This is a genomic window from Nocardia acididurans (assembly GCF_016741815.1).
Lineage (GTDB): Bacteria > Actinomycetota > Actinomycetes > Mycobacteriales > Mycobacteriaceae > Nocardia > Nocardia acididurans.
This window is the reverse complement of the sequence record NZ_JAERRJ010000008.1, coordinates 168565-392814: the sequence shown is the minus strand read 5'-3', so window position 1 is coordinate 392814 and position 224250 is coordinate 168565. Positions and strand designations below refer to the sequence as shown.

General features: G+C 68.4%; 221 protein-coding genes, 3 pseudogenes and 1 riboswitch (2 of these 225 cut by a window edge). Of the genes and pseudogenes, 109 read left to right on the top strand and 115 right to left on the bottom strand.

Annotated elements, in window-relative coordinates; all coding sequences use genetic code 11:
• From JK358_RS22805 to JK358_RS22795, 3 genes are all read right to left on the bottom strand, one after another.
• On the bottom strand, positions 1–738 hold the 5' portion of the coding sequence (locus JK358_RS22805; protein ID WP_232851686.1) for an ABC transporter ATP-binding protein. 18 nt of this gene lie to the left of the window's left edge; the window shows 738 of its 756 coding nt (coding positions 1–738); it begins with the start codon at positions 736–738; its stop codon lies beyond the left edge, outside the window.
• A 10-nt stretch (positions 739–748) separates the two neighbouring features.
• A complete protein-coding gene (locus JK358_RS22800; protein ID WP_201950019.1) occupies positions 749–1231 on the bottom strand; it encodes an MTB12 C-terminal domain-containing protein in 483 nt (160 codons plus the stop codon).
• 82 nt (positions 1232–1313) lie between these two features.
• Positions 1314–2663, bottom strand: a complete 1350-nt coding sequence (locus JK358_RS22795; protein WP_201950015.1) for a flavin monoamine oxidase family protein — start codon at positions 2661–2663, stop codon at positions 1314–1316.
• Positions 2664–2724: 61 nt separating this feature from the next.
• On the opposite strand from JK358_RS22795, the gene JK358_RS22790 reads away from it, so the two are divergent.
• Positions 2725–3324 (top strand): TetR/AcrR family transcriptional regulator, encoded by a 600-nt coding sequence (locus JK358_RS22790; protein WP_201950013.1) that lies wholly within the window; start codon positions 2725–2727, stop codon positions 3322–3324.
• A gap of 112 nt (positions 3325–3436) precedes the next feature.
• On the top strand, positions 3437–6967 hold the full coding sequence (locus tag JK358_RS22785) for a non-ribosomal peptide synthetase (protein WP_201950278.1): 3531 nt from the start codon (positions 3437–3439) through the stop codon (positions 6965–6967).
• 90 nt (positions 6968–7057) lie between these two features.
• Here the strand turns inward: JK358_RS22785 and JK358_RS22780 are convergent, their stop codons facing one another.
• On the bottom strand, positions 7058–7525 hold the full coding sequence (locus tag JK358_RS22780) for an MTB12 C-terminal domain-containing protein (RefSeq protein ID WP_201950011.1): 468 nt from the start codon (positions 7523–7525) through the stop codon (positions 7058–7060).
• A 293-nt stretch (positions 7526–7818) separates the two neighbouring features.
• Here JK358_RS22780 and JK358_RS22775 point away from each other — a divergent pair, with 293 nt between their 5' ends.
• Positions 7819–12402: a non-ribosomal peptide synthetase gene (locus JK358_RS22775; RefSeq protein WP_201950275.1), complete on the top strand. Its 4584-nt coding sequence runs from the start codon at positions 7819–7821 to the stop codon at positions 12400–12402.
• Positions 12403–12443: 41 nt separating this feature from the next.
• Positions 12444–17507: a non-ribosomal peptide synthetase gene (locus JK358_RS22770; RefSeq protein WP_201950010.1), complete on the top strand. Its 5064-nt coding sequence runs from the start codon at positions 12444–12446 to the stop codon at positions 17505–17507.
• Between the two features lie 69 nt (positions 17508–17576).
• Here the strand turns inward: JK358_RS22770 and JK358_RS22765 are convergent, their stop codons facing one another.
• Genes JK358_RS22765 through JK358_RS22755 form a run of 3 tightly spaced genes read right to left on the bottom strand, consistent with a single transcriptional unit; the run spans position 17577 to position 20708 of the window.
• Positions 17577–18281 (bottom strand): GNAT family N-acetyltransferase, encoded by a 705-nt coding sequence (locus JK358_RS22765; RefSeq protein ID WP_201950006.1) that lies wholly within the window; start codon positions 18279–18281, stop codon positions 17577–17579.
• Positions 18282–18337: 56 nt separating this feature from the next.
• Entirely contained in the window at positions 18338–19711 is a 1374-nt protein-coding gene (locus JK358_RS22760; protein ID WP_201950004.1) for a SagB family peptide dehydrogenase, read from the bottom strand.
• Positions 19712–19727: 16 nt separating this feature from the next.
• On the bottom strand, positions 19728–20708 hold the full coding sequence (locus JK358_RS22755) for an ABC transporter substrate-binding protein (RefSeq protein ID WP_201949999.1): 981 nt from the start codon (positions 20706–20708) through the stop codon (positions 19728–19730).
• 225 nt (positions 20709–20933) lie between these two features.
• Between JK358_RS22755 and JK358_RS22750 the strand changes: the two genes are divergently transcribed.
• From JK358_RS22750 to nbtC, 3 genes are read left to right on the top strand one after another with little or no spacing between them, the layout of a single operon-like run.
• The gene (locus tag JK358_RS22750; protein ID WP_201949996.1) at positions 20934–21692 is read left to right on the top strand and encodes a thioesterase II family protein; all 759 of its coding nucleotides are present in this window, start codon (positions 20934–20936) and stop codon (positions 21690–21692) included.
• A complete protein-coding gene (locus JK358_RS22745) occupies positions 21689–22993 on the top strand; it encodes a beta-ketoacyl [acyl carrier protein] synthase domain-containing protein (RefSeq protein WP_201949993.1) in 1305 nt (434 codons plus the stop codon). Before JK358_RS22750 ends, JK358_RS22745 begins: the two co-directional genes overlap by 4 nt.
• Positions 22986–26048, top strand: a complete 3063-nt coding sequence (gene nbtC, locus JK358_RS22740) for a nocobactin polyketide synthase NbtC (protein WP_201949992.1) — start codon at positions 22986–22988, stop codon at positions 26046–26048. Before JK358_RS22745 ends, nbtC begins: the two co-directional genes overlap by 8 nt.
• A gap of 75 nt (positions 26049–26123) precedes the next feature.
• Here the strand turns inward: nbtC and JK358_RS22735 are convergent, their stop codons facing one another.
• Positions 26124–27047, bottom strand: a complete 924-nt coding sequence (locus tag JK358_RS22735) for a magnesium and cobalt transport protein CorA (protein WP_201949986.1) — start codon at positions 27045–27047, stop codon at positions 26124–26126.
• 95 nt (positions 27048–27142) lie between these two features.
• A complete protein-coding gene (locus JK358_RS22730; RefSeq protein WP_201949983.1) occupies positions 27143–27406 on the bottom strand; it encodes a putative antibiotic biosynthesis monooxygenase in 264 nt (87 codons plus the stop codon).
• A gap of 178 nt (positions 27407–27584) precedes the next feature.
• Between JK358_RS22730 and JK358_RS22725 the strand changes: the two genes are divergently transcribed.
• Complete coding sequence (locus tag JK358_RS22725; protein WP_201949981.1) at positions 27585–28499, top strand: phosphotransferase family protein; 915 nt, start codon at positions 27585–27587, stop codon at positions 28497–28499.
• 197 nt (positions 28500–28696) lie between these two features.
• Positions 28697–28954, top strand: a complete 258-nt coding sequence (locus tag JK358_RS22720) for a hypothetical protein (protein ID WP_201949979.1) — start codon at positions 28697–28699, stop codon at positions 28952–28954.
• A 21-nt stretch (positions 28955–28975) separates the two neighbouring features.
• Here JK358_RS22720 and JK358_RS22715 read toward each other — a convergent pair whose 3' ends face one another.
• Positions 28976–29323, bottom strand: coding sequence for a hypothetical protein (locus tag JK358_RS22715; RefSeq protein ID WP_201949977.1), 348 nt, complete (start codon positions 29321–29323; stop codon positions 28976–28978).
• 3 nt (positions 29324–29326) lie between these two features.
• Positions 29327–29983 carry a hypothetical protein gene (locus JK358_RS22710; protein ID WP_201949969.1) on the bottom strand — a complete coding sequence of 219 codons (657 nt, stop codon included), beginning with the start codon at positions 29981–29983 and terminating at the stop codon, positions 29327–29329.
• Between the two features lie 70 nt (positions 29984–30053).
• On the opposite strand from JK358_RS22710, the gene JK358_RS22705 reads away from it, so the two are divergent.
• Together JK358_RS22705 and JK358_RS22700 are read left to right on the top strand one after the other, a co-directional pair.
• The gene (locus JK358_RS22705; protein ID WP_201949968.1) at positions 30054–31031 is read left to right on the top strand and encodes an NAD-dependent epimerase/dehydratase family protein; all 978 of its coding nucleotides are present in this window, start codon (positions 30054–30056) and stop codon (positions 31029–31031) included.
• A 130-nt stretch (positions 31032–31161) separates the two neighbouring features.
• Positions 31162–31632, top strand: a complete 471-nt coding sequence (locus JK358_RS22700) for an RDD family protein (protein WP_201949966.1) — start codon at positions 31162–31164, stop codon at positions 31630–31632.
• A 6-nt stretch (positions 31633–31638) separates the two neighbouring features.
• Here JK358_RS22700 and JK358_RS22695 read toward each other — a convergent pair whose 3' ends face one another.
• Positions 31639–32643: an AlbA family DNA-binding domain-containing protein gene (locus JK358_RS22695; RefSeq protein WP_201949964.1), complete on the bottom strand. Its 1005-nt coding sequence runs from the start codon at positions 32641–32643 to the stop codon at positions 31639–31641.
• Positions 32644–32769: 126 nt separating this feature from the next.
• Between JK358_RS22695 and JK358_RS22690 the strand changes: the two genes are divergently transcribed.
• Both JK358_RS22690 and JK358_RS22685 read left to right on the top strand, forming a co-directional pair.
• Entirely contained in the window at positions 32770–33099 is a 330-nt protein-coding gene (locus tag JK358_RS22690) for a plasmid stabilization protein (RefSeq protein ID WP_201949961.1), read from the top strand.
• Between the two features lie 94 nt (positions 33100–33193).
• Positions 33194–33829: a Clp protease N-terminal domain-containing protein gene (locus JK358_RS22685; protein ID WP_201949953.1), complete on the top strand. Its 636-nt coding sequence runs from the start codon at positions 33194–33196 to the stop codon at positions 33827–33829.
• Positions 33830–33851: 22 nt separating this feature from the next.
• Here JK358_RS22685 and JK358_RS22680 read toward each other — a convergent pair whose 3' ends face one another.
• The gene (locus tag JK358_RS22680) at positions 33852–34517 is read right to left on the bottom strand and encodes an FMN reductase (protein ID WP_201949952.1); all 666 of its coding nucleotides are present in this window, start codon (positions 34515–34517) and stop codon (positions 33852–33854) included.
• A 5-nt stretch (positions 34518–34522) separates the two neighbouring features.
• Positions 34523–35659, bottom strand: coding sequence for an LLM class flavin-dependent oxidoreductase (locus JK358_RS22675; protein ID WP_201949951.1), 1137 nt, complete (start codon positions 35657–35659; stop codon positions 34523–34525).
• Between the two features lie 167 nt (positions 35660–35826).
• On the opposite strand from JK358_RS22675, the gene JK358_RS22670 reads away from it, so the two are divergent.
• The 7 genes from JK358_RS22670 (at position 35827) to JK358_RS40095 (ending at position 42271) form a co-directional block, all read left to right on the top strand.
• Positions 35827–37029 carry an AAA family ATPase gene (locus JK358_RS22670; protein WP_372440698.1) on the top strand — a complete coding sequence of 401 codons (1203 nt, stop codon included), beginning with the start codon at positions 35827–35829 and terminating at the stop codon, positions 37027–37029.
• A gap of 26 nt (positions 37030–37055) precedes the next feature.
• Positions 37056–38030 carry a DUF58 domain-containing protein gene (locus JK358_RS22665; protein WP_201949949.1) on the top strand — a complete coding sequence of 325 codons (975 nt, stop codon included), beginning with the start codon at positions 37056–37058 and terminating at the stop codon, positions 38028–38030.
• Complete coding sequence (locus tag JK358_RS22660) at positions 38027–39052, top strand: VWA domain-containing protein (protein ID WP_307817678.1); 1026 nt, start codon at positions 38027–38029, stop codon at positions 39050–39052. The genes JK358_RS22665 and JK358_RS22660 overlap by 4 nt, the downstream gene beginning before the upstream one ends.
• Positions 39053–39201: 149 nt before the next feature.
• Positions 39202–39918 carry a 3-oxoacyl-ACP reductase FabG1 gene (gene fabG1 / locus JK358_RS22655; protein ID WP_201949947.1) on the top strand — a complete coding sequence of 239 codons (717 nt, stop codon included), beginning with the start codon at positions 39202–39204 and terminating at the stop codon, positions 39916–39918.
• A 58-nt stretch (positions 39919–39976) separates the two neighbouring features.
• On the top strand, positions 39977–40813 hold the full coding sequence (gene inhA / locus JK358_RS22650; protein WP_201949945.1) for an NADH-dependent enoyl-ACP reductase InhA: 837 nt from the start codon (positions 39977–39979) through the stop codon (positions 40811–40813).
• A 30-nt stretch (positions 40814–40843) separates the two neighbouring features.
• Positions 40844–41911 (top strand): ferrochelatase, encoded by a 1068-nt coding sequence (locus tag JK358_RS22645; protein WP_201949943.1) that lies wholly within the window; start codon positions 40844–40846, stop codon positions 41909–41911.
• A gap of 237 nt (positions 41912–42148) precedes the next feature.
• Entirely contained in the window at positions 42149–42271 is a 123-nt protein-coding gene (locus JK358_RS40095) for a hypothetical protein (RefSeq protein ID WP_269811871.1), read from the top strand.
• A 15-nt stretch (positions 42272–42286) separates the two neighbouring features.
• Here the strand turns inward: JK358_RS40095 and JK358_RS22640 are convergent, their stop codons facing one another.
• Both JK358_RS22640 and JK358_RS22635 read right to left on the bottom strand, forming a co-directional pair.
• Positions 42287–42979 (bottom strand): hypothetical protein, encoded by a 693-nt coding sequence (locus JK358_RS22640; RefSeq protein WP_201949941.1) that lies wholly within the window; start codon positions 42977–42979, stop codon positions 42287–42289.
• Between the two features lie 66 nt (positions 42980–43045).
• Complete coding sequence (locus JK358_RS22635; protein ID WP_201949938.1) at positions 43046–43903, bottom strand: class I SAM-dependent methyltransferase; 858 nt, start codon at positions 43901–43903, stop codon at positions 43046–43048.
• An 88-nt stretch (positions 43904–43991) separates the two neighbouring features.
• Here JK358_RS22635 and JK358_RS22630 point away from each other — a divergent pair, with 88 nt between their 5' ends.
• The 3 genes from JK358_RS22630 (at position 43992) to rox (ending at position 46950) form a co-directional block, all read left to right on the top strand.
• Positions 43992–44570: a TetR/AcrR family transcriptional regulator gene (locus tag JK358_RS22630; protein ID WP_201949935.1), complete on the top strand. Its 579-nt coding sequence runs from the start codon at positions 43992–43994 to the stop codon at positions 44568–44570.
• 69 nt (positions 44571–44639) lie between these two features.
• Complete coding sequence (locus JK358_RS22625; protein WP_201949928.1) at positions 44640–45368, top strand: TVP38/TMEM64 family protein; 729 nt, start codon at positions 44640–44642, stop codon at positions 45366–45368.
• 157 nt (positions 45369–45525) lie between these two features.
• Entirely contained in the window at positions 45526–46950 is a 1425-nt protein-coding gene (gene rox, locus JK358_RS22620; RefSeq protein WP_201950266.1) for a rifampin monooxygenase, read from the top strand.
• Between the two features lie 92 nt (positions 46951–47042).
• Here rox and JK358_RS22615 read toward each other — a convergent pair whose 3' ends face one another.
• Positions 47043–48185: an acyl-CoA dehydrogenase family protein gene (locus JK358_RS22615; protein ID WP_201949925.1), complete on the bottom strand. Its 1143-nt coding sequence runs from the start codon at positions 48183–48185 to the stop codon at positions 47043–47045.
• A gap of 74 nt (positions 48186–48259) precedes the next feature.
• On the opposite strand from JK358_RS22615, the gene JK358_RS22610 reads away from it, so the two are divergent.
• The 4 genes from JK358_RS22610 (at position 48260) to JK358_RS22595 (ending at position 51825) form a co-directional block, all read left to right on the top strand.
• A complete protein-coding gene (locus JK358_RS22610; protein ID WP_201949920.1) occupies positions 48260–48868 on the top strand; it encodes a TetR/AcrR family transcriptional regulator in 609 nt (202 codons plus the stop codon).
• 107 nt (positions 48869–48975) lie between these two features.
• Positions 48976–50454, top strand: coding sequence for an FAD-binding oxidoreductase (locus JK358_RS22605; RefSeq protein WP_201949918.1), 1479 nt, complete (start codon positions 48976–48978; stop codon positions 50452–50454).
• A gap of 40 nt (positions 50455–50494) precedes the next feature.
• Positions 50495–50989, top strand: coding sequence for a pyridoxamine 5'-phosphate oxidase family protein (locus JK358_RS22600; RefSeq protein WP_201949917.1), 495 nt, complete (start codon positions 50495–50497; stop codon positions 50987–50989).
• A gap of 125 nt (positions 50990–51114) precedes the next feature.
• Positions 51115–51825, top strand: coding sequence for a helix-turn-helix domain-containing protein (locus tag JK358_RS22595; RefSeq protein WP_201949916.1), 711 nt, complete (start codon positions 51115–51117; stop codon positions 51823–51825).
• Between the two features lies 1 nt (position 51826).
• Here the strand turns inward: JK358_RS22595 and JK358_RS22590 are convergent, their stop codons facing one another.
• The 5 genes from JK358_RS22590 to JK358_RS22570 form a co-directional block, all read right to left on the bottom strand.
• On the bottom strand, positions 51827–52219 hold the full coding sequence (locus tag JK358_RS22590) for a VOC family protein (RefSeq protein ID WP_201949915.1): 393 nt from the start codon (positions 52217–52219) through the stop codon (positions 51827–51829).
• 65 nt (positions 52220–52284) lie between these two features.
• Positions 52285–53280 carry an alpha/beta hydrolase family protein gene (locus tag JK358_RS22585; RefSeq protein WP_372440703.1) on the bottom strand — a complete coding sequence of 332 codons (996 nt, stop codon included), beginning with the start codon at positions 53278–53280 and terminating at the stop codon, positions 52285–52287.
• 126 nt (positions 53281–53406) lie between these two features.
• On the bottom strand, positions 53407–54018 hold the full coding sequence (locus JK358_RS22580; protein WP_201949912.1) for a TetR/AcrR family transcriptional regulator: 612 nt from the start codon (positions 54016–54018) through the stop codon (positions 53407–53409).
• Positions 54019–54224: 206 nt separating this feature from the next.
• Positions 54225–55034, bottom strand: a complete 810-nt coding sequence (locus JK358_RS22575) for an Rv1486c family protein (RefSeq protein ID WP_201949910.1) — start codon at positions 55032–55034, stop codon at positions 54225–54227.
• Between the two features lie 22 nt (positions 55035–55056).
• A complete protein-coding gene (locus JK358_RS22570; protein WP_201950264.1) occupies positions 55057–55869 on the bottom strand; it encodes a DUF3097 domain-containing protein in 813 nt (270 codons plus the stop codon).
• A gap of 164 nt (positions 55870–56033) precedes the next feature.
• On the opposite strand from JK358_RS22570, the gene JK358_RS22565 reads away from it, so the two are divergent.
• Together JK358_RS22565 and JK358_RS22560 are read left to right on the top strand one after the other, a co-directional pair.
• The gene (locus JK358_RS22565) at positions 56034–56465 is read left to right on the top strand and encodes an NfeD family protein (protein WP_201949908.1); all 432 of its coding nucleotides are present in this window, start codon (positions 56034–56036) and stop codon (positions 56463–56465) included.
• Positions 56465–57658 carry an SPFH domain-containing protein gene (locus tag JK358_RS22560; protein ID WP_201949906.1) on the top strand — a complete coding sequence of 398 codons (1194 nt, stop codon included), beginning with the start codon at positions 56465–56467 and terminating at the stop codon, positions 57656–57658. Before JK358_RS22565 ends, JK358_RS22560 begins: the two co-directional genes overlap by 1 nt.
• A gap of 6 nt (positions 57659–57664) precedes the next feature.
• Here the strand turns inward: JK358_RS22560 and JK358_RS22555 are convergent, their stop codons facing one another.
• The 5 genes from JK358_RS22555 to JK358_RS22535 all read right to left on the bottom strand — a co-directional run bounded on the left by JK358_RS22555 (position 57665) and on the right by JK358_RS22535 (position 62802).
• A complete protein-coding gene (locus JK358_RS22555) occupies positions 57665–59011 on the bottom strand; it encodes an LLM class flavin-dependent oxidoreductase (protein WP_201949903.1) in 1347 nt (448 codons plus the stop codon).
• A 16-nt stretch (positions 59012–59027) separates the two neighbouring features.
• Complete coding sequence (locus JK358_RS22550) at positions 59028–59918, bottom strand: ABC transporter permease (RefSeq protein ID WP_201949902.1); 891 nt, start codon at positions 59916–59918, stop codon at positions 59028–59030.
• Positions 59911–60741 carry an ABC transporter ATP-binding protein gene (locus tag JK358_RS22545; protein ID WP_201949900.1) on the bottom strand — a complete coding sequence of 277 codons (831 nt, stop codon included), beginning with the start codon at positions 60739–60741 and terminating at the stop codon, positions 59911–59913. The genes JK358_RS22550 and JK358_RS22545 overlap by 8 nt, the downstream gene beginning before the upstream one ends.
• On the bottom strand, positions 60738–61817 hold the full coding sequence (locus tag JK358_RS22540; RefSeq protein ID WP_201949898.1) for an ABC transporter substrate-binding protein: 1080 nt from the start codon (positions 61815–61817) through the stop codon (positions 60738–60740). The genes JK358_RS22545 and JK358_RS22540 overlap by 4 nt, the downstream gene beginning before the upstream one ends.
• Before the next feature lie 211 nt (positions 61818–62028).
• Entirely contained in the window at positions 62029–62802 is a 774-nt protein-coding gene (locus tag JK358_RS22535) for an IclR family transcriptional regulator (protein ID WP_201949896.1), read from the bottom strand.
• 492 nt (positions 62803–63294) lie between these two features.
• Here JK358_RS22535 and JK358_RS22530 point away from each other — a divergent pair, with 492 nt between their 5' ends.
• The gene (locus JK358_RS22530) at positions 63295–63627 is read left to right on the top strand and encodes a transglycosylase family protein (protein WP_201949895.1); all 333 of its coding nucleotides are present in this window, start codon (positions 63295–63297) and stop codon (positions 63625–63627) included.
• Between the two features lie 147 nt (positions 63628–63774).
• Complete coding sequence (locus JK358_RS22525) at positions 63775–64737, top strand: pyridoxamine 5'-phosphate oxidase family protein (RefSeq protein ID WP_201949894.1); 963 nt, start codon at positions 63775–63777, stop codon at positions 64735–64737.
• Here the strand turns inward: JK358_RS22525 and JK358_RS22520 are convergent.
• From JK358_RS22520 to JK358_RS22505, 4 genes are all read right to left on the bottom strand, one after another.
• Positions 64725–65516 (bottom strand): ABC transporter ATP-binding protein, encoded by a 792-nt coding sequence (locus JK358_RS22520; RefSeq protein WP_201949893.1) that lies wholly within the window; start codon positions 65514–65516, stop codon positions 64725–64727. The two genes, JK358_RS22525 and JK358_RS22520, sit on opposite strands and share 13 nt — an antisense overlap.
• On the bottom strand, positions 65513–66571 hold the full coding sequence (locus JK358_RS22515; RefSeq protein WP_307817677.1) for a taurine ABC transporter substrate-binding protein: 1059 nt from the start codon (positions 66569–66571) through the stop codon (positions 65513–65515). The genes JK358_RS22520 and JK358_RS22515 overlap by 4 nt, the downstream gene beginning before the upstream one ends.
• On the bottom strand, positions 66568–67482 hold the full coding sequence (locus tag JK358_RS22510; RefSeq protein WP_372440697.1) for an ABC transporter permease: 915 nt from the start codon (positions 67480–67482) through the stop codon (positions 66568–66570). The genes JK358_RS22515 and JK358_RS22510 overlap by 4 nt, the downstream gene beginning before the upstream one ends.
• 103 nt (positions 67483–67585) lie before the next feature.
• Positions 67586–68287 (bottom strand): TVP38/TMEM64 family protein, encoded by a 702-nt coding sequence (locus tag JK358_RS22505; RefSeq protein WP_307817676.1) that lies wholly within the window; start codon positions 68285–68287, stop codon positions 67586–67588.
• 254 nt (positions 68288–68541) lie between these two features.
• Between JK358_RS22505 and JK358_RS22500 the strand changes: the two genes are divergently transcribed.
• The 3 genes from JK358_RS22500 (at position 68542) to meaB (ending at position 73953) form a co-directional block, all read left to right on the top strand.
• The gene (locus tag JK358_RS22500) at positions 68542–70407 is read left to right on the top strand and encodes a methylmalonyl-CoA mutase family protein (protein ID WP_201949890.1); all 1866 of its coding nucleotides are present in this window, start codon (positions 68542–68544) and stop codon (positions 70405–70407) included.
• Between the two features lie 70 nt (positions 70408–70477).
• Positions 70478–72730 carry a methylmalonyl-CoA mutase gene (gene scpA, locus JK358_RS22495; protein WP_201949887.1) on the top strand — a complete coding sequence of 751 codons (2253 nt, stop codon included), beginning with the start codon at positions 70478–70480 and terminating at the stop codon, positions 72728–72730.
• Positions 72731–72927: 197 nt separating this feature from the next.
• The gene (meaB, locus tag JK358_RS22490) at positions 72928–73953 is read left to right on the top strand and encodes a methylmalonyl Co-A mutase-associated GTPase MeaB (protein ID WP_201950258.1); all 1026 of its coding nucleotides are present in this window, start codon (positions 72928–72930) and stop codon (positions 73951–73953) included.
• Here meaB and JK358_RS22485 read toward each other — a convergent pair.
• Positions 73950–75116, bottom strand: a complete 1167-nt coding sequence (locus tag JK358_RS22485; protein WP_201949884.1) for a hypothetical protein — start codon at positions 75114–75116, stop codon at positions 73950–73952. The genes meaB and JK358_RS22485 overlap by 4 nt on opposite strands.
• A gap of 21 nt (positions 75117–75137) precedes the next feature.
• Positions 75138–75584: an SRPBCC family protein gene (locus JK358_RS22480; RefSeq protein ID WP_201949882.1), complete on the bottom strand. Its 447-nt coding sequence runs from the start codon at positions 75582–75584 to the stop codon at positions 75138–75140.
• Positions 75585–75984: 400 nt separating this feature from the next.
• Between JK358_RS22480 and JK358_RS22475 the strand changes: the two genes are divergently transcribed.
• The 3 genes from JK358_RS22475 to JK358_RS22465 are packed head-to-tail and all read left to right on the top strand — an operon-like array spanning position 75985 to position 80603.
• Positions 75985–77703, top strand: a complete 1719-nt coding sequence (locus tag JK358_RS22475; RefSeq protein WP_201949881.1) for a SulP family inorganic anion transporter — start codon at positions 75985–75987, stop codon at positions 77701–77703.
• A gap of 39 nt (positions 77704–77742) precedes the next feature.
• Entirely contained in the window at positions 77743–79926 is a 2184-nt protein-coding gene (locus tag JK358_RS22470; protein WP_201949880.1) for a glycosyl hydrolase family 65 domain-containing protein, read from the top strand.
• Positions 79923–80603, top strand: coding sequence for a universal stress protein (locus JK358_RS22465; RefSeq protein ID WP_201949879.1), 681 nt, complete (start codon positions 79923–79925; stop codon positions 80601–80603). The genes JK358_RS22470 and JK358_RS22465 overlap by 4 nt, the downstream gene beginning before the upstream one ends.
• Before the next feature lie 5 nt (positions 80604–80608).
• Here JK358_RS22465 and JK358_RS22460 read toward each other — a convergent pair whose 3' ends face one another.
• Positions 80609–81256 carry a response regulator gene (locus tag JK358_RS22460; RefSeq protein WP_201950257.1) on the bottom strand — a complete coding sequence of 216 codons (648 nt, stop codon included), beginning with the start codon at positions 81254–81256 and terminating at the stop codon, positions 80609–80611.
• Between the two features lie 156 nt (positions 81257–81412).
• On the opposite strand from JK358_RS22460, the gene JK358_RS22455 reads away from it, so the two are divergent.
• The 3 genes from JK358_RS22455 to JK358_RS22445 are packed head-to-tail and all read left to right on the top strand — an operon-like array spanning position 81413 to position 83586.
• Positions 81413–81895, top strand: a complete 483-nt coding sequence (locus tag JK358_RS22455) for a cation:proton antiporter regulatory subunit (protein ID WP_201949878.1) — start codon at positions 81413–81415, stop codon at positions 81893–81895.
• A gap of 25 nt (positions 81896–81920) precedes the next feature.
• The gene (locus JK358_RS22450; RefSeq protein ID WP_201949876.1) at positions 81921–82403 is read left to right on the top strand and encodes a cation:proton antiporter regulatory subunit; all 483 of its coding nucleotides are present in this window, start codon (positions 81921–81923) and stop codon (positions 82401–82403) included.
• A gap of 4 nt (positions 82404–82407) precedes the next feature.
• Complete coding sequence (locus JK358_RS22445; RefSeq protein ID WP_201949870.1) at positions 82408–83586, top strand: cation:proton antiporter; 1179 nt, start codon at positions 82408–82410, stop codon at positions 83584–83586.
• On the opposite strand, the gene JK358_RS22440 is transcribed toward JK358_RS22445, so the two are convergent.
• From JK358_RS22440 to JK358_RS22430, 3 genes are read right to left on the bottom strand one after another with little or no spacing between them, the layout of a single operon-like run.
• Positions 83579–84469 carry an amidohydrolase family protein gene (locus JK358_RS22440; protein ID WP_307817675.1) on the bottom strand — a complete coding sequence of 297 codons (891 nt, stop codon included), beginning with the start codon at positions 84467–84469 and terminating at the stop codon, positions 83579–83581. The genes JK358_RS22445 and JK358_RS22440 overlap by 8 nt on opposite strands.
• The gene (locus JK358_RS22435; RefSeq protein WP_201950255.1) at positions 84466–85494 is read right to left on the bottom strand and encodes a nucleoside hydrolase; all 1029 of its coding nucleotides are present in this window, start codon (positions 85492–85494) and stop codon (positions 84466–84468) included. Before JK358_RS22435 ends, JK358_RS22440 begins: the two co-directional genes overlap by 4 nt.
• Before the next feature lie 41 nt (positions 85495–85535).
• Positions 85536–86747: an FAD-dependent monooxygenase gene (locus JK358_RS22430; protein ID WP_201949869.1), complete on the bottom strand. Its 1212-nt coding sequence runs from the start codon at positions 86745–86747 to the stop codon at positions 85536–85538.
• A gap of 105 nt (positions 86748–86852) precedes the next feature.
• On the opposite strand from JK358_RS22430, the gene JK358_RS22425 reads away from it, so the two are divergent.
• Positions 86853–87425: a TetR/AcrR family transcriptional regulator gene (locus JK358_RS22425; protein WP_201949867.1), complete on the top strand. Its 573-nt coding sequence runs from the start codon at positions 86853–86855 to the stop codon at positions 87423–87425.
• 1 nt (position 87426) lies between these two features.
• On the opposite strand, the gene JK358_RS22420 is transcribed toward JK358_RS22425, so the two are convergent.
• Together JK358_RS22420 and JK358_RS22415 are read right to left on the bottom strand one after the other, a co-directional pair.
• Positions 87427–88986: an MFS transporter gene (locus JK358_RS22420; protein ID WP_201950248.1), complete on the bottom strand. Its 1560-nt coding sequence runs from the start codon at positions 88984–88986 to the stop codon at positions 87427–87429.
• 146 nt (positions 88987–89132) lie between these two features.
• Positions 89133–90509 (bottom strand): CoA transferase, encoded by a 1377-nt coding sequence (locus JK358_RS22415; protein ID WP_307817674.1) that lies wholly within the window; start codon positions 90507–90509, stop codon positions 89133–89135.
• Between the two features lie 34 nt (positions 90510–90543).
• Here JK358_RS22415 and JK358_RS22410 point away from each other — a divergent pair.
• Positions 90544–91236: pseudogene (locus tag JK358_RS22410) on the top strand (thioesterase II family protein); the annotation flags it as partial.
• Positions 91237–91241: 5 nt separating this feature from the next.
• On the opposite strand, the gene JK358_RS22405 reads toward JK358_RS22410, so the two are convergent.
• The 8 genes from JK358_RS22405 to JK358_RS22370 form a co-directional block, all read right to left on the bottom strand.
• On the bottom strand, positions 91242–91643 hold the full coding sequence (locus tag JK358_RS22405; RefSeq protein WP_232851680.1) for a DUF2784 domain-containing protein: 402 nt from the start codon (positions 91641–91643) through the stop codon (positions 91242–91244).
• Between the two features lie 108 nt (positions 91644–91751).
• The gene (locus JK358_RS22400) at positions 91752–92462 is read right to left on the bottom strand and encodes an anti-sigma factor (RefSeq protein WP_201949863.1); all 711 of its coding nucleotides are present in this window, start codon (positions 92460–92462) and stop codon (positions 91752–91754) included.
• Positions 92455–93120 carry an ECF RNA polymerase sigma factor SigK gene (gene sigK / locus JK358_RS22395; RefSeq protein WP_201949861.1) on the bottom strand — a complete coding sequence of 222 codons (666 nt, stop codon included), beginning with the start codon at positions 93118–93120 and terminating at the stop codon, positions 92455–92457. The genes JK358_RS22400 and sigK overlap by 8 nt, the downstream gene beginning before the upstream one ends.
• 169 nt (positions 93121–93289) lie before the next feature.
• Entirely contained in the window at positions 93290–94075 is a 786-nt protein-coding gene (locus tag JK358_RS22390) for a DUF1295 domain-containing protein (RefSeq protein ID WP_201949857.1), read from the bottom strand.
• Entirely contained in the window at positions 94072–95352 is a 1281-nt protein-coding gene (locus JK358_RS22385) for an SAM-dependent methyltransferase (RefSeq protein WP_201949853.1), read from the bottom strand. The genes JK358_RS22390 and JK358_RS22385 overlap by 4 nt, the downstream gene beginning before the upstream one ends.
• The gene (locus JK358_RS22380; protein WP_201949850.1) at positions 95349–96623 is read right to left on the bottom strand and encodes a class I SAM-dependent methyltransferase; all 1275 of its coding nucleotides are present in this window, start codon (positions 96621–96623) and stop codon (positions 95349–95351) included. Before JK358_RS22380 ends, JK358_RS22385 begins: the two co-directional genes overlap by 4 nt.
• Positions 96620–97354: a DUF1365 domain-containing protein gene (locus JK358_RS22375; RefSeq protein WP_201949846.1), complete on the bottom strand. Its 735-nt coding sequence runs from the start codon at positions 97352–97354 to the stop codon at positions 96620–96622. The genes JK358_RS22380 and JK358_RS22375 overlap by 4 nt, the downstream gene beginning before the upstream one ends.
• Positions 97351–98667 (bottom strand): NAD(P)/FAD-dependent oxidoreductase, encoded by a 1317-nt coding sequence (locus tag JK358_RS22370; RefSeq protein ID WP_201949845.1) that lies wholly within the window; start codon positions 98665–98667, stop codon positions 97351–97353. Before JK358_RS22370 ends, JK358_RS22375 begins: the two co-directional genes overlap by 4 nt.
• 300 nt (positions 98668–98967) lie before the next feature.
• Here JK358_RS22370 and JK358_RS22365 point away from each other — a divergent pair, with 300 nt between their 5' ends.
• From JK358_RS22365 to JK358_RS22345, 5 genes are all read left to right on the top strand, one after another.
• Positions 98968–99612, top strand: coding sequence for a fasciclin domain-containing protein (locus JK358_RS22365; RefSeq protein ID WP_201949838.1), 645 nt, complete (start codon positions 98968–98970; stop codon positions 99610–99612).
• Between the two features lie 32 nt (positions 99613–99644).
• A complete protein-coding gene (locus JK358_RS22360) occupies positions 99645–101210 on the top strand; it encodes a molybdopterin-dependent oxidoreductase (RefSeq protein ID WP_201949837.1) in 1566 nt (521 codons plus the stop codon).
• A 104-nt stretch (positions 101211–101314) separates the two neighbouring features.
• The gene (locus tag JK358_RS22355; protein WP_201949836.1) at positions 101315–102154 is read left to right on the top strand and encodes an SDR family oxidoreductase; all 840 of its coding nucleotides are present in this window, start codon (positions 101315–101317) and stop codon (positions 102152–102154) included.
• 35 nt (positions 102155–102189) lie between these two features.
• Positions 102190–103650 (top strand): aminotransferase class I/II-fold pyridoxal phosphate-dependent enzyme, encoded by a 1461-nt coding sequence (locus tag JK358_RS22350; protein WP_201949835.1) that lies wholly within the window; start codon positions 102190–102192, stop codon positions 103648–103650.
• 67 nt (positions 103651–103717) lie between these two features.
• Entirely contained in the window at positions 103718–104326 is a 609-nt protein-coding gene (locus JK358_RS22345; RefSeq protein WP_201949834.1) for a hypothetical protein, read from the top strand.
• A gap of 273 nt (positions 104327–104599) precedes the next feature.
• Here JK358_RS22345 and JK358_RS22340 read toward each other — a convergent pair whose 3' ends face one another.
• Positions 104600–106063: an SDR family NAD(P)-dependent oxidoreductase gene (locus tag JK358_RS22340; protein ID WP_201949830.1), complete on the bottom strand. Its 1464-nt coding sequence runs from the start codon at positions 106061–106063 to the stop codon at positions 104600–104602.
• 112 nt (positions 106064–106175) lie between these two features.
• Here JK358_RS22340 and JK358_RS22335 point away from each other — a divergent pair, with 112 nt between their 5' ends.
• Positions 106176–106367 (top strand): hypothetical protein, encoded by a 192-nt coding sequence (locus tag JK358_RS22335; protein ID WP_201949819.1) that lies wholly within the window; start codon positions 106176–106178, stop codon positions 106365–106367.
• Between the two features lie 57 nt (positions 106368–106424).
• Here the strand turns inward: JK358_RS22335 and JK358_RS22330 are convergent, their stop codons facing one another.
• Together JK358_RS22330 and JK358_RS22325 are read right to left on the bottom strand one after the other, a co-directional pair.
• The gene (locus tag JK358_RS22330) at positions 106425–107957 is read right to left on the bottom strand and encodes a hypothetical protein (RefSeq protein WP_201949817.1); all 1533 of its coding nucleotides are present in this window, start codon (positions 107955–107957) and stop codon (positions 106425–106427) included.
• Entirely contained in the window at positions 107954–108169 is a 216-nt protein-coding gene (locus JK358_RS22325) for a hypothetical protein (RefSeq protein WP_201949815.1), read from the bottom strand. The genes JK358_RS22330 and JK358_RS22325 overlap by 4 nt, the downstream gene beginning before the upstream one ends.
• 193 nt (positions 108170–108362) lie before the next feature.
• On the opposite strand from JK358_RS22325, the gene JK358_RS22320 reads away from it, so the two are divergent.
• The 3 genes from JK358_RS22320 (at position 108363) to JK358_RS22310 (ending at position 111007) form a co-directional block, all read left to right on the top strand.
• Positions 108363–109052 carry a TetR/AcrR family transcriptional regulator gene (locus JK358_RS22320; protein WP_201949813.1) on the top strand — a complete coding sequence of 230 codons (690 nt, stop codon included), beginning with the start codon at positions 108363–108365 and terminating at the stop codon, positions 109050–109052.
• Positions 109053–109140: 88 nt separating this feature from the next.
• Positions 109141–110286 carry an acyl-CoA dehydrogenase family protein gene (locus JK358_RS22315; RefSeq protein WP_201949811.1) on the top strand — a complete coding sequence of 382 codons (1146 nt, stop codon included), beginning with the start codon at positions 109141–109143 and terminating at the stop codon, positions 110284–110286.
• A gap of 46 nt (positions 110287–110332) precedes the next feature.
• Positions 110333–111007 (top strand): TetR/AcrR family transcriptional regulator, encoded by a 675-nt coding sequence (locus JK358_RS22310; protein ID WP_201950240.1) that lies wholly within the window; start codon positions 110333–110335, stop codon positions 111005–111007.
• Between the two features lie 24 nt (positions 111008–111031).
• Here the strand turns inward: JK358_RS22310 and JK358_RS22305 are convergent, their stop codons facing one another.
• Both JK358_RS22305 and trpS read right to left on the bottom strand, forming a co-directional pair.
• Complete coding sequence (locus JK358_RS22305) at positions 111032–111724, bottom strand: methyltransferase domain-containing protein (protein ID WP_201949808.1); 693 nt, start codon at positions 111722–111724, stop codon at positions 111032–111034.
• A gap of 1 nt (position 111725) precedes the next feature.
• A complete protein-coding gene (gene trpS, locus JK358_RS22300) occupies positions 111726–112766 on the bottom strand; it encodes a tryptophan--tRNA ligase (RefSeq protein WP_307817673.1) in 1041 nt (346 codons plus the stop codon).
• A 250-nt stretch (positions 112767–113016) separates the two neighbouring features.
• Between trpS and JK358_RS22295 the strand changes: the two genes are divergently transcribed.
• On the top strand, positions 113017–113871 hold the full coding sequence (locus JK358_RS22295) for an LLM class F420-dependent oxidoreductase (protein WP_232851678.1): 855 nt from the start codon (positions 113017–113019) through the stop codon (positions 113869–113871).
• A 100-nt stretch (positions 113872–113971) separates the two neighbouring features.
• Here the strand turns inward: JK358_RS22295 and JK358_RS22290 are convergent, their stop codons facing one another.
• The 12 genes from JK358_RS22290 to JK358_RS22235 all read right to left on the bottom strand — a co-directional run bounded on the left by JK358_RS22290 (position 113972) and on the right by JK358_RS22235 (position 127293).
• A complete protein-coding gene (locus JK358_RS22290) occupies positions 113972–115738 on the bottom strand; it encodes a penicillin-binding transpeptidase domain-containing protein (RefSeq protein WP_372440696.1) in 1767 nt (588 codons plus the stop codon).
• 55 nt (positions 115739–115793) lie between these two features.
• Entirely contained in the window at positions 115794–116669 is an 876-nt protein-coding gene (locus JK358_RS22285) for a hypothetical protein (protein ID WP_201949801.1), read from the bottom strand.
• A gap of 268 nt (positions 116670–116937) precedes the next feature.
• Positions 116938–118002: a DNA polymerase domain-containing protein gene (locus JK358_RS22280; protein ID WP_201949799.1), complete on the bottom strand. Its 1065-nt coding sequence runs from the start codon at positions 118000–118002 to the stop codon at positions 116938–116940.
• Positions 117999–119081 carry an ATP-dependent DNA ligase gene (locus JK358_RS22275; RefSeq protein WP_201949798.1) on the bottom strand — a complete coding sequence of 361 codons (1083 nt, stop codon included), beginning with the start codon at positions 119079–119081 and terminating at the stop codon, positions 117999–118001. Before JK358_RS22275 ends, JK358_RS22280 begins: the two co-directional genes overlap by 4 nt.
• A 51-nt stretch (positions 119082–119132) precedes the next feature.
• Positions 119133–119531, bottom strand: a complete 399-nt coding sequence (locus JK358_RS22270; protein ID WP_307817672.1) for a cold-shock protein — start codon at positions 119529–119531, stop codon at positions 119133–119135.
• 42 nt (positions 119532–119573) lie between these two features.
• Positions 119574–120674, bottom strand: a complete 1101-nt coding sequence (locus tag JK358_RS22265; RefSeq protein WP_201949797.1) for an SPFH domain-containing protein — start codon at positions 120672–120674, stop codon at positions 119574–119576.
• 62 nt (positions 120675–120736) lie between these two features.
• Entirely contained in the window at positions 120737–120955 is a 219-nt protein-coding gene (locus JK358_RS22260) for an NfeD C-terminal domain-containing protein (RefSeq protein WP_201949796.1), read from the bottom strand.
• 113 nt (positions 120956–121068) lie between these two features.
• Positions 121069–122235, bottom strand: coding sequence for an RNA-guided endonuclease InsQ/TnpB family protein (locus JK358_RS22255; protein WP_201949795.1), 1167 nt, complete (start codon positions 122233–122235; stop codon positions 121069–121071).
• 464 nt (positions 122236–122699) lie between these two features.
• Positions 122700–124001, bottom strand: a complete 1302-nt coding sequence (locus tag JK358_RS22250) for an ABC transporter ATP-binding protein (RefSeq protein WP_201949793.1) — start codon at positions 123999–124001, stop codon at positions 122700–122702.
• 8 nt (positions 124002–124009) lie between these two features.
• Positions 124010–125746 (bottom strand): ABC transporter permease, encoded by a 1737-nt coding sequence (locus JK358_RS22245; protein ID WP_201949791.1) that lies wholly within the window; start codon positions 125744–125746, stop codon positions 124010–124012.
• On the bottom strand, positions 125743–126453 hold the full coding sequence (locus JK358_RS22240; protein WP_201949789.1) for an MgtC/SapB family protein: 711 nt from the start codon (positions 126451–126453) through the stop codon (positions 125743–125745). Before JK358_RS22240 ends, JK358_RS22245 begins: the two co-directional genes overlap by 4 nt.
• A gap of 144 nt (positions 126454–126597) precedes the next feature.
• Positions 126598–126767, bottom strand: a riboswitch (M-box (ykoK) riboswitch).
• Between the two features lie 169 nt (positions 126768–126936).
• Entirely contained in the window at positions 126937–127293 is a 357-nt protein-coding gene (locus tag JK358_RS22235) for a GNAT family N-acetyltransferase (protein ID WP_201949788.1), read from the bottom strand.
• 797 nt (positions 127294–128090) lie between these two features.
• On the opposite strand from JK358_RS22235, the gene JK358_RS22230 reads away from it, so the two are divergent.
• The gene (locus tag JK358_RS22230) at positions 128091–128660 is read left to right on the top strand and encodes a hypothetical protein (RefSeq protein WP_201949787.1); all 570 of its coding nucleotides are present in this window, start codon (positions 128091–128093) and stop codon (positions 128658–128660) included.
• A 122-nt stretch (positions 128661–128782) separates the two neighbouring features.
• Here the strand turns inward: JK358_RS22230 and JK358_RS22225 are convergent, their stop codons facing one another.
• The 3 genes from JK358_RS22225 to JK358_RS22215 form a co-directional block, all read right to left on the bottom strand.
• Positions 128783–129409: a TetR/AcrR family transcriptional regulator gene (locus JK358_RS22225; protein WP_201949783.1), complete on the bottom strand. Its 627-nt coding sequence runs from the start codon at positions 129407–129409 to the stop codon at positions 128783–128785.
• A 57-nt stretch (positions 129410–129466) separates the two neighbouring features.
• Positions 129467–129880: a hypothetical protein gene (locus JK358_RS22220; RefSeq protein ID WP_201949781.1), complete on the bottom strand. Its 414-nt coding sequence runs from the start codon at positions 129878–129880 to the stop codon at positions 129467–129469.
• 163 nt (positions 129881–130043) lie between these two features.
• Positions 130044–131906: a Na+/H+ antiporter gene (locus JK358_RS22215; protein ID WP_201949779.1), complete on the bottom strand. Its 1863-nt coding sequence runs from the start codon at positions 131904–131906 to the stop codon at positions 130044–130046.
• 157 nt (positions 131907–132063) lie between these two features.
• Here JK358_RS22215 and JK358_RS22210 point away from each other — a divergent pair, with 157 nt between their 5' ends.
• A complete protein-coding gene (locus JK358_RS22210; protein ID WP_201949776.1) occupies positions 132064–132381 on the top strand; it encodes a PepSY domain-containing protein in 318 nt (105 codons plus the stop codon).
• Positions 132382–132445: 64 nt separating this feature from the next.
• Here JK358_RS22210 and JK358_RS22205 read toward each other — a convergent pair whose 3' ends face one another.
• Entirely contained in the window at positions 132446–133297 is an 852-nt protein-coding gene (locus tag JK358_RS22205; RefSeq protein ID WP_201949766.1) for an NAD(P)H-binding protein, read from the bottom strand.
• A 213-nt stretch (positions 133298–133510) separates the two neighbouring features.
• On the opposite strand from JK358_RS22205, the gene JK358_RS22200 reads away from it, so the two are divergent.
• On the top strand, positions 133511–134386 hold the full coding sequence (locus JK358_RS22200) for a hypothetical protein (protein WP_201949747.1): 876 nt from the start codon (positions 133511–133513) through the stop codon (positions 134384–134386).
• A 72-nt stretch (positions 134387–134458) separates the two neighbouring features.
• On the opposite strand, the gene JK358_RS22195 is transcribed toward JK358_RS22200, so the two are convergent.
• Together JK358_RS22195 and JK358_RS22190 are read right to left on the bottom strand one after the other, a co-directional pair.
• Positions 134459–135151, bottom strand: coding sequence for a DUF8020 domain-containing protein (locus JK358_RS22195; protein WP_201949744.1), 693 nt, complete (start codon positions 135149–135151; stop codon positions 134459–134461).
• Between the two features lie 53 nt (positions 135152–135204).
• Positions 135205–136179, bottom strand: coding sequence for a PDR/VanB family oxidoreductase (locus tag JK358_RS22190; protein ID WP_201949741.1), 975 nt, complete (start codon positions 136177–136179; stop codon positions 135205–135207).
• 131 nt (positions 136180–136310) lie between these two features.
• Here JK358_RS22190 and JK358_RS40680 point away from each other — a divergent pair.
• The 3 genes and pseudogenes from JK358_RS40680 to JK358_RS22180 all read left to right on the top strand — a co-directional run.
• Positions 136311–136712: pseudogene (locus tag JK358_RS40680) on the top strand (ATP-binding cassette domain-containing protein); the annotation flags it as partial.
• A gap of 180 nt (positions 136713–136892) precedes the next feature.
• Complete coding sequence (locus JK358_RS40675) at positions 136893–137528, top strand: acetyl-CoA carboxylase biotin carboxyl carrier protein (RefSeq protein WP_372440701.1); 636 nt, start codon at positions 136893–136895, stop codon at positions 137526–137528.
• Positions 137525–138869: pseudogene (locus tag JK358_RS22180) on the top strand (acetyl-CoA carboxylase biotin carboxylase subunit). Before JK358_RS40675 ends, JK358_RS22180 begins: the two are co-directional and overlap by 4 nt.
• A 1-nt stretch (position 138870) precedes the next feature.
• On the opposite strand, the gene JK358_RS22175 reads toward JK358_RS22180, so the two are convergent.
• Positions 138871–139308 (bottom strand): hypothetical protein, encoded by a 438-nt coding sequence (locus tag JK358_RS22175; RefSeq protein WP_201949737.1) that lies wholly within the window; start codon positions 139306–139308, stop codon positions 138871–138873.
• A gap of 189 nt (positions 139309–139497) precedes the next feature.
• Between JK358_RS22175 and JK358_RS22170 the strand changes: the two genes are divergently transcribed.
• The 6 genes from JK358_RS22170 (at position 139498) to JK358_RS22145 (ending at position 143325) form a co-directional block, all read left to right on the top strand.
• Positions 139498–139827, top strand: a complete 330-nt coding sequence (locus JK358_RS22170; RefSeq protein ID WP_201949736.1) for a hypothetical protein — start codon at positions 139498–139500, stop codon at positions 139825–139827.
• Positions 139817–140326, top strand: a complete 510-nt coding sequence (locus JK358_RS22165; RefSeq protein ID WP_201949735.1) for a DUF6879 family protein — start codon at positions 139817–139819, stop codon at positions 140324–140326. The genes JK358_RS22170 and JK358_RS22165 overlap by 11 nt, the downstream gene beginning before the upstream one ends.
• Positions 140323–141162 (top strand): helix-turn-helix domain-containing protein, encoded by an 840-nt coding sequence (locus JK358_RS22160; protein WP_201949734.1) that lies wholly within the window; start codon positions 140323–140325, stop codon positions 141160–141162. Before JK358_RS22165 ends, JK358_RS22160 begins: the two co-directional genes overlap by 4 nt.
• A gap of 270 nt (positions 141163–141432) precedes the next feature.
• Positions 141433–142032, top strand: a complete 600-nt coding sequence (locus tag JK358_RS22155; protein ID WP_201949732.1) for a hypothetical protein — start codon at positions 141433–141435, stop codon at positions 142030–142032.
• Positions 142022–142447, top strand: coding sequence for an NUDIX hydrolase (locus JK358_RS22150; RefSeq protein WP_201949731.1), 426 nt, complete (start codon positions 142022–142024; stop codon positions 142445–142447). Before JK358_RS22155 ends, JK358_RS22150 begins: the two co-directional genes overlap by 11 nt.
• Before the next feature lie 296 nt (positions 142448–142743).
• Positions 142744–143325, top strand: a complete 582-nt coding sequence (locus JK358_RS22145; RefSeq protein WP_201950233.1) for a class I SAM-dependent methyltransferase — start codon at positions 142744–142746, stop codon at positions 143323–143325.
• A gap of 6 nt (positions 143326–143331) precedes the next feature.
• Here JK358_RS22145 and JK358_RS22140 read toward each other — a convergent pair whose 3' ends face one another.
• On the bottom strand, positions 143332–144039 hold the full coding sequence (locus tag JK358_RS22140) for a hypothetical protein (RefSeq protein ID WP_201949730.1): 708 nt from the start codon (positions 144037–144039) through the stop codon (positions 143332–143334).
• A gap of 323 nt (positions 144040–144362) precedes the next feature.
• Between JK358_RS22140 and JK358_RS22135 the strand changes: the two genes are divergently transcribed.
• On the top strand, positions 144363–145553 hold the full coding sequence (locus tag JK358_RS22135; RefSeq protein WP_201949729.1) for a nitric oxide synthase oxygenase: 1191 nt from the start codon (positions 144363–144365) through the stop codon (positions 145551–145553).
• A 220-nt stretch (positions 145554–145773) separates the two neighbouring features.
• The gene (locus tag JK358_RS22130; protein ID WP_201949728.1) at positions 145774–146415 is read left to right on the top strand and encodes a methyltransferase domain-containing protein; all 642 of its coding nucleotides are present in this window, start codon (positions 145774–145776) and stop codon (positions 146413–146415) included.
• A gap of 9 nt (positions 146416–146424) precedes the next feature.
• Here JK358_RS22130 and JK358_RS22125 read toward each other — a convergent pair whose 3' ends face one another.
• Entirely contained in the window at positions 146425–147213 is a 789-nt protein-coding gene (locus tag JK358_RS22125) for an SDR family NAD(P)-dependent oxidoreductase (protein ID WP_201949727.1), read from the bottom strand.
• A 109-nt stretch (positions 147214–147322) separates the two neighbouring features.
• Here JK358_RS22125 and JK358_RS22120 point away from each other — a divergent pair, with 109 nt between their 5' ends.
• The 7 genes from JK358_RS22120 (at position 147323) to JK358_RS22090 (ending at position 151959) form a co-directional block, all read left to right on the top strand.
• On the top strand, positions 147323–148162 hold the full coding sequence (locus JK358_RS22120; protein WP_201949725.1) for a MerR family transcriptional regulator: 840 nt from the start codon (positions 147323–147325) through the stop codon (positions 148160–148162).
• Complete coding sequence (locus tag JK358_RS22115) at positions 148159–148872, top strand: hypothetical protein (protein ID WP_201949724.1); 714 nt, start codon at positions 148159–148161, stop codon at positions 148870–148872. The genes JK358_RS22120 and JK358_RS22115 overlap by 4 nt, the downstream gene beginning before the upstream one ends.
• Entirely contained in the window at positions 148869–149549 is a 681-nt protein-coding gene (locus JK358_RS22110) for a DUF4166 domain-containing protein (RefSeq protein ID WP_201949723.1), read from the top strand. Before JK358_RS22115 ends, JK358_RS22110 begins: the two co-directional genes overlap by 4 nt.
• 16 nt (positions 149550–149565) lie before the next feature.
• Positions 149566–150402 carry a hypothetical protein gene (locus tag JK358_RS22105; RefSeq protein WP_201949722.1) on the top strand — a complete coding sequence of 279 codons (837 nt, stop codon included), beginning with the start codon at positions 149566–149568 and terminating at the stop codon, positions 150400–150402.
• A gap of 59 nt (positions 150403–150461) precedes the next feature.
• Positions 150462–150965 (top strand): PAS domain-containing protein, encoded by a 504-nt coding sequence (locus JK358_RS22100; RefSeq protein ID WP_201949721.1) that lies wholly within the window; start codon positions 150462–150464, stop codon positions 150963–150965.
• 50 nt (positions 150966–151015) lie between these two features.
• Entirely contained in the window at positions 151016–151438 is a 423-nt protein-coding gene (locus JK358_RS22095) for a hypothetical protein (protein ID WP_201949720.1), read from the top strand.
• Between the two features lie 71 nt (positions 151439–151509).
• Complete coding sequence (locus JK358_RS22090; protein ID WP_201949719.1) at positions 151510–151959, top strand: nitroreductase/quinone reductase family protein; 450 nt, start codon at positions 151510–151512, stop codon at positions 151957–151959.
• A gap of 9 nt (positions 151960–151968) precedes the next feature.
• Here JK358_RS22090 and JK358_RS22085 read toward each other — a convergent pair whose 3' ends face one another.
• The 5 genes from JK358_RS22085 to JK358_RS22065 all read right to left on the bottom strand — a co-directional run bounded on the left by JK358_RS22085 (position 151969) and on the right by JK358_RS22065 (position 157979).
• Positions 151969–153306, bottom strand: a complete 1338-nt coding sequence (locus JK358_RS22085; protein ID WP_232851674.1) for a pyridoxal-phosphate dependent enzyme — start codon at positions 153304–153306, stop codon at positions 151969–151971.
• Positions 153303–154775 carry a type III PLP-dependent enzyme domain-containing protein gene (locus JK358_RS22080; RefSeq protein ID WP_201949715.1) on the bottom strand — a complete coding sequence of 491 codons (1473 nt, stop codon included), beginning with the start codon at positions 154773–154775 and terminating at the stop codon, positions 153303–153305. Before JK358_RS22080 ends, JK358_RS22085 begins: the two co-directional genes overlap by 4 nt.
• Positions 154772–156037 carry a heavy-metal-associated domain-containing protein gene (locus tag JK358_RS22075; RefSeq protein ID WP_201949714.1) on the bottom strand — a complete coding sequence of 422 codons (1266 nt, stop codon included), beginning with the start codon at positions 156035–156037 and terminating at the stop codon, positions 154772–154774. Before JK358_RS22075 ends, JK358_RS22080 begins: the two co-directional genes overlap by 4 nt.
• Positions 156034–157254, bottom strand: a complete 1221-nt coding sequence (locus JK358_RS22070; RefSeq protein ID WP_307817670.1) for an aminotransferase class V-fold PLP-dependent enzyme — start codon at positions 157252–157254, stop codon at positions 156034–156036. Before JK358_RS22070 ends, JK358_RS22075 begins: the two co-directional genes overlap by 4 nt.
• A 170-nt stretch (positions 157255–157424) precedes the next feature.
• Positions 157425–157979: a DUF2599 domain-containing protein gene (locus tag JK358_RS22065; protein ID WP_201949712.1), complete on the bottom strand. Its 555-nt coding sequence runs from the start codon at positions 157977–157979 to the stop codon at positions 157425–157427.
• Positions 157980–158221: 242 nt separating this feature from the next.
• On the opposite strand from JK358_RS22065, the gene JK358_RS22060 reads away from it, so the two are divergent.
• Positions 158222–158665 (top strand): hypothetical protein, encoded by a 444-nt coding sequence (locus JK358_RS22060; RefSeq protein WP_307817669.1) that lies wholly within the window; start codon positions 158222–158224, stop codon positions 158663–158665.
• An 8-nt stretch (positions 158666–158673) separates the two neighbouring features.
• On the opposite strand, the gene JK358_RS22055 is transcribed toward JK358_RS22060, so the two are convergent.
• On the bottom strand, positions 158674–160398 hold the full coding sequence (locus tag JK358_RS22055) for a GMC oxidoreductase (protein WP_201949711.1): 1725 nt from the start codon (positions 160396–160398) through the stop codon (positions 158674–158676).
• A gap of 103 nt (positions 160399–160501) precedes the next feature.
• Here JK358_RS22055 and JK358_RS22050 point away from each other — a divergent pair, with 103 nt between their 5' ends.
• Positions 160502–161182 carry a MerR family transcriptional regulator gene (locus JK358_RS22050; protein WP_307817668.1) on the top strand — a complete coding sequence of 227 codons (681 nt, stop codon included), beginning with the start codon at positions 160502–160504 and terminating at the stop codon, positions 161180–161182.
• A gap of 6 nt (positions 161183–161188) precedes the next feature.
• Here JK358_RS22050 and JK358_RS22045 read toward each other — a convergent pair whose 3' ends face one another.
• A complete protein-coding gene (locus JK358_RS22045; protein WP_201949709.1) occupies positions 161189–161881 on the bottom strand; it encodes a nucleotidyltransferase domain-containing protein in 693 nt (230 codons plus the stop codon).
• A 387-nt stretch (positions 161882–162268) separates the two neighbouring features.
• On the opposite strand from JK358_RS22045, the gene JK358_RS22040 reads away from it, so the two are divergent.
• Entirely contained in the window at positions 162269–162766 is a 498-nt protein-coding gene (locus JK358_RS22040) for a hypothetical protein (protein ID WP_201949708.1), read from the top strand.
• Between the two features lie 76 nt (positions 162767–162842).
• Positions 162843–163907 (top strand): FAD-dependent oxidoreductase, encoded by a 1065-nt coding sequence (locus tag JK358_RS22035; protein ID WP_201949707.1) that lies wholly within the window; start codon positions 162843–162845, stop codon positions 163905–163907.
• Between the two features lie 45 nt (positions 163908–163952).
• On the opposite strand, the gene JK358_RS22030 is transcribed toward JK358_RS22035, so the two are convergent.
• From JK358_RS22030 to JK358_RS22010, 5 genes are all read right to left on the bottom strand, one after another.
• The gene (locus tag JK358_RS22030) at positions 163953–165275 is read right to left on the bottom strand and encodes a family 1 glycosylhydrolase (protein WP_201949706.1); all 1323 of its coding nucleotides are present in this window, start codon (positions 165273–165275) and stop codon (positions 163953–163955) included.
• 95 nt (positions 165276–165370) lie between these two features.
• Positions 165371–165535, bottom strand: a complete 165-nt coding sequence (locus JK358_RS22025; protein WP_201949705.1) for a hypothetical protein — start codon at positions 165533–165535, stop codon at positions 165371–165373.
• 184 nt (positions 165536–165719) lie between these two features.
• A complete protein-coding gene (locus tag JK358_RS22020) occupies positions 165720–167042 on the bottom strand; it encodes a glycoside hydrolase family 1 protein (protein ID WP_201949704.1) in 1323 nt (440 codons plus the stop codon).
• A 16-nt stretch (positions 167043–167058) separates the two neighbouring features.
• Positions 167059–167619 (bottom strand): class I SAM-dependent methyltransferase, encoded by a 561-nt coding sequence (locus tag JK358_RS22015; protein WP_201949702.1) that lies wholly within the window; start codon positions 167617–167619, stop codon positions 167059–167061.
• A gap of 17 nt (positions 167620–167636) precedes the next feature.
• The gene (locus tag JK358_RS22010) at positions 167637–168041 is read right to left on the bottom strand and encodes a hypothetical protein (protein ID WP_201949700.1); all 405 of its coding nucleotides are present in this window, start codon (positions 168039–168041) and stop codon (positions 167637–167639) included.
• A 158-nt stretch (positions 168042–168199) separates the two neighbouring features.
• Here JK358_RS22010 and JK358_RS22005 point away from each other — a divergent pair, with 158 nt between their 5' ends.
• On the top strand, positions 168200–168907 hold the full coding sequence (locus JK358_RS22005) for an RNA polymerase sigma factor (RefSeq protein ID WP_201949698.1): 708 nt from the start codon (positions 168200–168202) through the stop codon (positions 168905–168907).
• Positions 168907–169308 (top strand): transcriptional regulator, encoded by a 402-nt coding sequence (locus JK358_RS39400; RefSeq protein ID WP_232851673.1) that lies wholly within the window; start codon positions 168907–168909, stop codon positions 169306–169308. Before JK358_RS22005 ends, JK358_RS39400 begins: the two co-directional genes overlap by 1 nt.
• Here the strand turns inward: JK358_RS39400 and JK358_RS21995 are convergent.
• The gene (locus JK358_RS21995) at positions 169293–170033 is read right to left on the bottom strand and encodes a tyrosine-protein phosphatase (RefSeq protein ID WP_201949696.1); all 741 of its coding nucleotides are present in this window, start codon (positions 170031–170033) and stop codon (positions 169293–169295) included. The two genes, JK358_RS39400 and JK358_RS21995, sit on opposite strands and share 16 nt — an antisense overlap.
• Before the next feature lie 171 nt (positions 170034–170204).
• On the opposite strand from JK358_RS21995, the gene JK358_RS21990 reads away from it, so the two are divergent.
• Entirely contained in the window at positions 170205–171119 is a 915-nt protein-coding gene (locus JK358_RS21990) for a LysR family transcriptional regulator (protein ID WP_201949695.1), read from the top strand.
• A gap of 22 nt (positions 171120–171141) precedes the next feature.
• Here the strand turns inward: JK358_RS21990 and JK358_RS21985 are convergent, their stop codons facing one another.
• The gene (locus JK358_RS21985; protein ID WP_201949694.1) at positions 171142–171585 is read right to left on the bottom strand and encodes a MarR family winged helix-turn-helix transcriptional regulator; all 444 of its coding nucleotides are present in this window, start codon (positions 171583–171585) and stop codon (positions 171142–171144) included.
• A 91-nt stretch (positions 171586–171676) separates the two neighbouring features.
• On the opposite strand from JK358_RS21985, the gene JK358_RS21980 reads away from it, so the two are divergent.
• Positions 171677–172177: a methyltransferase family protein gene (locus JK358_RS21980; protein ID WP_201949693.1), complete on the top strand. Its 501-nt coding sequence runs from the start codon at positions 171677–171679 to the stop codon at positions 172175–172177.
• A 13-nt stretch (positions 172178–172190) separates the two neighbouring features.
• Here JK358_RS21980 and JK358_RS21975 read toward each other — a convergent pair whose 3' ends face one another.
• Entirely contained in the window at positions 172191–173408 is a 1218-nt protein-coding gene (locus tag JK358_RS21975; protein ID WP_201949692.1) for a site-specific integrase, read from the bottom strand.
• Between the two features lie 314 nt (positions 173409–173722).
• Here JK358_RS21975 and JK358_RS21970 point away from each other — a divergent pair, with 314 nt between their 5' ends.
• Positions 173723–174511, top strand: a complete 789-nt coding sequence (locus JK358_RS21970) for an oxygenase MpaB family protein (protein ID WP_201949691.1) — start codon at positions 173723–173725, stop codon at positions 174509–174511.
• 39 nt (positions 174512–174550) lie between these two features.
• Here the strand turns inward: JK358_RS21970 and JK358_RS21965 are convergent, their stop codons facing one another.
• Both JK358_RS21965 and JK358_RS21960 read right to left on the bottom strand, forming a co-directional pair.
• Positions 174551–175507 (bottom strand): helix-turn-helix transcriptional regulator, encoded by a 957-nt coding sequence (locus JK358_RS21965; protein WP_201949690.1) that lies wholly within the window; start codon positions 175505–175507, stop codon positions 174551–174553.
• Between the two features lie 61 nt (positions 175508–175568).
• Positions 175569–175838, bottom strand: coding sequence for a hypothetical protein (locus JK358_RS21960; RefSeq protein ID WP_201949689.1), 270 nt, complete (start codon positions 175836–175838; stop codon positions 175569–175571).
• Positions 175839–176040: 202 nt separating this feature from the next.
• Between JK358_RS21960 and JK358_RS21955 the strand changes: the two genes are divergently transcribed.
• A complete protein-coding gene (locus JK358_RS21955; protein WP_201949688.1) occupies positions 176041–177270 on the top strand; it encodes a serine hydrolase in 1230 nt (409 codons plus the stop codon).
• A 21-nt stretch (positions 177271–177291) separates the two neighbouring features.
• Here the strand turns inward: JK358_RS21955 and dinB are convergent, their stop codons facing one another.
• Positions 177292–178518 (bottom strand): DNA polymerase IV, encoded by a 1227-nt coding sequence (gene dinB, locus JK358_RS21950; protein ID WP_201949687.1) that lies wholly within the window; start codon positions 178516–178518, stop codon positions 177292–177294.
• A gap of 114 nt (positions 178519–178632) precedes the next feature.
• Positions 178633–179457: a CPBP family intramembrane glutamic endopeptidase gene (locus tag JK358_RS40415; protein ID WP_201949681.1), complete on the bottom strand. Its 825-nt coding sequence runs from the start codon at positions 179455–179457 to the stop codon at positions 178633–178635.
• Between the two features lie 196 nt (positions 179458–179653).
• Here JK358_RS40415 and JK358_RS21940 point away from each other — a divergent pair, with 196 nt between their 5' ends.
• Entirely contained in the window at positions 179654–180379 is a 726-nt protein-coding gene (locus tag JK358_RS21940) for a hypothetical protein (protein ID WP_307817666.1), read from the top strand.
• Positions 180380–180473: 94 nt separating this feature from the next.
• Here the strand turns inward: JK358_RS21940 and JK358_RS21935 are convergent, their stop codons facing one another.
• Entirely contained in the window at positions 180474–181163 is a 690-nt protein-coding gene (locus JK358_RS21935) for a class I SAM-dependent methyltransferase (protein WP_232851671.1), read from the bottom strand.
• A 207-nt stretch (positions 181164–181370) separates the two neighbouring features.
• Here JK358_RS21935 and JK358_RS21930 point away from each other — a divergent pair, with 207 nt between their 5' ends.
• Positions 181371–182366 (top strand): DUF1353 domain-containing protein, encoded by a 996-nt coding sequence (locus JK358_RS21930; protein WP_201949677.1) that lies wholly within the window; start codon positions 181371–181373, stop codon positions 182364–182366.
• Here the strand turns inward: JK358_RS21930 and JK358_RS21925 are convergent.
• Positions 182341–183048 carry an alpha/beta fold hydrolase gene (locus JK358_RS21925; RefSeq protein WP_201949676.1) on the bottom strand — a complete coding sequence of 236 codons (708 nt, stop codon included), beginning with the start codon at positions 183046–183048 and terminating at the stop codon, positions 182341–182343. The genes JK358_RS21930 and JK358_RS21925 overlap by 26 nt on opposite strands.
• Positions 183049–183124: 76 nt before the next feature.
• Between JK358_RS21925 and JK358_RS21920 the strand changes: the two genes are divergently transcribed.
• On the top strand, positions 183125–183712 hold the full coding sequence (locus JK358_RS21920; RefSeq protein WP_201949675.1) for a TetR/AcrR family transcriptional regulator: 588 nt from the start codon (positions 183125–183127) through the stop codon (positions 183710–183712).
• A 73-nt stretch (positions 183713–183785) separates the two neighbouring features.
• Here the strand turns inward: JK358_RS21920 and JK358_RS21915 are convergent, their stop codons facing one another.
• Positions 183786–184085 (bottom strand): hypothetical protein, encoded by a 300-nt coding sequence (locus JK358_RS21915; RefSeq protein ID WP_201949674.1) that lies wholly within the window; start codon positions 184083–184085, stop codon positions 183786–183788.
• Positions 184086–184613: 528 nt separating this feature from the next.
• Here JK358_RS21915 and JK358_RS21910 point away from each other — a divergent pair.
• Together JK358_RS21910 and JK358_RS21905 are read left to right on the top strand one after the other, a co-directional pair.
• Entirely contained in the window at positions 184614–185537 is a 924-nt protein-coding gene (locus JK358_RS21910; protein WP_307817665.1) for a coiled-coil domain-containing protein, read from the top strand.
• Between the two features lie 634 nt (positions 185538–186171).
• On the top strand, positions 186172–186960 hold the full coding sequence (locus JK358_RS21905) for an SAM-dependent methyltransferase (protein ID WP_201949673.1): 789 nt from the start codon (positions 186172–186174) through the stop codon (positions 186958–186960).
• 8 nt (positions 186961–186968) lie between these two features.
• Here the strand turns inward: JK358_RS21905 and JK358_RS21900 are convergent, their stop codons facing one another.
• Positions 186969–188069, bottom strand: coding sequence for a helix-turn-helix transcriptional regulator (locus JK358_RS21900; protein WP_201949672.1), 1101 nt, complete (start codon positions 188067–188069; stop codon positions 186969–186971).
• 89 nt (positions 188070–188158) lie between these two features.
• Here JK358_RS21900 and JK358_RS21895 point away from each other — a divergent pair, with 89 nt between their 5' ends.
• On the top strand, positions 188159–189532 hold the full coding sequence (locus JK358_RS21895) for an FAD-binding oxidoreductase (protein ID WP_201949670.1): 1374 nt from the start codon (positions 188159–188161) through the stop codon (positions 189530–189532).
• Positions 189533–189552: 20 nt separating this feature from the next.
• On the opposite strand, the gene JK358_RS21890 is transcribed toward JK358_RS21895, so the two are convergent.
• The 3 genes from JK358_RS21890 to JK358_RS21880 form a co-directional block, all read right to left on the bottom strand.
• Positions 189553–190161 (bottom strand): GNAT family N-acetyltransferase, encoded by a 609-nt coding sequence (locus tag JK358_RS21890; protein ID WP_201949668.1) that lies wholly within the window; start codon positions 190159–190161, stop codon positions 189553–189555.
• 74 nt (positions 190162–190235) lie between these two features.
• Positions 190236–190607: a DUF4913 domain-containing protein gene (locus JK358_RS21885; RefSeq protein WP_232851668.1), complete on the bottom strand. Its 372-nt coding sequence runs from the start codon at positions 190605–190607 to the stop codon at positions 190236–190238.
• Positions 190604–191590, bottom strand: a complete 987-nt coding sequence (locus tag JK358_RS21880) for an MBL fold metallo-hydrolase (RefSeq protein ID WP_201949666.1) — start codon at positions 191588–191590, stop codon at positions 190604–190606. The genes JK358_RS21885 and JK358_RS21880 overlap by 4 nt, the downstream gene beginning before the upstream one ends.
• A gap of 102 nt (positions 191591–191692) precedes the next feature.
• Between JK358_RS21880 and JK358_RS21875 the strand changes: the two genes are divergently transcribed.
• A complete protein-coding gene (locus JK358_RS21875; protein WP_201949664.1) occupies positions 191693–192106 on the top strand; it encodes a MerR family transcriptional regulator in 414 nt (137 codons plus the stop codon).
• Between the two features lies 1 nt (position 192107).
• Here JK358_RS21875 and JK358_RS21870 read toward each other — a convergent pair whose 3' ends face one another.
• From JK358_RS21870 to JK358_RS21860, 3 genes are all read right to left on the bottom strand, one after another.
• Positions 192108–193178: an esterase-like activity of phytase family protein gene (locus JK358_RS21870; protein ID WP_201949662.1), complete on the bottom strand. Its 1071-nt coding sequence runs from the start codon at positions 193176–193178 to the stop codon at positions 192108–192110.
• A gap of 74 nt (positions 193179–193252) precedes the next feature.
• Positions 193253–194578, bottom strand: a complete 1326-nt coding sequence (locus JK358_RS21865; protein ID WP_201949660.1) for a cytochrome P450 — start codon at positions 194576–194578, stop codon at positions 193253–193255.
• Positions 194579–194676: 98 nt separating this feature from the next.
• Complete coding sequence (locus tag JK358_RS21860; protein ID WP_201949658.1) at positions 194677–195633, bottom strand: helix-turn-helix transcriptional regulator; 957 nt, start codon at positions 195631–195633, stop codon at positions 194677–194679.
• 61 nt (positions 195634–195694) lie between these two features.
• Between JK358_RS21860 and JK358_RS21855 the strand changes: the two genes are divergently transcribed.
• The gene (locus tag JK358_RS21855; protein ID WP_201949656.1) at positions 195695–196831 is read left to right on the top strand and encodes an epoxide hydrolase family protein; all 1137 of its coding nucleotides are present in this window, start codon (positions 195695–195697) and stop codon (positions 196829–196831) included.
• Positions 196832–196903: 72 nt separating this feature from the next.
• Here the strand turns inward: JK358_RS21855 and JK358_RS21850 are convergent, their stop codons facing one another.
• Positions 196904–197800, bottom strand: coding sequence for a ketopantoate reductase family protein (locus tag JK358_RS21850; protein WP_232851667.1), 897 nt, complete (start codon positions 197798–197800; stop codon positions 196904–196906).
• 290 nt (positions 197801–198090) lie between these two features.
• Here JK358_RS21850 and JK358_RS21845 point away from each other — a divergent pair, with 290 nt between their 5' ends.
• Positions 198091–198282 carry a hypothetical protein gene (locus tag JK358_RS21845; protein WP_201949654.1) on the top strand — a complete coding sequence of 64 codons (192 nt, stop codon included), beginning with the start codon at positions 198091–198093 and terminating at the stop codon, positions 198280–198282.
• Here JK358_RS21845 and JK358_RS21840 read toward each other — a convergent pair.
• Together JK358_RS21840 and JK358_RS21835 are read right to left on the bottom strand one after the other, a co-directional pair.
• Positions 198279–198944 (bottom strand): maleylpyruvate isomerase family mycothiol-dependent enzyme, encoded by a 666-nt coding sequence (locus tag JK358_RS21840; protein WP_201949652.1) that lies wholly within the window; start codon positions 198942–198944, stop codon positions 198279–198281. The two genes, JK358_RS21845 and JK358_RS21840, sit on opposite strands and share 4 nt — an antisense overlap.
• Positions 198945–199017: 73 nt before the next feature.
• Positions 199018–199485, bottom strand: a complete 468-nt coding sequence (locus JK358_RS21835) for a M23 family metallopeptidase (RefSeq protein ID WP_201949650.1) — start codon at positions 199483–199485, stop codon at positions 199018–199020.
• Between the two features lie 93 nt (positions 199486–199578).
• Between JK358_RS21835 and JK358_RS21830 the strand changes: the two genes are divergently transcribed.
• Positions 199579–199740, top strand: a complete 162-nt coding sequence (locus JK358_RS21830) for a hypothetical protein (protein WP_201949649.1) — start codon at positions 199579–199581, stop codon at positions 199738–199740.
• Here JK358_RS21830 and JK358_RS21825 read toward each other — a convergent pair.
• Positions 199719–200294: an ASCH domain-containing protein gene (locus JK358_RS21825; RefSeq protein WP_201950220.1), complete on the bottom strand. Its 576-nt coding sequence runs from the start codon at positions 200292–200294 to the stop codon at positions 199719–199721. The two genes, JK358_RS21830 and JK358_RS21825, sit on opposite strands and share 22 nt — an antisense overlap.
• Positions 200295–200715: 421 nt before the next feature.
• On the opposite strand from JK358_RS21825, the gene JK358_RS21820 reads away from it, so the two are divergent.
• The 6 genes from JK358_RS21820 to JK358_RS21795 all read left to right on the top strand — a co-directional run bounded on the left by JK358_RS21820 (position 200716) and on the right by JK358_RS21795 (position 205050).
• Positions 200716–201591, top strand: coding sequence for a helix-turn-helix domain-containing protein (locus JK358_RS21820; RefSeq protein WP_201949647.1), 876 nt, complete (start codon positions 200716–200718; stop codon positions 201589–201591).
• Positions 201581–201784: a DUF397 domain-containing protein gene (locus JK358_RS21815; RefSeq protein WP_201949645.1), complete on the top strand. Its 204-nt coding sequence runs from the start codon at positions 201581–201583 to the stop codon at positions 201782–201784. Before JK358_RS21820 ends, JK358_RS21815 begins: the two co-directional genes overlap by 11 nt.
• A 12-nt stretch (positions 201785–201796) precedes the next feature.
• Positions 201797–202288 (top strand): HIT family protein, encoded by a 492-nt coding sequence (locus JK358_RS21810; protein ID WP_201949644.1) that lies wholly within the window; start codon positions 201797–201799, stop codon positions 202286–202288.
• A gap of 93 nt (positions 202289–202381) precedes the next feature.
• A complete protein-coding gene (locus tag JK358_RS21805) occupies positions 202382–203548 on the top strand; it encodes an FAD-dependent monooxygenase (RefSeq protein ID WP_201949643.1) in 1167 nt (388 codons plus the stop codon).
• Between the two features lie 70 nt (positions 203549–203618).
• Positions 203619–204077: a DUF6194 family protein gene (locus JK358_RS21800; protein ID WP_201949642.1), complete on the top strand. Its 459-nt coding sequence runs from the start codon at positions 203619–203621 to the stop codon at positions 204075–204077.
• A gap of 85 nt (positions 204078–204162) precedes the next feature.
• Entirely contained in the window at positions 204163–205050 is an 888-nt protein-coding gene (locus JK358_RS21795) for a LysR family transcriptional regulator (protein ID WP_201949641.1), read from the top strand.
• An 8-nt stretch (positions 205051–205058) separates the two neighbouring features.
• Here JK358_RS21795 and JK358_RS21790 read toward each other — a convergent pair whose 3' ends face one another.
• The 4 genes from JK358_RS21790 to JK358_RS21775 form a co-directional block, all read right to left on the bottom strand.
• Positions 205059–206060 carry an NADP-dependent oxidoreductase gene (locus tag JK358_RS21790; RefSeq protein ID WP_201949640.1) on the bottom strand — a complete coding sequence of 334 codons (1002 nt, stop codon included), beginning with the start codon at positions 206058–206060 and terminating at the stop codon, positions 205059–205061.
• Positions 206057–207019: a zinc-binding dehydrogenase gene (locus JK358_RS21785; RefSeq protein WP_201949637.1), complete on the bottom strand. Its 963-nt coding sequence runs from the start codon at positions 207017–207019 to the stop codon at positions 206057–206059. The genes JK358_RS21790 and JK358_RS21785 overlap by 4 nt, the downstream gene beginning before the upstream one ends.
• A gap of 30 nt (positions 207020–207049) precedes the next feature.
• Positions 207050–208129, bottom strand: coding sequence for an alkene reductase (locus JK358_RS21780; RefSeq protein ID WP_201949635.1), 1080 nt, complete (start codon positions 208127–208129; stop codon positions 207050–207052).
• Positions 208130–208351: 222 nt separating this feature from the next.
• On the bottom strand, positions 208352–209200 hold the full coding sequence (locus JK358_RS21775) for a DUF11 domain-containing protein (protein WP_201949633.1): 849 nt from the start codon (positions 209198–209200) through the stop codon (positions 208352–208354).
• A 241-nt stretch (positions 209201–209441) separates the two neighbouring features.
• Between JK358_RS21775 and JK358_RS21770 the strand changes: the two genes are divergently transcribed.
• The 8 genes from JK358_RS21770 to JK358_RS21735 all read left to right on the top strand — a co-directional run bounded on the left by JK358_RS21770 (position 209442) and on the right by JK358_RS21735 (position 219450).
• Positions 209442–210005 (top strand): DUF308 domain-containing protein, encoded by a 564-nt coding sequence (locus JK358_RS21770; RefSeq protein WP_201949631.1) that lies wholly within the window; start codon positions 209442–209444, stop codon positions 210003–210005.
• A 150-nt stretch (positions 210006–210155) separates the two neighbouring features.
• Entirely contained in the window at positions 210156–213842 is a 3687-nt protein-coding gene (locus JK358_RS21765) for a nitrate reductase subunit alpha (RefSeq protein ID WP_201949629.1), read from the top strand.
• The gene (gene narH / locus JK358_RS21760) at positions 213839–215515 is read left to right on the top strand and encodes a nitrate reductase subunit beta (protein ID WP_201949627.1); all 1677 of its coding nucleotides are present in this window, start codon (positions 213839–213841) and stop codon (positions 215513–215515) included. Before JK358_RS21765 ends, narH begins: the two co-directional genes overlap by 4 nt.
• Complete coding sequence (narJ, locus tag JK358_RS21755) at positions 215512–216168, top strand: nitrate reductase molybdenum cofactor assembly chaperone (RefSeq protein WP_201949625.1); 657 nt, start codon at positions 215512–215514, stop codon at positions 216166–216168. Before narH ends, narJ begins: the two co-directional genes overlap by 4 nt.
• Complete coding sequence (gene narI, locus JK358_RS21750) at positions 216165–216905, top strand: respiratory nitrate reductase subunit gamma (protein ID WP_201949623.1); 741 nt, start codon at positions 216165–216167, stop codon at positions 216903–216905. The genes narJ and narI overlap by 4 nt, the downstream gene beginning before the upstream one ends.
• Before the next feature lie 61 nt (positions 216906–216966).
• Entirely contained in the window at positions 216967–217185 is a 219-nt protein-coding gene (locus JK358_RS21745) for a hypothetical protein (RefSeq protein WP_201949621.1), read from the top strand.
• Positions 217186–217193: 8 nt separating this feature from the next.
• Positions 217194–218132 (top strand): hypothetical protein, encoded by a 939-nt coding sequence (locus tag JK358_RS21740; RefSeq protein ID WP_201949619.1) that lies wholly within the window; start codon positions 217194–217196, stop codon positions 218130–218132.
• Between the two features lie 115 nt (positions 218133–218247).
• A complete protein-coding gene (locus JK358_RS21735) occupies positions 218248–219450 on the top strand; it encodes a DUF418 domain-containing protein (protein ID WP_201949618.1) in 1203 nt (400 codons plus the stop codon).
• 63 nt (positions 219451–219513) lie between these two features.
• Here the strand turns inward: JK358_RS21735 and JK358_RS21730 are convergent, their stop codons facing one another.
• Positions 219514–219825 carry a DUF6907 domain-containing protein gene (locus JK358_RS21730; RefSeq protein WP_201949617.1) on the bottom strand — a complete coding sequence of 104 codons (312 nt, stop codon included), beginning with the start codon at positions 219823–219825 and terminating at the stop codon, positions 219514–219516.
• A 305-nt stretch (positions 219826–220130) separates the two neighbouring features.
• On the opposite strand from JK358_RS21730, the gene JK358_RS21725 reads away from it, so the two are divergent.
• Positions 220131–220958, top strand: a complete 828-nt coding sequence (locus tag JK358_RS21725) for an alpha/beta fold hydrolase (protein WP_201949616.1) — start codon at positions 220131–220133, stop codon at positions 220956–220958.
• Positions 220959–221007: 49 nt separating this feature from the next.
• Here the strand turns inward: JK358_RS21725 and JK358_RS21720 are convergent, their stop codons facing one another.
• Together JK358_RS21720 and JK358_RS21715 are read right to left on the bottom strand one after the other, a co-directional pair.
• Entirely contained in the window at positions 221008–221865 is an 858-nt protein-coding gene (locus JK358_RS21720) for an SMP-30/gluconolactonase/LRE family protein (protein ID WP_201949615.1), read from the bottom strand.
• A gap of 57 nt (positions 221866–221922) precedes the next feature.
• The gene (locus tag JK358_RS21715; RefSeq protein ID WP_201949614.1) at positions 221923–222252 is read right to left on the bottom strand and encodes a hypothetical protein; all 330 of its coding nucleotides are present in this window, start codon (positions 222250–222252) and stop codon (positions 221923–221925) included.
• Positions 222253–222464: 212 nt separating this feature from the next.
• Between JK358_RS21715 and JK358_RS21710 the strand changes: the two genes are divergently transcribed.
• Positions 222465–223646, top strand: coding sequence for a helix-turn-helix domain-containing protein (locus tag JK358_RS21710; RefSeq protein ID WP_269811870.1), 1182 nt, complete (start codon positions 222465–222467; stop codon positions 223644–223646).
• 6 nt (positions 223647–223652) lie between these two features.
• Here the strand turns inward: JK358_RS21710 and JK358_RS21705 are convergent, their stop codons facing one another.
• Both JK358_RS21705 and JK358_RS21700 read right to left on the bottom strand, forming a co-directional pair.
• On the bottom strand, positions 223653–223961 hold the full coding sequence (locus JK358_RS21705) for a hypothetical protein (RefSeq protein WP_201949610.1): 309 nt from the start codon (positions 223959–223961) through the stop codon (positions 223653–223655).
• Between the two features lie 20 nt (positions 223962–223981).
• Positions 223982–224250, bottom strand: partial view of a hypothetical protein gene (locus JK358_RS21700; RefSeq protein WP_201949608.1) — the 3' portion only. It continues 154 nt past the right edge of the window; the window shows 269 of its 423 coding nt (coding positions 155–423); its start codon lies beyond the right edge, outside the window; its stop codon occupies positions 223982–223984.

Sequence of the window (224250 nt, the reverse complement as noted above, 5' to 3'; positions counted from 1 at the left end):
GGCACCGGCGTATTCGACGCTGCCGCGCGTGATGTTCAGGTAGGCGGATTCGAGGGGGCGCGGGCCGGATCCGAGCGCGACGGTTTCGTCGCGGTCGGCATCGGACAGGATCCGCCCGCGGCCAATGATCACGATGCGATCGGCGGTGATGTCGACCTCGGTCAGATTGTGGGAGGCGACGAGCAGGGTGCGCCCGCGCCGGGCCAGTCCGGTCAGGAGTTCGCGCAGCCACAGGATGCCGTCGACATCGAGGCCGTTGTCCGGTTCGTCGAGGACGATGGTTTCCGGATCGCCCAGCAGCGCGGTCGCGATGCCGAGCCGCTGCAGCATGCCGAGCGAAAAACGCCCCACCAGACGGTCTTTCACCTCGGACAGGCCCACGCGCGCGAGCACCTCCTCGACGTCGGTGACGGGGATGCCGCCCAGGCGCGCCTGCCAGGTCAGATGCTGTTTCGCCGTGTGCCTCGGGTTCCGGGCGAAGGTGTCGAGGTTGAAGCGAACCGCCCGCATGGTGTGGGTGAGTTCGCGCAGCGGCCGGTCGTTGATCCGCACCGTGCCCGCATCGGGTGCGGTGAGCCCGGCGATCATGCGCATGGTCGTGGATTTGCCCGCGCCGTTGGGCCCGAGCAGGTAGGTGATCGAGCCTCCGGCGGCGTCGAAACTGACCTCGCTGACCGCGACCTTGTCACCGAATCGCTTGGATATGCCGGAAACCTGGATCATCGGTGATCGCGTCATCGACCGTGGATCAGTATCCGAAGTCGGGGTTGCCGGTGCAGCCGCCCATGGCCGCGCAGGTGGCCTTCCAGTCGACCTTCCACAGGCCGTCCTCGCGGATGTAGCTGTAGCTGCCGCTCGAGGCCGGGAAGCCCGCCATCACCCCGGACATGCCCGCGGTCATGGTGTTGCCGGTGATGTTCTTCGTGGTCGCGCGCAGCTGAATGGACAGGAAGTCGTACATCCCGCCCTGGGACAGAATGCCCTGCAGCGCCGGGCCGACGGTCGAGCCGTGGTAGCTGACCTCCTGTTTCGCGCTGATCGGCAGGTTCGGGTTCCACAGCGCCGCGAACTGCCCGGCGATCGCGTCGAGGGACGGATCCGCGTCCCGGAGATAGAGATCCGCGACGACCGCGTCCCGGACCGAGCGGTCCGCGTGCGCGGGAGCGGCGATGCCGACCGTGAGGAGCACGGCCATGCCCAGGGTGGCGAACACTCCGGCGATTGTCTTCATGACACTTCCTCCGCGGGCTTTCGGGACGGTCGCAGCTCGGCTACCTGCGATAGCGTCCAGTACGCTACGTCGCGGTATTAGGTTAGTCAAACCTAAGTATCTCGCGGGCGACCCGGTGCCCGGATTCCGCGGCGCCGTCCATATACCCGGCCCAGCGCGTAGCGGTCTCGGTGCCCGCCCAGTGCAGCGGACCGACCGGTGCGCGCAGGGCGGGGCCGAACCGGGTGAGGGCGCCGGGTGTGGTGAACGCGCCGTAGCACCCGCGACTGAATTCCTCTTCGGCCCAATCTCTTTCGATGAAGGCGATGGGTTCGCGCGCCTGCGGTCCGAAGTACCCCGCCAGGTCGTCCAATACCCGGGCGCGGCGGTCGGCGGCGGACAGTCGGGAACCGATATCGGCGTGGCGGCCTTCGAAGAAGCCGACGAGCACGCCGGGCGAATTCTCGGGCAGTGTGTTGTCGAAGACGGTGCCCAGCGCGCGCTGGTCGCTGTTGGCCTGACCGCTCAAACCCGCACGGCGCCAGAACGGTTCGTCGTAGACGACATTGAACTTGATGACCCGGCCCATCGGCATGCGCTGGATGAGCTGGTCGCGATCACCCGGCAGCCCGGGGGAGTAGCGGATGCGGGCGGCGAGCGGTGGCGGCACGGCGACGACGGCGTGACGGGCGCGCACCGTCAGCGCGCCCGCGCTCACCCTGACTCCCGCTGCGTCCCAATCGATATCGGTGACCGGCGCGTCGAGGACGACCCGGTCTCCGAGCTCCTCGGCCAACCGCACCGCGATGGTCTGCGAGCCCCCGGCGATGCGGTCCTGCTGTGCGCCGCCCCGGGTGTTGATCAGCGCGTCGACCCCGCCCGCGGCATTGATGTAGAACGCCGCCCACAGTGCGGAAAGGTCTTCCGGTTCGGCGGAGAAGACGGCCTCGGTGATCACCCGGAGAAAGCTGCGTCCCCCATCGGTGTGCCCGGCGCGTTGCAGCCAGCTGGCGAAGGTCTGCGCGTCGAGCTCGGCCGCGCGCTCGGCCCGCCAGGGTTCGGTGGTCGGCACCCGGCGGGCGAGCCGGTCCAGCCGCCATTGCAGTTGGGCGAAGTCGGCCAGCGCCACGGGGTTCAGCTTGGGAATGCGACCCAGGTATTCCGAACGCCCCGTGCCGATTTCGGCGATATGGCGGCCCTCGTCGTAGGTGGGGAAGGTTTTCAGGCCGAGTTCGTCGATCAACGCCTGAATTCTGTCCTGCCCCGGCCCGACCCACTGGCCACCGACCTCGATGGGTGCGCCGCCGGGCAACTCCTCGTTCAGCAGCCGCCCGCCGACGCGATCGCGCGCCTCGAGGACGAGCACCTCGGCCCCGCCGCGGGCGAGATCCCGGGCGGCGACCAGGCCCGCGATTCCGGCCCCGATCACGACGACTTCCACTGACTTCTCCATGGCAACCGGCTTTCATACAACGTGTATCTGACATACAGACTGTATGTGATATTCATTCTGTATGGAATCCTTTCGCGGGAGGTATGCGGAGAACACCCGGCAGGCCCTGCTCGAAGCCGCCGGCCGCCTGTTCGCCGAACGCGACTACGCCGACCTGGCCGCGGAGGAACTGGTCCGTGCCGCCGGGTTGACCCGCGGCGCGCTCTACCACCACTTCGACGGTAAGCGCGGCCTCTTCGAGGCGGTGGTCGATGACTTGGAAAGCCGTGCGGCGCAACGCATTCGCGCGGCCATCGAATCGGCGTCCGAACCCTTCGACCGGGTCGACCGGGGTGTGGCGGAGTTCCTCGACATCTGCGCCGAACCGGGATATCGCCACATCGTCCTGCTCCAGGGGCCGATCGGCCTGGGCTGGCAGCGCTGGCGTGAGCTGGACCAGCGCCATCTCGGCGGCCTGATCGTCGACGCGGTACGGACCCTGCTGGAAGCGGGCCTGATCCGCACCCATCCCGCCGAGCTCATCGCGGCCGCCTTCTACGGCGCGCTCACCGAACTGTCCCTGCACATCACCGAGAACGACGATCCGCGGCAGGCTCGCGCGCAGGCGCAGCGCCTCGTACACGACCTCCTGGGCGGATTGGCCCTGTCGCCGGGAAGCTAGGTAAGGCAAACCTTTGTTGGTGGGTTAGTCTGATGGCAGAGATATCAGGCCCGCCAACGATCGGCGGGTGGCGCACAAGGAGTGAAAGCGGCACATGGAGCCAGCACAGGGTATGGGTGACGGATCGGCTCGTTCGGCGGGCACCCGGGCCGGTTCGCTGATCGGTCCGGGCGAGATCCGCGAGGCGATCGCCGCGCAGCTGGGAATTCCCGCCGCCGAGATCGCCGATGACGCCGACCTGATCCAGCTGGGCCTGGACTCCATCCGGACCATGAAACTCGCGGGCGGATGGCGCAAGCGCGGCGCCGATATCAACTTCGCGCAGCTCGCACAGTCGCCGACCGTCGCCGAGTGGGCGAACCTGCTCGGGGGGCCGGAAGCCGCCGCCCCCGTCGCCGAGCCGGAAAATACCGTCACCCAACAGGATTCGCCGCCGTCGGCACCCGCGGACGACGCCGAGTTCGAGCCGTTCCCGATGGCGACCATGCAGCACGCCTACTGGATCGGCCGCGCCGACGAACAGGATCTCGGTGGCGTCGCCGCGCACCTCTACGTCGAATTCGACGGTGCCGGAGTCGATCCGGTGCGGTTCGAGCAGGCGGCCGACGCACTGGTCGCCGCGCACCCCATGCTGCGCACCCGATTCCTACCCGACGGCACCCAGCAGACGATGAACGCGCCGGGTCGCCCGACCTACCAGCTGGTCGATCTGCGGGACCGGTCCGAGGCCGAGGCCGGCAACGAGCTGGAACGACTGCGCGAGGAGAAGACTCACCAGCGCTTGGCCATCGAGGACGGCCAGGTGCTCGACATCGCCCTGACCCTGCTGCCGGACGGTCGCACCCGCCTGCACCTCGATGTGGACATGCTCGCCGGTGACGCGATGAGCTACCGGGTGCTGATCTCGGATCTGGCCGAGCTCTACCACGGCGGCATGCTGACACCGGAGAGCTACAGCTACCGGCGCTACCGCACCGAGCGCACCGCCGATGCGCAGGCGCGCGAACGCGACCGCGCCTGGTGGCAGGACCGGCTCACCGAAATGCCTTCTGCCCCGGAACTTCCCACCATTCCGGTGTCGGAGCGCACCGACCCGCACCGCACCGTGCGCTACAACTACTGGCTCGAGGCCGAGGCCAAACAGCGCCTGCTGGACGCGGCGCACGCGCGCGGCATCACCCCGGCCATGGCCCTGGCGGCCGTCTTCGCCGACACCATCGGCGGCTGGTCGGCGCAGAGCCGCTTCCTGCTGAATGTGCCGCTGTTCCACCGGGAACCGGTCTCCACCGATATCGATCGGGTGATCGGCGACTTCACCTCCTCGATCATGCTCGAGGTCGACGTCTCCGCCGATGTGACCGTGGCCGACCGCGCCCGCCAGCTGCAGCGCACCATGCACGAAAGCGCTTCGCACACTGCCTATTCCGGCCTCGAGGTGCTGCGCGACCTGGGCCGTTACCGGGGTGAGCCGGTGCTCGCGCCCGTGGTCTACACGAGTGCGCTGAACCTGGGTGAGCTGTTCGCCGACTCGGTGACCGACACCTTCGGCGAGCCGGTCTGGATCATCTCGCAGGGACCGCAGGTGCTGCTGGACGCACAGGTGACCGAGGTGCGCGGCGGCCTGCTGCTGAACTGGGACGTCCGTGAGTCGGCATTCCCCGAGGGCATGGTCGCCGATATGTTCGCCACCTACACCGCGGCCGTCGCGCGTCTGGCCGACGAGTCCGGCTGGGCGGCCGAAGCGGCGGTGCGACTGCCGTTGGAACAGAGCAAGGTTCGCGCGGCGGTGAACGCCACCGACGGCCCGGTCTCCGGGCGCGCCCTGCACACCGGACTGTTCGAGCACGCCGCGAGCACGCCGGACTCCCCGGCGGTGGTGTGGACCATCGACGGTGTCGACGGTGGCTGGAGCTACCGTGAACTGGCCGACCAGGCCCTCGCGGTCGCGGGCGAGCTGCGCGCCGCGGGCGTGGTGCCGGGCGATACCGTCGCCGTGCAGCTCCCCAAGGGGCCGGAGCAGATTCTCGCCGTCGCGGGCGTGCTGGCGGCGGGCGCGACCTACGTGCCGATCGGATTCGACCAGCCGGTGAAGCGGCGGGCGGAGATCCTGCGCACCGGTGAGGTGGTGGCCGCCCTGGTCGCGGACGGCCGCGATATGGGTGACGCGCAGGTGCGGTGTATTCCGCTGTCGCAGGCGCGCATGCATGCCGAACCGCTGGCGGAGCCGGTGCTCCCGGATCCGTCGTCGATCGCGTACGTGCTGTTCACCTCCGGCTCCACCGGCGTCCCCAAGGGCGTCGACGTCCCGCATAGCGGCGCGATGAACACCATCGACGCGGTCAACATCTGGTTCGACGTCGATCACCGGGACCGCGTATTGGCCCTGTCCGCCTTGGAATTCGATGCCTCGGTGTACGACATCTTCGGCATGTTCGCCGTCGGCGGCTCGATCGTCTCGGTGACCGCCCGCCAGCGGGAGGAGGCCACCAGCTGGGTGGAACTGCTGCGCGCGCACCGGGTGTCGATCCTCAACTGCGTGCCCAGCATGCTGGACATGATCCTGGAGATCGGCGGCGACACCCTCGGCGATTCCCTGCGCGCGGTGACCCTCGGCGGCGACTGGGTGGGTGCGGATCTGGCCCGCCGGTTGGCGAAACAGGTTCCCGGCGCTCGCTTCTCGGGTCTGGGCGGGGCCACCGAGACCTCGATCCACAACACCATCTGCGAGGTCTCGGATCCGCCCGCGCACTGGCGCACGGTGCCGTTCGGCGTCCCGCTGCGCAATGTGCGCTGCCGCGTGGTGAGTTCGGCCGGGCGGGACTGCCCGGACTGGGTGCCCGGCGAATTCTGGGTCGGCGGCGCGAATGTCGCCGCCGGTTACCGCAACGATCCGGAGAAGACCGCCGAGCGGTTCGTCGAATACCAGGGCCTGCGCTGGTACCGCACCGGTGACATGGCCCGGTACTGGCCGGACGGCACCATCGAATTCCTCGGTCGCGCAGACCATCAGGTGCAGATCCGCGGGTACCGGGTGGAGCTCGGTGAGGTCGAGAGTGCGCTGCGCGCCGCCCCGGGTGTCCGGCACGCCGTCGCGGCGATCGTCGGGACGAGTGCGCCGCGCCTGGTGGCCGCCGTGGCCGGATTCGACGGCACCGCGGACGAACTGCTCGCCACGCTCCCGGATGTGCTGCCCGGCTACATGATTCCCACGCGCGTGGAACTGCTGGAGCAGATGCCGTTGACCGCCAACGGGAAACTCGACCGCCGCGCGGTGACCGCGCTGCTCGCACCGTCGGCGTCCGACGATCTGGATGCCGAACCGCGCACCGACCTGGAACGCGCCCTGTGTGCGATCGTGGCCGAGGTGCTGAACGTCGAGCGGATCGGCCCGAACGACGACTTCTTCAGCGCGGGTGGTGATTCGGTGCTCGCGACCACCACGGTCGCGCGGGTGCGGGAGTGGCTCGATGTCGATCACGCCCTCGTGGGCGATCTGTTGATCGGCCGCACGGTGGCGGTACTGGCCCAGCGTCTGCTGGCCCGCGAAACCGAACTGGGACATCCGGATCGGCTCGAAGCGGTCGCGCAGCTGTACCTGGATATCGCCGCGATGACCGACGAGCAGGTGTTGGCGGTCGAATAATCGGTGCCGGGACACAGCAGAACGGCCCGCCGATTCGGCGGGCCGTTCGCGCTGATCTCCGCCCGCGCGGCGAAGATCACATTCTCGAACTCAGCAGGACGCGCCCACGAAATTCGCGATGGTGCAGGTCGATTCGCGGCTGAACTTCCACTTCCCGTCGATGAGCTTCCAGGTGACGTCGAAGGTCCACGGCTCGTATCCGTCGGTGGCGGTGTAGAGCACGGCGGAGGTGACGTCGCCGTTCTGGGTGACCGGACCGGTCACGTCCCAGCGCCAGCTGGCGGGGGCGATCGAGATCAGCATGGCCGCGCGGTCGAAGGCGGGCAGGCCGGACTCGCCGCCTTCCAGCTCGGCGGCGCGTGCGGCACGGGAGGCGTTGGCGTTGAACGCGACTGCCAGGCCCGAGCGCAGTTCGCCGGTGCTGGGAGCTTGCGCGCGCATGGGGGAGAAGGCCGGGGCGGCGTTCGCGACGGTCGCGGTGGTCACCGAACCGACGGTTCCCAGCACTGCCGCGGCGGCGAAGGCGAGGGCGCCGAAACGAATTCTCTTACTGCTCATCTGGGTACTCCGATCTCGGGATCCGTTGGGCGCAACCAGTACGCCACAGCGTTCCATCGCGCATTTAGGTAAGGCTAGGCAAAGGTACTGTATTTGTGAAGTCGCTGGCGCCGACCGTCACGGCAGCCCCCGTGTAGCTAGTAAGGTGAGCCTTCCCTATAGTAGGCTTGCCTTGGTTTAACGTGTGCCCGACCCCCACCGGGGACGGCGGCGTAACCGGGCATGTCGCAGGCGAATTCGCCCGCGACAGCTGTCCACGTTGACTTGTCTGCCAGGAGTTTGCTCTCGTGCCGCTGCCATCTGAATCCACCACCTCCGGCAGCGGACCCACCGGCAAGCCCGCGACACCACCCAAGATCGAGGACGTGCTGGCGCTGAGCCCCCTGCAGGAGGGCCTGTTCTCGCTGGCCAAGGTCGCGGGCGAGGGCGATCTGTACCTCATGCAGTTCGTCGTCGAGATCACCGGACCGCTGGACGCGGCGGTGCTGCGACGCAGTGCCGAGGAGATCCTGCGCAGGCACGCCAATCTGCGCGCCGCCTTCTGGGATCGCAACGTGCCCAAGCCGGTGCAGATCATCCCCGCCGCGGCGCAGCTGCCCTGGTTCGAACGGAGCGCCGACGCACGGGAATTCGAGGCCATCCGCGAATCGGAGTCGCGCCGCGGTTTCGACCTGGCCGCCGGTCCGGTCATGCGCATCGTGCTGGTCGCCCTGCACGACGGTACCCACCGGATGATCCTCACCGCCCACCACATCCTCATGGACGGCTGGTCGCTGGGCGTGTTCTTCCGGGAACTGTTCGCCATGTACTCCGCCGGCGGCTCGCCCGCCGCGCTGACCGCCCCGCGCCCCTACCGCGACTACATCGGCTGGCTGGCCGCCCGCGACAACGCGGCCACCCTGCGCAGCTGGTCGGACTATCTGGCAGAGGCCGAGCCGCTGTTGCTCGCCGATCGCGCCGACTCCGAAGTGAATACGATCGTGCCGACGATCGACAAGCAGACCCTCGACGCCGCCGCCACCGAACGCCTGCAGCAGTGGGCGCGCGCCAACGGGCTCACCATGAACACGGTGGTGCAGTACGCGTGGGCGGTTGTGCTCGGCCGCCTCACCGATCGCGACGATGTCGTCTTCGGCACCACGGTGTCCGGCCGCCCCGACGATCTGCCCGGCGTCGAGACGATGATCGGCCTGTTCATCAACACCGTTCCGGCGCGCGTCCGCCTCGATGCCCTGGATGCCGTCGAGGGCGGGGTGGGCCGGGCGCTCGCCGCGCTCCAGCGGGAAGCCGCGCCCATGCGCGATATCGGCTATGTCAGCCTCTCGCAGATCCAGCGCGAAAGCGGCCGCGGCGCACTGTTCGACACGCTGTTCGTCTTCGAGAACGCGCCGGTCGCGGATGTGCTGCGTCCCATCGCCGCCGCCGACGGCACCGGCTTCCGGCCCATCGCCTCGGAGAGCATGACCCACTACCCGCTGGCCGTGGTGTCCTACGTGCTAGACGGTGAACTGGCCGTGGTGACCGAATCGGTCGACGCCATGCTCGGTGAACTGTCCGGCGCGGATGTCGGCGCACGCGTGATCGCGGTGCTCGAGCAGCTCCCGGAACTCGGCGACCGGGGCCGCGCCGCCCTGGATGTGCTGCTGCCGCAGGAACATCCGCAGCCGGGCCGCGCGGTGGCCGAGGATGTCGACGGTGCGACGGTGCCGGAGCTGTTCGCGCGGCAGGTCGCCGCGACCCCGGACGCGCTCGCGCTGACCACCGCCACCGAGCGCTACACCTACCGCGAGCTGTCCGACGCCGTCCTGCGCGTCGCGGCGGGCCTGGTCGCCCGGGGTATCGGCGCGGAAGACGTGGTGGCGCTGGCCATGCCGCGCACCGCGCGCGCCCTGATCGCGATTCTCGCGGTGCAGGCGGCGGGCGCGGCATACGTGCCCATCGACCCGGGCCTGCCCGGCAGCCGCGTGGAATCCATTGTGCGCCAGTCCCGCTCGCGGATGATCGTGGTCGACGGCGCGCCGGTGGACGCTCCCGAGGTCGAGCAGGGCATCGTCGGGTACGCGGACCTGGTCGCCGATCAGCCGCTCACCGCGGCGGTCCCGGTGCCGGCCGACAGCGCCGCCTACCTGATCTTCACCTCCGGCTCGACCGGAGAACCCAAGGGCGTCATCGGAACCCACTCCGCCGTGAGCGCCTACTTCGGTGATCACCGCGAGCGCGTGTACCGTCCGGCGGTCGCCCGCCTGGGTCGCCCGCTGACCATCGCGCACGCCTGGTCGCTGAGCTTCGACGCGTCCTGGCAGCCGCAGATCGGCCTGTTCGACGGGCACCGCGTCCACCTGTTCGGCGCGGAGGACATGCGCGACGCCCAGGGCCTGGTCTCGGGTATCGCGCGGCACGGCGTCGACATGATCGACACCACGCCGTCGATGTTCGCGCAGCTGTCCGCCGCCGGACTGGGCGGGGAGGCCGCGCCGCTGGCGGTGCTCGCCCTCGGCGGCGAGGCGATCGGCCCCGCGCTGTGGAAACAGTTGTGCGCCATGCCCGATACCGCCGTCTACAACTGCTACGGGCCGACCGAGACCACCGTCGAAGCTGTGGTCGCCTCGGTGCACGACCCGCGCGCCACCCCCACCATCGGCGTTCCCAATATCGGTACCGCCGCCTACGTGCTCGATTCGCATCTGCGCCCGGTCCCCGACGGCGTGGTCGGTGAGCTCTACCTGGCCGGTGGCCAGACCACCCGCGGCTACGTGGGCCGGTTCGCGCAGACCGCCGACCGGTTCGTGGCGAATCCGTTCGCCACGGGGTCCCGCATGTACCGCACCGGAGATCTGGTGCGGCGCAGCCGGACCGGGACGCTGCTGTACCTGGGTCGCGCCGACGACCAGGTCAAGATTCGCGGCTACCGCATCGAGCTGGGCGAGATCGAATCGGCGCTGCTGGATCAGCCCGGCGTGGAAACCGCCGCCGTGCTGGTGGTGCGTCGCCCGTCCGGACCGGTGCTGGTCGCCTTCGTCACCGGGATCGACCCCGCCGACGAGGTGTTGAAAAAGGGTCTGGCACAGCGCCTTCCGTCCTACATGACACCGCACCGCATCCTGGGCGTCGACGTCCTGCCCACCAACAGCAATGGCAAACTCGACGCGCGCGTGCTGCAGGCGCTGGCGGTGCGGGCCTTCGAAACCCAGACCGCTGTGGTGCTTCCGGCCACCGACACCGAACGCGCGCTGTGCGCCACGATCGCCGAACTGACCGGCGGCGCGGAGCCCAGCGTCGAGGCCGATCTGATCGAACTCGGCCTGGACAGCATCGTGGCCATCTCGCTGGTGAACGCCCTGCGTCGCAAGCAGATCGTGGTCACCCCGCGGATGGTGCTGGGCGCGAGCACAATTCGTGACCTGGCTGCCCGCGTCGACGCGAGCGCCGAAGCCGGTCCGGTCGCGACCGACGACGGGTACGGCCCGGTCGGCGAGGTGCCGATCCTGTCGTGGATGCACGAGCACGGCGGCTACCGGCGACTGTCGTTGAGCACCCTGCTCGAACTGCCCGCGGGCGTGGACCAGCCGCGCCTGACCGCCGTCCTGCAGGCGCTGCTGGACGGTCACGATCTGCTGCGCGCCAAGTTCGTGGAGACCGCCACCGGCTACGACGTGCGCACGCGCGAGCCCGGGACCGTCTCGGCCGAGGCGCTGCTGACGCGGGTCGCCGTGCCCGGCGCGGTCGCGGACCTGCTCGCCGAACACGCCGACAAGGTTGCGGGCGAGATCGATCCGCTGTCGGGTGAGCTGATGCGGGCGGTGTGGTTCGCCCGCGCCGACGGTCCCGACCTGCTGCTGCTGACCATCCACCACCTCGCGGTGGACCCGGTGTCCTGGCACATCATCTGCGCCGACCTCGAGGAGAGCTGGTCGCGGGTCGCGGGGGCCGCCGCCGGTGTCGTGGCTGAGATCGCACCGCCCGCGGAATTCACCCGCTACCGCACCTGGGCCGACCGGATGCGTACCCGCGCGGGCCACGAGGACGTTGCCGCACAACGGGATTACTGGATCTCCCGCACCACCGGTGCGGATCCGGCGCTGGGCGCGCGCAAGGCCGACCCGGCCCAGGACGTGAGCGGCAGCCACCGCGTCCACCCGGTCGCCGTCGACTCGGCCCGCACGGTCGATCTCCTGGCCGCCCTCGGCGACGAGCAGACCGGACTGCGCGAATTCCTGCTGGCGGCGGTCGCCCTGACGCTGGCGACCTGGCGCACCGAACGCGGGGAGGACCCCTCCGGCGGCGCGTACCTGGCCATCGAGGGCCACGGCCGCGAGGATGCCGTACTCGGCGACGATATCGACACCACCCGCACCGTCGGCTGGTTCACCAGTATCTTCCCGGCCCGCTTCGCGGCCGGTGCCGAGAGCCTGGACATCGCTGCGGCACAGCGGGATCCGGCCCGCGTCCGGCAGCTGCTCGACACGATCGCGCGCGAGGTCGCGGCCGTCCCCAACAATGGCGCCGACTACGGTCTGCTGCGCTATCAGGCCGCCGTCCCCGAGCTCGCCGCCGCACCCGAACCCCAGGTGCTGTTCGACTTCCTCGGCCGGATGGACCTCGCCGGCGCGAACCGGCCGTGGGCCCCGGTGGCCGATCTGGATCTGCTGACCCGGCTCCCGCTGGCTCCCGAACCGGATTTCCCGGTGCGCCAGGCCCTCGACGTCATCTGCGGCGTGCACGCCGGGCCGGACGGCCCGCAGCTGGTGGCGCTGCTGCGCTGGAGCGACACCGTGCTGACCGCGGCCGAGGTCGAACGGCTCGCCCAGCTGCTGACCACGGCGGTGACCACCCTGCACACCGCGCTCACCGCGGACCGGGCCCTGCCCACCGCGTAACACCCGGACTTCCCTGACCCGCTTCGATTCGAAGGACCGCCATGCCAGAGGACACAGCCCAGACCGTGCTCGAGCGTCGCAAGCAGCTGCTCCAGCAGCGCCTGCGGGAGCAGCAGCTCAAAGCCGCCGCGCCCGAACCGGTTCCGGCGCGGGACCCGGGCGCGCCCAGTCCGCTGTCGGCGGCGCAGCGGCGGATCTGGTTCGTGCAGAACCTCGACCCGGCCGACACCGCCATGAACGTGTGCGTGGCCTACCGGCTCACCGGTGAGCTCGACGCGGATCGGCTGCGTCAGGCGTTCGAGACGCTCAGCGCCCGCCACGAGGTCCTGCGCACCACCTACCACGTCGGCGAGGACGGCGAGCCGTACCAGATCGCCTCGGCCGACGCCGGTGCCGCGTTCAAACAGCACGATATGACCGCCCTGCCGCAGGCCACCCGCGAGCAGCGCCTGCCCGCACTGATCCAGCGTGAATTCGCGCGCCCGTTCAGTCTTTCCGCCGACGCGCCGCTGCGGGCGACCCTGCTGCGCACCGACGCGGCCGAACACATCCTGGTGCTGGTCGCGCATCACATCGGCTGGGACGACAGCTCGTGGCCGGTGTTCTTCACCGAGATCAACCACCTCTACCGCGGCGCGGACGCGAATGCCCTGCCCCCGTTGACCGCCCAGTACATCGACGTCGAGACCGGGGCCGCCGCCGCCACCGAATCCGAGGCCGATATCGAATTCTGGCGCGGCGCACTGACTCCCGTGCCGTCACGGGTGGATCTGCCCGGCACGCGCGCACTCTCGCGCTCCTCGAAGGCCGATCGCCGGGTGCGTGAGCTGCCCGCCGGTCTGATGGACCGGGTCGGCGAGTTCGCCCGCGCCCGCTCCGCGACCCCGTTCACCGTGCTGCTGAGCGCGTACCAGGCGCTCGTCCAGCGCTACACGGCCGCAACGGATTTCCTCGTATCGGTGCCGGTGACCAACCGGCGCGACAATGCCTCGCAGGCGCTGATCGGCTACTTCGGCAACACCGTGCTGGTGCGGTCCACGCCCGATCCGGCCATGTCCTTCACCGAGCTGGTCGATGGCACGCGCGACACCAGCGCGGGCGCGTTCGGTCACCAGCATGTCGGTATCGACCGGGTGATCCGCACGATCGGCGCCGAACGCAGCGGCGGCCGCGACGCGCTGGCCAACCTCGTCCAGCTGAGCTTCAGCGTCCGCGGTGACGCCAACCGCTTCGACCTGCCCGGTGTGGTCGCCGAGGAACTGCCCTACGGCACCGCTGTCGGACAGGAAGAACTCGGCCTGATGGTCGTGCTCGACGACGCGGGCGTGCGGGTCGAGGCCACCTACCTGGTCGACGAACTCGACGGCGATCTCATCGCGGACCTGCTCGACAACTACGCGCAGCTGCTCGATCGCGCGCTCGCCGAGCCGGAGCGGCCGCTGCGCACGGTGAACATCCTGCGCGACGGCGATCACGCGCGTATTCTCGAGCGCTCCTCGGGTCCGCGGGTCGACGACAACGCCACCACCATCGTCGATCTGCTGGCCGCGCAGATCGCCGCCACGCCCGACGCCGAGGCGCTCGTCTCGGATACCGAGCGGCTGACCTACCGCGAGCTGGGACAGCGGGTGAACCGGCTGTCCCACTGGCTGATCGCACGCGAGGCCGGACCGGAAACCGTTGTCGCACTGCGCATGACGACCTCGGTCGAATTCGTCGTCGCCGCGCTGGCCGTGCTGCGCGCGGGCGCGGCCTACCTGCCGATCGACCCGGCCTACCCGAGCGACCGCATCGAGTACCTGCTCGACGACGCCGCCCCCGCGCTGGTGCTGGACGCGGCGGCGCTCGCCGCGGTGGAGCAGGACGCCGCCGAGCTCTCCGACCAGGACCCGGCCGACGCGGACCGCACGCGCCCGCTGCGGCCGTCGAATATCGCCTACGTCATCTACACCTCGGGCTCGACCGGTAAGCCCAAGGGTGTTCCGGTGCCGCACAACGCGATTGCCGAACACCTGATCGGCTTCCAGGCCCAGTGGGGCCTGACGCCCGCCGATCGCATGATGCAGTCGACCTCGGTGAGCTTCGACGCCTCGCTCGCCGATATCTTCGTCCCGCTGATCAGCGGCGCGACCGTGGTCGTGCCGAAGCCGAACGCCTTCCGCGATCTGGACTACATCACCGAATTCGTTGCCCGCCACGAGGTCTCGGTGCTGCACATGGTGCCGTCCATGCTCGCCACCTTCCTGCTGCTGCCGGGCGTGAGCGATCTGCGGTCGGTGCGCCGCGTCGTCGTCGGCGGTGAGGCGCTGCCCGGCGAGGTCGCCGACCGGTTCGCCGGAGTCTTCGACGCGACTCTGCGCAATCACTACGGTCCCACCGAGGCCGTGGTGTGCTCCACCCACCGCGATATCGCCGGTCCGCAGGGCGCGGGGATCGTCTCCATCGGCAACCCGAACCAGAACGTGACCGCCTACCTGCTCGACAGCGCACTGCAGCTGGTGCCGGACGGCGTGGTCGGCGAAATCTACCTCGGCGGTGCGCAATTGGCGCGCGGCTACCTCGGCCGTGCGGGTCAGAGCGCCGAACGCTTCGTGGCCGATCCGTTCGCGCCGGGCGGGCGGCTCTACCGCACGGGCGACCTGGCCCGCCGCGACGCCGACGGTGCGCTCGAATTCATCGGCCGCGCCGACGAGCAGGTCAAGATCCGCGGCTACCGCATCGAACTCGGTGAGGTGGAGGCGGCGATCAGCGCGCGCCCGGGTGTCGCGCACTGCGTGGTCATCGTCGCCGAGCACGAGATCTCCGGTCCGATCCTGGCCGCCTACGTGGTGGCCGAACCGGAGGTCACGCTGGATCTGGATACCGTGCGCACCGGCCTCGAGGCGGTGCTGCCCGCACACCTGGTGCCCTCGGCGTTCACGCTGATCGACGAGATCCCGCTGACCGCGCACGGCAAACTCGACAAGCGTGCGCTGCCCGCGCCGGAACTGGCGGTGGCACGCGAATACCGCGCTCCCGCAACGCCTACCGAGATCCGGCTGGCGGGCCTGTACGGCAGCCTGTTCGAACGCGACACCATCGGCGCGGACGATTCCTTCTTCGATCTGGGCGGTCACTCACTGCTCGCGGCGCGGCTGATCACCATGATCCGGGCCGAGTTCGGCATCGAGATCGATATGCGGGTGCCCTTCGACAAGCCGACGGTCACCGGGCTCGCGGCGCATCTGGTCGCGGCGTTCCGCAGCGAATTCGGTATCGACATCGACGAATTCAGCGAGATCGGCGCGGCGGCGGAGGCGGCCGCGCTGCCGCAGACCGCGACCCGGCCCGAGCTGGGCGGGCGCACGCGCCCCGAGTACCTGCCGCTGTCCTACTCGCAGCGCGCGTACTGGCTGCAGCGGCGGCTCGAGGGCGCCATCGACGGTGAGAACGTCACCTACCCGGTGCGTTTCGACGGCCCGCTGGATATCGCGGCCCTGCGCGCGGCGCTCGACGACGTGGTGGCGCGGCACGAGTCGCTGCGCACCACGTTCCCTGAGCACGAAGGCAATCCGTACCAGCTGATCCACCCGTTCGAGTCGATCGAGGTGCCGCTGGAGGACATCGGCTCCGACCCCGAGCGGCTGCGCGCGGAACTCGACGCCGACGCCGCCTACGTGTTCGACCTGGGTTCCGAGGCGCTGCTGAAGCTGCGCCTGCTGGCCGTCGGTCCGCAGACCCATGTGCTGTCGATCCTGATGCATCACATCATCGCCGACCGCCGGTCCTGCCAGATCTTCGTCGAGGACCTCACCCGCGCCTACCGGGCGCGAGTGCGCGGGCAGGCGCCGGAGTGGACCGAATTGGCCATCCAGTTCGCCGATTTCGCCCTGTGGCAGCGGGAGATCTTCGATCGCGGCGCGGATCGCCAGGTGAGCGCGTACGGGCAGGCGCAACTCGACTACTGGCGTGACGCCCTGTCCGGGCTGCCGGATGAGATCGCGGTCGCGCACGACAAGCCGCGTCCACCGGTGCTGGGCCGCAACGGTGTCAGCGCCGCGCGGACCGTCTCCGCCGCGACCTGGGATCGGCTGCGGGTACTGGCCGAGGAGACCAGCGTCACCGAGTTCATGCTGTTCCAGGCCGTCAGCGCGGTGGTGCTGAACGCGCTCGGCGGTGGCGAGGATCTGGCGATCGGCGCGGCGGTGGCCAACCGTATCGGCGAGGCCACCGACGAACTGATCGGCCTGTTCGCCAATGTGGTCGTGCTGCGCAACGACCTGTCCGGCGAACCCACCCCGCGCGTGGTGCTCGACCGGGTGCGCGAGGCCTCCCTGGACGCCATCAGCAAGCAGGGCGTGCCGTTCGAGCGGCTGGTCGAAACCCTCAATCCGCCACGGTCTCTGGCCCGCAACCCGCTGTTCCAGGTGATGATGCACTTCCGGCATCAGGTCTCCGAACACGATTTCAGCGGTGACGGGGAGGTCGTGATGAACGGCATCGCCGGGTACTACGACGTGTCCTTCATGGATTTCCACTTCGACTACAACGTGATGAACAACGGCGAGCTGGCCGTGCGCATCGTGGTGAACCCGGACCTGTACGAGGCCGCCACCGCGGACGTGTTCGTCGACGTGCTCGCCCGGGTGCTCGAGGCGTTCGCCGAGCAGGCCGACGTGCCGGTCGCCGCACTGAATGTGGTTCCGGAGGGCTGGGATTCGAGCCGCTCGGTGGTGCACGAGGCGAATGCCGCCGCGGCGGACTGGTACAACGTGGGCGCGGGCGATCCGCCGCGCACCGAGACCGAGCGCACCCTGGTGGCCATCCTGGAGGAACTGCTCGGGATCACCGAGATCACCCGGGACGACGGCTTCTTCGGCCTCGGCGGCGACAGCGTCATCGCCATCCAGTGGGCCGCGCGCGCCACCGAGGAGGGCCTGCCGCTCAATCCGCAGCTGGTATTCGAGCACTTCACCATCGCCGACCTGGCCGCGGCGGTGGACGAGGTGATCGCCAACCCGCCGGCGGAGGAGGCGCCGGCGGCGGAGCACGCGCCGATGTCGTTGTCGGGCTTGGATTCCGACGCGCTGGCCGCGCTGCAGGCCGACTGGGGCGCGCAGGACTGACCGCGAGAACCGAACGGCCCCGGCCGATCCGAAAGGATCGACCGGGGCCGTTCGCTGTGGTGGGTTCGCTCAGTGGGTGGCGGTGCCCGACACCTCGGATACCAGCAGCTCCGGCCGGGCCACCGGCAGCGCCGCTCCGGCACGAGTCTTGGCGTACAACGCGATTCGGCGGTCCACGCGGACGTCGAAGGTGCCGATCTTGCGCCAGTCGTACTTGGTGATGGCGCGCTGGATCGCGATATTGCGGTGATCGGGATCGAGCAGGATCCGGCCGCATTCCGGCTCGGCGGCGAACAGAGCCGCGCCGAGATCGCGCAGCCAGCCCGACATGAGACCGCGCCCGGTCAGCGCCGGATCGGCCGTGGCGATGTGCACGCCCACGTCGTGGCCGTCGCAATCGTAGAGGTTTCCGATCTCGTCGCGGGCCGCGCGGTACAGCTCGACATAGGCGATATCGCGCACCCCGAGTTCGGGCTGCCCGAGCGCGGCGAAGTCGAAGGCGAGAATGCAGGGGCGCGAATAGGTTCCGGCCAGCTGCGCCTCCCAGTCCTGGCGGCGGCGGTCGGCCGACCACGCCTGCTCCCAGGTCTCGAGCAGGTGCGGGCGGGCCATCCACTCCTCCAGCATCGCCGGATCGTCGCCCTGCGGGTCCGCGAGCCGCAGCGCGAAGGACGCGTCGAAGACCGGCAGCTCGGGCGCGGGGATCCGGCGGATCGCCTCCGGAGCGTCGAGCAGCTCACGGGCCAGTCGATAGGGGGTCCCGTGGTGCTCCATCGGGCATGGCTCCCTTCAGGTAGATGGATCTGTTGGTACGCGGAAGCGGGCGAGCCTCAGCGGGCGTTCGCCGCCGGGGATCCGATGATGATGCTGCCGACATTGCATTCCTCGAGCTCGTCGACGCCGGTCGCGCCGACGAACGCCGCGGTGTCACTGAAGCCCTGGGCGCAGGTGCCCAATCCCATGGCGGTGGCGGCGAGATACACGGTCTGCATGAGCACGCCCACATGCTTGAGGATGCTCGCGTAGGCCACCTGCTCATAGGTCCACATGACGCGACCGGAGCGGGCGGCGACCACCAGGACCACCTGCGGCAGACCGCCGTCGGCCAGGGTGGCGGAGGTGGAGCTGATCAGTTTCTGCACCGCCGGGGAATCGATCGGCGCGACCGGGCGCAGCACGTGATCGAACGAATCGTAGTGGTACATACCGGATTCCAGGCCGGACACATGCCGGATGATCGGGTAGATCTCCAGTTCGTAGACGCTGCCGCCCGATGGGTAGGGCCGGGACACGAGCTCCTCGCCGGGGCCCGCCGAACGCACGCCACGGGTGCGCGCGGCGCGGTAGAGCAGCTCGCCGAGCTGATCGGCGGTGATCGGCGCGGCCTCGTCGAACGCGCGGCAGGAGTAGCGGTCCTCGAGCACATCGGTGAGGCTCGGATCGGTGATGCGCAGCGAATCCAGGTCCGGCGCGGTGAGCGCGACGGCTTCGCCCGGATACGCGGGCTTGCGCGCGATCGGTTGCGGGAAGGACGGTTTCGCCCACTTGGTCGGGCCGAAGTGCTCCCAGGTCAGGGTGCGGGGGCCGAGCGTACTGCGCCGGTGGAACCACAGGTCCGGGGCGCTCCAGCTGCGGGTGGTGAAGCGCTCGTCCTCGGAATCGGTTGCGGCGACGGTGAATCCGCCCCAGCGCAGATCCTGGGCGAGCCGGGCGACGAGCTCGGGGTCCAAGCCGCTATCCGCGGGGGACTGTCCGCCCAGCAGCGCCAGCACCCGCGCGTCGTGGACCCGCAGATCACACCAGGACAGCGGATGCTCGAGCACGAATCCGTCGCTGTCCCGGTGCAGCAGAGCGAATTTCGAGAGTGTGTCGGGGCGCGGATCGCCGTCGGCGGAGCGGGCCGGGGGAGTGGTGAACGGCCGGATCGTGTACAGCTCCCGGTCGCCGTCGCGCACGGTGGTCGCCAGCCAGCCCTCGGCGGTCAGCTCGTCGAGCAGGGCCCCGACGTCGGGATCGGCCGCCTGCTCGGCCTCCAGCGGACCGGCCTTGAGAATTCGCATGGCCTGCAACCGATTCGGCGACAGCGCGGGCAGATCCTTGCGTTTGGGCGGATCCAGCAGCAGCGCGCCGTCGGCGGTCAGCAGACAGGTGACACCCTCGCGCAGGGCATACCGGTCGCGGGTGGACGTGGTGTTCACGGACATCTCGGCTTCCCTGTGGTCACTTCGCGGCATTGACGAGCGCGGGCGAAATCTTGTCGAGGATGTAGGGGATCGTCAGCACGGTCGGCTGATTGACGACGGTGATCTCCTGAACCGTGAGGAACACCACGGCATCCTTCTGCACCGCCGGGAGATTCGCGTAGCCGGGCAGCGCGCGGTACTTCTCGTCGAAGTTGCCCGAGTAGCCGGCCAGCAGCAGATCGGACTGCAACTCCTCGAGCCGCTCGGTCGACAGCGACGCACGGCCCTGATTGGCCGGGAGCGCGAGAATATTCGCCGGAATGGTCAGGCCCAGCTGGGTGAACACCTTGCCGGAACCGTCCCTCGGATCGGCCAGCACCATCAGCTGCGAGGCGCTGCCCAGCCAGGTGCTGGCGTAGGTCTTGCCGCGCAGGCCGGGGTTGGCGGCCGCGAGCCCGTCGATCTTGGCATTGAGGCCGTTCACCACCTGGGTGGCCTTGTCCTGCTCGTGCACGATTTTGCCGAGGGTGGTGACCAGATCCTGCCAGGGGCTGGTGATCTCCGCGCCCAGGCCCGCCACGGTCGGCACCACCTTGGACAGGTCGCCGTAGCGCTTCTCGTCGGCGATGAAGTTGTCGACCAGGACCAGGTCGGGTTCGAGCGCGATGACCTGTTCGACGATATTGCCGGTGCTGGAGATGGACTTCGAGCCGCCGAGGCGGTCGGGCTGCCAGGGGGCGCGGCCGTCGCCGATGATGGCGACGTTGTCGAGGTAGCCGACCGGCGTGATATCCAGCGCCAGCACCGTGTCCAGCCACTGATTACCCAGGGCGACAATGCGTTTCGGGGCGCCGGTGATCTGGGTTTCGCCGCGGGCGTGCTGGACGGTGACCGTCGCGCCCGCACCGCCGCTCTCGTCCTCGGCCGATCCGCACGCGCTGACGCCGACGGTCAGTGTCGCGATGACGGCGAGGATGCCGAGCCGGATCCACCGTCTCGAAGTCTGCGTGGACCCCATGTCTTCCAATCCTTTCGGCGCGCGCCGCGAGCGCGGCAGGCCGCAATGGCCATTCGAGAAGGTTAGCCTACCCAATCTCGCCGGTGGATTTCGGTGCGCGTCCGGAGTCCGCGCTGGTAGGCGGGCTGGATTCGCTTGCGACGCAAGCGCTCATTTGGCACGTGCTATAACCTTAGTCAGTAATTAGGTTAGCCTTCCCTAGGGGAGGACGAACAGGAGAACCCGATGTCGAGCCCCCTCGGATGGATGCGCAAGTTCCACAGACCACCCACCCCGGGCGCGGCCCCCTTGGTCATCTGCCCCCACGCGGGCGGCGGAGCCTCCACCTATCGGCCCTTCTCCCAGGCCCTGAGCACCACCTTCGACGTCGCGGTCTTCCAGTACCCCGGCCGTCAGGACCGGGCCCGCGAAACCCCCAAGGAGACGCTGGCCGAGGTCGCCGCGGGCGCCTTCGAGGAATTCGCGCGCTCGCCGCTGAACAACGGCGTCCCGCTCACCATCTTCGGCCACAGCATGGGGTCCATCGTGGCCTTCGAATTCACCCGGCTGATCGAGAAGGCCGGAATCCCGGTGCGCCTGCTGGCCGTCTCCGGCGCCGTCGCACCCTGGCGCTGCGCCGAGATGCCGCCGCATCCCACCGAGGACGAACCGCTGCTCGACCATATGGCCGGACTCGAGGGCACCGGCGCGAACATCCTCGGCAACCGTGACCTGATGCGCATGGCACTGCCCGCGCTCAAGGCCGACTACGCCGCCTTCGACCGCTACACCTGCCCGAAAGACGTTGTGCTGCAGGCCCCGATGCACGCCCTCGGCGGCAGCGACGACGAATACGTCACCATGGGCGACCTGTACGCCTGGCAGGACCACACCACCGCGCCGCTGCAGGTGACCATGTTCGACGGCGGCCACTTCTACCTGAACCAGCAGGTCGCGGGCATCACCGAACTGCTGAACGCCGAACCCGCGGTGGCCCTGCGATGACCGAGGATCCGATCGTCATCGCCGGGATGGCGGTCGAAGCGCCCGGCGGCGTGACGACCCTGTCCCGGTACTGGCAGGCCCTGGCCGACGCCGAGGACCTGATCGGCCCCTTCCCGCGTGATCGCGGCTGGCCGATCGCCCAGGTGCTGCGGCTGTCCCAGGACAACGACGGCTGGAGCACCGTGCGCGACGCCGGTGGCTTCCTCACCGGCGCAGCCGATTTCGACGCCACCTTCTTCGGGATCTCACCGCGCGAGGCCGTGGCCATGGATCCGCAGCAGCGCGTCGGCATGCGAACCGCGTGGCGGGCGCTCGAGAACACCGGCATCAACCCCGGCGAGCTCGCGGGCGACGAGGTCGGCGTGTACATGGGCGCGTCGTGGACCGATTACGGCCCGTCGCCGTCGACCGTGAACGAGCACAACGGATATCGCGCGACCGGCATGGCACTGGGCGCGGTGGCGGGGCGCATCTCCCATGCCCTCGACGTGGCCGGGCCGTCGTTCACCATCGACACCGCGTGCGCGTCGTCGCTGTCGGCACTGCACCTCGCCGCCGCGGGCATCCGCAACGGCGACTGCGAGTGGGCGATCGCGGGCGCGGTCTGCGTCATGGGATCGCCGGGCGGCTTCTTCGAATTCTCCAAGGCGAACGCGCTGTCGACCGACGGCCAGTGCAAGCCGTACTCCGCCGACGCGAGCGGCACCCTCTGGGGCGAGGGTGCGGGAGTCGTGGTGGTGGAACGCGAATCACGAGCGCTCGAACTGGGCCACCGCATCTACGCCCGCGTACTGGCGACCAGCGTCAACCACAACGGTGGCCGTGCGCCGATCGCGGTACCCAGTGCGGAGGCGCAGGAACGGCTGGTCCGCAAGACCGTCGCGCGCGCCGGCATCGACGCGGCGCTGGTCGACATGATCGAGGGGCACGGCACCGGCACCGCCGTCGGCGATCCACTCGAACTCCAAGCCCTGCAACGGGTTTACGGCGCCGCGCCGGACGCCGCGCCGCTGCTCGGCTCGGTGAAGTCCAACCTGGGTCACGCCCAGGCCGCCGCCGGCATGCTGGGTCTGATCAAGGTGCTGCTGTCCGGCATGCACGGGCAGATCCCGCCGACCCGCTTCGCCGACAACCCCACCACCGCCGTCGACTGGGACTCCTCGGGTCTGCGACTGGCCGCGAAACTCGAACGCTGGGACGCACGAGCAGGCGTGCGCTACGGAGCGGTGTCGTCGTTCGGTGTCGCGGGCACCAACGCGCATGCCATCGTCGCCATGCCCGAGCAGGAGAACCATGTCTAGCTATCTGCTTCCCGACGGCACGATTCCGGTCCTGCTCTCGTCGGATCACCCCGACCTGCTGCGCCGCGAAGCGACCGCGCTGCTCGGCTATCTGCGCGAACATCCCGGCGTGCAGCCCGGTGCGGTCGCGGACATGCTGTTCCGCACCCGCACGCCACGCCGCCACCGCGCGCTGGCCATGGTCGGTGACCGCGCCGAACTGCTCGCCGCGCTGGAGTCGGTCGCCGCGGGCGACCCGCATCCGAGCGTCATCGCCTCCGACGGTGCGGCCAAGCCCCGGCGCATCGGCTACGTCTTCCCCGGTCAGGGCAGTCAGCGTCCCGGTATGGGCCGCATGCTGTACCAGCACTCCGAAGCCTTCCGCACCGCCGTCGACGAATGCCAGGCGGTGTTCGACGAACTCTTCGGCATCTCACCCCGCGCCTACATCTTGGCCGAGGAAGAGGTCGACGACGATGTGAAGATCGTGCAGCCGGCGCTGTTCATGCAGATGATCGGCCTGGCCGCGATGTGGCGTGCCGCGGGCGTGGATCCCGCCGCGACGGTCGGCCACAGCCAGGGCGAGATCAGCGCCGCGGTCGTGTCGGGACTGATGAGCCTGGCCGACGGCGTGCGCGTGGTCACCCTGCGCGCCAACCTCGTCGACAGCCTCGGTCTCGAGGGGTACTCGATGGCCGTGGTCGGCGTCGACCGCGACGAATGCGAGGCGCTGCTGGCGCGCTACTCCGGCTGGGCCGAGCTGTCGGTGGTGAACTCCGCCCACGTGCTCGCCATCTCCGGTGACCGGTCGGCCATCCTGCACGTCGTCGAAACCCTCACCGCGCGCGGCACTTTCGCCAAGGAGATCCGGGTCGCCTACCCGGCGCACACCTCCTTCGTCAGCAAGTTCCGCGACGAGTTCTGCACCAGCCTGACCGGCAAGCTCGACAGCCCGGACTTCGCGGCCACCTCCGTGACCTGCTTCGGCGCGACGCTGGGCGCACCGATCACGCCGGACCTGCCGGTGGGCGACTACTGGTACTGGAACCTGCGCAACCGGGTGCGGTTCGATCAGGCCGTGGCCGAGGCGACCGCCGAGGTGGACACCTTCGTCGAGATCGCCGACCATCCGGCTCTGCTGCTGGCCATGCAGGAGACGCTGTCCACCGTGCCGGACGGCCTCACCCGGGGATTCCAGACGCTGGGCACCTCCCGCCGCACGGCGACCGATCTGCGCGAATTCACCCGCAGCCTCGCCACGGTGGCCGTCAACGACGCGAACTACACCTGGGGCGCGCTGCGCGCCGGGCCGATCGTGAAACGGCCCCCGCTGCTCGATTTCCCCAATACCCAATGGAATTCGAAGCCCATGTGGGCTCCGTTCGAGTACGTCACCGACCCGGCCGCCGAGGCCGAGTTCACCGCCACGCCCCTCCGGGCGCGTGAGGAGTGGGTGCGGCTCGAACGCCGTCGCCAGGTGCCGCCGCGCACCCTGAAACTGATCGATTCGTCCGGCGAGAACGCCGAACTGATCGCGGCCATCGGCGACGGAGCCGGGCGATTCGGGGCGAAGATCGTATCCGACGGCGACGCGACGGCTTTCGACACCGCCGTCGTATTCCTGCCCGCCGATGGCGATCTCGCGGCCTCGTTCGCCGAATTCGCGACCACCGCCTGGCTGCCCGCACTCGACGGGGTGCAGAACGTCTGGCTGGTGACCGCAGGCGGCGAAGCGGTCGTCCCCGGCGATGAGCCCGATCTGTTCCACGCCGCGGCCCAGGCCGGATTCCGTTGCCTGGCACTCGAACACCTCGGTGTCTCGTTCCGGCACGTGGACCTGCTCGCGGCCGCCGCGCTTCCCGACGCCGCGAAAGCGGTACTGAGCGCGGTCCACACCGCCGACGAACCCGAGATCGCCTTCCGCGGTGACGGCGTCTACGCCAAACGCCTCACCGCCGACCCCGTCGAGACCTCGACCGAGCCGGTCACGGCCCGGGAGATCGTGATCATCGGCGGCACCGGCAAGATCGGCCTCGACTGCTGCGAGCACTTCGCCCGTACCGGGGCCGCCCGCATCACCCTGGTGAGCCGTTCGGGCGGCAATGACGAAGCCGCCGAACGGATTCGGCGCATCGCCCGCGACACCTCGGCCGAGATCGTCGTGCGCACAGCCGATATCACCGATACCGGTTCGCTCGAGGCCCTCGCGACCGCGCACGGCGCGCACCCGATCGACCTGCTGATCCACGCGGCCGTCGACTACACCGCCGCCGCGGCCACCCCCACCCCGGAGGCGGTCGCCGCCGCGGTGGCGGCCAAGGTGGGCGCGCTCGACGACCTCCTCGGCATTCTCCCGCTGGCCTCCGACGCCCGAATCCTGCTGTGCTCCTCGCTGTCCGCCACCATCGGCGGCCGGGGCCACCTCCTCTACGCGGCCGTCAACCGCATGCTCGACGTGGCCGCGACCCGGCGGCGGGCGGCGGGCGTCGCCTGCTCCTCGGTGCAGTGGGGTCTGTGGCGCGAGGTCGGCGCCGACCACGCCGACGCGCTCGCGGCGATCAGCGCCACGGGGCTGTTCCCCATGAACGCCACCGCCGCGATCGAAGCCGGCTTCCACGCGCCGGCGGGCAATCACCTTGTGGTGGCAGCGGATTGGTCCCGCATCGCCGAACTGTTCGGCGTCTACGGATTCGCTCCGCTGTTCACCGAGCTCGAGGAAATCCCGGCACCGGTCATGGCGACCCCGCGCGCCGCAGGCGGCTCGTCGGCCACCGCTGCGGCCGCGACCGTCGACACCCCGGCCGCACCGGCCGAGGCGTCGACCCCGGCGGAACCGGCACAGTCCGACAACGGAACCACCGCCGAGCGAGTGCGATTCGCCCTGCGCACGGTCATGGGCCTCGGCGCGGGCGAGGCAATCGACGGATCGACCCCCCTGGTGGCCCTGGGCTTGGACTCCCTGCAAGCCCTCGACCTCCGCAAGCGAATCGCCGTCGACCTGAAGCGCGACCTGCCGGTCACCGCCATCCTCGGCGGTGCCTCCTTCGACGAGGTCGTGGCCCTGCTCGGCACATGATCCGGTACCACCGAGCATGATTCGCGGGTCGAGGCAGATCACCATCGCCTCGACCCGCTGTCGTCATCCCCGGCGCTATAACCAGTCGTTCCTGCGGAGTCGCCAGTACAGCACGCCGCACAGCGTGATGATCAGGATCAGCGCATAGGGGTAGCCCAGATTCCAGGACAGTTCGGGCATGTGCTCGAAATTCATGCCGTAGATGCCGGCGATCATGGTGGGTATCGCCGCGATCGCCACCCAGGCCGAGATCTTTCGCATATCGGTGTTCTGCTGCAACCCGACTCGGGTGAGGTTCGCGCTGAGGATGCTGTCGAGCAGGGCTCGCAAGCCCCGCACCCGGACGGTCATACCGCGCACGTGCCGATCCATCTCGCTCAGGCCCGCCGTCCCCAGCCAGCGGCCGTAGGCGTCCTCGCTCATCCACGCCGGAATTCTGCGCCGCGCCAACCGTTCCAGCGGTTCATCGCCGAGCGGTGCGACGACCTGCTCCAATTCCGCTATGGCGCGGCGCAATTGATAGATCCGCTCGACCGGATTGCCGCGCGCCCTGGAAAAGACCTCGCGCTCGACACGCTTGATATCGCGGTCCAGATTCTCCAGTACGTCGAGATAGCTGTCGATCACCGCATCGGTGGCCGCATGAAACGCCGCCAGCGACCCACCGTGCGGCCCGGCCTCGGCCACGCTGTCCGAGAGGGCCTGCCGGACAGGGGCGTCCGCGGCGCAGATGGTCACCAGGAATTTCGGCCCGACCGCCAGCACGACATCGGTCAGCTCGACACTCTCGCCGCCCAGAACGTAACGCCCCGCCCGCAATGCCAGCACCACCGCCTCACCCGACACCGTCAGGATCGGCCAATACGGTTCGGCCAGAACATCTTCGAATGCCGTCGCCACCAGACCGACGGCCCCTTCGATCCGCGCCACCTCGATCTCACTCGGTTCACCCGCGGCAATCCAGGTGAACTCCTCGAATACCCGCTCTCCATCGGTCACAGCGGGCGAGGCTACCAACCGGCGACGCGCTGGGTGAATCGGTCGGCGACGCCGTCCTCCTCGACTCGTGTAGTGGTTTCGCTCGGTCCGAGTGCTCAGCGGGCCAACCACCCGGCGAAGCGTTTGGTCAGAAACGGCATGATTCCCCACACCATGGCCGCCACCGCGACCGGCAGAATGCACGCCAGTCGCAGCGGCGTGGGGAGTCCCTCCAGCAGCGGTTCGCTGACAGTGATCAGCACAGTCAGCATCGGGTACAACCCGATCAGCGTCAGCAGCCAGAACTTCCACTTCGGCGGGTGCGATGCGCCCCCACCGATCGTCGCTTCCTCTCGGTCGTCCCGAGTTCCCTCACTCACCGACATGGTGTTCCTTCCTCTGCTTTCATTTCATGACGTAGACGATGCGGCGTGCGCAAGTGTGACATCGCACGGTCCGGACAGCCGGAAACGTGGATCGCGATCGCGGCAAGGCGACCGACTGTGCTTCGGAAATTCGCGTGCTCCCTTGTCCGCGTGCCTCCTAAGATCCGATCTTGTGTTTACCCGTCCTGCGTTCATCGGTGACGAGGCGATCGCGCACGCGGTCGCTACGCATTGGTTGCGGGAGGTCAGCGATATCCGCTACCTGCCATGGGGTTTCGGTGCACATCATTGGAGAGTGGTCAGTGCGGGCACCACGGTGTTCGTCACGTTGGACCAGCTGGGGCCGCGGCATACCGCCACGTCTCTGGAAGCCGCCTACGCCGGCGCGGCGGCGCTGGCCGCGGCGGGGTTGGACGTGGTGTGCGCACCGCTGCCCGCGCGGTCGGGACAGTTCACGGTCGATGTCGGGGTCGGTGCGGTGAGCGTGACGCCGTGGCTGTGGGGGAGCACCCCCACCGAGGCGCAGGCCCGTGCGCCACAGCATGTTCGCGACGTCGTGCTGGCGCTGGATGCTCTACATCGTGCCGTCCCGCCCGAGGGCCTGCGATTCTGGACCCCGCAGGTCGGCCCAGGCTTCGCCGACGAGTTGCGAGCCCGCACCGCCGAGCCTTGGACGAGCGGCCCGCTGGCGGAGCGTGCCCGGCTCGCCATGGCCGGACGCATCGACGCGATCCAGCACTGGACCGACCGCTACCTGGAGCTGGCCGATGCGGCATACTCCCGACGGGACACGTGGGTACCGACCCACGGCGAGCCGCACAACGACAACCAGGTCGTGACCGCTGCCGGTGTGCGGCTGGTCGATTGGGAATCCCTGGCTCTCGCACCACGCGAACGCGATTACGCCGACCTGCTGAACGTGGCGCACGACCAGTTGCACCCCGACCCACAGATGGTGGAGCTGTTCGCACTCGACTGGCGGATCTCCGAAATAGCCGAATACGCACGCTGGTTCGCCGCTCCGCACCGCGGCACCGAAGACGACCACACCGCTCTGGGCGGATTGCTCGAAGAATTGGCCGACTGAATTCCCGGCCGGGCGACGGCTACCGTTGATCATCATGGGCCACAACGACATCGAGGTCACCGCGGATGCCGTCGAGCTGATCCGCGACCGCCCGTACCCGCGGCTACGCCGCCCTGCAGCGCCTCACCGCCACCACGGGGTGAGGGCGGTGTCGCGTTCGGCGTTCGACAGTGCCGGGCTGGTGCCAAGATCGCGGCATGCGCAATGGAATCTGCTCGAAATGCTCGGCTACCACGATTTTCGCGTCCCAGAACGGGCTGCGGCTGGGCGACTATACGCACGCCGTCGTGATGCCGCACACCGGTCCCGGGTTTCGCGGGATCCTGCGGGGGCACAACACTGCCGGTCTGTGGCAGTTCGTCTGTACCACCTGCGGATATCTGGAGATGTACGTGCTCGATGGGGAGGCGCTGGGTGTGATCGCGCAGCAGTGGATGCCGGTACCGAGGTCCTGAGGGCGGCGCGCGCCCTGGGTGTCAGAGGGCGTCCACCGGCCCTCGCCGGGCACGGCTGATCAGTGCGGCCAGCAGGACGATGCCAGTGATGACGAGGACGTGGGCGGTGAACAGGACGAGCATGGGGAGGGCGAAGCCCTCGTTGGTGAGGGTGCCGTGTTCTCCTACGCAGTAGAGGGTGTAGTTGGTGGAGGTGCCCTCGGAGTCGTGCCAGGTGTCGGAGACGACCATGGGTTCGACGGTGCCGGGTGGGCAGAACAGGGGTGCGGTGAGTTTCGCTTCACCGGGCCAGACGGCCACGGGGACGATGGTGGAGAAGGCGCCGGCGACGAGGCCGGTCGACAGGGCCGCGGTGAGTGGACGGGGCATCGGCTACACCTGCTGTGCTCGAAGGAAAGCGCCGGTGCGGTCGAATTCGGCGACCACCTCCGAGCGAGGTGACACGATATTGGCGACGATGCGGATCTCGCGCTCGAAACGGCTCACCACGAGGACGGTGACCTGGCCGTCGGGTATCTCGCTGCGGGCCAGGGCGGTGTCGACGATGTCCTCGATGCGGGACAGCCCGGGGACCTCGCTGACGGCGAAGTTCTCGCCGTCGAGGTCGTCGAGGGCGGAAACCCGCACCGGGCGTGGCGAACCGAGGTCGCCGAGGGTGAAGGAATAGTCGTCGAGCTGCCGGGACCGGTCGGGCGGGCGGACGCGCAGCCGCACGGTGGGTTCCCGGGCGGTGAGGGGATCGCCGCCGGACAGGAATCGGGTCACCTGATCGGGCTGGTTGTTCAGCACGAGGCGGAACTGGGTGGAATTCGGTGCGGTCAGCAGGATGAGGTTCGCCTCCAGATCGGTGGCGCCGATCCGATCGCTCAACGCGGTGATGGCCGCCCGGGGTAGCTCGCTCACCAAACCGCCGCCGCGAGTGCGTATCTCGTGCTCGAAGTCCGCGCGGTCCACCGCGCCGACGCATCCGCTGGTGGCGCCCAGCACAACCAGACATGCCAGGACCCGTAACCCTCTGCCGCGACGCATGATCGGAATGCTAAGGCCTGCGGCGCAAACTGACTTGTCGGCCTGCGGCGCGGCTGGTAGATCAACGGGCATGGAGCGTTTTCTGGTTACGGGCAGCGCGGGGCATCTCGGTGAGGCACTCGTCCGGGTGCTGCGGGAACGCGGGCAGGATGTGGTCGGGCTGGATGTGCTCGACTCGCCGCATACGACGATCACCGGATCCATCACCGACCGGGAGGTCGTGCGGCGCGCACTCGACGGCGTCACCCGGGTCCTGCACACCGCCACCCTGCACAAGCCGCACGTCGGCTCGCACCGGCGGCAGGACTTCGTCGACACCAATGTGACCGGCACGCTGACCCTGCTCGAAGCCGCCGCCGACACCGGTGTCGAGAGCCTGGTGTTCACCAGCAGCACAAGCGCTTTCGGGCGGGCGCTCACCCCCGCGCCCGGCCAACCCGCCGCGTGGATCACCGAGAAGGTGCCTCCGGTGGTCCGTAATATCTACGGCGCCACCAAGATCGCGGCCGAGGACCTGTGCGAGCTCGCCGCACGTGATCAGGGCCTGCCCGTGATCGTGCTGCGCACCTCGCGATTCTTTCCCGAGCAGGACGACCGCGACGAGGTACGCGCCCACTACGCCGACGACAACCTCAAGGTCAACGAATTCCTGTACCGGCGGGTGGATCTCGCCGATGTGGTCGACGCCCATCTGCTGGCCGCCGAACGTGCCCCGGACCTCGGGTTCGGCCGCTACATCATCAGCGCCACCACCCCGTTCCTCCCGGGTGATCTCGCGGAACTCGCGGTCGACGCGCCCGCGGTCCTGGCGCGCCTGTACCCCGACATCGCCGCGGACTACCGGCGGTGGGACTGGCGTATGTTCCCCACCCTCGATCGCGTCTACGTCAACGACCGCGCCCGCCGCGACCTGGGCTGGACCCCGCGCTACGACTTCGGATCGATGATCGATCGGGTCCGCGCGGGCCGCGAACCCCGCAGCGAGCTCGCCGTCGACGTCGGCGCGAAGGGCTACCACGCGGGCCCGACCGGGGTGTACACCCTCTGACCCGCACCGGCGGAATCGCCTGCGTGCCAACACAACCGCCATGCGATGTTCGGCGAATGTTCGCCGAGCCGAGCACCGGCGATTCCCCGGTGTGGGATCCTCGACATGCCGCTCGTCATGAGGAGGAACGATGACCGCAGGTGGTTACGGACAGAGCCCAGCGCAGCGAGTGGGCGTCACGCCCGCGGGAATCGGAGTCCGGGCCATCGCCCGGTTCATCGACTGGATCATCGCGGGCCTCATCGGCGCGGTCCTGTTCTGGCTGCTCGACCGCGTCGCCGATATCCCGAGCTGGATCTCCATCCTGCCCGGCGCGGCGTTCGGGTTCCTGTACTTCGTGGTATTCGAGGTCGCGACCGGCGCCACGCCGGGCAAGAAGATCCTCGGCCTGCGGGTCAACGGGGCCGGGGGAGCGCCCACACCGAATGTGAAGGAATCGGCGCTGCGCAACGCCTACATGCTGTTCAACCTGATCCCGTGGGTGGGCGGCATCCTCTGGTTCTTCGCCGCCATCGGCATCGGGCTCACCGTCAGCATGAGCTCCACCAGGCAGGGCTGGCACGACAATGTCGCGGGCGGCACCCAGGTCGTCAAGGACTGACGCGGGTCAGTCGATCGTCGCGTCCCACCAGGCGACCATGCCGGAATTGGTGCCGGTGCCGCGATAGGCGTTGAAGCGTTCGCTGACGCGCGCGGCCCGGTCGGAGGTGCCCAGCGGCAGGTGCAGGTCGATATCCAGCCACGGCTCCACCGTGAGCACCGCGGCCTCGTCGCGCGAAAAGCGTTTGGACGCCGTGATTTCCACGACGTCCGCACCGTGCACGTAGAGCCCGCTGGAGCGGGCGGTCGCGCCCAGCGGATAGGGCTGGTGGGTGCGCCCGCCGGGCGATGTGCTGGACGCGGCATCGTCCTCGCACGAGATACGGAACCTGCGCGGCGTGAAGTCGAGACCGGACGGGGTGGCGACGGTCATCGACCAGCGGTGGCGGGGGAGCAGCAGCTGTCTGCCGGGTTCGCTGTCGATGTAGACGTGCATGGCGAACCGCAGCGTGAACTCGACATCGGGGAGCTCGTCCGGCCCGCGCGGGTGCACGCGACGCTGCAGGTTCGCGCCGCCGTCGAGCAGTTCGAGTTCCGGAACCGAGGTCGCCGACTTCAGCAGCGACAACAGCTCGTTGCGGGTGGCCGTGCGCGTGGAAGTGCCGGAGCGCCAGGGCACTTCGCTGGTCGCGGTGCCGCCCGGCGTCTTCACCAGGTACGGCGCCCGATCGGTCTCGAACTGCAGGCACACCACCCGACCGTGATCGGTGGGCACATTCAGCACGCTCAGATCCGGGCACACGTCATGGGCGAACCGGGATCGCACCTGGGCCCACCAGGTGGCCGGATCGGTGGAATCGAGCGGCACCACCAGATGCCGGTCCTCGGACAAGCCGATCAACCACAGAATCGGCTGCCCGCCCGCCGCATTCGCCATGGCCGCCAACTGCCGGGCCTTCTCCGGTTTCGGCCACTGCGATTTGGCCTCCACGTAGTCGTCCTCCACCTTGCCGCCCGCGATGACGTGGTTGACGATGTCGTTGACCCGGATCTCGGTGCGAACCTTGTTCACCATTCGAAGGTACGCGGCCGATTCCCCGGCTGCCTGCGGTTTTCCACCCCGCGCCCGGCTAGCCGCCGGTTTGCCCGCACACCGGGCGGGTATGGCCTCAGGACACGGTTGACCAGGAGGTGTGCCATGCCCAAGGAATGGACCGACAAGCAGGAACGACAGTACGAGCACATCCGCGATTCGGCCGAGGATCGCGGGACGAGTGCGAAGCGCGCCAAGGAGATCGCGGCGCGCACGGTGAACAAGAACCGCGCGCAGGCCGGACAGACCAAGACGGCCAGCCGGAGTTCGATGCAGGACAAGTCACCGCAGCAGCGTGGCGGGCAGCGGTCGGGGAAGAAGGGGCCGAAGGGGCCCACCCGCGATCAGCTGTACAACGAGGCGCGGCAGCGCAATATCGAGGGCCGCTCGAAGATGAGCAAGGCGCAGCTGGCCAAGGCGCTCGGGAAGGGCTGAGCCCACCGCGCATTCCGCTCTGCCTGAACCGAGACCGGTTGGGGTCCAGGGGTATTCGATGGTGGTGTGAGCGCGGTCACGGCAGTATGGATTCATGAGTCTGTTGGGGATCGGGGCCGGGGAAGCGCGGCGGCTCGGGCATTCGTGGATCGGCGTGGAGCACACCCTGCTGGGGATCCTGCGCGGCGATCCGGAGGACACCGCGCGAAAAGCATTGGAGCGCGCGGGAGTCGACGTCGCGCTGGTGGAGTCCGAGCTGACCGCGATGGGGGACGCGGAGGACGGCGTGGACACCGTCAGCCCCAATCCGCGCTGGTACGAAATCCTCGGTCGCGCCGAGGGAATCGCGCTCGCACTGGGCGCGGGTGACCCCACCACGGTGCATTTCATCCTTGCGACACTGTGGGATTCACGCCGCTGGGTGCTGACCGAGACCCCGGGCGTGACGCGCTCGGAGATCGTCACCGCCCTGCGGGATCTGGGTGTCGAACTGCCGCGCGCGGCGCTGCCGCATCTGGAGCGCCGCGTCGAGATGCGCACCTATGTCGAATTCCCGGTGGAGGCCCTGGAACCGGTGCTGGGGATCCTGGCGGAGCGGCACCCGCCCGGTAAAGGCCCCACCTGGGGTTTCAACTACAAGGACGACGACACCGCATGCGTGCGCGCCGAGGCGGGTATCGACGTCCAGGCCATTGTCGACGAGGCGACGGCGCGCCTGGACGTGGAATAAGCGCCTGCCCGACCGGGCTCGATCAGTGTCCGCGCGCCGGTTCGCCGGTGTGCCCGGCCAGGAGCTCGGAGAACGGTGTGGGCGCGCTGAGCGTGCTGCCCGATGTGCGCCTGCGCGGCGTGTGCTCGCCCAGGAACCCGCCCACACCGGTCGCCTCCGCCACCACCAGCGCCGCGAATTCGCTGGCCGCCCGGTGGATCCGCTCGGTCAGCCCGGCCGATCCGAAATCCTCGGTGGCGGCGAACACGCCGGTCGGCACGACCACGGCCCGCAGGTAGCTGAACAGCGGCCGCATGGCGTGGTCGAGCACCAGGGCATGCCGGGGCGTCCCCGCGGTGGCGGCGATGAGCACCGGCATCCCGTTGAGCGCGTCGGTATCCAGCAGGTCGATGAACATTTTGAACAGTCCGCTGTAGCTGGCGGTGAACACCGGCGTCACCGCGATGACGCCGTCCGCGGCCGACACCCGATCGCGGACCGCCGCCAGTTCCGGCGTCGCCAACCCGCCGGTGGCGATGGTGGCCGCGAGATCCTTTGCCAGATCCCGCAATTCGATGACCTCGAACTCCGCGGCCTCACCCCGCCCGCCGACCGCGGTGGAGACCGCGGCGGCGAGCTGATCGGCGAGCAGGCGGGTGGACGACGGCTGGGACAATCCCGCCGTCAGCACCACGATGCGACGGGTCATGACGGTCAGGCCTCCGTCTCGTTCTCGATGCGCGCGCGGGCCGGCTCCACCAGGTGATGCGGTGCGTCGGGCCCGGCGGCCACCAGCGACGCGTGGGTGGGCGGATCACTCGGCACCCCGGCGGGGCGGCGCAGCTCGAATTCCTTGCGCAGCACCGGAACCACCTCGCGGCCCAGGATCTCGATCTGCTCCAGCACGACCTCGAGGGGAAGTCCGGCGTGATCCATCAGGAACAGCTGGCGCTGATAGTCCCCGGCGAAATCGGCGAATCCGAGCGTGCGCTCGATGACCATCTCCGGTGTGCCCACGGTCAGCGGCGTCAGCTCGGTGAACTCCTCGAGCGACGGGCCGTGCCCATACACCGGCGCGTTGTCGAAGTACGGCCGGAAGAACTTCTTGGCCGCCGCCTCGGTCTCGGCCATGAACACCTGCCCGCCCAGTCCCACGATGGCCTGGTCGGCGGAGCCGTGCCCGTAGTGTTCGAAGCGCTGCCGGTACAGCGCGATCATCTGCTGGGTGTGCTCCTTGTTCCAGAAGATGTTGTTGTGGAAGAACCCGTCCCCGTAATAGGCGGCCTGCTCCGCGATTTCCGGCGAGCGGATGGAGCCGTGCCAGACGAACGGCGGCGTGCCGTCCAGCGGTGCGGGCGTAGCGGTGAATCCCTGCAGGGGAGTGCGGAATTTGCCCTGCCAGTCCACGCGCTGTTCGCGCCACAGCCGTCGCAGCAGGTGGTAGTTCTCCACCGCCAGCGGCATGCCGTCACGAATGTCCTTGCCGAACCACGGGTACACCGGCCCGGTGTTGCCGCGCCCCATCATGAGGTCGACCCGGCCGCCGGCCAGATGCTGCAGCATGGCGAAGTCCTCGGCGATCTTCACCGGGTCGTTGGTGGTGATGAGCGTGGTCGCGGTGGACAGCACCAGATTCTGCGTCCTGGCGGCCACATAGCCGAGCATGGTGGTCGGCGAGGAGGGGACGAACGGCGGATTGTGGTGCTCTCCGGTGGCGAAGACGTCGAGGCCGACCTCTTCGGCTTTCAACGCGATCGCGACCATGGCCTGGATCCGCTCGGCCTCGCTGGGCGTGCGCCCGGTGGTCGGGTCGGTGGTCACATCGCCGACGGAAAAGATTCCGAATTGCACGGCACTCTCCTCTGATCCCACTTTGGTGGATATGTCAACCACCTTAACAGGCAGACGTCCGGTCCTATTCCTGACACGGCAATCCTGACCGGGTGCGGCAAATGCGGCGGATACCTGGAATAGTTGGGTCGGAACGCACAGAGACCGAGGCGAAAGCGGGGATTTTGGTGACTTCGACTGACGGTGTGACCGGGGTGAGCACGGCGAAGGATGCGCCTGCTCCGGCGAGCAGCACCCTCGAGCGCGATGTCCAGACCCTGGAAAAGGCGATCTACGAAGTCAAACGGGTGATCGTCGGCCAGGATCGGCTGGTCGAACGGCTTCTGGTCGGTGTGCTCGCGCGAGGCCATGTGCTGCTCGAGGGCGTGCCCGGCATCGCCAAGACCCTCGCCGTGGAAACCTTCGCAAAAGTGGTGGGCGGCAGCTTCTCTCGCGTCCAGTTCACCCCGGACCTGGTGCCCACCGACCTCGTCGGTACCCGCATCTACCGGCAGGGCCGCGAAGAGTTCGACACCGAACTCGGCCCGGTGGTGGCCAACTTCGTGCTCGCCGACGAGATCAACCGCGCGCCCGCCAAGGTGCAGTCCGCATTGCTCGAGGTGATGGCCGAGCGGCACGTGTCCATCGGCGGCAAGACCTACCCGATGCCGAACCCGTTCCTGGTCATGGCAACTCAGAACCCGATCGAGAGCGAAGGCGTCTACCCGCTGCCCGAGGCGCAGCGCGACCGCTTCCTGTTCAAGGTCGTCGTCGACTACCCGTCGGTGGAAGAGGAACGCGAGATCATCTACCGGATGGGCGTGACCCCGCCGGAGGCCAAGCGCATCCTCGACCCCGAAGAACTGGTGCGCCTGCAGAAGGTCGCCGCCAATACCTTCGTGCACCACGCGCTGGTCGACTACGTCGTGCGCGTCATCGCCGCCACCCGTAAGCCCCGCGACTTCGGGCTCGACGATGTGGCCGGGTGGATCTCCTACGGCGCCTCGCCGCGCGCCAGCCTCGGCATCATCGCCGCCGCGCGCGCCGTGGCCCTGATCCGCGGCCGCGACTACGTCGTCCCGCAGGACGTGGTCGAGGTGATCCCGGACGTGCTGCGCCACCGCCTGGTGCTGTCCTACGACGCTCTCGCCGACGAGATCACCCCCGACGAGGTCATCCGCCGCGTACTGCAGACCGTCGGCCTGCCGCAGGTCGCCCCGCAGGCCGTCGCCCCCGGTGGCGCGCCCGCGCCCGCGCCGATGCCTGCTCCCGCCGCGCCCGCCATGGGCCCGCACGGTGTGCCGCAGGGCCAGGGCATCCCGCAGCCGCCCGTGCAACAGGCTCCCAACGGTCAGCTCCCCGGGGTACCCGGCCAGCCGCAGGCCAAGTGAGGGCGGATTCGGATTCGGTTGCGCCCGTGACGAACTCCTCACCCCGCGATGCCACGCACGCCCCACCCTCGTTCCGGTCGGGGGAGCTCAGCGACGCCCGGCTGCAGGCGGCGCTGAAAACCCTCGAGCTCACCGTGCGCCGCCGCCTCGACGGCGTCCTGCACGGTGATCATCTGGGACTCATCCCCGGCCCGGGTTCCGAACCCGGCGACGCCCGGCTGTACCAGCCGGGTGACGATGTGCGCCAAATGGATTGGTCGGTCACCGCCCGCACCACCCACCCGCACGTGCGGCAGATGATCGCCGACCGCGAGCTGGAGACCTGGCTGGTCATCGACCTGTCGGCCAGCCTCGACTTCGGCACCGCGCTGTGCGAGAAACGCGATCTGGCCATTGCCGCCGCGGCCGCGGTCACCCATCTGACCAGCGGCGGCGGCAATCGGATCGGTGCGGTCGTCGCCAATGGCGAACAGCTCATTCGCATTCCGGCCCGCACCGGCCGGGTGCACGCGCAGACCATGCTGCGCAAGATCGCCACCACCCCGCATGCCCGCGACGGCGTGCGCGGTGACCTGCGCGGGGCCATCGAATCCCTGCGCCGGCCGCAGCGCAAACGCGGTCTGGCCGTGGTGATCTCCGATTTCCTCGGCGATATCGACTGGCAGCGGTCGCTGCGCGCCATCTCCGGCCGCCACGATCTGCTGGGTGTGGAGGTGCTCGACCCGCGCGATCTGGAACTGCCCGACGTGGGCGATGTGGTGCTGCACGACCCGGAAACCGGACGCACCCGCGAATTCAGCGTAACCCCCACGCTCCGTGCGGATTTCGCGGCCGCGGCGCAGAAGCATCGGGGTCAGGTCGAACAGGCGCTGCGCAGCTGCGGCGCGCCGGTCATGTCCCTGCGCACCGACCGCGACTGGATAGCCGATGTCGTCCGATTCGTGTCCACCAGGCGCCACACCTTCGGCGCCCCGAATGCCGGACAGGTGCCGCGACAGTGAGCATTTCGAACGTTCCCTTCAGCATTTCGCACTTCACGTCCGTGTTGTGGCTGGGCTTCCTGGCCGTGATCGCGCTGGCCGCACTGGGTTACGTGCTGGCGCAGCGGCGGCGGCGCAAACATCTGCTGCGGTTCTCGAATATGCAGCTGCTGGAGAAGGTCGCGCCGAATCAGCCGCGGCCGTGGCGGCATGTGCCCATCGCGCTGCTGCTGGTCGGCATGGTGTTCCTGACCATCGCCGCCGCCGGGCCGACCGCCGCCAAGAAGGTGCCCCGCAACCGGGCCACCGTCATGCTCGTCATGGACGTGTCGCTGTCCATGGAGGCCACCGACGTCGACCCCAGTCGCCTGATGGTCGCGCAGAAGGCGGCCAAGGAATTCGCGGACGGTCTCAACCCCGGCGTCAACCTCGGTCTGGTCACCTTCGCGGGCACGGCGGCCATCCAGGTGCAGCCGACCACCAACCGCGAAGCGGTGAAGGCGGCCATCGACAACATCAAACTGGCGCAGCGCACCGCGACCGGTGAGGGAATCTTCGCCGGGCTCAATGCCATCGACACGCTCGCCTCGGTGCTCGGCGGCGCGGAAACGCCACCGCCCGCGCGCATCATCCTGATGTCCGACGGTAAGCAGACGGTTCCGGTCTTCGAGGACTTCGACAACCCCCGCCACGAATACGTGGCCGCGCGGCTCGCGAAGGAGAAACAGGTCCCCATCTCGACCATCTCCTTCGGCACCGCCGACGGCACGGTCGAGATCCCGGGCGAGGACGGCAAGGGTTCGCGTCGCGTCCCCGTGGCCGTGGACGACGACGCCATGCGCGAGGTGGCGCGCCTGTCCGGCGGACAGTTCTACAGCGCCTCCAGCCTCACCGAACTCTCCACCGTCTACGACACGCTCGAACAGCAGATCGGCTTCGAAACCACCATGGGCGACGCGAGCCGCCCGTGGCTGCTGCTCGGGCTGCTGGTCAGCACCACCGGCGTGGTGCTCGGACTGCTCTATCGGCAGCGACTGCCGTAGTCCCGCGACCCGATCGACGGCAGGCACGACATGCGGAGGCGGCGTTCCGAATTCGGAACGCCGCCTCCGCTTCGCGCGCGGAAAACGCTCGGCGGGAACGCGGGTGGTCGGGTAGTGGCGTGCTCGGCGGACCAGGTAGGTTGATCCGCATGTCGAACTTCACATCCCGCTCGGTGCTGGTCACGGGCGGCAATCGCGGTATCGGCCTCGCGGTTGCCCAGCGGCTGGCCGCAGACGGGCACAAGGTTGCCGTGACTCACCGTGGGTCGGGGGTGCCGGAGGGTCTCTTCGGCGTGAAATGCGATGTGACCGATACGGAATCGGTCGATCGGGCGTTCAGTGAGGTCGAGGCGCACCAGGGTCCGGTCGAGGTGCTCGTCGCCAACGCGGGCATCACCGATGACACGCTGCTCATGCGGATGAGCGAGGAGCAGTTCACCCGCGTCATCGATGCCAACCTCACCGGTGCCTTCCGCTGCGCCAAGCGCGCCAACCGGGCGATGCTGCGGGCGAAGTGGGGCCGCATGATCTTCCTGGGTTCGGTGGTCGGTCTGGGCGGTGGCCCGGGGCAGATCAACTACGCCTCCTCCAAGGCCGGCGTGGTGGGTCTGGCGCGCTCGGTAACCCGTGAACTCGGTTCGCGCAACATCACCGCGAATGTGGTCGCGCCCGGCTTCATCGAAACCGATATGACCGCGGAACTGCCCGACGATCTTCGCGACACCGCCAAGAAGTTCATCCCGCTGCAGCGCCTCGGTCAGCCTGAGGAGGTCGCCGCGGTGATCAGCTTCCTGGCCTCCGAGGATTCCCGCTACGTGTCCGGCGCGATCATTCCGGTCGACGGCGGAATGGGCATGGGCCACTAGGCCCGCCTCGCATCAGACAGCCCCAAGCCCCCTTTCAACGAGGAGAACCGACCAACCCATGGGATTGCTCGAAGGCAAAACTGTCCTCATCACCGGCATCATCACCGACTCGTCGATCGCCTTCCACGCGGCTGCGGTCGCGCAGGAGCAGGGCGCGAAGGTGATCATCACCGGTATTCCGGAGCGGCTGCGGCTGATCGACCGGATCGCCAAGCGCCTGCCGCAGGAGGTGCCCCCGGCGATCGGCCTGGACGTCACCAGCGAAGAGGACCTGGCGGTCCTGCCGGAGAAGCTGCGTGAGCTCGCGCCCGAGGGCATCGACGGCGTGCTGCACTCGATCGCCTTCGCCCCGCGCACCCTGATGGGCCCCGAGGCCAAGCCGTTCCTCGACGGCCCCGGCCCGGACGCCTCCAAGGCCTTCGAGATCTCGGCGTGGTCCTACGCCTCGCTGGCGCGCGCCGTGCTCCCCGCCATGAACGAGGGCGGCTCCATCGTGGGCATGGACTTCGATCCGCGCACCGCCATGCCGTACTACAACTGGATGGGCGTCGCCAAGGCCGCGCTCGAGTCGGTGAACCGGTACGTGGCGCGAGAGGTGGGCGAGGCCAAGCGGATTCGCTCCAACCTGATCGCCGCGGGCCCGATCAAGACCCTCGCGGCCAAGGCCATCGCGGGCACCGCCACCGATGACGCCAAGCAGCTGAACATGCTGAACACCTACTGGGACGGCGCCTCTCCGATCGGCTGGGATGTCGACGACCCGACCGTGGTCGCCAAGTCCATCGTCACCATGCTCTCGGACTGGCTGCCCGGCACCACCGGCTCCATCATCTACGTGGACGGCGGCGCCAGCCACAACACCTGGTTCCCCGCCGAGGGTTTCGGCGCGAACTGATCTCGTTCGACAACTGAGGAGGCACGCACCGTGGATCGGGCCACCGATCAGGCTCGCAGCGCAGACGCACTGCTCCTACTGTCCTTCGGTGGACCCGAATGCCCCGAGGACGTGATGCCGTTCCTGGAGAACGTCACTCGCGGTCGGGGCGTGCCGCCCGAGCGCCTCGCCGAAGTCGCCCAGCACTATCTGCACTTCGGCGGGGTCTCACCCATCAACGCCCTGAACCTCGACATCATCAAGGCGATCGAGGCCGAATTCGCTTCGCGCGGAATCGAATTGCCGGTCTACTTCGGCAACCGCAACTGGCATCCGATGGTGGAGGACACCGTCGAACGCATGCGCGCCGACGGAATCCGTTCCGCCGTAGTGTTTCCCACTTCCGCGTGGGGCGGCTACTCCGGCTGCAAACAGTACGACGAGGACATCCTGCGTGCCCGCGCGGCGGTGGCCGACGCGCCGGATATGGTGAAACTTCGTCAGTACTACGACCATCCGCTGTTCATCGACGCATTCGCCGACGCCATTCGCGCGGCCGTCGCCGAGCTACCCGAGGACCGGCGTGCCGGTGCGCGGCTGGTCTTCACCGCCCACTCCATCCCGGTCTCGGCCGATATCGCCTCCGGCCCACCGGAAGAACGCGAACTCTACAGCCGCCAGGTCCGGGAAGCCGCCCGATTGTGCGCCGCCGCAACCGGTTTCGACGACTACGATGTCGTCTGGCAGTCTCGCTCCGGCCCGCCGCACATCCCCTGGCTCGACCCCGACATCGTCGACCACCTCGACCTGCTCGCCGAGCGCGCGGTGAACGCCGTCGTCATCTGCCCCATCGGCTTCGTCTCCGACCACCTCGAGGTCATCTGGGATCTCGACAACGAGGCGAAAGAGCGTGCGGCCGAACTGAATATGGCCTTCGCGCGCACCGCCACCCCGGGCCCGGACCCGCGCTTCGCGCGCATGGTCGCCGACCTCGTCGACGAATACCTCGCCGCCGCCACCCCTGCCAAGTTGAGCCCCATGCCGGCTCTGGGCTGCACGCGCAACGGTGACACCTGCGCCCCCGGCTGCTGCGAGATGCCGGCTCGCCGCCCCTCCTGAGGGGTGTCGCGCGGGGTGCACCGAGCGGACGTTAGGTCGAGTTGCCCAGGGTGAACTGGGATTTCGCTCCCTGGTCGCGCGCGCTCGGCCGGGTGACTGTAATCTGCGCCGGTGGACAGAGTAGGTAGCCGTCCCGGTCGACGGGAACAAGGTCCGTATCGCGAGGGTGGACGCAGTGGCGGGACCCCTCCCCGCAGAAGAGCTCTGGGGCGACCCGACTGGTTCGTCTGGATACCGGTGCTGGCGTTGCTGGAAGCTGCCGCGATCCTTGCCACCATCGCCTCCTCCACCCCCTTCGCGGTGGGTGCGCTGGCGGCGGCGCTGGTCCTGGTGCTCTTCGACTCCTGGCTGAATCGATAACCGGCACAGGAGAATTCATTTCAGGACGTTGATGGCCCGAGCGATGACGAGACTCATGGTGACCAAGGCGATGGCGGACTGCGCCATCATCAGCGTCTTGGCCCACCGGGACATGGGCATCACATCGGTCGGGCTGAACGCCGTCGCATTCGTGAACGACAAATACAGGTAATCCGGAAACTGCGGCTCCCACTCCGGATCCGTCAACGCCTGATTCTGCATCTGTACGAAAAGAAAATCGGGATACTGCTGCCGGTTGTGCGCCCGCGCCGCCGGCCCACCCCGATCGAATCCCCAATACCAGAGCCCGAATACGAGCACATTGGTGAGCCACACTCCGGCCCCGGTGGTGAGCAGCACCCGTGGATCATTGCTCACCGCGCCGTCGATCAGCCCGATCACCAGCTGCCACACCGACCACACCATGGCGAACCCCAGCAACGCGTCCAGGCACAAACTGAACCTGCGCAGCCACACCTCTTCCCGGTCCAACCGCACCGGACTCGCCACGATCAACACCACCAGCAGCGTGAAGCCCACCGTCGGCACCACCCACCGCGGCCCGAACGTGAACTGCCCCGGCAGGTAGTACTGCAACACCATGATCCCCACCACGGCCGCCGTCGCCGCCCACCGCGATTCACCCGCGGTACGCCGCGCCCACGCCGGTACCTGATCATCGCCGAGCTCTTTCCCGGACCCGCTCACGCCATGCAGTATCACCCGCCGGAGAGATCCGGACCGGCAGCGACGCCGAATCCGCTCAGGGGCATTTCACACTCCGCCACCCCGGCGCGCCGCTGGACGTGTCGCCACGACGGCGAAGTTCAGTGGAATACGCGGTGCTCCGTCGGGCAGTGCCCAGCCTTCCGGGCAGGCGATCAGGCCGGGAAGGCCGGGCCAGTCCATGTAGGGGAGTTCGTGAACAGCCTCGATGCGGAGCCCGGCCCGCAGCAGTGCGCCGATGACCTCGGCCAGATCATGACGCCATTCATGGACGGTGGTGTGGGCGATCGCGGCGGCCGCCGGGCCGGTGTAGGTGCCCGTGTCGTCGTAGGTGCGGGTGCCGCCACCGGAGAGGTAGTCGTCGGTGATCTCCCAGGGCTGGAACGCCATCGCGCCCAGAATCGGGTGGTCGTCGCGGATGAGGAAGAGTCCGCCGGGCTCGAGGAGATCGTGGATGGACCGAGCCCAGTCGGTGAGATCGGGGAGCCACACGATGGTTCCGGCGCTGGTGACCACGATGTCGAAGCGGCGGTCGATGCGGTCGCAGGCATAGCGCGCGTCGGCCTCCACCCAGGTGATGTCGCGCCCATCGGCCCGCGCGAGGCGCTCGGCATGCCGGAGGGAGTTGGGGGAGAGGTCGAGGCCGTGCACCTCGACCGCGCCGAGGCGAGCCCAGGAGATGGTGTCCTGGCCGATATGGCACTGCAGGTGCAGCAGTGAACGGTCCACGATCCCGGTGCCGGGGAGGTGGGGTGCGAGTACCGAAAGGTCGTTGCGCACAACGGAAGAGATGTGGGTGGGGTCGGCGAGAAAGCCGTCGACGTCGTACAGCCGTGAGCGGACGTGGATCTCGGCGCGGTCGTCCCAGTTCGCGCGGTTGGCGGCGATGGCCTCGGTGTCGTGCATGGCCGGTCCTCTCGGTGTGCGGATCAGGAACGCCATTTTTCTATCACAGGTGTGATACAAAAGCGCTCGGGTTTTCTACACTGTCCCGGTGCCTGTTCACGTGGATGCTGATGCGCGCCGGCGTCATATCGTCGAGGCCGCGCTGCGGCTCGTGGTCACGGGAGGTAGTGCGGCGGCGACCTTTCGGAAGGTCGCGGCGGAATCGGGGCTGAACATCGGATCCGTGCGGCACTACTTCGCCGATCACGAGTCGCTGATCGTCGCCGTGGTCACCGAGGTGGGGGATCGCATGGGCCGTCGGCTCACCCGGCACGCCGCGCCCACGGCGGGGGATCGGGATGCCGCGAAACGGCATCTGCTCGCGGTGCTCGACGAGGTGATGCCGCTGGATGCCGAAAGGCACCGGGAGGCAATCATTCTCATGGAGGTGATCGCCGCCTCGCGGTTGAGTCCGGCCTTCGAACCCGTGGTGCGCCGGATGGCCGCGGATCTGCGGCAGGTGCTCATGGACGCGGTGGCCGCCGTCGGTGTGGGCGATCCGGGGCTCGAGGCCGTCCGCTTGGCGGCGCTGGTGTCCGGGCTGTCGCTGGATGCGGTCACGCCGCACGGGGCGGTGTCCCCGGAGACGATCCGTGCTGTGCTCGCGAGCCACGTCGGGACGCTGTGAGCGATTTCCCGGTGGCCTGCGCGGGTCTGATTCGCGCGGGCGGCCGAGGTACGGCATGGTTGACCCACCATGAGCGACAGCGAATCACTCCCGACCGGACGGTGGCGGCACGGCGTCCGGCTGGCACTGTGTATCGCGTTCCTGCTCGTGCTGTTCTATCTCGTCGCGGTGGCGCGAGTGATCGACGTCGGTGCCGTGCGCGATCTGATCGCGGAGACGGGACCGCTCGCACCGGTGGTCTACGCGCTGGTATCGGCTCTGCTCGGCGCGATACTCGTGCCGGGACCGATTCTGGCGGCAGGGAGCGGGCTGCTGTTCGGACCGCTGGTGGGAACGTTCGTCACCCTGGGCGCGACGGTCGGGACCGCGACGATCTCCGGATTCCTGGGCCGTCGAGCCGGACGATCCAGTGCGCGCGGACTGCTGGGGGCCGAACGCGCCGATCGCCTCGACGCGCAGATCGAACGGCGCGGCCTGTGGGTGGTGGTGGGGCAGCGCTTCATCCCCGGCGCTCCGGACGCACTGTCCTCCTATGCGTTCGGCGCGTTGGGAATTCCCCTGTGGCAGTTGGCCGCCGGAGCGTTCATCGGCTCCGCGCCCCGCGCGTTCGTCTACACCGCGCTGGGTGCGTCGATCGGCGATCTGTCCGCGCCGCTCGCCTATGCCGCCATCACCGTGTGGTGCGTCGTGGCGATCATCGGAGCGTTCGCCGCGCATCGCGGCTATCGGGGCTGGCGGCGATCCCGGGATCAGGGTGTGCGCGGCGGGCGTTCCGCTCACGCCGAGCCGGTGGAGTAGCCGAAGAAATCGGTGTCGCAGCCCTGCTTTCACCGAGCCGGAATTCCCTCCCCCTTCAACGTATATCGCACCCCGGGGCTTGCGGCAAGGCCCGGGGCAGGGCGCACAATCGTCGGCCGGAAGCGATTACCTGCGGAAACAGGGAATGGGGCACTTCATGTTCGATGTGATCGTCGTGGGCGGCGGACCTACCGGCCTGATGCTGGCGGGTGAACTGCGACTGCACGATCTGCGTGTGGTCGTGCTGGAGAAGGAGGCCGAGCAACCGAAGTTCGTGCGGGCACTGGGCGTGCACGCGCGCACCATGGAGGTGCTGGAGCAGCGCGGGATGCTGGAGCCGTTCTTCACACTGGGAACGACCCATCCGCTGCGGGGGTTCTTCGCGGCGATCGACAAACCCGCGCCGGAGCGGCTGGACACCACACACCCGTACACGCTGGGCCTGCCGCAGACGATCATCGATCGGCTGCTGGAGGAGCACGCGCGCGCGGCCGGGGCGGAGGTCCGGCGCGGGTGCGAACTGGTCGGGCTGGCACAGGACGATACGGGGGTGACGGCCGAGCTGGCCGACGGAACCCGGGTGCGGGGGCGGTACCTCATCGGATGCGACGGTGGGCGCAGCACGGTGCGCAAACTGCTCGGCATCGGCTTTCCCGGTGAACCGGCGCGCACCGAGACCCTGCTCGGCGAGATGGAGGCGACCATGCCGGTGGCGGAGGTGAACGCCCTGGTGGCCGAAATCCGCACGACCGTCAAGAACTTCGGCCTCGGCAAGATCACCGAAGACACCTACCGGGTCGTCGTGCCCGCCGCGCAGGTGAGCGAGGACCGCACGGTCGCTCCCACTCTCGACGAGTTCCGCGCACAGCTGAAGGCGTACGCGGGCACGGACTTCGGCGTGCACTCACCCCGCTGGCTGTCCCGATTCACCGACGCCACGCGGCAGGCCGAGCGCTACCGGGACGGCCGCGTCCTGCTGGCCGGAGACGCCGCGCACGTCCATCCACCCATGGGCGGGCAGGGACTCAACCTCGGTATCCAGGACGCCTTCAACCTGGGCTGGAAACTGGCCGCCGCCGTACGGGGCTGGGCGCCGGGCGGACTGCTGGATTCCTATGAGGCCGAACGGCATCCGGTGGCCGCCGCGGTGCTGGACAACACCCGCGCCCAATCCGTGCTCATGTCCACCGAGGCGGGCCCGCAGTCGGTGCGCCGCCTGCTCTCCGAACTCATGGATTTCGAGGAGGTCACCCGCTATCTGATCGAGAAGCTCATCGCCGTGAACATCCGCTACGACTTCGGCGCCGGCCCGGACCTACTCGGCCGTCGCCTGCGCAACCTGCCCCTGAAACACGGCAACCTCTACGACCTGATGCACGCGGGCCGGGGCGTGCTGCTCGACCAGACCGGCGGTCTCACGGTCTCCGGCTGGTCCGATCGAGTCGACCATGTCGTCGACATCAGCGAGGAACTCGACGCACCCGCCGTCCTGCTGCGCCCCGACGGCCACGTGGCCTGGCTCGGCGCCGACCAGCACACGCTCGACGATCAGCTGACCCGCTGGTTCGGCAGCGCCACCTGACATCCCGCGGCAACTGCGGCGCATTGTCCACCGAATCCAGCGGATAGACCGCTCGATCCGGGATCTCTTGTGCACACCGGAACTGCAGGCGCTCAGCCGTTGGCGAGGCTACGGGCGATGACCAGGCGCTGGATCTGGTTGGTGCCCTCGAAGATCTGGGTGATCTTGGCTTCGCGCATGTAGCGCTCGACGGGGAAGTCCTGGGTGTAGCCGTAGCCGCCGAAGACCTGGACGGCGTCGGTGGTGACCTTCATGGCGGCGTCGGTGGCGGTGAGTTTGGCGACGCTGGCCTGGCGGGAGTAGGGCAGGCCAGCGTCGCGGCGGCGGGCGGCGTCGAGGTAGGTGGCGCGGGCGGAGTCGACGGCGGCGGCCATGTCGGCGAGGACGAAACCGAGGCCCTGGTGGTCGATGATGGGGCGGCCGAAGGCTTCTCGCTCCTTGGCGTAGGCGACGGCGTCGTCGAGGGCACGCTGGGCGATGCCGGTGGCGACGGCGGCGATGCCGAGTCGGCCGGAGTCCAGGGCGGAGAAGGCGATCGGGAGGCCCTGTCCGGCAGCGCCGATCAGGCGTTCGGCGGGCAGGAAGGCGTCGTCGTAGGCGGCCGTGGTGGTGGGGACCGCGCGCAGGCCCATCTTCTCCTCGGGCTTGCCGAAGGACAGGCCCGCGAGGTCGGCGGGCACCAGGAAGCAGGAGATGCCGCGCGAGCCCTCGCCGGTGCGGGCGAACAGGGTGTAGTAGTCGGCCTTGCCGCCGTTGGTGATCCACGCCTTGGTGCCGGTGAGCCGGTAGCCGCCGTCGGCTTCGACGGCCCGGCAGCGCAGTGCCGCCGCATCCGATCCGGCGTGCTCCTCGGACAGGCTGTACGCGCCGACCAGATTCCCGGACAGCATCTCCGGCAGCCAGCGCTGCTTCTGCTCGTCGGTGCCGAACGCGAACAGCGGGTGACAGGACAGGCTGTGCACGCTCACCGCCACGGCCACGGCCGCCCAGCGCGCACCCAGTTCCTCGAGCACCTGCAGGTACACCTCGTACGGCTGCCCGCCGCCGCCGAACTCCTCCGGATACGGCAGGCTCAGCAGCCCGGCCGCGCCGAGCGCACGGAACGCCTCGTCCGGATATCGCTGCTGCTTCTCGTATTCGGCGGCGTGCGGTTCGAGGACCTTGTCGGCGATCTCGCGGGTGAGCTCGATCAGGTCGCGAGCCTCGGTGGTGGGGAGCAGGCGTTCGACGGGCATGGAGTCACAGTACGTCCAGCATCCAATTGCGTGCAATACAGCACGCAATTTTGGCCGGCGGCTACACTGACGTCGTGGTTTCCGGCCTGCCCCCGAACAAACATCAGGAGAAGAGCCTGCGCACGCGGGCCCTGCTGCTGGACGGCGCCATCGACAGCCTGGCCGAGGTGGGGTACGCGAGCGCGTCGATCGCCGATATCACCGCGCGCGCGGGGGTGACGCGCGGGGCGCAGCTGCACCACTTCCACACCCGGCAGGAACTGTTCGCGCAGACCATCGAGCATCTGACCCAGCGCCAGCGCGAAGCGCTGCAGCGGCGGACACGGAATCTGAGCGCGACGGCGTCCTCGGGAGAGGTGCTGGTGGAGTTCGTGACCGCGCCCTTCTCCGGCAAACTCGGCAAGGCCGCGGTGGAGTTGTACGTCGGCATCGCCAATGACAGGGAGCTGCGGCGGGACATGCTGCGGGTGCAGCACGATCTGACCGTCGAACTGCTCGACGCCTGCGCGCAGCGCATCGATATCGCGCGCGAACGACTCGAATCCGCGTTCTGGCTGACCATCAACCTGGTGCGCGGCGCGACCCTGGACGAGATGGTGGGCCGGGATCGGCTGCGCCGCAAGCAGGTTCTCGCGGAATGGGCACGCCTGGCGGACGGGCTGCTGCAACCCGGCATCGACTGAAATCCGCACGCCGGTGACCTGGCGGCCGCGTGCCGTGATGGTCACCATGGAGGTGACATGTTGTGCCGGGCGAGTGCCCGGCGCGTCCTCGGGGGAGGGACGCCGCGATGGCGATCAGTCGGCGAAACCTGCTGGCGGCGGCAGGATTGGGAATGGCGGGCGCGGTAGTGGGGGTGGCTCGGGTGAACTCGGAGCCGGAAACGCCCGTGCCGCAGACCGACTGGAACGCCCTGCGCACACGGCTCACGGGGGAGTTGTTCACCAGCGCCGACTCCGGTTACGGCAGTGCGAAACTGGCGTTCAACCCGCTGTTCGACACCCGGCAACCCGCGGCGATTGCACGCTGTGCGGACCTGCGCGATGTGCAAGCCTGCGTCGAACTGGCCGCGCGGACACGCATTCCGGTGGCGGCGCGCGGCGGCGGGCACAGCTACGCCGGGTACTCCACGCCGGATCAGGGCTTGATCATCGACATGAGTGCGGTGAACACCGTTGCCTTGCACTCGGCGGAGACGGCCGTCATCGGTGCCGGAGCCCGCCTGATCGACGTCTACGCGGGATTGGCCGAGGCGGGCCGATGCCTGCCCGCCGGATCGTGCCCGACGGTCGGCATCGCGGGCCTCACGCTCGGCGGCGGACTCGGCGTGCTCACCGGCAAGTACGGATTGACCTGCGACACCCTGGTTTCGGCACAGATCGTGACCGCCGATGGCACCGCACGCACCGCGAGCGCCGACTCCGAACCCGACCTGTATTGGGCGCTGCGCGGCGGTGGGGGCGGAAACTTCGGGGTGGTCACCGCATTCACCTTCCGGACCACCGCGATGCCGAATCTCACGGTGTGCAAGCTGCAGTTCCCGGCAGGCGCGGTGACCGAAGTGCTGGGCGGGTGGCAGACCTTCCTCGCCGAGGCGCCCGATGAATTCTGGTCCACGCTGGGCATTTCCGCCGGTAGCCCGCCGAGCTGCCGGATCAACGGCTGCTTCGTCGGCGGTGAATCGGATCTGAACCCGGTGCTGGACAAGCTGATCGCCGCCACCGGCACCCGGCCGTCGTCCCGCGTCACCGCCGCCATGGGGTATCTGCAGGCGATGCTGTATTTCGGCGGGTGCACGAATATCCCGGTGCGGCAGTGCCGCCCGAACTGGAACGCCGACGGCGGCGTCCTGGGCCGCGACTCGTTCACCGCGTCCGCGCGCGTGCTGCGGAGCCCGCTGGCCGAACCCGCGAGGTTGACCGACCTGCTGACCGGCCGCGACGGCGTGGACGTCCTGCTGGACAGCCTGCGCGGAGCCGTGACTCGAATCGGTGTGACCGACACGGCCTTTCCGTACCGTGACGCGCTCGCGACGGCCCAGATCTACGCGGGCGCGACCACTCCCGAGGCCCGGCGCACGGTCACCGAGATCCGAGACGGCCTCGGCGCACTCGTCGGCAACACCGGCTATGTGAACTACATCGACCCGGATCTGGCCGACTGGGCGAGCGCCTATTACGGCGTCAACGCCGATCGACTACGCGGCGTCGCCCGGCGTTACGACCCGGACGGCGTCTTCGCCTTCGACCAATCGGCCGCGCGGATCTGACGGCCGACCAGTGTCACCGCCCAGGCGTACCGTCGCAGTCATGACGTCTTGGAACGAGTTCACCGAATCCGCACCGCGTATCTCCAAGATCTTCGAACGCCGTCACGCCGCCGCCGGCAACCTGTGCATGCTGGCCACCGTCCGCGCCGACGGCTCACCTCGCATCAGCCCCATGGAACCGCGCATCTTCGAGGGCGGACTGTGGGTGGCCGGGATGCCCGACACCACCAAGTTCAAGGACCTCGCCCGCGATCCGCGCTTCTGCCTGCACACCGCCACGGTCGACACCCAGGTCGGTGACGGCGATGCCAAACTGTTCGGGCAGGTGCGCGATATTCAGGACGAGGCGCTGCATCAGCGGTTCGCCGAGGCGCTCTTCGCCGAGACCGGTTTCGATCTGCGCGGCCGGAAGTTCTCGCCCTTCTACGGCGCCGATATCACCAGCGCGTCGGCGGTGGAGATCATCGACGGCGTCATGGAGGTCGTCATCTGGAAGCCGGGTAAGCCGGAATACGTGGTTCGCAAGGTCGCGTGAGCATGCCGCCACGAGGGCAGAGTGTGCAAGATTGCAGTGAATGCAACGTTGCACGCGATGCGTTCACGCACGAGGTGCCGAACAGGGCTGCCTTTGCGGGCCACGAGTACCCGAATCCTGCGCATATGCCCGATATCCATCCGCCGCAAGGCTATCGAGAGCGCCCGTCCCGTCTGGCCGGTGCCGTGGTGTGGGCCCGGGACGGCGCGGTCGACACCGTCACCCCGGTGCTGCCAGACGGCTGCATGGACCTGCTGTGGATCGACGGCCGGTTGTCGATCGCGGGCCCCGATACCCGCGCGCATCATCCGACGGCCGGATCATCCAGCCGGATCGCGGGCATCCGCTTCACCCCGGGCGCGGCACCCGCTCTACTCGGCATTCCGGCACACGAGTTACGTGACACCCGCGTGGCACTCGCCGATGTGTGGTCACCCGCCGCCGTACGGCACGCCGCCGAGATCCTGACGCAGGTCGCGACTCCCGCCGTGGGTCTGGAGGCCATCGCCCTGTGGCGGGCCGCGAGCGCCGATCCCGCCGATCCGCTGCTGGCCCACCTCGTGACCGCACTGCGTTCCGGGACATCGGTCGCCGCCATCGCGGACACACTCGAGGTGGGCCCGCGCCGCCTGCACCGACTATCCCTGGCCGCCTTCGGCTATGGGCCGAAGACCCTCTCGCGCATCCTGCGCATGCAGCGCGCCCTGGCCCTGGCCCGCGCGGGCGTCCCCCTCGCGGACACGGCCGCGCGCGTCGGCTACGCCGATCAGGCCCATCTGTCCAGGGAGGTCCGCGAATTCGCCGACCTGTCCCTGACCCAGCTGCTGCGCGGCTGAGCTAGCCGAGCGGCGCGTACAGATCGACGCCGTTCCCGTCCGGGTCGTGCACGGTCGCGTACCGCTGGCCCCAGAAGGCGTCGAAGGGCTTCAGTTCACCGTGGTAACCGGCGGCCACGAGTTCCTCGAACTTCGCGTCGACGGCGGCGGGGTGCTCGCAGCGGCAGGCCAATCCGATCCGTCCGGCTCCGGGCGTCACCGCGAAGTCCGGATGGAACGATCGAATGGTCTCCTCACTGTCCAAGGCGAGCCGCATGCCCCCGCCGAGCCGCGCTTCGGTATGCGGCTGGGTCTCGGCCCCCTCCTCGAATTCGAGTCCGATTCGCCGGTAGAAGGCGACGGAGGCGGCCATATCCGAGACGACGATTCCGATCACATCCAGTTCAACAGTCATATCCGGAACCGTACGGCGAGGGCCGTTCGCGGTCTTGAACAAATCGGACACCGCGACCGAACCGGTCAGGGGAGGCGGGTCAGATAGGCACGCTGATCGTCGAGAAATCCGGTCGCGAACAGGGAGCGCGGGGCGGTCACCGCCACCAGAAAGGTGCGGGCCGAGGATCTTTCGATGGAGTGCCGGACCATCGCGTGCGTGGCGTCGGGGTAATGGCGGACTTCGAGGCGTTGCGGCGCGGGCAGCAGTCGCCGGTACTCGGCCTCGGTCTCGGCCACGTCCACATGGCGATCGTGCCCGCCGAGGATGAGCAGCACCGGTACTCGCAGCATCGCGAGCTGGGCGCTCGCGTCGGCGGTGTAGTTCTTCAGGATGAACCGCCAGCGATCCGGGGTCATCTCGCCGGCATCCGCGACGGAATCCCGGTAGCGCTCGAACGGCGCGCCCGCCTCGAGCAATGCGAGAGTCTCGTTCCGCCGGGCCAATTCGGCCCGCACCACCGTCGGATCGGCGTCCGCGCCGAGTTCGGCGAGCAGGTTGTAGCGGCCCTGCCGCAGCCAGTTGACGGCCGGTGCGACGGCGATGACGAAACGCAGCTCCGGCAGCCGGACGGCCACCTCGGGCATGACCCAGCCGGCCTGGCTGGCGCCCCACAGTCCGATGCGCCCGGGGTCGATGCCGGGTTGCCGCTTCGCCCACGCGATCGCCGCGATGGTCTCCTCGGCGCGATCGTGCATGCTCTGCTCTAGCCAATCACCCGGTGCGCCATGGATTCCGGGCTTGTCCCAGGACAGCGAGGCGTATCCGGCGCGAGCGAACGCCTCCCAGATCGGGCGGTAGAAGGTGTCGTGGGTGGCGTCGACGGGGCCGTCGCCGTGCACGAAGACCACCAGCCCGGTCGGTCCGTCCCGGTGTTTCGGCCAGGCGAGCACACCCTGCAGCGGTTGCACGCCGCCGGTGATCGTGACCCGTTCTTCCCGGAGCGCATAGGTGTTCTGATAAATCACCCACGCGACGGCGGCGCAGGCCGTCACCAGGACCACGGTCAGTGCCGCGAGCAGCCGGCGTATCCGGCGGCGGTGAAGGATTCGTGTCAGCGCGCTCATGGGGGGCGCCTTTCTCCGACGGTGATATCGGATACCGGCCGTGCAGGGTGGATGTTGCGCGGCGATGCGGTGCCTGGTCGGCTAGATGCCGACAGTCCCGGGGCGGGGCAGCAGTGCGGCGGCCAGGTGATGCAGGGTGGGTGTCTCGCGGACGGGGTCGAACTCGGGATCGGCTGCGACACGGGCGAAGACGCCGTCGACCAGGGCGGCCAGCCAGGTGGCCGTGCGGGCGGGGTCGAGGGCGGAATCGAAGGCGCCACTGCCGATTCCGGCGGCGAGGGCGGTTTCGAACGCCGCGCGCAGGCCGCGGTCCCCGGTGCGGAACAGCTCGGCCAGTTCCGGATCGCGCTGTGCCTCGGCGGAGATCTCGAGCTGGAGCCCGGCGGCCGTCCGATCCGCCGCGATGTGGCAGACCGCCTCGAGCGTGTCGAGTAGGGCGGCGCGGATGTCGGTGGCCTCGGCGATGCCCGCCAGGGCCGCGGCCGTGCGCTGCCCGTCGCGTTCGGCGACCGCCAGCAGCACGGCGCGCTTGGTGGGGAAGTAGTGGAACATATTGCCCGTGCTCATCCCGGCCGCCCGGCAGATGTCGGCGGTGCGGGTGGCGTCGTAGCCGTTGCGGCCGAACAGATCCGCGGCCGCGTCGAGGATCGCCTCCCGCTTGGCCGCGTGCAGCTCCGGATCGACCTTGCGCATGCGTACCACCTCGCTGGAGTTATTAATTAATTAAGCGGTCACTCAAGTTATAGCAGCGGGGAGCGCGCCACGCCATGATGATCGCGCTCGCACAGCGCGGCCGGCCGGTCGAGCGGCAGCGGGGCAGGCTGGCCGAGCGGCAGCGGGGCAGGTCCCCGCGTGGCGCCACCGGTGCGGGTGTACTTCGGAATTCGGCGCGGAACCGCTCAGCGAGCGTGGACCGCCGCCAGGCGCGCGGCCCGGATCGCATTCCAGAGCGGGCGCAGCAGGGAATCGCGGGTCGCGAGGGAGGACGCCGAGGTCGGGGCCGAGGCCGGGGTGCGTTCGGCGACGGTCAGGATGGCCGCGACCTGATCGGCGGTGTCGAGGATGCGCCGGGCGCGCAGCGGCATCGAATCCGGGTAGGTGTGTTTGGAGTTGGCCTCCAGTTCGTCCTCGATGAGGTCGCGCGGGCTCGGGCCGTTGGCGTCGAGCTGGGTGGTGTGCAACCGCTGCAGCGCGTCGGCGGCATCGCGCACCGCCTCGCGCATGGTGAACTCCGCTTCCCCGAGCGGCATATCGGGTTCGGCGCTCAGCGGAATCGGGGTCGCGTAGACCCGCCACTGCAGGGTGTCGTCATCGGCCCAGTGCGGTACCAGCCCGGTGCCGTCGCCGCCCGGCGTGCCGATGAGCAGCCCCTCCCCGGCTTCTGTTGCGGCGGAGGCGAATTCGGTACCGATGGGCAGCCCGCGCACATCACCCGGCACCGGCAGCACCAGTCGGACCTGCGCGCCCGGCGTACCGGTCGCCTCGCGAATCAGTTTGAGCAGCACCATGATTCCCGCGCCGGGCAGGTGTTCGGAGTCGTCGTCCGCGGCCCAGGGCAAGCCGGTGTGGCCGCCGGTGACCGGATCTCCGGCGGCGACGGACTGGCTGGGCGCCCAGGCGCGCAGCGCGTCCAGCACGTCGTCGGGCGCGCTGCGGCCGGCCAGCCAGGCTCCGGCCCAAACCGTGAGAGAGGCGCTGGGGGAACTCATGAATACAAGGATAACTGGCTGGCTACTGCGGGTCGGTGACAAAGTCGATCAGCTGTTCGACGGCGCCGATGAGGGGGCTCTCCAGGTCGCGGAAGGAGTTCACGGCGTTGTAGACGCGCCGCCAGCCGTCCTGGGGCGTGCCCCAGCCGAGGCGGCGGCAGATGCCGGTTTTCCAGTCCTCGCCGCGCGGCACCTCGGGCCAGGCCGGAATGCCAAGGGCCGCAGGGCGAACCGCCTGCCAGACATCGATGTAGGGGTGGCCGGTGACCATGACGTGCGGGCCGAGGCCGGTGGTGAGCGTGGTTTCCTTGGAGCCGGTCACGAGGTGGTCGACGAGCACGCCGACCTTGCGGCCCGGACCGGGCCGGAATTCGGTGAGCCGGGCGGCGAGGTGATCGAGACCCTCGAGCTGTTCGACGACCACGCCTTCGACGCGCAGGTCGTGGCCCCAGACGCGTTCGACGAGTGCCGCGTCGTGAATGCCCTCGACCCAGATGCGGCTGGCCTTGGCGACCTGCGCGCGCAGGCCCTCGACACGGGTGGAACCCGAGGCCGAGCGGGTCGGCCGGCTGGGCGCGGAGGCGGTCGGCTTGACCAGTGTCACGGGTTGGCCGTCGATGAGGAACGCGGCCTCGCGCAGGGCGAACAGGCGCACCCGTCCCGCGCCGTCCTCGAGTTTCACGAAGTCGCCGTCGTAGCTGCGGTCGAATCCGACTACGGCGCCGCAGAATCCGGTCGCCGCGTCCTCGGCGACGAGGTCACGTTCGGCGACGACGCGGGGAACTTCGCGTTTCTGCTTCCTGGAGTGCCCGGAATAGATGTCACCGCCGTACATGTCACGCCTCACCGGGACGACGGTACCGTCCGCGCGGCGAAACGAGGTGGCGCGGCACGGCGCGTCCCCGCCCACGGCACGTGAAACGCGCGACACCGGCGCCGGGGGTGCGAGAGCGGTCGGATTCGGGGTAGCCGGGGCGACGAAGGATTACTGTTGAGGACGTGGCCGCAATAGTTTGGCTGGTCGCGGGGATTCTGCTCGCGGCAGCGGAGATGCTCACGGGTGATCTCACCCTGCTCATGCTGGGCTCCGCCGCCCTCGCCACCGCCGGTGTGAGCGGCGTGTTCGATCCGCCGCTGTGGGTCGACGCGATCGTCTTCGGTATCAGCGCACTGGTGCTGATGCTGGGGGTTCGCCCATTCCTGTTGCGCCGCTTCGCGACTCCGCCGCCGCATCAAACCAATGCGGCCGCGCTGCCGGGTAAGACGGCGCACGTGCTCGAGGCGGTCGACGGGCACGGGGGCCGGGTGAAGCTGGACGGCGAGGTGTGGAGCGCACGGTCGTTCGACCCCGCCGAAGCCTACGAGGTCGGCGCGACCGTCTACATCATGAAGATCGACGGTGCGACCGCCGTCGTATGGAAAGGACCCTGATGGCCCTACTCATCGTTGCCGTCGTCCTGATCCTGCTGGTCGTGGTGGTGGTGCTCAAGTCGGTGGCCCTGGTGCCGCAGGCCGAGGCCGCGGTCATCGAACGGCTGGGCCGCTATTCGCGCACGGTCTCCGGGCAGCTGACCTTCCTGGTGCCCTTCGCCGACCGGGTACGCGCCAAAGTGGATCTGCGCGAGCGGGTGGTGTCGTTCCCGCCGCAGCCGGTGATCACCCAGGACAACCTGACCGTACAGATCGACTCGGTGGTCTACTTCCAGGTCACCAGTCCGCAGGCCGCGGTCTACGAGATCAGCAATTACATTGCGGCCGTGGAGCAGTTGACGATCACCACGCTGCGCAACGTGGTCGGCGGCATGACCCTGGAGGAGACGCTCACCTCCCGCGACGCCATCAACAGTCAGCTGCGTGGCGTCCTCGACGAGGCCACCGGCCGCTGGGGTCTGCGGGTCTCGCGCGTCGAACTGAAGGCCATCGATCCGCCGCCGTCGATCCAGGAGTCGATGGAGAAGCAGATGAAGGCCGATCGGGAGAAGCGCGCCATGATCCTCACCGCCGAGGGCCAGCGCGAGGCCTCCATCAAGACCGCCGAAGGTCAGAAGCAAGCGCAGATCCTGGCCGCCGAGGGCGCGAAGCAGTCGGCCATCCTCGGTGCGGAAGGTGAACGCCAATCCCGCATCCTGCGCGCCCAGGGCGAGCGGGCCGCCGCCTACCTGCAGGCGCAGGGCCAGGCCAAGGCCATCGAAAAGGTCTTCGCCGCAATCAAGAACGGCAAGCCCACCCCGGAACTGCTTGCCTACCAATACATGCAGACCCTGCCGATGGTCGCGCGGGGCGACGCCAACAAGGTGTGGCTCGTCCCCAGCGATTTCGGCAAGGCCCTGGAGGGTTTCGCCCGCAACTTCGCCGACCAGGGCGCGGACGGCGTCTTCCGCTACGAACCCACCCCCGACGGTGAGTCCGCCGAACGCCCCGAGGACGACTCCGACGAGGTCGCGGGCTGGTTCGACACGGCCACCGACCCGGCCGCGGAACGTGCCGTCCGCGCGGCCGAGGCCGATGCCCGCATCCCGGTCGAACCGGCCGGTATGCCGCCGCGCCCGCATCCGGAGCCGCAGCAGCAGAACTTCCACACCAACCCGCCGCCGAACCAGCAGTGGCAGCAACCGCCGGCGTAGCGAAGTTCAGGCCGTGGCCGCGATCTCGTTCGCCGCGAACTGACTTTCCACCGGTTCGAGCCCGTAGTGACCGCGCAGGGTCGTGGCCGTGTATTCGGTGCGGAACAGACCGCGCTCCCGGAGAATCGGCACCACGCGATCGACGAAGTCCTCCAGCCCGCCGGGCAGATACGGCGGCATGATGTTGAACCCGTCGGCCGCACCGGCCTCGAACCACGCCTGCAGGTCGTCGGCGATCTGCTCGGGCGTGCCCGCGAGGGTGCGGTGTCCGCGCCCGCCGCCGAGCTTGCCGATCAGCTGCCGCACGGTCAGCTCTTCTTTCTCGGCCAGCTCCTTCACCAGCGTGAATCGGCTCTTGCCGCCCTCGATCTCGCTTTCCGCGGGTAGCGGCGGCAGGGGTGCGTCGAGGGCGTGCTCGGTGAGATCGACCCCGAGTAGCGTGGACAGCTGCCGCAGCGCGTAATCGGGGGAGATGAGGTCGGTGAACTCCTGCTCGAGCGCCAGTGCCTGCGCCTCGGTATCGGCGATGAACGGCACCAGGCCGGGCAGCACCTTCAGGTCATCGGCGGAGCGCCCGTACCTGGGCAGCCGCGATTTGAGATCGCGGTAGAACCGCTGCCCCTCCTCGATCGTGCGCTGTGCGGTGAACACGGCCTCGGCGGAGCGGGCCGCGAATTCCTTGCCGCTCTCCGAGGATCCGGCCTGCACCAGCAGCGGGCGCCCCTGCGGACTGCGCGGCGAGTTGAGCGGACCGCGCACCCGGAACCGTTCACCGCTGTAATCCAGGGTGTGCACCCTGTCGGGATCGGCGAAGATGCCGGTCTCGGGATCGAGCACGATCGCTGCGGATTCCCAGCTGTCCCACAGTCGCACCGCGAGGTCCACGAACTCCTGCGCCCGCTCATAGCGGCGCGCATGGTCGGGAATCGCGTCGTAGCCGAAGTTGAACGCCTCGTCCTCGCTGCCGGAGGTGACGATATTCCATCCGGCCCGCCCGCCGCTGATGTGATCCAGCGAGGCGAACTTCCGGGCCAGATTGAACGGTTCGTTGTAGGTGGTCGACGCGGTGGCGATCAATCCGACGTGCGTGGTGGCCGTGGCGATGGCCGCCAGCAGGGTCACCGGCTCGAACACCGCGAGCGCATTGCGTTTGATCCGCGGCCCGACGGCCAGCCCGTCGGCGAAGAACACCGAGTCCAGCGTCCCGCGCTCGGCGATCCGGCCCAGCTCGCGGAAGTGCTCGACATCGAGCACCCGGTGTTCTTCGGTGCGCGGGTGCCGCCAGGCGGCCTCGTGATGGCCGACGCCCATCAGAAAGGCGTTGAGATGGAAGGTCTTCCGTGGATTCGACATGGTTGTCCTCGAGGAGTCAGCGCTCGGACTGTACGCGCCACCGCGACAGCCGGCGTTCGATGGTGACCAGCACCCCGTTGAAGGTGAGGCCCACCAGGGAGATGGCGAGAATGCCCGCGTACATGCTGGGAATCTCGAAGTTCTGCTGCGCGGCGGTGATCAGATAGCCCAGACCGGCGCGCGCACCGACCATTTCGGCGGCGATGAGCACCAGGATGGACGCCGAGGCCGCCATCCGGATTCCGGTGAACATGGACGGCACCGCGGCGGGCAGCACCACCTTCTGGAACAGCCGCACCGGCGAGAGCCCCAGGGAGGCGGCCGATTTGATCAGCAGCGGATCGACCGTGCGCACACCGGTGATGGTGTTCAGCAGGATCGGGAAGAAGCTGGCGTACACCACCAGCGCGATCTTCGATGTCTCGCCGATACCCAGGATGAGCACGAAGACCGGCAGTAGCGCCAGCGCCGCGGTATTGCGGAACAGCTCCAGGATCGGGTTCAGGAACTCCGAGACCAGCCGGTACCAGGCGATGGCCAGGCCCACCGGAATCGCCGCCGAAGCCGCGATGGCGAACCCGAGCAGCGAGCGGGTGAGGCTCGCGGACAGGTGTTCGCCGAGCTGACCGGTGCGGATCAGTTCGATGGCGGCCTCGAGGACGGTGGTGAACGGCGGCAGGAAGATCTCGTCCACGAGGCCGATTCGGGGTGCGGCCTCCCAGATCCCGAGGAACACCGCGAAGGCGACGGCGGGTTTGAGCACCCGCCACAGCAGCCGCGCGCCGGTGCGGGCGATGCGCAGGGCGGCCCTGGGGTCGGTGGCCGCGGGCTCGACCGGGGTCGTACCGGCCGGCGCGCCGACCTGGGGCCGTAGCCGGACCGGGCTGTCGACGAGTGCGCTAGACATGGGTGTCCCTCCGCTCGGAGTCGGCGAGTTCCAGTCCCTGCGCCCGCACGACCTCGTCGTGGAGCAGTGACCAGATGTGATGGCGGAATTCGCGGAACGGCTCGCTGGAACGGATGTCCGCGTCGCCGTCGCGCTCGAGGTCGATGTCGACGACCGCTTTGATGCGGCCGGGCCGTGAGGTCAGCACGGCGACGCGCTGGCCGAGGTAGACGGCCTCGTCGATACCGTGCGTAATGAACAGAATGGTCTTTCCCGTAGTGCGCCAGATCCGCAACAGCTCATCCTGCAACGACTCTCGCGTCTGCGCGTCCAGCGCCGCGAACGGCTCGTCCATCAGCAGCACCTCCGGATCGAAGGCCAGACTGCGCGCGATGGCGACCCGCTGCTTCATACCGCCGGACAGCTCGTGCGGAAACCGGTCTCCGAATCCGGCCAGCCCCACCAGCTCGAGATAGTGCTCGGCGATCTGCTTCCGTTCCCGCTTGCGAATTCCCTTGGCCTCGAGACCGAATTCGATATTCGTGCGGGCGGTGCGCCACGGCAGCAGCGCATACTGCTGGAAGACGATGCCGCGATCCAAACCGGGCCCGGCAATGGGCGCGCCGTCGAGCAGCAATTGCCCGGCGGTGGGTTTGGTGAGACCGCCCAGGAGGTCCAGCAGGGTGGATTTACCGGATCCACTGGGACCGACGAGCACCAGGAATTCTCCCTCGCGCACCTCCACGCTGATGTCCTCGATCGCGGTGAACGACTCTTTCGTGCCACGCACCGGGAATTCTTTCCGAACCCCGCTGAGTGCGAGTTTCACTGCTGTCGCGCTCATTTCGCCACCGCCTCGCCACTGGGTCCGCCGGCGGGCGGATAGGTGCCGTTGGAATACGGGTTGTCCTGATTGGTGTACAGATCCGTGGCAGTCAACGTGCCCGCGGGCAGTTCGCCATTGCGGACGAGCCAGTCGATCCAGATCTGCAATTCCTTCTCGGCGACCACCGCGCCCGGTACGGGAACGCCCGAACTGCGCCAGTACTGGAGCAGATTCGTATTCTCGTTGCGACCGCGCTTCTCGATGATCGCCTTGAACCGTGCCAGCACCTCGTCCCGCGGCGTCACCTGCAGCCAGCGGCTGGCGCGGGCGGTGCCCTGGACGAAATCGCGCACGGCCTCCGGATGCCGCTCGAGGTAGTCGTTCCGGAAAACATAAGTGCCGTAGGAGAACTGGCCGAACAGATCCTTGTCGGTGTAGAGCGGGGTGATGCCGCCGCGCCCGATGGCGGTCTCCCGGAACACCCCGCCCAGAGCCGCCGCGTCGATCTGCCCGTTGCGCAGCGCGTCCTCGGTATTGGCCGGCGGCAGCACGACCAGTTGGACCTGCTTGATCTCGTCGGCGGTCAGGCCCTTCTGGTGCAGCCATTCCCGGGTGATGAATTCGTGGTGCGCGCCAAGGGTGTTCACCCCGACCTTCTTGCCGATGAGATCTCGCGCGCTGGTGATTCCCGCGCCCTCGCGGACGAAATAGCCGGTGTAGGACTGCTCGTCGGCGCCGTAGGAACTGAGTACGGAGGTGACCTGCGCTCCGCCCGCGATGAGCTTGACGACCGCGCCGTTGAACGCGCTGCCGAATTCGATCTGCTTGGTGGCGGCGGCCTGGATATTGGCCGGTCCGCTGGTGGTGTCGCCCTCCCACTTCAGCTCGATCTCGGTGAAGTAGCCGAGGTCGGCGGCCAGCTCGAAGGGGGAGACCTGGCCGGTGGCGCCCTGGTAGCGCACGATGGTCCGGCCGTCGGCGGTGGTGCCCGCGTCAGTGCTGGTGCAGCCGGTGACCGCTGCCAGCGCGGAGGATACGGCGACGGCGACGGCCAGTGTGCGCCGCCATCGGGTGGTGCGGGGGTGGGAGAACATCGTCGATTCTTTCGGTGAATTCGTCTGTGGCACGGCGGGTTACGGTCTGGCGGCGACAACAGGCGGGCGAGGCGTACTTCATGGTGGCGAGATCCTTTGCGGGAGCGGGGAACTGAGCGATCTGTACGCTCATATGGTCTGTGCGCCGCCGGGGGCGGGCAACCGCGATTTCACGATGTGGAAATCAGCGTGATCGTAATTCGGCGCGGGATTATGCTGCGCCGCTGGAATTCTGGAACAGCGGGCTGATCCGGCCCGCCGCCACCCGCATGGCGGGCACGATGGAGCGCACCAAATCGTCGGTGAGCCGGGCCGAGCGCGCCTGCACGGCGAGCGCGCCGCGGACCCGGCGGTCGCGCCCGACAATGGGCACCGCGACGGACCGGATCGGATCCTCGGTCTCGATGAGTTCGGAGGCGAAGCCGATGCGCCGGACGCGGTCCAGATCCGTCTGCAATCCACCCGACCGGTCGGAACTCGCTGGTCCGCGGCGTGCCGCATGCTCCTCGGCAATGGCCGTCATGGGGGAGTAGGCGAGCAGCGCGTGCCCCACCGCGCTGTCGCGCAAGGGCTGGCGGGCCCGCGGCACCTGATTCGGGCAGAACCACTCCGGCGGTCGCGCCTGGAACACCGTCACCGCATCCCGGTCCTCGACCATGCTCACGCTGACCGTGATCCGGATGCCCGCTGCCAGCGCATACAGGTGCGGCGCGGCCGAATCCAGCCCGAACCTGGTCAGCGCGGGCCGGGCGAGTGAGGCCAGCCCGTGCCCGATGCGGTAGCGGTCGGTGGACGAATCCTGTTCCAGCAGCCCGCCCCGCACCAGCGCCTGTGCCAGCCGATGCGAGGTGCTGACCGGCAGCGCGGCCAGCTGCGCCAGCTCCACCAGCGACAACTCCGGATCATCGCCCTCGAAGCAGTTCAGCACCTGGATCGCGCGATCGACGGCACGGGTGCCGGAGCGGGGTTCGTCGGCGGGGACCATGGTTCCTCCTGGGGCGGGCCGAAACGTCGTTCCCGGCACTATCGCGACCTGCGGAAGCCGGGGCAATGATTCGGCGCAGCACGATCCTGGTGCCCCGCTCAGCGCGCTTTTCCGGGGCCCGCGCAATCCGTGGGCACATATATCGTTTGTCGTGAATTTTGTATTAGCGGCTCGCGTCACAAATTTCACGTGACCTCCGTCACAAATATGTTTGCAAATCGGCCATTTGTAATTCGAGCACCTTCCGGTACCAGCTGCGAAAACTCCGTGAGCAAGGTCGATATCAATTTGTCAACCCGATGTGATTGCACCGTGATTTGCTGTGATTGTTCCGTTACGGTCGTTCACGGCTCGGATCGAAAGCCGAAGCCCACTCGAACCGCCGAATACCGGCAAGCCCGTCCCGCGGTTCGAGGCGCAACCGACATCCCTGGGGACGGGGACCCGAAGCTTCGCGCTCGGGCCGGCGGGCGCAGGCAGGGAATCAGACTTATGCATCGCAACCGGAAGCTCACCACCCGCATGCTCGTGGCCACCGCGGCCGTCGGCGCGTTCGTGTCCGTCCCGTTCGCGCTCTCCACCGCGACCGCCTCGGCCGCGAACAACTGGGATGCTGTCGCACAGTGCGAGAGCAGCGGCAACTGGGCCGCCAACACCGGCAACGGCTTCTACGGCGGCCTCCAGTTCACCCAGAGCACCTGGAACGCCTACGGCGGTTCGGGCAACGCCGCCAACGCCAGCCGCGAGGAGCAGATCCGCGTGGCCGAGAACGTGCTCGCGGGCCAGGGCCCCGGCGCCTGGCCGCACTGCGGCGCCTACCTGTAAGGCACCGCGCACCAGCTTCGTGAGCCTCTCTCCCGATCGGGGGAGGGGCTCACGGCCGTTTCCGGGCACACCCGCGCGGGTCGCGAATTATCGGGCGATGATCCGAACATGACGCTGGCGCGGCGGGCCGTTCCTACACTCCGAACTATGACAGTGACCTGGCCCGACGAGGTCGATGAGATCCTCGGCGGCGACCTGACCGCCGCCCTCGCCTACGGCACGCCCGCCGGTGGGGCGGTGGTGACAGCCGTCGCGCCCATCGGATTGCGCGACCGCGCACTCGGCACGGTGGGCTTCACCACCTCGCTCGGGTTCGGGAAGAAATTGGAGCGGATCAAGCGGAACCCGAAGGTGGCGTTGGCCTTCCACGCCCGCGAGCACGGTCTGGGCGATCCGCTGAATCGCCGCTACGTGCTGGTGCAGGGCACCGCGACCTTCGATGCGCAGCCGGATCGGGCCACGCTGGACCGGATCGGCGAGCAGGCCACACCGTATCTCGGTGCGCCCCGGCGCGGCCCGTTCTGGGATCGCTGGCTCAGCGCCTACTACGCGGACCGCGTGCTGGTCACCGTGGCCGTGCATCGCGTCGTCGTCTGGCACAACCTGGGTGCGAACAGCGAGCGGGAGGTCTACGGCGAGCCGCTGCCCGCCAAGGATGCCGCGCCGCAGTTCCCGCCGGCCAAGGGGACGGGTCCGCGCGTGGATGCCGGGCGGGCGGGCAGACAGGCGGCGAAGCTGCCGCATCACCTGCTGGCCTACGGTCAGGACGACGGGTTTCCCGCGGTACTCCCGGTGAGCGTGTCCGGGGCGACGCCCGAGGGCCTGCGGTTGGTCCTTCCGAAATCCGCGCCGGAGGGCGGGCGGCGCGCGGGCCTGCTCTCGCACTCCTATCGGCCCGCGCTGGTCGGTCTCGAAACCCGTCAGCACACCGGCTGGGTCGAGGTCACCGGACGCGACGCCCTGTACGCGCCGCATACCCGCGCCGGTTTCGTCGCGCCCCCGAACAAGACGCTGCTGCTGCTCGGCAACGGGTTCATGGCGCGGCGCGGCCTGAAGCAGGCCACCGAGCAGGGTCTGCTGGATTCCCTGCGCGCGGATCAGGCGTTGTAGATCGCCTGCGCCAGTTCGGCTTTCACCACCTGGAACTCGGGCGTGGCGGTGACGGCGAGGTCGCGGACCCGGTCGGGTGCGTCACCGGGCAGCGCGATGCGACGGTCGACGATGACACGGCCGGGGCGGGCACTCATCACCAGCACCCGGGTGGACAGGAACACCGCCTCCGCCACCGAATGCGTCACGAACACAATGGTTTTCCCGGATTCCCGCCACAGGCGCAGCAGTTCGACCTGCAGCCTCTCCCGGGTGAGGGCGTCCAGTGCGCCGAACGGCTCGTCCATGAGGATGATGCGCGGATCGTTCGCCAGCACGCGGGCGATCTGTGCGCGCTGCTGCATGCCGCCGGAGAGTTCGTACGGCCGCTTGTCGCCGGAATCCGCCAGCCCGACCAGCCGGAGCAGCCGGTCGGATTCTGTGCGGCGCGTCTTGCGTTCCACGCCACGGCATTTCGGCCCGAACTCGATATTGCCGCGCACCGACAGCCACGGATACAACGTGGGGGCCTGGAACACGACACCGCGGTCGGGACCGGGCCCGGCGATCGGGTCCGCACCGACCCGCAGTGCGCCGCCGCTGGGTTCCAGGAATCCACCCAGCAGGTGCAGCAGGGTGGTCTTCCCGCAGCCGGACGGGCCGACGATGCTCACGAACTCGCCCGGCTCGATGACCAGATCGGTGGACGAGAGCGCCACCGCCGTACCGGAAGCGGTGTCATAGGTTTTCGACACACCCGTCAGGACGACCCGGTCGAGCCCTCCCGCCACCGCGGTCACCGGCCGCCCGCCACCGTCGCGGCCTCGGCATACGGTGCGCCGGTGTACTTCTCGGGTGCGGCCAGCCCCTGCACCTCACCCTGGCTCAACAGGAACTGCGCCGAACTCTGCAGATCCGCGCCGAGTTGCCGGCCCAGATACGCGGTACCGGCCTGCGCGGCGGCATCCACGAACACGTATCCGGCCAGCTGCTTGCGCACCTCCGTCACCGGGATGCCCAGCTGTGCGGCGATATGGGTGGCAGCGCCCTCCGGATCACTCGACAGCTGCCGCACCGCCCAATTCTGTACGGCCGTCCATACTTCGAAGAACGTCGGATTGGCGGCGACGAAGTCGGCGCGCGCACCCGCCAGATCGAAGGTCGGCTTACCCGCCTTCGCGGTATCGGCCGCGGTGGTCACCACATGCCCGTTCCGTGTGAGCTCCGACAGTGTCGGCTCCCAGATGAACGCCGCGTCGATCCCGCTGTCCCGCCACGCGCCCAGGATCGCGTCGGGCTGCAGATTCACCAGCGTCACCTCACGGTCGATGCCGGCCGCCTGCAATGCGCCCAGCAGACTGTAGTGCGAGGTGCTGGCGAACGGCACCGCGATCTTCTTGCCGCGCAACCCCGCCACCGAGGTGATCGCCGGATCCTTCACCACCAGCGATTCCGCCGCCCCGATCACATCGTGCACCCACACCACCTTCAGGTCCAGATGCAGCGGAGCCGAAATCGCCCGTGCCGCAGCGGCACTCCCGAGCAGTCCGAGATCGAGCGAGTTCGCCCCGAACGCCTGAATCACCGTCGCCCCGGACGCGAACCTGCTCCACGTGATGTTCGCGTTCGGTAGGCAGGTTCGCAGCACCCCGGTGTCCTTGACGATCAAATCCCCATTGGGAATGTCCTGATACCCGATCCGCACTGTGCCGGTGTAGGTCTCGTCCACCGCCACCGGGCATGCCACGGTTTCCCCGGTCGCCCGGGACTGATCCTCGCGCCCCGACTCCACGCAGCCCGCCAGGGCCACCGTCATTGCGGCGGCCGTCGCCACTGCCACGAATGTGCGCTTCACGCTTTTCCTTTCCAGGGCACGGCGACCTCGCCGGCCCACTTGATCACCGCGTCCAATACGAGTGCGGTGATCCCGATGACGATGACGCAGGCCATGGTCAGCGGCGTATCCAGCCGCTGGCCCGCCACATAGGCGAGCCCGCCGATCCCGGGTATCCCGTTGTTGAGTTCGGCCGCGACCACCGTGGTCCACGCGAATCCGACAGCCACCCGAACGCCCCCGATGACGTCCGGCAGGGTCGCGGGCAGCAGCACCCGCGTGATCACCTGCCGTCGATTCGCCCCCAGCGAGCGCGCCGCATTGACCCGATCCGCCGAAACCCCCTGCACCCCACTGATGGTCGCGATCACCACGGGCGGAAAGGCGGCCAGGAACAACAGCCAAACCTTGGAGGTGTCCCCGATTCCGAACCACACGATGAGCAGCCCGATGTACCCGAGCGGCGGCAGCATCCGCAGAAAATTGAGGAACGGTTCCACGATGGCGCTCACCGTCCGCGACGTGCCGAGCACGAAACCCACCGGCGGCCCGAGCGCTACGGCCGCCCCCGCGCCGACGGCGATCCGCTGCAGGCTCGCGACCAGATGCTCCCACAGGAAGTAGTTCTGCTCTCCGCGCACCTCCCGCGGCACCCCGGGCGCGATCTCATGCCAGGAGTTGGCCCGCACGAACGCCTCCCACACCGCGCCCGGCCCCGGCAGGAATCGCGCGTCCACCAGCCCGGCGGCGCTGACCGCCCACCACACCGCCACGAACACCAGCAGCGATGCCACCCGCACGGCCACCCCGCGCAGCCGCCCCGCCCCGGCTCCGGGACGCCACCGCCGCCCGCTCCGGGCGGCCGCACCGATATCCGCACTGCCGCCACCGATCCCGGTGTCCGGCACCGCGACGGTCGATGTCCGCGTCACCCGTGCACCACTCCTCTCGGCGTCGATCTCCTCCGCAATGGCCCGAGCCGGAACCATCCGGGGAGATCATCACCGCGCGCGAGGGGCGCGAACACCTACTGGATCAGCGTGATTCGAATACCGGCTCGCGCACCGGTTCGCTGTCGGCCACCGGCATGCGGGCGTCGACGGCGAGGCCGAGCAGGCCGACCGCCAGACAGCTGCCGGTGATGATCCACTGGCCCGTGGATGCGGTGCCGGTGAGCGCGTTGCCCAGGAGCACGGTGCCGATGGTGCCGGGGATGATGCCGAGGAAGGTGGCTGCCAGGTACGGCCACAGGCGTACGGAAGACAGTCCGGCGCAATAGTTCACGACGGAGAACGGCGCGAAGAAGATGAGGCGCAGGGAGCCGACCGCGAGCCAGCCGCGGCGCGCCAGGCGGGCGTCGACTGCTTGAACGGCGGGGTGGGTGAGGCGGGCGGCGACGTGGTCGCGGTCCAGGGCGCGGACCAGGAGCAGGGCCAGCACGGCGCTGAGCGTGGTGGCGCCGATGGCGATGGTGAGGCCGAGGGCGGGACCGAAGAGCATGCCCGCGCTGAGGGTGAAGATGGTGCGGGGAAAGGGGGCGACGCAGACGACGGTGTGCAGTGCGAAAAACACCAGGGGCAGCAGGGGGCCGACGGAATCGGCCCAGTCGCGGATCTGGCCGGCGGTGGGGTGCGGGATGAGCGCGGCGGCCACGAACAACCCTGCGACGCCGAGGATGAGCGCGAGGGTGCGCGGCTCGAGGAGTCGGCGCAGTCGGATCCGGAGGGTGTTCGGCACCGAGTCAGGGTACCGGCCGTGTCGTGTTCGCCGACGACACGCGGGTTGTCGTGCGGAGGTGCGGGGGCTTACCCGCTTGTTGGCGCGTTGCCAAGTTACCGGCCGGTAGTGCATGCTCGGCGGAAGCGATCGGGGAGTGCCCGCTAGCATCAGGGGAAAGACAAGGAATGCTCGTTAACCGAATAGGTCGCTGAGCTGTGCAAATGCACTGCAAACGGACCAAGCGGTTGGTGGGTGGGAGAAGGAACAGCAGCATGCCGATTGCTTCAGACTCGGACACCGATTCGGTGCCCGAGTATGCCGCCTGGCGCAAGGGTGTCGCCGGGGTGCTGGCCAAGGCCCGCAAGGTGGATGTGTCCGAACTGCCGGACGAACCGGAGAAGCTGCTCGCGGTCAAGACCTATGACGGGTTGACCGTCAATCCGCTCTACACGCGTCGTGACGAGCTGCCCGAGCAGCCGCTGCCGGGCGCTTTCCCGTTCGTGCGCGGCGGTGACGCCACCCGTGACGTGCATCGCGGCTGGTTCGTCAGCCAGAAGTTCGGCGGTCCCGAGGCCGCCGAGGTCAACCAGAACATTCTGTTCGCGCTGGAGAACGGCGTGAGCGCGCTGTGGCTGGCCGTGGGCGAGCGCGGCGTGCCGGTGGCGCAGATCCCCGCCGCCCTGGCCGGTCTGCTGTTCGACCTGGCCCCGCTCACGATCGAGGCGGGTAAGGACGCGAACGAGGCTGCCGCCCAGGTCTTCTCGGTGCTCGACGGCTACGCGGCCGCCAACCGCAAGGACATTCGGGTGCAGCTGGGCGCGACCCCGCTCACCAGTCTGTTCGCCGGATCCGACTCCGTCGATCTGGACAGCGCGATCGCGCTGGCCCAGCAGGCGGTGGCCCGCCCGGAGACGGTGCGCGCGATCGTGGTGTGCGGCGTGGCCTTCCACAGTCACGGCGCCTCCGACGCCCAGGAGCTCGGTGCGGCCGTGGCCGCCGGTCTCGAATACCTGCGCGCGCTCACCGACGCGGGCGCGGATATCGCGGATGCGCTGGGCCAGCTGGAATTCCGGCTCGCCGCCACCGACGACCAGTTCGCCACCATCGCCAAGTTCCGTGCGGCCCGGCGTCTCTGGGCCCGGGTGGCGCAGGTGTGCGGCGCGCCCGCCTTCGGCAATGCCCCGCAGCTGGCGGTCACCTCCCCGGCCATGATGACCCAGCGTGACCCGTGGGTGAACATGCTGCGCACCACCCTCGCCGCCTTCGGCGCGGGCGTCGGCGGCGCGGATACCGTCACCGTGCTGCCGTTCGACAATGCCCTGCCCGCAGGCGAACTCGACGTGTCCAAGGCGTTCTCCGAGCGTATGGCCCGCAATACCCAGCTGCTGCTGCTCGAGGAATCACACCTGGGCTTCGTGCAGGATCCGGGCGCGGGTTCCTGGTATGTGGAATCGCTCACCGATGAACTCGCCGCCAAGGCGTGGGAGTTCATGCAGGAGATCGAGAAGGCGGGCGGCTACCTGGCCGCGCTGCAGTCCGGTCTGCTCGCCGAACGCATCGGCGAGACCAAGACCACGCGCGATTCCGATGTGGCGCATCGTAAGCTGGCGGTCACGGGCGTGAACGAGTTCCCGAACCTGGGCGAGAAGCCGCTGTCGGAGCAGGCTCGCGCGCGCAGCTCGGCCAATGCCTACGGCGCGGCCTTCGAAGCCCTGCGCAACCGTTCGGACGCCTATCTGGCCGCTAACGACGCGCGCCCCAAGGCCCTGCTGGTGCCGCTGGGACCGGTGGCGGAGCACAATGTGCGTGTCACCTTCACCGCCAACCTGCTCAACTCGGGCGGTATCGAAACCGTCAACCCGGGAGCGGTCGACCTCGCCGGAATCGGCGCGGCGGCAACCGAATCCGGTGTCGCGCTCGCCGTCCTGTGTGGTTCCGACGCCCGCTACGGCGCGGAAGCCGGTGCGGCGACCGAGGCCCTGCGCGCGGCGGGTGTCACCACCGTGCTGCTGGCGGGACCGGAGAAGGCGGTCGCGGACCTCACCGGCGCGCAGCGTCCGGACGGTTTCGTGACAGCGCGGATGGACGCGGTGGCGGCCCTGTCCGGCCTGCTCGAAAAGCTGGGAGCCCCCGCATGAACGGTCAGGCCCGGAGGCGGCAGCGAAGCGTAACCACGCAGGGCCCCGGTCGTGCGGAGAGGACACAGTGATGAGCGACATCAAGCATCAGATCGGCAATTTCGCCGAGATCCCACTGGGCGAACCGGTCGAGGCGAGCGCCGAGACCACCACGGTGGAGTCCTTCGTCGCCGAAGCCGCCGCGGCCAACAACTACGCGCCCGAGCAGCTGAACTGGGCCACCCCCGAAGGTATCGACGTCGCACCGGTTTTCACCAAGGCCGACCGCGATGCCATTGTGGCCGAAGGCTATCCGCTCGACAGCGTGCCGGGTATCGCGCCGTTCGTGCGCGGTCCGTACCCGACCATGTACGTGAACCAGCCGTGGACGATCCGCCAGTACGCGGGCTTCTCCACCGCCGCGGACTCGAACGCCTTCTACCGCCGCAACCTGCAGTCGGGTCAGAAGGGTCTGTCGGTCGCCTTCGACCTGGCCACCCACCGCGGCTACGACTCGGACCACCCGCGCGTGACCGGCGACGTCGGCATGGCCGGTGTGGCCATCGACTCCATCCTGGACATGCGGGAACTGTTCGATCACATTCCGCTGGACCAGGTCTCGGTCTCCATGACCATGAACGGCGCGGTGCTGCCCATCCTGGCGCTCTACGTCGTCGCCGCCGAGGAGCAGGGCGTCAAGCCCGAGCAGCTGGCCGGAACCATTCAGAACGACATTCTGAAAGAGTTCATGGTCCGCAACACCTACATCTACCCGCCCAAGCCCTCGATGCGGATCATCTCCGACATCTTCGCCTTCACCTCCGCGAAGATGCCGAAGTTCAACTCCATCTCCATCTCCGGCTACCACATCCAGGAGGCCGGTGCCACCGCCGATCTGGAGCTGGCCTACACCCTCGCCGACGGCGTGGAGTACATCAAGGCCGGTATCGACGCGGGTATGGAGGTCGACAAGTTCGCGCCGCGCCTGTCGTTCTTCTGGGCCATCGGCATGAACTTCTTCATGGAGGTCGCCAAGCTGCGCGCCGGCCGCCTGCTGTGGAGCGAGCTGGTCGCCAAGTTCGAGCCCAAGAGCGCGAAATCGCTTGCCCTGCGCACACATTCGCAGACCTCCGGCTGGTCGCTGACCGCGCAGGACGTATTCAACAATGTGGCGCGCACGTGTGTGGAGGCCATGGCCGCCACCCAGGGCCACACCCAGTCGCTGCACACCAACGCACTCGACGAGGCGCTGGCGCTGCCGACGGACTTCTCCGCCCGCATCGCCCGCAACACCCAGCTGCTGATCCAGCAGGAGTCCAACACGACTCGGCCCGCCGACCCGTGGGGCGGCTCGTACTACGTCGAGTGGCTCACCCATCAGCTGGCCGAGCGCGCCCGTGCCCACATCGCCGAGATCGAGGCGCACGGCGGTATGGCACAGGCGATTTCGGAGGGCATTCCGAAGCTGCGCATCGAAGAGGCCGCCGCGCGCACCCAGGCGCGCATCGACACCGGGCAGCAGCCCGTGATCGGCGTCAACAAGTACCAGGTCGAGGAAGACACCCCGATCGAGGTGCTCAAGGTCGAGAACTCGCGCGTGCGCGCCGAGCAGAACGCCAAGCTGGTGAAGCTGCGCGCGGAGCGCGATACGGCCGAGGTGGAGCGGGCGCTGGCCGAACTGACCCGCGCCGCAAGCTCCTCCGAGGGCGGCATGGAGAACAACCTGCTCGCCCTGGCCATCAACGCCGCGCGCGCCAAGGCCACCGTCGGTGAGATCTCCGACGCGCTGGAGAAGGTCTACGGCCGCCATCAGGCCGAAATCCGTACGCTCTCCGGCGTTTACCGTGAGGAGGCCGGCAAGGTGACCAATATCAGCAGGGCCATCTCCCTGGTCGAGGCGTTCGCCGAGGCCGAGGGCCGCCGCCCCCGCATCCTGGTCGCCAAGATGGGCCAGGACGGCCACGACCGCGGCCAGAAGGTGATCGCCACCGCCTTCGCCGACCTCGGCATGGACGTCGACGTGGGCCCGCTGTTCCAGACTCCCGAAGAGGTGGCGCAGCAGGCGGCGGACAACGACGTGCACATCGTCGGCGTCTCGTCGCTGGCCGCTGGCCATCTCACGCTGGTGCCCGCCCTGCGGCAGGCGCTGGCCGATGTCGGGCGTCCCGACATCATGGTCATCGTCGGCGGCGTCATCCCGCCCGGTGATTTCGACGAACTGCGCGAGGCCGGGGCCGCGGCGATCTTCCCGCCCGGCACCGTCATCGCCGACGCCGCCATCGATCTCATCAAGAAGCTGGGAGCGTCTCTCGGCCACGAGATCGGCACTGGCGCGGCCGAATGAGCGACGCGCCATGGGCAGCCGAGGGCGGCGCGATCCACCCTCGGCTCGGCACCACCGCAGGAGTCGGGTTGCCGGGCAACCGTTCCCGGCCCGGCGCGGAGAGCGGCGGCTCGGGAGCTCGGGCGGTGGGTAGTGGCCCACCGGCCGGGGGTCCGGCTGCGGAGAGCGGTGGCTCGGTGAGCGGTGAATCCACGGCGGTGAGCGGGGGAGCGGCTGCGCCGAAGTCCGCGGCTGTACGCCGGATCGACGTCGACGACCTCGCCGAGCGGGTGCGCGACGGTCAGCGGGCCGCGTTGGCCCGCGCCATCACCCTCGTCGAATCCACCCGCGCCGACCACCGCGATCTGGCCCAGCAGCTGCTGCTGAAACTCACCCCCGACGCGGAGCGGGTGGTGTCCAATCGTGTTGGTATCACCGGTGTTCCGGGTGTCGGGAAGTCGACCTTCATCGACGCGCTGGGCATGTACCTGATCGGCGAGGGCCATCGGGTGGCGGTGCTGGCGGTCGATCCGTCCTCCACGCGCACCGGCGGTTCCATCCTCGGCGACAAGACCCGCATGGCGCGGCTGTCGGTGCAGCGCGACGCCTACATCCGCCCGTCACCCACCGCGGGCACGCTCGGCGGCGTGGCCAAGGCGACCCGCGAAACCATCGTCCTGATGGAGGCCGCCGGGTACGACGTGATCCTCGTGGAGACCGTGGGCGTCGGCCAATCCGAGGTCACCGTCGCGAATATGGTCGACGTCTTCTGCTTCCTCACCCTCGCCCGCACCGGCGATCAGCTGCAGGGCATCAAGAAGGGCGTCCTGGAACTGGCCGACCTGGTCGCGGTGAACAAGGCCGACGGCAAGCACGAACTGGAGGCCAAGGCCGCCGCCCGCGAACTCTCCGGCGCGATGCGTCTGATCCATCCGCGTGAGTCCCTGTGGCATCCACCGGTTCTCACCATGAGCGGCCTGAACGGTCAAGGGCTGGACAAGTTCTGGGATACGGTGCTCACCCACCGGCAGGTGCTCACCGAGGCGGGCGAATTCGCCGAGAAGCGCCGCCGTCAGCAGGTCGACTGGACCTGGACCATGGTGCACGACAACCTGCTTCGCCGTCTCACCGACAACCCGAACGTGAAATCGTTGCGCTCCCAGGTGGAGAAGCAGGTCCGCGACGGCTCCCTCACCCCGGCCCTGGCGGCCGAGGAGATCCTGCGCGCCTTCGACGCCCGCTAGCGGCACGCTCCCACGGCGAGGTCGCCGAGCGAGCATTCGGCGGTGCGCGGGTAGTACGCCCCCATCAGCGCCTCGGCATGTGCCGGGCCGCTGTCGGGGGCGACGTTCTGGATCGCGGGGGCGAAGTCGCCGGCGGGCAGCATGTTCCGGAACAACAGCAGATGCTTCGTCTCCGGATGTTCCAGCGACCACGGTACGAAGGTCGCGCCCGGAATCGCCTCGACGGCCGCGCGTTGCGACTCGTCGGCGACGACGTAGGTGTAGTTGCCCGAGGCATCGAGTGCGGTCTGGGTGTCGTCGCGGCAGCCGACATCCACCGAGCCGTCGGGCAGCGTATTGCGCACGACCGGGCCGGGCAGCACGGCCAGCTCGGAGCAGAGCGAGAAGTAGCGCATATCGGGTGACGGGACCGCGGGCGCCTTGCCGCGGACCACGATCACCCGGCCGTCGGCGGGCCGGGTCACTCCCGCCGCCAGATAGGCGATGTCACCATTGGGGAAGAAGCCCGCGCCGGTGACCCTGGTGAACGCACTCGTCGGATTGCGGGGGAGTCCGACCTGCGGGATCGCATCGAGCGCGGCGGTGATCGCCCCATTCGTCGGACCGCCGACGCACGAGCCGAGCGTCCGCGTGGCTCCCTTGCCGTTGAGCGTCACCGACGGGAGTGCCACGGCCTCCGGGCCGCCCTCCGGCAGGTAGACGCGATAGATCAGGAAGCCGATGCCGCCGGTGACGCCCGAAGGCGCGAGCGGCAGTGTATTGGCCTGTCCCGCTTGCGCATCCGGCCGGACGGTGACCGTGAAGGTGTCGCCGCCCGCGTCCCGGACGATCCGGGAGTCGGGCAGCGCCGAATCCAGTCCGCCCGCACTGAAATTGCTCAGGGTCCGGTCGTAGGTATTGAACGACATGTAGCGCGCGTCCGGGAAAGTCCCTGTGACAGTGATGCTCGTATCCGGGCCGACCTCGTACGGCAGGATCCAGTACGAGGCCGCCGAATCCGGGAACGCGACATTGAACTGGTCCAGCGTGCGCGGCGAGAGTTCCTGTCCCCACGAGCACGACCCGCTGCTTCCGGTATCGGCGTCCGCGACGCCGGTCAGCAGCGCGGCTCCCACCCCGGCCGACGCCAGCACACTCATCACCGTCAGCCCACGCGAAACCATGAGCACACGGTAGAGGATGCACTAACGATTCGATAGTTCACGGTCCGCGGCCGCGAGCACACCGCCGAACGCGAAGGTGACCACCGGTTTCATGAGCAGCCTGGTGAGCGTGTCGGCGGCGAACGGCGCGGCGATCTGCCCGGTGGTCGTCCAGGTCACGCGGGTGCCGCCGTCGACCTCGGTGAAGGTGAGCGCGCCGCCCTCGTGCCGGGACGGCGGGAAGCTGCGTTCGACCAGGTAGCCGAAATCGTGCGGTGGGTTGTAGCTGGTGATGCGTTCGCGGAACCAGCCGATCACCCAGGTCAGGACCCGTACCGCGTCGCGGCCGTACGGTGCGTCGGTGCCCTTGCGCGCCAGGCGGTTTCGCAGCACGACCCGGGAGCGCGGATAGTTCTGCGCGTTCGCCAGCCAGTCGAAGACGGCGGCGGGCGGGGCGGCGATGACGCGTTCGACGGTGATGGTCTGCATGATTGTCCCCTCCGAGCGGCGAACCGGCTGGTCGTGCCGCTCTACTACAGTCCATAGTACTGATTGTCACCGATCGGTGGCGGGATTCCCGTTCATACGTTCTGGTCGGTTGGCCCGGCGTACCGTGGGGTACCCCATCCCGCAGAGACGGTATGTGACGCGATCGGTTGACGTGAGCCGGTCCGTACCCCAGCGGACGGCTCGAATCTCTACACGCGGCCCGGAGGAGATGGTGGCCATGGGGTGGGATGTCGCAGCACGGGCGATGACCGTGATCCTGATGTACATGAGCAGATGGGGTGTGTTGCCGCCCATGTCGTTACGGCCCTGACCCCGGCGGCGGGTGACGGGCGTCGGCGCGGAGCCGATGCCGGGTGTGGCTACGCGGTAGCGTGATCCGATGAGAACCCGTGCGGTGCGCCTGCTTCCGGGGCTCGCGCAGTTCCGCGGCTACCGGCCGGATTGGCTGCGCTCGGACGCACTCGCCGGAATCACCGTCGCCGCCTATCTGATTCCGCAGGTCATGGCCTATGCGACCGTGGCCGGGCTGCCCCCTGTGGTCGGTTTGTGGGCGGTGCTCGGGCCGCTGGCCGTCTACGTCTTCCTCGGCACCTCGCGGCAGTTGTCGGTGGGGCCGGAATCGACGACGGCGCTCATGACCGCGGTCGCGCTGGCCCCGCTGGCGGCCGGTGATCCCGGTCGGTACGCGGCGCTGGCCGCCGTCCTCGCCCTGCTGGTCGGCGTGATCTGCGTGCTCGCGGCGGTGGCGCGGCTCGGGGTGCTCGCCGATCTGCTGTCGAAGCCGGTGCTGGTGGGCTATCTGGCCGGAACCGCCGGGATCATGATCGCCAGCCAGCTGGGCAAACTCACCGGTGTGCCCGTGGACGGCGAGACCATCCCCAGCCAGCTGCGCTCCTTCGCGGACCGGATCGACGAATGGCACTGGCCCACCACCGTGCTCGCGGCGGTGACGCTCCTCGGGCTGCTCCTGCTCGCCTGGCTGGTGCCGAAATTGCCCGCGACACTGCCGGCGGTGCTGGCCGCCACCCTGGCCGTCTCGGTGTTCTCGCTGCAGCAGTACGGAATTCACGTCGTCGGCACCATCCCGTCGGGGCTGCCGGTGCCCGGTATCAGTTCGGTGGCGGGCGAGGATCTGGTGCGGTTGCTGCTGCCCGCCGTCGGCATCGCGCTGGTGGCCTTCTCCGACAACGCCCTCACCGGACGCGCATTCGCCACCCGGCACGGCACCCAGGTCGACGCCAATCGCGAACTCGGGGCGCTGGGCGCGACCAATCTGGCCGCCGGTGTGTCGCACGGCTTTCCGGTGAGCTGCAGCGGCAGCCGCACCACCATCGCCGATGTGTCGGGTGCGCGCACCCAGCTGTATTCGGTGGTCACGCTGGTCGCGGTGCTGATCGTGCTGTTCGGCGCGCGCGGGATCCTCGCGGCTTTTCCGACCGCCGCGCTGGGTGCGCTGGTGGTCTACGCCGCCCTGCGGTTGATCGACGTCAAGGAGTTCCGCCGCATCGCGCGATTCCGGCGCAGTGAGCTCGTGCTGGCCCTGAGCACCACCGTCGCCGTCCTCGCCTTCGGTGTGCTCAACGGCGTGCTCATCGCCATCGGATTGTCGATCCTGGACCTGCTGCGCCGGGTCGCCCGCGCCCACGACGCCATCCAGGGGTTTGTTCCCGGACTGGCGGGTATGCATGATGTAGACGACTACCCGAACGCGAAACTCGTTCCCGGACTGGTGATCTACCGTTACGACGCTCCGCTCTGCTTCGCCAACGCGGAAGATTTCCGTCGACGCGCGCTCCTGTCGGTCGAGCAGTCGGACGACGGAGCTCCCGTGCGATGGTTCGTCCTCAATGCCGAGGCGAATGTCGAAGTGGACCTCACCGCTCTGGATGCCGTCGCCCAGCTGCGCGCTGAAATGGAGTCACGCGGAGTGGTTTTCGCCATGGCGCGGGTCAAACAGGATCTGCGCGAAGCCCTGGACGCCTTCGGCCTGACCGAGCAGATCGGCGAGCACCGCCTCTACCCGACCCTGCCCACCGCCCTCGCCGCCTTCGAAGGCGAGACCGGCGCGGACGTACCGGATGATCGTCCGCAGTACTGAATCCTCGCGACCAGCACCGATATCCGGGATAATCGAGGTGTGGCCGCTCCAGCAGGGGATCCGGTCCCCGAAACCGCCGAGGCGAGCACCGCGCCGACCACCACCGAAACGAGTCGCGAGGCGCGCTGGTCGGTGCGGGAGAACGACCTGCGCCACAGTGTGGCCGACGCGGCCGTCTTCACGATGGGCTCCGGGGGAGTCGGAACACCCGCCGCGCCAGAGGAAGCCGATCCCGCCACCCACCCCGGCATCCTCGTCGCGGGCGTCTACGCGGGCGACGGCCCGGCCCAGCACCTCCTCGAGGGCCCGCGCTGGACCGGAATCGGCGTCGACCCCGCACCCACCGCCACCGCCTGGCGACTCGACCTGTATTCCGGTGTCCTGCACCGGGAGGACCGCGACGGCGATTTCCGGAGCCTGCGTTTCGCCTGTGCCGACCGCCCCGGCGTGCTCGTACTCCGCACCGAATCGGCTGCCGCCCAGCTCACTCCGGGCAGGCCGCTCGAGGACCCGCCCGTCGACCCGGAGGTCGGAGTGCACGAGCTGCCGATCGATTCACCGGCCCCGGAGGCGCCGGGTCACGGCATGTCGAAGGCACGGGAGTCCGGCTCACCGCATGCGCGGCGGGTACTTCGCGTCGAATCGTCCTGCGGCGCCATTGTCGCCGCGGCCGATCAGTGGCGGAGCGGCACGTCGCGCGGGCAGCGGGTGGAGCGGATCGCGGTGGCCGCGGCCGATCCGGGGGACCGCCCGGCTGCCGCGGGAGTGCTGCGCGACCTGCGGCGTGCGGTGGAGACCGGGATCGACGGTCTGCTGGCCGAGCAGCGCCGCGCGTGGGCGCGGCGGTGGGCCACGGTGGGGATCGACCTGCCCGATGATCCGGAAAAAGAACTGGCCGTTCGGTTCGCGCTATTCCAGCTGTGGACCAACGCGGGCGCACACGGCGACAATGCGGTGGGCGCGCGTGGGGTGTCCGGGAGCGGGTATCTCGGCCACGTGTTCTGGGATACGGACATCTACGTGCTGCCCGCACTGGCGAGCATGGATCCCGATGCCGCCGAGGCCATGATCCGATACCGCCTGAACCGGCTCGACCCCGCGCGGGCACGCGCGCGCACCGAAGGCCGTCGCGGAGCCCGGTTCCCATGGGAATCGGCGGCGCTGGGCGTCGACGTGACACCGCGGGCCGGATTCCTCGGTGGCACACCGGTTCCCATTCTCACCGGGACCGAGGAAGAGCACATCACCGCCGATATCGCCTGGGCCGTGCATCATTTCGCGGAATGGACCGGCCGTCGCGACTACCCGGAGACCACGGCGCGCGATCTGATCGTGGAGACCGCGCGTTACTGGGCCTCCCGGGTGCGCGTCGACCCCGCCGGCAGGGCGCATATCGACCGGGTGATCGGGCCCGACGAGTATCACGAGACCGTGGACGACAACGCCTACACGAATGTGATGGCCCGCTGGAATCTCCGCCGTGCCGCCGCGCTCCTGCCCCGGAATCCTGCGGAGGCACGCGAATTCGAGCAGTGGCGGGAGCTGTCGCATCGGATCGTCGACCAGTTGCATTCCGATGGTCGCTACCAGCAGTTCACCGGATACTTCGAGCTGGAACCGCTCACCGCGCCCGCGCTCACTCGCCAACCCGTCGCCGCCGACGTACTGCTGGGCCGCGACCGGGTCACCGCCTCCCAGCTCATCAAACAGCCCGATGTGCTGATGCTGCACCACCTGGTGCCCGACGAGGTCGCTCCCGGCTCGCTCATCCCCAATCTGGAGTTCTACGCCCCGCGCACCACCCATGGCTCCTCGCTGTCGCCCGCCATCATGGCATCGCTGCTGGCGCGGGCGGGGCGCGCCGACGAGGCGCTCGACATGCTGGTTCCCGCACTGCGATTGGATCTCGACGACCGCACCGGCTCCACCGCGGGCGGCCTGCACATGGCCACCCTCGGCGGTGTCTGGCAGGCGATGCTGTTCGGTTTCGCGGGTGTGCGGGTTCGCGACGGGGTGCTGAGCATCCACCCGCATCTCCCGCGACGCTGGCCGCATCTGGGCATCGCCTTCCGCTGCCTGGGCCGCCGCGTTCGCCTCGAACTCACCCACACCGGCGTGGGCATCACCGTCGACGGACCGATCGAGGTGGCCGCCGGAGGCCACCCGGCGGTACTGGTCAGCGGCGAATCCTGGTGGCCCGCAAGGAAAGAACCACGCTCGTGAACCACATTCCGGTGCGGTCGACAGACGATGCCCTCGCTGTCGCCGCCGCCTTCGAAAAAGTGCTGGGCATCCCGCTGTACGCCCTGCCGTCGGAGACGACCGATGACGAATTCCTCGTCGCCCTGCGCGAACCGGGAGCCACCCTAGGCGTGGTGGAGCCGGCGGACGGCGTCTGGGAGTTGTTGCGGCGCTGCACGGTTCCGCTCGTCGTCGTCCCGGCCGACAACCGCGCCGGGCAGCAATCCGGCGACTACGCGGTCGAACGCGTGCTGGTGCCCCTGGAGGGCACCGACGAATCCGTGCGCGCGGTGGCCCGCACCGTGCGCCTGTTCGACGACGCCGGTGTGGAGATCATCGTGCTGCACGTCTTCGACGAGACCACCGTGCCCGCGCACTGGGATCAGCCCGCGCACGAACGCACCTGCTGGGAGCGCGGATTCCTGGCCCGCTTCTGCCGCCCGTACTTTCCCGGCCGCTGCCCCGAACTGACCCTGCGCGCCGGCGGCCCCGGCGAACACATCGCCGACGTCGCCGCCGACGGCACCGATATGATCGTGCTGAGCTGGTCTCGCGAACTGCGGCCCGGCCGCGCCCGGATCGTGCGCGAAACCCTTGCCACGGCGTCGGTTCCGGTCATGCTCATCCCGGCGGCCGCGTCGGGTACGGTCGCCGCCTGATCCGGCTAGCGCGACGAGGACTGTCCCGTGCGCAGTTTCGAGGCGAGCACGGCGGCCTGGGTGCGCCGCTCCATCCCGAGTTTCGACAGCAGCCGCGACACATAGTTCTTGACGGTCTTCTCCGCCAGGAACATTCGCTCGGCGATCTGCCGGTTGGTGAGCCCGTCGCCCAGCAGATCGAGCAGTTTGCGTTCCTGGTCGGTCAGCCCGGTCAGCGGGCCGTCGGCCTGGGTGCTGTGCCGCAACCGCTGCATGAGCACCGCCGCCGCCCGATTGTCGAGCAGCGACCGGCCCGCGCCGACCTCCTTGATGGCCTTGGCCAGTTCCATCCCCTTGATGTCCTTGACCACGTACCCGCTGGCCCCGGCCAGGATGGCGTCCAGCATGGCCTGCTCGTCGGTGAACGAGGTCAGGATCAGACAGCGCAGATCATCCAGGCGGGACAGCAGCTCCCGGCACAGCTCGATGCCGTTCCCGTCCGGCAGCCGCACATCCAGCACCGCCACGTCCGGCCGTAGCGCGGGAATCCGGGCCAGTGCCTGCGCGGCGTCCGCGGCCTCCCCGACCACCGTGAGATCCGGATCGCCCTCGAGCAGATCGATCAGCCCGCGGCGCACGATCTCATGGTCGTCGACGAGAAACACATTGATCATGGCCACATCCGATCCCGCGAGGAGAGTGTGCACCCAACATATCGCCGCACCCCGCTCTCCGGGCATGGTCCAAAGTCCCTAATCGGTCGCTCGGGCGATGGATCGCCCGCCTCCGGCCTGGTTTGCGGCGGGTCCGAGATGGCTACCGTTGAAGGTGTGAACGTAGAGGTGACGCCGCTACCCGGAATCGGTGTGCGCAAAGAATTTCCGCTGAAGGGGGCGAAGCGGCGGATCGGGGTGATCGACCACCGGGACGGCACCATCGAACTGGTCGTGTCCAAGCCGGGAAAACCGCATCTCGTCGACCGGATCCTGCTCTCGCGCGCGGAGGCGGCGGTGCTGGCGAACCTGCTGGGCGCCCCGCAACTGGTCGCTCAGCTGCGCGAGGAACATCGGGAACTGGGCGGAGTGATCACCCGTCAGATGTCGGTGCCGCCCGGTTCGCCGTACGACGGCCGCGTCCTCGGTGACTCCCAGATGCGCACGCGGACAAAGGCGTCCATTGTCGCCGTACTGCGCTCCGGACATCCGGTGCCGTCGCCGGAACCCGACTTCGTGTTGACCGCGGGCGACATTCTGGTGGTGGTCGGCACCGAGGAGGGGCTGGCGGCCGCCGCGGGGATACTGGTGGACGGCTGACCCGTTCCCGATAGGGTCGGGTTCTGTGAACGTAGAAGTAACACCGCTGCCCGGGATCGGGGTACGCAAGGAATTCGAGTCGACCGGCTCGCATCGCCGCGTCGGGGTCATCGATCACAAGGACGGCACCCTCGACCTGATCGTCAGCAAACCCGACAATCCCGATGCGACGGAACAGATTCCGTTGTCCCCCGAAGAAGCCTCCACCCTGGCCAACCTGCTGGGCGCCCCGCAACTGGTGGCCCAACTGCAGGAGGAGCACCGGGAACTGGACGGCATCACCACCCGCCAGCTGTCCATTCGCGGTGGTTCACCCTACGACGGCCGCATGCTGGGCGAGACCCAGCTGCGCACCCGCACCAAGGCTTCCATTGTCGCGGTGCTGCGCGCCGGCCAGGCGCTGCCGTCGCCGGGACCCGAATTCTTGTTCACCGCAGGCGATGTGGTGATCGTTGTCGGCACCGCGGAGGGCCTATCGGCGGCCGCCAGAATCCTGACGGACGGCTGAGTAGATGGTTGCGCAGGAAACCGCGCTCGCATTGATCCAACTGGGCGCGGTGTTCTTCGGTTTGGGCCTGCTCGGCCGCCTGGCCGCCCGAATCGGTATGTCCCCCATCCCGCTCTACCTGGTCGGCGGTCTGATATTCGGCACCGGCGGCGTCATCGAATTACGGCACGCGGACGATTTCATCCATCTGGCCAGTGAGATCGGCGTCGTGCTGCTGCTGTTGCTGCTCGGATTGGAGTACAGCGCCAGCGAACTGGTCACCGGCATGCGCAAGTCCTGGGCGGCGGGCGTACTCGACCTGGTGCTCAACGCCACGCCCGGCGTCGCGGTGGCGCTGTTCCTCGGCTGGGGTTTCACCGGTGCGATCGCCATGGCCGGTGTCACCTTCATCTCCTCCTCCGGCATCGTCGCGAAGGTCCTGGGCGATCTGGGGCGCCTGGGCAACCGCGAAACCCCGACCATCCTGTCGATTCTGGTGTTCGAGGATCTGGTCATGGCCGCGTACCTGCCGGTGCTCACCGCGGTGCTGGCCGGGGTCGGCTTCGCCGCCGGTCTGACCACGCTCGGCATCGCACTGGCCACGGTCACCATCGTGCTCGTCATTGCGCTGCGCTACGGCCGGTTCGTCTCCATGATCGTCGACAGCGACGATCGAGAGATCTTCCTGCTCAAACTGCTCGGTTCGGCGCTGCTGGTGGCGGGTGTGGCCTCCGCGCTGCAGGTTTCGGCCGCGGTGGGCGCGTTCCTGCTCGGCATCGCCATCTCCGATTCGACGGCGCACAATGCCACCAAGATCCTGGAGCCGCTGCGCGATCTGTTCGCGGCCCTGTTCTTCGTGCTGTTCGGCCTGAGCACCGACCCGCGCACCATTCCACCCGTCCTGGGCTGGGCGCTGCTGCTCGCGCTGGTGACCACGCTGACGAAGGTGGCGACCGGTTGGTGGGCCGCCGCCCGCGCGGGCTCGTCGAAGTACGGTCGGGCTCGTGCGGGCGCGGCGCTGGTGGCGCGCGGCGAATTCTCCATCGTCATCGCGGGTCTGGCGGTCGCGGCGGGCGCGGTCCCCTCCGAATTCGCCGCCCTCGCAACGACCTACGTGCTGCTGATGGCCATTCTCGGCCCGATCGCCGCACGGGTGGTGGAACCGGCCCTGGTCTGGCGGGACCGGCGCAGAACCGTCAGCTGACCGGAAGCCCGAATACCCGGGCCGCGTTGTCGTGGCAGACCTTGCGCAGCCAGTCGTCGCCCAGTTCCAGGCGTTCCAGGGCGTAGAGCGCGTGGCTGTAGGTGTAGGGGATGTTCGGGAAATCGCTGCCGAACAGAATGCGGTCGGCGAAGTCCCGCAGCCGGCCGCGTTCTGTGGCGGGGAACGGATCCGCGGATTCGAAGAAGTCGGTGAAGTTCATGGTGGTGTCGAACAGCACGCTGTCGTACGCCGCGGCGATATCCAGGAACTCGGAGTATTCGGGCGCGCCCATATGCGCGATGATCAACCGCAGCCTCGGGAAGCGCTTCATCAGATCGGCGATGGGCTCCGGTCCGGTGAAGGGCCCGGGGGCCGGACCCGATCCGCAGTGGATCAGGACCGGTATCCCCGCCTCCTGGAGTTTTCCCCACACACCCGTCAGCAGTGGGTCGCCGGGATGGAATCCGCCGACCTGCACATGCACCTTGAAGATCCGGGCTCCGGCCTCGATCGCGGCCTCCGCATAGGACGCGACGTGATGTTCCGGGTAGAACGTGGCCGTGTGCAGGCAATCGGGCGTGCGGGCGGCGAAGTAGGCGGTCCACTCGTTGAGCCAGGCGGCCATATCCGGTTTGTGGGCGTAGACAAGCGAGGTGAAGGTCCGTACCCCGAAGCCCCGCAAGGTCTTCAGCCGCACCTGCTCCTCGTCGCGGTAGACGATGGGCCATTCGCGGGCCGTCAGCGGTCCCGCCGCGTCGAAGTACTGCCACACCTTGCGCATGACCTGATCGGGCATGAAATGCGTATGGATGTCGACGATTCCGGGCAGGCCCAGCCGGTCGCGGAGTCCGGCGATGTAGTCACCGTCGGCATCGCGGGTCACCGGGCCTCCTGCGGCGGGTAGAGCGTGCGGGCGAAATCGCCGACGCGCGTGACGAGACGGTCGAAGAACTGCTCGGGGTCGGTGCCGATCACGATGTCCGCGTTGGGTTCCCGCTCCCACATTCCCGCCCAGTCGGCCACCGTGGTGGCCCGGGTGATGGTCCCCGCGAGCTCCACGTCGACCGTGGCGGGCCTGGTCACCGCGAGCCCCGGATCCAGGGCGACGGCCGCCGCGAACGGATCGTGCATATGCGCCAGATACCCCTGGTCGTAGAGCAGATGGAAATCGAAGTAGAACCGCACCGCATCGGTGAAATGCCGGATGATCGGATTACTTGCCGCCGAACGCCATTCGGGCCCGTCCTGCGGCCCGACCGTCTCGGCCGGGACGCTGCCCGCCCGATCCGCCAGCGCCACCAGGTGTTTGGGATACATCTCGATGGTCTCGGTGATGTCGAGCGCGCACACGATCGGCCGCCGATCGGCCGGCGCGGCGGAGAAGGCGTCGAACACCTCCTTGGCGGCCTCCGGGTCCACGTGCACATTCCATTCATTCGTCGGCGTGGTGTTGCCCGGATGGTTGAACGCGCCACCCATGATCACCAGCCGGTGCAGCAGCGTCGGCAGTTCCGGCTCGAGCCGCAGCGCGAGTGCGAGATTGGTGAGCGGTCCGGTGCACAGCCCGACGATCTCGCCGGGATGCGCGCGCACCAGCTCCACCCACATCCGCGCCGCCGACCGATCCGACAGCGCCCGTGCCGATTCCGGCAATTCGGCGTATCCCACACCCTGTGGCCCGTGGGTGTCCTCGGTGGTGCGCAGTGCGATGGCGAGCGGTTGCGCCGCACCCAGGGCCACCTCGATATCCGGCGCGCGGCACACGTCAAGCCAGGCCAGGTTGTTGGCCGCCACCCGATCGGCGGCCACATTGCCCGCGGTGGCGGCGATTCCGACGATCTCGGCCTCGGGGGAGGCCAGCAGGTAGAGCAGAGCCAGCGAATCGTCGATGCCGGTGTCGACGTCCATGATGATCTTCCGCTTCACGATTCGAGACTAGCCGCCGCCGTTCAGTACACCGGCAGCACGTAGTCCTCGGTCTGGTCCAGCATCTTCATCATGACCGGGCGCATGACCCGGGTGGTCATGAGCTTGCCCATCAGCTGTGCGGCCTTGAGCCCGAATTCGGTGTTGGGCAGCATCATCTTGATGCCGCCGCCGGGCAGCTCCTTGGCCTTGGCCAGGAACGGCGTCACGATCTCCTCGTAGCGGGCCTGCGCCCCCGCGAGATCGCCCGGGGTGGCGGCGATCTCGCCCGCGAGGACGTACGCGCCCACGATGGCCATGGCGGTGCCCATCCCGGTCATGGGGGAGCCGCAGAAACCCGAATCGCCCAGCAGGGTCACGCGTCCGGCCGACAGCGTCGGCATATCGATGCGCACCAGCTCGTCGAAGTAGAAGTCGGGCGTATTCGCCATCCCGGCCAGGATCTCCGGGGCGAGCCAGCCCGCGTCGGCGAGCATGTCGCGGATGAGCTGCTGCTGGGCGGGCACATCGCGGCGCAGTGCCGGATCCTGCTCGGTGCGCAGCGTGATGATGGCCTTCGAGGTGGCCGGATCGGCGTCGGCGCGCACACCGACCGACGCCTTGGGGCGGGCGTGCATGGTCATCCAGTGCGGATCCACCCCGGCGGGGGAGGGGATGGTGTAGAAGGACATGTATCCGCCCAGGTAGGTGGCGAATTCCTCGTCGGGGCCGAAGGCCATGCGACGGGTGGCCGAGTGCACGCCGTCGGCGGCGACCACCAGGTCGAAGCGCTCGGTGGCGCCGGAGGCGAAGGTGACGTCCACGCCGGTGTCGTCCTGCGCGAGCGCGGTGATCCAGTCGCCGTAGCGGTAGTCGAGATCGCCTCCGGCGGCGGCGATCTCGGTGAGCAGGACGTCGTTGAGGTCGCCGCGGCTGATCTCGATATCGGCGACCGGGCCCTTGCCGCCGAACATGTCGGCGTCCATGCGGTAGACCTCCGCGCCCTTGCGGTCGACCAGCACCATAGCCTCCTCCTGGAGCTGGTGCTTGCGGATGCCCTCCATCAGGCCCATGGCCTCGGCGACCCGGCGGCTCGGCCCGCGCAGGTCGACGGCCTGCCCACCCGGGCGGGGAGCCTCGGCTCGCTCGACGACGGTGACGCCCGCTTCGGCGCGAAGCAGTTGCAGCGCAACGGCATTGCCGGCGATGCCGCCACCGGCGACGAGGATGCGGAGGGCGGAGGTGGTGGTGCTCATTGTCGGACTCCCTAGCGGTGAAGAACGCCTGTCTAAGACATATGTCTAACAGACCCTCGCACGATTGTCTAGAACAAATGTCTAAGACGCTGGTAGGGTGGGGCTATGGGAAACCGAGAAGATCTATTGGCGGGGGCGCGCACAGCCATCCTGGAACGCGGACTCGCCAAGGTCACCGCCCGCGATATCGCCCAGGCGGCCGGAGTCAGCCTCGCCGCCATCGGATATCACTTCGGGTCCAAGGACCGCCTGGTCATGGAAACCCTCACCGAAGGCGTCGGCACCGAGATCGGCGACGGCATCGACGCGGCCATCAAGGACGCGGGCGAGGGCCGCACACCGTGGGAGGCGCTCGCCGCCACCTGGAACGGTCTGGTCGATGTCGCCTACAACAATCGCGAGGCGCTGCTGCTGAGCCTGGAGAACGGCGTGCAGATCTCGCGGAACCCGGAATCGCAGGTGTACATGGCCGACGCGACGGCCAGGGCGCTCGCCGATATGGCCGAGACGCTGCGCGGGGTGTATCCGGACCTGTCCGCCGAGCAGGCCGCCGCGGTGGGGCGGATGCTGTTCCTCCTGTTCCAGGGTCTGTCCATGCAGTCGCTGCTCGCACCGAGCGCCGAGCCGTTCCTGGGAGAGGACCTGATGACCGCGATCGAGGCCCTCCGCGGCCGCTGACTCACCCCGGCGGAATATGGCGCAGGCGCGCGATGGCGATGACCGCCAGCACCAGCGCCGCCCCGGCCGCGATGGCGGAGGTCAGATGCATGCCCGTGAGAAAGGCCTGCTTGGCCGCGTCCGCCACCGCCGTACCCAGATTTCCGGGCACCGCGTTCGCGACCTCGATGGCCGCGCCGAGGGTGTCCCGCACCGCGGATTCATCGGTTTCTCGCAGCCCGTAGGGCAGGGTATTCGCCAGCTCCCCGCGATAGAGGGCGATACTGATACTGCCCAGAATCGAAATACCTAGCGCGCCACCGAATTCCGCTCCGGTCTCGGCGAGCCCGGAGGCCGCGCCCGCCTGCTCCGGCGGCGCGGTGCCCACGATCAGCTCGGTGGTGATGCCGAAAACCGGTGCCAGGCCGAAGGATACGAGCAGTGACGCCGCGACGGTGAGACCCACGCCGCCGTCCACCGCGATCCGCGTCAGCAGGAACAGCCCGCCCGCCGCCATGGCCATGCCCACGCCGATCAGGTAGGCCGGGCGCACATGCTTGACGATGCGCGGGCCGAGCTGTGAGCCGATCATGAACCCCAATCCGGCCGGGATGGTGTAGATTCCGGCGCGCATCGGCGACATGCCCAGCACCAGCTGGAAATACTGGCCGATGAACAGGAAGTACCCGAACGATACGAAGATGGCGACCATATTGATGGTCAGGGCCGCGCGAAAACTGCCCAGCCGGAACAGCCGGAGATTCAGCATCGGGTCGGGCGTGTGCAACTGCCGCCGCACGAAGATCACGCCGACCATCAGCCCGGCCAGCAGTGCCAGCATCGCGGTGGTCCCCGGACCGTCCTGGGCCGCCTGCTTCATTCCGAAGACCAGCAGCAGCACGGCTCCCGTGCACAGCAGGGCGCTGAGCAGATCCAGTTTGCTCGCCTCCGGATCCCGGAACTCCGGCAGCACCCGGGGCGCGAGCACGATGAGCAGCAGCATCACCGGCACCGCGAGCAGGAACACCGCGCCCCACCAGAAGTGCTCGAGCATGAACCCGCCGGCCATCGGGCCGATGGAGCCGCCGACCGAATACGAGCCGACCCACACGCCGACCGCGATCGAGCGCTGTGCGGGGTTGCGAAACATGGTGAAGATCAACGACAGCGTGGAGGGCGCCAGCGTCGCCCCAGCGATCCCCAGCAGCGCCCGGCAGCCGATGAGTATCGGCGCCGAGGGCGCGAACGCCGCGATGACCGATACCGCGGCAAAAGCCGCGGCGCCGGTCATCAATAGTCGTCTCCTGCCGATGCGATCCCCGATGGTTCCCATGGTGAGTAGTAACCCGGCCACGAGAAACCCGTAAACGTCGATGATCCACAGCAATTGGGAGCTGGTGGGGCGGAGCTCGGCGCTGATCTGCGGGACGGCCAGGTGCAGGACCGTGAGGTCCATGGAGTACACCAGGCAAGCCAGAGCGAGCACCGCCAATCCGGTCCACTCCCTGCGTCCCACCCTGGCCGCGCCGGACTCCTCGACGGCAAAAAGGGGAGTGGTTGTGTCCACGATGACGTCCTCCATCCGCATGCCGGCAAAAGTGTCGGTAATGACGATGTCGGTTCCAGGATCTCATCTATTAACGACACAAAAACCGGCTGTACGAAGGGAATTCACATATTCGCCGATGTTCTTGCGACTGTGCGCACAGATGGACATGACGTTTTGTGCTAGGCCAGCAAACCGTCCGGTCGGGGACCCCATTCCGGGCGGTCGGCGCCGTACGGGGGAGCGGGCCAGGAGTAGTCCGGATACTCCGAAAAGGCCGGTCCGGCGGCCGAAACGGACCCGTGGGCTACCGTGTAGCGAACCTCGGGTGGCCGGGCCGGTTCGTGGTCGGGATCACGCCCTGCCGCGGCGAGCAGCCAGGAGCCGGTGCGCGCCAACGCAACTCGCACATCACGTCCGTAACCGTCCTGTTCACGGGCGGTGAGGGCGTCCAGAACCCCTGCGGCGAGCAGATATCCGCTGCCGTGGTCGAGAGCCTGCGCGGGCAGCGCACCCGGCCGGGCGTCGGAGGGTGAATTTCCTTGCGCGCCTTCGACGAACGAGATTCCGGACGCGGCCTGCACAATGCTGTCGAAGCCGCGCCGGTCACCCCAGGGTCCACGCTCGCCCCACGCGCTGACCGTGGCATGGATGATCCCGGGCCGGATCTCGGCGGCCTGCACGCCGAGCCGCTCCAGTGCGCCCGGGCGGTACCCCGTGACGAGAACATCTGCCGCGCTGAGCAATTCACGGAAGATCGGCATGTCGCGGCGCAGATCCAGCAGCGTCGACCGCTTGCCCTGACAGGAGTCGAGGTACTGCCATTCGATCTCCGGCAGCTGCGGCGGATCCACCCGCAGCACCTCCGCGCCCAGCAGCGCGAGGGCGCGGGTGGCCACCGGACCCGCGATTACGCGCGTCAGATCGAGCACCCGGACCCCGCGCAGCGGCAGCATCTGTGTTGCGGCGGACGAGGTTTCGTGGACACCCGTATCGAGCCGCCGCTCGACCGCCACCACCGGCCCGTCCGCGGCGGCCTTGCCCATCGCGGAGTCGGCCCACTCCCGCTCGGTGCGCACCCGCACCGCAATCGCCCCGAGTTCGGCGGCCCGCTCCTCGATCTCGGCGGCGGGCAGTTGCGCCATGCGGGTGACCGCCGCGGCGCGCTCGGCGTCCTCGGCCAGTCCGAGTGTCGCGAGCAGCCGCGCGCGATGATGCGAATAGTTGGCATGCGTTCGCACCCATGCGTCCGCAGCCCGGAAGAAACCGGACAATTCAGCGAAACCCTCGATGGCGGCCCCGTCGAGACGGAACAGCCTGTCACTCGCGAACGCCGCCGCGATCCGCCCCGGATCGAGCACGGTCTCCACCGGCTGCAGCCCGCACGCCAGCCTGCGCCGCTCCGCCGCCGCCGCGAACGCCGCCACCGACCCGCCCGCCAGCGCCCACACGGGAAGCGTCGCAGCCAGATTCGCGCCCGGATCGGGCAGGGGCATACTCGACGGGGTCAGTCCGACCCCGGATTCGTAGTCACGGACGAGCGCTGCGTTCGTATCCACGAATCCGACAGTAACCCGTGAAGGAGACCGCTCCGTGGTGGTAAATCTCACCGGCACAACCTGGTTGCGCGAACTGCGCCCCGACCCGGACCCCCGGCACGTGCTGGTCTGCTTCCCGCCCGGCGGCGGATCGATCACCGCCTACCGCCCACTGGCTCAGCGATTCGCCACGGGCACCGCGATATTCGCCGTCCAATACCCCGGCCGCCAAGACCGCCTCGGCGAACCCGCCCTCACCGAATTCACCGCCCTGGCCGACCACACGGCCCGCGACCTCCTCCGCTGGCCCGCGACCACCCGCATCGCCCTGTTCGGCCACAGCATGGGCGCCACGGTCGCCTACGAGACCGCCCGCCGCCTCGACACCGCCGGCCGCACCCCGTCCCACCTGTTCGTCTCCGGCCGTCCCACACCATCATTCGACGAGACGGGCCGAGTCCACGAAGGCGACGACAACACGTTGATCGCCGAACTGGAACGCCTGGCCAACGACCCCGCCGCCCTGGCCGTCCTCCGCACCGAACCCGCCCTGGCCGAACTCGTCCTCCCCGCCGTCCGCGCCGACTACCGAGCCGTGGAAACCTACCGCCACACCCCCACCGCCCCACTGCGCTGCCCGATCACCGCCCTGGTGAGCACCGACGACCCCACGACCACGGTGGCGCAGGCGGGGGAGTGGCGCGACTTCACCACGGCAGGCTTCGAATCAGCCGTCTTCCCAGGCCGCCACTTCTACCTGGACATCCCCGAAACCGTTCCCGCCGTAGCGGACCTGCTCGCCCGCCGCCTCACCACCCAGGCCAGCCCGATCCAGGAAGCCACCACACAGACAGCCACCCCGACCCGCACCTCGTCGAGCAATTCCCGCGGATAGATGACGCCGGTGATGTAGTGGTCGATGAACCCGCTGGGCGGCAACCCCGCCTGCCCAGCGCGTTCCCGTGCCCAATCCTCCACATAGGTGAGCGGGCAGTCGATTCCGATCAGTACGGTGCTGAATCCCCAACCCACGGCCGCCAGGTGTAGCCAGATGGTCCGCGGCCACCGCCAGGCGAGGAACCCGCCCACCACCACGTAGGCCACGAACGCGAAGTGCAGGCCCGCGGTCACATCCGCCAGCACCCGATAGAGCATGGCTCCAGGATAGGGCGAATCAGCTGCGGCCATTCAATATGAAAACGTAGATATGCGCATCTGTGCATTAGACATCGCCAACGTGGACAGACGGCCGGATCGGTTCCGTCAGCGCAGAGGGGCGAGTACGCGGGGGTCAGTAGGTGCCGGTGAGCCGCCGGGGGGTTCGGTCGACATGGCCACCTGGTCGGCGTCACCGGTCCGGACGAGCATGGGGGAGGTGTCGGTGGGCAGGGTGGCGAGGACCCCTGCCGACCGGGGCGTGCCGTTCGGGGGGATCAGCCACATCTGGTAGACCCGGCCGTCCGGCGCGGCGGGCACGGCGTCGAAAGCCACCGTGGCCGCGCCCAATTCGCGCGAAGTGTGGACGGTCATCGTGCCGCCGCCGGTCACCGGGGTGGTGCTGGTGCGGGTATCGCCATGGGTGATGACGCGTTCGGCGGTGATCTCGGCGGGGGCGGGGGAGTTGTTGCGCGCCACCGTGATTCCCACTCCGATTCCGATGGCCACCACGACAGCCGCCGCTGCGGCCAGCCGGCGCAGCACGCGGGAAGGGCTGCGGTCGAGGGTGGTTCGTTCGTCGAGCGCGCGCAACAGGGCGGCTTCGACGCTCGGCGGTGCGGGAACCGCGTCCACGGTCGTCATATCGGCGAGCGTTTCGCGCAGCTCGCGGACGGTGGCGCGGAACTCGGCCGCGGTGGCGTCGTCGGCGCGGTCGAGCAGGTGCTCGACCGCGCGGCGGTCGGTGTCGTCGAGTGCGTCGAGGGCGTAGGGGAACGCCAGCTCGAGCAGGTCCTCGTGGGGGTGGATGTCAGGCATTGGTCACCGCTCCGGTCAGGCAGTTCTGCAGGCGTTTGAGGCCGTCACGAATGCGGGTTTTGACGGTGTTGAGCGGAATGCCGAGAAACTCGGCGACCTCCGCGTAGGTGCGGCCACCGTAGTAGGCCAGGGCCAGGGTCTCGCGCTGCGTGGTGGTGAGCGTGGCGAGGCAGTCGACGACCGCGCGTTCCTCGGACCGCTGGCCCACGGTCTCGGCGACGATATCGTGGTCGCGGCCCAGATGACGCTGACCGTAGGCGAGATCGCGGCTGGTGGCCGAGGATTCGACACGAATCCGGTCGACGGCGCGGCGATGGGTGAGCATCATGAGCCAGCCGATCGGGCTGGCGAGCCGGATGTCATAGGTATCGGCCGCGTTCCACACATGCAGGTAGATCTCCTGGGTGACCTCCTCGGCGGCGGCCGGCCGGCGCAGCAGCCGCAGCGCGAGCCCGAAGACGCGATCGTGGGTGGAGCGATAGAACTGGGTGAACGCGTCCCGATCGCCCGCACCGACCGCGGCGAGCAGGCCAGCCAGCCGCCGGGCCACCTCGTCGTCGGGGCGAGGCCGGTCGGTGGGGCAGGCCGGGGCCGAGATGGGTGTGCTCACGTCGGTGCTGCCGGAGTATGCCGACGAAAAGCGCTGATCATCCACCATGACGGTCCGTCTCCATCGATCGGGGTCAGTCTGCGGTGTCTCGGTTCCGAGCGCGAGCACGGAGGGGCCTACCTCGGCCGATTCCGGAGCGGTCGCTGAGGTGGAGCCTAGTGGTCTGGGTCGGTGCATAGGAAACTCATCGAAAACTCGGATGAACCGCAGGGCGAGCTCACCGGGGTGGACGGGGAAGGAAATAGGCGGTGCGCCGCTGGTATTCGCGATAGCCGGGGCGATCCCGCATGGCCTGTTCGAGCATGCGCGCACCGGTTCCGCGGACCAGGACGTAGGTCATCAGCAGCGGAGAGAGCACGGTCAGCGGGCCGGGCCAGGCCGAGGCCGCGATCAGCCACAGCCCCCACCAGACGCAGGCGTCACCGAAATAGTTGGGGTGGCGCGTCCACGACCACAACCCGCGATCCATGATGACGCCGCGATTGCGGGGATCCGCACGGAACCTCGCGAGCTGCCGATCGCCGACGGCCTCGAAGACGAAACCGGTGAGCCAGACGAGCACACCCGCCGCGATCGCGATCCACGCCACCCCGCGCACCGGACCGGCCACGGCCGAGACCTGGATCGGCAGGGAGATGAACCACTGCGCCAGCCCCTGCGTGAGGAAGATCCGGCGCACGGCCACCCCCGGGGTGTGACCGTGCCGGTCCAGCAGTGCGGTGTAACGCGGGTCCTCGCCGTGCCCGGATGTGCGCCGGAACATGTGCAGGCTCAACCGGATTCCCCACACCGACACCAGGATCAGCAGCAGCGCACGACGACTCGCGGGACCGTCGCCGAAAACCGCCGCGCACAGCGCCACGAGGACGAATCCCAGCCCCCAGACGACGTCCACCACGTTGTAGCGGCCGAGCCTGCGAGCGAGGGCGAATGTGGCGATGTGCAGCAGCGCGAGTGCGAGCGCGGCGGTACCGGAAACGAGCAGTGCCGTCGAAGTGTTCACGAGACCAGCTCCCGCGCAGCGGTTTTCGGCCGCACCAGCGCGGTGTCGGGCCGGCGCAGCAGGATCTGGTCCACGCCCATGCGGCCCTGTTCGAAGGCGAGCGCCCCGCCCGCGAGATACAGCCGCCAGGTGCGCGCCCCCTGTACCCCGATCATCGCGACGGCGTCGTCCCAGCGTTGTTCGAGCCGCCGCGACCAGGCCTGGGCCGTCCACACGTAGTGCTCGCGCAGCGCCTGGACGTCTCGCACCTCGAACCCCGCCTGTTCCAACAGGTTCAGGGTCTGCCCCACCGGCCGCATCGCCATATCGGGGGCGATGAACGCCTCGATGAACGGGCCGCCGCCGGGATGGGCTCCGCGCCGCGACATCTGCTGCACGAGCACCGGCGCGCCCGGGGCCGCCGCGTCGAACAGTGCGCGGGCGTAGCGCGGGTAATTGCGTTCGCCCACATGCTCGCCCATCTCGAGCGAGGCCACCGCGTCGAATCCGGTGTCGGTGAGCTCCCGGTAGTCCCGCAGCCGGACCCGTACCCGCCGGTCGAGTCCGCGTTCGGCGATGCGCGCGCGGACGAACTCCTGCTGCGCGGCCGAGATGGTGATCGCCTCCACCTGTGCCCCATAGTGTTCGGCAGCGTGCAGGCTCAGCGACCCCCAGCCGCAGCCCACGTCGAGCAGCCGCGCCCCGGGCGCGAGTCCCAGCTTGCGGCACACCAGATCGAGCTTGTCGCGCTGCGCCTCGGCCAAGCCGTAAGCCGGGTCGGCGGGAGCGCCGGGCACGCCGCGCGTGAAGTACGCGCACGAGTAGGCCATGGCGGGATCGAGCAGCAGGGCGTAGAAGGCGTTGGAGGCGTCGTAGTGATGGGCGATGGCGGCGCGGTCGCGGGTGCGTTCGTTGCGGCGACCGCGCATCCGGGCCTGGGTGTCGGGCGCGGGCGGGGGAGCGCCCAGCGCCCCGAGGCGGGCGGCGGTCACGGCCAGCCGCACCACATCGCGGGCACGGACCCGGGTGATGCCGCGCTCGGCGACGGTGCGCCACGCGGTGCCCAGCGTCTGCCCGAGATCGCCGTCCACATCGATCTCGCCGGTGACATAGGCCTGTGCCGCGCCGAGTTCGGCTGAGCGCCAGAGGATCCGGCGCACCGCGCGCGCACTGCCCAGCACCACGCGCGGGGCGTCGGCCGGTCCGGCGGTGCTGCCGTCCCAGGCGTCGAGCCGGACCGGGAGTGGTCCGCGCAGCAGGGGCAGCAGCGCGGCTTCGAGTCGGTGGGCGACGGTCACGGGTGCTCCTCGGGTCGGTCGAGAACGATGTGCTGGACGTCGAGGTACCCGGAGCGGAATCCGGCCTCGGAGTAGGCGAGATAGAACTGCCACAGCCGCCGGAAGCGGGCGTCGAAGCCGAGCACGTCGATCTCGGCGGCGTGTGCGTCGAAGCGTTCGCGCCACAGGCGCAGCGTCTCGGCATAGTGCGCCCCGAACCCGGATCGCGCGCGCACCCGCAAGCTGGTCTCGCGGGTGACGGTGTCCTCGATGGCCTCGGCCGAGGGCAGGAAACCGCCCGGGAAGATGTACTTCTGGATCCAGGTGTAGGTGTCGCGGGTAGCCAGCATCCGCTCGTGCGGCATGGTGATGGCCTGCAGCGCGACCCGCCCGCCCGGCCGCAGCAGCCGATCCAGGCACTCGAAGTAGGCGGGCCAGTAGCGATACCCGACGGCTTCGATCATCTCCACCGAGACGATCGCGTCGAATTCGCCGCGGATATCGCGGTAGTCGCACAGTTCGATATGCGCGCGGTCGGCGTATCCGGCGGCGGTGACGCGCTCCCGCGCCGACTCCAGCTGCCGCGTCGACAACGTCACCGAGTGTACGAGCGCCCCGCGTGCGGCCGCGCGCACCGCCAATTCGCCCCACCCGGTGCCGATTTCGAGCACGCGGCTACCTGCCCGCACCCCGGCGGCGTCGAGCAGGCGGTCGATCTTGCGGTGCTGGGCATCGTGCAGCAGCTCCCAGTGAACGGTGTTCGCGGCCAGGTCGGCCTCGGGGAACAGGGCCGCGGAGTAGGTCATGCTGTCGTCGAGGAACAGCTGGAACAGCTCGTTGGACAGGTCGTAGTGATGCTCGATGTTGGTGCGCGCGTTGGCGGTCGTGCCGAGTTCGCCCGCGGGCGGCTTGGGCAGCACCGTGGTGCGGAACCGTTGCAGGGCGGCGGGGACGAGTCGCGGCATCTGGCAGGCCAGCACGGTGAGTACCGCCGCCGGGTCGGGCGCGGTCCACTCGCCTGCGGTGTAGGACTCCCCGAACCCGATCAGACCGGACTGCCCGAGCCGAGCGTGGAAAGCGGCGGGATCGTGAATGATCATGCGCGGCAAAGGCTCTCGGTGTGCTCCCCGCCCGAGGACAGTTCCGTCCGGGAACTCGGCGCGCAGCGGCAGCCGGGCGGCCGCACGCCGGAAGAGCCCGGCGGCGGCCACTGCGCGCACCCGAGCCCGCCAGCCGGTGGGCGGTGGCGGCAGCAGTTCGTCGTGGCGGGTGTCGAGGCAGGAGCTGGTCACTGTGTCGTCCTTCGCGAGGTTCGGTCCGGATGCCGCGCGGACACCGGAAGTCCGCGCGCCCACAGTGCGAGACCGTGGCGGCGGATGCGGGCGGTGGTCAGCCAGGGGGCGAGCGGGGCGCGCAGGTGGGCGCGCAGCACCGTGCGCGGGGTGACGGGCAGCCGGTACCCGGTCACCGTGGCGTGGAAGGGTGGCTGCCGATCCCGCAGCAGCGCGATACGGATCGACAGCGTGTCGGCAGGCTCGGGCACCCGCAGCAGATAGCGGCCCTCGATGCTGTTGAACGGTGAGACGTGGAAGCGTTTACCCACCTCGGCGCGGTCGCGCTCGTCGGGGTGCAGGACGTAGGCGTGCCGTTCGCCGTAGGTGTTGTGCACCTCGGCGATCACGCAGCGCAATGCCCCGCCCGGTTCGCGGCACCAGAAGAAGGTGACGGGATCGAACACGTACCCCAGCGCTCGCGCGTTCATGAGCACCGTGATCGGCCCGGCGGAGTCCATGTCGTGCGCACGCAGCAGCGCCCCGACCCGGGTGCGCAGATCGGCACCGGGCCCGTCGAGGTGGTCGCAGGCGCGAAAATAGCTGAGCGGGCGTAGTGGCGGCGGGAGTTGCGGCGGGTTGTCGATATCGAAATACCAGCTGTAGGAACGGTATTCGAACCCATGGCGGATCGGTTCCCGCCGGTTGTGGCTGATCCGGGTGAAGTACAGGGCGGGCGTCACCGTGTTCATCGGACCGCGACCTGTATCGGCGTGCCGGAATGCGTTGCGGCCCAGTGCCCGCCGAGCCGCTCGGCGGCCCGCAGACCCGACAGCGCCGCGTCCTCGTGGAACCCCCACCCGTGATAGGCCCCGGCGAAGGCGATTCGATCGGTGCCGAGCTCGGGCAGATGCTGTTGCGCCGCAACCGATTCCGGTGTGTATATCGGATGCTCGTAGGTCATTTCGGCGAGCACCCGTGCCGAGTCGATCAGATGCGCGCCGCCCAGGGTGACCAGAAAGCGGCGGTCGGCGATATGGTCCAGGCCCATCAGCCGGGTCAGATCGTAGGTGACCACGACACCGTCGGCCCGGGACCCCGCCGCGGGCACCAGATAGTTCCAGGCCGCCCGCGCGCCGCGCGTGCGCGGCAGCACGGACTCGTCGGTGTGCAGCAGCGCGGGATTCACCGAGTAGGGCATCGCGCCGAGCACCGCGCGCTGCCGCGGCGTGGGGTCGGCGAGCAGTTCCAGCGCCTGCCGGGGGTGGGTGGCCACAACGACGGCGTCGAAGCGGCGGGTGGCGGCGGGTTCGATCACCAGCACCCCGTCCGGGCGTTCGGCCACCGCGGAAACGGCGGTGCCCATGCGGATCTCGTCGAGGTTGGCGGCGATCTTCTCCACATACCGGGCGGAACCGCCGATCACGGTGCGCCAGACCGGCGAGCCGTACACGGTGAGCATGCCGTGGTGGTCGAGGAAGCGGAACAGGTAGTGCGCCGGATAGCGCGCCGCCAGCCGTGGATCGCACGACCACACCGCCGCCACCAGCGGGGTCACGAAGAACTCGGTGAAGTGCCGGCCGAACCGGTGCCGTTCCAGGAAGTCCGCCAGGGTCATCCCGGAATCGGCCCGCCGCAGGGCGTTTCGCGCGGCGCGGTGAAAACGCGGCACCTGGGCCAGTAGCGCCAGGTGGCGCGGGTCGCGCAGCATGCGCGGGGCGGGGAACAGCCCCGCGAGCCCCTTCGCCCCGGCGTACTCCACACCGGCGTGATCCGCGCGCACCGACATCGACATCTCGGTTTCGCGCGTGTGCACCCCGAGTTCGGCGAACAGGCGCACAAGTGTCGGATAGGTGCGGTCGTTGTGCACGATGAATCCGGAGTCGACATGCACTCGCCGGCCGGGCGCGAACTCCAGCTCGTGGGTGTGCGCGTGCCCGCCGAGCCGGGAGTCCTTCTCGTACAGGGTGACTCGATCGTGCTTGGCGAGCACGTGAGCGGCCGTCAGCCCGGCGGCGCCGCTGCCGATCACCGCCACCTCCCGCCCACCGCGTGGCTCAGCCATGACGGCCTCGCTCGGAGTCGAAGGGGACGCGGGCGTGGGGTGCGGGGCGGCAAACAGGGCGCATACGTCGATTTCGATATGCCCGGCGATCCGGTTTGGTGGCGCGGGCGAGAATTTCCGGCACCGGCGAGGCGGGAAAAGAATCTCGATATTCACCAAACCGGGCGGCCGCGCACCGCGAAACCCTTGTGGCGCTGCTCGGATACGCCGAGCGCCGAAAGGGGCAGAGCCGAGGGCCGGATCCCTTCCCACTCACACAGGCCGCGGTATCGACGCGCGCCGTCGGCACGGAGGAAGACAATGACACTGAGACTGATTCGCCGCACCATCATCGTCGCGGCCGCCTTGACCGCACTCACCGCGGGAGCCACCGCGTGTTCGGACGACGAGTCCGATTCGGCGGCTACCACCAGCAAGGCCACGACATCGGCGACCGCCATGACGTCGCCGTCCGCGAACCTGGTGGGTGCGGGTTGCACGGCGTACGCCGAGCAGGTGCCGACCGGGGCCGGTTCGGTCAGCGGTATGGCGCAGGATCCCGTCGCGGTGGCCGCCTCCAACAATCCACTGCTGAAGACGCTGGTCTCGGCGGTATCGGGTCAGCTCAATCCGCAGGTGAACCTGGTGGACACGCTCAATGGCGGCCAGTTCACGGTCTTCGCGCCGACCGATGACGCGTTCGCGAAAATCCCGGCCGCGACCATAGATTCGCTGAAGACGGACTCGGCGACACTGACCTCCATCCTCACCTATCACGTGGTTTCGGGCCGGATCGAGCCTGACAAGATCGCCGGGACACACCGGACAGTTCAGGGCGCGGACGTGACCGTCACCCGCTCCGGCGACGACATCAAGGTCGCCGATGCTTCGGTCATCTGTGGTGGCGTGCAAACCTCCAATGCCACGGTGTACCTGATCGACACCGTGCTCATGCCGCCCGCCTGAGCCCGGCCCATATCGATGCGAAAGCGGATCCCATGGTGACATCGCGGCCCACAAGCGCTGTCCCCGAACGGAATTCACCGCCACGACGGAGTGGGATCGGCCGGGCCGCCCTGTCGGGCGTGCTGGCGGCGGCGGTCGTTCTCGGGGTCGGTCACCTGGTCGCGGTCCTCATCGATCCGGCCGCGTCGCCGTTCTACGCGCTCGGGGCGACCATGGTGGATCACACCCCGCACGAGCTGAAGGACGCCGCCATCCGGCGTTTCGGCAGCCGGGACAAGCAGGCGCTGTTCGCGACCATGGCCGTGGTGATGCTGATCGGCGCGGCGGTGGCGGGCCTGCTCGAACGCCGCCGCCCGATCGGGAGCGCCCTGCTGGTGGCGCTGGGCGGCCTCACAGCGGTCGCGGCCCTGCAGCGGCCCACAGCCACCGTGTGGTTCGCGGTTCCGGCCGTCGCCGGTGTGCTGGCCGGAGTGCTCACGCTGCGGATTCTGCGCACCGGCGGTCCAGGACTGCGCGCACCCGCGGAGGAGGGCATGACGCGTCGCACGTTCCTGCTGCTGGCCGCCGGCGCGGGCGCACTGGCGGCCGGGACGGCGGCGACGGGTCGATGGCTGGGCACCCGGCTGCGTGATGTGGCGGCCGACCGTGCCCGGTTCCTGCTGCCGCGCGCGGCGCCCGCCGCACCGGTGCCGGACGCGGCCCAGCCTGCGGTAGCGGGTCTGACCTCGTTTCTGACCGGGAACGAACGCTTCTACCGGGTCGACACCGCCCTGCAACTGCCCGCGCTCACCAGCGCCGAATGGCGGCTGCGGATTCACGGAATGGTCGATCGCACAGTCGAATTCGATATCGACTCGCTGCGCGACCGCACGCCGGTGGAGCGGATCATCACCCTGACCTGCGTATCCAACGAGGTCGGCGGTGAGCTGGCCGGTACCGCCCGGTGGCTGGGCTATCCACTCGCGGATCTGCTCGCGGGCGCGGGCGTGCGGCCGGACGCCGATATGCTGCTGTCCCGCAGCGTGGACGGATTCACCGCGGGCACACCGCTTTCCGCGGTGCTGGACGGGCGCGACGCGCTGTTGGCGATCGGCATGAACGGCGAGCCGCTGCCGATCGCGCACGGCTACCCGGCCCGGCTGATCATCCCCGGCCTGTACGGGTATGTGTCCGCCACCAAATGGGTGGTCGATCTCGAGGTGACCCGCTTCGATCGCGCCCGCGCCTACTGGACCGAGCGCGGCTGGGGTGATCGCGCGCCCATCAAGACCGCCTCCCGTATCGACGTGCCCGCGGCGTTCGCCACGGTCGACGCGGGACCGGTGACCGTGGCCGGGGTGGCCTGGGCGCAGCGGCGCGGTGTCACCGGCGTGGAAGTCCAGGTCGACGACCGGCCCTGGCAGCCCGCGATCCTGGCCGCGCAGTATTCCGTCGACACCTGGCGGCAGTGGACCTGGCGCTGGGACGCCACCCCGGGCACCCACACCCTGCGCGTGCGTGCCACCGACGGCACCGGCGAACGCCAGACCGAGCAGCGCGCGACGCCTTTCCCGGATGGCGCGACCGGCTGGCACAGCCGTGTGGTCACGGTGCGATGACCGCTGTCGCCTGCTGTGCGGCGCTCGCAATGTCCGGGTGACCGTTTGCCGGGACCGTCCCGAGGGTATGGCGGCACTGCACACCGACCAGGAAGGAGATACGCATGGGCTTCCCTGAACAGCAGCAACCGGTGCCGGGCTCACAGCAGCAGATGAATCCGCCGCCCGATTGCGGTGAGCAGTCCTATCGCGGCAGCGGCAGGCTGACCGACAAGGTCGCGTTGATCACCGGCGCGGACAGCGGTATCGGCCGCGCGGTCGCCATCGCGTACGCCCGCGAGGGCGCGGATGTGGTGATCGCGTATCTGAACGAACACGATGATGCCGAGGAAGTCCGCAAGCTGGTGCAGGACGCGGGCCGGCGCGCCCTGCTCGTGCCAGGCGATCTGTCCGATTCCGGGTACTGTCGCGATCTGGTGGCCGCCGCCGTCGAAGAGTTCGGGCGTATCGACATCCTGGTCAGCAACGCCGCCTATCAGATGACCCACGAGGATCTCGGCGAGATCAGCGAGGAAGAATTCGACTACACCTTCAAAGTCAATGTGGGAGCGTACTTTTCGCTTGTCAAAGCCGCGCTTCCGTATATGCGGGAAGGGTCGTCGATCATCGGCAGCTCGTCGGTGAACTCCGATATGCCCTCACCGACCCTCGCACCCTACGCGGCGACCAAGGCCGCCATCGCGAATCTGTCCGCCAGCCTGGCGCAGCTGCTGGGTCCGCGCGGCATCCGCGTCAACAGTGTTGCGCCGGGACCGGTCTGGACACCGCTCATCCCATCCACCATGCCGGTGGAGAAGGTCGCGGCGTTCGGTGACGACACACCGCTGGGCCGTGCGGGTCAACCCGCCGAGCTCGCACCCGCCTACGTGCTGCTCGCCGGCGACGAGGGCGGCTATATCTCCGGTGCGCGGGTCGCTGTCACCGGGGGCCGCCCGATTCTCTGACACCGCACGGGCATCCACGGAGGTGAGTGATTCCGATGGACCACACGACAGCACCGATCCTCGATGCCGTGGCCGAGTATCGGCGATCGGGCCGGTACGGGTTCACCCCGCCCGGACATCGGCAGGGCCGGGGCGCGGACCCTCGCGTGCGAGAGGTACTCGGTCACGCGCTGCGCGCCGATGTGCTCGCCGCACCCGGCATGGACGACCGGCTGGCTCGCGGGCATCACCTCGCCGACGCCGAAGCGCTGATGGCGGACGCGGTCGGCGCGGAGTCGGCGTTCTTCTCCACCTGCGGCAGTTCGCTGTCGGTGAAGGCCGCCATGCTCGCCGTCGCCGGTGTCGACAAGGGCCTGATCCTCGGTCGCGACAGCCACAAATCGATTGTGGCCGGACTGGTCTTCTCCGGCATGTACCCGTACTGGATTCCACCCAGATGGGATGCCGAACGGCACTTCTCGCATCCGCCCTCGCCCGCGCAGGTGCGTGCGGCGTGGGAGCGGCATCCCGACGCCGCCGGTACGCTCATCGTCAGCCCCAGCCCCTACGGCACCTGCGCGGATATCGCGAGCATCGCCGCGATCTGCCATGCATACGGCAAACCGCTGATCATCGACGAGGCGTGGGGTGCGCATCTGCCCTTCCACGAGGACCTGCCCACCTGGGCCATGGACGCGGGCGCCGACATCTGCGTGGTGAGCGTGCACAAGATGGGCGCGGGCTTCGAACAGGGTTCGATCTTCCACGTGCAGGGCGACCTGGTCGACCGCGAGCGTTTGACGCTGTGCGCCGATCTGCTGATGACCACCAGCCCCAATGTGCTGCTGTACGCGGCCATGGACGGCTGGCGTCGGCAGATGGTCCAGCACGGCCATGAAATACTCTCCGCGGCACTGGATCTCGCGGAGCATGCCCGCGCCGACCTGGCGCGGATCCCGGGCATCACCGTCATGGAGGACGAGCTGCTCGGCAAGGAGGCATCCCACGATCTGGACCGGTTGCAGGTGCTGATGGATGTATCCGACACGGGCGCAACAGGCTACGAGATCGCCGACTGGATGCGCGAGCACCGCCACATCGACCTGGGTCACTGCGATCACCGCCGGATACTCGCCACCCTGTCCTTCGCGGACGACAAGCACACGATCGACGCACTGGTGGAAGGTCTGACCGCCTGGCGGATCCAGCTGAAAGACCCTGCCGCGCACGCGATCCGGCTGCCGTCCCCCCGCGATCTCCAGCTCGACTCGGTCATGTTGCCCCGCGAGGCGTTCTTCGGCGAGTGCGAGGCCGTCCCGATCGAACAGGCCCCCGGGCACATCGCCGCCGAACAGGTCACCCCCTACCCGCCGGGCATCCCGGTCATCGTGCCCGGTGAACTGATCGACACCGCCGTCGTCGAATACCTGGTCTCGGGAAAGGCTTCCGGCATGAACGTGCCCGATGCGGCGGACCCCGAACTGCGAACCCTGCGCGTCGTACGAACCACCGAATAGACCACGCGGTCCTGATTGAGGTGCGGGGAACCGGGTATCGGCGGGAACGTCGGAAGGATCGGGATCCATGAGCACACCAGTCGGCTCGGCCGATATCTCGGAGATCGAATTCGCTGATCAACTGTTGCGAGCCGCGGTCGATCCGGGCCGCCTCGCGCTCGTCATCACCGAACTGATCGGCGAGACCATCGATGTCAGGCCGCCGCCGATCGGCGCCGGCGGACTGGTGTCGGTGACGGCACAGGGCCGGGCTCGCGCTGTGCGAGTCGTGGCGAGCCCCAATGATTTCCGGGAGATTAGCATCCGAGTGCCCATAGTCCTCGGCCTGCGGGCCGAGGTGGCCGGGATCGTGTCGCGGTTCGCGGCCATCGTCATGGTGGCGACCCGGATCCGGCTGCTGCCACAGCGACCGTGCACGCTGCGCGTGGAGATCGATCCCGTTCGTCGTGCGGACATGTCGACTCGGCTGTACGCCCGCGACCCGCTCGCGAATCTCCTGCGGTACGTGATTCCGGTGGAAGCGATGATCGAGGGCCAGATCCGGCGGCACGTGAACGAGATGCTGAACAGCCCCGAGGTGATGGGCCTGCGGCACATCGACGTGCCGGCGCTGATCGAGCAGGCATGGCAGTCGGGCGTAGTGCTGCGCCCTTCCCGCGGTCGCCGGGTGAGTTGATCACTGCCTTCCCGGGACACCGGGGGAGTGGGCACCTTCGTTGCGTGTTGAACAGCGCTGTGTCCGTGCGTGTTCGGGGATAGGCAGGCGGGAGCGGTCCAACGCAACAACTCGGAAAGCGAGGTGCGCTGGTCAGGTGCTGTTAGTCACATACTGTTACGGCACTATGCGCATCTATGCATGAAAACTCATCTAGAGACCCGTCTGTAAGAAAGCCCCCTCACCTCAAAAACAGCAACGAGAGGAGGGGGCATTGGCTCGACGCAGGGTCGGTTACCAGTTGGAGGGTTCGTAGTCCTTGAGGAAGCAGCCGAACAGGTCTTCGCCGTTCTCACCGCGCACGATCGGGTCGTACACGCGGGCTGCGCCGTCGACGAGGTCGAGTGGGGCGTGGAAGCCTTCCTCGGCGAGGCGGATCTTGGTGTAGTGCGGGCGCTCGTCGGTGATCCAGCCGGTGTCGACGGCGGTCATGAGGATGCCGTCGGCTTCGAACATTTCGCGCGCGCTGGTGCGGGTGAGCATGTTGAGGGCGGCCTTGGCCATATTGGTGTGCGGGTGGCCGGGGCCCTTGTAACCGCGTTCGAAGACGCCTTCCATGGCGGACACGTTGACCACGTACTTGCGGCGGCCGGCGGCCGCGGCCATGGCGGGGCGCAGGCGGGAGATGAGGATGAACGGCGCGGTCGAATTGCACAGCTGCACTTCGAGTAGTTCGGTGGCGTCGACTTCGCCGACGGTCTGGACCCAGCTGTTGGTGTGCGCGAGATCCGGCACGAGTCCGCCCGCGTCGATGGCGACGCCGGCCGAAATGCGTTCGGGTGTGGCCGATCCCGCGACGAGTGCGAGGTCGGTGATGTCGGCCGCGGTGAGGCTGGGTGTCAGGGACGCGGTGAGTGCGGTGGGGTGGGCCTGCATGGTTTTGCCGAAGGTGACGACGTCGGGTAGCTCGCCCGCGGGCAGTGGCCCGTTCTCGGCTTCGACGAGTGCGCTGTAGGCGCCGGCGGAGCGGCGCACGGTCTGTGCGGCGTTGTTGATGATGATGTCGAGGGGTCCCTGCGCGGCGATGTCGTCGGCGAGGGCGACGACCTGGGCGGGGTCGCGCAGGTCGATGCCGACGATGCGCAGCCGGTGCAGCCAGTCGGCGCTGTCGTGCTGGGCGGCGAAGCGGCGGATGGCGTCGTTGGGGAAGCGTGTGGTGATGGTGGTGTGCGCGCCGTCGCGCAGCAGGCGCAGTGCGATGTACATGCCGATTTTGGCGCGGCCGCCGGTGAGCAGGGCGCGTTTGCCGGTGAGGTCGGTGCGGGCGTCGCGTTTGGCGTGGCTCTTGATGGCGCAGTCGGGGCAGAGTTGGTGGTAGAAGGCGTCGACGCGGGTGTATTTCTGCTTGCAGATGTAGCAGGGCCGGGGGCGGATGAGCGTTCCGGCGGTGGCGGTTCCGGTGGTGCTGGAACTGATCGGGATGCCGGCGGTTTCGTCGTCGATGCGGTTGGGTGATCCGGTGGCGGTGGCGGCGACGACGGCCTTGTCGGCTTCGGAGACGGCGTCGCGGGCTTCGATGCGGCGGCGCTGCTTGAGTTTCTTGAACATGTGGCCGACGGCGCGCTGCACGGCGATGGAGTCCGGGTGTGTCTTGTCGAGTTTTCCGGCCTGTTCGAGGACGCGCAGGCAGGTGGCCAGCTCGTCGGGATCGATGGCCGAGGAGTCGGACGTGGGTGCCGGGTTGCTGTGCTCGACCATCGGTGGGTGCTGCTGTCCTTCGTGCGGGGGATCGGTTGCCGGGTTCCATTGTCGCGTGTGCGGTTGCGCACGCTGGTATCGGGTATCCGAGCAGGGAAAACAGGAGGTTCCCATGTTGGCTCTGGCTGCCGCGGTGTCGTTCGGTATCGCGTTGCTGTTCAACCTTTTCGATGCGTCGCTCGGGGAGATCACCGAGAGCACGCTGGTGGTGCTGGGTTTGCTGCTGGTGGCTCTGCACCTGGGTGGTGTCGGTGCCGGGCGGTCGTTCAGCACGCGGTCGTGGGGTCGGCGCGCGCGGAGGTGATCGGTGACAGCGCAGGGGCCCGGTCACCGTGGTGACCGGGCCCTGTTCGCTGCGCGGCTATTCGGCTGCGACGGTGGCGGGTTCGAGGTGGGCGGCGATGTCGTCGTGGCCGAGTTCGTGGGCGCGTTCGGCGAGCAGGCCGAGGAGGTTCGCGGGGATTTCGTCGCGGACTTCGATGAGGGCGTTCCACACTGTGTCGGGGGTGCCGGGGTGCAGTGCGGAGAGGAATTCCTCGAGGTCGGCCATGCCGTCGATGAGGTCGAGGACGCGGGCGCGGCCGTGCGGGTCCTGGGCGAGGGCGACGTCGACGAGGGTGTGGATGTTGTCGCCGCGGGAGGCGGTGAGCAGTGCGGTGAGCAGTTGTTCGCGGGTGAGGTCGCCGATGCAGGAGGCGAGTGCGGGTTTGGTGGTGTCGGGCAGGGCGTCGACGAGAGGTAGTGCCTGCGACCAGAGTTCGTGTTCGGCGGTGCTGGTGATGACGGCGCGCAGGACGTCGGGTTCCTGCATGACGGGGAGTGCGGCGAGGCGGCGGCGGTTGTCGTCGGTCATGGCGAGGGCGACGGGGATCATGGCGTCCCAGAGTCCGGCGGTGTCGGCTTCGCGGATGAGTTCGCCGAGGCGTTCGTCGGATTTGTCGGCGACGCGGGCGGCGACGAAGGCGAGTTGTTTGTCGGGCAGGTGGGGTGCGAGCGGGAGTAGGTTGCCCCAGTGTCCGCCGTCGAGTGCGGTGTCCATGATGGCGGTGAGGATGGTTTCCTCGTGGACGACCGGGCGTTCGGCGAACAGGCGTAGGCTGTCGCGGCTCATGGCGCTGGTGATGGGGAGCAGGGTGGCCCAGGCGTCGAGGTCGCGGACGGCGTGGACGAGTTTGTCGAGGACGTCGCCGCCGAGTCCGGCGGTGATGTCGCCGATCCAGGCGCGGTTGTGGGGTGCGATGGAGTCGAGCAGGTCGATGCCTTCGGCCCACATGTCGCGGTCGGCGGCGGCGCGGATGACGCCGGGGACGCGGTCGGACACGATGTGCAGGACGTTGTCGATGGCGCTCTTGTCCTCGAGCAGGAATCCGATGCGCAGGAGGTCGACGTCGCTCATGATGGGTGCGGCGGCGCGCAGGGCGGGTTCGGGCACGACGTGCACGAAGCGTCCCATGGTGATGTGGTCGCCGTGTGCGAGCAGTTCGCGCGCGACGTCGGCCACCATCTTGGGTGGGACGGCGGCGATGATGGCGGCGGTGCGTCGGGGGTCGAGCTGGACCGAGCATTCGGCGAGGAATCGGGCGGGCAGTGTTTTGGCGATGTCGATGGCCCGGTTGGGTTCGACGGCGGAGGCGACGGCCGCGCACAGCACCGGTCCGAAGGCTTTCTCCGCCATTTTGGAGCTGATGGCGACGGGCACGAGTTTGCTGGCGGAGGCAACGCCTTTGAGTCGCTTGGTGTCTCGGTCGAAGAGCAGGTCGGTGGCGCGTTCCCGGAATTCGCGGATGGCGGCGGGTGGCAGGTCGGCGAGGAAGTCGAGTTCGGTGGGGTCGTCGATGCCGAGTAGTCGCGCGAGTTTGGTGATTTCGGCGACGGCGACGAGGTGTTCGCTCACAGTCCGAGTGCTTTCTTGACGGCCGGGCGCATGAGGCGCGGCACGAAGTCGAGGGAGGTTTCGATGGCGGCGTCGAGGTTGTCGCCGCGGCGCTGTTGGGCGGTGTCGAGGAGGCGGTGCAGTTCGGTGAGGTCCGCGTCCGAGAGCCGGTCGAAGGCGTCGGGGAGGGGTGCCTGCAGGGTGCTGCTGAGCTGACGTGCTGCGTCTGACATCGGCGTCTTTCCGGGTCGATCGGAGCGTACCGGCGGTACGGGTTCCGATACTGGCAGTACGGTCGCCGCGAAATCAATCCCGTATGGATGACGGTGGTTGTGGGCTCTGTCACTCGACTACCCGGTGAGGATGCGAGGAAACGGGAGGGGTGACGTCGTACTGCCGGTACGCTAGGCTCGGCGGGTGGCTCGGATGAGTGCCGGAACGGCCCCGCGGACGGTGACCCGCGACGACATCGTGGACGCGGCGATCCGGGTGATCGATCGGGATGGTCCGCGCCCGAGCATGGACGGCATCGCGCGCGAGGCGGGTATCACCAAACCGCGCCTGTATCGCCAGTTCGCCGACAAGGGTGACCTTTTCACCGAGATCGCGGCCCGCATGTCGCGGCTGGCCTTCGCCTCGGCGGGCAGCGATATGACGCTCATGCTGCAGCCTCCGCGCGCGGCGCTGCACAAGGTGTTCACCCAGTACGCGCACGGAATCCTGCAGCACCCCAACGTCTTCCGTTTCCTGGGGCAGGCTCCGGTGGTGCAGCAGGCGGATTCGGGTGTGCTGCAACTGGATCTGGGCCGCGACGCCGCGCGCCGGTTGACCAAGATGGCGCTCACGGTCTCGGACGCGGTGGAGCTCGACACCGATGGCATCGACTATCTCTCGCGCGCGCTGATCGGCGCGGTGATCGCCATGACCGATCTGTGGCTCTCGGATTCGCACACCCCGACCCCGGAGCAGACCGTGGAGTTCGTGGATCGTGCGAGCGAGCTGGTCTGGGGCATGATCGACGGTTTCCTGCGTCGCCAGGGTATCGAGGCGAATCCGGACACGCCGATCTTCACGACCCTCGCCGAGGTGAATCAGTCCCGGTCGTCGGATCGTTGACGTTCTGTTGACATCGCGCCAATAGCGATGCACCCTTGTCCCGTGAGCGCCGGTTCGCAGGCCGGCACGGGAAGCGAAGGATACGACGATGGCACGCCCCGCATGGAGCGACGACGAGGTCGAGGCAGTACGGGATCTGGCTACCACCTTCTTCGAGAAGGAGGTGCTGCCCCACGAGGAGAAGTTCATCGCCCAGGGTCATCCCGACCGCGCGCTCTACCGCAAGGCCGGTGAACTGGGCCTGCTGTGCGCGGCCATCCCGAGCGAATACGGTGGCGGCGGCGGCACTTTCGCCCACGAGGCGGCCATCATCGAAGCCCAGACCCACGCCGGTGACGGTTCGCTCGGCATGTCGGTGCACTCCTCGATCATCGCCCCCTACATCCACGAGTTCGGCTCCGAGGAGCTCAAGCGCCGCGTGCTGCCCAAAGCCGCCAGCGGTGAGATGCTGCTGTCCATCGGCATGACCGAACCCGGCACCGGCTCGGACCTGCAGGCCATCAAGACCCGCGCGGTCCGCGAGGGCGACGAGTACGTCATCACCGGCTCGAAGATCTTCATCTCCAACGGCTGGCTGTGCGACGGCATCATCATCGCCGCCAAGACCGACCCCGCCCAGGGTGCGGCCGGTGTCTCGCTGATCTTCGCCGAGGTCTCCGACGACACCCCCGGTTTCAAGCGCGGCCGCATCCTGTCCAAGATCGGCGGCAAGGGCCAGGACACCGCCGAGCTGTTCTTCGACGGCCTGCGCGTGCCCGCCTCGAACCTGCTGGGCACCGGCGAGGGCCAGGGCTTCTATCAGATGATGCAGATGCTGGCCCAGGAACGCCTGGTCACCGCGATTCTCGCGGTGGCCATGACGGAATCCGCGGTCAAGCTGACCGTCGACTACACCAAGGGCCGTGAGGCGTTCGGCAAGCCGCTGTTCGCCATGCAGAACACCAAGTTCGAACTCGCCGAGTGCGCGACCATCGCGAAGGTGGGCCGGGTGTTCCTCGACGACTGCATCAGCAAGCATCTGCGCGGTGAGCTGGACATTCCCACCGCCGCCATGTCGAAGTACTGGTTGACCGATCAACTCGGTAATGTGGTGGATCGCTGCCTGCAGTTGTTCGGCGGCTATGGATACATGACCGAATACCCGATTTCCCAGCTGTACACCGGCGCTCGGGTCCTGCGGATCCTCGCGGGCGCCAACGAGGTGATGAAGGATCTCATTGCCCGCTCACTCTGACACCACAGTGCCGCCGAAGCCCGGCGGCAACACTGACACGCCGCCGATGCCCGGCAGCGCTGTCGACGCCGCGCTCGCGCAGACCGCCGACCCCTCGGCCGAGTCTGCCGACGCGCCGTCGCGTCGCCGTCGGCTCGAGCCCGACGAGCGCCGCGCGCAGATCCTGTCGTGCGCCATCGACATGTTCGGTGAGCGCCCGTACGCGGCCGTGTCCACCGCCGAACTCGCCCAGCGAGCCGGCGTCGCACGCGGTCTGATCAACCACTATTTCGGCAACAAGCGCGACCTCTACCTGGCGGTCGTGCGCCGCATGGTGACCCTGCCCCGGCTCGAGCACATGCTCGTGCCCACCGGCAGCACCAAGGAGCGGGTCGACGCGAGTGTGGAGTGGCTGCTCGACACCATCAGCGAGCACGGCACCACCTGGGTGAAGGTCACCGGCCTGGAAGGCATCGGCGACGACCCGGAGGTGCAGCGCATCCTCGACGAGGCCGACAGCGCCGCCGCCGACCGCGTCGTGCAGATGATGGGCCTGTCCGATTCCCTGCACAGCGAGGAGCTGCGGGCGCTGGTCCGCTGCTACGGCGGTCTGGTGAAGGCGGCGGGGCGCGAGTGGATCGTGCGCGGCAGCCTGGCCCGCCCGCACGTGCACACCCTGCTCGCGGATTCGCTGACCACGCTGGTCACCCAGACCTTCCCGAAGGTCAACGGCGAGCTCTGATTCGATTCCTGCCCGCCGGTCCGGCTACACCTGCGGGCGGGAATCGCAGTCCCCACCGGACCTGATCCACAGTGCATAGTGTGCACCCTGCTGGAAACGGTATGGCACAGGGTGCAATTCGACCTCGTGGCCGGCGGCGCGCAGTTCGTCGCACAGCCGATCCAGGAATTCGACCGGTTCACCCGTGGCCTGCACGACCAGCGGATAGATGCGCACCTCGCGGCGAGCGACGCGCACCAGTTCGGCGAGGGCGCGGCGGTGGAAGTCCTCGTCGAAGCGATCCGACCAGGTGAACAGCAGATGCGAGCACAGCACCAGGTCGAAACTGCCGTCCGGGAACGGCAATTCGGGCAGTGCCGCGGCAACGTAGCGGTCCGGATGTGCCGCGCGGTCCGCGATGAACTGTTCTCCGGCCGCGTACCGCATCTGCCGACGCTGCTCGATGCCGCCGTAGAAACCCCATTCGAAGCGGTGTGCGTGCGCGGCGATCATGCTGTCGCCGTCACGCAGCGCGGTGCGCACCCGCTGCGCGAGTTCCTCGTGGCCGAGGCGGTACATCGGATCGACCGCGGTCACCCGTGTCCCGGTTTCGGCCGCGAAACTCGAACCGCCGGAGCAGCAGTCGAGGACCGAGCCCGCCACGTCGGCGGGACTCAGATCGAACATGGCGTGATATTCGGCGGCCGAGCGGGAGGTCACCAGCATGTCGTCGGTCATGTCAGTACACCGTGCCCATCGCGTAGCGAACCTGCTCGAGGGTGTGCTCGGCGATCTCGTTCACGCGCCGATTGCCTTCGCGCAGCACGCGGCTCGCGAAATCGGCATCGAGTGCCAGTTCGCCGCGAATGCGGCGATGTTCGGCGAAGCGTTCGTTGACCGCGTCGGTGGTGAACCGTTTGAGGGCGCTCGCGCCGCCGTCGCCGATCTCGGCGGCGATGTCGTGCTCGTCGCGTCCGGTGGTGAGGGCCGCGGTGGTCAGTAGCGCCGAGACGCCGGGCCGCTGCTGCGGATCGAAGGTGATGTGGCGTTGTGAGTCGGTGGGCGCGCGCCGGATGAGGGCCGCGGTCTCGTCGGCGGTCATGGACAGGCCGATCGCATTGCCGTAGCTCTTCGACATCTTGCGCCCGTCGAGTCCGGGCACCTCCGGCGCGGTGGTGAGCAGGGCCCGCGGTTCGGGGAACACCTCGCCGTAGCGGTCGTTGAATCGGCGTGCGATGACCCGCGCCAACTCGATGTGCGGGAGGTTGTCCTTGCCCACCGGCACCAGGTTCGCGCCCGCGGAGAGGATATCGGCGGCCTGATGCACCGGATAGGTGAGCAGCAGCCCGCTCAATGCCCGTCCGGATGCGGCCGCCTCGGCTTTCACCGTGGGATTGCGATGCAGTTCGGCCTCGGTGACCAGGCTCAGGAACGGCAGCATCAGCTGGTTGAGTGCGGGCACGGCCGAATGGGTGAAGATGGTGGCCTGCTCCGGGTCGATCCCGGCGGCGACATAGTCGAGGACCGCGTTGTGCACGTGGTCGCGCACCTGCCCGATGCCGTCGCGGTCGGTGATCACCTGATAGTCGGCGAGGATGACGAAGGTGTCCACGCCGTGTCGATGCAGCCGGACGCGTTCGGCGATCGTGCCGAAGTAGTGGCCCAGATGCAGTGCGCCGGTGGGTCTTTCGCCGGTGAGGATGCGGAACAGTTCGGGATGTGCGGCGACCTCGGCGGCGAGCTGGTCGTTGCGGGCGAGGGTGGCGGTGAAGGAATTCACGGTACAGCTCCTGGAATTGGGGAGGGCTGTACGAGATCCGCACTGTGACAGGGTGATTCGTGCGGGCTGCGTACAGCCCGCGGACATGACTAGTCGGGCTGCGAGAGCAGCCACCACGCCTGTCGGGTATCGATCACCATGTCACTGTAACAACCCGGTGCCGCGCCCGTCGTCTCGATTGCGCTGCGACCTCGCTCACCGCGACCGCCACAAAGAATGTGGGCGGCCGGGAATGCCGATCATGAACCGGATGTTGGCTGCACACATGGTGACGACACAGCAATTGGGACAATTCGGTGTTTGGCAGGGTTATTCGGCATTCACCCCGGAATCGGTCCGCGAGCTCGAGCAGCTCGGCTACGGCACGGTGTGGCTGGGCGCGTCGCCCGCCGCGGAGTGGGAGGGCTACGAGCAACTGCTGGCCGGATCGGACACCATCACCGTCGCCACCAGCATCGTGAACGTGTGGGCCACCCCCGCCGAGCGTGCCGCCGAGACCTACCATCGCCTCGACGACAAGTTCCCCGGCCGTTTTCTGCTCGGCATCGGCGCGGGCCACCGTGAGAACGACGCCGACTACACCAAACCCTATGACGCCCTGGTGAACTACCTCGACGCCCTCGATGCCGCGGAGGTGCCCAAGCAGGGTCGCGCCTTGGCCGCGCTCGGTCCGCGCGTGGCGAAACTGGCCGGTGACCGAACTGCCGGTCCGCTGCCCTACCTGACCGTCCCCGAGCACACCGCGAGCGTGCGCGAACTGCTCGGCCCCGACACCACCCTGGCCGTCGAGCACAAGGTCGTCTTCGACACCGACGCCGAGCGCGCCCGCGCCACCGCCCGCCAGACCCTGGGCTTCTACCTGGGATTGACCAACTACACCAGCAACCTGCGCCGCTTCGGTTTCGGCGACGGGGATTTGACCGCCCCCGGCAGCGACCGCTTCGTCGACGCCGTCGCCGCGCACGGCACCGTCGAGCAGATCGCCGACCAGCTCGTCGCGCACCTGAAGGCGGGCGCGAACCATGTGGCCCCGCAGATCCTCGGCGCCGATCCGCTGCCCGCCCTGCGCGCCCTGGCCCCGGTCCTGGCCGAACGCCTCGGATAGCCCGCGCCGGAAACCGGACAACCCACGCCGGATCCGCGAAAGGTCTCGGCGGTGAGCGAATTCGCTTGCCGCCGAGACCTTGTCGTCGATTGCGCCCCGGTCAGCGGGCGCGCAGCATCCGTCCCGCCGCCTCCACCGCCGGACCCGAGGAGTTGGCGTCGTAGACGAACACCGCGAACGCCAGATCGCCGTCGATGCCCACGAACCAGCCGTGCGCATGCGTGTCGTCGATGAATTCCGCGGTGCCGGTCTTGCCCAGCAACCCCGGAATATCGCGCAGCGCGGTCGCCGTACCGTCGGTAACCGTTTCCCGCATCATGGTTTTCACCTGATCGGCGATCCCGGCCGGCAGCGCCGGGGGAGTGCGATCGGCCTTGCCGGGCTGTCCGGCCACGATCGCCGGAGCCTGCACCGACCCGTGCGCCAGGGTCGCCGCCACCAACGCCATCCCGAACGGGGACGCGGTCACCTTGCCCTGCCCGATGGCCTCCTCCACCCGCAGTGCGGCGGTGTCGGCGGCGGGGACGCTGCCGGTGACCGTGGTGAGACCCGGTGTCACATAGTCGATTCCCAAGCCCAGCTGTGCGGCCGCGTTCGGTAGCGCGTCGGCGGGCAGGTTCACCGCGAGCCGTCCCATGGTGGTGTTGCAGGACCGCGCGAACGCCGTGTGCAGCGGCACACTACCGAGGTCGAAGTTGTTGTCGTTGGGGATGCGCCGCCCCTCGATATCGGCCACCCCCGGGCAGGACACGATCGAATCCGGGGTGACCGTCCCGGCCTGCAAGGCCGCCGACACCGTCACCGTCTTGAAGGTCGATCCCGGCGGATACAGTCCGGTCAACGCGATCGGCCCCTGCGCGTCGGCGGCCGAATTCTGGGCCATCGCCACCACATTCCCGGTCGACGGCGTGATCGCGACGATCGCCGCCGCCTGCGGGATCGGCGCCAGCGCCGCCTCGGCGGCCTGCTGCAGGCCCACGTCGAGGGTGGTGCGAATCTCGGTGGTGGGCGCGGGATCGCGGCCCGCGACGCGTTCGGTCCCGTTCGCCGTCTGCGCGCGCACCGCCCATCCGGCCGCCGCGTCGGCCTGCTGCTGCCACAGCTCCGAGAGCCCCGACAGCGTCGGTGAGGCCAGCGCCTTGTCGGTGGTCAACAGCCGGGTCTGCGCCGACAGCGTCACCTTCGGCAGCGCTTCGAGCTGCGCCTGGATCGGCGCGATATCGCTCTGCCGCAACGAGATCGCCGTAATCGACTTGCCTTGCGCGGCAGCCAGATCCGCGGACAGTGACGCCGCGGTGATCCCCGGCGCGAGCGGTGCGAGCAGTCCGGCCACCGCGGCGGTATCGGCTCCCGGGGCCAGGTTCACCAGGGTCACCACCTGCTGCCCCATCAGTTCCGCACCGGCGCTGTCGAGGATCCGCGCCGGATCCGGGTACGTCACGCTGTAGGTGAGCGGTCCCGCGTTCAAGCCCGGTGCGACGGTCGCCGGATCCCAGCCCACCTTCCACCCGTCGTCGGTTTCCGTGGCCTTTCCGGTGGTGGTGTAGGACCATTCGTTCGTGCCGTCGCGGCCCAGTTTCCAGGTGGCGGCCAGGGTGAAGGTGCCCGCGTCCTTGTCCACCTTCTGCACGGTGAAGTGCGCGTCCTTGCCCAGGCCGTCGTACACCGTGGCGAGGGTCGCCGCAGCCTGCGCCGGATCGGTGGTCACCGCCGCGGCGGCGGCGGGGTCGTCGTTGTTGAGCGCGTCGGCGAAGCTGTTCGCCACATCGGTCATCCGCTCGGTGGTCGTGTCGCCGCCGAGCCCGCACCCGGTCACGGTGACGGTGGAGACGGCGAACAGGGCGAGGAGTCTCGTGGGTGTACGCACCCGCCCGACCCTACCGTTCGGAAATACCCCGGTCCGGGACGCGCGGCCCGGACCCCTAGCGCAGCAGTTTCAGCAGTTGCCGGTAGGCGCTGCGGGTTTGGTGGGTGAGTTTGATCCAGGTGATCGGGCCACCGGCGGCCAGGTGCGGGTCGTAGGGGATCTCGGTGACCGCCCGCACGAAATTGCCGAGGTAGGTGCGCACGTGGGCGGCGACGCCGGGGCCGTCGCTGCGATGCTGGCGGGTGATCACGATGACCGATTCGGCCAGGTGGTATTGGCTGTAGTTGTCGTCGAGCCACATCAGCGCGGGTTTGAGCCGGTTCACCGCGTCCGCGCGGGCGGCCAGCGTGATCACCAGGCCGACGCGCGGATCCGAGAGCAGCGGGCCGAGCAGCCGATTGGACACCGGGGAGCCGCCGTCGTAGATGGGCAGGCAGCCCGCCGCCCACAGATCGCGCTGCACCGAGGTGAAACTCTCCCGGCGCGGCAGCGCTTCGGGTCCGCGCGGCAGCACACCGAACCCGGCGCGGTTCTCCCCGCAGCTGTCGAGCACCGAGGGCGCCAGGCCGCGCGGGGACAGGTTGAGCCAGGACTGCACGGTGCCCGCGGCGTCGATGGTGTCGCAGCCGCGCCGGGCCAGGTCGCCGCCGGTGGCGCTGGCGTCCACCACGATCGGGGAGCGTTCCCCGTATTCGGTGGCGGCGGCCGCGGCGATGCCGAGTGCGGTGGAGGTGGCGCCCGCACCGCCGGAACTGCCCACCACCAGCACCGGTGGCACTTCGGCGCGCAGCAGGAATCCGTCACCGCGATGCAGTGGGATGACATCGGTGGGCGCGCCGGGCGGGGCGGGACGCAGCAGCAGGGACAGATCGGTCGGGGTGGAGGACAGCTCGGCCGGATGGTCGGGCATGTCGTGCTTGTGATCGAACACGCGAGATTCCTTGAGTGCGAAGGGCATTCGGTGCTACGGAAGCGGGTTCGATGGCCAACCACATCGCCGTTGAGGTTGTTGATCCATCGCGGAAGCGCCGACGGCGCGCTGAAGATCCACGACTGCTCTGCTGACCGGCCCCCTGGTAGCGGAATCAAGAAAGTGTGCCGTGCAATGCCTTTGGAAATCGGAGCATCAGAATAACGTGATCTTGACAAGCACGGGGCGTAATAGAAAGGAGGTTGCTCCACTCTTTACCGGAGGATGCTCAGTCCCCGGTGTTCTTGCGCGCCTTGCTGGGCTGCACCCGCGGCGGCTCATTGGGCATTTTCGGATACACCGGCGGCCAGGGCGCGTCCTGCAGACCGGCGGCCATATCCTTGGCCGACATGTCGAGCAGCGCCGAAATATCTTGCGGCGCACGGTCACTCCACGGGTCGCCGAGCGCGCGCACCCGCTCCGGCACGGTGGCGATGGTCAGCTCGTCGGGCACGATCTCGGCCAGCGCGTCCCAGGAAATGGGGGTGGACACCTGTGCGCCCACCTTCGGGCGCACACACCACGCGCCGAAAACTGTTTTGTGCGGGGCATTCTGATTGAAATCGACGAAAACCCGCGACCCGCGCTCCTCTTTCCACCAGGCCGCGGTGATCTGCTCGGGATGGCGGCGTTCGAGTTCGCGCGCCAGCGCCACCGCCGCGTCACGCACCTGATAGCCGTCCCACTTCGGTTGCAGCAGCACGTAGATGTGCAGGCCGCGCGACCCGGAGGTCTTCACCCGCGCGTCGATCCCGAGCTCGCCGCACAGCTCGTGCACGCGCACCGCGGCCGCGCGCAGATCCTCGAAGGTGACCCCGGGCGAGGGATCCAGATCGATGCGCAGTTCATCGGTGACCCCGGTGGGCGGCAGCAGTTCGCCCGCCGCGTCGTACACCAGCGGCGAATCCGGCGGCTGCGGGGCGTCGGCGTGCGTGGGCCAGACGTGAAAACCCAAGCAGCCCAGATTCACCGCCCACAGAATATGTGCCATATCCGCGGCCACCAGCGCATCGCTGACGGTGCCGTTGGGGGTGGACACCTCGGTGGTCTGCAACCAGTCCGGCACCGATTTCGGCACCCGTTTCTGGAACCAGGATTTGCCGCTCGCCCCGTCAGGATAGCGTTCCAGCAGCACCGGCCGATCCCGGATGGTGTTCATGATCTGATCCGACACCGCGAGGTAGTAGTCGACCAGATCCTTCTTGGTCTCCTCGCGTTTGCTGAAGTAGATCTTGTCCGGATTGGAGATGGTGACGGTGCGTCCGTCCACCTCGAGTTCCAGCGCTGCGCTCATTGTCGGGCCTCGGCGAAGATGTCGGCGAGTTCGGCGGGTGCGACCTCGTCGAGCTGGGCGTAGGTGCAGGATTCCGGAGTGCGGTCGCTGCGGAAACGCACCAGGCGCCCGCCGTGCCGCAATCGTCCTCCCATGACATGTTCATACCGCACCTCGGCGACAAGTTCGGTGCGCAGCGGCTCCCACGACAGGTCCTTGCCGCCGGTCCAGCGGCTCACCCCGCCCGGCATCTTGCCTTCGTTCTTGGCCTGCGCCGCCGCGTCCGCCCACTCGCGCCACGGATGATTCGCCAAGGCGTCGGCGCGCAACGGTTCCAGTTCGGTCACCAGTTCCTTGCGCCGTTTGGCGGTGAAACTGCTGGCCACCCCGACATGATTGAGCCGGCCGTTCTCGTCGAAGAGCCCCAGCAGCAGGGAGCCGACCCCTTCGCCGTCCTTGTGCCAGCGGAACCCGGCCACCACACAGTCGGCGGTGCGCTCGTGCTTGATCTTCAACATGACCCGCTTGTCCTGCAGGTAGGGCAGATCCGCAGCCTTGGCCATCACCCCGTCGAATCCGGCGCCCTCGAACCGGGTGAACCAGTCCTGCGCGGTGTCCGGATCGTCGGTCAACGGGGTCAGATGCGTGCGCGAGAGGCTGCCGTCGAGGACCGTCTCGAGCAGTCGCCGCCGCTGCGCGAACGGCTCCTCGGTCAGATCCCGGTCCCCGAGCGCGAGCAGATCGAACCCGACGAACGAGGCCGGGGTCTCCACCGCCAGCTTGTTCACCCGCGACGCCGCCGGATGCAGTCGCTGCTGCAGCGTGTCGAAGTCCAGGCCGTTCTCGGTGACGACCACGATCTCGCCGTCGACCACGCATCTGTCCGGCAGCGCCTTGCCCAGTAGTTCCACCAATTCGGGGAAGTACCGGGTCAAGGGCCTGTCGTTGCGGGATCCGAGTTCGATCTCGTCGCCGTCGCGGAACACGATGCAGCGGAACCCGTCCCATTTCGGCTCGTAGAGCAGTCCCGCCTCGCGGGGCAGCGTCGACACCGATTTCGCCAGCATCGGTTTGACCGGCGGCATCACGGGCAGATCCATCCGACCTCCTCGGTTCGTAGGCTCACCCGAGAAGATCGTAATCCGAACCGGTCAGTTTTCGATCCAGCCGTGCTGATCCGCGAAGGCGGTCAGCCGATCGCGGATGGTCAGGATCTCGCCGGCCGTGAGCGCGGGGGAGGCGTCGAGCAGCAGTTCGGTGATGAGCCGCTTGTGCTCGGACGCCGTCAACTGCCCCGCGCCGGTGCGCTCCTTGGTCTTGTTGTGCCGCACCGGCGCGGCGGCCACCGGGCCGACCAACGCCAGGTTGATCGCCTTGGGCCCCCGATCACCCTCGGTCACATCGAATTCGAACACTCGCCCCTGCCGCAGCTCGTCCTCGTCCAGCCCGATGTCGTTGACGTGGACGAACACGTCCGGCCCACCGTCTTCCGGACGAATGAAACCGAAACCCCGAGAGCTGTCGAACGACACCAATTTCCCGATGGACACCTAAACACCCGCTCCTCGTCGCCGCGTCCCTCTGCGGTAACTCTAGTCCGCAGGATGATCATTGTTGGAAGAAAGTGCCTTTTGCAACGAATTGAAGACGGTGAGGCCCTGCCCGACCATGCCGTTCACCAGTTCGCTGACGCCATCGGGCCCGTTGAGCACAGTCAGATTGGCATTCGACAGCCCCGTTGCGGCCTGGCGCACGATCTCCGGAAGTTGTTCGATCAGAAGCTGATCCAGGGCGATGCGGTTGTTGGACGCGGCCGCCTCGGCCTGGATGCGGGTGCGGTCGGCTTCGGCCTCGGCCAGGATGCGCACCCGTTCCGCTTCGGCCACAGCGGGTTTCACCACTTCGGCCTGCAACTGCTGTTCGCGCAGCTCGGCCTGCTTGCGCGCCTGCTCGGCCTGGGCGGTCAGCACCTCCTGCAGGGCGACGGCCTGGGCGAGCGGACCGGCCTGCGCCGCTTGGGCATTGGCGGAATCGATATCGCGCTGATACTGCGCGCGCAGGATGGCGGTCTGCCGCGTGTACTCGGCCTGCTTGCGCACCGACTCCTGTTCGGCCTCGGCGGCCAGCTGCGCGGCGGCGGCCTGGGCGATCTTGGCGTCGCGCTGCACGGCGGCATTGTGCGGGGCGGCCAGGGCGGTGATGTAGCCGAGGTTGCCGTCGTCGATGGACTGGATCTGGAAGGAGTCCACCCACAACCCGATATTGCTCATCTCGACCTTGGAGGCCACCAGCACCTCGTCGGCCAGCTTCTGGCGTTCACGGATGATCTCCTCGACCGTCATCGAGCCCACGATCGAGCGCAGATGGCCGGAGAAGATGCGCCCGGTCAGCACCGACATCTCGCGTTCCTGCTCCGACAGGAACCGTTGCGCCGCATTGACGATGGACACGGTGTCGTTGGCGACCTTGAACGCGATGACCGCGCGCACATCCAGCTGGATGGCCTGCTTGGTGACGCAGCGTTCGCCGATCTCGGCCTCGAACATGGCCAGCGACAGATACCGCACCTTGCGGAAGAACGGCATCACCCAGGCCCCGCGCCCGATGACCACCCGAAACGGTGCGTCGTCCTTGACCTTGGCGCCGCTGACCAGCATCGCCTCGTCCGGATCCGGCACGTGATAACCCAACACGTCTGACTCCCCTCGATGGTGGGGGATCTCCACCGACCTCCGGTGGAGATGTCCCCCGACTGTCAATCGCCGGGAAGGGGCACCCACGCAACAACATCCACGCGCCGTCCGGGATGCACGCCCACCACGAGCACCGCGGCGCCGGCGGGCAGGGCTTCCTCGGATTGCGCGATGTAGAGCTCGGTTCCCCCTCGAATGGCGATCAGGACCTCTCCCAGCGTTCCCGCGCCGCGGATCGGTGAGGTGAGCGTACCGGTCATTCCCAGTACCGGGTCGGGCATCGCGATAGTCCTTCGGTTCACGGTGAAAGGCCAGCGTACGTGTGACATCTCGCGGCGATCATGTCGATCCTCGACTTGAATCCTCCCCCGCTGAAACGCGGAGGATTCCTGGCTCATGCTGCCTGACCGCTCGGCGAGTGATCAGGGCTGACACAATCAACGCCAACAGGGACGAAACCAGCCCTGACCAGCATTACCCCGGCGGAGTTCTTATCCCTGGCGGATATGAGACCGCATTCGGCGCAGGTGTAGGTACGTTCTGACAGCGGGAGACGATGCTTGGCTCTTGCACCGCATGCCCGGCAATCCATTGTGGTGTATGCCGCGTGTACGAGTACGACCTTTCTGCCATGCTTGCGCGCCATTTCCAACAACGCGGTCTTCGTCGCGCCGATCGCCGCATCCGAGGCTGCTCGTGCCATCGTCGTCTGGCTGAGGAACTTCGGGCGGAAGTCTTCTACCGCGATCTGGTCGAAATCTCGTACAACTGCCTTCGCCCACTTGCGGGCTGTGTCCTGGCGTTGGTTGGCGAGCCTTCTGTACAGGATCGCAGTTCGGCGTTTCGCATGCTTGTAAGCTCGCGAACCCTGCTGGCCGCGTTTCGGTTTCCGCCGGGCCATCCGTCGCTGAGAACCCTTGAGCTTCAAGGCGGCGGACTTCCCGTACCGTGGATGGGGCAAATCATGGGCATCGCTGGTCGTAGTGGCGATCTCCTTCACTCCCCAGTCGATGCCGATCGATGTTCCCGTAGTAGGAAGCGGCTCCGAGGTAGCGGGGACGACGAAGCTGGCATACCAGTGTCCAACGCTGCCACGGTAGACACGGACGCTCGACGGAACATCCGGCAGTTCTCGTGACCACACCGGCCGGACCACGATTCCACCCGCAAGATGCAGGCGGCCCTGCTTGATCCGGAACCCACGCCGTGTGTAATTGAGGGTTGGTTCAGTGCGATCCTTCTTCTTGAAACGGGGCATGCCGGTTCGACGATGCTGGGACACACGGTTTTTGAGATCTTTCAAAGCCTTTGCACGGGATCTGCCGAAGTCGCGGATGATCTGCTGCTGCGGCACGGACGCGCCCTCTCGCAGCCAGTCTCGTTCGGCGCGCCAGCCGGTAAGCCTCTTGTCCAGTAGGGCGGCGCCGATTGGCTGTCCCGCCTGGTGTGCTGTGCGCGATTCGGCCACGCATTGATTCCATACCCAACGGCAGCGGTCTGATTCCGTGAGCAACTTACGTTCGGCAGCGCTCGAGAGCCGCAGGCGATAGGTATATCGCACTCGACCGACTCCCTCGTCATCGCACACGCGTTCGATGCTAGGTCATGTTTGCTCGCCCGGAAGCCATTTCTGCGCATTCAACAGTCGAATCCCTTGGCATCCCAACCGCTTCAGTGGTGCTGACCAACCTGCTCGACAACCGGCCTCTGGCCAATCCGGCCATCGCCTCGAACTACGACCCAGCGCTCGGAGAGAAACTCGAGGCCGAGATGCCCTGCAAACCGGATTCGACCAGGCCGCACAGGCTTTCGCGCACACCTACTGGGTGCCGGTTGCCCTGCTCGTCGCCACCCTGATACCGGCGTTCTTCCTGCCGCGCACCAAACCGGCCAGCCCGGAAACCGTGGAGGCGTCGACGATCGTCGCGCACTGAGCACGCGCAGGGCACGTACGGGGCCGGGGCGGCTGAACCCGCCGCCCGGCCCTCGGTGTTCTCCCGGCCAGGATCCCCGGTGTTCTCCCGGCTAGGACATCGACAGGGTCGGGTCCGCGGTGATGCGGCCGGAATCGGTGTCGTAGTCGTACAACTCGCTGTAGCGGCCCCAGTCGATCGCCAGCTCCAGCTGCCGGCGCGCATCCTCGGCGGAGAAACCGCGCCGCAGCAGATCCAGCACGAAATCGGCGCGCACACTGCCGTCCGAGGAGCCGATCACCGCCGAGCAGATGGTGCGCACCAGCGGCGCGCGCCGCCGCGCCTGGGTCGCGAAAACGTTCTTGCTGGTGCGGATGTCGGCGGTGGTGAACCGTGACCCCACATTCGTCATGATCACGTCACCGGAGTCGACCAGCAGGAAACCCAGCATCGCGGCGGCATCCACGAGCGGCATCAGGTCGTCGAGCTCGAAGTTGAGTTCATCGGCGACCTCCGGCAGATCCGCGCGGCCGCTGTTGGCGTAGACCAGCTCGAGCAGACCCGCGATCCCGCCCACCGAGGCATCGGGCAGGGGAGTGGTGAACGGGGTGCCCGAATCCGGTTCGGCGGGAACGGTTTCCGCGTCACGGCCGGTGAGCAGCCCGTAGATCTGGTCGACCAGCGCGGCGAACCCGGGCGCCCGGCGGTTGCGCGGGCGCGGCTGATCCACCCGCACCTCGGCGATGATGTGGCCCGGATTCGCGCCCAGCACCACCACGCGGTCGGCCAGCTGCACCGCCTCCTCGATATTGTGGGTCACGATGCACACGCAGCGGGTCGGGAAATCCGGTGTGTCCCACAGGTTCACCAGTTCGGTGCGCAGGTTCTCCGCGGTCAGCACATCCAGCGCCGAGAACGGCTCGTCCATCAGCAGCAGATCCGGTTCCAGCACCAGGGCGCGCGCGAAACCCACCCGCTGGCGCATGCCGCCGGACAGCTCCTTGGGATAGGCGGTCTCGAAACCGTCGAGGCCGATGCGGTCGATGGCCTCGAGCGCGCGCCGGCGGCGGGCCTGCGGAGTCACCCCGCGCGCGGCCAGCCCCAGTTCCACATTGTCCTGCACGGTCAGCCACGGCATCAGCGCGAAGGACTGGAACACCAGGCCCGCACCGGGATTGGTGCCGGTCAACGGTGCGCCGCGATACCGGACCTGCCCCGAGGTGGGCGCCAGCAGTCCGGCGATGGTGCGCAGCAGCGTCGACTTGCCCGACCCGGAGCGGCCCAGCAGCGCCACGATCTCGCCGTCGCGCAATTGCAGATTCACATGGTCGAGCACATGCAGGCGTTCGCCGCCCGCTCCGGTGAACGCCATGCCGACATCGTCGATATCGATGAGGACCTCGCCGGTGGTCATGCGTCCTCCTAGAGTGAGTAGCGGCGTTGCGCCAGCGTGTAGAGCCGACGCCAGAACAGGCGGTTGAAGCCGACGACATAGGCGCTCATGACGAGCACGCCGACCAGGATCTTCGGGGCGTCACCGGCGGCGGTGGCGTCGGTGATGTAGGCGCCCAGACCGCTCGCGGTGAGCGTGGTGTCCCCGAACTCCACGACCTCGGCCACGATCGAGGCATTCCACGCGCCACCGGCCGCGGTGATCGCGCCGGTGACATAGCTGGGGAAGACGGCGGGCAGGATCAGCTTGCGCCACCACAGATTTCGCGGCAGCCGCAGGCTCGCCGACGCCTCGCGCAGATCATTGGGCACCGCCGCCGCGCCCGCGATCACATTGAACAGGATGTACCACTGCGCGCCCAGCGCCATCAGCAGGATCGAGGCCCACTGCAGGCTCGCGCCCGTCGCCACCAGCACCGCCGTCACCAGCGGGAACAGGAAGTTGGCCGGAAAACTGGCCAGCACCTGCACGATCGGCTGCGCGAGGCGCGACACGCGCGGATTCAACCCGATCCACACGCCGACGGGCACCCAGATCAGCGTGGCGAAGATCAGCAGCACGATCACGCGCACCAGGGTGAGCACGCCGAGGAACGCCGCATGCGCGAACTCCGCGAGCCCGACGGTGTCCGCGACATAACGCAGCATGAACAACACGCCCGCCGCCAGCGCCACCGCCACGACCGTCGTGAACACGACATCGGCGGCGCGCCTGCGGGATTCGGGCACATACAGTCGATGCTCGGCCAGCCCGAACACGCTCATCGCCCGGTCGATCGGATGCACCAGCGGCCCGAACACGCGCGCCAGCAGACCCGGAATATGGGAGCGGCGCAGCAGGTCCAGCACCAGACTGCGTGGGGCGTCGGCGGATTCGGAATCCTCGACCCGGAAACGCTCCGCCCACACCGTGATCGGCCGCCAGAACAGCACGTTCAACCCCACCACCACGATCACCATGGTGACGATGGCCGCCAGCACCTTGCCGGTATCCGATTCGGCGGCCGCGCTGGCCACATACGAGCCGATCCCGGGCAGCGCGTACTCGCGATTGCTGACGCTGATGGCTTCCGACGCGGTCAGGAAGAACCAGCCGCCGCCGAAGCTCATCATCGCGTTCCACACCAGCGGGAACATGCCCGAGGGCACATCCACGCGCCAGAACCGTTGCCAGCGTGACAATCTCAGATTCCGGGCCGCCTCGTCGAGTTCGCGCGGCTGCGACACCAGACTGTGGTGGAAGGCGAAGGCCATATTCCAGGCCTGCGAGGTGAAGATGGCGAAGATCGACGCGCACTCCAGCCCCAGCGACGAGCCCGGGAACAGGGCGATGAACCCGGCCACCGTCACCGACAGGAAACCCAGGATCGGCACCGACTGCAGAATGTCGAGCGCGGGCAGCATGACCTTCTCCGCGCGCGGCAACCGTGCGGCCGCCGTCGCGAATACGAACGTGAACAGGATCGACAGGCCCAGCGCCAGGAACATGCGCAGCAGCGACCGCGCCGCATAGTAGGGCAGCTGCGCCGGATCGGTGTCGATACTCGACGGCGCCGCCGACTCGTCGAACGGCACGTCCATGCCCGCCGACACCCGCACCACGATCCAGATCAGCACCGCCGCGCCCAGGAACACCGCCACGTCGGCCCAGCGTGAGCGCGGCCGATCCAGCACGCCCCGCGACGGATAACCCCGCAGCGCGGTCACGTATCGGCCTCCGTCGGCGTCACCGTCCGCCAGCCGACACTGGTCACCGACGGTTCCAGGCTCAACCGGCTCACCGCCGACTCCATCTGCCGGTCGTCGCGCCGATACCCGGTCAGCTCCGCGCGCACCTGCACCTTGCCCTGGTCGGTGTCGTGACTCGACACCGACACCAGCCGGAAGTCGGTGCGGCTCAACGCCTGCACCAGCAGCGCCCGCACATGCGCCTCGTGTGCGTCGTCGGTGGTGGCGGTGAAGGCGTAGAGCGCCTCGTGCTCGGTCACCCCGTCCTCGAGCGGGCGATCCACCGCCCGCGCCGCGGTCCGCAACGCCGTGTTCACCACGACCACCACCACGGTGCCCGCCGCCGCGGTGGAGAACATTCCCGCACCCGCCAGCGACCCCACCGCGGCCGAACACCACAGCGTCGCCGCGGTATTCAACCCGCGAATATTGAACCCGTCGCGCAGGATCACACCCGCGCCCAGGAACCCGATTCCCGAAACAATCTGTGCCGCCACCCGAGTCGGATCGGCGTCACCGCCACTGAACCCGTGCGCCGACAGCAGCACGAACAGCGTCGCACCGGCCGCGACGAGCGCATTCGTCCGCAGCCCGGCCATCCGCGCCCGGTACTGCCGCTCGAATCCGATCACCGCGCCCAGCCCCACTCCGGCACCCAGCCGAAGCAGCATCTCCCACGTCGTCATGACGCCCTCCCGGTAAAGGTCGGCGCACCAGCAATCCGCACGCTACCGGGATACAAACACCGCGCAGCGCATTGGGGAAGTGTCGCCGAGTGAACGATTGGCTAACGGAACCCTGTCCGGCCGATCCGGCACGACAACCACCTCCAAACCCATCCACGTAAGACCTTCGGCACTCCACGGCGTAACCCGCACCCGCGGGAGCCGGTCGGGGCAACCCCTTAATCCGGGGATGCCTGTCCTGACCATTGGCGTCTCTCGACGTTTCCGGTCGCCGGCCTGTATCCGTGAAGGAGCCTCAGCGAACGACGGCACCTTGCGCCTGCGAGTAAACACCCACCAGCCACCTCGAGGCAAACCACTGTGACCCACCCGATCCACCGCCAGAACCGCCCGTCGAGATCTATCGGTCGTCGATCCCCACCCCGACGACCCGGAATACTCGGACTCGAACTGGACGCGATCGAAGTCGAGCAGGCCCTGCATCTACACAGCTGACGTATCGAGTTCGCGTGTCATCCAGATCGAGTCGCCGCGCTCGGGATCCGGGTCGACCCGCCCGCTGCGGTCGACGATCAGACCGCAGTAGCCGATGAACTCGCCGGTGTCTCGAAGCGCGATGGGAAGCAACCCCAGACCGGGATCGGCATCAAGAGGGTTGGCCACCAACCACTCACGGACTTCCTCGACCGTCGGCCGCCCATCCGCATCGATCCTGCGCAGGGCCCGCACATCGCGCTCGGCCCACAACGCGCGATACGCCTCCGCATCCGAGGGACACCAGCGCCGCAGCCGAAGACGCGGAGTCGACAGACTCGCCGGGAAATCCGAGTACGCAGCCACGCGTCGAACCTATTCGAAACAGGCATCGCCGCGCGTGTAGGGCCAGACTGAATCGATGCACGGCGTGTACAAGAGCTTGCGAAGCCGTCGGGCGATTGAGCAATGGTGCGCGGAAACTATTGCGCGAGCGCCGTTTCCGGTGACGACGTCGGTCCACGAAACCAGCGAGGGCCGGGTGCATCTCACCTCGGCCGGTGCCGGAACTCCGCGCGTGGTTGTCGTACCGGGCACCGGATTCAATGCGGCCGTGGTCCTACCCTGGTTACAGGCATTTTCCAGTCGTTGGCCGACCGCGATCGTGGATCTACCCGGCCAGCCAGGGCTCAGCGATGCGTACCGGCCGCGCCGTTCGCGGCTTCCCTGGTACGGCCGCGTGCTCGATGAACTCCTGGCGACCGCGCCTCGAAGACGTCGTGCTGGTGGGAAATTCATTGGGTGCGGCGGTAACCCTCGCCGCCGGGTCAGCCCGAAACGCAGCCCGCGCCCTGATCTCTCCAGCCGGTTTCATTCGACTCACCGTCGATCCGAAACTTGCTGCGGCATCAGCGATGTGGCTCCTGCGGCCCCTCCCGGCGCGGCTACTGGCCGAGCACGCCGCACTTCCCTGCGTAGTCGGTGTGGGCGAGTACGACCGGTTCCTGCCACCACGCTGACTGGCACCGGCCCTCCGCCGCACAATGCGTATCGATCTGCGGGTTATCGCCGACGGGGCGGGGTGATTGGACAAGAACGCTCGTGCTCGTCCAAGATCGGCACAGTATCGCTTCGAGATCTGCTGCACCAAGGGGGATTCAACTGTGAACCGCGCGCTCATGCCCGTTGTCGCCGTCGCGCTCATCGGAACGCTGGCCGGATGTGGGTCGTCGGCAACGACGGAGTCCGCGAGCCCGTCGGCGACCAGCTCCGTCGTGACCACCACCGCGGATCGGACCACCGGCCTGGGTGTGGCGTCGAAGACCACGTGCGGGGTGTTCATGACCAAGGGGCAGTCCGACAAGGAATCACTCCTGGCTCAGGTGGTCGCGGAGAATCCGAAGTGGGAAGAGGGCCGGCGGATGGGTTCGATGCTGGTCAGCTGGGCGGAGATGAACTGCACCGGCGACGGCAAAGCCGATCAGGCCATCGGTGTGGCGCTCTCGGTCGACCCCTCGACAGCTGTGGACGTCAGCCAGGTTTCGACTATGACGTGTGCGACCTTCCGCACCGTGGACACCGACGATGACACCGGCATCGCGTTGATGCAGCAGCTCATCGCCGAACAACCCCAGGTGGACAAGGCCGGCCCATTCATCACCCTGCTCAGCATGCGCAGGGCGTGCGAGGCCCCGGATGCGGCGAACAGGACGCTCGTCTCGCTGGCCGAATAGGACGCGGGGCGAACTCGGTTCAACGACGCCGCACGGTCAGGTTCGATCGCCGGCGGAGCTGTCGGTGGCGCGCGACCCGTCGGTCGGCACTCTGCGGCTCACCGCCCCGCGCAACTGAGCGCTCAGCCGCGATACATGGAGCGGTAGGCGGCGATGGTCTCCACCAGGTGGTCGACGATCTGGTCGCGGGTGGCGCGCAGGGTGCCGTTGAGCCAGGCCGAGAACATGCCCGCGTTGCCGGATGCCATCGTCACCGCGGCGACACGGCGGCGCACCGGGTCGTCGATGTGGGAGAACAGGTGGTCCTGGATCAGGCGGGTGAAGGCGGGCATGACCGCGATCGTCGTCTGCCCCAGGCCGGTGGAGGAGTAGGGCTCCACCAGGAACAGCCGGGATTTGCGCGGATCCTCGAGCACCTTGGCGACCAGGGCTTCGGACAGGGCGCGGTCGCGGGTGGGGTCGTCGCCGACGGCGAAGGCGGTCATGGGCTCGAGGAACTCGTCGGCGATCTGGCGGTAGAGGACGTCGAGGAGTTCGTCTCGGCTGGAGAAGGATTCGTAGAAGTAGCGGTCGGTGAGATTGGCCTTGCGGCAGACCGCGCGCATGGTGACCGCGCCGGCGCCGGAGTCGCCGATCAGATCCAGGGCCGCGTCGAGCAGCGCGGCGCGGCGCGCCTCACGGCGTTCGGTGAGGGTCGTTCCGCCCCAGATGCGGGGTTCGGCGTCGGAGGGAGGCTGGCCTGTCTGCACCGGGACCAGGGTAGTGCCCGGCGCCGGGTGCGTGCGCACACCGGCACCGGTGGATGGTTACAGGACCACGCAGGCACTGCCCAGATTGATGCCGGTGCCGACATTGATCCAGTCCGAACCCGCGCCGCCGTAGTAGGAATCGGCCCACACCCGGTGCCAGCCGGTGGTGTGCGGGGTCCAGGTGGAGGTGCCGCGGCCGTCGGAGCCGATGGTCACCGTCTGCGGGTTGAAGGTGCCGAAGCCGCCGGTGTCGTAGAGCCAGGCGTGATCGCCGGACCAGCCCTGCACGGTGACGGTGTAGGAGCAGCCCGAACCGTACTGCGAGGTGCCCAGGCCGACCGCGAGGCCGGGGGAGACGTCGACTCTCCACACGAAGGCGGAGGCGTTGGGCGCGGCGAGCACCAGCGCCGCGGCGATGGCGGCCAGGGCGGTGGTGAGAGTGGCGAATGCCGATGTGCGGGACCGGATCATGATGATCATCCCCTCAAGGAATTCCGGTGTGATGGTATGCGCCGAATTCCGGCGCGTACCACCGAGTGTCGGCGTTCAGGGGTAACGACACGCCCGGAACGGACTACTCGTTACGGAAGCCGCCGCGGTTCAGGATCATCCGGAATCGTGAGTAACTCGGCCGCTATCCGAGGAGTTCGTCCACGTAGCACCAGCGCCAGCTCTCGCCCGGCTCCACACTGCGCATCACCGGATGCCCGCTGTGATGGAAGTGCCTGGTGGCGTGATTGCCCACCGATGAATCGCAGCAGGCCACATGCCCGCAGCTCAGGCACATGCGCAGGTGCACCCACACCAGGCCCTCGTCGAGGCATTCGCCGCACGCGTCGGGGGTGTCGGGGGTCCGCACGTGCGGGGCCTCGCGCAGATGTTCGCAGCCGCCGGTCTTGGGCGCGGCCAAGGGTTCTCCGGCGTCGGCGGCCTCCTCGATGCGGTCGATGGTGGACTCCTCCAGATCGAGGGTCGCCATGACCTGCTGCAACACCTCCTGGTCGACGGTGCCCGAATCCCTGACCGCCAGCACGGTTTCGCGTTCGGCGGCCAGCATGGCCAGCCGCAGCCGCCGGTATTCGCCGCTGGGGGTGACGCGCTGGGATTCCGAGCGGCCCAGCAGCTCCCATGCCGAACGCGCCCGGTACTCGACCCGATTGCGCAGCGCCTGCACCACATCCGGCGGCGTCTCCTCGGAGATGTTGTCCTCGAGCGCCTGCAAACCCGCGGAGGTGGCCTGCTGCAACAGGTTTGCCTCCTGCAGCAGATCCTCGCCGTGGCTGGGGCCGCGTAGTTTCAGCGCCCGCACCAGCCAGGGCAGCGAAATACCCTGCAGCAGCAATGTTCCCGCGACCACCACCACGGCGAGCAGGGTCAGGGTGGCGCGTTCGGGTGTGTCCTCGGGCAGCAGCAGGGCCGCCGCGAGCGTCACCACACCGCGCATGCCCGCCCACGACACCACGGCCATATTCGCGGGCGGCGGTTTGGGTTTGCCCTGCCGTTTCCCCTCGAAATGCCAGGCCATATAGGTGGTGGGGAACACCCACAGCGGCCGCACCACGATCACCGTCAGCAGCACCACCGCGCAGGTGAGCAGCAGCCGCCCGTGCGGCAGATCGCTGTGCCAGGCCTCCTCCACGATATGGCGCACCTGCAGGCCGATGAGCAGGAATACCGCGCTCTCGAGGATGAATTGGATTGTGCGCCAATTGGTGTGCTCGGAGATCCGGGATGCCGCGCTCTGCCAGCGCGGCGCTTTGTGCCCGAGGATGAGCCCGCAGGTCACCACCGCGATCACCCCGGAGGCGTGCACCTCCTCGGCGGGCAGGTAGGCGATCCACGGGGCCAGGAACGACACACTGGTATCGAGCATCGGGTCGGTGATGCGCCGTCGCACGAATCCCAGCAGCGCCGCCGCCGCGATGCCGATGACCGCGCCGCCGACGGCGGCGGTGAGGAAGTCGCCGCCCGCCTCCCACATGGTGACGGCTCCCGCCATGGCGGCGATGGCCGTGCGCAGCGTGGTCAGCGCGGTGGCGTCGTTGAACAGCGACTCGCCCTCGAGCAGGGTCACGATGCGTCGCGGCATCCCCACCCGGCGCGCGACCGCCGTGGCCGCCACCGCGTCCGGCGGGGCCACCACCGCGCCGATCGCGACGGCCGCCGAAAACGGCACGGGCAGTAGCCAATACACCACACCGCCCACGGCGAAGGCGGTGAACAGCACCAGCCCGACCGCCATCAGCGTGATCGACACCTTCTTGGGCCGGAAATCCACCAGCGAGGTCCGGATGGCCGTCGTGTACAGCAGTGGCGGCAGCAAACCCAGCAGCACCAGCTCGGGTTCGATATCCACCTCGGGGACGAACGGCAGGTAGGAGGCGATCACCCCCGCCACGGTGAGCACGAATGGCTCACCTATCCCGAATCTGCGGGCCAGCGCCGCCAACGCGACCGCTCCCGCCACCAGCACGACGAGTCCGAAGGCCCAATCCACAAGATCATCGTGCCAGGTCCGCTTCCCGCCACCGCACACCGACTCCGGCGAGCCAGCATCCGAACACGTCCCGCTTCAATACGCATGCTCCGGCGAATCGGTGGTAACTCGGTGGCGAAAGGCCCGACACATCACCGAACGAGAGAGGAGCTTCGCCATGACGACGAGCACTCGTCGCGCCCGCACCACCCTGCGGGGCCTGTCGGCGGCCGTATTCTTCGTGGCCGGCGTGACCGTGGCCGCCGCCCCGGCCTTGGCCGATCCCACCGCGGAGGTCACCATCAACGATCAGCAGGCCCTCGAGGCAGCCCAGCAGGCCCTGCAGGGCGCGTCCGTGCAATCGGTCGAGCTCGAGATGGCCGACGGCACCCCGACCTGGGAGGTGGAAGTGCTGACCCGCACCGGCGACGAATACGAGGTCCAGGTGGACGCCGCCACCGGCATGATCGTCTCGGTCGAGCAGAGCACCGACTGACCCCGGCGGCGCCCGCAGCCACCTTGAATACCGCACCGGCCGAGGACCATCCGCACCCGGACGATCAGCCGAGCTTCCACGCCCCCGCCGCGCTCGCATCGCGCACGTAGTCGGCGAAGTCGATCGGGTCGCGGCCCAGCAGACGGCGGACCGTATCGGTGACGTGGGCGTTGCGGCCGTCGAGCAGGGTCGCGAAGATCTCGATCATCCCGGCGACCTCCGGATCGGGCATGCCGAACTCGGATTTCAGGACCGCGCCGAATTCCTGGCCGCTGACGGGGATGTAGTGGATTTCGCGCCCGGTGGCCGCGGCGATGGCCTGCACGGCATCGCCGAAGCTCAGCAGACGCGGACCGGTGAGGTCATAGGTGTGGCCCGCGTGCCCGTCCTGGGTGAGCGCGAGCACCGCCACGGCGGCCAGATCCTCGGCGTCGACGAAGGGTTCGAGGACCTGTCCGGCCGGAAACGCCAGCGCCCCACCGTGGATCATGTCGGTGAACGCGCCCTCGTCGAAGTTCTGGTTGAACCAGGCCGCCTGCAGCACAGTCCATTCCGCGCCGCTCTCGCGCACCGCCGCCTCGGCGGGCTCGGCCTGGGTTTCCCCGCGCGCCGACAGCAGCACCAGCCGCCGCACCCCGGCCGCCACGGCCTGCGCGCTGAAGGCCCGAATCGTCTCTGCCGCACGGGGATCGCCGATATCGGGGGTGTACATCAGGAAGGCGGCGTCCACACCCTCGAGGACGGCGGACCAGGTGTCGCGGTTGTCCCAGTCGAACGGGAGCTGCGCCGAGCGTGCGCCGATGCGGACGTCGATTCCCTTGGCGGACAGCTCGTTCGCGACGCGACGGCCCACTTTGCCGGTGCCGGCGGTGACGAGGACGGTGACTGCGGTGCGGTTTTCGGTGTTCGTTGTCATGTCTGTAAGTCAACCGTCGCGGGCTCGACCGTGACATCGTCGAAAGCCTCGCCCGCATACGCGTTCGTCTCACCGTCGCGGTGACCCGGGTCTTTCGGTACTGGTCGAATCGCGCGTGGAATGCGTTGACCGACCGGCTGGCGTGCGTGATGGTTGGTCTCCGGAAGGTGACCGCGCGAGTGCGCGGCGCTCGTGGCGGGCGGAGTGGAATCAATGAAGTCGATGCTCGGACCGGTGCGCGTGCTCACCGTGATCGCGCTGCTCGCGGGCTGTGCCGCACTCGCTTTCGGGGCCTTCGCCATGTTCTCCGATCCCTCGGACGCGCCCACCTGCGAAGGAAAGGTGATGCAGCACGGCGACGCGTGCTTCAGCCGCTCCGGCAGCTTCACCTATGAATCGAAACTGGCCGAGCGGCGCGAGGATCACGAGAACGCGGGCAGCACCCTGGCGCTCGGCGGCGTGCTCGTGGTCGCCGGGGGCGGGGGACAGCTGCTGCTGCGGCGGCGTGATCGGTTGATTCGCCGGGCCGGTGCGGGGGCGATCCGGCGGGTGCGCCCCGACGATTCCCGGCCCTCGGCGGCGCGTGCCCTGGCCGAGGCCGGTGCCGAATTGCGAATTCGTATGCGGCCCACCGTCGGAATGGTGATGCTGCTCGTGCTCCCGACCGCCGCGGTGGTGCTCGTCGTACAGGGTCTGCGCAGCGGCGACGGCGGCCTGCTGGTCGTGGCCGGCTACGGCGCGCCTTTCGCCATCGCCTCGGCGGTGTTCGCGGTGCGCGCGCTGCGGCACAGGGTGGGCGGCACGACGATTCTGGTCGCCGACCGGCAGGGCATGCGCGCGCAGGGCTGGCAGCATCACATCGGCTGGGCCACCATTCGCGAGGTCGCGGTGGGTCTGGGCGAGACGGACAGGGGCAGGCTGACGCTGTATGTCACACACGAAAGCCGCACGGACCCCTACCTGATCCCGCTGCCCGCGGGTCTGAACCACGGCTGGACGGATCTGTTCGACTACCTCGCGGTGACGGCCCCGCACATCGTGCTGCTCGACCGTCGCGACCACGACAGCGCCCGGCCCGGCACCGCATAGGGGAAGACCCCGCCTGGCAGACCAGGCGGGGTCCCCGTCCCCCGGGCGAGAGGTTCGCCGGGCTTGCTCCCCTTACTTGCGCAGGGTGCCGTTGTTGATGGTGGTGAAGTACTGCACCGCACCCAGAATCGCGACCGGAGCGGTGACGAAGATCTGACCGATCAGGGTGCCCAGGAAGCCGATCGCGGCCATACCGGCGATGCAGCCGATGACCGCGCCGGGCAGCGCGCCGAACATCGCCGACAGCGCACCGGTCAGACCTGCCATGGTGGCGCCACCGATGATGCAGCCGACACCGGCGCCGACCAGGCCGCCGGTCAGGGTGCCGATGGTGGCGCTCATCGAGATGGTGGAGGTCAGGCGAGACCAGGCGGCCTGCTCACGCTCGTAGTCGGTCTTCCACGGCGCCTGGTCCTCGTAGGGCAGCGCGACCGGCTTGTAGACCGCCTTCTCGGTGGTGAATTCCGGGGTCAGGGTGGCGGTGTTGCCCGCGATGTCCGCGGCGATCGGGAACTCGAAATCGTCCACGCGGAACTTCAGTTCGGTGCCCGCGACGGTGGTGCCGTCGGCGGCCTTGACCTTGAACACACCGTCCTCGACCACCATGGACCCGCCATCGGTGCGGATGATGGTGTGGGTCTCGGTATTGGTCGTGGCGTAGTTGATCACGCCGGTGTCGGTGGCGAACGGGGCCGCGTCCACGACGCCGGCGGTGGTGCACAGCGCGGCGGCGAGCAGCGCGGACGCCGCAGCAGTTTTCCTCATCCTTGTTCTTTCTTCTCATGCGCTGTCCGACTGCCGGACAACGTGTTCGGGGGTCAGAGGTCGAGCACCAGCACCTCGGAGCGCGCGCGGGACACGCACAGCATCATGGTGTCGCCGCGCTCGCGTTCGGCGGCGGTGAGCACCGAGTCGCGGTGGTCGATCTCGCCGGAGACGACCGCGGTTTCGCAGGTGCCGCAGGTGCCCTCCCGGCAGGAGGTGATGACGTCGATTCCGGCGGCGATGAGCACGTCGGCGATCGACCGGCGTTCCCCGACGCGGTAGACGCCGCCGGATCCGGCCAGGCGCACCTCGAACGCACGGTTCGGGGCGGCCGTCACGGTGCGGGGGGTGAAACGTTCGATGTGGACGGTGCAACCCCGTGCGGCACATTCCTTTTCGACCGCGTCCAGCAGTGGTTCGGGTCCGCAGCAGTACACGGCGGCCGCCCCGGCGCTGTCGAGGATCCGCGCGAGCGGCAGCAGCCCGTCACTGTCCTGTGGCAGCAGCGTCACCTCGGGGTGCGCGGCGAGGCGATCGGCGAAGGCCATGTGCGCGCGGGTGCGGCCACCGTAGAACAATCGCCAGCGCGCTCCGGCGGCGCGGGCGGCGGTGATCATCGGCAGTATCGGCGTGATCCCGATCCCGCCCGCCACGAACACGTACTCCGGCGCTGTCACCAGTTCGAAGTTGTTGCGCGGCACAGATACTCGCAGTTCGGAGCCGGGGGTCGCGGCCCGGTGCAGATACGCCGATCCGCCGCGGCCGCCGGGCTGGTGCAGCACCGCGATCCGCCACCGGTCCCGCTCGGCGGGATCACCGCACAGCGAGTACTGCCGGACGCCGGCCGGACCGGCCTCGACATCGATATGCGCGCCCGCGGCCCAGCCGGGCAGCTCCCCGCCGTCGAGTGCGGTGAGCTCCAGCGTGAACACGCCGTCGGCTTCGTCGCGCCGGTTCGCCACGCGCACAGTCAATTCGGTCGTTCCGGTCGTCTGGGTCGTCCTGGGGTCCTGCGCCAACTCGGTCATGTCCGGCACCTCCGCCTGGAAAGTCGAACCGTCGTCGGCATCCACCCTCACCGAGCGGCAACGTTCCCACACGTCGACGACGGCGACTCGATACGACCGATTGACGTTGTCTATCGCCACCCCGCAAACGGATGCGCCCGTCCCAGACTGAGGCCGTCACATCTGTGCCGGGCCACAACGCCCGGCGACCCGACAGCCCGAAGGAGCGAGTGGTGGCACGGCTGTACCTCGACGCGGTGGCCAAGCGATTCGGCGCGACCGATGCGGTGAGCGCCGTGACGCTCGATATCGCCGACGGCGAATTCCTGGTTCTGCTCGGCCCCAGTGGCTGCGGCAAATCCACCCTGCTGCGCCTGATCGCCGGCCTGGAGGAGCCCACCGCCGGGCGAATCCTGCTGGACGGCAACGACATCACCGATGCGCCGCCGCAGCATCGCGATCTGGCCATGGTGTTCCAGAGCTACGCGCTCTACCCGCATCTGACCGTGGCCAAGAACATCGGCTTCCCGCTGCGTTCGCGGCGGCAGCGCCGCGCCGACATCGACGTCAAGGTGCGTGAGGTGGCCTCGACGCTGGAGCCTGGAAGACCTGCTCCCGCAGGACCAGATGACCCTGATCACCGCCCGTCACGCCCGGTACCGCCGCTTCGGTGCGGACAGCCTGCTGCCCACCGTGGCCGGGGCCGACAAGCGTTCCAGCAGAGAGGATGCGCGATGAGCGCTCCGACCAACAACCTCCCGGTCAACGGTGTGGCGACAGCCCATCACGTCACAGAGCTGGTCGCGGTCCTGGCCGACAGCGTGCTCGCCCTGGCGGCTCGCGTCGACCGCGCGCCGCTGTCGGTGCGTGTGGCGGCGGGCGACCTGCAGATCGAGGTGACCTGGCCGCACGGTGAGATCGCACTGTCCGATCTTCATGTCGCGAGCGATGCCCGGGCCAACGGCAGCGGGGCCGCCGCACCCGGTCGAGGGACGACCACACCCCGCACCCTCGCGGAGCCCGCTTCCTCGGCTATCACTCGTCCCGCCGAAAACGGCACTGCCACAACAGTCGAAAACGGCACCGCCACAACAGTGTTGCCCCAGTCGGCGGCCGAGCCCGGCACCTTCGTGCTGTGCGCCGCCACCGTGGGCGTCTTCTACCGTGCCCCCGAGCCCGGCGCGAAACCCTTCGTCGACGAGGGCGACGCGGTGACCCCCGGCCGCCAGGTCGCCATCGTCGAGGCTATGAAGATGATGATCCCCGTCGAAGCCGAACGCGCGGGCCTGGTGGCCGAATTCCTCGTCCCCGACGCGACATCGGTCGAATACGGCCAGCCCCTCATCCTGTTCCGCGAGGCCGACCGGTGATCTCCACAGTCCTGATCGCCAACCGCGGCGAAATCGCCCTGCGCGTCGCCCGCACCTGCCGCGAACTCAGCCTGCGCACAGTAGCCGTCTACACTGCGGTGGACGCCGACAGCGCCGTGGTCCGCTTCGCCGACGAGGCGATCAGCATCGGCTCCGGCCCCGCCAAATCCTCCTACCTGCACATCCCAGCATCATCGAAGCCGCCCGCATGTCCGGCGCCGACGCCATCCACCCCGGCTACGGCTTCCTCTCCGAAGACCCCGATTTCGCCGAAGTCTGTGCCGCGGAAGGCATCACCTTCATCGGCTGCCCCGCCGAGGTGATGGCCGAACTCGGCGACAAATCCCGCGCCCGCGCCCGTATGCTCGACGCCGGCCTCCCCCTGTTCCCCGGCAGCCGCGACCCCATCACCGACCCCGCTGCGGCCGCCGCCTTCGCCACCGAAATCGGCTACCCGGTCATCATCAAAGCCGTAGCGGGCGGCGGCGGCCGAGGCATGTCGATAGTCCGCGACCCCAAAGAGTTCCCCTACGCCTTCGCCCGCACCCGAGCCGCCGCCCTCTCGGTGTTCGGCGACGGCCGCCTCTACGTGGAGCGCTACCTCGAATCCGCCCGCCACGTGGAAATCCAGATCCTCGCCGACCACCACGGCAACGTCATCCACCTGGGCGCCCGCGACTGCTCCCTCCAACGCCGCCACCAGAAACTGGTCGAAGAATCCCCGGCCCCCGCCGTCCCACCTGAAGTCGTCGACGAGATGGGCGCCATGGCGGTCCAGGGCGCCCTGGCCTCCTCCTACATCGGCGCAGGCACCTTCGAATTCCTCCTCGACCCCGCCACCCACGCCTTCTACTTCATGGAAGTCAACTGCCGCCTCCAGGTGGAACACCCGGTCACCGAAATGGTCACCGGCATAGACCTGGTAGCCGAACAACTCCACATAGCGGCAGGCAACCCCCTGACCCACAAACAAGCCGACATAACCCCCACCGGCGTCTCGATGGAATGCCGAATAAACGCCGAGGACCCCACCCGCGAATTCGCCCCCACCCCAGGCGAACTCACCGAATGCACCCTCCCCGGCGGCCCCTTCGTCCGCCTGGACACCCACATCACCCCCGGCTACCGAGTCCCCGCCCTCTACGACTCCCTCCTCGCCAAAGTGATCGTCTGGGCCCCGACCGCGACACCGCCATCGCCCGAATGCGCAGAGCCCTGACCGAACTCCGCATCACCGGCCCCACCGTCACCACCACAGCCGACTTCCTGCACACCCTCCTCGACCACCCCCGCTTCCGCTCCGCCGAACACGACACCGCCATGATCGCCACCCTTACCTGACTCACCCGGGCCAAACAGTGATCACCTCGAGTCGCTTCCCCAACGACTCGGGAACACACCCGCCCTCGAAATGATCCGGGCTGGGCACGATTACAGCCTCAGCCGCGAGCCTGGTCGCCTGATACTTCAAACGGGCGAATGGCGGCCTGCCCGATCGCGGATCGTAAACAACCATCTCGGCGAAGTCATACCCGAGACGGGCAGCTGTGGCCCGGACCTGGGCCTCGTCCCAGAGTTGCGCGATGCCCGATACATCGGTGCGGATATAGCCGAGAGCAGTTGGCTTGTAACGAATCCTCACCGCGTCCGGTTGGCGGTCCTCCTGGTACCCGGTGCCGTAGTGCTCGAAATAGACGCCGGTGTGATCGGACTCGTCGCCGTAGGCGTTGGTCTCCAAGAATCCGCCCGCGAAGGTGAACAGTCTTTTGCTCCAATCCATTTCGAGCCCTGCCTCCCAGATCGTCGGCCGCGTGCCGGACCCTCACGGTAGGGGGTGGTCGTTGGAGCGGTCCATGTTCATGCTTGAGCATGCTCGAATTCTCTGAACTGCATACAGATGCGGAATCGGCAGGGGATAATCGGTTCTGCGCGAGCATGTTCGCGCTTGGAATCGAACGGAGGTCTCATCATGTGGCTGCGGTTCCTTGGCAAGGGTGGCACCGAAGGGGGTGGGTGCCCGAGTCTCTTCGCCACCGATCACGACACCTATGTGGTTCAGGGGTGGAAAACCGACGATCCGAACACTGTCGAGATTCCACATCTGCTGCTCGGGTTCACTTTGTCCGACACCTTCATCGGGGCCACGCTCAACGACACGGGCCGGGGTACGTTCACCCTGTCCGGTGCGCCGGTCGCTGCCCTCGAGGTATCGGCGAGCACGGATATCTACCCCGACGAAACGTGCATCGAAGTTCCCTTGTTCGAAAGGACCTTCTACGGTGCTGCTAGTGCAGGATGAATCGTTTCTCGACCTGTTTCGCGCAGCGCAGCACGAAGCATTCCACCTCGAAGTCGAGGACTCCTACTACACCTCTGATTACGAGCCGCTGAAGAAGTTCTTGGCGGGGGAGCCGCAGGATTTCGGATGGTTTCAACCCTGGCTGATACACATCCGTGAAACTACCGGACGAGGGGTGTCCGTGAATCGTGCTCGCGTGGTGAGCGTCCCGCACAACGACTACACGCGGTACGCCATGCACGTCGCAGAATTGAACAGAGAAGCCGGCGAAGACATACGGTATCTCCCGCGCCATCTCGTCGAATCCGGTGGCCTGACAACAGATGACTGGTGGATGTTCGACGACCGGGTAGTCGCCTTCACCGTCTTCGAGCCGGTGACCAACCGTTGGATGGGAGCCGCAGTGACAACGGATCCTCATATCGTGGAGTACGTACACGCGGTGAAGACGATGGTGTGGTCCATGGCGATTCCGTTGTCGGAGTACTCCGAGCGGTGACGGATTCACTGGATGAGGCGAAAGAGGCTCTCGGGGCTCGTCTCCGAGAGCTTCGCCTGGATGCAGGTCTGTCGGGGACTGAATTGGCACACCGTGCAGGATGGCATCAAACGAAGGTCTCGAAGATCGAGTACGGGAAGACCAGACCCACTGACGCGGATATTCGAACGTGGTGCGCGCATACGCGATCGGAGGGTCAGGTCGCGGACCTGATCGCGACCGCCCGCAATATCGAGAGCGCCTACCTGGAGTGGCGCCGTGTGCTCGGCACCGGTGTGAAGAGACGTCAGCACGCGTCTCTGAGAATCGAATCCGAGACTCAGTTCATGCGGGTGTTTCACCCTTACCTGATTCCAGGGCTGCTGCAAACAGCCGACTACGCCGAAGAGGTTCTCCGACGCGTAGTGGAGTTCCATCGCATTCCAGACGACATCGAAGCAGGTGTGTCGAAACGCCTCCAGCGCCAGCAGGTTCTCTACCGGCGTGACCACAGCTTCCACTTCCTCATCGCGGAGCAAGCCATCCGAACAACCGTTGGCAGCGATCAAATAATGCTCGGTCAGATGGACAGACTGCTTGCCGCCATGGGTATGCCGAGAGTGACGATCGGAATCATCCCCAGCATGTCGAGATACCAGGTGCCCCTCTCCAACTTCACCCTGTTCGATAATCAAATGGTGATGGTAGAAAACGTCACAGCCGAAATGACGATCACCCAGCCCCGCGAGATCGCCGTATACGGTCGCGCCTTCGACATCCTGACCAGCCAATCCGTAGCCGGCGACCCCGCCCGCTCATTGATCCGCACCCTGATCGGCGAACGCACCGCAGGTTGATCTGAAATACTGTGCGGCAGACGCGAATCCGTCCTCGGACAGGGAGCCGCTCACATGCTCAAATCCCTCCTCATCGCCGCCGCCTACCTGCTGATCATCGGCCTGGCCCTGTTGATCGTCCCGACCCGGTTCGCCGCAACGTCGGCCCGTCACAAATGCGTATCGCACTGATCCGCACTCGCAGCTTGGGCGGCCGACCAACCCGCACCGCACCTGTGTGAAACGGCCACGCTGGTAGGTTCGAGGGCGAATCTGGCACGGGGAGGGACGATGGCCGGCGAAGCTGCCACGACACTGCACGACTACCAATTGGCGATGCTTCACTCCATGAACACCAGCGCTCCGGCGCAAGCCGCGGAGCTGCGCGCACGAATCGGTGTGACACGCATCGATACCGCGATCGCCGAGAAGCGATGGTTCTTCGCCGAACCGACGAACAAGTTCCGTTCGATTGCCGAGTACGTAGCGGCTTGGGGCACACCGATTTCGGAGCGGGTTGAGCGCTGGGGTGAACGCGAGGTCGGATACGCCCGATGGGATCTGTCGTTCTGGCCGGGATTGCAGATCGAGTTCATGGAGGTCCACCGCGGGCGCTCTCTATTCACAGAGTTGATCCGCAGACCTGGGATGCCGCAGCCGTCGATAGGGTCGGTCGCCGACCTGACGCCTTGGTCCTGCACACTCGGTGAGTTGCAATCCTGCGGACTGGGCCCTGTCGTCAACGTCGACGGATGGGGTGCGGCAGGTGTGTTCGCTCTGACAGCACCCGATCCTGACACCGGATGCCCACGACACCACTTCGCTTTCATCGATTGGGGCCTACTGCAATCGGTCGAACCGGCACCGGATTGGTACACCGATGAACAGTGACACAGACCGGTTCGTAGCTCACGCATGGGTCTCCCGTGGCGACAAAGTTCTGCTGCTCCGAAGACGAGCTGGTCGGTACCTGGGTAGCCAGTGGGATGTGCCCGGCGGCACCGTCGAGGACGGTGAGTCGTGCGATGAAGCCGCAATTCGCGAGACATGGGAGGAGGCGGGGTTGCGTGTCAGCGTTGCCGAGGAACTGGCGCACTATACGAACGCCGACACCCACGGACGCCCACTCACCTTCCACACGGTGACCTACCGCGCGATCGAAATCGCCTCCGGCCCGGTGACTCTCGCTCCGGCAGAACACGACGACCACAGGTGGGCAACGCTGCAGGAAGCCTTAAGGCTCGACCTGGTGTGGCACGTGCGCTCCACCGTTCGATCACTGCTGGATCCGGAGACCGCGGGATGAGTTTCCGATTGGCTGCCTATGCCGTGTGTATCGAGGGCGGCCGACATCCACGGCCTGCGCCGTTCCTCGTTGGTCGACATCGGTTTGACCCTGGCGCAAAGCCTTCCGGCAACCGGCCACGTCCCCCCGGTCCGAGTGGGGGGCTTGATTCAGCACTGACACCTGAGCGGCGTTCGAGACCATGGTTCGTGCGGTCATCGCCGTGAGTTGCGAACGAATGCCCCTCGCCCACAACACCATTGGGATGTAAGGTGAGCCTTACCAAATCTAGGGAGGGTGTTATGGCTACGACGTGGGTGGATGCGGTTTTGCGGCAGACTCGGCGATTGGGGGAGTTTCCGTACCCGCATCAGGCTGCTTTTCTGCTGGACAATCCGGTGCGACGGTTGATCTGGGGTGGCGGGGAGACTGTGGATCGGCTCGAGCTGGCGGGGGATGAGCAGGTGCTGGAGCTCGGGCCCGGGCCGGGGTTCTTCAGTGCTGAGCTGGCGCAGCGGGTTCCGCGTGGGCGGCTCGAGTTGTTCGATGTGCAGCCGGAGATGTTGGAGAAGGCGCGGCGGAAGCTCGATCAGGCCGGGTACTCGAATGTGGGGTATCACGCGGGGGAGGCGGGGGCTGGGCTGCCGTTCGCGGATGGGCAGTTCGATATGGCGTTTTTGGCCGCGGTGATCGGGGAGGTGCCGGATACGGCGGGGTGTGTGCGGGCGCTGGGGCGGGTGATCAAGCCGGGTGGGCGGCTGGTGTTCTTCGAGTATTTTCCGGATCCTGATCGGAAGAGCGTGGAGGAACTGCGGGAAATCGCGGAGCCGCACGGGTTTTTGCTCGGTGGATCGCGGGGGAGCCGGTGGAGCGACCTGGTCTGGTTCATCCGCGATTGATCGGGTTCAGCTGTACGGGGTCGACAGGGTTTGAGCGGCCTGATAGTTGCTGGGCAGCTTGCGTTTTCGGTGGCGGCTGCCGATGGAGCGGAGGGCGACCGGATCCAGTGCGAAGTGGCGTAGCTGGTCGTCGGTGATGGCGGTGTGCGTCCAGCGTCCGTGTGCGGACGGGGTGCGCAGGGCGTCATTGGCGGCCACGACCGCGGCGAGGAATTCGGCGGTGAAGGTGTCGTATTCGGCGGCGGGCACCGCCAATTCGCCCGCCTGGACGGCTTCGGCGAGATGGGCCGTGGTGTTGTCGGCGAACCGGAATCCGTAGACCGCGGCGCGGTCGGCCGGTTTGCCTTTCGCTGCCAGATGTTCGGAGCTGGTCTTCTCGCTGGCCGGGGTCAGCAGGTATGCGGCGCTGTAGTAGCCGTTGAGGTCGTCGTAGAGCGGGATGCGGATTCGCAACTCGACCGGTTGGCCGCGGTAGACGAAGCGGTGCTCGAACGCGCCCGCGGTGGTCCCGGTCAGGACCTTGTCGATGGTGGGCCAGACATCCTCGAATTGTTGTAGCGACGGTTTGGGTTCGACTCCGCGTAGCGTGAAGTGGCGGTAGAACTCGTCCTGCAGGTAGGTGCGGTGATCTTCGAGCCCCTGGTGGCGGCTCGCCCGAATCTTGCGAACGATGGTTCCGATTTCCGTTGTCAGCTCAGGCTTTCCGATTGCCATGACGATCCTCATCCTTATCTCGCCAACGCGACCAGGATAGGACCCGGGCCGTGTCGAAGCGGGCGGATCGTCTGTGTCGCTGGAGATTTGCCGACCGTAGTTCTGGTTCTTATCGGTGATTTCGGGCAAAGCTCGAGCGTTGGCATGCGATATTGGTCTGCGGGAGGGGGATGTGAAGACTCGGCGGCCGGGCTCGCGGGCTGCCACCGGCTCGACCCCACGGAGGCACCGGCTCGATGACGATCCGCACCGTGGCCGCGCAGTCTGATCTCGTAGCCGCGGCCGATCTTGTTTGTCCGCACCGCAACTCGCCGGCGCACACGATGCCGGCACCTCGATTCGTGTCGATCGACGACCGCGCCGAGGAATGCGCGCAATTCTTCGCACAACCCGAACTCGCGCAACTACGGCACGGTCGCGGCGCGTCCGCGACACGCCAATTGCGAAACACCGGAACATATCGCCACACGCTCGACGAATTGAGTATCGGCGCGAAACTCGCCTGGCGAAATCATGATCGCTGTGTGGGGCGCAGACATTGGCGCGCGCTCGATGTCCGGGACGCGCGCAATGCTGCCACGGCGTCGGATATCGCCGCCGAATGCTGGGAACATCTGCGTCTGGCGACCAATAGGGGAGCGGTGCGTTCGATCGTCACCATCGGACCGCCCCTCGGCCCGGACGGGCGCGGCTTCCGCATCCTCAACTCGCAACTCATCCGATACGCCGGATACCGCACGGACCGGGGAATCGTCGGCGATCCGGCCAATGTCGACCTCACCGCGCTCGCCCAGGAACACGGCTGGGAGGGCGCGGTCGGCCGCTTCGACGTGCTGCCGCTGCTGATCCAGTCACCGGACGGGAGCATCGAATGCTTCGACGTGCCGACAGGACTCGTCCTCGAGGTGCCGCTGCACCACCCCGACCACGACTGGTTCGTCGAACTCGGGCTGAAATGGCATGCGGTGCCCGCAGTTTCGAACATGGACCTGGAAATTGGCGGGCTCACCTACGCCTGCGCGCCGTTCAACGGCTGGTACGTATCCTCCGAGATCGGCCGCAACCTCGGCGACAGCGACCGCTACGACATGCTGCCCGAGATCGCCGACCGGATGGGTCTGGACCGCAGCAGCGACCGCACACTCTGGCGCGACCAGGCGCTGATCGAGCTCAGCCGCGCGATTCTGCACAGCTACAAGCGATCTCGCGTGCACCTGGTCGACCATCACACCGTCGCCCGGCAGTTCGTCGACCATGTCGCGCGCGAGCAGGCCGCGGGCCGGTCGTGCCCCACCGACTGGACGTGGGTCAACCCGCCGCTGTCGGCCAGCCTCACCCCGACCTTCCATCGGTACTACGACCCACCCGACCCGGATATCCGCCCCGCCTTCGTCCGGCGTGACCTCTCCCGGCCGGCTCCGGTCACCGAAGCCCCCGTCAGGACGGTCATGAAACCCCGACGTGCGCTGTGGCGCACCGCGGTTCGCGCGTTGACCAGGGCGGGCAGGGACTAGGCGCACGCATCGGTGCGCGGGCCACCGCTACCGCGGCGATACCCGCGCACCGGCGCCGAGTCTCACGCGTCGGCCCGCACCCATTCGGCGATCTTCGGGCCCAGCACCGCGCTGTCCTTGACCCTAGACGGAAATCCCTGACGCCACCGATGCCGAGATCGCCCTGCGGGGTCGGTCCGCGCCGTTCACGGCACGCGCCTGAGCGGTTAGTCTCCCAGCTATGAATGCTGTCGCCGGACGCTTGATGTCGGTCGTGGCCCGGCAACTCGGCCATCCGAGCGGGCCATTGGGCAAGGTTGTCGCATTGGTCCTGAATCGCGGGAACCGGTGGGCGGTGCAGGCGTCGGTGGACGCCGCCGCACCCGCGCCGGGGGAGAGCGCGGCCGATATCGGGTTCGGCGGCGGCGTCGGACTGCCACTGCTGCTGGAGCGGGTCGGCGCCGACGGGATCGTCTACGGCGTCGAGATCGCCGACGACATGCTCGAACGGGCGCGCGGCCGGTTCGCCGCCGAGATCGCCGCGGGTCGGCTGCGGCTGCTCACCGGCGCGATGACCGAATTGCCGTTCGACACCGACAGTCTCGACGCTATCGTCACCACGAACACCATCTACTTCGTCGAGGACCTCGACGGGGCGTGCGCGGAACTGGCGCGCGTGCTGCGGCCCAAGGGCCGGGTTGTGGTCGGCATCGGCGATCCGGACGCCATGGCGAAGATGCCGTTCACGCCCTATGGCTTCCGGCTGCGTCCCGTCTCGGAGGTCGTCGCGGCTCTGGGCCGTGCCGGGTTCACCGTGGAGGATCAACCGATCACCGGGGGAGCGGTGCCCTTTCACGTGCTGCTGGCGCGGCCCGAGGCCTGAGATCGCCGGTCACGGACGGTGCGGGCTCGCCCCACCGTCCACGACGATGCGCTGACCGGTGAGATATCCGGCCGCCGGAGACACCAGAAACGCCACCACGTCGGCGATCTCGCCCGGACGGCATACGTGCCCGAAGGGTGAGGCGGCGTCCAGATCGCTGGCCTGCCGCTTCGCCCCACCGGTCATCGCGGTGGTCAGGCGGTTACCCATCTCGGTGGCCACCAGTCCCGGGGCCACGATGTTCACGTGAATCCCGTGTGCCGCTTCCTCTTTCGCGAGTGTGTGGGCCAGCGCCTCCATGGCCGTCTTGGCCATGTTGTAGGGCGCGCCGTTCGGCCCCAGCGTATGCGCGGCCACGCTGCTGATCATGACGATGTCGCCGCGCGGACGCTCGCGCATACCCGGCAGCACCAGCTTCGACAGGTGGTGCGGGCCGATCGCGTGCACGGCCAGCAGTTTCTCCACCTCGGTGACGGGCGTGTCCGCGACCGTATTGCCGCGGCTGGCGATGCCCGCGTTGTGCACGAGGATGTCGATCGGCCCGAGTTCGGCGGCGACGCGATCGACCATGGTCGTGACGGCCTCGAAGTCCTGTACCGGGGCCTGCACGGCCACGGCCCGCCCGCCGTCGGATTCGATCTGCGCCACAACGTCTTTGGCGGATTGTTCATCGCGGGCCCAGTTGACCGCGACCGCCGCGCCGCGCGCCGCCAGGGCCAGGGAGATCGCTCGTCCGATGCCGCGCCCGCCGCCGGTGACCAGGGCGATGCGGCCTTCCGCCGTTTTGTCCAGCTCCATCCTTGGACTGTATGCGACGGGCCGCCATTTCGACCCTTCTAACTCTGACTCTTCTAACAAATACTAGAAGAGTCTTGATTCGCAGAGTCCTGACTGTCATAGTTGTGACGTGGCCGAGAACGGATTGAGTGTGGAAGAACTGGCCGGGCGGGTCGGAGTGCCGACCAGCACGGTGCGCATGTATCAGTCGAGGGGTCTGTTGCATGCGCCGCGACGCGTGGGACGTGCTGTGCGCTATGACGATTCACATCTGGAACGGCTGCAACTGGTGCAACGCCTGCAGGAACGCGGCTTCTCGCTCACCTCGATCGCCGCCCTGCTCACCGCACGCGCGCAGGGGGCGAGTGTGGCGGACCTGCTGGCGTTGCCCGGTGGCCCGGAAGACTGGGTTCCCCTGGGGCTCAGCGATATTCGAAAGATCATCAAGGCCCGCGACATGCGGCCCGCGCTGCTGCGCAAGGCCACCCGGGCCGGATTGATCCGCTGGCAGCGCGGGCGACCGCAGACCCGGCGGTGGGCGCTGTCGAGCGGCTTGCGCGTCACCGAATACGGCATCTCGCCGGGCGACGTCCTGGACCAGTTCGCGCGACTGCGCGGACACACCGACGCCATCTCCGAAGACTTCGCCGAAGCCTTCGAACGCACGCTGTGGCCGCGAATCCAGCAGGGCGCCAACGACTCCGATCAGCTGGAACAGGTGCGCGCCCTGCTCGAGGAACTCACCGGGATCGCCGAGGGCGTCGTCATCGGCGCACTGCGCGAATCCATGCGCGAACTCGCCGAACGTTTCGCCGAACGGCACGCGCTGCTGCCCGAGGACGGCAGCACGCCCGCCTGGATGGACCACCCCGCGCCGGTGCTGGCCGAACGGCTGCGCGGGGACGACAGCACCGAGGGGGAGGACGCGGTCGAAGTCTTCCTGGCCGAAGACACCGAGGAACGGACATGAGAAAGCTCTACATCGAAACCGTCATCCAGACCGAGATGGATCTGCTGTGGGAACGCACGCAGGACCCGGCACAGCATCAGCGCTGGGACGTGCGGTTCACCGATATCGACTATCTGCCACTGGAACCCGGGCAGCCACAGCACTTCCGGTACGCCAACAAGGTGCTGCCGTGGCGGCCCATCGCGGGCACCGGAATCAGTGCGGGAGAACGCGATCGGGCCGACGGGACGCGGGTGTCGGCGCTGCGGTTCCGGTCGAGTGATCCGCTCTCGATCATCGAGGAGGGGAGCGGGTACTGGCGGTACGTGCCCACCGACGCGGGCATCCGGTTCGCCACCGGATACGACTACCGCGTGCGATGGGGGCGGTTCGGGCGACTCGCCGACCACCTGTTCCGGCCGCTCATGGGGTGGGGCACCGCCTGGTCCTTCGATCGGCTGCGACTGTGGTGCGAAGCCGACATCAGCCCGCGCCGGTCCCTGGGCTATGCCGTCGCCGATGCCGCCGCGCGAACCACTGCGATAGTGACAAGCATTGCGCTGCTTGTCTTTTCGCTCAGCAGCGGGTGGATCGCGGCGCTCGCGCTGATCGCGGCGGCCGTGCTGCTGCCGCCGACCCGGCACACTCCCGCCGCGCGCCGCTGCCTGCGCCGCCCGCCGGCGCGCACCACCGCTCCAACCCTGCTCACGGCCTTGGAGGCCACCTCATGACCGCGATCTTCCGCACCGTGATGGGTGCCGACTTCGACCGCCTGCACCCCGAGCTGCAACGCCGGTTCTCGGTGGGCCTGGACAGCAACACCGCCTGCACGGGCACCGGTGTCATGCACCGGGTGTGGCGCGGCCGGTTCACCAAGCCGTTCCTGGCGCTCGGCGCGACCCGCAACATCCTGCTGTCGCGCTCGGGCACCGAGATCCCGTTCACCATCGAGAACGTGCCCTACCGTGACACTTTCGGGCGGGAGACGGTGTCTTTCGTGCGCACGTTCCTGTTCCCCAGCGGCGTGCAGCGCTTCGACGCGCAGATGGTGCTCGACCCGCGCGGGGACCGCGTGCTCGACTATCTGGGCACCCACCAGCATCTGGCCTCGGAACTGCACCCGGTCGCGGAACCGGACGGGTCGCTGCTCATCCGCTCCGGCGATCTGCACTTCCGGGAGGGCCCGGTCGACTTCCGGATGCCCGACGCCCTGCACGCGCGCGCCGAGGTCCGTGAATCGTTCGACGACGCGACCGGGCGCTTCCGGATCCGGGTGACGGTCACCAGCCCCGTGCTCGGGCCGGTGTTCGGATACGAGGGCAGCTTCACCGCGCGGTATTTCGATGCCGATACCCACGGCGTCCGGGCCGGGCTGCGGCCCGTCCGTGAAGAAGCCCGGCAGGGGTGATCGTAGGCTGGGGTCCATGACGCTCGAGGAGATCGTCGCCGAGCTCTACGGGTTACCGCCCGGGGAGTTCGTGGCAGCGCGCACCGAGCGGGTCCGGCAGGCACGCGACGCCGGGGACAAGGCGCTGGCCACCGCCATCGGCACGCTCCGGCGGCCGACCGTCGCGGCCTGGGCGGTGAACCTGCTGGCCCGCACGACGGCCGACGATATCCGCGCGCTGCTGGACCTCGGTGACGCACTGCGCGACGCCCAGCGGCGGCTGTCCGCCGACCAGCTGCGCGCGCTCGGCACCCAGCGCCAGCAGGTGGTCAACGCCCTCACCCGCAAGGCCGCCGACCTCGCGGCGGCGCGCGGGCAGCGCCTCAGCGAGTCGGTGCTCCGCGACATCGGCGGCACCCTGCAGGCCGCCCTCGCCGACCCCGATATCGCGGATCAGGTGGCCGCGGGCACCCTGGCCGCCGCCGCCAGCTACGAGGGCTTCGGCCCCGCGGCCCTCGTCGCCGTGCCCCCGGCCCGAGACCGCGCCGAACGTGTGACGCCGTCCGAGACCACCGATCGTTCCGATCCAGCCTCGGCGGCGAAGGAGCTCGAACTGACCCTGGCCGATCTCGAATCCGCCCGTGCGGCAACGGCTTCGGCCCGCACCGCGCAGGAGGCCGCCACCTCGGAGCTGAGCGAGCTCGAAACCCGCCTGACCCGCCTGCGCGGCGAAGTCGCCGATGCCGAAGCGCAGCGGCGTTTCGCTCTCGCCGCCGAGCGGTCCGCCCGGGATACCCTGCATCGCGCCGAGAAGCACCTCGCCGCCGCCGAGCGACGCGCTGAGCAGGCGCGAAAGCAGCTACCCGCCAGCTGATCGCACAGCCGGCGATCGAATTCCCGGCTGCTGGAACAACCGGGGTGGAGAATCAGAGCATGGCAGAACCCACCGATCAGACCTCCCCGGAGTTCGTACCCGAATGGGTCCACATCGCCGCCGAGCGGCCGGCGGTCGGCAGTTTCCGGTTCTGGTTCGCCACCCGCCGCTGGGAGTGGTCACCCGAGGTGTACCGCATGCACGGCTACGAACCCGGCGAGATCGAACCCACCACCGAACTGCTGCTGGCGCACAAACATCCGGAGGACCGGCACTACGTCGCCGAGGCCATCGCCCGCTCCATCGGCCAGGGCGAGCCCTTCTCCAGCAGGCACCGTTTCCTCGATGTGTCCGGCAACGAACACAATGTCATGGTCGTCGCCGACCGCATCTTCGACGCCGCGGGCCGTCCGGTCGGCACGTCCGGCTTCTACGTCGACCTCAGCGAGGAGCTGGCCGACGCGGAACGCGACATGCTCGACGTTCGCATGCCCGAGATGGTCGCCGCCCGCACGGCCGTACGCCCCAGCGCCCCCTGCGCATGTTCTGGCGTGACCGAATAGGGCATCTGTCTGATACCTCGCCGCGCGCCCGAACCGTAGTTTGATCAACCATGACCCGAACTGTTCACTCACCCAAAGGAATTCGCCTCGTCGCCGGTGCGGCCGTACTGGGCGTCGCCGCGAGCATGACCGCTCTCGCCGCCCCGCAGGCCTCCGCCACCGTCACCAGCATCGGGATCCTGCCGTCCTTCACCCTCGGCCTGCACCGGTACGGAACCGGCTGCTCCTACACCGTCCAGGTGACGGTCGACGACAAGACGAAGCCGGTGTTCTTCTACGAAGAGGGCCAGGGCCCCAGCGGTTTCGCCGAGGCCATGCCCGCCGACAACGGCACCGCCAGCGTCACCTGGACGCCCTCCTCGACCAAGATCACCTACATCTACGCGTTCCAGCCGAACGCCACCTTCCAGACCCGCCAGCCCGTCACTGTGGGCAACGGCATCAACCTCGGCTCCGCCTGCATCGCCCTGTAGTCCGGCGGATTGGCTATCGTGTCCGTCAGCGGGAACATCTCGTCTCCCGCTGACGGACGGGGGAACCGACGATGGCACCGGCAGACTGGCAACTAGCGCTCAACCAGCGGGTGATTCAACCGGCCGTGCTCGCCTCGCTGAACTACGGCTTCGCGCCGCCGACCTTCGCCCTGCTCGAAACCACCGGCCGCCGAACCGGATTGAAGCGCACCCTGCCGGTCGCGAACGGACTACAGGGCGACACCTTCTGGCTCATCGCCGGGCGCGGCGAACAGGCCGCCTACGTCCACAACATCCGGGCCGACCCACGCGTGCGCGTCAAAGCCAGGCCCGCCAGACTCCGCGACGGCTTCCGCTTCGAATGGCGCTCCGGCACCGCGCATCCGCTCCCCGACGACGATGCCGACGCCCGCCACGAACTGCTCGGACGCGGACGACCCGGCTACCGCCTCGACGGCATCGCCCTGCGCGCCCTGGCCGCCGGTGGCCGCATGCTGACCATCCGCATCGATCTCGACTGACAGCGCGAATCAGGTGGCGCGCGAGGACTCCATCGGTTTGCCGGTATCGCGCCACGCGGTGATACCGCCCGCCAGGCTGTGGGCGTCGTAGCCGGCGCGTCGGGCCAGGGCGGCGAAGCGCAAAGACAGATCCCCGACCGGGCAGATGAAAACCACCGGGCGCGAACGGGGGAACGGGATGCCCTGGGCGAACATGTCGTCGAGTTGGTCATCGCGAATATTGAGCGCACCGGGGACATGGGCTATGCGGTAGGCCATCGCGCCCCGGGTGTCCACCAGGGTGGGACGCGCCGTGCGGTCGAGGGCCTCGAGCTCATCGGGGGTGAGGGTCGGGGTTTCGGCCAGTTCCCGGGCATCGGGGGCCGCGGCGCGCTGCGGGCGGCCGAAGAGTTCGGGGCGGCGTTTCCGGATATAGGACAGGTACGGCTCCAGGCGGTCGCAGACGATGAAGACGGCGACCAGTGGGCGGTCGGAATCGGAGGCCGAAACCCGCAGGGCAGCCAGCTGATCCAGGGCGGCGGCATAGGTGGCGCCGCTGGTCGGGCCCGCCAGGACGCCGTACCCGGTGGCGAGCGCCAGCGTCGCATCCACCGCCCGGCCCGCCTCGACGGCGATGATGCGGTCGTAGAAATCGGGCTGGAACAGGCCCACATCCCACATCTCGGTTTCGGAGCGGATACCGGGGATGAAATCGCCGCGCTCGGAAACCACCGCGATGGTGCGCAATTCCGGATTGTGTTTGCGGAGGAAGGTGGCGGTGCCCCGGGTGGAACCGGTGGTACCGAGACCGCCTATCAGGTAGTCGACGCGGGTGATCCCGTCACGTGCCAGATCCTCGTGGATTTCGCGGCCGGTGCCCGCGTAGTGCGCCTCGATATTCTTCTCGCTGGTGTACTGCGAGGGATGGAACCAGGCCGCGGGGGATTTCGCCATGGTGGCCTCGATGACCGAGTAGACGTCGTTCGGCGCGGTGGGATCGGGGCATTCGGAAAGGCCGGGCAGCTCCTCGATTTCGGTGGCGAACAGTTGCAGCAGGTCGCGCACCTCGGCCACCTTGATGCGATTCGTCACGGCCCGCAGGCCGATACCGTGCATCGCGCCGAGGATGCGAAGAGCCTTGGCGGTATTGCCGCTCGACGCCTCGATGAGCGTCTGTTTGCGGGCGACGAGTTCGTCGAGATCGTCGCGGATCATGCCCCAGGCCACGCGATCCTTGACCGAACCGAAGGGGTTGCAGGACTCCAGCTTCGCGTAAAGCTCGATATTGTGCAGTCCGTGCACCGCCGGATCCAGGCGCAGCAGAGGGGTATTGCCGATCAATTCGGTGATGTGGTCGTAGCGCATCATCGCACCTCGTGCCGTTCCCCGACCGAGGGCAGGTAGTCGACATCGCGGCACACGTCGAATCCATCGGTATTCCGGGTCACCGCGAGTTTCGGTGGCAGTGGATGCATGGATGCGGTCGCTGCCGACAAATCCATATGATAGGCAGCGGTATTGGGGAAAACGATCAGATCCCCGGGTTGTGGTCGCTGCGGCAGCCACACCTTGTGATTGGTGACCAGGTCCCGTTCCAGGCACAGCCGACCGGCCAGGAATACGCCCACCGCACCGGAATTCACGGGGGCATGCGTCACGCTCGGCACCAGGATCGGATCCACCATCACCTCTTGATCGGCGGGCGTCACGGTGTCGCGGCTGACATCGAGATGCACCAGCGTGCTGCCGTCCGCCGCGTCCTTCACGAATTCGACCCGCGCCACCGTGATTCCGGCATGATCGACCAGCGCCTTACCCGGCTCCAGCCACAATTCGAGCAGATTCTCCGCGCACACCTGCGCGATGGTGCGCCCGCCGTGCGCCTCCATACCCGTATCGAGCAGTTCGGCGAGCATGCGATCGGCGGGCACGGTATTGGCGTACTTGTGGAACACCGGAATCCCGTGCACGGCACCGCCGTCGATATGGAATCCGAACGTATTCCCACCCCACGTCATCGGCTCACCCCGTCCGAGCAGCGATTCGCGCAGCGCGATCACATAGTCGTCGAACGCGTCCGCGTCGGCGGTGAACACCTGCCGGAATCCGCCGCCGATATTGAGCACCGTCGGCGCGAGACCCGCGGCATAGGCGCGCTCGGTCGCGTCCAGACAGGCGTCGACCGCTCGCACCCGCTCGGCCAGCTCTCCGGAATCGATGTGAAAGGCGAACCCCCGGAAGGTGATCCACTCCCGCTGTGCCGACAATTCCGCGAGCACCTCCCCGAGTTGCCGCAGCGGCACCCCGAACCGGCTGACCGGCGCGCCCGCGAACCCCGACAACCGCACCAGCGCCTCGACTTCGGCGAACTCCGCACCCCGCGCCGCCGCGTCTTCGCGCGCAAGCTCCGCGAGCCGTCGCAACTCCCACACATTGTCGATATTGACCGTGGTTCCGCCGCCGACCAGCGACCGCAGCAGGGACTCGCCCTTCGGCCCGGTCACCTCGATCCGCTGCGCTCCGAACCCCGCCGCCAGGGCGCTGCCCAGTTCCTCGGCCGAGGCCACGTCGACCGCGATCCCCGCCCGCTCGGCCGTGCGCACGAAGGCCCGCGACTGATTCACCTTGTGCGCGTAGCACATCCGATACCGCGGATCCCGCGCCTCCAGCACGCCCCGCAGCCGCTCCAGATTGTCGGTGAACACCTGCGGAAACACCAGATGCGCGGGCGACCCGAACCGCAGCAGGGCGTCCTCGACCGCACCGGGGGCATCCAGGAACGCACGCACCAGCGGATGAATCTTCGCCGGCAGACCCGACGGTGCGGCAGCCGTCATACCGCTTTTTCGGTGGAGGCCGCCGCGGGCAGGGCCGTGGTCGGGTTGTAGCCGCTGTCGCGCAGCGCTTCGAAGGCGCGATGCCGGTTGCGGGGGCTGCGGAACTCCGCGGTCACCCGCTTGCTGATCAGATCGATATCGTGCACGCGGATGCTCATCGACTCCAGGGTGCCGGTGATGGTGCGCACACAGTGCTGGCAGTTCATATCCGGCACGTAGAAGATCTGCTCGTCGGCGCTGAGTTCCCCGGTGTCCGAACCGGTTTCCGCGGGGACCTCGGTGATGCCGAGGCGTTCGACGATTCCGGTGAACAGGTCGGTGAAGCGATCCACGACGAGCGGCAGGATGCTGTAGTGCGCGCCGCCGAGCTGATGCGGCATGGCGGCCAGGCAGGCCGGGCGGGTGCCCGGGGGCAGCAGGGCGTACTGGCGCGAGATCAGATCCAGTTCGTCGTGGTACTTGGCGATGGCCTCGGTCACCGTCAGGCCCTCGGCGGTGGTGGCGCGCCGCATGATCCGATGCGCGTCCGCGATCGTGGAATCCTTCATCGACCGCAGGGTGGCCACGGTTTCGGCCGAATACCGCACGGTGCCATCGGGTTGCGTGGCGAGGGTGACCGCGATCATTCCGCGCCGATAGCTGGACGCCTGCAGCTCCCAGTACCAGCGGGTCGCCACCGCGCTGTAGATCCCCGAATCCCGCATGCCGAGCGCGAATTCGGCCGGCGTGCGATAGGGGGTCCAGCGCGCCAGCAGTGCATGCTGTGCCAGCGCGCGACCGCACGCCTCGATGCCCACCCGGAAGATGTCGTGCGGTTCGTGGTCGGTGGTCGTGCCCGCCAGCACCGCCCGGTCCCGGTCGGTCAAACCCGTAATGCGCTGCGCCAACCCGGTATCTGCACGGAGTGCACGCCACAGCGCCAGCACGGTCTCGCGCATGGCGATGGGCATGATCGGCCCCAGCCCGCCGGAATGGAAGTGCCCGGTGTTCGGGATGCCCTCGCTGTCGGTCCACGCGATGCGATGGGTGGCGCTGGTGACCTGTTCGGCCCGGCAGGGCCGCATGAACCGTTCCAGATACAGCCGCTGCGACAGGGTCAGATGCGAGCCCGGCTCCGGTTGTAGTCGCGCGCAGGTGTATTCGATGCGCCGCGGCGACTGCGGTGCGACCGCGCCACCGGCCAGTCCGGGCCGGGCGAGGACGGCCAGCACCCGGGAGGCGGCGCGGCGATCGTAACGGGGCTCGGGGATGTTGCTCGTCATGAGACCTCCTCGGCAATCGTGGCGACACACTCGGTGAAGCGGTCGATCTCGTCGAAGGTGTTGTAGATGTGCGTGCTCACCCGCACCGAATCCTCGTCTGTCGTCGCAGTGTCGGCAGGAATGCAGTGTGCGCCGGTTCGGACCAGGAAACCCAGTTCGCTCAGCACGAATCCGAGATCGCCGGTGCTGATCCCGTCCAGGGTGAACGAGATTGTGCCGTACCCGGTTTCACAGGGTGCGTGCGCCGGGCCGGGCAGGAACTCGAGGCCGGGCACGGGGCGCAGTCCGGCGATGAGCCGCTGCGTGAGCGCGCGATTGTGGGTGGCGATGGTGTCGAGCCCGATCTCCTCGAGCACCTCCAACGCCGCACCGAGTGCCAGGATTCCGGGCAGATTCTGGGTGCCGCCCTCCATCAGCTGCGGCATGACACCCGCCAGCAGACCCGATTCCCCCAGGGTCACACCCGAATTGCCGCCCGGCAGGAACGGCGTCAATTCCGCGTGGCGGCGGCGACGGCAGTACAGCACGCCCGTGCCCGGAGCGCCGAACATCTTGTGCGCGGCGAAGATCGCGAAATCGGCGTCGAGTTCGCGCACGTCGACCGGCAGGTGCCCGCCGCTCTGACTGCAGTCGAAGCACAGCGCGATATCGGGGTCGATGCGGCCGCGCAACTCTTCGAGGGTGGTGAGCGCGCCGAACACATGATGCAGATGTCCCACCGCGATCATCCGGGTGCGCGGCCCGATCTTGCGCTCGATATCGCCGATATCGGCTTCGCCCAACGCGTTCACCCGATACGGCACCAGCCGGATGCTGCGGCCGAATCCGCGCAGCAGGCCGCACAGATGCTGCCACGGAAAGACATTCGATGCATGATCGCGCGGACTGAAGAGAATCTCGTCGCCGTCGGCGAGCGCGGTCAGCCCCCAGGACAGTGCGACCGCGTTGAGCCCGGCCGTCGCGCCGGCGGTGAACACCACCTCGTCGGGATCGGCGTTGATGAAGGCGGCCATGCGCTCCCGGACCGACTCCAGCTCGCGGGTCAGGCTGCCCGCCCACGGATAGGTGCCGCGTCCCGCATTGGCCGTGCGCGAACTGTGATAACGCCGCACCGCCTCGATGACCGGCAGTGGTTTCTGGGTGGTCGAGGCCGAGTCCAGGTAGACGTCGGAGGTCTCGGCGAGGGCGGGGAACAAGCGGCGTACCGGTGACAGCACAGTCTCCCGGGCGGGGGCAGGCCCGGCCGAGGATGGCGGCGCACAGGACCGCACCGTGCCGCTCCCTCCGGAGGAGTACGCGTGGACGCCACCAACGATACGCACAAATGCGGGCTCGCTCGAAGGTTCTCGCGGGCAAGACTTTTCGTCGGTACCGTCTCGTTACTGGCTCAGCGTTCGGGGCCGCCGGGGTTGCACAGGGCGTTCACCGTCTCCTGGTAGCCGACCGCGGGCCGCCACGGTTCCAGATTCCAGCTGGTCTTGTTCGGGGCCACCACGCGCGCCCACTCCCAGTGGCAGAGGAATTGATCCCGCATTCCGGGAGTGTCGGCCTCGGGGGACTGTGCGAGCACCTCCTGCCAGGCGCGCTCACCCGCCGTGGGAAAGGTGTCCTGCCGCCCCGCCTCGGTGGGGTACACGAGCAGGCGACGTCCGTCGACGGCGTCGGTCCATTCGGTGCGGTCGACGAGTGGCTGATCGGCGAACGGGTCCACGGTCGGGACCGGCGGGGTGCTCAGCAGCGTCGGATCGGCGATCGCCTTGGACGCGGTGGAGGGTTGCGCGGCGGGGGACTGGGCGGTCGGGATCGCGGGGACGGCGGCGGGCGCGGGTTCGAGGGAACCCACGACCACCGGCGACGACTCCTCCGCCGCACCACAACTGGTCAGTACCAGTGCCAGCGCGATCGCGCACGGGCCACCCGATAGTTTCCAGCGCAGCCGCATCGGCCTCGCCCCTTTCCCTGGCAGTGAATCGCTCTCAGGGCACCGCCACCAGCCGCAACCCTCGGATCATGATTGCATCATGGGCACTGAAACTCGAACGTCTCGCATTTGCTACGGCTGGCACCGTGGCCCAGACAGACCCTACGATGGCACGCGCGGGGCGGTCCCGGAACCTGGGAGCCGTCGGGAACGACTGTAGAGGCAGGATGATGTCACCGACTGTGAAATGTCTTGTCTGGGAAGTGGACAACACGCTGTGGGACGGCGTGGTGTCCGACTCGACCAGCGGGGCGTTGCGTGCGGATGCCGCGCGCTCCTTGCGAATTCTCGCCGAACGCGGCGTCATGCACGCGGTCGCCAGCCGCGGTGAATGGGCCTGGACGGTGGAGCAACTGCGCAAGCACGGCCTGCAGACCCGCTTCGCGGTGATCGAGGTCGGCTGGGGTCGCAAGTCCGCCGCTATCACCCGGATCGCGCAGACCCTCGGCGTGAGCATGGACCACGTCGGCTACATCGACGCCGAACCGCTCGAGCGCAGCGAGGTGGCGCACGCGCTGCCGCAGGTGCGCTGCTACGCCGCCCGGCACGTGGATGTGCTTGCCGCGCTACAGGAATTCCGCGCGCCCGTGGGCGCGGTGCCGCCGCCTACTTCACCGATGGGTTTCTCACACGTCAACGCGCGCTGACCCGGACGTCACGCGGATTCTGCTCCGCTGCGGCGGATTTCGACGATCGGCAGCACCAGCGCCGCCGGGGCGCTCGCCGGAACCACCGGCTGATTCGGGGCGATCGGCGCGATACGCCGGTACCCCGTGCCCTGCTCGGGACGCAGGTCCTGCTCGCCCTTGTTGGGCCACAGCGACGCGGCCCGCTCGGCCTGCGCGGTGATGGTCAGCGACGGGTTCACGCCCAGGTTGGCGGAGACCGCCGCGCCGTCGACAACGCTCAGGGTGGGATAGCCGTAGACGCGGTGGTACGGGTCGATGACGCCGGTGCTCGCATCCGCGCCGATGGCCGCGCCGCCGAGGAAGTGCGCGGTGAGCGGGATGTTGAACACCTCGCCCCAGCTGCCGCCCGCGACGCCGCCGATCTTGTCGGCCACCGCGCGGGTGACCTCGTTGCCGGCCGGGATCCAGGTCGGATTCGGTTCGCCGTGGCCCTGTTTGGAGGTGAGCTTGCGACCGAACAGTCCGCGCTTGGTGTAGGTGGTGATGGAGTTGTCCAGATGCTGCATCACCAGCGAGATGATGGTGCGCTCACTCCAGTTCTTCACCGACAGGAACTGCACCAGCGTCAACGGGTTCAGCAGTGCGGTCCACAGGAAGCGCAGCCAGCGCGGCATCCGGCCGCCGCCGTCCACCATGAGGGTCTGCAGCAGGCCCATCGAATTGGAACCCTTGCCGTAGCGGACCGGTTCGATATGGGTATCGGGCGTGGGGTGGATCGAGGAGGTGATGGCCACGCCGCGGGTGAAGTCCAGATCCGGGTTCACCTTGCGGACGGCCGCGCCGACGATGGATTCGGAATTGGTGCGGGTCAGTACGCCCAGGCGAGCCGACAGTCCGGGCAGCACGCCCTTGTCGCGCATGGCGAACAGCAACTGCTGCGTGCCGCGGGTGCCGGCGGCCAGCACCACGTGCCCGGCGGTGAAAGTCTTGGGCTGCTTGCGCATCCACGCGCCGGTGCGTTCGGTGTGCACATCCCAGGTGCCGTCGGGTAGCGGCTTCACCGCGGTGACCGTGGTCATCGGGAAGATCTGCGCCCCGGCCCTTTCCGCCAGGTACAGGTAGTTCTTGACCAGGGTGTTCTTGGCGTTGTGGCGGCAGCCGGTCATGCACTCGCCGCATTCGATGCAGCCGGTGCGGCGCGGGCCGACACCGCCGAAGTACGGGTCGTCGACGGTCTTGCCGGGTTCGTCGAAGAACACGCCGACCGGGGTCTGCACGAAGGTGTCGCCGCAGCCCAGATCGTCGGCGACCTGCTTGAAGATCTCGTCGGCCGGGGTCATGTGCGGATTGCGGACCACGCCGAGCATCTTCTGCGCCTGCTCGTAGTAGGGCATGAGCTCGTCGCGCCAGTCGGTGATGTCGCGCCACTGGGCGTCCTGGAAGAACGGCTGCGGCGGCACATACAGGGTGTTCGCATAATTCAGTGAGCCGCCGCCCACGCCTGCGCCCGCGAGGATGAGCACATCGCGCAGCGGGTGGATGCGCTGGATGCCGTAGCAGCCGAGCTTGGGCGCCCACAGGAACTTGCGCAGATCCCAGCTGGTGTCGGGCAGTTCGTCGTCGGCGAAGCGCTGGCCCGCCTCCAGGATGCCGACGCGATAGCCCTTCTCGACCAGGCGCAGCGCGGTGACACTGCCGCCGAATCCGGATCCGACAATGAGCACGTCGAAATCGGTCTCGCGTTGGGTCATCGCAAACTCCCTGGTCGTCGTCGACAAGTGTGGCGGCGGTTACGCTAATGCGGACAGTTGGAACTGTCAACGAAGGGTCACCACACTGTCTATGCTGCTCTGCGTGGACAGATACAGCCGCACGCAACTCGCCGAAATGAGCGGCGTACCCGCCCGCACCATCCGCTACTACCACTCGCTCGGAGTGCTGCCCAAGGCCGGACGCGCGGGCAAGGAGGCGGTGTACACCGGGGAGCATCTGGATCGGCTGCGCGATATCGCGGCCATGCAGGCGCGTGGGCTGCGGCTCGACGCCATCCGCGAGGTGTTCGCCGCGGACGCGCCCAGCGGCGAATGGCATACGGTGTTCAATCCGATTCAGCCGGTGTCGGCCGACCAGCCCGCCGTCATCGTGACCGATGACGAACTGTCCGCACTGCTGGGGGACCGGCGGCCCGAGATCCTCGAGGAACTGCGCACCGCGCAGTACATCGAGCCCTGCGGCGACGGCTGGCGGATTCCGGACGAGCCGATGCTCAAGGGCGCGCTGATCCTCTACGACGTGGGCACCGAGATCACCCTGGCCGGGGCGCTGCGCAAACTCATTCGCGCGCGGCTGGCCGAACTGGCCGACGAGATCGTGCACACCTTCGGCGACGCGGCCACCACGCTCTACGGCGGCGAGGGGATCGGCGACGATCTCCTGCGCTTCCGCGACCGGTTCCGCGCCGCCGCCTGGGAGGTCGGCGGCGCGACGCTCGCGGACGAAATCGAGCGTGCGGTAAGGGAATACCGCGACCAGTAGCGGGCACTAGTCCAGATGCGCGCGGCGCACGCGCTGCAGAAAATCCTCGAGCGGAGCCTCGTTCGGCCGCTTCGGCAGCGCGGGCGTCGCGGCGTCGAACTTGCGCTCGTACTCGTCGATCAGCGCCTTGGCGGCGGCCTCGCCGGATTCTGTCATCATCCGGCGGCCGAACTCGAAGAACGGTTCGGGATCGGGCAGCCGGATCCTCAGCTCACCGGTGGTGTAGAGCTCGTAGCCCTGCCACAGCAGGCGCATGGTGTGGCGCGCGTGCTTGGCCAGGCGGTGATCCTGCAGGCCCACGGTCTCGCGGCGGTTGCGCATCTTGCGGAACTGCGCCATGGCATAGCCGAAGTAGGAGTTCCGGACCCGTTCGGCGGTCATGAAGTTCGACCGCAGGCTGATCAGCTCCGCGCCGAAATCGGTTGTGACCGTGTAGTTCTCGAGCCACAGGATTTCCGAGGCGGTGGGGTTGCAGGACAGGATCAACCCCATCGCCTTGCCGACCTCGTGATAGGTGGCGTCCGCGCCGTCGCGCCCGTGCCGGGTGCCGCGATCACGCGTGGGCGGGTGCAGGCCGAGGAAGGTGCGCGTGGGCTCCACGTACACGCCCAGATAATCCACATCGCTGTCGGCGGTGTTCAGCCCGTAGGCGAACGATCCGACAACCCCCTCCAGCAGCAGGTCCTTCGGGTCACTCATCGCACGTCCTTTCCCCTCCCGAACTGCATCGAGTATCCGTGCCGGGCGGCGGAAGCGACAGCGAATATCGGGTGACCCGAACCAGGTCACAGCGATTAGTCAGCAACCCTGATTGTGGTGGAGTTCATCCGCGCGCCGAACCGGCTGCGGCATGCCGACTTTCATTCGCGACCCCTGCAGAACGTGCTTGTCAGGGTGGATATTCAGACCCCTCGGCGCGGTGTGTGCACTCTCCGCATACTTCTGGCACTCTCGAAGAGGAGTACTTACCTCGGGCAAGGACAGGCTTCGGCGCTCAGCGACGCGCGCGGTTCCCCTTCCGCACGTGTCCGCGTGATCGGTATTCGAAAACGCTGACCACCAATGTTTTCCGGAGTTCACCAGGCTATGACACCGCACACCGCACACGCCCCGTACCAGCCCGCCGTCCCGCCGACCAGCACGCTCGCCCGCAGCACTCCCTGGCATCTGGGCTCGCAGTGGTGGGATGCCAAAACCGTCCTGGTGACCCGCCCCGTCGGACCCGGCCAGATCGCCATCACCCCGCACCTCGTGGTCCCCGCGCCGCACGACCAGCTCGCCTTCCTGCTCTCCTCCTACAGTGAGGAAGCCCAGCAGCTCGCCTACGACGGCCGCGTCGTCATCCAGACCGGCGACTGGCGCGGCCGCCCCGCCCTGGGCACCCGCCAGCACTACGGGCTGGCCCGAATCATCAGCGACACAAACATTTCCGCGCAGGTCCAGGACCATATGCGCGTCAAGTACGGCGCGCGCACCGCCTTCGCCCGCATGGCCCATCGTCTCGCAAACGGCGCCGTTCCCTACGGCGATCTGGTAGCAGTGGTAGAACTACGCCCGAACCCGCCCTTCATGCTCACGCCGTAGCCCGGTGCCGGAGAACGGTTCCCCGCTGCGCGCGACACCGCACGGCGAAACCGGGCCCGACACAGGAGGTCAGAGCGTGGCGACAACCATTCTCGGCGGCGGTATCGCGGGCACCGCCCTCGCCGCGGCCCTCGCCCGCGGCGGCGACAAGGTCACCCTCTACGAGCAGCGGCCCAGCGGCAGCGGCGGCGGCGCGTTCCTCTTCATGGAGGACCGCGCCCACACCGCCCTCACCGCACTCGGCGTCGACCCCTCCGCCCTGCACGCCGCCTCCCAGCCCATCCAGGGCCTCGACTACACCAACAGCGTCGGCGTCCACTCCGCCCGCATGGGCCAGGGCCACCGCTTCTGGCTGCGCGCCGACCTCATCACCGTCCTGCGCGACTTCCTCGAAACCTCCGGCGCCGAAACCCGTTTCGGCACCACCGTCACCGAGGTCCGGACTGAGGCCGACACCGTCGTGCTGCACACCGCCGACGCCACACCGCTGCCCCTCACCGACACCCTGGTCATCGCCGCCGACGGCATCGACTCCGTCGCCCGCGCCCACCTCGACCCCGCCCGCACCCCCGTCTACGCCGGCGACATCGTCGTCTACGGCATGACCACCAACCCGCTGTCCCTGCCCAGCCCGGCAGCGGTCCTGCACTTCTACGACGAGATCACCCCCGAGGGCAAAGGCGCGACCCTGGGCCACGTGTGGACCCCCACCACCAACGCCCTGTGGTTCCTCCGCATCCCCCGATCACCCCTTCCGGCGGACGACCTGGGCCTGCGCCCCCTCGCCGAATGGTCCGACACCATCCTGGAAGCCGCCCCCGCCAACCGGGCCCTCCTGGAAACCCTTCTCGCCCACACCGATTCGGTGCACGTCTCCAATGCCCGCAACGTGCCCCTCGACCCCGCCGCAGCCCCCACCCCACCTCTGCTCCTGATAGGCGACGCCGATCACGCCATCACCCCCGCTGCCGGAATCGGCGCCCGCGACGCCCTCGAAGACGCCCACGCCATCCACCGGGCGCTCACCACCGCCGCCTCACCCGCCGAAGCAATGGCCAACCGCCGCACCCAGATCCGAGCCGACCGCGAACGAGCCCAACGCCTCATCCGCCAAAGCACCGGACGTCCGGCCTCCAGCTGAACGGCCCCCGCACGGCTCGTCCGGGGGCGGGGCCTGGTCACCGTCCTAGGGAATCGCGAGCGGGTATTCGCAGCTGGCGGGCGGGTCGACCAGTCCGCAGTCCGACAGCGCGCGAATCGGCGAGTAGCCCCGGGGAACTCCGCTGGCGGCAATGATCTGCCGATAGGTGTCCACCGCCTCGGTGGGCCGGCGCGTCAGGGCCGGATCGTTGCGCACGTCGACGGTGTAGAGGCCGAAACGGGGTGTGTAGGAGCCCCATTCGTAGTTGTCGGTGATACTCCAGTAGTTGTAGCCGACGATATTGATGCCGTCTGCCTTGGCCCGTTGCAGCCAGTAGACGGTGTCGCGCAGGTGCTGTGAGCGGGTGTAGCCGTCGGCGCGCGGCTTCCCGTCCTCGGTGGGCATCCCGTTCTCGATGATCCACAGCGGCTTGCCCGGGAACCTGTGCGAATAGTGTTGCAGCGCATAGTAGATGCCCTCGGGCCGCACCGGCAGCTCCCACATGCCCGCCGCGGGCGGCAGCGACCCGTCGGGCTGCGAGACCGCGGATTTCGGCGGCTCGTACCCGAAGTAGTAGTCGACGCCGATGAAGTCGAGCTTGTCGCCGATCCGGTCCATGAGCGGGCCGTTCACCTCGGCCTCGGCGCCCGCGACGTAGCCGACGTTGCTGGTGACCAGTGCGTCGGGCTGCACCTGGTGGATGTAGTCGTAGATGCTGTTGTGCGCCTGGGCGACCCGATCCAGCATCTGCCCGGGATCGGTGTCGTTCTGGCGCACCTCGTGCATGATGTAGGCGACCGGCTCATTGATGGTGACCCACACCGGATTTCGGGAGGCGAACCGGTCCACCACGAGCCGCGCGTTGGCGAGCCACTGATCCACCATCCCGGCATTGCGCCAGCCGCCCTGCTCGAGCGCCCACGCGGGATAGGTCCAGTGATCGAGGGTCAGCATGGGATGCATACCCGCCGAGATGATGGCGTCGACGACCGACTCGTAGAACGCGAACCCGCTCTCGTCCCAGGTATCGGCCGTCGGCTGTAGTCGCGCCCATTCGATGCCGATGCGGAACACCTTGGCGCCCAGCCCCGCCGCGAGCGCGATGTCGTTGGGGTATTTGGAGCGGAAGTCGACGGAATCCTCGAAGCGGTCCCAGTCCGGGTTGTTCTCGATGTAGCGCGTCCAGTTGCTGTCGGGCGCATGTCCTTCGGATTGGAATCCGGAGGCGGCCACGCCCCACAGGAAGTCCGCCCCCAGCCCGCTTCCCGCGGCGCTCTGTCCGGTCGTCGCCGATCCCACGGCGACGGGCAACAGCGTCGAGGCCACGGCAAGCCCGGCGACGACAAGGCGATGTAGCCGGGTGCGCATCGAGCTCCTCCTCCGGGACAACGGAGTCGTGAATGTCCCGAATCGGAGCGTAGCTGGCAGTTAGCCAAACTCCGGCGCAGCGCGAGGCGTGTCGCTCAGCCCTCCCAGGTGAGCGGCCACAACCACGCGTCGACCAGTCGCTCCTGTGTCTCGTCCCCGGCGAGCTTGGCGGACAGTGCCCGCTCGTCGATCTCGGCATCCCCGTCCAGTTCGGCAGTCGGCCGGTAGCCGCACCGCGACTGTTCCTCTTCGGCAGACATGGCGTCCTCGATTCTGCAACTCACGAACCCCTGCCCTTCCGGGGCAGCGGAACGGCGCCGCGACCACACCCCTCGCTGCGAGGTCACGTCACCGTCGCGTCCAGTTTCCTGCCGTGGGAGGGTGTGGAACGCGAGTAATCCGCTACTCGAATTCGGCCGCCGATCGCGCGAATTCACCCGGGGGTCAGCGCGGCAGCGTCACCGGATCGGTGCAACTGGCGAGGGCGTCCACGAGGGAGCAGGTGGCCGGTACGCGGGTCGGCAGGTAGTGTGCCGGGACGCCACCGTCACGGGTGATCAGCCGGTAGGCGTCCACCCCGTCGGTGGGATGGCGGGTGAGGGTGGGGTCGGTCAGCACGTTCACGGTGTAGAGACCGAAACGCGGTGTGTAGGAACCCCATTCGTAGTTGTCGGTGAGACTCCAGTAGTTGTAGCCCATGATGTTCATGCCATCGGCCCGCGCGCGCTGGATCCAGTACATGGTGTCGCGCAGGTCGTCGGCGCGGGTGTAGCCGTCGGCCCGGGGCGCGCCGTTCTCGGTGGGCATGCCGTTCTCGACGATGTAGAGCGGCTTGCCGGGGAACTGGCGGGCGAAATGCCGCAGGGTGTAATAGATTCCGTCCGGTTCCAGCGGCAGCTTCCACAGCTCCGACTGCGCGAAGGCCGTGAACTGCGCGACCGTCGCGGGGGACATGCCGTAGTAGTAGTCGATGCCGATGTAGTCCAGCCGATTCCCGATCAGGTCCAGCATGGGTCCGTTGACGATGTCGTCGGCGGCGGGGATGTAGGCCACATTGCTGGTGACCATCGCGCCCGGCTGCACGGCGTGGATGTAGTCGTAGATCGTGTTGTGCGCGGTGGCCAGGCGCACCTGCATGACGGGCAGGTCGGTGGCGGGCAGGCCGCCGTTGCGGACCTCGTTGAGCATGTACGCGGCGGGCTCGTTGATGGTGACCCACAGCGGGTCGGCGCCGGCGTAGCGGTCGACCACCCGGCGCATGTTGGTGAGCCAGTCCCCGACCATGTCCGGGCTGCGCCAGCCGCCGCGTTCGGCGGCCCAGCCGGGGTAGACCCAGTGGTCCAGGGTCAGCATGGGCCGCATGCCCGCCGCGCGGATGGCGGCGATCACCCTGTCGTAGAAGGCGAATCCGTTCTCGTCCCAGGCGCCGGGCCACGGTTGCACGCGCGCCCATTCGATGCTGATGCGGTAGGTGTTGACGCCCAGGTTCTTCGCCAGCGCGATGTCGGAGGCGTAGCGGGTGTAGAAGTCGACGCTCTCGCCGTAGCGGTCGTAGTCGGGGTGGGATCGGATGTAGCGGGTCCAATTGCTGTCGGGCGCATGGCCTTCGGATTGGAAGCCGGACGCGGCCACACCCCAGTGGAAGTCCGGGCCGAAGGCGGGCACGGTGTCGGGGGCCGGTGCCGCGCCCGCGGGGGCTCCGGCCGTGAGTAGCGCGGTCACGGCGGCGGCGATGGCGAGGACGTGGCGGCGGGTGTGCGGTCGCATGGGACTCCTGATCCAGCTAAAGCGAACTGGGCGGCCGCCCGACATTATGGCGGACCCGCGCACGGACGATGCGAGGTTCGGCCGAATGATTCACGTCGTCCGGCAGTACGAGATAGCGGCAGGCTAGCGTCCGCGGATCCAGATCTTCCAGCACCGCGAATCCCGTGTCGCGCAGCATGGTCGCGACAAGCTCCGGCGCAGTCACGTCCGGGAGGTAGTCGAGGATCAGTTCGGTGCCCGGCGCGAGCGCGGCCACGCGGCACGTGGTCGCGGTGAGGGCCGACGGTGTGCGCTCCCCGCCCAGGTGAATGATGAACGTGGCCTGCCGGGTATCGAAACCCGCTGCGGCCATGCCGGTTTCATCGACGCGAGCGAGCCTCGTGACCCGCAGGCCGTGATACGGGTTGTGCGCGCAGAACGTATCGAGTGCCGTGCCCACCAGCAGGACCTGGCCGATGCCCGCCGATACGGCGTCGGCGAGGCGATCCTCGGCGAATCGGCAGCGCGCGGCGGCGAGCAGTCGCCGATGCGCACGGACGGGCGGTGCCGGTTCGCGGGTCACGATGGTCGCCGTCATGGCCGGTCTCGCTCGACTCAGTGGTTCGGGAAGGGCCAGCCCGGCATCTTGGGCATGGGTGGCATCGTGGGCATGGGCGGCAGGTCGGGGAACTCCGGCATGGGCGGAATCGGCGGGATCGGCATCCCGCTCGCGCTCGCACCGCCGAACCGCTGGAACGCGGCCTGTCGCGAGGTTCCGAACAGTTCCCCGATCTCGGCCCACGTCCGCCCTTCGTCGCGGGCCTGCCGCACCAGCGAGCGCAGCACGTCATCGACGACGCTGTCGAGACTGCGCGCCGCCCGCAGTGCCGCCATCACCGACGGCGCGGGCCTGCCCTCGGCCGGTGCGAGTACCTCGGCCACGAATTCGGCGTTGGTGGACAACAGTTTTGCCAGGACCGCCCGCTCGTCGGCGGGATCTCTGTGCTGCGTATCACTCATGTGTAAATGCTGCCTTTACGTGAAACCGGTTGTCAAGGAAGGATTTACGCACTGGATCGGCCAGAAGTTTGCCGGAAGGGGGTCCGCGAATTTGCCACGCCTATAACGTTCTTCGACAGCGGGACAGGATGGTGTTGCGGGGTGAGGACGCCGGATCTATGACAGCTCAGGACGAAGAAACAGCGGATCGGGAACTGTTCGATCTCGTCCGCAAGGCCGGGTTCGCAGGCGGAGCCTGGAAGACGCTGGCGGACAAGCTGGTTCGCCAAGGACTTGCGGTACTGGGGCCCTGGGTGCGCTCAGGATGGATATTCACCGTGGCCGCGAAGAAGGGGATGCCCCTACATCCCTCCGCGCAGGAACGCGAACTCGTCGCCAACCTGCTCGCCGAGGACTTCGTCCAGGAGGCGGTCACCATCGCCCTGGGCAAGTTCCGCCGCAAAGCCCTCGACGGCCAGGGCTGGTGCGCCGACGGAGGCACCAGCCTCGCAACCTATTTCGTGGGTGGCTGCATCCTGGCCTTCGTCGAACATTTCCGCCGGAGTCGTCGCAACGGCGACCTGTACGAACTGTATGTCGGCATCGAATTACCGATATACGGCGCGGACGGGCCCAGCGTGCTCGAACTGGTACCGGCTCGCGACGACGTCGCCGGGTCGGTGGTGGGCGAGCTGGCCTGGCGCAGTCGCCTGGCGAAACTGGGCGACCGGGACCGCGGACTGGTGTGGGGAAAGGCTAATGGTTTGCGTGGAGCGGAGATTGCCGAACTGTTCGGCTGGCCGTCGGTCAAGGCGGTCGAACAGCGGTGGGCGCGGCTGAAACACGATCAGGAGTGGGTCCGCGGTCTCACCGAGGAGGAGCAGTGATGGTGCAGGACAACAGTGGCCGGCCGCCGGTGGCCGGGGAGGAGTTCACCGACGCCGTCGCCGAACTGCTCGACCAGTCCTCGCTGGTGGATCCGACGCTGCAGCGCTTGCGGCGGGCGATTCCACAGGCGGTGGTGGACAGCATCGTGGACCATGCGGGCGTGGTCGACTCGGGCACGGCGGGAACGGATTTCGCGAGCAGGCTGCATCGGCGGCACGCGTATCGCAGTGACGAGGATCTGGAGCTGCTGACCCAGTTGCAGGCCTACGGGTTGCGGCGGCTGTCCTCGCGGGCCTACGACCTGAGCGAGGAATCGCAGAACCTGCTGACCACCATGGCCGACAAACTGCGCGCGAGTGAGGGACTGCCGGCGGTGCCGCCCGACTACTCCGAGCGCTGATCCTCCAGATACCGCGCGCGCAGTTGCTCGATGACGGAATCGGTCACCCCGGCGTGTGCGGTGAGGTACCGCATCGGCGAGCCGTAGGTGGCGGTGAGGTCGTCGAGGGCCAGGCGGATCACCTCGGCGGGCGCGCGGCCGTAACCCGGCCAGCGCAGGACTTTCGGTGCGTAGCGGGCGTGCCAGTCGGCGACGAAGCGCGCGGTGGCGAGTTCGGTGAGGGCGAAGTCCGCGAGGATCTGCTCCTCGGAGACATCGAGCGCGGTCAGCAGGAGGGCGGCGAGGAGTCCGGTGCGGTCCTTGCCCGAGGTGCAGTGGAATACCGTGGGGCCGTCGGCGGTGGCGATCATCTCGACCGCCTGCCGGATCTCCGCGACCCCGTCCGCCGCGACCTCCGCGAACTTGTCGGCCAGGAACCGCCAGGGATCGATCTCGGGATCGGTCCCGGCTTGGTCGTAGGGTCGGTGCTCGATGCTGAAGTTGGCGTAGGACAACAGCTCTCGATCCGGTACGGCGCCGTCCCGGTCGATCTCCCACGGGTAGCGGAGGTCCACGACGGTGCGGATTCCCAAGGAACCGAAGAGCTCCCGGTCCGTGCCCGCCAGTTTGCCGAGGGAGTCGGCCCGGTACAGCGCCTGCCAGCGCACGGTCCGGCCGTCCGCACTCCGGTAGCCACCCAGATCGCGGAAATTGTGCAGGCGCTGGAACTCGATGTGCCGCTTCACTGTTGATGCCCCTCCTCGCAGCGGTACCGGAATCCCGGACCGCCTCTCAGCATGCCATCCGCGGCCCGGTTCACCGACCCGCCACCGAGTCGGCGACCGCCGTGGGTTCGGTGTTCACCGCCGGTTAGCCCGCGTGGCTAGCGTGAGCGGCACGCGCAGGGAGGGGATGGCATGGAGTTCCGGCATCTGGTCTCGTTCGTCGCACTCGCGGAGGAGCTGCATTTCGGCCATGCCGCGCGCCGGCTGCACCTGAGCCAGCCGAGCCTGAGCGCGCAGCTGCAGAAGCTGGAGAAATCGGTCGGTGTCCAACTGGTGGCACGCAATTCGCACGAGGTGCGATTGACCGCGGCGGGCCGCGAATTCGAGATCCAGGCCCGGCAGATCCTGGCCCAGCTGGACCGTGCGGTGACCACCGCCCGCGCCACCGCCCAGGGCCGCGCCGGGACCCTGAACGTCGGCTACAATGTCCCCGCCAGCAGGCATGTCCTCCCGCAGGTTCTGGCCCGCCTCACCGACCGTCACCCCGGCATCGAGGTCTCGCTCTGGGAGAAGCGAACCGGCCCGCAGCTCAACGCCCTGGCCGACGGCTCCCTCGACCTCGCCTTCGTCTACGGCCACCCGACCACCGGCGACTTCCGCTACCGCCGCATGCTGCATCGCATTCCCCTGGTCGCCCTGGTGGGCCGCCGGCACCGCTGGGCCGAACGTGGCGGCGTCCCCTTCTCCGAACTCCAGGGCCAGGAATGCGTGCTGTTCGCGCGCGAACAATGCCCGGCCATGTACGACACCATCTTCCGCGCCGCCGCCCAGAACCGCATCGCCCTCACCGTCGGCCAATCCGCCGACGATCCCGGCGCCACCGCCCACATGGTCTCCATCCGGCCGGTGGTCGGCTTCGCCTCGCTCCCGCGGGCCCTGTCCATGGGGCTGGGTACCGCGGACTCCGGCCCCGTCGCGGTCAAGCTCTTGGACCCAGTACCCACCCTCGACCTCTACGCGGTCTGGCGGGCCGAAGAGGACAACCCGGCCGTCGCTCAATTCGTCGAATGCCTCGAATCCGTTGAGCCGCTGCCTATTCCGGCCTGATCGCGCAGTCGGCCGGTAGCGCTCAGGTGCGGGGTTCGGGGTCGCGAAGTGCCGCGGCGAGCACAGGGCGGAGATCGAGATCGAGCCCGGCGCGGCGGAAGGCGTCGAGCCAGGCGGATTCGATGTCGGCGATCTCGGTGCGCGCCCGGCGGATGGCGGCGTGGCCGCGACGGGTCGGACGCGCCAGGCGGGCGCGGCCGTCGGCGGGGTCGGGGACGCGTTCCAGGTAGCCGAGATCGACGAGAGCGCCCACCAGTTCGCTCATGGACTGATGCGTCATCCCGGCGCGCGCTGCCAGGTCGGTGATGCGGGTGCCTTCGCGGTCGATGTTGTAGAAGACCGGGTGGTGCGCGATCGTGATATCGGTGTAGCCCGCGGCGCGCAGTCGCGCGACCAGTTCGCCCACCATCCGATCGGCGAGCTGCTTCAGCAGCACGACCAGTGGGGCGGTGGAAGTTTCGGACATGTCGCCTCCGTAGACGGTGCGCAGGATGCCTGCCTATAATAGGCAGGCATCCTGCGCGAATGAGCGGATGACATTCGAAAGAAGCTGTGCCATGCGAACACTCTCGGCAACGGTCGTCAGCGCACTCTGGTTCGTGCTCGCCCCCGGCATGGTCGCCGGTGTCGTGCCGTGGTGGCTCACCGGCTGGCACTCCGGTCCGACCGGCCGGTGGTGGCTCCCGGTGAGCAGCCTCGGCGTGGCGATGATCGCGGCCGGTGTCGCGGTGCTGCTGTACGCCTTCGCGCGTTTCGTGCGGGAGGGGCGCGGGACGCCGCTGCCCGCCGCGCCGACGGAACGGCTGGTGATCGGCGGAGTCTACCGATACGTGCGCAACCCGATGTACGTGGCGGTGGTGGCCGTAATCCTCGGGCAGGCCCTGGTACTCGCGCGGTTCGGCCTGGTCTGGTACGCGGCGGCAGTCTGCGCGATCGTCGCCGGATTCGTCTACCTGTACGAAGAACCCACCCTGCGTGATCAATTCGGTGACGCCTACGACGAGTACCGGCGCGCGGTCCCGGCCTGGGTGCCACGCCTCACCCCGTGGAGAGGGTGAGCGCTCCAGGGGGTCAGAGGCCGAGTTTGGTTACCGCGTTGTCTTCCAACGGGTTCGCGGTGCGGATGTAGCCGTGCACGGTGCGGGGGTTGGACCAGCGGCCCTGGCGCATGATCTCGCGGTCGCTGGCACCGCCGAGGGCGGCCTGAGTGGCGAAGCCGGCGCGGAGGGAGTGGCCGGAGAAGAGGGCGGGGTCGAGGCCCGCGCGGGCGGCGTAGCGTTTGACGAGTTCGGCTACGGCACGGCCGGACATGGGGGTCGAGGCGATGCCGCCGTGGCGGGAGATGGTGGGGAACAGGGGGAGGGCGGGGTCCTCGGCGAGGCGGGTGCCGGTGAAGCCATGGCAGCGGTGAATGTCCTGGGCGGCAGGCGGATTCGCCGCCAGCCAGTCCGAGAGGCGGGGGCCGTGGGTGCGGTGGGCCTCACGCAGGCGGATCCAGTCGGCGAAGGCGCAGACGGGGCAGGTGTGCGGGCGTTGGCCGCGCGGGAGGGCGACACGCTGCTCGCTGATGCCGGTGGGGTCGGTTTTGGTGGTGGGCAGGGCGATCAGGAGCACCGGTTCGCCGGTGGTGTGGTCGGTGTGGACGGTGACATCGGTGATGCGGAGGGCGGCTATCTCGCTGCGGCGCAGGGCCCCCGCGAAACCGACGAGCAGCAGCAGGGTGTCGCGGCGGCGGGCGGGTTCGGCGGGCCAGCCGGGGGCGGGAAGCTGGGCGAGCAGTTGGTCGAGGGTGTGGAGCAGCACCGGACGCTTGCGTTTGGGCTGGGTGCGGCGGGTGCGGCGGATGCCGCGCAGGGTGAGGCGGACGACGTCGGCGCGGGTCGGGGAGGGGAGGCCGTTGGCCGCGTGCACCGCGGCCAGCGCGGCGGCCTTGCGTTCGAGAGTGGCTGCGCTGAACGCCCATTCGCCGTCGTCGCGGCGGGCGTCGGCCGCGGCGGCGAGGTAGACGGCGACGTCGAGGGCGTCCGCGGGCAGAGCCTGCCGGGATTCGGCGGCGCACCAGGCGGCCCAGGCGATCCAGTCGGTGCGGTAGGCGCGCAGCGTGTTCGCCGACTGGGACGCCTCGAGATAGCGGCGCAGCGACTGCGCCTGCTCGCCCTCGAAGCGCTCCCGGACCAGTTGCAGGGCAGCGGAATCCACCAGCACGCTGCGCACGCCCCGGCGCAGCTCGGTGCGCACCGAGTCGGGAACCGCGATCACCGCGCCGCCGGATTCCGTTGCCTCAGCCATGTCCCCGACCCTACGGCACGCGAACCCGCTGTCCGCCTTGGGAAACGCCGCCAATCTAAGTGGATGCCAATTCTGCCTATATAAACGTCCTGTACTGCAGTGAATCTCATGTATGTTTGTCAGCGTTCGACAATGGAAGTGATGAGCTGGTGGTGCCCCACGCAGCATCGCACCGGATGCTCGAACCCCCGCGATCCCAGCGAGATGTCAACGACCCCACGACAACTCGCGACCCGAGGACAGGATGCGGGGTGCCTGCGTGGCCGGCGTTTGCGACGACTCCCACCGCGCCACGCAGGCCCCGGGGTGGGGGCATGACCGAAGGGGGATGGGCTGTGCACGGCGAGCAACGAGGCGCTCTGCTGCGTCGTCACCTCGGCGACCGGCGTTTCCTGCTCACCCTGCCGTGCGCGGTCGCCCTGCAGATCCTGCACCCGGTGATCGCCTCCGCGCTGGCCGAGCACGCGTCGAATCGACTGTGGGAGCACAAGAGACGCACGGTCTCCCAGATGATCTACATGGCCTACAGCGCCCGCGACCCGCGCACGGTCATCCGCTTCGGGCACGAACACGTCAAGGGTGAGGACGCGAGCGGACGCCGCTACCACGCCCTGCATCCCGAGGTGTTCTTCTTCCAGCACGCCACCTACGTCGACAGCCTCGTGGCCTCGATCGAGCTGTTCGGCGGCGGTCTCACCGAACCCGCACGCGAGCAACTGTATTCGGAATGCTGCGAGTGGTATCTGAGCTACGGCGTGTCCGCCCGGCACATGCCGGAGACCTGGGCGGAGTTCACGGACTACTTCGAAACCCAATGCGCCGAAACACTTTCCCTCACCGACCGGGCAGCCGCACTCGCGCCGCAGGTGCTGCGCCCGGACGCCTGGCTGCCGGGCGTCCTCCCCGGCTTCGCGGTCCGCGCGATGCTGCGCGAAGACGCCGCCGCACTACTGGATGCGCGGCCCAGCGCAGTCGATCGAGCGGCCTTCGGGCTGTATGCCGCCACCGTGCGGGGCGCGATCGGTACCGCGCCCCGCCGCCTGCGCTACCTTCCGCAAACCCGGATCAGGGACTGGGAATTCACGCGAACCGCACCCTCGTGAGGGCCACGCGGCACCTCGCGGCCGGACCGGGGTGACGCGCTATCCGGGCGAGACGGCCTCGGTGAAGCGCTTCGCCAGCGCCCGCATGCGCTCGACGAGTTCGGGTGGTTCGTGCACTCGGAAGCGGAAGCCGAAAAGTCCGGTGTGGACAGCTAATTCGTCGAGCGAGTTGGAGCCGGTGTGCAGCAGGCAGGAGTCGGCGTCCACGGCCTCGAGGACGCCGATCGTGGCGGGAATCCGATCCGCGGCCTCTTCGACGGGCACGTACAGGGTGATGCGGGCCTGATAGCGGTAGGGCGCGGTGGTGACGCCGTGGGAGACGAAGCCCGCCGGATCGATTCCGGGATCCTCGCGCGGGACGAAACGCGGTCCGTTCGGGATACGCGGCTGGAGACGGTCCACGCGGTAGGTGCGCCAGTCGTCGCGGTCGACATCCCAGCCGATCAGGTACCAGTGCCGGCCCGTGTGGACGAGTTTGTGCGGTTCGGTGGTCCGGTGGGTATCGCTGCCGGAGTGGGTTCGGTAGTCGAAACGCAGGCGGTGCTGATCGCGGATGGCCGCGGCGATGGCGGTGAGGGTTTCCGGATCGACGGGAGCGGTTCCCGCCGGAACCGTCACCGTGGCCGCCTGCAGCGCGGTGATGCGATGCCGCAGCCGCGAGGGGAGCACCTGCTCGAGCTTGGCCAGCGCACGCAGGGAACTGTCCTCGATCCCGGCGATGGTGCCACCGGCCGCCGTGCGCAAACCCATTGCGACAGCGACGGCTTCGTCGTCGTCGAGCAGCAGCGGCGGCAGTACCGCACCCGCGCCCAGCCGGTATCCGGCCGCGCCCGCGACGGCGTGCACGGGGTAGCCGAGCGTGCGCAGCTTGTCGATGTCGCGGCGAACGGTCCGCATATCGACATCCAGGCGCTGGGCCAGCTCGCGGCCGGTCCAGTCGCGAGGCGTCTGCAACAGTGACAGCAGGCGGAGCAATCGGGCGGAAGTCTCGAGCATGATCGAGATTGTCCCGCAGCCCTAGGACGAGAACCGCCCTAGGGCGTGGGGGCGTGCCGGATCACTCGCCCAGCACGCCGAACGGGGAGTCTGAGGCGCCCTGACTCAGTGGCATGGTCCAACCGGTGCCGTCGTCGTAGGGCGGTACCGCGCAGTCCGGCAGCGCGGGCACGGCCGGAATCCCGGGGATCGCGGGGCAGAACAGCACGCAGCCGGGCGGTAATCCGTATCCCGGCTGTGGATAGTTCGGATTCGGTAGCCCGCCGAAGACCATCGCCGGGACCGAGACGACCGCGCTCACCCCGAGACCGACCGCTACGAAGACCGCCATGGCGTCGACTCCTTTCCCGCAGTGTGCCTTGGATATCCGCACGCACCCGTACCAGGGTGCGTCACGGCATCGGAGGCGATAGCCGGTTCGCTCTCGGGTAAACGTCGACACGCCTCGACGCGCCGGAGCGGGGGAGAAGCACGGACGTACGGCGCTCACTCGGGGCCGGAGCCTACCGATTGGTCTTCTCTATGCTGGTCGGATGAGCTCGAATACGACATCGCTGGTGCTGATCGGGCCCGATCTGGACGCCGTGACCACCGTCGGACACGAGGACGAGGCCGCGACGGCCGGGGTGGATCCCCGGGCTGTCGAAGCCATCTGGGAGTCGGTGCGCGACTGGTACCGGATGGGGACCACGCCCGCCATCCAGATCTGTCTGCGGCGCGACGGGAAGATCCTGCTCAACCGGGCCATCGGGCACGGGTGGGGCAACGGCCCGAAGGACGGGCCGGACGCCGACAAGGTGCCGGTGACGCCGGAGACGCCGTTCTGCGGGTTCTCCACGGCCAAGGGAGTGGCCTCGACGCTGATGTTCATGCTGGTCGAACAGGGCGCGTTCGCACTGGAAGACCCTGTGTGTGAATACATTCCGGAGTTCGCCGCGCACGGCAAGGAACGGATCACCATCGGGGACGTACTGTCGCATTCGGCGGGGGTGCCGTTCATCACCCCGCCCTACAGCGGAACCGCGCTCGTCCTCGACGAGGAACTGGCCGTGCGGGGCCTGGCGGATCTGAAGCCCAGCTGGAAGCCGGGGCGATTCCGGGTCTATCACGCGCTCACCAGTGGGTTGATTCAGCGCCTGCTGGTACAGCGGGCCACCGGCAAGCGGATGCGGGAGCATCTGCGCGAGCAGGTGCTGGATCCACTGGGCTTCCGCTGGACCAACTTCGGCGTGCGACCCGAGGATGTCGACCAGGTGGTGCCGAGTGTGAAGGTCGGGCCGGGGCCGTCGCGGGTGTGGCGGCATCTGGCGGGGCGGGCGCTCGGCGGCGGGCTGTCCGGGCCGACCGCACGGGAGGACCAGGACGCGTTCCTCACCGCGGAACTGCCCTCGGGCAATCTCGTCACCACGGCTGCCGAACTGTCGCGGTTCTACGAGATCCTCGCGCGCGGAGGTGAATTGGATGGTGTGCGGATCATCCGGCCGGACAATCTGCGGGCCGCCGTCCAGCCCGCGCCGTGGATTCCGGGCGTGGCCGGGAAGGTCTCGGTCGCGGGATTCGAGCTGGGTGGACGCCGCTCGAAGTTCGGCCCGAAAACCGAAACTCATTTCGGGCGTAGCGGTTTGACGACGCAGTACGGGTGGGCCGATCAGGCGCGCGGGCTGTCCGGTGCGGTGCTCACCAACGGCAAGGCCGTGGCCGACGCCGACCGGCCGTGGCGACTGGTCAACCAGATCTCGACGGCGATTCCGCGACATTCCTGACCGAAGCGAGTACGGGACCTGTCAGTCGGGCAGAATCGGGACCGACAGTCCCTCACCGCGTTTCAACAGGGCGGCGCGGGTGACGGTCCCCGCGCCGAACCGGTCGCGCAGCGCGTCCAGCGTGGAATCGAGCGTGGATTCCGCGCGCGGTTCCAACGGCAGCGTCAACTGCATGACGTCGGCATCGTCGAGGTTGGTGAGTGCCAGCCCGATCAGTGTCAGCCCGCGCTCGTGAATGGTCGGTAGCGCATCCTCCAGCAGCGTGCGGGCGGCCCGCAGGATGGTCTCCCCGCTATTGGTGGCCTCCGGCAGCGTATGCGACCGCGAAGCACGCCCGAAATCATCGAATCGTAAGCGCAACACCACTGTTCGGCACACTCGCTCCGCCTTGCGCAGCCGATGCCCGAGCCGATCCGCCAGCCCGTGCAGATAGGCCTCGATCTCCGCATCGGTCCGGTCCCGCCGCCCCAGCGCCCGCTGCGCGCCGATGGACCGCCGCCGCCGCGCCGTATCCACCCGCCGCGGATCCCGCCCCCACGCCAGCGCGTGCAGATGCCGCCCCGCCGCCGGGCCCAGTGCTCCCGCCAACGCCCCCTCACCCATCTCCGCCAACTGCCCAACCGTCGTAATTCCGCGCTCCCGCAACTCCCGCGCGGTCACCGCGCCCACACCCCACAGCCGTTCCACCGGCAGCGGATGCAGGAACCGCAACTCCCCGTCCACCGGAACCTCCAGCAGCCCATCGGGTTTCGACACCGCACTGGCCACCTTCGCCAGGAACTTGGTCCGCGCCACCCCCACCGAGATCGGCAACCCCACCTCCCTGCGCACCCGCTCGCGCAGCCCCCGCGCAATCGCCACCGGTTCTCCGGCGATCCGCCACAACCCACTCACATCCAGAAACGCCTCATCGATGGAAATCCCCTCCACCTCGGGCGTCGTATCCCGGAAAATCTCGAACACCGCCCGACTCGCCGCCGAGTAGGCCCCCATCCGAGGCGGCACCACGATCGCCCCCGGACACAACCGCAACGCCTCGCGCACATTCATCGGCGTCCGCACCCCGTACGCCTTCGCCTGATAACTGGCGGCCAACACCACCCCACCGCCCACCAGCACCGGCCGCCCCCGCAACCCCGGACGATCCCGCTGCTCCACCGACGCATAGAAGGAGTCGAGGTCAGCATGCAAAATGGCCGCCCGCTCCGGACGGCCCAGACCACCAACCTCACCGCCGGACACGAACATATGTTCGCATACCGCGCGGTGTGTTGTCCTCGCCCCCACTACTTCCAGCACCGAAGGCGACCAGTCCCGTGTACAGGCGATCCCTTCGCGCTCCCCGAACCTCCCCGGGCCTGGTCAGAGCATGGCGGCGAACATCATGACGGGGGCATTGATCAGGGCGTGGGTGAGGATGAGGAGCCAGGGGTTGCGGTGGCGGGACCAGAGGAAGCCGAGGAAGAGGCCGGTGATGCCGGTGTTGAGGGTGGCGGCGGCCAGGTTGACGGGCAGGGTGGAGATGGGGTGGATGGCGGCGTGCCAGGAGGACCAGAGCAGGCTGGTGAGCAGGATCGCGGGCCAGCGGCCGTAGCGGGATTCCAGGCGGGTTTGCAGCCAGAAGCGATAGAAGACTTCTTCCAGCACGGCGTTCAGGAGGAAGACTACGAGGATGGTCAGGGGGTCGGGGATGGGGGCGGTCCAGGTGGGGGACAGGGCCGTGACTGTGAGGATGTAGGCGAGGACCGCGGGGGTGGGGCGGAACCAGCGGGAGCGGGTGGGCAGGCGGGTCCATTCGCGCCAGGTCACGAGATGCAGTGCCAAGGGGAAGGCGAGCAGGAGAAGGAGTTTGAGGGAGAGGAACCAGAGGTCGGTGGCACCCGTCAGGTGCATGCCGAGGGTGAAGGACAGGGCGGCGGCTGTCAGGAGCCAGGTGGTGCGGGTGAGGGTGCGGGGTGGTGTATCGGCGAAGGGGTCGGGGGCCGGGGTGCGCGGGGGGATCAGGACCGCGGCGGCCAGGCCGACCAGGGGTGGGAGCCAGAGGATCCAGAGGGGACGGGTGGCGTCGGTGTCGGCGGAGTACCGGATCGCGGTGTTGCCGGTGAGGACGAGGGTGGCCAGGGCTGCGGCGTAGGCGGTGATTCCGGCTAGTAGCAGGGCTGTTGCTACTCGGGTGGGGGCGCGCACCCGGCCACGGTATCGGGAGGGGATGCGGCGGGTGGTGTCGCACACCTGACTTCGGACGAACCGGTGGAAACAGACAAGGGGCAGTGAGGTTTTCGCAACCCCTGTATCTTCGAATGTTGTGGCCTCCTACCTGCATGAAGGTTTGGTCGAGCTATTCCGGAACCGGCCCGAGCTGGCGGCCGGTTACCTCGCCGAAGTGTTTCGTATCCCCCTGCCGCCCTATGTGGGCGCGCGGGCGGAGTCGGGCGACGGCACCGGTACCGAACCGGAGGAATGTCTCGGCGATACCGCTGTTGCGCTGATCGACGAGTCGGGTACGCCGGTGGCGGGGATCGTGGTGGAGGTGCAGCTGCATCGCGACGAGAGTCGCCGGTGGTCGTGGCCGACCTTCGTCGCCACGCTGCGGTCGCGACTGAAGTGCCCGGCCTATCTGCTGGTCGTGTCGCCGAAATCCGATGTCGCCGAATGGTGTTCGGCCGATATCACGATGGGCCACCCCGATTGGGTGCTGCGCCCGCTGGTGCTCGGCCCGGATACCATTCCGGTGGCCGACGCCGACTCCGTCCTCGAGATTCCCGAGCGCGCGGTGCTGCCGTCCATCGCGCACGCGGAAGGCCCGAGCGCCGAACACGTGCTGTCCACGCTGTTCGCGGGTATGAGCCGGGTGGGTGAAGCCCGTGCCGGCATGTTCTACGACGTCGTCTACGCGGCACTGCCGGTCGAAGCGCGCCGGGAGCTGGAGATCCAGAAGGGCAAGATCCAGGGTCGGGCGCGTTCGGTGCTGATCGTGCTCGACGCCCGGGGCATTCCCGTGCCCGACGATATTCGCGCCCGCATCCTGCGCTGCGGCGAACTCGGCCAGCTCGACGACTGGCTCCGGCAGGCGGTGTCGGCGGGCGACATCGAGGACCTGTTCGTCTGACGCGCTACGAGATCGGTTGCGCGGTGGGATGGTCCACTGCCCGTCGAGAATCGCTCGTCGCGGCCGATGCGCACGGCTCCGGGAGCGTGACCACTCACAGTGGCCTTCGCGCATCGAAATGCGCGACAGCACCGGACAATTCGAGGTGCACCTGGTCGAGACCGGCATCGGCGAACCACTGCGCCAGATCGGTGGCCGTACCGCCGGGACCGAAAACCCCGGCCAGCCCCATCGCCGTGGCGGCCACGGTGCCGCGCGGGTGTGCGCCGCGCACGATGCAATCGCCGAACAGGCGGCCGCCGGGTTTCAGCACGCGCGCGAGTTCGCGGACCGCCGCCGCGGGATCGGGCAGGCAGTGCAGGCCGTTGAGGGTGAGCACGAGATCGAAATGGCCATCGGAGAACGGCATTCGGTGGATGTCGGCCTCCACGAAGTCGATATCGGTGAGGCCGAGGCGGTCCGCCTTCTCCTCGGCGCGCTCGAGCATGCTGGGGGAGATGTCGGCGGCGATGTAGCGCAGCCGATGATCGTGGGGGAGCGCGTCCAGGGCGATGCCGCCGCCACAGGGCACGTCCAGTACCGCCGTGCCGGGCGGAAGATCCTGCAGCACTTCGAGATTGCGATAGACCAGGCGCGCATCCGTGCCGAACAGCGCCCAGCCGACCGGGCGGGCCAGCGTCCGGTGTTCGATGCCGGCGTTGTAGAGCGAACCCCACACGGCTTCGAAGGCGCGGTTACGCCACAGCGTGGAGGGGTTGATGCGGGGGAGTTCGAGCATCTTCATCGCAGCGAGCCTTCCGAAACGAGGAGCCGCTCCCGGGCAGGTACGGGAGTCCCGGCCTGGAGTCCATGGTCCTCTCCTCGGCCGGAAAACCAGACCGGTACGGCTGGGAAATCCGCTGGCAACCCACTGGGAAACGATCCCGCCTCACCTGTGTTGCGGTTGGATGGACATGGCCGCGCGGACGCCGGAAAGTGCCAGGCTGAAGGCATGAAACTCAACGTAGAGCAGTCGGGCACACCGTTCTACGACGCGGGGAAGGCGCCACCGCGGGAGGCCGCCGCCGAGCTGGCTTCACAGGCTGTGGTGGTCGGGGAATCCACCGCGGGCGAATCTCCGGCAGCGCCCCCGCCCGATGCCCTGCCCGATCTCACCATCGCCCTCGATCGCAGCGTCAACTCCGAGAACGGTCGCGAAGAGTTCCGGTTGATGCGGCGCATCGGATACGACGACGACTCCCCGGGCGGAGTGGGACCGATCCGTGTGCCCGGCGATCTGAAGAACTGGACCACCGACCTCACCTCGGTGCCGGCCTTTCTCACCTGGCTGGTTCCCAAGACCGGCGCTCATCTGCCCGCCGCGATCCTGCACGATGGACTGGTTCTCGGGAAGAACGATGAGCGGGAGCACAAGGGTCGCGGCTACGGCTACATCGCGTCCCGGGACATCAATCGTGACGAGGCCGACCGCATCTTCCGCGACGCCATGGCCAAGACGGGCACCGGCGTCATCCGCAGGTGGATGATCTGGGCCGCGGTCACCACCGCCACCATGCATCACGGACGCCAGGTCGATTGGAGTCTGGTCCGCACGTGGCACTACCGAATCGCGCTCTGGGGCACCGTGCTGGCGATCGTCGTGCTCGGAATCTGGTGCACGCTCGACATCCTCGACTGCGGGGGAGTTCCCGGTGTGCCCTGGATCGGTGAGGATCCCTGGGAAGGGTTGCTCGGCGGATTCGCGGGTGCGGTCGTGATTCCCTTGGCTCTCGGCTCGACCTGGGGCACATTCCGGGTGGCCGGATGGATCATGGGACCGCTGTTCGCCTTGATCGTTCCGGCGATAGTGCCGATCGTGGTCATCGGCCTGGCTGTCGTGGGAGTCGACCAACTGCAGAAATGGCGACCGGAGGTGGCGAAGGCGCTGGCGTTCGTGTTCGTGGCACTCGCTCTGGCCGTCTTCATCGCCTCCTGGTGGCTGGCCTGACCTGGCGCAGCCAGGCAGCGGCGCGCTCGGACAGGATCCGCGCCAGCTCCACCGGAGCATCCCGCGCCACCAGGTGCCCGGCCCCCGGCACCCGGGTGACGGCCACGCGAGTGTTGGCGGCGCACAACCGATCCACGTCCGCATCACGCAGCGGTGACTTCTCCCCGCCGCGCACGACCAGCACCGGCAGCGCCAATGCCGCTGCCGTGGTCAGCAATTCGGCCCCTGCGGCCATGATGTCCTCCGCGAAGGCGGCGTCGGGCTCGTACAGGCCGCGCTCGACGAGCCAGGGCCGCACCCGATACAGATCCGGCGCGGGCACCACATCCACCAGCACCAGACCGGAAACCCGCTGTGCGACAGCGGGCTCCGCGAGCGCTCCGATGGCGGCGAAACCGCCCAGCGACGCCCCCACGACAACCATCGGCGCGGGTTCGCGTACGACTATTCGCTCGACGTCATCGATGAACTCGCGCAGTGTCGACAGCCGTCCCGAGCTCTCCCCGTGCCCGCGCTGGTCGTAGGCGACGGTGCGCCAGCCGTCCCGGGCCAGCAGTTCCGCGATCGGCGTCCACACCTCGCGCCGTTCCTTCCCCGCGTGCAGCAGCAACACCGTCGGCCCGGCCCCGGTTTCCGTGCCGCGCAACGTGACATCGCCCAGCTCGAGCGTGATCTCACCCATCGCCGTGCCTCCTACCTTGATCTGTCCAGGTAGCCTAGATCCGCTTACCTTGTCAGGTCAAGGTAAAGTTCTACAGGTGACCACCCCGAGAACCCGCAGATCCCCCGACGAGGCCCGCCGCGTAATCCTCGACGCGGCAAGAGATCTGCTCGCCGAAGGCGGGGTAGCGGCAGTACAGGTTCGCGTGGTCGCCACCCGCGTCGGCATGACCGACGCCGGGATCACCCACCACTTCCGCAATCGCGACACCCTCCTCGCCGAACTCCTCCGTCACGGCGGCCGCCAAGTCCGAACCGCCCTCGACGACGTCCTCACCGCCTGGCTCGGGCGCGGCGCAAACCTGCTGGAACTAGTCGAATCCCTCCACTCGCTCTACGCCACCGGCTACGGCGAACTCGCCGCGGCCCTGCACGCGGCCGGCTGGCGCGACCCAGGCAGCGGCATGCTCACCCCCGTCGTCGACGCCCTCCACAAGCTCCGCCCCGACGGGAGCTCGCTCGCCGACACGCGCCACGCGGTGGCGGCCCTCCATCAGGCGATGGCCACAGACTCCCTCTACGGCAACGACTTTCGCCGCACGGCCGGACTGACCGGCCCCGACACCGCCGCACACATCCGCTGGTGGGCCCGGCAACTCCACCTCATCCTCGGCATTCCGGAGTAGCTGAGGACTACTTGTTGCTTCGCCACCATAGAAACCGGCCTCCTCTGGTCCACCGGCATACTGCCCTACTGAATCAGCGAGCCCGAAGTTCGGACCGCGCCTTCGCGAACCAGGCCTGCGTGTCGACCAGCCCGGCCTGAATGTCCTTGCGGGCGCCGTTGAACCCGAACAGATTCCCGGCGTAGCGGGTCAGCACCGACCCCTCGGGCTCGTCGAGTTCCTCCAGCATGGCGGCATCCTGCAGCAGGTAGGCAACGGCAGCGAGATCGCCCTCCGCCCATTCCGACCGAACCGCCTCCCAGCCGTTCTGTTCGACGGTCCGTGCCCGCTCGACAAGCGCCGCGCGCAGATCATCACGGTCTGCGTCACTCACCTGCCGCGTCTTGAGATGGTCCCAGTTGACTCGCTCGGATCCGGCCACACCCAACCCCTTCTCTCGTTCCGACCATCTTCTCATTGACGCGGATTGGTACGGGCGTACATGCGAGCACAGTTTTTCGAGTGGTTCCGTTGGAGTATCGTTTCGTTTGGCGCAACCAAACGTAAACGTATTAATCTCAACGTTTTCAAGCGAGGGGGCCAAGCCTGACCTCCGATAAGGTTCACTTATCGGGGGTCAGAACGTCGAGAGATCGGTTGTGGCGGTTTGGGTTTCGTTTCGTGTTGTTCCGTTGGGAATGACGAAACCAACGCTACGATTTGGCGGGTGACGAGCATTTGCAACTATCCGGGGTGTACGAAACCGATTACTCGGGGCGGAGGGCCGGGGCGGCCGTCGGAATACTGTGAGCATCCCGAGCACACGCGGTGGCGGGCTTGGCGGGAGCGGCAGCGACGGCAGCAGGCCGAGGAGGAAGTGTCGGTTGCGAACGTCACTGTGACGCAACAGGGTCCGGTTACCGTGGCTCGTTTGCGCGCCGATGAGCTGCTGGTGCAGTTCCGTGGGGTGGCCGATCAGTTGGGCGCGACCCTGAATGCGGCGGTGGCCGAGCTGTCGACGCTCGCCGATCCGGCGGTGGCCGAGGCGCAGGTGCAGGCGGTGCAGGCGGACGCGGCGCGGCGGATCGCCGAGGCGGAGATGGCCACCGTGGCGGCGGAGCAGCGGCGGCGGGAGGCGGAGGAGGCGCGGGCCGCGGCCGAGGAGGCGGCCGAGGATGCCGCGGCGGTGGCCGAGGGGGCGGATGCGCGGATCGCGGAGGCGCTGGCGGCGCGGGATGACGCACTGCGTGAGGTGGAGCGCGTGACCAAGCAGGCGGCCGATGACGTGTTCGCGGCGCGGAGTGAGGCGGAGGCGGAAATCCGCACCGCGCGTAGGGAAGCCGCCGACGAGGTGGAGCGGATTCGGGAGCAGGCCGGGGAGGAGATCACCCTGGCTCGGTCCAAGGCTGCCGCCGAGAGCGAACAGGTGCGCCGGGATGCCACCCAGCGGATCACCGCGGCCGGCGCGGAACGGGATCTGGCCGTGCAGCGGGCGGCGGATGCGGAGCGCGCGATCGAGCGGGCGGAACAGGCTGTCGCCGAACGCAATCAGGTGGTGAGCGAGACCCGGGACGAGCTGCGCCGGGCGCGGGCGGAATTGGACGCTGTCAGGTCCGAGTTGTCCGAGGTTCGCCGGGTGGCTGCCGAGGATGTGGCCGCGGTGCGGGCCGAAGGTGCTGCCGCGCTGGAGAAGACGCGTCAGGAGGCCGCCGAACGCCTGTCCGCGCTCGACGACGCGCGGACGCAGACGCTGGCGCGGGCCGAACGCGCGGAGAGCCAGCTCGATGTGCTGCTCGCCGCCCAGGCCCGACCGGTCGCCACGAAGGGGCAGCAGGCCACGGCGTGAGCCCGCCGGATCGGCGGTCAAGCCGGTCTCGGACACGCCAGGGGGTACAGCTTCGGGGGCTTACGGTGCGGCTTGCTCGAACTGCCGCGCCGGGGCCGTACCCGGAGTATCGTCTCGGCCCAGCACCATCCGGAGCTGCGGATGAACTCCCCGGAAGTCCGTTCGTTGTTCGCGGTAAGGACTACGGGCGCGCGTGACGGCGATGGCCGGAATTCGCACGCTTGGAAGGAATCTGGCATCACAGCCGAAACAGACTGCGGCGACCGGAAACCCGGCGGTAGGAATGCTGGCTTCCCGCGCCGGTCGGGCGCACCGGTCCTCTCGACCGACAGCCGGATGCCGGGTTGGCCGAAATCCGCAGGGGGACTGGGGCAAAGGGGAGGGGACGGTTATCGTAGCGAGTGTTGTTCCGAGGTGGGTTTCTGGTGGTGGAGACGAGATTTCATCTGCAAAGAACGAGCCAGACCGTTCCGCTTGCTGGGCGGAAACCGGTATCGTCAACTGGAAACACTCCACCGCCCGGGGGCGATCTGGAATGATCTTCGATCGTTATTCGGCCGGACCGCGGGATGCCCGTGTGATCACCGACCGCTGGTGCACCGAAAGGTATAGGTGACAGGTGAACATCGACACCATGCGCGCTATGCAATCCCGGCCGAGCGTCGCACGCACTTACAACTACGTACTGGACGGCCGTGACAATTACGGGCCGGACAAGGAGCTCGGCGACGCTTTCATGAGCGACCTGCCCGGTTCGGAAGCCCTCGCGATCACCAACCGGTCTGCGATGATCCGTGCGGCGAAGGCTCTCGCGGACGCCGGAGTGCACCAGGTGATCGATATGGGATGTGGGCTGCCCGCCGAGCCGAACGTTCACCAGGTCATTCGCGAGCGGGATCCGCAAGCCCGGATCGTCTACGTGGACAACGATCCGTTCGTCGTGGCACACGGCCGCGCGCTGCTGGCGATCGACGACAGCATCGTGGTCATCGAGGCCGACGTGCGTGAGCCGGAGAAGATTTTCGAGAACCCCGCCGTACAGCGCCTGATCAACTTCGACGAGCCGGTCGGCATCCTGTTCAGCGTGGTGCTGAGTTTCGTGGCGGACGAAGAGGGCCCGGCCGGGATCGTACGCTTCTGGACCGAGAAGATCCCGCCCCGCAGCGTGGTCTACATTTCACACTTCCGCCCCGGTGTCTCCCGCGAAGCGGCCGCGACCGAGCGAAAGATCCAGGAGGCCTTCGGCGGTCGTTTCCGCGACGACAAGGGCATCCTCGACTGCTTCGGCGATCTGAAGCTGCTCGACGACGGCCTGACGCCGTGCCGCCAGTGGCATCCGGAACCGGGCTCGCCCTCGGTCGAGGAGAAGCCGCTCACGAGCTGGGAAGAACTGGTTGTCGCGGCGATCGCCGAAAAGGGCTGACGCGCCGCTCAATGCACGAACCACCCGCTGGCGCCGACGGCAACGTCGGCGTCGATGCGGGGCGCGTGCTGATCGAAATACAGCTTCGACGTGAGCTCGGCGCGGCTGCGCACCTCGAGCTTGCCGAAGATCTTCTTGATGTGATCGTCCACGGTGTGACTGGAAAGCGTTAGCGCCCTGGCGATTTCCCGTCGCGTGTACCCGCCGGTCAGCAGCCGCACGATCTCCCGCTCCCGCACGGTCAGCCCGTAGGCGTCGGCCACCAGTTCGGCGATCTCCACCGGCCGGGCCGGTTCGATGATCACCGAGATCCGGCGCGCGTCCGCGTGCAGCCGTTCCGCGTGCAGGGTGAGCCAGCGCCCGGTGCGGGTGCGCACCCGGCTGCGCACCGGCGTCACCCCCGCCAGCACGCGGTGCCCGACCGCGGTGACCGCGTACGGAATCCGGTGTGCCGCATCGGTACTGTCGTCGATCTCGGCCAGCCAGGCCGCCGCCCCCGCCGTCGCGTCGATGATGCCGAGCGAGTCGTCCAGCAGGAGCAGCCCCGGCCCGTTGCGGCACTCGCCGAGCGCGATCTCGGTGAGGACCATCTCCCGCCGCAGCGCGGTGGCCACCCCGGCGGTGGACTCCTCGATCACGCGGACCTCCCCGGCACTGAAGTCGGGAGAATCGCTGCCGCGCAACAGGATCAGCGCACCCCAGATCCCCGAAGAGGTGGTGAAGGTGGCGCGCAGTTCCTGTCCGATGCCGCCGGGCGTCAGTACCTCGCGATAGCGCTGGCTGCGTTCCCGGTCCCCGGCCGTGGCCCGATCCAGGGTGTCCACGCGCAGCCCGGCCCGCGACATGGCCGGCCAGGTGAGCGCGTCCTCCCCGCGCGCCTCGATCTCCAGCAGGTGCGGGATGAGGTGCAGCGCCACCCCGGACTCGTGGTATCCGCCGGTCGGCAGCAGCGAGGCCGGGTCGATGGTGAGCGCGTACCAGGCGTCGAACGGCACGTAGTCGCCGAGCTGGGTGGCGACGGCGCGCTCGAGCGCGACCGCCCCGGAGGTGGTGCGGCACAGTTCCTCGATCGCGCCGGTGAGCGCTGCTGCGGACGCGGCTTTGGCCATGATCGCAGTATCCGCCTCGGACGGCCCGCGCGGCGACCCCCGATTCCGGGGATGGCGGCGCACCCGCGCCGGCGCGCACCGTGGACACCATGACCATTACCGGAGACGCGTCGCTCCAGGACTTCGCGGGCCACCTGCTGCGACCCGGCGACGCGGAATACGAGCGGGCCCGGCGCGTCTGGAACGGCGCCATAGACCGCAGGCCCGCGTTCATCGCCGCCTGCCACGGCACCGCCGATGTCGCGGCCGCGGTGCGGTTCGGGGTGCGCCACGAGCTGCCCCTCGCCGTGCGCGGTGGCGGGCACAGCATTCCCGGGTTGTCCGTGTGCGAGGGCGGCCTGATGGTGGACCTGTCGCCCATGAAGGGCATCCGGCTCGACGGCGATCGGGTGCGGGTGGAGCCGGGCGTGCTGTGGCGCGAACTCGACGCGGCCACCGAGGCGCACGGGCTGGCCGTGCCGGGCGGCGAGATCTCGCATACCGGCGTCGCCGGGCTCACCCTCGGCGGCGGTGTCGGCTGGCTGTCCCGGCAGTACGGGCTGACCTGCGACAATCTTCTCGCCGCCGAACTGGTGACCGCCGACGGCGCGGTGCTCGAGGTGGACGCCGACTCCGATCCGGAGCTGCTGTGGGGATTGCGGGGCGGCGGCGGCAATTTCGGCATCGTCACCCGATTCACCTTCCGGCTCAACCGGATTCCGGTGCCCCTCTACGGCGGGATGGCGATCTATCCGATCGAGCACGCCCGCGCGGGCCTGCGGGCCTTCGCCGAGCTGGCCGCCACGGCCCCGGATGCGTTGGGGCTCAATGCCGCGCTGATCACCGCACCGCCCGCGCCCTTCATCCCCGAGCCGCTGCGGGGTCGGCTCGTGGTTGCCCTGGCCGCGGCGTACACGGGCGATCTCGCGGAGGGTGCGGCGTTGACCGCACCGCTGCGTTCGGTCGCGCCCGGTGTCGACATGTTCGGTCCGATGCCCTACACCGTGCTGCAGTCGTTGGTCGACGAGGGCGCACCGCCCGGCCTGGCCTGCTATGCCCGCTCGGAATGGCTGCGACCGTTGGACGAGGCCGGTATCGACGCGCTGATCGCCGCCGCCGAGTCCATGACCTCACCGCTGTCGCAGGTGCTGGTGCGTGTGCTGGGTGGCCGGGTGGCGCGAGTTCCGGAGGGGGACACCGCGTTCCGTTTCCGCTCCGCCGATTCGATGGTGACGTTCATCGCGGGCTGGCCGGATGCCGCGGACGCGGGGGAGCCGCATCGCGAGTGGGCCCGGCGCGCCTGGGAGGGGCTGCGGCCGTGGTCGGCGGGCGGCTGTTACGTCAACCATCTCGGCGAGGACGGTCCGGACCGTGTCCGCGAGGCGTACGGCCCGCAGACCTGGCAGCGTCTGGTGGCACTCAAACGCCGCCTCGATCCGGGGAATGTCTTCCAGCTCAACCAGAACATTCCCCCCGAGGGCTGAGCGTCACGCGGGCGTACGCCTCAGCGGGGCGTGCGCCACATCGGCCACAGCGGCGGGCCGCCCTCGGTGACGTCGAGTTCGCCGCTCTTGTCGAACCCGAACCGCTCGTAGTAAGGGACATTGTCGGGCTTGCTGGATTCCAGGTAGGCCGGGACGCCCTCCGCGTCGCACCGGTCCAGCCGGGAGTTCAGCAGCGCCTGCCCGTAGCCCTTGCCGCGCGCCGAGGGCAGCGTGCCGATGAAGGCGAGATACCAATGTGGTTCGCGCGGATGGTGTTCGGCCATCCGCTCCGACATCTTGGCGGCGTTCATGACATTGCCACGGAAGGCGCGCACCAGCGCCGGCATGCACCGCAGCGTGGTGAGCTGGGAGGTGTGCCAAGTCCCGGGCGAGGCCCACACCGCGGCGCCCACCATGGCCCCGGCGTCGTCCACGGCGACCTCGACGCCGCCGTGTCGCAGGAATTGGTGGCGGGTCAGCGTGGCGAACATGTAGCCGTTGCGCCGTGCTCGGGTGGCGTCGTCGGGGAGGAGCCAGGTGGCGATGGGATCGTCCTGGAAGGCGAGGCCGAGGACACGACCCAGTTCCGGGATGTCGGCGGCCTGCGCCGGCCGCACGGTGAGGTCCATGTGCCCACGGTACGCGCCATGATCGGCGGCGCGGGGCGACTGAGATCAGCGTTACGGAACCACCGTCGGCGCGGTTACACGAACGGTTCGCTGAACAGTCCCTTCAGCGGTGATTTCACCGGCAGCGGTGGCAGAGAGTCCCTGTGTCCCTTGCTGATCGAGCAGAATTTGAACGGCCCGTCGGAGTGGAACAGTTCGGCCATGTGCGGGTCGGCGTGATCGAGGAACCAGATGCTCAAGCCGGTGCGGGAATCGGTGCGGAGGGATTCCCAGGCCCGCCACAGGCAATCGAGGCGGGCGACGGCTTCCGCGTGTTTCCACCATTCGGGGCACCAGACCCGGCGCGCATGGTCGGTGACGTCGCGCCGGTAGACCAGGCTCAGATAGTTCTCGACGAATTCCACGACGGACCCATAGACCATGGGCTGCCCGTTGTCGCCCTTCATGCCTCCATTGAACCGCCGGGGGCTTGGTGGGTCCTTGTCATTTCCTTGTGGGCCAATGTGGTTCGCAGTGTGTTGCTCGCGGTGGCATCATGGGTGGGAATGATCGTCGCCGTATGCCGGGCCAGATGCAGCCGGTGCAGCGTCCGGAATGCCAGCTCACGATCGAAATCAACCAAACTGCCCGGGAATCCGGACTTCTGGCGGATCTCGTCGATCTGCAGGTGATGCCAGGCGGCGTCTCCGGCCAGCAGAATCCAGCCGCGTTCGGTGTGTGCGAGAACCCCGATGCTGCCGGGGGTGTGCCCGGCCAGATCCACCAGGATCACGCTGCCGTCGCCGAACAGGTCGTGACTGCGGGTGAAGGTGAGCACCGGCGGTCCGTCGAGGTCGTATTCGACGAGGGGACGGTCGAGCAGGGAATCGCGGACGCCGCCCACGGGTGCGATCGGACCCGCCGAGATCCACCGGTGTTCGTCGCGGTGCAGGTGGACCGGCAGTCCGGGCAGGTCCAGCAGCCCGCACACATGATCCCAGTGGGCATGCGTGGGGAGTGCGAAATCCGGTGCGGGCAAATTGGATTCGTTCGCCAGCGCGGCGACGGTGGACAGGGTTCCCGGGGGCGGGCTCACCACGGCCCGCAGGACGCCGGGCAGCTGCGCGATGGCCCGGCGGCGGTAGTCGTCGCAGACGCTGGGGTCGACGAGGAAGGTCGCCTGCGGGTGTTCGATCACGAAGGTGGTCAGGGCATTGCCGATGTGCCGTGGCGTGAACAGGCCCTCCACGATCATCGGGGTGGGTACCGGTCGTGTCACCTGTTCGAGTGCGCGCACCCGCACGGTGCTGCGCGGGCTGGGCAGCCCGGCGTCGGTGATCGAACGCAGGAACCTCTGGTCGGCCGGTTTCGGCCGGACCATGCCGTGCACCAGTCCCGCTGCGGCGGAACAGCATTCGAGCAAGCTGGGGGTGTGCGCCGATGCGGGCATGTGCCACTCTCCGATCATGTTCTCGGTCCGCGGTGCTTGCGCCGCCGCGGCGATCGGTGGAACGTTAATACTTCACGTCGACATGAAGTAAAGAGGCGAATCGTGACCACAGCGCAGCTCCTGCGAATCGGTGATGCCGCAGCCGTTCTCGGGATGGAGGCGCATGTGCTGCGGCACTGGGAGTCGATGGGACTGTTGCATCCGCCGCGCAGTGCCTCCGGCCATCGCGTCTACGACGAGCAGACCTTGGACCGGGTCCGGATGATCCGCATCCTGAAGCGCGCGGGGTTGTCGCTGGAGCAGATCCGGCGGCTGGGCACCGCCGACCACGCCGATCGCCGAGATCTCGTCGCCGACAAGCGCAGCGAGATCCAGGAGCGAATCGCGGTGTTGCGCAATACCGAACGTTTCCTCGCGCACCTGCTGGAATGCCGTCATCCGGTGGTGCGGGATTGCCCGGAGTGCGCGGGGTTCGCGGCCGGCGGGAACGGTGCGCGGGCCGAGGCGCCGGCGTAGCTCAGCGCACGGCCAGGACGATCAGCTGGGTGAGCTGCCGGTCGGCGAAGTTGTCGTCGCTGACCAGGAGCAGGGTGCGTTCCCCCGACGGGAGGTTCGGCCCCCAGGTCATGCCTTCCAGATTGTCGATGGCGGGCAGGCCGAGGTCCGCGAGGTCCACCAGCAGGCGCTTGGTCACCGGACGCGCGCCGGTGGCGGGCGCGTCGAGAATATTGGTCGCCGCGCTCGTGTCGATCTCGTAGATGCGGATCTTGTTGCCGACGCCTTCGACGAAAGCGCGTTCCAGGACAAGGTATTCGGTGGGTTCGAGGGAATCGACGGCGAGTAGGGACGCCACGCCGTTGCCGCCCGCGCCCGGGGCGAAGACCGGCTCGAGCGGGTAGGCGTACTGGGCGAGCAGCGGTCCGAACCGGGCCTGCACGGTGATGCGGGTGGTCGCGCCGGTGTCGGCGGTGGCCTCCGGACCGTCCTGCAGCAGTGAGCTTTCCACGGCGGTGACGAACAGGGTGCCGCCCGCGGCGAAGGTGGCCGCCTCCAGGACGCCGTTGCGGCGCGGGCCCGAATCCGGGCGCATGCGTTCGTTGCCGGGGATCGGGAGCTCGCCGGCGAAGCCGCCGTCGGGGCGGGCGATACGGACCGAGGGATCGGCCAGCACCGTGTCGGTGCGGTCGCCCTCCTGGGTCCAGTAGTAGTCGCCGGTCCACGGGTCGACGCGGATTTCCTCGGGGTCGACCGAGTTGGCCGGGTAGGTCGCGTCGTCGGCGGCACGCAGGGCGTGGGTCGCCGTGAAGGTGACCGGGCCGAGTCCGTTGCCGTCCAGCGGGATTCGCGCGGTGTAGAAGCGGGCGGGGTTCTTGGCGGAGCGGTCGTCGCTGAGCAGGACGTATTCGCCGGTGCGCGCCACGTAGTCGATGCCGGACAGGCCGCCGACGGTGGTGCCCTGGAAGTCGACGCCGTGCGCGATGACCTGTTCGCCGAGTAACCGCACCCCGGCCGGGTCGGCATGCGCGGGAACGGTGCTCACGGCGAGGGCGGACAGGGCGAGCAGGCAGGCGTAACCGGGTCGGGCCATGATCGACAACGTATCGCCCGCGCGGCCGGCGTGCGCGGTAGCGTCCGGTGAACCTTTGCTGAACGGCGACCCGTTCAGGCGACAGAGTCGTTGGCGGTCACCCGGATTCGTGCACCGTGTGCCGGAACATGGGTGATGTTGCGGATACGGGCGCGTTCGGTGCGTCCGTCCGCGGGCAGGTGCAGGGTGAATCGGGTGAGGATCTCCCGCAGCACCGCCGTGCCCTCCATGAGCGAGAAGCCCGCGCCCAGGCAGCGCCGCACGCCACCGCCGAACGGCAGCCAGGTGTTCGGCCCGACCGATCCGTCCAGGAAGCGCTCCGGCCGGAATCGTGCGGCGTCGGCGAAATTGCCGGGACTGCGATGCGCCAGCAGGATCGAGGTGGAGACGACGGTGCCGCGTGGCAGGTCCAGCCCGCCGATTGTCATGTCGCGCGTCAGCATTCGCCCCGTGGCGGCGATGACCGTGCGCCGCCGCATGGACTCCTTCATGACCGCCTCGAGGTATTTGTCGTCTCCGTCGTGCGCCGCCCGCCGCGCTTCCCGCTGGATATCGGGGGCGGCGGCCAGCTCGTGGCAGGCCCACGACAACGCCGACGCGGTGGTCTCGTGCCCGGCCAGCAGCAGGGTCACCAGCTGATCCCGCAGTTCCGCGTCCGACAGCGGCGTATCCGAGGGCTGCTCGCCCGCTCCCACCGCCAGCAGCCGGGACAGCACGTCCGCGCGGCGGTCGAGATCCGGATGCGCCCGCCGCTCCCCGATCTCCGCGTACAGCAGGGCGTCGATGGCGTTCTGATTGTCGCGGAACCGTTTCCACGGCCCGTGCTGCTGCAGGCGCGGATACTTCCACCCGAAGAACACCAGCGGGTTCACGGTGACGATCCGCCGCAGCCGGGGCGCGAGTTCGCCACGCCGCCGCTCGTCGGTCATCCCGAACACCACCTGCATGATGACATCGAGTGTCAGCTCGTTCATCCGATCCAGGGTGTGCACGGTCGAGCCGTCCGCCCACCCATCCACATGCGCCTTGGCGACCGCCTCCACCAGGGTGCGATACCCCCGCAGCGACGACCCGGCGAACGCGGGCATCAGCAATCGCCGCGCCCGCGCGTGCTCGGCCTCATCGGTCAGCAGTACCGAATGCTCGCCCATGATGTGCACCAGCAGCCGATTGCCTTCCCCGGCATGCAGATCCGCGGGATCGGCGGCGAAGATCTCCCGAATGTGCTCCGGCCGCGAGAACACCACCACGCGATCGGCATACGGTGCCACCATGCGCAGGGTGAACGTGTCCCCGTAGCGCCGGGCCGCCGAATTCAGCAGCAGTCCACGCTGTTTCGCGTACAGGAAGGTCTGAACGGACCTGGGCAGCGGCGGGCCGGGCGGGAGTGCGGTGGTCACGACGATCCCTTCGCATGGGCCGCGGCATCGCGGCGGGCTGCTGAATGCCTGCCTCCCAGCCTAGAACGCGGTGACGGCGGCCGGACCGGGAAAAGCGGTCATCCCCTCGGCACGGCCGCGGCGCAGCGGCGGGCCAGGGTGTCGATCTCGGCGACGAGTTCGGGGGGACCGGTGACGGTGAAGTCGGTGTCGATGGAGGTGATCATCCAGGACAGCGCCCAGGGTGTGTCCGCGCCGAGGTGCAGCAGACAGCTGTGGTCGTCGACGGCCTCGAGCACGCCCATGCCCGACCAGATGCGGTCGGCGAGTGCGGCGGCCGAGCGGTGCAGGGTGACGGTGGCGCGGCAGGGCCAGGAGTCGATGGACAGCCGGCGGGAGAGGTAGGCGATCACGTCGCCGTCGGGCGGTTCGCGCGGCGTGAAGCGGGGTCCGGTGGGGATGCGCGGGTGGAGGCGGTCGACGCGATAGGTGCGCCAGTCGCCGGCCGTGGGATCCCAGGCGACCAGGTACCAGTGGCGGTTGAAGTTCACGACGGCGTGCGGTTCGGCTTCCTTGCGGGATCGGCGGCCCGCGTGATCGGTGTAGTCGAAGCGCAGTCGTTCGTGCCGGTGGCAGGCGTCGGACAGCGCGAGGAGGGTGTCTGGTTCGACGCGGGGTGCGCCGGGCTCGATGGGGACCATGCTGCGTTGCAGCGCCTGCAACCGATGTCGCAGCCGCGAGGGCATCACCTGCTCGAGTTTGGCGAGCGCGCGCAGGGACGCCTCTTCGATGCCGGTGATGGTGCCGCCGGCGGTGGTGCGCAGCCCGACCGCGACGGCCAGGGCTTCCTCGTCGTCGAGCAGCAGCGGAGGGAGGGTGGTGCCGGCGGCGAGGCGATAGCCGGCGGTGCCCTGGACGGCGTCGACCGGGTAGCCGAGCTCACGCAGGCGGTCGATATCGCGACGTACCGTGCGGGTGGAGACGCCCAGGCGATCGGCGAGGTCGCCACCGGACCAGTCGCGATGGGTCTGCAGCAGCGACAGCAGCCGGAGCAGACGGGCGGAGGTTTCGAGCATGCCTTCAGAGTGCCATCTCATTAGGACAGAACTTGGCCTAAGGGGGTCCTACCTTGGAGCTATGACGAACATCGCGCCTTTCCGAATCGATATCCCGCAGCACGAGATCGACGATCTGAACAACCGTCTGGCCAACACCCGGTGGCCGGACGAACTGCCCGGCGTCGGCTGGAGCTACGGCATCCCGACCGGCTATGTCCGCGAGCTCGCCGAGTACTGGGCCACCGGTTACGACTGGCGCGCACACGAGGCGCGGTGGAATCGATTCCCGCAGTTCGTCGCCGACATCGACGGGCAGCAGGTGCACTTCATGCATGTGCGCTCACCCGAGCCGAATGCGCTGCCGCTGGTGCTGATCCACGGCTGGCCGTTCGAGGATTTCACCGAGATGATCGGGCCGCTGACCGATCCGCGGGCGCACGGCGGCGATCCGGAAGATGCCTTCCACCTGGTGATTCCGAGCCTGCCGGGCTGTGGCTTCTCCGGACCGACGCGCAGGCCGGGCGACGGTGCGACCGAGCGTGCCGCCGAGCTGATCGCGAAGCTCATGGCCGAACTGGGATACGAGCGGTACGGCACGCAGGGCGGTGACGCGGGCTCGTTCGTCGCGCCGGGGCTGGGCCGGATCGACACCGGCCACGTGGTCGGCGTCCACCTCAACGATCCGATCACCATTCCGGCCTGGGACGACGACGGCTCCGGCTACAGCGACAGCGACCGGGAAAAGCTGGCGGCGCTGCAGGATTGGAGCAGCAACGAGACCTCGGGCTACGCGGGCATGCATTCGACCCGGCCGCAGACCCTGGCTCCGGCGATGTCCGATTCACCGGCGGCCATGCTGGCCTGGATCGTGGATGTCGCCAAGACCTACTGCGATCCGGCGGCGGAGGTTCCGACCGATTCGATCGACCGCGACATGCTGCTGACCAATCTGTCGGTGCTGTGGTTCACCAATACGGCCGGGTCGTCGATGCGGCTGTACAAGGAATCCCAGCAGTGGGGTGCGGATCTGCCGAATTCGGGGGTGCCGACCGGGGTGGCGGTCTTCCCCAGCGGTTCGGTCATTCGCGGGATCGCCGAGAAGCAGAACACCGTCGTGCACTGGTCGGAGTTCGATCGCGGCGGGCATTTCGCGGCGATGGAAACCCCTGATCTGCTGACCGTCGACGTGCGGGAGTTCTTCCGCAAGCTGCGCTAGCGCCGGGTCCTCGCGGCGGTGCGAAAGGCGGTGTGGCGCGGTGCGCCGCACCGCCGATTCCGCTGTCCGCGACTAGGCCGCGCGCAACGCGCCGACCAGGCGCGCGGTCACCGGTGTGGGTACGCCGTGTCGTGCGCCCGCGCGCAGCACCGCGCCGCCGATGGCATCGAGTTCGAGCGGCCGTCCAGCCTCGGCATCGCGCAGCATCGACGATCGGGCCTCGGGCAGGAACGTGTCGTAGCGGGCGAGGACCTGGGCGGGGTCGTTCGGCCCGCCGCTGGCGTGGCTGACCGCGCTCACCTCGGCCACCAGGGCGGTCAGCTCGTCGCGATGCCGAATTCGCACCTCTCCCAAGGGGAGTGTGTAGCGGGTGGTCAGTAGCGCGAACGGTGCGAGGAACGAGAGTTTGGCCCACAGTGCCGCTGTCTCGTCCGCCAGTACCCGGGTGCTGACCCCGGCTTTCCCGAACGCGAGTTCCCACTCCGCCAGCCGAGCTCGCGGCACCCCGTCTCCGGTCAGATCTATCTCGGTGAACGGACTCCCGTGCTCGATCACTCCGGGCGCGACTCGGGTGGACTCCACCCGGATGATCGCCGGAGCCACCCGGTCCGCCCCGTACCGCGCCCGCAGCGGTGCCGGATGCTCGACGCCGTTGAGCAGCGGAACGACGAGTCCGTCCCCGAGCGCCGTCGCGGGCACCCGTGCGAGGCTCTCGTCCAGACTGGTCTGTTTGACCGCGATCAAACAAGCGTCCACCGGTTCCCGCAGACTCTCCTGCGCCTCCACAGCGGTGGCGAATTCCCCGAACTGCCCGCTGCGCACCAGGATTCCCTCCTTGCGCAGCGTCTCGACCGTCTCCTTCCTGGCCAGACAGATCACCCGATGCCCCGCCCGCGCCAGCAGCGCGGCCAGCAGGCCGCCGACACCACCCGGCCCGAGCACCGCCACCGTCAATTCCTCATTCGTCATGACGTGTCATTCCTTTCCTGGGTCGGCCCCGAACAGGTGGCCGCCTCCCACGAATCATGACATTCTGTGGACGATGGAAGATATTGAGGGCCAAGGCATCTTCCGAAGTCTTGGCGATTGATGTATCAACCCTTGATGCGATTCGCAGGCATGCGAACGCGAGTATGGGATGATGGCACCGGGGCCGGCAACGGGCAGCGTGAGCACAGATGACTTTCGAACCATCCGTACTGAAACACGAACGAGGCGAGTTCCACAAAGCGATGGAGCACGCCGGCACAGTCGAGTCCATGCTCTGGACTCACCGCAACTGCCTCGAGGGCGACGGCGTCACCACCGAATCCTGTGGTCGCCGGGCATTTCTGCTGGAACTGTGCCGCGCCAACGGCTGGAGTTTTCCGGGCGTCAACCCCACCGCCGAGCCGGGACCGCAGCGGGCGCGCGTCCGGCAGCGTCACAATTCTTCCCGGCGGCGCGACTAGCCCGGCTCCGCCTCACCGGCGACTTCGGCCCGCAGCAGCTCGGCCCCGGGCCCGCCGAGTCGATGCAGGGTGGCGGTCCGCCCGGTGAGCAGCAGCAGCAAATCCGCCGTACTTCCGCGTACCGCAGTGCCGTCCCCGGCGCTCCACCCGCTGTCCTCGGCAATCAATCGGTAGTCGGCGAACCGTTTCCGCGCGTGAAAAGGCGCGCCCATCGTCCACACCCGACGCACCGCCGTCTCGGCCGCGGCGACCGGCATTTCGCAATCGATTCCCAGCGGGATCGCAATGTCCTGAATATGGACCAGCAGATCCATCAACCGATCCTCGGCGGTGGTTCCGAGGGGCGTGAACCGGGAATCCGCGGTCGCGCGAAACAGCGCGAGCAAAGTGGCGGTCGGCGTCTCGTCCGCCAGCCGGATCGCGGTCTCGTGTGCGCCGCGCGCGATATTTCCGCGCGCGCGAATCACATTGACGAGGATCCAGCGCAGGGAGGCTCGTGTGGCCAGAATCAGGTGCGCCACCACATCGCGCACCCGCCATCCCGCACACAGTGACTCCTGATCCCATTCCGCTTCCCCGAACTGCGCCAGGACCAGGGCCAGTGCCCGCCGCTCCGAGGCCACCGCGGCCCAGACATCGTCGTCCCGTACCGAATTCGACATCGCTCGCACTCCTTCGTTGGTGATGCCGAAACGGTAGAAACTCCACCCGGGTGGAGTTTCAAGCCGATGTGACCTACGCCACGAAAAGGCCGGGAGGTTCGAGCGCCCCGGCGAGCATGGCCAGCGGATTCAACCGATCGGCCCCGGGCGGCGCCCAGGAGTAGCGATGCCATTCGAAATGCAGATGCGGGGCGACTCCGCCATTGGTCATGGGGTTCGGGTTGACGCGGCCGATGCGCTGCCCGGCCTCCACGCGCGCGCCGTGTGGGACTTCGCGAATGATGTGGCCGTAGACGGTGGTGCCGCCGCCGTCCTCGGTCGGATGATCCACGACCAGCCAGCCCGCCGGGTCCGGACCGCCGAATCCCGTTGCGGCCCCGGAATAGACGACCGTCCCGCCCTGCGAGGCGTAGATGGGTTCGTTGCCGCTGCCGCCGACGCGCCCGAAGTCGACGCCCCAGTGAAAGCCCGGGTGCCGCGGCCCGAATCCGGAGGTGACGACGCGACCGGGGGCCATGGGCCAATATCTGGGTGGAGCCATACCATCCGCCTTGTCGCCGGTGAGCCGAACCGGCATCCTCCACTCAACCACGGCGAATCAGCCGCGCGAAACCGTTCCGGTATGAATGTGCGCATGCGTTGGAAGGATCGTGGGCCACGATGGCGGGTAACGGTTTTCGTGCTGGCCCTCGGGTGGCTGTTCAGTACCGCGTGGACGGTCGGCTGGCTGGTGTCGGACGGTTCGCCCGCGCCCGCGCCGATGGTGCACGGTGATCAGTCGATGACGCGCAGGTAGGCGGCGCCGCGCGGCGCGATCCGGTAGCCGGTGTCCAGACTGTGCGTGAGGCCCAGGTTCTTGAGCTTGCGGATGTCGAGCTTGAGCGAGTCCCTGTCCCGGTCGAGCAGCAGCGCCAGATCCGCCGCCCGCAGACTGGCATTCGCGGCGATGGCGCGCAGCACGGGCGCTGTCCACGGACCTCGGCGGCTGGCCCTGTCCAGCCGTGCCAGTGCGGCGGTGATCTCCGCGACCTCCGCTTGCGACAGCACGGCCCGCTCACTGAGCGCGTCACGCTCGTCGGGACCGGCACCGCGGACGGTGATCCGGAAGATCTGGTCGGCCGCGGCGCCGCGGAACGCCGCGAAAACAGCGGCAGCATCGCGCTCTCCGGCAGCGCGCGCGGCCTCGTCCGTAATATCGCTTGCCGCAACCGGTTCCACGGCCACGATCTCGATGATTCCGGCACTCGTACGCTGTGTGCCGCCCGCCCGCACCCGCGCAACCGACCACCGTCGGAAGACGTGAACCACCTCTCCCGACGCGATCGCACGTGCCACGCGGTCGGTGAACATCACAGCCCGACTCTACCGGCGAGGACCCGCCGGATGATCAACACCGAATCGGGAATCCGTCCCGCCGTCCAACCCCTCCTGCGCGAGAAATTCAGCCGCCCCTCGTATTCGAGGGCACGGCGGCACACAGGAGGCATGCAGCTTCAAGATCCCCCGAGCCCGCCGCTCACCCTCGACATAGGAATCCTCGCAATAGTCATCGATCCAGCCCATGAGTTGTCCTCGAATCATCAGTGCCACAGCGGTTCCGTATCTCCAGAACACCCCCGCGACCTCGCATGGACAACCTAAAATGGATCAACCAACGAGATTGATCCGTTCGCGCAGCAGGCAATCCGCAAGGCCCGGACGTCGCATCCGAGATCGGCGGCTTCCACATCCAGAAAATCCGGTTCCACCATCCGTATTCGGGAGTGTCGCCATGGCCGAGGTGGGTTCAACGGTTCCGCGCCGACAACTGGGCCGATACCTGCGAGAACTGCGACAGCAGTCCGGAATGACCATCGCCGAGGTGGCCAAACGGATCGAACGTGGGGCGACTACCCTGCAACGCCTCGAAACCGGACAGGCCGACCGAATCCGGCTGTGGGACATCGAAGCGCTCTGCCAAGTCCTCGGCGCCGACGCGACGGAGACCGAAGCCCTCAAAGGGCTTGCCCAGCAGGGCAATATGAAGGGCTGGTGGCACGAGTACGGTGACCTCATCCCTGCCAACTTCGACGTGTACATGGGTTTGGAGGCCGCTGCGGTATCGCTGACCAGCTATCAGGAGTTGGTGCCGGGTTTGGTGCAAACTCCGGACTACGCCCGCGTCCTGATCAAGCAAGCGCTGCCGCGCACCGGCGAGCCGGAAATTGCTCGGCGCGTGGAGATGCGCATGCACCGGCAGATCCTGGTCAACCGCCGTGCGCAGCCGATCCTCTACGACGTGGTCCTCGACGAATCGGCCGTGCACCGTGTGGTCGGCCATCGCAGGATCATGGCCGCCCAACTGCGCCATCTCGCGGACGTGAGCACAAGGCCGAACGTGACCCTGCGGATCCTGCCCTATACCGCCGGAGTGCCGCTCGGCGAGCTGAGCGGACCCTTCAGCGTATTGAACTTCGACGACGCCGACTCCGGCGAGCCGGAGGTCGTGTATGTCGAAAGCTACACCGGTGCACTGTATTTCGACGACGCCGACTCGGTGGAACGTTATCGTGAGGCACACCGGGCGCTGCGACAGGTAGCGTTGGATCCGCAGCGCAGCCGAGACCTACTGCGCCAAGCCGCAAGGGAGTACGACCGTGAACGGTGAGAATTCCGCACCCCGATGGTTCAAGAGCACCCACAGCGGCGGCACCCAGGACTGCGTGGAGATCGCCCACCTCGCCCACGGCCGCGTAGGCATCCGCGACTCCAAGCATCCCACGGGGCCCGCCCTGACCTTTGCCGCCCACGAGTGGGATGCCTTCACCGCCAGTGTGAAAGCTGGATTGTTCGCGAGGTAGGTAGCGGCGGGGATGGCCGGCGATTTTCGGGACGATCGGATCGGAAGTGCGCTGCGCGGCGCGAATCCGACTGTGTTGCGGCGGATGTCGGCCGGGTTCGCGGCGATCGGAGATGTGCAGTTCCTACCGGGATATATGGTGCTGCTGGCGGATGAGCCAGAGGTGCGGCGGCTTTCCGATTGGCCGAGGCGCAGGCGTCTCGACTTCCTGTCGGATATGGATCGGGTGGGGGAGGCTGTCGAACGGGTCTGTGGCCGCATGGATTCGGCTTTTCGGCGGGTCAATCTGGAGATTCTGGGGAACACCGATCCCTTCCTGCACGCGCATGTGTGGCCACGGTACGAGTGGGAGCCCGCGGAGCTGGTGGGCGTGCCGGTGTGGCGTTATCCCGACGAGAAATGGGCCGACCCGCGGTTCGCGCTCGGGCCGCAGCACGAGGCACTGCGCCGAGCGCTCGGCGCCGAACTGGATCGGCTGGGCGGGCGGTTGTCGGGGTGCCGATGAATTCCGGGCGTATGCGTCGTCGGTAGTTCTGAATGCGCCGCAGCGGTGTTCGGCGCTGCCTGGCGACGAATCGGACGGATGGGTGGAGACGCTATGAGTGGCATCCGGGTGTTGGTGGTGGGGGCGAGTATCGCGGGGCCCGCGGTGGCTCATTGGCTGCGGCGGTTCGGGGCCGAGGTGACCGTGGTGGAGCGGGCAGAGGAGTTGCGGCCGGGTGGGCAGGCGGTGGATGCGCGTGGGGTCACCAAGGAGGTGATTCGGCGGATGGGGTTGGACGCGGCGGTGCGGGCGGCACGGACGGAGACGGCGGGGGCGCGCACCGTGGATGCGGACGGGCAGGTGCTGGAGAGTTACAGCGTGGACGATCATGGGGGCGACGGGTACATCGCGGAGATCGAGATTCTGCGGGGGGATTTGTCGCGGGTGCTGTACGAGGACACTCGTGCGGGGGTCGAGTACATCTTCGGGGATCGCGTCGTCGAGCTGACGCAGGACGCCGACGGGGTGGATGTGGTGTTCGCGAGCGGGGATCGGCGGCGATTCGAGCTCGTGGTGGGAGCGGATGGATTGCATTCGGGGTTGCGCGCCATGGTTTTCGGGCCGCACGAGGAGTTCGTTCGGCATCTCGGGCTGGTGCTGGCCTTCTACACGGTGCCCAACGAGTTCGGGCTCGATCGCTGGCTGATCGACCATCAGGCGGTCGGGCGGTCCGCGGGATTGCGGCCGATCCGGGACGCCACCCAGGCGATGGCCATATTCTCTTTCGCCGCAGGCGATTTCGAAGTCGACCACCGGGACGTCGAGGCGCAGAAGAGGTTGCTGCGGGAGCGGATGGAGGGGATGGGGTGGTTGACTCCGCGGATCCTGGCGCATCTGGCCGACACTCCGGACTTCTACCTCGATCAGGTCGCGCAGGTGGTGATGGACAGCTGGTCGAGCGGGCGAGTGGCGCTGCTGGGGGACGCGGCGTTCAGTTCGTCGCCGATGTCGGGGCAGGGGACCGGGCTGGCCCTGGTCGGCGCGTACCTGCTGGCGGGCGAATTGGCTGCCGCCGGATGGGACCCGAAGGTCGGATTCGCCGCCTACGAGGAACGGATGCGCTCGTTCGTCGAAGCCAACCAGGAGATCGGGCGGCTGCACGCGAGCAGCCTGATCCCGGGGGCGGACGCCGAGACGAGCATGGACCCGCACGCCGAATGGTTCGCGGAACTGATCGACCGCGCGCTCAACGGCGTCGAGCTGCCCGACTACTCGGTTTGAGACTTTTCCCCAGCCCACCAGCAATTTCGTGCCAAAGTCTACTTAGGATCTTCAATGACACCATGAAGGCATGACCATCGACGAGATCATCGCATTCCTTGAAGGACTCGACGGAGTACTGGCACTGAAGCCGGGACCGGGCGACGGCACGCCGGAGATCGCCTGGGGTGACGCCTTCTTCTACTACGCACCCGATGGGCGGGTGCCGACCAATGTTCAGCCGTTCGCGACGATCGTGACGAAGGATTATCCCGACGACACGGGATCGCGACTGGATCGCCCGGACGCCTTCCGGGTGAATGTGCACGCTGGGCGGGAAGCGTTCGTCCGGGCGACCGGGTACTCGCCACGCGAGATCCCCGAGGTCGACTCGAGCGCCATCGATACGGTGCTACCCCATCCGCTGTACAAGAGCGCCGGATGGCTGGCGGTGGTGAACCCCGGGCCCGCGACGCGAGAAACCCTGCTGGAGTTGATTTCCGACTCGCACGCCCGCGCGCGGGCACGCTACGAGCGCGACGCAGGCTGAGGTGAACCCCGGCCATATACTGGGCGGTCTGCAATACCGAACGAGCATGCCGCAGCAACCGCGGAGTTGACGAGACAGGGACTTCGTGGAGCTACGCGATATCGAGATATTTCTGACCTTGGCCGAGGAACTGCACTTCCGGCGCACCGCCGAACGATTGCGGCTGACACCGGCCAGCATCACGCAGTCGATCCGCAAGCAGGAGCGGCAGATCGGTGCGCTGTTGTTCGAACGCACCAATCGCAGCGTGCGGCTCACCGCCGTCGGCGAACAGCTGCGCAGTGATCTGCGGCCGGTCTACCTCGAACTCGAGGACAGCGTGCGGCGCGCCAAACTGGCGGCCCGCCGCACGACCGTCGAACTACGAGTCGGCCTGCTGCCCTTCAACACCGGCACACTGCGCGACTACTGGTCCGCGTTCCGCGGGCGGCACCCGGAATGCGCGTTGAGCATTCATCGCGCGCCGTTCGCCGACACGTTCGGCGCGTTGCGTGCCGGGGTTTTCGATGCGCTGGTGGTGTGGCTGCCGGTCGAGGAACCCGATCTGACCGTCGGCCCGGTGCTGTTCACCGATGAACGCCGGCTGGCCGTCAGCGAGGATCACGAACTGGCGGACGCGCCGTCGGTATCGGTCGAATCGTTCGCCGACTACCGGCACGCCGTCGGTCCCGATATGCCGCCGGTCTGGGAGGCGGCCTACCTGCCGTTCGTCACGCCGAGCGGGCGGCCGATCGAGCGCGGGCCCGCCGTGACCACCAGCGACGAGCTGATCAACCTGGTGACCAGTGGGGAGATCGTGCACGCCTTCCCCGCGCACGTGACGGAATACTGGGCGGTACCGCACATCCGGTGGCTGCCCGTCACCGATCTGCCGCCGCTGCCCTATGCGCTGGTGTGGCGCAGCGCCGCCGAGAGCGAGCCGCTCCGGCAGCTGGCGGCTGTCGTCGCCGACCTCGCCGCACCTGCGGCATAGTCGCGAATTCAGAGGCGCACCAGCATCTTTCCGATGTTCACGCCGTTCATCAGGTCGATGAAGGCGTGCGGCGCGCGCTCGATTCCCACGGCCACGGTCGTCTCGGCACGCAGTGAACCGTCGGCGAGCCAGGCGCCGGCCTGCCCGATCCACTGCGGGAACCGATCCAGGTAGCTGGTGATGAGCAGGCCGCGCAACGTGGCGTCCTTGGCGGCGAGCAGGAACAGGTTGTGCGGGCCCGGAATTCGCTCGGTGGCGTTGTAGGCGCTGATGGCGCCGACCTGCGCGATCCGGCCGCCGGGACGTAGCGCGTCGAGGGCCGCGACCAGGTGGTCACCGCCGACGTGATCGAGGTAGACGTCGATACCGTCGGGTGCGAGGGCCGCGAGCTGTTCGGCGACCGGGCCCGCCTGGTAGTCGATGGCGGCGTCGAAACCGAAGGTGGTGCGCAACTTCTCGGCCTTGTGCGCACCGCCGGTCGCACCGATCACCGTGGCCGCGCCCGCTCTGCGTGCGAGTTGCCCGGCGATGCTGCCGGTCGCGCCCGCGGCGGTCGAGACGAACACCACGTCGCCGGGCCGGACGGGTGCGATCTCGGTGACGGCGATATGGGCGGTGAGCCCGGTGGTGCCGAGCGGGCCGAGGAACGACTCGGCCGACGCGACGGACAGATCGAGCACGGTCGCGTCCGCGGCGTCGAGGACGGCGTATTCGCGCCAGCCCAGGAAATGCGCGACGGTCGCACCGACCGGAATCGAATCCGACCGTGTGGCAACGACTTCACCGACCGCCGCGCCGTCCAGCGTGGCGCGAAGAGGGTAGATCGGCATATACGACTCGGGCTGGTACATCCGTTCCCGCATGTACGGATCCACCGACATCCAGGTATTGCGCACCAGGATCTGACCCGCACCCGGCGTGGGCGGCTCGGTGGTGACCAACTCGAAATCCGAGGGTCGCGGCGCGCCGACCGGATAGGAGACCAGCCGGATTTCGCGATTGCGGGTCATGAGAATTCCTCCGACAGCATGGTTTTCGAAACAGGTGCGGTTTCGGCGGTGAGATCGAGCACGGCCTTGCCGTTGACCCGGCGGCCGAGCAGGGCCGCGGCGGCCTCGGCGGCCTGCGTCCACGGCCCGCGCCAGCCGACCTGCGTCGTCAGGCGTCCGGTTTCCAGCAGCCGCAGCAGCACCCCGAGATCGTCGCGGAACGGGGTCGCGACATTGAAGTTCTCCAGGCGGCCGCGCGCGCTGTTGGTGCGGGCCCGCTCGAAGTCGATGACAGTCGGTTCGCCGGAAGCCTTTCCGATGGCCACGGCGATGCCGTCGTCCTCCAGCTGATCGAATGCCGTTGCCAGCTGCGCGCCGCCGACATTGTCGAGAACCCCGTAGACGGGGGCGGACAGCGCGTCCGGGCCGAGGACGATCTCGTCCGCACCGAGTCCGCGCAGTCCCACCGCGCGCGCCGTACTGCCGACCGACGCGATCACGTGCGCACCGGCCAGCGCGGCGAGCTGAACCGCGAAACGCCCTACGCCACCGGAGGCTCCGGTGATCAGTACCCGCCGCCCGAGCACCGAGCCCAACCGCCGACAGGCCTGCAACGCGGTCACGCCCGCCACGGGCAGTGCGCTCGCGACACCCAGATCCACGCTGTCCGGCACGACGGCCAGCTCGCTGGTGTCCACCGCGCGCAGTTCCGCCCAGGCCCCGCCCCAGCCGAAGGTCACCACCCGGGTGCCCGCGGCCGGACCGGATCCATCGGCGGCCGGTTCCCGGACCACACCCGCGGCATCCCAGCCCGAGATGTATCCGGGCCGGGTGCGCGGCGAACGGTAGGCGAGTTCACCGAAATTGAAGGAGATCGCCGAAACCTCGATCAATGCCTGTGCCGCAGTGGGTTTCGGATCCGGCGCGGCGGCCAGGCGCAGCCTGCCCGGGGCCGTGGGGTCATGTACGAGGGCTCGCATCGCAGTGCCTTTCGAAGAGGGTGGCTAGGCTCAGTCGGCCAGTGTCGGATAGTCGGTGTAGCCGCGCTGATCGCCGCCGTAGAACGTCGCCCTGTCGGCCGTGTTGTACGGCCCGTCCGTGCGCACCCGCTCGACCAGATCCGGATTTGCCAGCCACAGCTCCGCCAGGACGAGGGCATCCGCCAGCCCCTCTTCCAGCGCGGGTCGGCCGATCGCGGGGGTGCTCGGGAACGATTCCGCGGTGGGGTGGGCGCACAGCAGCAGCGGGCCGTTCCACGCCGCCCTGATCAGCCGGGTGGTGTCGCGCGTGATGAGTTCGTTGACGTGCAGATAGGCCAGCGGAACAGCCGAAAGTGCCTGCGCCAGCGCCGGGTACAGCTCGGCGGTATCACTCTCCGCGCCTGCCATGCCGTTGAACGTGATGCCCGGTGACACCCGGAGGCCGACGCGCTCGGGCCCGATCGCGTCGGAGACCGCGCCGACCACCTCGACGACGAAGCGAATCCGGTTGGCGATCGTCCCGCCGTAGGCGTCGGTGCGCTGGTTGGTGCCGTCCGCCAGGAACTGGTGCAGCAGAAAGCCGTTGGCCGCGTGCAGCTCCACGCCGTCGAATCCCGCATCGACGGCATTGCGTGCGGCGGTGACGAAATCGCCTACCGTGCTGGCGATCTCGTCGAGTGTCAGGGCGCGCGGCACCGGGCGGTCCACCATGCCCTCGGGGGTGAACATCTGCTCCCCGGAGCCGATCGCCGACGGTGCGACGGGCAGCCCGCCGTCGGCGTACAGGCTCGGGTGCCCGATTCGCCCGCAGTGCACCAGCTGCGCGAACATCCGCCCGCCCGCGGCGTGCACCGCGTCGGTCACCGTCCGCCACGCCCGCACCTGCTCGTCGGTGTACAGGCCCGGCGAATCGGCGTAGCCCTGGGCGATCTCGCTGATACCCGTGGCCTCGGAGATGATCAGTCCCGCACCGGCGCGCTGCGTGTAGTACCGCGCGGTCAGTTCCGTCACCACCCCCGCGGGTGTGCGGCTGCGCGTCATCGGTCCCATCACCAGCCGATTCGGCAGCCCGATCTTCCCCACGGTCAGCGGTTCGAAGTATCCCGTCATGCTCGTCCTTCTTCCTCGAGCGGACGCGCGAACGGCGCCGCGCCGGACGGCGAGGCGCTGGCGCGACCTGACAAACATCGCCCGCGGCGTGGGCCTCGATCAACGACGATTCGATCAACGAGCGTTCAGTGACGGTGAACAAACACGTGCGCGGTCGGTGCGGCTCCGGGGAGAGCCGCACCGACCGCGCTGGTCAGGTCCGCGTGAGCGGTGGGGGTGGGGTCAGGGCTTCAGGGCGCATTCGGCCGGCTGCACGAGGCCCTGGTTGGCCACGTTGTTGCCGAGCAGGACAGTTACCTTGGCGTCGACCGCGGTCTGGCCGGGGGCCGTGACACGGACGGTGAAGGATTCGGTGTTCTGCTGGGCGGTGGCGGTGCACAGGGCGGTCCAGGCGATCTTCTGGCCGTTGTCGATGATGGCGAAGTTGACGTAGCCCTTCTTGGGTTCGGCGCTGGTCACCAGTTCGATCTTGGGGGTGACCCCGGCCGGGGCGTCGACCAGATCGGAGATGGGGGTTTCGGCGCGGCCGAAGGTGTTGACCGAGGCGCGATCCTCCTTGGCGGTGAGCTTCGGGCCCTGTCCGGTGCCGGTCGTGGTGGTGGTCAGGGTGTTCGACGCCGCGGTGGTGTCGAAGGCGCCGTTGGGCGCGAAGCCCTTGACCACGGCCTCGCTGGAGATGGCGGTGTTGGCGGGTGTCTGCCCGGCGACCATGACGGTCAGGGTGGCCGAGCCGCTCTTGGCCTTGGTGATCTCCCCGAGGTTGAACACGACCTTCTGCGTGCCCTGCAGCGTGCCGCCGGTCTGGTAGACCGTATTGGCCGGAATGGTCACCTCGGCAACCACATTGGTGAAGGTGTCGTTGCCGGCGGTGCTCACCGTCAGGGTGCAGGCCACCTCGTCACCGGGGAACAGGCTGCCGGGCGTCTGCACGTCCCGGCATTCGTATTTCGACGTCGGACCCGCCACGGCATACGCCGGGGCGGTGCCCAGCTGCATCCCGGCGGCGGCGAGTGCGAAGGCCGACGCGGCCAGGACGGTCCGGCGCAGCCCGGGTTTGCGTGCACTGATCATTGTTCTTACCTTTCCTGCGGGTTGATCAGTCCCGCGCTGTCTGCGGTTCGGATCACCGTTGCTGTGTTCTGCACCGATGGTCGAGGCCGTGACTCTGCGTCCACCAACGAAGCACTAACGGCGGTGAAACCGCCCGTTCGGCCGCACGATTCGCGGGTATGCCGGTGGCGTGCAGGCGATGCAGACATGCCGAAGCGGCAAAGCTACGGGTAGTTGGACGTTTCGGTCATATCATTGGGCTATGCCCACCAATCGGATCGAGGGGCGTACCAGCGTGTTCGCCGACTGGGCTTGGCAGGCTCTGTTGGTGGTCGGGGTGTGCTCGGTGCTGCTGGGGGTGGCGCTCATCGCATGGCCGAACAAGTCGGAGGAGTTGTCGGGGGCGCTGGCGGGGCTGGTGCTGGGGGCCACCGCGGCGGTGCAGTTGATCGTGGCGTTCGGGGCGAATATCGCGGGGGGACTGCGGGTGCTGGAGTTCTTCGCGGGCGTGGTGGCGCTGCTGCTGGCGATCTGGAGCTTCGGCAGTGGGCAGTGGGTTCTGTTGCTGGCGTTGTGGATCGGGATGGGGTGGATGATCCGCGGGGTGGTGCAGGCGATCACGGCGGCGTGGACCGATTTTCCGGGCTCGTGGCGGCCGGAGGTCGTCGGGTTGGGTACGGCGGCGGCGGGGATGGTGGTGGCGGTCGGGCCGTTCGGGTCGTCGACGGCGTTCTCGGTGTCGGTGGGGCTGCTGACCATCGCGCTCGGGGTGAGCGAGGTGTGTTCGGCGGCGCGACTGGAACGGACCGTTCCGGAGACCGTGTGAGGGTTGCCTGAGTCGCCGAGTCGCAATCGGCGACACCTCCGAAATTAGCCATTTGCCGAATATTTGCCGGTAGCGTCCACAACTGTTCGTGAGTTCGGACAGACGATCGCGCGACGGGGACGCCGCCGATCACGGTGGAAGGTGGGGTTGATGGCGCGAGGCAATGGCACCAAGATCGACGGCGAGCTCACCGAGGCATTGATCCGCAGTCGGCGTTTCTTCACCCGCACGGAGATCTCGCCGGATCTGCGCAGCGAATACCTGCGCGGCGGACGGCAATCCGATGACTTCTATCGGGACCGGTGGGCGCACGACAAAGTGGTGCGATCGACCCATGGCGTGAACTGCACGGGGTCGTGCTCGTGGAAGGTGTTCGTCAAGGACGGCATCATCACCTGGGAGAACCAGGCCACCGACTACCCCTCGCCCGGACCCGACCGGCCCGACTACGAACCGCGCGGCTGCCCGCGCGGCGCGGCCTTCTCCTGGTACACCTATTCGCCCACGCGCGTGCGGTATCCGTATGTGCGCGGGGTGTTGCTGGAGATGTACCGAGAGGCCAAGGCGCGCACCGGAGATCCGGTGCTGGCCTGGGAATCCATCGTCTCCGACCCGGAACGCGCACGCCGCTACAAGAGCGTGCGCGGGCGCGGCGGACTGGTGCGGGCCAGTTGGGACGAGGCCGTCGAGATGATCGCGGCCGCCCAGGTGCACACCATCAAGACCTACGGCCCCGATCGCGTGGCCGGGTTCTCGCCGATTCCGGCCATGTCCATGGCCTCCTTCACCGCCGGGTCGCGGTTCATGTCGCTCATCGGCGGCACCATGCTCTCCTTCTACGACTTCTACGCCGACCTGCCGGTGGCCTCCCCGCAGGTGTTCGGCGACCAGACCGACGTCCCCGAATCCGGCGACTGGTGGGATGCGGGCTACCTCGTCATGTGGGGCTCCAACGTCCCGGTGACCCGCACCCCCGACGCGCACTGGATGGTCGAATCCCGGTATCGCGGGCAGAAAGTCATCTCCATCGCCCCCGACTACGCCGACAACGTCAAGTTCGCCGACGAGTGGATCGCCCCGCATCCGGGCACCGACGGCGCACTCGCGATGGCCATGGGCCATGTCATCCTGCGCGAGTTCTTCGTCGAACGGCAGGTGCCCTACTTCCAGGAGTATGTGCGCAAGTACACCGACCTGCCGTTCCTGGTGCGCCTGGACAAGACCGCCGACGGCTTCCAGCCCGGCAAGTTCCTCACCGCCGCCGACCTGCCCGACTTCGCGGGCGAACCGAACGCCGCCTTCAAGACCGTCCTGCTGGATCAGCACGGAAAACCGGTGGTGCCCAACGGATCCCTGGGCTTCCGCTACGGCGAGGCGGGCGCGGGCAAATGGAATCTGCTGCTCGACGGGGTGGAGCCGCAGCTGTCGATGGGTGAGCAGGGCGCGGTCACCGTGCGCCTGCCGCGCTTCGACACCGGTGACGGCGCGGGCGCGGAGATCGTGCGCGGCGTCCCGGCCCGCACCATCGGCGGACATCTGGTGACCACGGTCTTCGACCTGCTGCTCGCCCAGTACGGCGTGGAACGCCCGGGTCTGCCGGGGGAGTGGCCGAGCGGCTACGAGGATCCCTCGCAGCCGGGCACGCCCGCGTGGCAGGAGGCCATCACGGGGGTTCCGGCGGCCATGGCCGCGCGCATCGGACGCGAATTCGCCGCCAACGCGGAGGAATCCACGGGACGGTCCATGATCCTCATGGGCGCGGGCACCAACCACTGGTTCCATTCCGACACGATCTATCGCGCGTTCCTGGCGCTGGTGACGCTCACCGGCTGTCAGGGCGTGAACGGCGGCGGGTGGGCGCACTACGTCGGGCAGGAGAAGGTCCGCCCGATCACCGGATTCAGCGCGATCGCCTCCGCGCTGGACTGGTCGCGCCCGCCGCGGCAGATGATTCAGACCGCCTACTGGTACCTGCACACCGACCAGTACCGCTACGACCCGTTCCCCGCCGACGCGCTCACCACCACGACCGGGACGGGCCGCTTCGCGGGCAGGACCACCGCGGATCTGATCGCGCTGTCCGCGCGGATGGGCTGGATGCCGTCGTTCCCGACCTTCGACCGCAATCCCCTGGACCTGGTCGACGAGGCCGAGGCCGAAGGGGCGGCACCGGCGGAACACATTGTGTCGCAACTGAAGTCGGGTCAGCTGCGGTTCGCCTGCGAGGACCCCGACAACCCGCGCAACTTCCCGCGCACCCTCACCATCTGGCGGTCGAACCTGCTCGGCTCCTCCGGCAAGGGCAACGAGTACATCCTCAAACATTTGCTCGGCGCGGACAATTCACTGCGCGCCGAGGAAGCGCCCGCCGATCAGCGGCCCAAGGATGTGGTGTGGCGCGAGAACGCCCCCACCGGCAAGCTGGATCTGCTGCTCACCCTGGATTTCCGCATGACCAGCACCACCATGTTCTCCGATGTGGTGCTGCCCGCCGCCACCTGGTATGAGAAGCACGACCTGTCCTCCACGGATATGCACCCGTTCGTGCACTCGTTCTCCCCGGCCATCGCCCCGCCGTGGCAGACGCGCACCGACTGGGACATCTTCATGACCATCGGCGCGGAGTTCAGCAAGCTCGCCCGCCGGCACCTGGGCGTGCGCAAGGATCTGGTCGCCACCCCGCTGCTGCACGACACCCCCGACGAGATGGCCAACCCGCACGGTGTCGTCCAGGACTGGAAAGCCGGTGAGTGCGAACCGATTCCGGGCGTGACCATGCCGCGGCTGACGGTGGTGGAGCGCGACTACCCCGCCGTGCACGCCAAGATGCAGGCGCTGGGTCCGCTGCTGGAGAAGCTCGGCGCGACCACCAAGGGCATCACCTTCGAGGTGAGCCGCGAGGTCGACTATCTGGCGCGGGCCAACGGCATCGTGCACGGCGGACCCGCCGACGGCCGGCCCTCGATCAAACGCGATATCGACGCCTGCGAGGCGATTCTGGCGCTGTCGGGCACCACCAACGGTCATCTGGCCACCCAGGGTTTCAAGACCCTCGAGCAGCGCACGGGCACCGAGCTCGCCGATCTGGCCGCCGAGCACGAGGGCAAGCAGATCCATTTCAAGGACACCCAGGTGCAGCCGCAGCCGGTGATCACCTCCCCGGAGTGGTCGGGCTCGGAGTCCGGTGGCCGCCGCTACTCGGCGTTCACGGTGAATGTGGAACGCCACAAGCCCTGGCACACGCTCACCGGCCGCCAGCACTTCTACCTCGATCACGACTGGATGGCCGAGGTGGGCGAGCAGCTGCCGGTGTATCGGCCGCCGCTCAATATGACCGCGCTGTTCGCCGAACCCACGCTGGGTTCGCAGAGCCCGCAGGGTCTGACGCTGCGCTACCTGACCCCGCACAACAAGTGGTCGATCCACTCCGAATACCAGGACAACCTGTTCATGCTGAGCCTCTCGCGCGGCGGCCCGAACATCTGGATGTCGAATCTGGATGCCGCGAAACTCGGTATCCGCGACAACGATTGGATCGAGGCGGTGAACCGCAACGGCGTGGTGGTGGCACGCGCTGTCGTCACGCACCGCATGCCGGAGGGCACGGTGTACATGTACCACGCCCAGGACCGCCTCATCGACGTCCCGCTGGCGGAGACCTCCGGCAAACGCGGCGGCATGCACAACTCGCTGACCCGCCTGCTCATCAAGCCCACCCATCTGATCGGCGGCTACGCCCAATTGTCCTACGCGTTCAACTATCTCGGCCCGACCGGCAATCAGCGTGACGAGGTGACGGTCATCCGCCGTCGCAGCCAGGAGGTCTCCTACAAATGAAACCCATGGCGCAGCTCGCGATGGTGATGAATCTCGACAAGTGCATCGGCTGCCACACCTGCTCGGTGACCTGCAAGCAGACCTGGACCAACCGGGCCGGGGTCGAGTACGTGTGGTTCAACAATGTGGAAACCCGTCCGGGACAGGGGTATCCGCGCACCTATGAGGATCAGGCCAAGTGGAAGGGCGGGTGGACGCTCGACCGCAAGGGGCGGTTGAAGCTCAGGGGCGGCGGGCGGTATCGCAAGCTGTTCACCATCTTCGACAATCCGATCCTGCCGGAGCTGTCGGACTACTACGAGCCGTGGACCTACGACTACGAGACGCTGACCAGTGCGCCGCTGCAGCAGCACACGCCGGTGGCGCGGCCCAAGTCGCTGATCACCGGTGAGGACACCAAGATCACCTGGTCGGCCAACTGGGACGACAATCTCGCGGGCGCACCGGAACTCGCCACCGCGGACCCGCTGCTGAAGCAGGTGGGGGACAAGGTGAAGTTCGAGTTCGACCGGACGTTCATGTTCTATCTGCCGCGCATCTGCGAGCACTGCCTGAACCCGGCGTGCATGGCGTCGTGCCCGTCGGGCGCGATCTACAAGCGCGAAGAGGACGGCATCGTGCTGGTGGATCAGGACAGGTGCCGAGGCTGGCGCATGTGCGTGTCGGGCTGCCCGTACAAGAAGATCTACTTCAATCACCGGACCGGCAAGGCCGAGAAATGTACGTTCTGCTTCCCGCGCATGGAGGTCGGACTGCCGACCGTGTGCGCGGAGACCTGCGTGGGACGGCTGCGCTACATCGGCGTCATGCTCTACGACGCCGATAAGGTCGCCGAGGTCGCCGCGACGCCGGAGGACAAGGATCTGTATGCGGCGCAGCGGGATTCGTTCCTGGATCCGTTCGATCCGGAGATCATCGCCGAATGCGAGCGGGCCGGGATATCCCGCGACTGGATCCAGGCCGCGCAGAACTCGCCGGTGTACGCGCTGATCAGCAAGTACCGGGTGGCGCTGCCGCTGCATCCGGAATACCGCACGGTGCCCATGGTCTGGTACATCCCGCCGCTCTCGCCGGTGGTGGACGCGCTGCGCGACACCGGCCACGACGCCGAGGATCACGGCAACCTCTTCGCCGCCATCGAGGCGCTGCGCATTCCGGTGGAGTATCTGGCCGAACTGTTCACCGCCGGCGACACCGGACCCGTCAACGATGTGCTGCGCAAGCTGGCCGCCATGCGCAGCTACATGCGCGATATCACTATGGGCCGCGACACCCAGCCCGAGATCGCCGCGAGGGTGGGGATGTCCGAGGAGGACGTCTACGAGATGTACCGGCTGCTGGCGCTGGCGAAATACGATGAGCGCTACGTGATTCCGCCCGCACACACCGAGCAGGCGCACGGGCTCGAGGAACTGGCCACCGACTGCAGTCTCGACTACGACGGCGGGCCGGGCATGGGCGGCTGGGGTCCGTTCGGCGAGACCTCGGGCGCGCCGACGCCGGTGGCGGTGGAGAACTTCCGGATGCTGCAGAACCGTCAGACCGCGGACTCGACCTCGTCGGTGCGGGGCGGGGGCCGGGTGAACCTGCTCAACTGGGACGGCCGCGGCACCCCGGAGGGCCTGATGCCCGACCGCGACGGTCACCGCAACGGCGGGAAGCATCGGAAATGAAACTCACCGACACCCACCGCAGTACCGCCTGGCAGGTGCAGTCGCTGCTGCTCGGCTATCCGGACGCGGACCTGCTGGATTCGCTTCCGCTGCTGCGCCGTTCGGCTGCCGCGCTGCCGGTGGCACTCGGTGCGCCCTTGCAGCCGGTGCTGGAATACCTCGACGGTGGCGAACCGCTGGCGCTGGCCACCGCGTTCGTGGAGACCTTCGACCACCGCAAGCGGTTCAGCCCGTATCTGACCTGGTTCGCGCACGGTGACACGCGCAAACGCGGGATGGCGCTGCTGCGGTTCAAGCAGGTCTATCGCGATCACGGGCTGCTGATCGACGACGGCGAACTGCCCGATCACCTCGCCGTGGTGCTGGAATTCGCGGCCGCGCATCCGAAAACCGGGCAGCAGTTGCTGATCGAGCATCGCGCGGGCGTGGAGGTCATGCGCCTCGCCCTGCGTGACGCCGGCTCACCGTGGACCGGCGTGCTCGAGTCGGTGTCGGCGACGCTGCCGCCGCTGCGCGGTGCCGAGCATGCCGCCGTCGCGCGGCTCGTCGCCGCCGGGCCGCCCGACGAGGGCGTGGGCCTGGCCCCCTTCGCTCCGCCCAGCTATATGCCAGAACCATTGGGAATGCCGACATTCGCAGGAGGCCGACGATGACGCAGCCGGTGAGCACCGCCGACATCCTGCTGTGGGTGGCGATTCCCTATGCGGCGCTGGCCGCGTTCGTGGTCGGGCTGATCTGGCGCTACCGCTACGACAAGTTCGGCTGGACCACCCGTTCCTCGCAGATCTACGAGAACCGGCTGCTGCGCCTGGGCAGTCCGCTGTTCCACTACGGCGTGATCGTCGTATTCTTCGGGCACGTCATCGGTTTGGCCATCCCCGAGGGCTGGACCGAGGCCGTCGGCATCAACGAGCACACCTATCATCTGGTGTCGTACGCGCTGGGCGCTCCCGCCGGAATCGCGACCGTCGTGGGTCTGATCATTCTCATCTACCGCCGCCGTACGGTCGGATCGGTCTTCTCGGCCACCACCCGCAACGACAAGATCATGTACGTCCTGCTGGGCCTCACCCTGATAGCGGGCCTGAGCGCCACCCTCTACGGCAATCTCACCGGCAATCCGCACAACTATCGGGCCGATATCGCCCCGTGGCTGCGCTCCATCTTCTCGTTCCGGCCGAAGCCCGAGTACATGACCACCGCGCCCATGCTGTTCCGCCTGCACGTGCTGGCGGCGTGCGCGCTGTTCGCGTTCTGGCCATTCAGTCGTCTGGTGCACGTGTTCTCCGCACCCGTCTGGTACCTCACCCGCCCCTACATCGTCTATCGCAGTCGGGCGGTGTCCGGGCCGGGCGCGCACAAACCGGCGCGCGGCTGGGAGCGCGTGTAGTTCCACGATCAACTGACCGAAATGCCCCGGCGCCGAGATCGATTCGGCTACCGTGACCGATATGTCCGAGATTGACCGGTTGACCGAGCTCACCCGGATTCCCCGCGCCGACCTCGACGCGCTCGGCGATCTCGACGACACACACCACGCCGCACTGCGGGCCGCGTTCGAACATGCCCGCGACACCCGCGACCGGGAACTCGACGAGGCCATCGACAACGGACTCACCATGGTTCCCCGGCTGGTCCGCCCGGCAGTGCGGCGCATGCTCTTCTCGTAAGGCGATCGATGACGAATCTGGCAGCACGCGCGGAGGTGATCAAACTCGCGCGCGAGTTGCACACCCCCGCCGAGGATCTGGCCTTCCTGCTCGACAGCGACCCGGCCGCCATCCGCCGGATCCGGCACGGCATGCACGCCGCCCTCGACGCCCGGCACCGGCCCATGTTCGATCGGCTCGCCAAGGTCAGTGCGCTGGTGCCGAATTCGCTCGCCGTCGCCATCGCGACCCGGTACTACGGCCCGGTGCTGTGCGGGATGATCGCGAGCTCGCTGAGCCCGGAGCGGGCCGTGGCGCTGATCGGTCATGTGCCCACGGATTTCCTCGCCGACGTGTCGGTGCATGTGGATCCCGCCGCGGCCACCCCGATCGTGCGGGCCTTCGACAGTGACATCCTGGTCCCGGTCATGCGGGAACTGCTGGCGCGCAAGGACTACGTGACCCTGGCGCGTTTCCTCGTCGCCGCCACCGACCGTCAACTGCTCGACGTGGTCCCGCATATCGAGACCGGCGAGGATCTGCTGCTGGTGGCATTCAATGCCGAATTGGATTCGGTGGCAGATCGTTTCGAAGTGGTGCTCGCGGACCTGTCCGACGATCGGATCCGCGACATCGTGCAGGCCATGCACGATCGCGACCGCTTCGCCGAGGGCCTGACCTTCATGCAGTTCCTCACCGACAAGACCCTGGGCCGGGTGGCCGACGCGACCGCCGCGCTGGGGCCCGAGATTCTCACCCACCTGGTCGAGTCCTGCCACCGCGAGAACGCCTGGGCCGAACTGATTCCGGTGGCCACCGCGATGTCGGCCGACAGCCTCGACCGGCTGCTCGCGCTCGACACCTGGGACGAGCAGAAGCTCACCGCGGTGACCCGCGCGGCCGAAGCCGCCGGGCACACGGGCGAGCTGGCGCGTCTGCTGGGCGAGCTGGAGCAGCGGGGCCGCTGACGCCGTCGAGTCGGCCGGTCGTTCGCGGGGAGGACTGTCAATACCGCTGAGGTCCCATCGGTGGGCACGCTCACGGCCGATGCGGTGCGGGGGTCGCGGGCTCTAGCGTGGCGGTATGTCCACTCAGGCGGGGTCGCCGGTCCCCGTTGCCGCCGCGGGGCGGCGGATCGGTGCGATCGACACGGTGCGCGGGTTCGCGCTGTTCGGGATTCTGGTCACCAATACGCTGGTCGGGACGATGCTGTTCGCGTTCCTCGGCAGCGGGGACTCGACCGCGGTGCGCTACGACGGCGGGTTCGACCGGTTCGTGTACGCGGTGCTCGAGGGATTGTTCCTCGGGAAGTTCTATCTGCTGTTCGCGTTTCTGTTCGGGTATTCGTTCACCCTGCAGATCGCGGCGTCGCAGCGGACGGGAGCCCGGCCGGTGCCGCGCCTACTGCGCCGCAGCGCCGCGCTGTTCCTGATCGGGCTGGCGCACGTGATGCTGCTGTGGGTGGGCGACATTCTCACCCTGTACGCGTTCCTGTGCGTGCTGCTGGTGCTGCTGCGCAAGGTAGGGCCGCGCCCGGCGTTCATCACGGGAGTGGTGCTCTACGTGCTGTTCTCGGCGCTGTCCTTCATTCCCGGCAATGCCGGGTTCGCGGGGTTGGGGCAGCTGTTCGACGTGGAGCGCATCCACACCGGGATGACGGGCGGTATCGGGGAGACGTTCGAGACGCAGCTGTGGCTGGGGCCGCTGTTCATGATCTTCATCTGGCTCGGGCAGGGCGTCACCAGCCTGGGCATGTTCCTGATCGGGATGGCGGCGGGCAAGCGGCGCGTGTTCGAGGACGCGGCGCTGCTGGAGCGCTGGACGCCGCGCGCACTGCGCCTGGGTTTCGGTGTGGGACTTCCGGTTTCGCTGGTGACCATCGTGTTGTGGACGGCGCGCGGGGAGTTGCCCTGGTACTGGGCGGGAGTGCAGCAACTGGCCAATCCGCTGCTGACCCTCGGCTATGTGGCGGGCATCGTGTGGCTGACGCGTTCGCGGTGGGCGGGCGCGGTGGGGCGGCTGGCTCCGGCGGGCCGGATGGCGGCCTCCAACTACATCGCGCAGTCGGTGGTCTTCATGCTGCTCTACACCGGGTACGGGCTGGCGCTGGCCGATCGGGTGCCGCCGGTGGTCGTGGTGCTGCTCGCGCTGGTGACCTTCGCGGCCCAACTGTGGTGCAGCGCATGGTGGCTGCGCCGGCACCCCTACGGTCCGGTGGAATGGCTGCTGCGCGCGGTCACCTACCTGTCGATTCCGGCATGGCGCTCGCGTGAGTCGTCGGCGTGAACGGTGGCCCCTCGAGCGCGGGGTGGCGCCGGCGCGCTACCACGCCGGCGGTCCGGTGACGGTTCAGGCTTCCTCGGCGTTGGCGGCCATGGCGGTCAGCAGGGCGCCGAGTTCGCGGGCTTCGGCGGGACTCAGGGTCACGCTCCAGCCCTTGCTGGTGATGGTGATGTCGTGGTCTCGTGGCACGTCGTTGTCGAAAGCGTCCGCGCCGTAGAGGAATATCGTCGCGTCACAGTGTTCCAGCGACAGGGCGACCGGGATCCGGCTGCCGTAGTGCGACCAGCGGCTGTCCGGCTCGTCCGGGGCGTGGTCCTCCACGCACCAGGGCGGGCAGGGACGTGGGGGCGCGCTGGGCGGTGTGTAGATGGTGCTCACCGGGGTGTTGCTCCTCGATCGTGGGTGCTGCGTCGAGGCGGTCCGGCCGCGTCCCCGCAATTGGATCGGACCACCCGGTATGGACGCTACCCCGTACGCGCACAAGCGAATCAATCCGACCCGCCGATCCACATTGGGTCGGATTGTCACGTTTGTCTCAGTTGCGCGGGGGTAACTCTAGCGGCCCGCATCACCCCCGCCCATCCCCGCACCCGCCCCTCAACTTTTTCGAATCGCGGCGATGATTCTGTGACGGTCGTACCGTCGATAGCGGTGTCCGTGTCTGCTCGCCAGGGAGAAACCTCATGACCTCGACCGCGCCCGTCACCTCGGGAATCCTCGCCGTACCCGACGGCCGTCTCTACTACGAAGTCCGCGGCGGTGGTCCGCTGGTCGCGCTGGTGGGTTCGCCGATGGATTCCGGTCCGTTCGCCGCCGTCGCCGATCTGCTGGCCTCGGACTACACGGTGCTCACCGCCGACCCGCGCGGGCAGGGACGCAGCGAAATCGATGAACCGGACAAGGATTCGACTCCCGAGCTGCGGGCCGACGACCTGGCACGGCTCATCACCCACGTCGACGCCGGGCGCGCGGTGGTCCTGGGCTCGAGCGGCGGCGCGGTGACCGCACTCGCCCTCGCCCAGGCGCGGCCCGAACTCGTGTCGGCGATCATCGCGCACGAACCGCCGCTGCGCGAACTGCTCGACGACCTCGCCGAGATCAGCGCCGCCGCCGACCAGATGATCGCCACCTACCGGTCAGGTGACACCCTCGGCGCGTTCAAGCAGTTCTTCGCCATCGCGAAACTGCCACTGCCCGAACCGGTCCTGCAGGAAATGTTCGGCGGCGAACGCGACGCGCACGCCCTGGAATCCGATCGCCGGTTCTTCCTGCACGAGTTCCGGCCCACCACCGACTTCGTGCCCGACATCGACCGACTACGCCGGATCTCCACCGAGATCGTCATCGGTATCGGCGACGAATCCGCGGGCCAGTTCTGCGACCGCACCTCCCGCGCGCTCGGCGCCCGCCTGGGCATCGAGCCGATCCTGTTCCCCGGCGGTCACGGCGGGTTCATGGAGCAGCCCGACGCCTTCGCCAAGAAACTGCGGGAAGTGCTGCAGGACAACTGAATCGGTGACGGCCCGGCCGGAGGTCCACCGGCCGGGCCGCGCTCGCCGCTCAGGGCCGACCGGCGTGCGGGGCGGGCGCGCGGACCGTGAGCACCTGCCCGGTCCGGACATCCGGCGACATCCCTTCCGCGCCACGCCATTCCGCGGCCACCACGAACAGCGTGTCGCCGTCGGGCCCGCCCAGCATGCACGCGAACGGACTGCGGTCGAGGACGACCTCCTCGGTGACCTTGCCGCCCTCGTGCACCCGCACACAGCGGTCCATGGCGGCCGCCCACACCGCACCCTCGGCGTCGACGCAGATGCCGTCGGGACAGCCGTCGATCTCGGCCCACACGCGCCGATTGCGCAGCCCGCCGTCGGCGGCGATATCGAAGGCGGTCAAGCGTTTCGCGTGCGATTCGGCGACGATCAGCACCGTCCCGTCCGGGGTCAGGGCCATGCCGTTCGGGAAATGCAGATCACCGGCCAGGACGCGGGCCGCACCGTCCGGGGTGACCACGGCGAGGATCCCGGGCCGGGGCTGCTGCCCGCCCATCATGTCGAAGCCGATGCAGTTGAGGTAGGCGTTGCCGTGCGCGTCGACCACGATCTCGTTCCACGGGTGGTCGGCCAGCCCGGTGAGATCGGCGTGCACGACCAGCTCACCCCCGGGTTCACGGCGTAACAGCCTGCGCCCGCCGGTGTTCGACACGATCAGCAGCCGGCCGTCGGGCAGCGGGTCGAAACAGAACGGGACACCGTCCATGCGCAGTTCGACCGTCGCGACCCCGTCCGCGGCGACCGACAGGACCTCACCCGCCAGCCAATCGGACAACCACAGCTTCCCGTCGTGCCAGCGCGGCGATTCCCCCAGTGCCAGGCCCTCGATCAGGACCGTCGGCCGCGGCGCAGGGCGCTCGGACATGCTCCACCTCCGAATGTCGATTCATCCGTCAGTGCAGACCGCCGCGCCGGCGCGAATTCATCGGTTCTCGATGGGCGGGAGCAGCCAGCGGGCGTAGGTGTTCTCGGGGCTGACGGTGATGACGTCGGCGACCCGGACCAGATCGTCGGGGACGCGGCCGCCGAAGTGGTCCAGGCTGGGGGTGATGACGGCCTCGGCCGCCAGGCGGGAGACCGCGGTGCGGACGCGCTGCAGGGGCCGGTCGGTTTCGGGGCCGAAAACCAGTGTCTTGCACAGGTCGTAGCCCAGCCGCTGCGCCAGCTGCTGGATCTGCGCCTGGTCCCACTGCTGCTGGGCTCCGGAGACGTCGTGCCGGAGGAATCCGATGGCGGCCGGTTGGGGTCGCATGGTGTGTAGCTCTCCTGACGGGGTGTTGCCGCAAACCATCTGTCGAACTCAGGCGGGTACCGAGCCTCACACATTCGGGTGCCGCTGGAGTGACAGTTTCGTGCCAGTAAGCCTCCGGCGACCGCGCATTCGCGCGCGAACCCCGCGCGATCTCGCTACGCTCGACGGGCGGGAGCAGCGGCGCCCGCCCCGGATCGAGGCTTGGCTTCACCATGGCGTTTGTGAGTGTGGGCGAACGGATCAGTGCCGAACGAAAGTTGGCGGGCCTGACCCAGACTCAGCTCGCCAATCGGGCGGGATACAGCGCCAGTATGGTGCGCGCCGTGGAGCAGGGGCGCGAGCCCGCCTCCCCGGGCTTCGTGGCCGCCGCCGCCCGCGCGCTCGGCGTGGAGCCCGAATATCTGATGGGCACACCGTATTACGCCACCCTCGAAGAAGACGGTCCTTTGGCCGGTTTGACCGAATTACGCGCGGTGCTGGCCGAAGGCCCCTACGTGCGGCCGCTGGAACCACCGGACCCGGCGGCGCTGCGTGCACGACTGGCCGATATCGAAACCGCGCTGCGCGGCGACCGCACCCGCTACGCACTCGCTCTGCTGCCCAGCCTGATTCGGCAACTGCACGGTGCACTGGAGGCCGCCCACGACGACCGGGAACGCGAACAGGCCTACGCCATGCTGTGCGCGGCCTATATCGTCACCGAGGGCGCGTGCGGCCGGCTCGGATACTCGTCGCTGACCGCGCTGGTGCTCGACCGTCTGGACTGGGCGGCGGCGCGCACCGAGGATCCGCGCTACTCGGTGCGCAGCCTCATGAAACGCGCCCGCCTGCTCATGACGCACGGGTCCACCGATGTGGCCATGGCACTGGTGGAACAGGGGCTGGCGGCGATTCGCGGTGACAGCGAACCGGATCAGGTGCTGCGCGGCTACGGGCATCTGCGCGCGGGCATCGTCGCCGCGAGCGCCCGCAATCTCGCCCTCGCGCAGGCGCATATCGCCGAGGCGCGCGGGCTGGCCGCGCCGCTGGCGGGCGAGAGCGATCTCTACGGGACGCTGTTCGGCCCGGGGAATGTCGAGATCCATTCCTGCGCCGTCGAACTGGAAGCGGGCGATCCAGGCAAGTCGGCCCGTGAGGGCGCGGCCCTGCACCTGCCGGCCGATATCGCACCGCCTCGCGCCGGGCACCACTGGCAGGACAATGCCCGCGCCTGGGTGCTGGCCGGGCATCCCGATCAGGCGCTGCGCGCGCTCACCCTGGCCCGCCGCACCGCGCCCCAGCAGACGCGGCTGCATCCGACGGTGCGCGAAACGCTCTACGCCATAGCGGCCGCCGAGCGCCGGCGCTCCGACAGTCTCGGGGCGTTCGCGCGCTGGCTCGGGATCTCGCTCTGAGGCCGGTTACGTCGGCCCCGCCTCGACGGGTGGGGGCGGCGCGTCCCGTGTATCCAGGGCGCGGGCAACCAGGTACGACACCAGGCGATAGGCGAAGTAGGCCGGTAGCCCGACCAGCAGCAGGACACGCAGGGCGACCACCGCGGCACTGACGGCGAGGAAGTCCACGCCCACCCCGTCCGGTGAACCGAACCTGTGCCGCGCGGACAGTCCCGCCAGGATCAGGCGCAGCACGAGGTACACGACGATCGCGACCACCGGAACGCGGATCAGCCGCCACACCGAATGTCGTTGCGCGGCACTCGGTTTTCTCATGCCGCCAGCTCCGGTCCTCCTCAATCCGCGAAACCGGCGAAGTAGGCGGCGAAACCGGTGCCCGACGCCCGTGGCGCGTCGTGTGCCCGGCCGTCGAGGCCCATGCGCTGCACCACGAGTCCCGTGCCCGCGTCGAGCCGCACGGCGCGCACCTGCCGCGCCCAGTGCGCCAGCACCGCGGAATGATCGGTCTCGGTCGCGCGGCCGTGCACCGCGATCGCCGCGGCCACGGCCGCCACATCGGTCGGATACGCCTCGCCGGGAAAGGTGTCCAGCAGCCCGGTCGGGG

Excerpts from the sequence above, each read along its gene's own strand:
- JK358_RS22765 (WP_201950006.1), bottom strand. The coding sequence starts at position 18,281 with ATGGAGCACCACGGGACCCCCTATCGACTGGCCCGTGAGCTGCTCGAC.
- JK358_RS22095 (WP_201949720.1), top strand. The coding sequence starts at position 151,016 with ATGACCCGAACTGTTCACTCACCCAAAGGAATTCGCCTCGTCGCCGGT.
- JK358_RS22795 (WP_201950015.1), bottom strand. The coding sequence starts at position 2,663 with ATGGAGAAGTCAGTGGAAGTCGTCGTGATCGGGGCCGGAATCGCGGGC.
- JK358_RS21820 (WP_201949647.1), top strand. The coding sequence starts at position 200,716 with ATGGCCGAGGTGGGTTCAACGGTTCCGCGCCGACAACTGGGCCGATAC.
- JK358_RS22140 (WP_201949730.1), bottom strand. The coding sequence starts at position 144,039 with ATGGCAATCGGAAAGCCTGAGCTGACAACGGAAATCGGAACCATCGTT.
- JK358_RS21970 (WP_201949691.1), top strand. The coding sequence starts at position 173,723 with ATGACCGAAGGGGGATGGGCTGTGCACGGCGAGCAACGAGGCGCTCTG.
- JK358_RS22555 (WP_201949903.1), bottom strand. The coding sequence starts at position 59,011 with ATGTCGAATCCACGGAAGACCTTCCATCTCAACGCCTTTCTGATGGGC.
- JK358_RS22720 (WP_201949979.1), top strand. The coding sequence starts at position 28,697 with ATGCGCAATGGAATCTGCTCGAAATGCTCGGCTACCACGATTTTCGCG.
- JK358_RS22595 (WP_201949916.1), top strand. The coding sequence starts at position 51,115 with ATGCCCGATATCCATCCGCCGCAAGGCTATCGAGAGCGCCCGTCCCGT.
- JK358_RS22530 (WP_201949895.1), top strand. The coding sequence starts at position 63,295 with ATGCATCGCAACCGGAAGCTCACCACCCGCATGCTCGTGGCCACCGCG.
- JK358_RS22190 (WP_201949741.1), bottom strand. The coding sequence starts at position 136,179 with ATGACCGAGTTGGCGCAGGACCCCAGGACGACCCAGACGACCGGAACG.
- JK358_RS22800 (WP_201950019.1), bottom strand. The coding sequence starts at position 1,231 with ATGAAGACAATCGCCGGAGTGTTCGCCACCCTGGGCATGGCCGTGCTC.
- JK358_RS22635 (WP_201949938.1), bottom strand. The coding sequence starts at position 43,903 with ATGCACGACACCGAGGCCATCGCCGCCAACCGCGCGAACTGGGACGAC.
- JK358_RS21765 (WP_201949629.1), top strand. The coding sequence starts at position 210,156 with ATGGCGCGAGGCAATGGCACCAAGATCGACGGCGAGCTCACCGAGGCA.
- JK358_RS22370 (WP_201949845.1), bottom strand. The coding sequence starts at position 98,667 with ATGGCTGAGCCACGCGGTGGGCGGGAGGTGGCGGTGATCGGCAGCGGC.
- JK358_RS21840 (WP_201949652.1), bottom strand. The coding sequence starts at position 198,944 with ATGTCGAATTCGGTACGGGACGACGATGTCTGGGCCGCGGTGGCCTCG.
- JK358_RS22525 (WP_201949894.1), top strand. The coding sequence starts at position 63,775 with ATGACAGTGACCTGGCCCGACGAGGTCGATGAGATCCTCGGCGGCGAC.
- JK358_RS21775 (WP_201949633.1), bottom strand. The coding sequence starts at position 209,200 with ATGATCAGTGCACGCAAACCCGGGCTGCGCCGGACCGTCCTGGCCGCG.
- JK358_RS21800 (WP_201949642.1), top strand. The coding sequence starts at position 203,619 with ATGACCATCGACGAGATCATCGCATTCCTTGAAGGACTCGACGGAGTA.
- JK358_RS22340 (WP_201949830.1), bottom strand. The coding sequence starts at position 106,063 with ATGGTCGAGCACAGCAACCCGGCACCCACGTCCGACTCCTCGGCCATC.
- JK358_RS22320 (WP_201949813.1), top strand. The coding sequence starts at position 108,363 with ATGAGTGCCGGAACGGCCCCGCGGACGGTGACCCGCGACGACATCGTG.
- JK358_RS21985 (WP_201949694.1), bottom strand. The coding sequence starts at position 171,585 with ATGTCCGAAACTTCCACCGCCCCACTGGTCGTGCTGCTGAAGCAGCTC.
- JK358_RS22600 (WP_201949917.1), top strand. The coding sequence starts at position 50,495 with ATGACGTCTTGGAACGAGTTCACCGAATCCGCACCGCGTATCTCCAAG.
- JK358_RS22195 (WP_201949744.1), bottom strand. The coding sequence starts at position 135,151 with ATGAGGAAAACTGCTGCGGCGTCCGCGCTGCTCGCCGCCGCGCTGTGC.
- sigK (WP_201949861.1), bottom strand. The coding sequence starts at position 93,120 with ATGGTGGATGATCAGCGCTTTTCGTCGGCATACTCCGGCAGCACCGAC.
- JK358_RS22110 (WP_201949723.1), top strand. The coding sequence starts at position 148,869 with ATGACCGCGATCTTCCGCACCGTGATGGGTGCCGACTTCGACCGCCTG.
- JK358_RS22700 (WP_201949966.1), top strand. The coding sequence starts at position 31,162 with ATGACCGCAGGTGGTTACGGACAGAGCCCAGCGCAGCGAGTGGGCGTC.
- JK358_RS21710 (WP_269811870.1), top strand. The coding sequence starts at position 222,465 with ATGGCGTTTGTGAGTGTGGGCGAACGGATCAGTGCCGAACGAAAGTTG.
- JK358_RS21870 (WP_201949662.1), bottom strand. The coding sequence starts at position 193,178 with ATGGCCCGACCCGGTTACGCCTGCCTGCTCGCCCTGTCCGCCCTCGCC.
- JK358_RS22170 (WP_201949736.1), top strand. The coding sequence starts at position 139,498 with ATGTGGCTGCGGTTCCTTGGCAAGGGTGGCACCGAAGGGGGTGGGTGC.
- narH (WP_201949627.1), top strand. The coding sequence starts at position 213,839 with ATGAAACCCATGGCGCAGCTCGCGATGGTGATGAATCTCGACAAGTGC.
- JK358_RS39400 (WP_232851673.1), top strand. The coding sequence starts at position 168,907 with ATGGTGCAGGACAACAGTGGCCGGCCGCCGGTGGCCGGGGAGGAGTTC.
- JK358_RS22100 (WP_201949721.1), top strand. The coding sequence starts at position 150,462 with ATGGCAGAACCCACCGATCAGACCTCCCCGGAGTTCGTACCCGAATGG.
- JK358_RS22375 (WP_201949846.1), bottom strand. The coding sequence starts at position 97,354 with ATGAACACGGTGACGCCCGCCCTGTACTTCACCCGGATCAGCCACAAC.
- JK358_RS22575 (WP_201949910.1), bottom strand. The coding sequence starts at position 55,034 with ATGAGTTCCCCCAGCGCCTCTCTCACGGTTTGGGCCGGAGCCTGGCTG.
- JK358_RS21880 (WP_201949666.1), bottom strand. The coding sequence starts at position 191,590 with ATGCCCGCATCGGCGCACACCCCCAGCTTGCTCGAATGCTGTTCCGCC.
- narJ (WP_201949625.1), top strand. The coding sequence starts at position 215,512 with ATGAAACTCACCGACACCCACCGCAGTACCGCCTGGCAGGTGCAGTCG.
- JK358_RS21930 (WP_201949677.1), top strand. The coding sequence starts at position 181,371 with ATGAAACTCAACGTAGAGCAGTCGGGCACACCGTTCTACGACGCGGGG.
- JK358_RS22200 (WP_201949747.1), top strand. The coding sequence starts at position 133,511 with ATGAAGTCGATGCTCGGACCGGTGCGCGTGCTCACCGTGATCGCGCTG.
- JK358_RS22615 (WP_201949925.1), bottom strand. The coding sequence starts at position 48,185 with ATGCCCGTCGAACGCCTGCTCCCCACCACCGAGGCTCGCGACCTGATC.
- JK358_RS22425 (WP_201949867.1), top strand. The coding sequence starts at position 86,853 with ATGGGAAACCGAGAAGATCTATTGGCGGGGGCGCGCACAGCCATCCTG.
- JK358_RS22125 (WP_201949727.1), bottom strand. The coding sequence starts at position 147,213 with ATGGAGCTGGACAAAACGGCGGAAGGCCGCATCGCCCTGGTCACCGGC.
- inhA (WP_201949945.1), top strand. The coding sequence starts at position 39,977 with ATGGGATTGCTCGAAGGCAAAACTGTCCTCATCACCGGCATCATCACC.
- JK358_RS22105 (WP_201949722.1), top strand. The coding sequence starts at position 149,566 with ATGACGCTCGAGGAGATCGTCGCCGAGCTCTACGGGTTACCGCCCGGG.
- JK358_RS22400 (WP_201949863.1), bottom strand. The coding sequence starts at position 92,462 with ATGCCTGACATCCACCCCCACGAGGACCTGCTCGAGCTGGCGTTCCCC.
- JK358_RS21960 (WP_201949689.1), bottom strand. The coding sequence starts at position 175,838 with ATGGCGGTCTTCGTAGCGGTCGGTCTCGGGGTGAGCGCGGTCGTCTCG.
- JK358_RS21780 (WP_201949635.1), bottom strand. The coding sequence starts at position 208,129 with ATGACGGGATACTTCGAACCGCTGACCGTGGGGAAGATCGGGCTGCCG.
- JK358_RS21975 (WP_201949692.1), bottom strand. The coding sequence starts at position 173,408 with ATGGCTGAGGCAACGGAATCCGGCGGCGCGGTGATCGCGGTTCCCGAC.
- JK358_RS21990 (WP_201949695.1), top strand. The coding sequence starts at position 170,205 with ATGGAGTTCCGGCATCTGGTCTCGTTCGTCGCACTCGCGGAGGAGCTG.
- JK358_RS22240 (WP_201949789.1), bottom strand. The coding sequence starts at position 126,453 with ATGACGACGTGGGAGATGCTGCTTCGGCTGGGTGCCGGAGTGGGGCTG.
- JK358_RS22590 (WP_201949915.1), bottom strand. The coding sequence starts at position 52,219 with ATGACTGTTGAACTGGATGTGATCGGAATCGTCGTCTCGGATATGGCC.
- JK358_RS22710 (WP_201949969.1), bottom strand. The coding sequence starts at position 29,983 with ATGCGTCGCGGCAGAGGGTTACGGGTCCTGGCATGTCTGGTTGTGCTG.
- JK358_RS22550 (WP_201949902.1), bottom strand. The coding sequence starts at position 59,918 with ATGTCTAGCGCACTCGTCGACAGCCCGGTCCGGCTACGGCCCCAGGTC.
- JK358_RS22080 (WP_201949715.1), bottom strand. The coding sequence starts at position 154,775 with ATGACGGCTGCCGCACCGTCGGGTCTGCCGGCGAAGATTCATCCGCTG.
- JK358_RS21965 (WP_201949690.1), bottom strand. The coding sequence starts at position 175,507 with ATGCTCGAGACTTCCGCCCGATTGCTCCGCCTGCTGTCACTGTTGCAG.
- JK358_RS22460 (WP_201950257.1), bottom strand. The coding sequence starts at position 81,256 with ATGATCAATGTGTTTCTCGTCGACGACCATGAGATCGTGCGCCGCGGG.
- JK358_RS22130 (WP_201949728.1), top strand. The coding sequence starts at position 145,774 with ATGAATGCTGTCGCCGGACGCTTGATGTCGGTCGTGGCCCGGCAACTC.
- JK358_RS22325 (WP_201949815.1), bottom strand. The coding sequence starts at position 108,169 with ATGTCAGACGCAGCACGTCAGCTCAGCAGCACCCTGCAGGCACCCCTC.
- JK358_RS22150 (WP_201949731.1), top strand. The coding sequence starts at position 142,022 with ATGAACAGTGACACAGACCGGTTCGTAGCTCACGCATGGGTCTCCCGT.
- JK358_RS22790 (WP_201950013.1), top strand. The coding sequence starts at position 2,725 with ATGGAATCCTTTCGCGGGAGGTATGCGGAGAACACCCGGCAGGCCCTG.
- JK358_RS22485 (WP_201949884.1), bottom strand. The coding sequence starts at position 75,116 with ATGGTTTCGCGTGGGCTGACGGTGATGAGTGTGCTGGCGTCGGCCGGG.
- JK358_RS22090 (WP_201949719.1), top strand. The coding sequence starts at position 151,510 with ATGGCACCGGCAGACTGGCAACTAGCGCTCAACCAGCGGGTGATTCAA.
- JK358_RS22275 (WP_201949798.1), bottom strand. The coding sequence starts at position 119,081 with ATGGATCTGCCCGTGATGCCGCCGGTCAAACCGATGCTGGCGAAATCG.
- JK358_RS22115 (WP_201949724.1), top strand. The coding sequence starts at position 148,159 with ATGAGAAAGCTCTACATCGAAACCGTCATCCAGACCGAGATGGATCTG.
- scpA (WP_201949887.1), top strand. The coding sequence starts at position 70,478 with ATGAGCGACATCAAGCATCAGATCGGCAATTTCGCCGAGATCCCACTG.
- JK358_RS22335 (WP_201949819.1), top strand. The coding sequence starts at position 106,176 with ATGTTGGCTCTGGCTGCCGCGGTGTCGTTCGGTATCGCGTTGCTGTTC.
- JK358_RS21955 (WP_201949688.1), top strand. The coding sequence starts at position 176,041 with ATGAGCTCGAATACGACATCGCTGGTGCTGATCGGGCCCGATCTGGAC.
- JK358_RS22010 (WP_201949700.1), bottom strand. The coding sequence starts at position 168,041 with ATGAGTGATACGCAGCACAGAGATCCCGCCGACGAGCGGGCGGTCCTG.
- JK358_RS21715 (WP_201949614.1), bottom strand. The coding sequence starts at position 222,252 with ATGCGACCCCAACCGGCCGCCATCGGATTCCTCCGGCACGACGTCTCC.
- JK358_RS22715 (WP_201949977.1), bottom strand. The coding sequence starts at position 29,323 with ATGCCCCGTCCACTCACCGCGGCCCTGTCGACCGGCCTCGTCGCCGGC.
- JK358_RS21705 (WP_201949610.1), bottom strand. The coding sequence starts at position 223,961 with ATGAGAAAACCGAGTGCCGCGCAACGACATTCGGTGTGGCGGCTGATC.
- JK358_RS21935 (WP_232851671.1), bottom strand. The coding sequence starts at position 181,163 with ATGAAGATGCTCGAACTCCCCCGCATCAACCCCTCCACGCTGTGGCGT.
- JK358_RS22030 (WP_201949706.1), bottom strand. The coding sequence starts at position 165,275 with ATGCGCACCCGGCTACATCGCCTTGTCGTCGCCGGGCTTGCCGTGGCC.
- JK358_RS22745 (WP_201949993.1), top strand. The coding sequence starts at position 21,689 with ATGACCGAGGATCCGATCGTCATCGCCGGGATGGCGGTCGAAGCGCCC.
- JK358_RS21890 (WP_201949668.1), bottom strand. The coding sequence starts at position 190,161 with ATGGACCTCACCGTGCGGCCGGCGCAGGCCGCCGACATCCCGGAACTG.
- JK358_RS21885 (WP_232851668.1), bottom strand. The coding sequence starts at position 190,607 with ATGAAGGGCGACAACGGGCAGCCCATGGTCTATGGGTCCGTCGTGGAA.
- JK358_RS22605 (WP_201949918.1), top strand. The coding sequence starts at position 48,976 with ATGGCGATCAGTCGGCGAAACCTGCTGGCGGCGGCAGGATTGGGAATG.
- JK358_RS22055 (WP_201949711.1), bottom strand. The coding sequence starts at position 160,398 with ATGACCCAACGCGAGACCGATTTCGACGTGCTCATTGTCGGATCCGGA.
- JK358_RS22445 (WP_201949870.1), top strand. The coding sequence starts at position 82,408 with ATGGTTGCGCAGGAAACCGCGCTCGCATTGATCCAACTGGGCGCGGTG.
- JK358_RS21745 (WP_201949621.1), top strand. The coding sequence starts at position 216,967 with ATGTCCGAGATTGACCGGTTGACCGAGCTCACCCGGATTCCCCGCGCC.
- JK358_RS22220 (WP_201949781.1), bottom strand. The coding sequence starts at position 129,880 with ATGATCCGGTCCCGCACATCGGCATTCGCCACTCTCACCACCGCCCTG.
- JK358_RS22005 (WP_201949698.1), top strand. The coding sequence starts at position 168,200 with ATGACAGCTCAGGACGAAGAAACAGCGGATCGGGAACTGTTCGATCTC.
- JK358_RS21790 (WP_201949640.1), bottom strand. The coding sequence starts at position 206,060 with ATGACCCGCAATCGCGAAATCCGGCTGGTCTCCTATCCGGTCGGCGCG.
- JK358_RS22315 (WP_201949811.1), top strand. The coding sequence starts at position 109,141 with ATGGCACGCCCCGCATGGAGCGACGACGAGGTCGAGGCAGTACGGGAT.
- JK358_RS21905 (WP_201949673.1), top strand. The coding sequence starts at position 186,172 with ATGCGCGCTATGCAATCCCGGCCGAGCGTCGCACGCACTTACAACTAC.
- JK358_RS22210 (WP_201949776.1), top strand. The coding sequence starts at position 132,064 with ATGACGACGAGCACTCGTCGCGCCCGCACCACCCTGCGGGGCCTGTCG.
- nbtC (WP_201949992.1), top strand. The coding sequence starts at position 22,986 with ATGTCTAGCTATCTGCTTCCCGACGGCACGATTCCGGTCCTGCTCTCG.
- narI (WP_201949623.1), top strand. The coding sequence starts at position 216,165 with ATGACGCAGCCGGTGAGCACCGCCGACATCCTGCTGTGGGTGGCGATT.
- JK358_RS21725 (WP_201949616.1), top strand. The coding sequence starts at position 220,131 with ATGACCTCGACCGCGCCCGTCACCTCGGGAATCCTCGCCGTACCCGAC.
- JK358_RS22345 (WP_201949834.1), top strand. The coding sequence starts at position 103,718 with ATGAGCACACCAGTCGGCTCGGCCGATATCTCGGAGATCGAATTCGCT.
- JK358_RS21770 (WP_201949631.1), top strand. The coding sequence starts at position 209,442 with ATGCCCACCAATCGGATCGAGGGGCGTACCAGCGTGTTCGCCGACTGG.
- JK358_RS22560 (WP_201949906.1), top strand. The coding sequence starts at position 56,465 with ATGGCCCTACTCATCGTTGCCGTCGTCCTGATCCTGCTGGTCGTGGTG.
- JK358_RS22480 (WP_201949882.1), bottom strand. The coding sequence starts at position 75,584 with ATGCAGACCATCACCGTCGAACGCGTCATCGCCGCCCCGCCCGCCGCC.
- JK358_RS22680 (WP_201949952.1), bottom strand. The coding sequence starts at position 34,517 with ATGACCCGTCGCATCGTGGTGCTGACGGCGGGATTGTCCCAGCCGTCG.
- JK358_RS22040 (WP_201949708.1), top strand. The coding sequence starts at position 162,269 with ATGACACCGCACACCGCACACGCCCCGTACCAGCCCGCCGTCCCGCCG.
- JK358_RS22685 (WP_201949953.1), top strand. The coding sequence starts at position 33,194 with ATGAGTCTGTTGGGGATCGGGGCCGGGGAAGCGCGGCGGCTCGGGCAT.
- JK358_RS22690 (WP_201949961.1), top strand. The coding sequence starts at position 32,770 with ATGCCCAAGGAATGGACCGACAAGCAGGAACGACAGTACGAGCACATC.
- JK358_RS22175 (WP_201949737.1), bottom strand. The coding sequence starts at position 139,308 with ATGGATTGGAGCAAAAGACTGTTCACCTTCGCGGGCGGATTCTTGGAG.
- JK358_RS22155 (WP_201949732.1), top strand. The coding sequence starts at position 141,433 with ATGGCCGGCGAAGCTGCCACGACACTGCACGACTACCAATTGGCGATG.
- JK358_RS21855 (WP_201949656.1), top strand. The coding sequence starts at position 195,695 with ATGACGAACATCGCGCCTTTCCGAATCGATATCCCGCAGCACGAGATC.
- JK358_RS22025 (WP_201949705.1), bottom strand. The coding sequence starts at position 165,535 with ATGTCTGCCGAAGAGGAACAGTCGCGGTGCGGCTACCGGCCGACTGCC.
- JK358_RS22355 (WP_201949836.1), top strand. The coding sequence starts at position 101,315 with ATGGGCTTCCCTGAACAGCAGCAACCGGTGCCGGGCTCACAGCAGCAG.
- JK358_RS22500 (WP_201949890.1), top strand. The coding sequence starts at position 68,542 with ATGCCGATTGCTTCAGACTCGGACACCGATTCGGTGCCCGAGTATGCC.
- JK358_RS21895 (WP_201949670.1), top strand. The coding sequence starts at position 188,159 with ATGACCATTACCGGAGACGCGTCGCTCCAGGACTTCGCGGGCCACCTG.
- JK358_RS22625 (WP_201949928.1), top strand. The coding sequence starts at position 44,640 with ATGAGCGACAGCGAATCACTCCCGACCGGACGGTGGCGGCACGGCGTC.
- JK358_RS21925 (WP_201949676.1), bottom strand. The coding sequence starts at position 183,048 with ATGGGTGAGATCACGCTCGAGCTGGGCGATGTCACGTTGCGCGGCACG.
- JK358_RS22785 (WP_201950278.1), top strand. The coding sequence starts at position 3,437 with ATGGGTGACGGATCGGCTCGTTCGGCGGGCACCCGGGCCGGTTCGCTG.
- JK358_RS22570 (WP_201950264.1), bottom strand. The coding sequence starts at position 55,869 with ATGTACGGCGGTGACATCTATTCCGGGCACTCCAGGAAGCAGAAACGC.
- JK358_RS22365 (WP_201949838.1), top strand. The coding sequence starts at position 98,968 with ATGACACTGAGACTGATTCGCCGCACCATCATCGTCGCGGCCGCCTTG.
- JK358_RS22360 (WP_201949837.1), top strand. The coding sequence starts at position 99,645 with ATGGTGACATCGCGGCCCACAAGCGCTGTCCCCGAACGGAATTCACCG.
- JK358_RS22705 (WP_201949968.1), top strand. The coding sequence starts at position 30,054 with ATGGAGCGTTTTCTGGTTACGGGCAGCGCGGGGCATCTCGGTGAGGCA.
- JK358_RS21860 (WP_201949658.1), bottom strand. The coding sequence starts at position 195,633 with ATGCTCGAAACCTCCGCCCGTCTGCTCCGGCTGCTGTCGCTGCTGCAG.
- JK358_RS22085 (WP_232851674.1), bottom strand. The coding sequence starts at position 153,306 with ATGATGCGCTACGACCACATCACCGAATTGATCGGCAATACCCCTCTG.
- JK358_RS22310 (WP_201950240.1), top strand. The coding sequence starts at position 110,333 with ATGCCCGGCAGCGCTGTCGACGCCGCGCTCGCGCAGACCGCCGACCCC.
- dinB (WP_201949687.1), bottom strand. The coding sequence starts at position 178,518 with ATGTTCGTGTCCGGCGGTGAGGTTGGTGGTCTGGGCCGTCCGGAGCGG.
- JK358_RS22535 (WP_201949896.1), bottom strand. The coding sequence starts at position 62,802 with ATGGTCCCCGCCGACGAACCCCGCTCCGGCACCCGTGCCGTCGATCGC.
- JK358_RS22545 (WP_201949900.1), bottom strand. The coding sequence starts at position 60,741 with ATGAGCGCGACAGCAGTGAAACTCGCACTCAGCGGGGTTCGGAAAGAA.
- JK358_RS40675 (WP_372440701.1), top strand. The coding sequence starts at position 136,893 with ATGAGCGCTCCGACCAACAACCTCCCGGTCAACGGTGTGGCGACAGCC.
- JK358_RS22075 (WP_201949714.1), bottom strand. The coding sequence starts at position 156,037 with ATGACGAGCAACATCCCCGAGCCCCGTTACGATCGCCGCGCCGCCTCC.
- JK358_RS22780 (WP_201950011.1), bottom strand. The coding sequence starts at position 7,525 with ATGAGCAGTAAGAGAATTCGTTTCGGCGCCCTCGCCTTCGCCGCCGCG.
- JK358_RS22435 (WP_201950255.1), bottom strand. The coding sequence starts at position 85,494 with ATGGACGTCGACACCGGCATCGACGATTCGCTGGCTCTGCTCTACCTG.
- JK358_RS21830 (WP_201949649.1), top strand. The coding sequence starts at position 199,579 with ATGCGTTGGAAGGATCGTGGGCCACGATGGCGGGTAACGGTTTTCGTG.
- JK358_RS21805 (WP_201949643.1), top strand. The coding sequence starts at position 202,382 with ATGAGTGGCATCCGGGTGTTGGTGGTGGGGGCGAGTATCGCGGGGCCC.
- JK358_RS22760 (WP_201950004.1), bottom strand. The coding sequence starts at position 19,711 with ATGTCCGTGAACACCACGTCCACCCGCGACCGGTATGCCCTGCGCGAG.
- JK358_RS21850 (WP_232851667.1), bottom strand. The coding sequence starts at position 197,800 with ATGACGAATGAGGAATTGACGGTGGCGGTGCTCGGGCCGGGTGGTGTC.
- JK358_RS22770 (WP_201950010.1), top strand. The coding sequence starts at position 12,444 with ATGCCAGAGGACACAGCCCAGACCGTGCTCGAGCGTCGCAAGCAGCTG.
- JK358_RS21900 (WP_201949672.1), bottom strand. The coding sequence starts at position 188,069 with ATGGCCAAAGCCGCGTCCGCAGCAGCGCTCACCGGCGCGATCGAGGAA.
- JK358_RS21845 (WP_201949654.1), top strand. The coding sequence starts at position 198,091 with ATGCTCTGGACTCACCGCAACTGCCTCGAGGGCGACGGCGTCACCACC.
- JK358_RS22305 (WP_201949808.1), bottom strand. The coding sequence starts at position 111,724 with ATGACCGACGACATGCTGGTGACCTCCCGCTCGGCCGCCGAATATCAC.
- JK358_RS22350 (WP_201949835.1), top strand. The coding sequence starts at position 102,190 with ATGGACCACACGACAGCACCGATCCTCGATGCCGTGGCCGAGTATCGG.
- JK358_RS22295 (WP_232851678.1), top strand. The coding sequence starts at position 113,017 with ATGTTGGCTGCACACATGGTGACGACACAGCAATTGGGACAATTCGGT.
- JK358_RS22280 (WP_201949799.1), bottom strand. The coding sequence starts at position 118,002 with ATGAGCGCAGCGCTGGAACTCGAGGTGGACGGACGCACCGTCACCATC.
- JK358_RS22065 (WP_201949712.1), bottom strand. The coding sequence starts at position 157,979 with ATGCGGCTGCGCTGGAAACTATCGGGTGGCCCGTGCGCGATCGCGCTG.
- JK358_RS22015 (WP_201949702.1), bottom strand. The coding sequence starts at position 167,619 with ATGACGGCGACCATCGTGACCCGCGAACCGGCACCGCCCGTCCGTGCG.
- JK358_RS22755 (WP_201949999.1), bottom strand. The coding sequence starts at position 20,708 with ATGGGGTCCACGCAGACTTCGAGACGGTGGATCCGGCTCGGCATCCTC.
- JK358_RS21825 (WP_201950220.1), bottom strand. The coding sequence starts at position 200,294 with ATGTTCACCGACCGCGTGGCACGTGCGATCGCGTCGGGAGAGGTGGTT.
- JK358_RS22250 (WP_201949793.1), bottom strand. The coding sequence starts at position 124,001 with ATGACCACCGGCGAGGTCCTCATCGATATCGACGATGTCGGCATGGCG.
- JK358_RS22430 (WP_201949869.1), bottom strand. The coding sequence starts at position 86,747 with ATGAGCACCACCACCTCCGCCCTCCGCATCCTCGTCGCCGGTGGCGGC.
- JK358_RS21785 (WP_201949637.1), bottom strand. The coding sequence starts at position 207,019 with ATGCGAGCCCTCGTACATGACCCCACGGCCCCGGGCAGGCTGCGCCTG.
- JK358_RS21720 (WP_201949615.1), bottom strand. The coding sequence starts at position 221,865 with ATGTCCGAGCGCCCTGCGCCGCGGCCGACGGTCCTGATCGAGGGCCTG.
- JK358_RS22580 (WP_201949912.1), bottom strand. The coding sequence starts at position 54,018 with ATGCGCAAGGTCGATCCGGAGCTGCACGCGGCCAAGCGGGAGGCGATC.
- JK358_RS21980 (WP_201949693.1), top strand. The coding sequence starts at position 171,677 with ATGCGAACACTCTCGGCAACGGTCGTCAGCGCACTCTGGTTCGTGCTC.
- rox (WP_201950266.1), top strand. The coding sequence starts at position 45,526 with ATGTTCGATGTGATCGTCGTGGGCGGCGGACCTACCGGCCTGATGCTG.
- JK358_RS22205 (WP_201949766.1), bottom strand. The coding sequence starts at position 133,297 with ATGACAACGAACACCGAAAACCGCACCGCAGTCACCGTCCTCGTCACC.
- JK358_RS22420 (WP_201950248.1), bottom strand. The coding sequence starts at position 88,986 with ATGGAGGACGTCATCGTGGACACAACCACTCCCCTTTTTGCCGTCGAG.
- JK358_RS21740 (WP_201949619.1), top strand. The coding sequence starts at position 217,194 with ATGACGAATCTGGCAGCACGCGCGGAGGTGATCAAACTCGCGCGCGAG.
- JK358_RS22405 (WP_232851680.1), bottom strand. The coding sequence starts at position 91,643 with ATGCTCTATCGGGTGCTGGCGGATGTGACCGCGGGCCTGCACTTCGCG.
- JK358_RS22045 (WP_201949709.1), bottom strand. The coding sequence starts at position 161,881 with ATGAGTGACCCGAAGGACCTGCTGCTGGAGGGGGTTGTCGGATCGTTC.
- JK358_RS22750 (WP_201949996.1), top strand. The coding sequence starts at position 20,934 with ATGTCGAGCCCCCTCGGATGGATGCGCAAGTTCCACAGACCACCCACC.
- JK358_RS22475 (WP_201949881.1), top strand. The coding sequence starts at position 75,985 with ATGAGAACCCGTGCGGTGCGCCTGCTTCCGGGGCTCGCGCAGTTCCGC.
- JK358_RS21810 (WP_201949644.1), top strand. The coding sequence starts at position 201,797 with ATGGCCGGCGATTTTCGGGACGATCGGATCGGAAGTGCGCTGCGCGGC.
- JK358_RS22135 (WP_201949729.1), top strand. The coding sequence starts at position 144,363 with ATGCCGGCACCTCGATTCGTGTCGATCGACGACCGCGCCGAGGAATGC.
- JK358_RS22260 (WP_201949796.1), bottom strand. The coding sequence starts at position 120,955 with ATGCCCGACCCGGTACTGGGAATGACCGGTACGCTCACCTCACCGATC.
- fabG1 (WP_201949947.1), top strand. The coding sequence starts at position 39,202 with ATGTCGAACTTCACATCCCGCTCGGTGCTGGTCACGGGCGGCAATCGC.
- JK358_RS22540 (WP_201949898.1), bottom strand. The coding sequence starts at position 61,817 with ATGTTCTCCCACCCCCGCACCACCCGATGGCGGCGCACACTGGCCGTC.
- JK358_RS21835 (WP_201949650.1), bottom strand. The coding sequence starts at position 199,485 with ATGGCTCCACCCAGATATTGGCCCATGGCCCCCGGTCGCGTCGTCACC.
- JK358_RS21735 (WP_201949618.1), top strand. The coding sequence starts at position 218,248 with ATGTCCACTCAGGCGGGGTCGCCGGTCCCCGTTGCCGCCGCGGGGCGG.
- JK358_RS22020 (WP_201949704.1), bottom strand. The coding sequence starts at position 167,042 with ATGCGACCGCACACCCGCCGCCACGTCCTCGCCATCGCCGCCGCCGTG.